We start from the raw sequence: 230686 nt of genomic DNA, 5'->3' as shown, positions 1-230686 counted from the left end.
CCAAGATCGCTTGGCACGGCACCCTGGACGGTGACGGTTGCGCTGGTCCGCGCCGGGGTACTGAGGGGCTCGACAGCACACCACATCCCCCTAAGGAGGCTGTCATGGGTATCGGCACCAGCATCTTTCTGATCGCGCTCGGCGCGATCCTCACCTTCGCGCTCGACGCCAGCGTCGGCGGCATCAACCTCGACGTGGTCGGCTGGATCCTGATGGGCGCCGGTGTCCTCGGCCTGATCATGACCGCGCTGATCCTGGGTCGCCGCCGTCAGGTGGTCACCACCACCGAGCAGCCGGTGGAGTACGCGCGGGTCGAGGAGCGTCGGGACATCGCCCCGCCCATGTGACCCGACCACACGTCGCCGCCGGCGCAGCCAGCGACCGCGCGATGCCGGACGTGCCGGCGGCCTCGAGGTGAGCAGCCGGCGTGCCGCCGGTCACACCCGTTGAATCAAGCCATTTCCGCAGGTGAAGCGCCGCGGAGGCCGCGCTAACATCCGGATCGTGGAGTCTCTCGACACGGTGCTGGCCGCGCACCGGGCGTACCTGCTCGGCTGGAACATCGGCGTGGCCGGAGGGCCGGACCTCCCGACGTACCGCAGCGAGGTGCCGCACGCGACCCTCAACGGCGTGCTGCGCGTGGCCGGACGTACACCGCGGGACGCGCTCGTCGAGGCCCGACAGCGCCTGCACGGCGTACCCCGGGTCTGGTGGGTCGGCCCGGACAGCGACGCCGGAACGGCCGACGGTCTGCTCTCCCTCGGCGCGGCCGAGATGGCCCGCCTGCCGATCATGACCGTGGCGATCGACGCGGCAGCCGAGGTCGCGACACCCGCCGGCCTGCGCATCACCGAGACCACCGACCTGGACACGTTCGTCCCGGCGTACGCCCGGGTGTCCGGGATTCCGGCGGGTGGGGTGGCCGCGACGATCGAGCGGGAGAAGGCGTTCACCGGCGACGGCACGGTGCTCCGACTGGCCGGTCGCCTGGACGACGGCCAGGTGGTCGGAACGGCCGTCGCCTGGCTCAGCCACGGACTGGTCACGCTCTACTTCGTGGGTACGCAGCCCGAGCACCGCCGCCGGGGCATCGGCGCCGCCCTGACCCGGGCAGCGCTCGACCTGGCCAGCGAGCGAGGCGCCCGCGCCGCCGCCCTCACCTCGTCGCCGATCGGCGAGCCGGTCTACCGCCGCCTCGGCTTCCGGCCGGTGGGCGAGTTCCGCATCCTCACCTTCTAGGAACCCAGCACGCCCGGCCGGGCCAGTCCGGGCTAGGGCGACGGCTCCGCCGCCATCGGGTTCTTCCGGGGCGGGGCGGCGGCGGTGTAGGCCGGGTGGGTTCGGTGCAGCGCCCGGAACGGCAGGTAGCAGAGCATGATCAGCCGGCTGGTCAGCCAGGCCCGCCAGTAACTGGCGCTACCTGCCCGCCCCGAGTGGCTGGCGTAGGAGGCGTCGATCATCCGCAGGTACGCCCAGAAGTCGGCCGGGTCGTTCCGGAAACGGCGCGCCGAGGTGCCGGCCCGGAGCCCGGGGGCGAAGACCACCCGGTGGCCGGCCCGCCGCAGGTGGATGCCGAGGTCGAGGTCCTCGTGGTAGCGGAGGTCGTCGCAGAGGTCGGGCCGGATGGCGTGCCAGGCCCGAGCCCGGACCGCCATGTTCGCGCCGAACAGCCAGTCGAGCCGCTGCCGGCTCGGCAGTGTCCACGCCCGGCGCAGCGTCCGGTCCACCGCGTTGAGGGCCGCCGGAAAGCGGATGTCGTAGTAGGTCACCGGACCCGTCACCGCCGCGACGGTGTCGTCCGCGAAGACTCGGCGGACCGCCTCCACCCAGTACGGCGGCAGCCTGGTGTCCGCGTCGATCCGCCCGATGACGTCGCCGGTGGCCGCCGTCAGGCCACGGTTGCGGGCGGCCAGTACGCCCAGCCGCGGTTCAGTGAGCAGCACGACCCGATCGGTGTAGTCGGCCAGCCGGGCCCGGGTCGCGTCCGTGGAGGCGTTGTCCACCACGATGATCTCGTCTGCCGGCGTCGTCTGCCGGAGAACCGCATCGAGGCACGGCCCGATGGTCTCCTCCTCGTTGTGCACCGGCACAACGATCGAGACCCTCGGTGCGCGGGCCGCACCCGCTTCGGCGCTGTCGGATGGTCCAGCCGCCCCGGTCATGGTCCGCCCCCGCCATTGCGAATCGATGGATCGTCGCGCTGGAAGCGTGCCATGCGAAGCCGCACCGGCGCTGTCCCGGAGGCTGAACAGCAGCGGCTCGTCACCGGATTCCGGTGACGAGCCGCTGATCTGCTGGTGGGCGATACTGGGTTTGAACCAGTGACCTCTTCCGTGTCAAGGAAGCGCGCTCCCACTGCGCCAATCGCCCGTGCTTGTTGCCGAGGTGGGGACGGGATTTGAACCCGCGTACACGGCTTTGCAGGCCGTTGCCTCGCCTCTCGGCCACCCCACCGAGGTTGCCCCCGTCATGCGTGGCGGCAGCTCCGAGCGGACGACGGGATTCGAACCCGCGACCCTCACCTTGGCAAGGTGATGCGCTACCAGCTGCGCTACGTCCGCACGCCCCCGGACGTTCCCGGGTGACGGATGAGAACTTTAGCCGAGCCGGTGAGAGACTGCCAACTCGGGGTCATCTCGGCGCGTCCCATCCCTGCCGGGTGGGGATCGGGACCACCACGGGCAGGCTTCCTAGGGGGCTGGCCTGGTGCCGGTGACCGCCACCGACCGTCACGCTCGGGCACGCACGGACGATGATGGCCATCGTTGCGCCGCACGTCGCCCACCAGGCACTTCGTGCATCATCCACGCGCGGCGGACCTCGGTGAACGCTCGCACAGGAACGACTGACCGCACCCCGAGGAAGTGTCCGGCTTCCGACTGTCGCATCGCGGATCCGGCCGTAGCGGTAACTGTTCGTGTTCAATCGGATGGGCTACGGTAACGGTCGTGACGAGACGTGCGGCCGAGATCCGCCTGGATGCCCTGCTGCGCACCGCCTGTGACGTGATCGTGGAGCGCGGTCTGGCCAACACCCGGACGGCCGACGTGGCACAGGCCGCCGGCGTGAGTCAGGCACTTGTGTTCTACCACTTCGCCACCAAGGATCGCTTGCTCGCGCAGGCCTTCGCGTACGCGGTCGAGCAGGATCTGGCCCGACTGGACACGGTGACCCGCTCCTCGGCTCCCCCGCTGACCAAGCTCCGCCGGATCCTCAAGCTCTACACGCCGGCCGGCCGGGCAACCTCCTGGTCCATGTGGATCGACGGCTGGTCCGAGTCGCTGCGTACCCCGGAGTTGGAGAAGGTGTCCCGCCGGCTCGACCTGCGCTGGCGACAGGACCTGGCTGCGGTGATCTCCGCCGGGGTGGCCGACGGCACCTTCCAGTGCGCCGACCCGGACGGGGCCGCCTGGCGGATCAGCGCGGTGATGGACGGCCTCGCCGTCCAACTCGCCGTACACGACCGGGTGATCTCCCGTCGGCAGTTCGGCGAGTGGGTCCGGCTGGTCACCGCCCGGGAGCTCGGCCTGGACCTCAGCGACCTGGACTGAGCCGGACAGCCGGCGCAATCGCCCCCACCAGGCCCGGCAAAACGGCTCGGCCCGCCCCGCCGACCGGAACAATCGGCAGCATGGATCTGCTGGAGGCGTACCGCCGGAGCCTGGCCGAATTCGTCGACCGGGTGGACCAGGTCGGGCCCGGCCAGTGGTCCGACCCGACACCCTGCTCCGACTGGGACGTACGCACGCTTGTCAACCACGTGGTGAGTGAGGACCGGTGGAGCGTCCCGCTGCTCGCCGGCCGGACCATCGACGAGGTCGGCGACCGACTCGACGGCGACCAACTCGGCGACGACCCGATCGCGGTGGCGCGGGAGGCAGCCGCGCAGGCCGAGATCGCCGCCACCCATCCGGGCACGCTCGACCGCGCCGTGCACCTGTCCGGTGGTGAGACCCCGGCCGCGGAATACCTTCAGCAACTCCTCGCCGAGCATCTCGTCCACGGCTGGGATGTGGCGGTGGCGATCGGCGCGCAGCCGCGGCTCGACCCGGATGCGGTGCACGTGGCCGCCCGGTGGTTCGCCGGCCAGATCGACGACTACCGCCGCGACAACCTGGTCCAGACCGGGGTGCGGGTCCCCGACGACGCCGACGAGCAGGACCACCTGCTGGCCGCCTTCGGCCGCAGCCCCGACTGGGCGCCGGGCGACTGACCGCCCCGAAAAGCCGACCGCCCGCCGAGCGTTGAAGCGTTGAGCGCCTGAGCGCGCGCGGCGCGTGACGCCGCGGGCGGCCCGCCAGAGGGTGCCAGCCGCCTGACGCGTTCTACCAGAGGCCGGCTTTCGTGAAGTCGAGCTATTTCGATCAGTTGGCCCGTCGGACCCCCCGGGACCTTGCCGCGATCTCGATCGACTGATATCCACAGATGCGCATGCGTCACCGCGCATCGACGGTCGGCGGCCGCCGGCCCTTCCGCTCCCACGAGGAGGTCCCGTGCCATTACCCGAATGGTCACCCCCGATGAGCCGGCGTCGACGCCGGCTCATCGCCGTCCTGGCGACGACGGCCACGGTCGCCGCGCTGCTCCCCACCGGCGTGAGCACCGCGGCCCCCACCGGCGGCGCGGCGACCGCCGAGCGCCGGTCCGGACCGTTCAGCGAGGGGCACGAGCCCGCCGACGCCGACAACCGCACCGGTACGGCGGCACCCGACGCCCGCCAGCGCGGCCTGGCCCGCGCCGCCGACCCCGACGTCCGGTGGAACCGACTCGGCACCCCGCAGGCCCTCGGCCCCGGCCGCGCACCGCTCGCCACCGGCCTGCCCGCCGACCCGGAAGCCGCCGCCCGCGCCTACCTGGGGGCCAACCGCGACCTGTTCGGCCTGGACCCCGCAGCGGTGGCCAGCATGGAACGGGTGCTGGTCCGGCCGATCGGCACCGGCGCCGTGGTCACCCTCCGGCAACGCTTCGGCGACCTGCCCGCCGGGCCGGACGGTCTCGTCACCCTCGCGGTCGCCAAGGGCACGGTGCTCTCGGTCAGCTCCTCGCTGGCCCGCCACACCGGTACGCCCGCGCCGGCCACCCGCACCGCCGAGCAGGCGTACGCCGCCGCGCTCGCCGACGCCGGGCTGACCGCCGCCGCGGTGGCCAGCCACACCATCCGGTCGGTGGCCGTACCCACGCCGCTGGACGGGCCACGGGCCGCCTACGAGGTGACCATGATCGGCGCGGACGCCGACGACCCGGTCGCGTTCACCAGCTACGTGGACGGTGGCACCGGGCAGGTCCTGGTCCGGGAGGACCTCGTCGACTTCGACTCCGACAACCCGAGCTGGGCGGTCTTCCCGGCCACCCCGCCCCGCGACCTCGGCCCCGGGCAGGACCCCCGGGTGCGCTGGTGCGGCGACCCAGCGCCCGGCTGCCAGGCCGCCTTCCGCGACCCGGCCACCGGCCAACCGTGGGACATCGACGCGGCCACCGGCACACCCACCTTCACCTCGCGCGGCAACTCGGCCAACACGGTGCTCTCCTGGGGTGCGGGCACCCCGATCGTCCCGGCCACCACCAGCCCGGAGCGCCGCTACGAGTACCCGTTCACCGACCAGTGGCACCAGGCGAAGTGCAACCCGGAGGTGTTCACCGCAGCCCAGCGCAACGACGCCGACGCGTCGATCGCCAACCTCTTCGCCATGCACAACCGGATGCACGACTGGTCGTACCAGTTGGGCTTCACCGAGTCGGCGTGGAACCTCCAGGCGGTCAACCTCACCCCGGCCGGGCTGGGCGGTGACGCCGAGCAGGGCCGCGCCCAGCAGGGCGCGCTGACCGGCAACCGGAACAACGCCAACCAGGGCACCGGGCGCGACGGGCAGCCGCCGACCACGAACATGTACCTGTGGCAGCCGCAGGCCGGTGGCCCGTACCCGCCGTGTGTGGACGGCGACTACGACATGACGGTGATCGGCCACGAGTACACCCACGCGATCACCAACCGGATGATCGCCGGCCCGGACAGCGGGATCGGCGGCCACCAGGGCGGCGCGATGGGCGAGTCGTGGGGCGACCTGCTCGCCGCCGAGTACCTCTTCCAGAACGGACTGCGCGCACCCGGGGAGACGCCCTTCGTCACCGGCGGCTACGTCACCGGCAACCTGGTCAGCGGCATCCGCAACTACGACCTCAGCCGAAGCCCGCTCAACTACTCCGACATCGGCTACAACACCGCCGGTCCCGCCGTGCACGCCGACGGGGAGATCTGGGGCGCCACCAACTTCCGGGTCCGCGCCGCGCTGGTCAAGCGGTACGGCCTCGGCACCGGCCAGCGGCAGCTCGACTGCGCACAGGGGAAGGTCGCCGCCGACAAGTGCCCCGGCAACCGGCGCTGGTCGCAGTTGGTCTTCGACTCGTTCCTGCTCCAGGCCGCCAGCCAGGTCAGCATGCTCGACATGCGCGACAACATGCTCACCGCCGACCTGCTTCGCTTCGGCGGCGCCAACCAGGACCTGATCTGGGCCGAGTTCGCCCGCTCCGGGATGGGCCGGGACGCCGCCACCAACGGCGCCGGCGACACCGACCCGACGCCGAGCTTCGCCTCGCCGGGCGGCGGCAACGCGACGCTCACCCTGCGCCCGCGCGGGGACAGCGCCGACGCGCCGATCCGGGTGTACGTCGGGGCGTACGAGGCACGGGCCACGCCGATCGCCGACACCGACCCGGCGACGCCGATCCCGGACACCGTGGAGATGGTGGCCGGCACGTACGACCTGCTCGCCGTGGCCCCCGGCTTCGGGCACCAGCGGCTCAGCGTGGTCGCCAAGGCCGACCAGGACGGGTTCGTGGACCTGCGGATGAGCCGCAACCTGGCGTCCACCGCGTCCGGGGCGACGATCACCGGCGACGGGGTCAACCTGGACCGGATCGCCGACGACACCGAGGCGACGAACTGGGCCTCCCTGGACGGGGTGGCCGGCCGGCAGCTCACCGTGGCGTTGCCCGGCGGCGCCCCGCAGACGGTCAAGCGGGTGAACGTCAGCGCGATGCTGCGCCCGGCGATCACCGGCGACGCCGACACCGGCAGTCAGAACGCGCTCAGCGCGCTGCGCTCGTTCGCGGTGTCCGCCTGCAACGCGACGACCACCGACTGCGCGGATCCGGCGCGCTGGCAGCGGATCTACACCAGCGCGGGCGACGCGTTCCCCGGCGGGGCGTACCGGTCGTACAGCCGGGACATCAACCTCCGCACGTTCACGGTGCCCAGCACGCTCGCCACCCACCTGCGACTGGAGGTGCTGGCGAGCCAGTGCACCGGCGGCCCCCGGTACGCGGGCGAGCAGGACGACGACCCGGTCACGACGACGGACTGCGCGACCGCCAGCCCGGCCCGGACGCAGGTCCGGATCGCCGAGTTCCAGGCGTTCTCGGGGTGACACCGTGGGGGTCGGCGGACCACCCGCCGGCCCCCACGTCCCTCGATCAGCGGCGGGCCGGCCGCCAGCGGTCGGCGGGGACCGGCCGTTCCCAGCGCCGGTCCACCGGCGGGTCCTCGGCCTCGTCGGCCGGGGCCCGGGTCAGGTGCCGCAGCCGCAGCAGCAGACCCATCCCGAGGAAGAGCAGCAACCCGCCGAGCAGGAACGCCGCGTGGACCACGCCGAACCCGCCGGACTGCGAGGCTGGGCGGCCGGCCGGTGGGGCCGCATCGGCCGGATAGTCGCCCGCCGGTTCCACCACGGACGTGTCGTCCTCCTCGGCCGGCGCGCTCGCCGGCTCGCTGGGCCGCGCCGGGGTGGCGCTCGGCGTCGGCGTACCGGTCGGGGTGGCGCCCGCGCCCCGCACCGAGCGGGTGGCCGTCTGCCGGGCCAGCAGGCGCGCGTTGGCGTCGTACGCCTCGGCGGCGAGGGTGACCCGCCCCTGGGTGACGTCCTCGGCGAAGGCCACCCGGTAGCGTGCCGTGACCGTGCGGCCCGGGCAGAGCGTGCCCGGGTCGAGCTGCCGGTCGGTCAGCCGGGCCACGTCACCCTCGGTCTGGATCTCCAGCGGGAAGTCGCCGGTCTCCTCCACCCGGTCCATCTTCACCTGGTCGAGTCGGATGCCCTGCACGCTGAGCACCATCGACCAGCGCACCTTGACGCATCCGCCGCGCCGGTCCGTCTGGGACACCACCGCGGAGATCGTCCGCACCTGATCCCCGGCGGTGAACCGGGCCGGCAGGCCGCTCAGCTCGGTGGCGAAGGCCGCCTGGGCCGGCGCGGCCAGGGTCAGCACCGCCCCCGTCACGCCGGCAACCAACGCCCCGACCCGCAGCGCGTACCGCCACACGATCACCACCACCTCGCCTCTTCTCGTCACTCCCGGGAAACGCTAGGAGGAAACGGGCGGGCCGGACAGAGGGGTGTCTTCGCAGCGGACGCCAAGGACGAGTGGTGATTTCACCGAGGGTGGTGAACCCCTCACCCGTACCGGTCCACCTCCCCGCGCCGCCCGCCATTGCCGGTGCGCGAGAATCGCCGGGTGTCCGAGCTCTCCAGCACGTTCGTCCGGCTGCACGCCCGGCTGGCCCCGGTCCCCTTCGTCCCCGAGGTGCGACTGCACCAGGCCGACGAGCCGATCGGGCTGTGGGAGCTGACCGAGGGCGAGTTCTCCACCGACCGGCCGCCGCCGTTCTGGGCGTTCGCCTGGGCCGGCGGGCAGGCCCTCGCCCGCTACGTGACCGACCACCCGGAGCTGGTCGCCGGCCGCCGGGTGCTCGACCTCGCCTCCGGCTCCGGCCTGGTGGCCATCGCCGCCGCCCGCGCCGGGGCGGCGGCGGTGCGAGCCGTCGAGGTGGACGAGTTGGCGGTGGCGGCCGTCGCGCTCAACGCCGAGGCCAACGGGGTACGCGTCGACGCCGAGTTCGGCGACATCCTCGACTCCGACGCCGGGGACGCCGAGGTGGTGCTCGCCGGTGACGTCTTCTACAGCGACGCGATGGCCCGGCGGGTGTTGCGCTTCCTGCTGCGCGCCGCGCGTGCCGGCGCACCGGCGCTGGTCGGTGACCCCGGCCGGGCGTTCCTGCCCCGCGACCGCTTCGACGAGTTGGCCGCCTACGACGTGCCGGTGCCGGAGGCGCTGGAGAGCGTACGGGTGAAGCGCACCACCGTCTGGCAGTTGCGCGCCGGGCTGCCGGGGGCCGCCCGCTAGCGTGTCGACGTGCTGTTCTCCAGCTGGGGGTCCGCGGTCCAGGCACCCTGGCCGGACGTCGCCGAGGTGAGCGACCACGTCGGCGTACGCCACCTGGTCGTCACCCGGCACGCGCTGGTCCGTCAGGTGCTCGCCGACCCGGTCACCTACCGGCCGGACAACGCGCTGGACGCGGTGACACCGATGCCGGTGACCGCGTTGCGGGTGCTCGCCGGGCACCGGTTCCGGCTGCCCCCGACGCTTGCCAACAACTCGGGTGCCAGCCATCCGGAGATCCGGGCGATCGTCGCGGCGGCGTTGCACCCCGAGCTGGTCGGCGCGCAGCGGCCCTGGCTCACCGCGCTGGTCCGGGACCGGGTCGCCCGGCTCGGCACCCGGCTCGACACCGGCGCGCCTGTCGACCTGTACGCGGACCTCGCCGCCGACCTGCCGCTGCTGACGCTGGCCCGACTGGTCGAGCTGCCGGACGCGCCCGTCGGCGCGGTCAAGGAGTTCGCCCGCGCCGCGCTGGAGTTGTTCTGGGCGCCGCTGGACACCGACCGGCAGCTGGCACTCGCCGCCGAGGTGGGCCGGTTCCACCGCGTACTGCGGGACTTCGCGGCCACCGGCGGCGGGTTGGCCGGCGAGCTGCGCGCGGCCGGGCACCCGCCGGACGTGGTGGTCGGCGCGCTCTTCTTCCTGCTGGTCGCCGGGCAGGAGACCACCTCGCAGTTCCTCACCCTGCTGCTGCACCGGCTGGCCGGCGAGCCCGCGGTGCGGGCCGGCCTACGCACCGGCGACGTCGCGGTGGCCGACGTGGTGGAGGAGGGGCTGCGGCTGGAGCCGCCGATCGTCACCTGGCGGCGGGTGGCGGCGACGGACAGCACACTCGGCGGTACGGCGGTCCCGGCGGGCAGCAGCCTCGTGCTCTGGCTGGCTCGCGCCGGCCGCGACCCGGCGGTGGTCGAGACGCCCGACGAGTTCCGGCCGGGCCAGCGTGGGTCCCGTCGCCACCTGTCGTTCGGTGCGGGCGCCCACCGCTGCGTCGGTGACGTGCTGGCCCGGATGGAGGCGGCCGTGGTGGTTGCCGAGGCAGCACCGCTGCTGGACGGGGTGACGGTGGTCCGTCCGCCCTGGTGCCCGGACAATCTCACCTTTCGGATGCCGGACGCCTTCGTCATCCGGGGCACCGGCCTGATGAGATCCTGATCTCGCTTCGGTAGGTTTCCGGGCGTGTCAGCGACCCCCGCACGTCGGATCCTCGCCGTCGTACCAGTTCTGGCCCTGCTGGCGCTGAGCGCCTGCACAGCCGGCGGCACGATCCACGCACGGCAGATCACCACGGGCCAGCCGGCCCGGTCCGCCTCGCCTGCCCCGCCGTCGACCTCGCCGTCCCCGACCGTGAAGCCCACACCGGGGAGTCTGGACTGGTACGTGTCCCAGGTGCCGACCTTCCCCGAGGCCCCGCCACCGCAACCGGTGCCGCTGCCCGCGACCGGCGCGGCCCAGTTCTGGCACCGACTGCCGACCGACCAGAAGGTCGCCTTCATCACCATCGACGACGGTGGGCTGGCCCGCCCGCCCGCGGTGCCCGACTTCATCGAGCGGGCGCACATCCCGGTCACGATGTTCCTCAACTCGCCGGCGGCGCGGGAGCACACCGACTACTTCCGGCGGATCGTGGCGGCGGGCGGGGTCGTCGAGAACCACACCATCACGCACACCTCGCTGTCCGGCCGGTCGTACGACTACCAGAAGCGGGAGATCTGCGGGGCGGCGGACACGCTGGAGACGCTCTTCGGCACACGCGCGACCCTGTTCCGCCCGCCCTTCGGCAACCACGACGCCACCACGTTGCGGGCCGCGCACGACTGCGGCGCGAAGGCGGTCTTCCACTGGACCGAGACCGTGCACGAGGGGAAGGTGCGCTACCAGACCCCGGAGAAGGTGGTGCGGCCCGGCGACGTGCTGCTGATGCACTTCCGGCCGGCGCTGATGGACGACCTGCTCGCGGCGCTCAAGGCGATCCACCGGGCTGGGCTCACGCCGGCGCTGCTGGAGGACTACGTGCTGACCGAGGCGCCGACGACCTGACGAAAGTCAGGGTCGGCTGCTGCCGTTCGGGCGCGGCGCGGCAGCGGGCCGCACGCCTAGCGTCAGCGCATGATCACATTACGTGGGTTGACGAAACGGTTCGGGGCGACCGTCGCGGTCGACTCGTTGACCGTCGACGTCGCGCCCGGCCGGGTCACCGGCTTTCTCGGCCCCAACGGCGCCGGCAAGTCCACCACCATGCGGATGATCCTCGGGCTGGACCGTCCCACCGCCGGACAGGCCCTGGTCGGTGGACGCGCGTACCGGGAGCTGCGCCGACCGCTGCACGAGGTGGGCGCGCTGCTCGACGCCCGCGCCATCCACCCGGCCCGCTCCGGCCGGGCACACCTGCTCGCCATGGCCCGCAGCAACGGCATCCCCGCCCGCCGGGTCGACGAGGTGCTGGACACCGTCGGGCTGGACGCGCGGGCCGCCGGCAAACCGGGTCGGACCCTCTCCCTCGGCATGGGCCAACGGCTCGGCATCGCCGGCGCGCTGCTCGGTGACCCGCCGGTGCTGATGTTCGACGAACCGGTGAACGGCCTCGACCCGGACGGGGTGCGCTGGGTACGACACCTGACGCGCTCGTTGGCCGACCAGGGTCGGACCGTCTTCGTCTCCAGCCACCTGATGAGCGAGATGCAGCTCACCGCCGACCAACTCGTGGTGATCGGGCGGGGCCGGCTGCTCGCCGACGCGCCGATCGGCGAGGTAATCGCCGGCAGCACGGTCGCCGTCCGGGTGCGCAGCCCGCACCCGGACGGACTGGCCGCCCTGGCCACGCGCCTCACGGCCGCCGGGGCGAGCGTGGTGGCGGCCGACCGCACCGAGCTGACCGTCACCGGCACCACCGCGGACCGGGTCGGTGACCTGGCGCACGAACTGGGGGTACGACTGCACGAGCTGACCGCGCAGGCCGCGACCCTGGAGCAGGCGTTCATGGAACTGACCGCCGACAGCGTCGAGTACGCCGGCGGCCCGACCGAGGGTGGGCAACGATGAGCGCACGGACCGACACGGGCACCCGCCCCGCCAGCACGCCGACCACCGGTGCGCCGGCCACCCTCCGGGGGGCGGTGGCCGCCGAGTGGACCAAGCTCTCCTCGGTCCGCAGCACCTGGTGGACGGCGCTGGCCGGGCTGCTGGTGATGGCCGCGAGCGCCGGCCAACTCGCCATCTACGCCGCGAACGCCAACACCAACGACGACCCGACCGACGACCGGGGGATCGTCACCGTCGGCAGCGTGCTGATCGACTCGGTCGAGCTGACCCAGTACGTGGTACTGGCGCTGGGCCTGCTCGCGATCACCGCCGAGTTCACCAGCGGCACCATCCGGACCACGCTCCAGTGCACCCCGTCGCGCGGCCGGGTGCTGCTGGCCAAGGCCGTGGTCACCGGGGCGGTCACCTTCGCGCTCGGGTTGCTGCTCGGCGGCGTCGGCACCCTGGTGGCCCGGCCGGTGCTCGGCGAGTGGGGCAGCGCCCCGGCCGCCGAGACGATCGGCGACATCGTGGCGGTGGCGGTCTACCTGGCGCTGATCAGCGTGCTCGCGCTGGGCCTCGGCGCCGCACTGCGCAGCGCGGTGCTCACGATCGTCGTGCTCCTCGCCACCCTGATGATCGTGCCGCTGTCGCTTCAGGAGCCGGACATCGAGGTGTTGAACCGGATCGCCGACGTGTTCCCCGGCGTGGCCGGCGGGCACTTCCTGGCCGGCGACACCGAGCCGTACCCGAGCCTGGTCGGGCTGCTCCTGCTCGCCGGCTGGGCCGGTGCCGCACTGCTGCTGGGCCGGGTCGCGCTGCGCCGCCGCGACGCCTGACGACCTGAGCGGGGGCTTCCCGGCCCCCGCTCAGCCGTCGACCAGCCCCGCCTCGTACGCGAGGATCGCCGCCTGCACCCGGTTACGCACGTCCAGCCGGGTGAAGATGCTGGTCAGATAACTCTTCACGGTGCCCTCCACCAGGTGCAGCCGGCGGGCGATCTCGGCGTTGGACAGCCCCGCCCCGACCAGGGCCAGCACCTCCCGTTCCCGCTCGGTCAACCCGGCCGTACGGTCCCGCGCGGCGGGCCGGCGGGCCAACCGGCCGGCACCCAGCTCGATCACCCGGCGGGCCACCCGCGGCGACAGGTACGCGCCGCCCTCGGCGACGGCGTGCACACCCGCGATCAGCTCCCGCGGGTCACCGGCCTTGAGCAGGAAACCGTTGGCGCCGTGCCCGAGCGCGCGGGCCACGTGGTCGTCCTCACCGAATGTGGTCAACATGATCGTCGCGGTCTCCGGCACGAGCCGGCGGATCTCGGCGGCGGCGGCCAACCCGTCCAGCCGCGGCATCCGGATGTCCAGCAGCGCGACCCGAGGTCGGTGCGCGCGGACCAGCTCCACCGCGGCGCGCCCGTCACCGGCCTCGGCGACCACCTCGATAGCGGGGTCGGTGGCGAGGATGGCCCGGACACCGGCCCGGATCATCGCCTCGTCGTCGGCCAGCACCACCCGCACCGGCGCTGCCCCGGCCCTGTCGGCGTCCACTACGCGATCCACTCCTTGCTGGCCAACCGGCCGTCGGTGAAGCAGAGCCGCCACGTCGGCTCGGCGAGGGGAAAGTTGCCGTCGGTGTAGTACTCGCAGCCGGCCCGGTCGACGCCGACGGGGTTCTCCACCTGCCGTCGGGGCAGACCCTCCAGCTCCGAGCGGGCCGTGCCGACGCGCATCTGGTCGAAGGTGGCCCGGTCCAGCACCGTCCCGGCGGTCGCCACCGGGTAGTAGACGAGCGAGAGCACCAGGGCGAAACCGGCAGGTGCCAGGAGCGCCACCAGCAGACTGCGCCGGACGCGCCGGCGGGCGTCGTGCAGCCGCCGCTCCGCGTCCACCGGCCGCTCCACCGGGCCGGGCCAGCCGCCGGACGGTCCAGCAAGATCGCTCTCGATCGCCTCCACCGGTGGCGCGGTCGCCGGCAACGCCGCCACCACGGCGAACCCTCCGTCGGCGCGGGGACCGGCGTCGAGCGTCCCGCCGGCGAGGCGGACCCGCTCGGCGAGGGCGAGCAACCCGGAGCCCTGCGACGGCGGGGCGGGCAGCGGCTCACCCGACGGAGCACCGTTGACCACGCTCACCTCGACCCGTTCACCGTCGCGGATGAGACGAACGTCGACCGGGGCGCCCGGCGCGTACCGGGCGGCGTTGGTCAGCGCCTCACGGACCACCCGGTGGGCCGCGTGGCCGGTCATCGCCGGCAGCTCCGCGACCGCCGAGGCGGCCTCCAGCCGTACCGCCAGGCCGGCCTCCCGGGCATTGTCCACCAGGTCGGCGACGGTCTCCCCACTCGGACGCACCGACGCGCCACCCTCCTCGCGGAGCACCCCGATGATCTCGTGCAGTCGCTCGGTGGCGGCGGAGACGCTGGCCCGCAACTCCCCCGCCGCGGCCCGATGCCGCCCGTCGAGGTCGGCGGCGACCTCCAGGGCGGCGGCACGCAACGCGATCAGGCTGAGGTCGTGCCCCAACGAGTCGTGCATCTCCCCGGCGATCCGGGCCCGTTCCCGAAGCCGGATGCGCTCGGCGGCACCGCGCTCCTCGCGGATCAGCGCCTCCACGTGACGATGACCGGCGGCGGCCAACTCCTGCTGCTGACGCCGGTACCGGCCCACCAACCAGGGGAACACCGCGGCGAAGAGCAACACCGAGGCCAGCAGGAACCAGGTGGCCTCGCCGGTGCCGAGCAGACCCAGGTTGAGCGCCGTACCGCCGGCCGCGATCAACACGAAGACCCCGGCCACCGGGCGCGCGGAGACGCTGCGCCGCCCGGTGAGATAGCTGAAGACCGGAACGGCGAAGACGAAATTGCCATCGACGACCGACCCGAGCACCACCAGCACCAGGGCGACCAACGGTCGGCGTCGACTCTCCACCACCGCCGCGCCGAGCAGCAGCAACTTGCCGACCAGCAGCGGCAGCGCGTACCGCGGGTAGGGCGGGCTCACCCCGGCGTAGCCGACCGGGGCCGCGACCACCGCCCAGAGCAACGCGTCCACCAGCAGGCGACGCCGCCGATCCAGCGGACCTGGCAGCGAGAAGTCGAGGATCCGCACGGCGGCCAGGCTACCCACGCCCGACCTGCGCGGACACCGACGAAAGTCAGGTCCTCAGCCGCTCTCCTCGGCCCAGACCCGCCAGTCGTCGAGCACACCGTGCAGGGCCGGCGTGAGCCAACCCGGCGCGGAACGCCGGAACACCCCCGGGTCCATCGCCCCGGCGCCGTCGGGCAACGCGCCGAGCAGATTCGGCACCAGGTCGGTGAGGTTCGTCCAGTGCACCAACTCCGGCCGGCTCGGCCAGGCCCCGATCACCACACCGGCCGGCACCGCCCGCCGATCGAGCGCCTCCAGGGTCAACGCGGTGTGGTTGAGCGTGCCCAACCCGGCGCGCGCCACCACCACGGCCGGCGCGCCGAGCGACACCGCCAGATCGGCCATCGTCCACAGCTCCCCCGACGGACGCAACCCCATCGGCACCAGCAACCCACCCGCACCCTCGATCAACACCAGGTCGTGTTTGTCCGCCTCCGCACGGACGGCGTCCACCGCCTCGTACAACTCCAACGGCGGCAGGTCCGCCACCCGGGCGGCCGCCAACGGGGCGAGCGGATCCGGATAACTGGCCAGGGTGCGGCCGGTCAGCGGGGCGGCCAGCCGGTTCACCACGTCCACGTCGCCTGGTTCACCGCCCGCCGTACCCGTCTGGCCCGGTTTGACCACCGCCACCCGCAGCCCGGCGGCCTGCGCCGCGGCCGCGATCGCCGCGGTCGCCACCGTCTTGCCGACCTCGGTGTCGGTCCCGGTCACCAGAACCGGCCCCTCCCACCCACTCACGGGGCTACCTCTGCTCGCGACTGCGGGGCTCGCAACCCCGGCTCACTCCTCGCGCTCACGGGGCTACCTCTGCTCGCGACTGCGGGGCTCGCAACCCCGGCTCACTCCTCGCGCTCACGGGGCCACCTCTGCTCGCGACTGCGGGGCTCGCAACCCCGGCTCACTCCTCGCGCTCACGGGGCACAGTCCACGATGACCTCCAGGGCACGCTCGAAATCCACCCGGGGCACCCCGGCGCTGACCGTGAGGCGCAGGCGGGAACGGCTGTCCGGGGTGGACGGGGGCCGGAAACAGCCCACCGCGACACCCCGAGCCCGGCAGTCGGCGGCCCAGGCGGTCGCCGCCTCCGGCCCGGGGGCGGTCACCGAGATCACCGCCGCGTCCGGCGCGGAGACGGACAGCCCGGCGGCACCCAGTCGACCGACCGCCAGCCGCACCCGGTCGGACAGCTCCGCGCGCAGCTCGTCGCCGACCCGGGCCAGTCGCAGCGCGGCATGCACCCCGGCGGCGACCGCCGGTGGCAGTGCCGTGTCGAAGATGAACGTGCGCCCGGTCTCGACCAGATGCCGGACGAACTCGGCCGGGCCGGCGACCACACCGCCGGCGCCACCGAGCGCCTTGGACAGGGTGGCGGTCACCAGCACGTCCGGTTCGCCGGCCAGCCCCGCGGCGGCCACCGCGCCGGCGCCGGCCGGACCGGTCACGCCGAGCGCGTGCGCGTCGTCGACAAGCAGAAGCGCACCGTGGCGGCGGGCCACCGCGTGCAGCCGGGCCAGCGGCGCGAGGTCACCGTCGACCGAGAAGACCGACTCGGTCACCACCACCGCCGGGCGGCCCGGAACGGCCGCGAGCGCGGCAGCCACGGCGTCCACGTCGGCGTGCGGGGTGACCACCGTCTCCGCGCCGGAGATCCGGCAGCCGTCGATCAGGGACGCGTGGTTGTGGGCGTCGGAGACGAGCAGCGTCCGAGGTTGGACGAGCGCCCGTAGCGCACCGAGGTTGGCCAGGTAGCCGGAGGAGAAGACCAGGGCGCGACCGGTGCCCAACCACTGCGCCAGGTCGTCCTCCAGCGCCTGGTGGGCGTCGGTGGACCCACGGACCAGGCGGGACCCGGTGGCCCCCAGCCCGTACGCCGACAGCGCCGCCATGGCCGCCGCGGTGACCTCCGGGTGCGTGGCCAGGCCGAGGTAGTCGTTGCCGGCCAGATCGGTCACGCCGTCGCCAGCGGGTCGCGGGTGCAGCCGCCGGGTCAGCCCCGCCTTCGCCCGCAACTGCGCACGGCGGTCGAGCGCCGCCAGCCAGTCCGCCACCGTCACCCCTTCGCCGCCGTCCGCGCCGGTCAGCCCGACACCCGCCGGGCGAAATTACCACCCGCCCCCGTCAGCCCGACGGATCCACTCGGTGCGGGCGGCCGGCGGGCGGCCCGGCCATTCCGGCTGATCGGGGGGCGTGGACCAGGCCTAGTAGGCTACGAGCCATGCCAGAGATCCTCGACCAGGCCCGGACCCAGGTGCTGGGTGACGGCGTCGGCCTCGACCAGGCCGGCATCCTCGCCGTGCTGAACCTGCCCGACGAGCACCTGCCCGCCGCCCTGCAACTCGCCCACGAGGTGCGGATGCGGTGGTGCGGCCCGGAGGTCGAGGTCGAGGGCATCGTCTCGCTGAAGACCGGCGGCTGCCCGGAGGACTGCCACTTCTGCTCCCAGTCCGGCCTGTTCACCTCTCCGGTGCGCTCGGTCTACCTGGACATCCCGTCCCTTGTCGAGGCGGCGAAGCAGACGGCGAAGACCGGGGCGACCGAGTTCTGCATCGTGGCCGCGGTGCGTGGCCCGGACGCCCGGCTCATGAAGCAGATGCGCGAGGGCGTCGCCGCCATCCGGGAGGCTGTCGACATCCAGGTCGCCGCTTCGCTGGGCATGCTCACCCAGGAGCAGGTCGACGAGCTGGTCGACATGGGCGTACACCGCTACAACCACAACCTGGAGACCAGCCGGTCGTACTTCCCCAACGTGGTCACCACGCACTCCTGGGAGGAGCGCTGGGAGACGCTGCGGATGGTGCGCGACTCCGGCATGGAGGTGTGCTGTGGTGGCATCCTCGGCCTCGGCGAGACCGTCGAGCAGCGGGCCGAGTTCGCCGCGCAACTCGCCGAGCTGGCCCCGCACGAGGTGCCCCTCAACTTCCTCAACCCCCGGCCGGGCACGCCGCTCGGCGACCGTCCGGTGGTGGAGGGCAAGGACGCGCTGCGGGCCATCGCCGCGTTCCGGCTGGCCATGCCCCGCACCATCCTCCGGTACGCGGGTGGTCGCGAGATCACCCTCGGTGACCTGGGCACGCGGGACGGCCTGCTCGGCGGCATCAACGCCGTGATCGTCGGCAACTACCTGACCACGCTGGGTCGCCCGGCGACCGCCGACCTGGACCTGCTGGACGAGCTGAAGATGCCGGTCAAGGCACTCTCCGCCACGCTGTGACGACGATGACGACGACCGAGGTGTGGTGCGACAGGTGCGGTGAGTCGGCGACGACCGCCGCCCATCCGGGTTGCGCCTCGGCCCGCCAGTTGGAGCCGCCCCGGTTCTGCCACCGGTGCCGCCGCCGGATGAAGGTGCAGGTGCTGCCGGTCGGCTGGTCGGCGGTCTGCGTCGAGCACGGCGAGACCCTAGGCTGAGCCGGTGCTGCGTGGACGGGCGGTGACCCTGCGACCGGCGACGGTCGAGGACGTGCCGGCCCTCGCGGCGATCCGGGCCACGCCGGAGGTGCGCCGCTGGTGGCGTGGCGACGACGACCTCGCCGCGGCGGTCCGCGACGACCTCGCCGACGACGACCTGGCCCTGTACGCCATCGAGCACGACGGCCGGGTGATCGGCGCGATCCAGTGGCACGCCGAACCGGACCCGGACTACCGGCACGCCAGCATGGACATCTTCCTCGACCCGACGGTGCGCGGCGCAGGGCTCGGCGTCGACGCGATCCGCACCCTGGCCCGGCACCTGATCGACGAGTACGGCCACCACCGCTTCACCATCGACCCGGCCGCGGCGAACAGCGCCGCGATCCGCGCGTACGCGAAGGTCGGTTTCCGCCCGGTCGGCGTGCTGCGCCGCTACGAGCGCGGCGACGACGGGCGCTGGCACGACGGCCTGCTGATGGACCTGCTCGCCGACGATCTCGTGGAGTGACTCAGCCGTCCCAGCACAGGTGCCCGTTCGGGAGGCGCCGGGCACCCTCGGCGGGTTGGTGGGTGCTGAGCCGCCCGTCCGGCGTGAGGTGCGCCACCGGTGTTGCCCGACCGAGGGTCGCGACGTCGGCGATCAGTCGGCGGTGACAGCGCCACCAGAGGCTCTCGCTGCACATCACGGCAGTGCTCCGTTGGGCAGCGTCGGCCAGGACGCCGGTCAGCGCCGCGTCGAACGCCGGCGTGCGGGTGTACGCGGCGTACGCCCGGAACGCGGCGACCTTCCACCAGGTGTCCGGCTCCGGCTCGCCGGCCGGGACGTGCCGGCGTCCACCCAGGTTCGGCTCCCAGCGGTAGTCGATCCCGTACTCGGGCAGCCACCGTTCGAGTTCCTCGCGGTGGACGTCCGGGTTGGTGCGGCTGGCCGGGTATCGCCGCACGTCCACCAGCAGGGCCACCCCGGCGCCGGTCAGCAGCTCGCCCAGCCGCACCCGGTCGGCTGTGCCGTGCCCGACGGTCAGCAACTCCCCCACGCGGCTGACTTGCCCGGAATCCCGGCCGGTTATCCCCGGCCCGAGCGAGATCTTGGACAGTTACCGTCTCGGCGTGACGACAACTGTCCAAGATCTCGTCGGAACTCAGCTCAGGCGATGGCGCAGGTGACGTTGTTGACGGTGAAGGCCGTCGGCTTCGGGTTGGTGCCGCTGTGGGCGCCGTTGAAGCCGAAGTTGACCGACGCGCCCGGCGCGATCGTCCCGTTGTAGGACAGGCCCGTGGCGGTGACGGCGGCCCCGGTCTGGCTGACCGTCGCCGACCAGCCCTGGCTGACGGTCTGCCCGCCGGGGAAGCTGAACCGCAACGTCCAGCCGTTGATCGCGCTGGTGCCGGTGTTGGTGATCGTCACGCTGGCGGTGAAGCCGGGGCTCCAGTCGGTGACGGCGTACCCCACCGTGCAGGCCCCGCCGACCGGCGGGGCCGCGGTGGTCACCGCGACCGGCGCGGACGCCGCGGAGGTGTTGCCCGCCGCGTCCACGGCCACCACGTAGAACTGGTACGCCGTCGACGCGGTCAGCCCGGACACCGCCACGGTGGTGCCGGTCGGCGAGCCGACAAGCGCGTCGGTGGCGCCGGCCTCGCGGTAGACCCGGTAACCGGTGACGCCGACGTTGTCGGTCGACGGGGTCCAGGCCAGGGTGAGCCCGGTGGCGGTGACCGCCGACGCGACCGGGGTGCCGGGCGTGCTCGGCACCGTCGTGTCGGCCGAGCCGGTCGGCGGTGTGGTCACGGTGAGCACCGGTGAGGCCGCCGACCTGTTGCCCGCGCCGTCGCGGGCGATGACCGCGAACTCGTACGTGTGCTCCGGCAGCAGCGTCGAGATGGTGAGCGTGGTGCCGGTGACGGGCCGGTTCAGCACCGTGTCGCCACCAACCTGGATCTCGCGGACGTCGTAGCCGGCCAGGCCGCTGCCGCCACTGTCGGTGGAGGCTGGCCAGGTCAGGGTGACCGAGCGGGGCGCGAGGCCGGACGCGACGGGCTTACCCGGCGTGGTCGGGGCGGTGGTGTCCGGCACGACCGGCCCCGGCTCCTCGCCCCAGACGCGGGTCGTGCCGGAGTAGAGCGGCACCTTCCGGTTGGGGCCGGCGGTGGCCTGGTACGACGGGTCGTTTGTCGGGTCCCAGGTGCCGCCCTCCGGCACCCCGATCTTGAACTGGACCTCCATCCGGTGCGCCGACTGGCCGGCCGGGGCGATGGTGTAGCCGGTGCAGTCGACCTCCACGTACCAGATGTCGCCGCTGAACTGCTTGGCCGTGGTCGGGGACGGGCAGCCCTGGGTGTAGCCGGCGGTGACCTGCACCGGGCCGGTGCCGTCGGGCCGGAAGTAGTACCGGAACTTCCCGTCGCTCAGCGCACGCGCCGGGAACGCCGACTTGTTGTAGACCATCACCTTGAGCCCGGTGGCCCGCGGCTCGGCCTGCGCCACGGTGGTCTCCACCGTCAACTCGTCGATGTCCGGCGTCTCGGCGACCGGGAAGTTGGCCAGCGGAGTGCCGCCGTACTCGGAGGTCAGCCGGACCAGCGCGGACGTGAAGCCGGCGTTGTAGTCGGTGGCCACCTCGTTCATCACGTAGTCCGACCGGCTGTCGCTGTACGCGTCGTTGGCTGAGGACGGGCCACCGACGAGCGCGCCGTAGAGGGTGTGCCGGGTCTCCACGGGCACGGTCTGGCTGTCCCACCAGGAGCCGTGCGCGGTGCGGTGGTGCGGGTTCTTCGGCGAGTTGGCGCCGAACCCGATGACGTAGCTGGAGTTGCGCGGGTTGTCGCCGAGCGCGTAGTTGATCTGCCGGACGGCGAAGTCGTGGTAGCGCGCCTTGCGCGTGGTGTCGGTGGTCTTGTCGCTGTAGACGAGCGCGGCGAAGGAGGTGTTCGCGGCGTAGCGCAGCGCCCCCCAGGAGTCGAGCACCGCCATCCCGCCGGGGGAATACGGAACCCGTTGCCCGTTCACCCCGACGGTCCAGTAGTCGAGCCACCGGTTGGCGTCGTCGACGTACTTCTGCTTGCCGGTCAGGTTGGCCAACAGAACGTACGCGCCGAACTGCTTGTTGTCCCAGGCGATCGTCCACTTGTAGGAGCGGGTGGTGGACTGGTTTTCGGTGTTGAGCTTGTCGTACTCGCTCTCGGCCCTGGCCAGGTAACTCGCCTCGCCGGTGGCACGGTGCAGCCAGATGGCGGCCCAGACCAGCTCGTCCTGCCAGCCGCTCCACGAGCGGTAGAAGCTGGTCGCGTCGGTGATGCACTCGTGGTAGGACTTCCGCACCGTGTCGGCGAAGGTGTAGAGCTGCCGGGCGTGGCCCAGCAGCTTGTCCGCGTAGGCCGCGTCGGTGGGCCGGAACACCATCGAGGACGCGGCCATCGCGGCCGCCGTCTCCCCCGCCAGGTCCGCGCCGCCACAACTCGCATCGATCTTGTACGCGGGACGCGCCATCTGCATCACCTCGGCCGGACCCCACCACTTGTGGTCGTCGTCGCCCTTGCCGACCTGGCCGTAGAGGACGTTCGCCGACGGGTGCGCCTTGATGAAGTAGTCGTTGACGAAGCGCAGGTTGTTGAGCAGGTGCGGCAGTTGGCCGGAGGAGGTGTAGCCGCTGCGGTACTCGACCGCGCCCCAGGCGAGCATGGTGGCGCTGAACGCCATCGGGAACCCGAACTTCACGTGGTCGCCGGCGTCGTACCAGCCACCGGTGAGGTCCAGCCCCGCGCCGGCGCCGTCGGTGAGGGCGCTGTCGCCCCGCCAGGAGACCCGGTTCCAGTCGGGCAGCTTGCCGGACTGCTGCGCCTCGTAGAAGAGCAACGACTTCTGCAGCGCCTCGGCGTAGTTGTAGGTCGCGGCCGGCGCGGCGGCGGCGGGACCGGACGGCGGTGCGGTCACCGCGAGGGACGCGCCGGTGAGCAGCGCGACGCCGACGGCCAGCAAGCGCCGGGGCCAAGGCTGGTCGGCGACCGGTGACCGACCGGGGTGGCCGCTGGACGGCCGGGTCAGGTGGCGCATGCGGGCTCCTGTCGGAGGTGCCGCCGGCGGTCGCACCGACGCGGGACGGCGTACGGGCGGCACGGCCACCGGCGACAGCGAGGTGGCGGTGTGACCACGGAAGCCGTGGAAGCGCTCCCATGGATAACCGACAATGTAATGCGCCCGTCACCGATTGGGAAGCCCGCACTGCACCGCCAGCGCCACCGCGCGCGCGGGTGTTACGACGACACGCGCACGGCAGCAGGAAACACCGACCCGGCAGGCACTTCCCGACCGAGACGTCGCCCAGCTCAGACCGGTCGAGTGATGCCGTCGGCAGGCCCCCGAGATGGGATCATGAGCGGCCCCCTCGACCAATACCGGAGGAATACTCATGCCACTGCGTCGGCGCCTGACGCGCGCGGCTGTCTCCACCGCCGCCGCCACGGCCGTTCTCGCCATCGCCTCCCCGGTCTGGGCGTCGAGCGTCGTTCCCCTCAACCCCGCGCACGCCGGCGCGACGGCGGGGACGTTCCAGCAGGAGTGCCAGGACCCCAAGTTCGGCACGCGACCCACCAATCAGGACGGCTGGCACTTCGTGCTGCCCACCAAGCGGGCCGGTGACTTCCAGAGCCTGACTCTGACCTTCAAGGACCCAGCCGGCGTCTCGGTGACGGTGACCGTGCCGAACCCCGCGGATCCCTACACCGATTTCCTGTCCGCCAACGGCGGCGGCGACAAGCAGGTGAAGCACGCCTATCTCTTCACCCCGGCGGGATGGACGTTGACCAGCGGCAGCGCGCTCGTCAGCGGCGAGGGCGAGAGGTTCAACCTCAGCCACACGTGCGCCGGCGCCGGCACCACCGCGTCGCCGACCCCGACGCCGACCACCCAGTCCCCGACGCCGACGCCCACCACCGGCTCGCCCACGCCGACCGCCCCCGCCACGTCGACGCCGACGGGCTCGGTCCCGCCGTCGACTTCGGTCCCGCCGTCGGAGTCGGTCCCGCCGTCAGAGTCGGCGGCCGTCGGCGGTCCAGCGTCGACCCCGGGAGGCGCGGGCGGCGGCGACAACGGGGGCAGTCTCCCGCTCACCGGCGTGGCCGTCACCAGCCTCGCACTCGGTGGGATCGCCCTGATCGGCGGTGGCGCCCTGCTGATGATGCGTCGCCGTCGCGACCGAATCACCTTCACCAGCTGACCGACGAACGCCCGCGACCGGCCCCGGACCTCGCTCCGGCGGCCGGTCGCGCAAGGGCCCTCGTCGGCGCGTACCGTCGCGAGATGGCATTGATCGCGCAGCTGTCTGTGGGCGTGTCCGACGCCGAGCGGGCAGGAACGTTCTGGGCCGCGGCCCTCGGCTACCGTCGCCGCGAGCCCCGCTTCACCGGCGACGAGTGGATCGTGCTGGATCCGCCGCCAGGGGTGTCGGGCCTGGCCCTCGCGATGGACCTCAGCGAAAGTCCCGTGCCGGAGTTCCCCCGACTCCACCTCGATCTGGACGCCGGCGACCGACCCCTCGACGAGGAACTCGACCGGCTGCTCGCCCTCGGTGCCCGGATCGTCGACTGGCGGCATTATCCCGCCGAGCCGCACCCGACCGAACCGCCGTACGTGGTGCTGGCCGACCCGGAGGGCAACCGGTTCTGCGTCTCGGGCCGCCGCGAACCGCCCCGGCGGTGACCGGGACCCTCGCTACGCCCCAGGCGTCAGCACCGTGCCCGTCCTCTCCGCCGCAGCGCGGACGGCGAGCGGAACGGTGAGGGTGAGCAGCGCGCCGTCGCGCTCCACCGAGCTGGGCCGGTCCAGCCGGCGCAGCGTCCGCAGCATCGGGGTGTTCTCCGCCTGGACGTGCAGCACCAACGCCGCGTACCCGGCCGCGTCGGCGTGCCGGACCACGCGGCGCAGCAACGCCGAGCCGAGCCCCCGCCGCTGCCAGTCGTCGCGCACCAGCAGCGCCACCTCGGCCTCGTCGCCCTCGCCGAGCAGGTTGGCCATGGCGACCACCGACCCCGCCGCACCGTCGGGACCGGTGGTCGTGGCGACAAGCGTCAACCCGCGCCCCGGCTCCAGCAGCCGGCGCAGTCGGGCCGGCTGCGGCAGCAGCCCCCCGCCCAGGTAACGCCGCTGCCGACTACGTGGTGAGCACGTCTCGTGCAGCTCGACGAGGCCGGACAGGTCGTGCGCGCAGCCCGGCCGGACGGCCACCTCGGCCCCGTCGGGCAGCACCAGGGTGACCTGTTCCGCGGCCCGACGCGCCACGGTGGCGGCCAACTCGACCAGGGCCTGCGCCCGGGCGTACTCCGCCGGGGTGAAGGCGGGCGCGGCCCGGCGCAGCGCGAACGAGCCGCCCGCCGGGTCGGCCAGCGTCATGGTGGCGCCGGCGATCCCCCGGTCGATGCCTGTCGACGCGGGTCGCCAGGTGACCGAGTCGGCGCCGAGCAGGGTCTGCAACGCCTCGCCCGTGGCGTCCGGGTCGCGCACCAGCCGGTTGGCCAGCCCGAGCACCCGGGTGGGCTGGTCGGCCAGGCCGCGCGCCTCGCTGCGCGCCACCCAGCAGTCCCGGCCCCGACCGCGCTCGACGGCGGCGATCAGCTGGGCCTCGTCGAGCGCGTCCGGCGCGTCGACCAGGAAGTCGTCCACCGCGCCCTGCTCGGTGGGTTGCACCTGCACGGTGAGGATGTTGACCCCACGCAGCGCGAGGCTGGCCGTGAGCACCGACAGGTAGCCCGGTCGGTCGTCCACCGTCGCTCGGATCCGCCACAACGTCATGGTTGGCTCCCTTCCTCACCGCTGAGCCTCGTCGCCGGCTGTTGCCGCCCGATTGCCCGGTGGTGTCGTGCCCGGGAACTCCCCGGCCGGTCAGGGGCCGGCGACCACCGGCGGCGCGCCGACCAGGTCCAGCCGGTCGCCGAGGATCACCGCGCTGGCCCGGACCAGTTGGGTGAGCCGGTCGACCTCGGTGCTGTGGAAGTTGGCGGCGCAGAGGGTGTCGCTGTACTCCCGGGCCACCACCAGCACCAGGCCCGCCCGGCCGAACGGCGCGATCGCGTGGTGGGTGCCGTCGGGCGTGGTCATCGACCGACCGCGCAGCGGCGTCACCTCCGGCAACCGCAGAGGCACCGGGGTACGCCAGCTCGCGTGCCCCACCGTCGCCCCGCCGCCCCCGGTCCGGGAGGCCCAGTCGACAGGCACCACGGCGGCGACGGCCCAGTCCGCCGCCAGCAGCCCGGGAACCGCGTCGACGAGGGTGGCCAGCCCGTCGGCCGGGTTAGCCGCGACCTGGGCCAACAACTCCGCGTCCTGGCCGGTGGTGGTGGGCGCGCCGATCGCCCGCCACACACCGTCCACCCGCACACCAGGAATCGCCGCGAGACCAGCCAGCAGCCGCTCCACCCGGGCGGCACCCGGCCAGACGACGGTGAAGTCGTCCACCGCGCGTCCGCCGAGTCGTTCGAGGACCACCACCTGGACGATGTCCGCGCCGGAGACGCCCAGCGTGCGGGCGACCTGGCCGAGCGTGCCCGGACGGTCCGGCAGGGTGACCCGAACTCGCAGCAACATGTCTGTCCCTCCGCTCGGCGGGCCGGCGACAAGCGTCCGGCAGGCTGCGTCACAGCCTGCCGGTTGACCATTTCGTCCCTGTTGCAGAGGCATGTCCCGAGGGGAAATTCTGACCTTGACAACGTGAGCGAGCTGCCATCAACTAGTCGGATGAGTGATCCGGCCGTCAGTGCGCCGCGACCGGGCACCGTTCCCGCCTCCCCCGCCGGGCTGTCCCTGGACCGGCTCGCCGGCTACCTCGCCGCACACCGACCCGAGCTGGCGGTCGGGCCGCTGCGGGCCGACCTGATCGCGGGGGGCAAGTCCAACCTCACCTACCTGCTGCGCGTCGGCGACCGGGAGGTCGTGCTGCGCCGCCCTCCGCTGGGGCACGTGCTGGCGACCGCGCACGACATGGCCCGCGAGTTCCGGGTCATCTCGGCGCTGGCGCCGACCGAGGTGCCGGTCCCGGGCGCGCTGCTGCTCTGCACCGACCCCGAGGTGATCGGCGCGCCCTTCTACCTGATGGAGCGGATGCCCGGCGAGGTGTTCCGCACCCGCGCGCAGACCGACCCGCTCGGCGACGACCGACGCCGGGATCTCGCCATGGCGATGATGGACACGCTCGCCGCGCTGCACAGCGTCGAGCCGGCCACGGTCGGGCTGGGCGACTTCGGCCGCCCGGAGGGCTACCTGGCCCGGCAGGTCCGCCGCTGGGGCGGGCAACTCGACCGCTCGCGCAGCCGGGAACTGCCCGGCATCGACGAGCTGCGTGACCTGCTCGCGGCGACCGCCCCGGAGGGCGCGAACGCCGGCCGGATCGTGCACGGCGACTACCGGCTGGACAACCTCCTCGCCTCGGCCGACCCGGTGGCCGTGCACGCCGTCCTCGACTGGGAGATGGCCACCCTCGGTGACCCGCTCGCCGACCTGGGGCTGCTCCTGACGTACTGGGACGTGCTCGGTGGCAGCGACACGGCCGAGGGCAACCCGGTCGCCGACGGGCTCGGCCCGCGCGCCGGCTTCCCGACCGGCGGCGAGCTGATCGACAGGTACGCCGGGCGCAGCGACGTGGACGTCGGGCCGCTGCACTGGCACGTGGCGCTCGGCTGTTTCAAGCTTGCGGTGATCTGCGAGGGCATCCACTACCGCCACACGCTCGGGCAGACGCTCGGCGAGGGCTTCGACCGGATCGGCGAGATGGTGGCACCGCTGGTCGCGCACGGACTGACCGCTGCCAGGGAGCGGTGATGGACTTCTCATACGACAGCCGGACCGAGGAGCTGCGCGACGAGCTGACCCGGTTCCTGACCGAGCACGTCTACCCGGCCGAGGCGGTGCACGCCGAGCAGGTGGCCGCCGGTGACCCGTGGTCGCGTACCCCGGTCCTGGCCGAGCTGAAGGCGGAGGCCCGTAAGCGCGGCCTGTGGAACCTGTTCCTGCCCGACCCGCGCTACGGCGCCGGCCTGACCAACCTCCAGTACGCGCCGCTCGCCGAGTTGACCGGCCGCAGCCCGCACCTGGCGCCGGAGGCGGTGAACTGCGCGGCACCGGACACCGGCAACATGGAGCTGCTGGCCGAGTTCGGCTCGGAGGCGCAGCAGAAACGGTGGCTGATGCCGCTGCTGGAGGGCGAGATCCGCTCCGCGTTCTGCATGACCGAACCGGACGTCGCCTCCTCCGACGCCACAAACATCGCCACCTCGATCACCCGGGACGGCGACGAGTACGTCATCAACGGCCGCAAGTGGTGGTCGTCCGGCGCGATGGACCCGCGCTGCGAGATCTTCATCGTGATGGGCAAGACCGATCCCGACGCCGATCGGCACCGCCAGCAGAGCATGGTGCTGGTCCCCCGGGACACCCCCGGGGTGCACGTGCGCCGGGGCATGACCGTCTTCGGCTACACCGACGGATCCCACGGCGGGCACGCCGAGATCGACTTCACCGACGTCCGGGTGCCGGCGGACAATCTGATCGGCGCCGAGGGCACCGGCTTCGCCATCGCCCAGGCCCGGCTCGGCCCGGGCCGGATCCACCACTGCATGCGATTGATCGGAATGGCTGAGCGGGCGTTGGAGCTGCTCTGCAAGCGGGCGCTCGAGCGGGTCGCGTTCGGCCGGCCCCTCGCCGAGCAGGGCGTCGTCCGGGAGTGGATCGCCGAGTCGCGGGTGCGTATCGAGCAGGCCCGGCTGCTGGTGTTGAAGACGGCCTGGCTGATGGACACCGTCGGCAACAAGGGCGCGCACTCCGAGATCCAGGCCATCAAGATCGGCACCCCGGCGATGGCGGAGTGGGTGATCGACAAGGCCATCCAGGGGTACGGCGGCGCCGGCGTCAGCCAGGACACTCCGCTGGCCGCCCTCTGGGCGCAGACCCGCACCCTACGCCTGGCCGACGGCCCCGACGAGGTCCACCGCAACTCCCTGGCCAAGCGCGAAATCCGCCGCTGGACCTCGTAGCCCCCACCTGACCACGCACACCACGCCACATCGCACCGCGCCGCGCTGCCGGGGTCGCCCCACAGGCAAAACCGCGCACGGGCAAGACCGCGCACGGGCAAGACCGCGCCCCACGGGCACGACCACGCCCGCGACCGCGCCCCACGGGCAAGATCGCGCCCACACGGGCAAGATCACGCCCCACGGGCAAGATCGCGCTACATCCGGGATGTAGTGGCCTCCGCCTCCAGGATCACCACTACAACCAGGATCGAGCACGATCTTGGGCATTGCGGCGGGTGATCATGAGGTTGACCGGGCGGTTCGGGTGATTTGTGCCCGCCAACCTCATGATCAACGCGCAGGGCAGCGCGGAGGGCGCACGCAGGGCAGCGCGGAGGGCGCACGCAGGGCAGCGCGGAGGGCGCGCGGAGGGCAGCGCCGAGGGCGCGCGGAGCGCAGGGCCGAGGGCAGCGCGGAGCGCAGGGCGGAGGGCGCGCGGAGGTGGGTGGGTCAGGCGCTGGCGCGGTGGATCAGGTGGGTGTCCAGGAGGAGGTGCGTGGCCGGGAGGTCCTCGCCGCGGATCCGGGCCACCAGCAGGCGGGCCATCTGTCGGCCCATCTCCTCCACCGGTTGGAAGACCGTGGTCAGCGGCGGGTCCGCCCGGAGGGCGATCGTCGCGTCGTCGAAGCCGATCACCGCGACGTCCTCCGGCACCCGCCGGCCGGCCTCCCGCAGCGTACGCAGCGCGCCGAACGCCATCAGGTCGGACGCGACGAAGACCGCGTCCAGGTCCGGGCAGACGTCCAACAGCCGGCGCATGGCGGACGCGCCGCTGCCCTCGCTGAAGTCGCCGTACGCGATCAGGTCGGGGTTGACGCCGGCCCCGGTGGCCTTCACGGCCTCGGTGTAGCCGGCCAGGCGGGCCAGGCCCACGCCCATGTCCTGGGTGCCGGCGATGGTGGCGATGCGACGACGCCCCTGCCTCGCCAGGTACTCGACCGCCTGCCGGGCCCCGCCAACGTTGTCCACGTCGACGAACCAGGCCGGCTGGGCGCCCGGTTGCAGCATCCGGGCGGGCCGGCCACCGAGCACCGCGGGCAGGCCGCGCTCCTCCAGCAGCGTCGGCAGGGGGTCGGAGTCGTGCAACGACAGCAGCAGTACGCCGTCGACGTGCTGGTTGGTCAGGTGGTGCTCGACCCGCTCCCGCTCCACCGGCGACTGCGCCATGGCCAGCCAGAGCTGCATCGGCGTCTCCAGCAGGCCGGAGCTGATCCCCCGGACGATCGCGGCGAAGAACGGCTCGGTGAAGACCCGCTCACCGGACTCGGACACCACGAGCGCGACGGAGTCGGTCCGCTGGGTGACGAGCGCGCGGGCGGCTCGGTTCGGCACGTACCCCAGCTCGGCGATGGCCTGTTGGACCGCGGCCCGGGCCTCCGGACTGACCTGCGGCGAGCCGTTGACGACGCGGGAGACCGTGCCGCGACCGACACCGGCGCGTGCCGCGACCGCATCGAGGGTCGGACGCCCGAGTGACCGGGTGCGCTGCGTTGTCATCGTCTGCTCCTCCGACGGCGGGCGGACCCGGCGCCACCTGCGAGAGGTGGACGCCAGGGCCGTCCTGATGGCTGGCCCGAGCCTATTGTGCGGCCAGACCGTTGCGCCGGATCACCGAGGCGTACCACTTGGCGCTGGACTTGGGGGTGCGGACCTGGCTGTCGTAGTCGACGTGGATCATGCCGAACCGCTTCGTGTAACCCCAGGCCCATTCGAAATTATCCATCAACGACCAGGCGAAGTATCCCCGCAGGGGAACTCCGTCGTCGATCGCCTCGTGCGCGGCGCGCAGGTGGGCGTCGAAGAAGGCCAACCTGTCGACGTCGTCGACCTGCCCGTCGACCACCGAGTCGACGAACGCGGAACCGTTCTCGGTGACGTACAGCGGCAGGTCGGTGTAGCCGTGCACCCGACGCAGCGTCTCGGCCAGGCCCGGGGCGTCGATCTCCCAGCCCATGTCGGTGACCGGTACGCCACGGGTGACGAACCGGACGTCCTCGCTGCCCGGCCAGCACGACGGGGCCGGGTCGATCGCGGCGCCCTCGGCCGCCGCGGCGACCACGTGCCGGCTGTAGTAGTTGACCCCGACCAGGTCCAGCGGCGTGGCGATGGTCGCCAGGTCGCCGTCGTGCACGTGGCCGAAGTCGGTCACCGTGCGCAGGTCGGCCACCAGGTCCTCCGGGTACGACCCCCGCAGCAGCGGGTCGAGGAAGAACCGGTTGGCCAACCCGTCGATCCGGCGGGCGGCGTCCACGTCCGCCGGGGCGTCGGTGGCCGGGTCGACCGGGTAGAGGTTGACCGTCACGCCCACCTCGGCGGTCGGCCGGGCGGCCCGCAGCGCCTGCACGGACAGGCCGTGTCCGAGCATCAGGTGGTGCCCGGCGCGCACCGCGGCCGCACCGTCGGTGCGGCCGGGGGCGTGCACACCGGCGCCGTAGCCGAGGAACGCCGAGCACCACGGCTCGTTCAGCGTGGTCCAGTAGCGCACCCGGTCGCCGAGCGCGTCGGCCACCAGTGTCGTGTAGTCGGCGAAGCGGGCCGCGGTGTCCCGGGCCGGCCAGCCGCCGGCGTCCTCCAGCGGCTGCGGCAGGTCCCAGTGGTAGAGGGTCAGCCACGGCTCGATGCCGTTGGCCAGCAGCTCGTCGACCAGCCGGCGGTAGAAGTCCAACCCCTGCGGGTTGGCCGCGCCGACGCCGCCGGGCTGCACCCGGGACCAGGAGACCGAGAAACGGTACGACTTGAGGCCCAGCTCGGCCATCAGGGCGACGTCGTCGCCGAGCCGGTGGTAGTGGTCGCACGCGACGTCGCCGGTGTGCCCGAGGAGGACCCGACCGTCGGTGTGGCTGAAGGTGTCCCAGATCGACGGGGTACGGCCGTCCTCGGCCGCCGCCCCCTCGATCTGGTATGCCGCGGTCGCGGCCCCCCACAGGAAACCGGGTGGGAAGGTCAGCCCGGGGCGCTCGTCGAGGACGTCGACGGCGTTGGGGCTGGCGGGGTTGCTCACGACTTGACGGCACCTTCCATGATCCCGCCGATGATCTGGCGGCCGAACACGAGAAAGACGATTACCAGGGGGATGGTGCCGATCGCCGTGGCGGCGAACACCTGGGAGTAGTCGGTGTAGTAGGCGTACGACAGGAAGGAGAGCGAGACCTGGAGGGTCGGGTTCTCCGGGGTGAGGATGGCGTACGGCCAGATGAACGAGTTCCAGGTCTCCATGAAGGTCAGCAGACCGAGGACGCCGGCGGCGGGGCGCAGTGCGGGCAGCACGATGCTCCAGTAGATCCGGAACGTGCTCGCCCCGTCGACCCGACCGGCCTCGATCAGCTCGTCGGAGATCGCCTGGCTGGCGTACTGCCGCATCATGAACACGCCGAAGCCGGTGACCAGGAACGGCACGGTGACCGCGTAGAGGGTGTCGTACCACCCCAGGTCCTGCATCATGCTCCAGAGCGGGATGAGCCCCATCTGGGTCGGGATCATCATGGTGACGATGATCGTCAGCAGGAGGGCGTTGCTGCCCCGGAAGCGCAGCTTGGCGAAGGCGAACCCGGCCAGCGAACCGGTGAGCACCACCGACACGGTGACCACCGAGGAGACGATGACCGAGTTCATCATGCCGGTGAAGAAGTTGGCGGCGTCGTTGTCGAGCACCCGCTGGAAGTTGTCACCGAACGCTCCGGCGGGGGTGATCGGTGGTGGCACGTCGTTGATCTGGTCGAGGCTGCGAGTGGCGATCACCAGCATGTAGTAGAACGGGTAGATCGACAGCAGCGCCGCCAGGACGAGCGCCACGTAGGTCAGCGGACTTGTGCGCCACAGGCGCTGGGAGGCCGAGGTCATCGATCTCTCCTCACTTCGCCGAGCGGCGGACGAGTAGGAAGTTGAACAGCGACACCACTACGATGATCATGAAGATCGCCCAGGCGACCGCGGCTCCGTAACCGGCGGTGCTCAGGTTCTCGATGCCCATCTCGTACATGTACATGGCCAGCGTCTGGAACTCCCGCTGGTCGCCGCCGAGGATGTTGCCGTTGGCGAAGAGCAGCGGCTCGGTGAAGAGCTGCATGCCGCCGATCGTGGAGAGGATGACCACGAAGATGAAGGTGGGCTTGAGCATCGGCAGGGTGATCTGCCAGAACTGCCGCCACGGGCTCGCGCCGTCGATCGCCGCGGCCTCGTAGAGGTCCTTCGGGATCGCCTGCATGCCGGCGAGCAGGATCAGGGTGTTGTAACCGGTCCACCGCCAGTTGACCATCGTGGAGATGGCGAACCAGGAACTCCACCGCTGCCCGTCCCAGTCGACCGCGTCGACACCGACGAGGCTGAGCAGCCAGTTGAACAGACCGAACTCCTTCTGGAACAGCATCCCGAAGACGATCGCGACCGCGGCCACCGACACCACGTTCGGCACGAAGATGGCCATCCGGAAGAAGGTCTTGGCGCGCAGGAAGGTCCGGTTGAGCAGGTTCGCCAGGAAGAGGGCGAGCAACAACTGCGGGATGGTCGACAGGGCGAAGATGCCCAACGTGTTGACCAGCGCGTTCCAGAAGTACTCGTCGGACACGAGCCGGGTGTAGTTGTCGAAGCCGATGAACGAGTGGTCGCCGATCATGTCCCAGTCGTGCAGGGACATCCAGACGGTACGCAGCATCGGGTACAACCCGAACACGCCGAAGATCAGGAAGAACGGGGCGATGTAGAGGTAGGGCGAGTACTTGACATCGAGACGGTTGAGTAACCTTGCCCGGCTACGTCGGGAAGAGACGTCGCGAGAAGGCGGTGCTGCTGGCGACGGCGGTGCCGTCGTGGCCGACAGGCTCATGCGAATTTCCTTTTCCGGCGAGGCCCGGGGGCCCTCGCGCAGGGCGCTACGCGGAGGGGACCGGCCGGTGGCGTCCGGGAAGCCCCGAACGCCACCGGCAGGGGATCACTCAGAAAGCGCCCTGAGTCTTGGCGTCCTTCGTGAACTGCTCCCAGGCCTTCGCCTTGTCGGCCCGCCCGTTCTCGAACGCCCGCAGGGCCGGCTCGAACGCGTTCTCCTTCACCGCCTGGTGCTTCGGACCCAGGTAGGTCGGCTGGATCTTGGCGACGCTCTCCCCGAAGATCTTGCCGGTCGGCGCGTTGCTGAAGTACTCGTTGGTGTAGCTGAGGAACGCCTCGTTCTTCAGCGCCTCCAGGTTGGTCGGCAGCGGGCCCTTGAGCTTGAAGGCGTCCACCTGGCTCTTCGCGTTGGTCAGGTACTCGGCGAGCTTCGCCGCCTCCTTCGGGTACTTGCTCTGCTCCGGAACCGCGAGCCACGAGCCGCCCCAGTTGCCGCCGCCGCCCGGAACGGCCGCGACATCCCACTTGCCCTTGTTGGCCGCACCGGAGTTGTCCGACACGATGCCGAGCATCCAGGACGGGCAGAAGGTGACCGCGAAGGTGCCCTGCTTGAAGCCACCCGACCACTCCGGCGACCAGGTCTGCGCCTTGGCGGAGATGTCCGCCATCGAGGTGGCGGTGTCCCAGGCGTTCTTCACCGCGGGGCTGGTGTCCGCGATGATGTTGTTTTCCTTGTCGTAGAACAGGTCACCGTTGCCCTGGAACATCACACCGTTGGAGACGGCGGTGATCGAGTCGACGAACGCCTTGCCCCCGCTGCCCTGCTTGTACTTCAGGCCGGCGTCGTGGAAGCCCTTCCAGTCCGGCCAGAGCGCCGACACCTGGTCGCGCTCGGAGGGCAGACCGGCGGCCTGGAACAGGTCCTTGCGGTAGCAGACGGCGAGGCTGCCGACGTCGGTCGGGAGGCCGATCAGCCGACCGTCCTGCGCCTTGCCCAGCTCCCACTTCCAGGGCAGGAACTCCTTGGAGTGGTCGGCGATCAAGGGGTTGAGGTCGGCCCAGTTCTTCGGGTTGGTCTTGAACTCGTTGAGGATGCCCTCTTCCAGGGCGGTGACGTCCGCCGCGCCCTTGCCGGTGGCCAGGTAGCGGACCAGCTTCGGCCGGTACTCGCTGAGCTGCGCGGTCTTGCGCAGCTCGACCTTGATGCCGGTGTCCTTCTCGTACTGCTTGACGAGCTCGTCGTAGCCGAACTCGCTGAAGGTGTCGACGACCAGCTTGGCCGGCTTCTCGCCGGCCGCCGGCTTGTCGTCGTCGTTGCCGCAGGCTGCGAGACCGCTGACCGCGGTGATCGCGGCCAGGGCAGCGGCCGCCAGGCGGGTACGCCGCGTGGTGACACTCATTCGCTGACCCCTCTTTCCGGTGGTGAGGCTGATGTGTGTGGTGGGGGGTGCTCATCGCGCCACGCCAGGGTGTGTGAGTGACCCGTGCCACCTCCGGGAGCGCTCCCATGAGATTGCCGACAGGTAACGGGGGTGTCAATAGGACGTTGGGAGCGTTCCCAGATCGTTACCGCTCCCGGGCTCGGAACTCCGCCCAGCCTGCGGGGATTTTCAGCAGAAGCGGCGCAGCAGGGTGGTGGCCCGGTCCGGGTCGAACCGGGCCGGGTCGAAGGTGGACCCCGCCCAGTCGCGCAGCGTCGCGTGCCGCGGATCGATCGGCCCGATCGGGTCGTCCTCGTCGGCCAACGCGACCAGAAGGGCCTGGTAGCCCGACGGCCCGCCGACACCCTCCGGCGGACAGGCCCGCTCGCCGTCCAGGCAGACCGGGTACCGCTCGTCCGGGTCCGCGGTCAGCGCGTCCTCCACGACCAGGTCGTGCTCCCACCAGTCGCCGAAGTCGTAGGTGTAGGAGAACCGGCTGCCCTTGCCGAGCACCGAGTCCAACCGCGCGTCCAGCTCGTCGTGCAGCGCCAACTCCCCGTCCGGGTCGGGTTCGCCGTACTGCATCGCGTCGATCTCGAACGAGTGCAGGCGGCAGTCACGCCAACCCATCGCGTGCTGCACCACCCGGTGCAACCGGTCCAGCGTGTAGCCGGCCGGCACGAGCACCCGTCGCCACACCGGCGGGCGGACACCGGCGAGGGACATCTTCAGCTGGAAGATCTGACGCGGCATGCTGTCCTGTCCTCCCGCGGCTTAGGCTGCGAGCATGATCTGCCGAGCGTGCCGGGCCCGGCGACACGACGACTGCCCGGGCCGGAACTGGTGCGACTGCCAGCACCGTACCGCCGAACCGACCCCTCCCGTCACCGGTCCGGCCGGCGAATGAGCGTCGGAATTCCGATCCGACGGCTCTGGCCCGAGCCGTCGACGCAGCCCCTCGACGACGCCGCGCTGACCACGCTCTACGGCCGCGCGGACGAGCCGAGACTGCGGGTCAACTTCGTCACCAGCCTGGACGGCGCGGTCACCGTGGACGACTACTCCGCCGGGCTCTCCGGGCAGCCGGACAAACGGGTGTTCGGGCTGCTGCGGATGCTCTGCGACGCGCTGGTGGTGGCCGCCGGCACGCTGCGCCACGAGGGGTACCGCGCGGTCCGCCTCGACGAGCGCCGCCGCGCCTGGCGACGCGAGCACGGGCTGGCCGAGTACCCCACGCTCGTGGTCGTCTCCGGCTCGCTGGACCTGGATCCGACGCAGGCCGCCTTCGCCGACGCCCCGACCCGGCCGATCGTGCTCACCCACGCCGACGTCGAGCCGCCGCCCGGCCTGACCGACGTCGCCGACCTGCTGCGCAGCGGCACCGAGCGGGTCGACCTGGCCGCCGGTCTCGCCGAACTGCACCGACGCGGGCTGACCCAACTGCTCTGCGAGGGCGGCCCGCACCTGTTCGGCGCGCTCACCGATGCCGATCTGGTGGACGAGCTGTGCCTCACCGTCGCGCCGCTGCTGGCGGGTCCCGGACCGGGCCGGATCAGCGCGGGAGAACCCGCGCCGCCGCGCCAGCTCACCCTGCGGCACGTGCTCGCCGCCGAGGACGGCGTCCTCCTGCTGCGCCACGCCCGTCGGTAACCCGCCGTCGCCCGGTCGCACACCCACCGTCGTGAGTGTGACGGCGCAGGGTGTCGTCCGACGCGTCGCGTGGCGACCTGTCGTACTCCTCGGGCAGGATGCACGTCATGGTTCCCGACCGTGCTGACCGACCGACCCGAGTCGCCCGATGACCGACGCCGAGCTCGACAGCCCTGGCGAGGCGGTCGGGCGGGTGCTGGGCACCGCCGACGCCACCCCGTTGCAGTTCTGGACGGCCGTGGCGCCCGGCAGTTATCTCCAGCTCGACGACGTGGTGGTCACCCGGCGGGAGCTGCCGGACCGGGAGCCGGTGACGATCGCCGGGGTGGTCACCCAGGTCCGCGCGCGCCACGAGGGCGCCCAGTTCGACTCCGACGTGTTCGCCATCGCGGACGGCACGCTCCCCGCTCAGGTGCAGGAGGCGGCCGAGGTCACGACGACACGTGTCGATCCGGAGCTGTACGTGCCGCCGACCCCGGGCGCGGTGGTGTTCCGGGCCGAGGGCGACGCCCGGGCGCGCGCGCTGCACTTCGACCGGATGGAGCGGCGCATCCCGATGGGGATGGGTCGGGACGGCGTCCCGGTCTATCTCAACGCCGACTTCCTCGACGGCAGCCGCGGCGCGCACGTCTCGATCTCCGGCATCTCCGGGGTGGCCACCAAGACCAGCTTCGCGACGTTCCTGCTCTATTCGGTCTTCCGCTCCGGCGTGCTGGGCGGCGACGCGGTCAACGCCAAGGCGCTGATCTTCAACGTCAAGGGTGAGGACCTGCTCTTCCTGGACCACCCCAACTCCCGCCTCGACGATCCCACCCGCGCGGCGTACGCGAAGCTCGGGCTGAGCGCCGGCGCCTTCCCCGACGTGCGGGTGTACGCCCCGCCCCGGGTCGGTGACGCGGCGGGCACACCGGATGTGAGCAGCCGGCTCACCGGGGTGGACTCGTTCTACTGGACGTTGAGCGAGTTCTGCGCCGACCGCCTGCTGCCGTACGTCTTCGCGGACGCCGACGACGAGCGCCAGCAGTACACGATGGTGGTCCACTCGGTGACCGCGCACCTGGCCCGTTACGCCCAGCCGGCCGACGGCGGGGTGAGCATCGACGGGGTGCGGCTCGGCTCCTACGGTGACCTCGTCGACCACATCGTCGACCAGCTCAACGACGACGAGACCCGCTCCGACTGGGCGGGCAGCGCGGTCGGCCTGGGCACCGTCAACGCGTTCGCCCGGCGGTTGATCGGCAGCAAGAAGGACCTCGCCCGGCTGATCCGCGGCGATCTGGCCACCCGTCGCCCGCACTCGATCAACACGAGCGAGTCGGCGCAGGTGACGGTGGTCGACCTGCACAACCTTCCGGACCGGGCGCAGCGGTTCGTGGTGGGTGTGACGCTGAAGAGCGAGTTCGAGCGCAAGGAGAAGTCCGGCACCGCCAAGCCGCTGCTCTTCGTCGTCCTCGACGAGCTCAACAAGTACGCCCCCCGGGAGGGCTCCTCGCCGATCAAGGAGGTCCTGCTCGACATCGCCGAGCGGGGCCGCTCGCTCGGGGTGATCCTGATCGGTGCGCAGCAGACGGCGAGTGAGGTGGAGCGGCGCATCGTCACCAACTCGGCGATCCGGGTGGTCGGCCGACTCGACCCGGCCGAGGCCTCCCGCCCGGAGTACGGTTTCCTCCCGCCCGCGCAACGGCAGCGGGCGTTGCTGGCCAAGCCGGGCACGATGTTCGTCAACCAGCCGGACATTCCGGTGCCGCTCTGCCTGGAGTTCCCGTTCCCGGCCTGGGCGACCCGGGTCTCCGAGGCGGGCCGGGCACCATCGGAGACGCTGCGCTCGATCACCCAGTCCGCCGACCCGTTCGCCGTGGTGGGCTCGGGCGGCGGCAGCTCCGACGACGACATCCCGTTCTAGGCAGGGGCCTGCACAGCCATGAAGATCCTGCACACCTCCGACTGGCACGTGGGAAAGGTGCTCAAGGGGCAGTCCCGGGCCGACGAGCACAAGGCCGTGCTGGCCGGCGTGATCGACATCGCCCGTGCCGAGCAGCCGGATCTGGTGATCGTCGCGGGTGACCTCTACGACACCGCCGCGCCCAGCTCCGAGGCGACCCGGCTGGTCACCCGGGCGCTGACCGCGCTGCGGCGTACCGGCGCGGACGTGGTCGCGATCGGTGGCAACCACGACAACGGCCCCGCGCTGGACGCGCTGCGCCCATGGGCCGATGCCGCCGGCATCACGCTCCGCGGTGGGGTGCGGGAAGATCCCGACGAGCACGTGATCGACGGCACCACCGCCGGCGGTGAGCGGTGGCGGCTGGCCGCGCTGCCGTTCCTGTCCCAGCGGTACGCGGTCCGCGCCCTGGAGATGTACGACCTGACCGCCGCGGAGACCAACCAGACGTACGCCGACCACCTGGGCCGGGTGCTGGGGCGCCTGACCGAGAGTTTCACCGAACCGGACCGGGTCCACCTGGTCACCGCGCACCTCACGGTGACCGGCGCGGCCACCGGTGGCGGCGAACGCGACGCGCACACCGTGCTGGGCTACGCCGTTCCGGCCACGGTCTTCCCGGCCACCGCGCACTACGTGGCGCTGGGCCACCTGCACCGGGCGCAGCGGGTCGCGGGCCCCTGCCCGGTGCGGTACAGCGGCAGTCCGCTCGCTGTCGACTTCGGTGAGCAGGAAAACGTCCCCTCGGTGACGATCGTCGAGGTGACGGCCAGCACCGCCGCCCGGGTGCGGGAGGTGCCGGTGACGGCGGCGAGCGCGCTGCGCACGGTGCGAGGCACCCTGGCCCAGCTCGCCGAGATCGAGGCACCGGACGCCTGGCTACGGGTGTACGTGCGCGAGCAGCCCCGGGCCGGCCTGCGCGAGGAGGTGCAGGAGCTGCTCCCCCGGGCCCTGGAGATCCGGATCGACCCGGAGCTGTTGACCGCCCCGGGCAGCGGCGCGCGCATCGCCCAGCGTTCGGGGCGTTCGCCGCGGGAGTTGTTCGCCGACTACCTGGACAGCCGGGGCCACGCCGACGAGGGTGTCCGGGAGCTCTTCGACGAGCTTTTCGAGGAGGTCGAGCACTGATGCGTCCGATGCGGTTGGACATGGCCGGGTTCACGGTCTTCCGGGACGAGACGACAGTCGACTTCACCGACGCCGACTTCTTCGCCCTGATCGGCCCGACCGGTTCGGGCAAGTCGACGGTGCTGGACGCGATCTGCTTCGCCCTCTACGGCATGGTGCCCCGCTGGGGTGGCGCCCGGGGGTTGGCGAATGCGCTCGCGCCGTCGGCGACCGAGGCGCGGGTGCGGTTGGTCTTCGAGTCCGGCGGCGCCCGGTACGTGGCGACCCGGGTGGTTCGCCGGGACGGCCGGGGCAACGTGAAGACCGCGAACGCCGGGTTGCAGCTGATGCCGGCCGGCTTCGACGTGACCAAACTGGACACCGGGTTGAGCCCGGACGACCTCGGTGAGGTGGTGGCCGGCACCCCCGCCGAGATGGAGCAGGCGGTGCTGGAGGCGGTGGGGCTGCCGTACGAGCAGTTCACCAGCTGTGTGGTGCTGCCGCAGGGGCAGTTCGCGGACTTCCTGCACGCCAAGCCGGCGACCCGGCAGCAGATCCTGGTCAACCTGCTGGGCCTCGGGGTCTACGAGGACGTGCAGAAGAAGGCGACGGCCCGCGCCGGGCAGGCGGAGGCCCGACTGGAGGCGGTCGACCAGGTGCTCGCCGGGCTGACCGGCGTGGACGACGAGGCGTTGGCCGAGGCCGACGCGCGGGTCGACCGGATGGCCGAGCTGGCCGGCAAGGTGGCCGAGGCGGTGCCGGAGCTGGCGACGGCCCGGCTCACCGCCCGGGAGGCGGCGGCGGCGCTGACCGCGCTCGACGACGAGCTGACCGTCCTGACCGGGGTGCGCGCGCCGCGCGGGGTGGCCGAGGTGGCCCGCGCGGTCACCGCGGCGCGGGCCGACGCGGAGGCGGCGGCGACCGCTGTGTCGTTGGCCGAGGAGCGGGAGGAGAAGCTGCGCGGCGAGCTGGCCGGTGCCGGCGACGAGAGCGCGGTGCGGCTGCTGCTGCGGGCGTACGACGATCGGGACCGGCTGTCCGGCGAGGCCGACACGGTCCGCGCGGCGGTACGCGCGGCGAACGACGAGCACGTCACGGCGGTGGCGGCCCTGGCCGCCGCCCGCGTGGTCGCCGAGCGGGCCGACGCCGAGTTGGAGGCGGCCTTCCGGGCGCACGAGGAGGCGAAGGCCACCGACCTGGCGGTCAGCCTGCGGGTGCACCTGCACGCCGGCGCGGCCTGCCCGGTCTGCGAGCAGCAGGTGGAGCGGGTGCCGGCGGTGCCTGCCGACTCGGCGGTGGCGGCGGCGACGGCGGCGGGCAAGGCGGCGCGGGCCGCGACCAAGGCCGCGCAGGCGACCGTGCAGGAGCGGGACGCGGCGGCGCGGGACCTGGAGCGGCTGCTGGTGCAGGCGCGGGCCCGGCAGGAGCAGGTGGATGCCCGACTGGCCGAGTTGGACGGGCAGCTCGCCGGGGCGGCGGAGCCGGCGGTGTTGCGCCGGGAGTTGGCCGAGCACGCCCGGTTGCGGCGTGCGCTGGAGGACGCGGCGACCGCGGTGCGGGCCGGCCGCGAGACCGCGCGCCAGGCCCGGGCCGGGGTGGACGCCGCCGAGGAGCGGCTGCGGGCGGCGTGGCGGGCGTTCGACACGTCCCGCGACGGGTTGGCGCGGTTCGGCCCGCCGGTGACCGATCGGGACGACGTGGCCGTCGCGTGGGCGGCGCTGACCGGTTGGGCGGCGACCGAGGCGGACCGCCGCCGCGCCGATCGGGCGAGCCGGGCCGTCGCGGTCGCCGAGGCGGAGTCGGTGGCCGACGCGGTGCAGCGGCGCATCACCGGAATCTTCGCCGACGCCGACGTGCCGGTCGGTGACGACCCGGTGCACGCGGCGACAGTGGCGGTCGAGCGGGCCGACGCCGAACGGCGGCGGCTGCACGAGCGTCGCGAGCAGGCCGGCACGTTGCGCGAGCAGCGGGCGGGGCACGAGCGGGAGGCGCAGGTGGCGCGCGCTCTCGCCGGGCACCTGCGGGCCAACAACTTCGAGCGGTGGTTGCTCGCCGAGGCGTTGGACCTGCTTGTCGACGGCGCGTCGGGGATCCTGCGGGAGCTGTCCTCCGGCCAGTACGAGCTGGTGCACGACAAGGGCGAGTTCGTGGTGGTCGACCACCACGACGCGGGTCTGCGCCGGGGGGTGCGAACCCTCTCCGGCGGCGAGACGTTCCAGGCGTCGCTGGCGTTGGCGTTGGCGCTCTCCGAGCAGCTGGCCGGGATGTCGACGACGGCGGCGAGCCTGGAGTCGATAGTCCTGGACGAGGGCTTCGGCACGCTCGACGCCGCGACCCTGGACACGGTCGCCGCCACGTTGGAGAACCTGGCCGCCCGGGGCGACCGGATGGTCGGCGTGGTCACCCACGTGCCGGCGCTGGCCGAACGCATCCCGGTCCGCTTCGAGGTGCGCAAGGATGCGCGTTCCGCGCGCGTGGAGCGGACGGGCCGGTGAGCGCGAGGAGCGACCCCGCGTTCTTCGTGGATTCGTGGGATCCGGCGTATGGCGCGTCGTTCGAGGCGTCGACCGCCGGACCGGCCGCGCCGAGCAGCGCGCAGGTCGACGCGGACGTGGAGCTGCCCGCGGTGGACTGGCGGGCGATCGGGGTACGCCCCCAGGTGCGGGCGCCCGACGTGGTGTTGCTCGTCGACGGGGTCCGCCGGATCGACGCGAGCATCTGGACGGCGGAGGCCGACGGCCTGTCGTTCCCCGGTCTGGCCGCCTCGTACGCGGCCGGGGTGGTCCGGTGTGACCTGGGTCGGGGTGCCGCGCAGTTGGCCGGTACCCGGGTGGGTCGGGGCCTGTTCACCGCGAGCCCGTCGGCGCAGGATGTGGTGGCGGGCTCGATCCGTTACCCGGTGCACCGGGTCGGTGGCACGGGTGAGCTGGCGAAGTTGCCGGCCGCCGTGCAGGGTCCGCTGACCGCGCTGGAGGTGGCGGTGTCCGACGCCGCCCGGGTCGACGGCGATCTGCTGGTGGTGGACGGCCCGTTGCGGAGTCGCCGGCAGCTGCCGCGCACGCTGGGCTACATCAAGACCCAGCACAGCCAGTATCTGGATGCCCGACTGACCGCGGTGGTGACCGGTCTGGCGTCGCGTGAGCGGTCCCCGGTGTTCCGGCTGGGCACCGCCTGGGGTGGCTGGTCGTGGTATTTGCGGTTGCCGGTGGCGATCGGCGCACCGTGGGCGGGCATCGTCCGGGTGGAGTGTTCGGCCGACCTGCCCGTCGAGGCGGCGATCGAGTTGGCCGACCTGTCGCTCGTCACCCTGCCCCGCTTCGCCTCCACCCCGTACAAGGACCCCCGGGCCCCACAGAACCTGATTCCGATCGCCGGGCTGGAGCGCCGGCTGCGTGCCCTGCTCGGCGATTCCCGGTTGCTGCACCGCGCGTTGACCGCCGCGGCCCGCGCGGCCCGTTGACCGCGGATACTGGTCAGGATGGGACGTAAACGGGCGGCTGACCGGGTGGTCGAGCCTGTCGACACGGGGCAGGCCGAACTCGTGCCGGACCTGGACCGGCCCGGCTCGTGGACGCTGCTGCTGGACGGCGCGCCGCAGTCGCACGTCGACCTGACCGACCCGACGCACCTGGAATTCGAGTACGTGCGGCGGCTCGCGGCCGCGGTGGATCTGATCGCACCGGCGGGTGCGCCGCTGCGGCTGCTGCATCTGGGTGGCGGTGCCCTGACCCTGCCCCGCTACGTGTCGGTCACCCGGCCCGGCTCCACCCAGCGGGTGGCCGAGGTGGACGGCGCGCTTGTGGAACTGGTCCGCAGGGTGCTGCCGTGGCCGTCCGACGCCCGGCTGCGGGTCCGCGTGGAGGATGCGCGGGCCGTGTTGACCGCCACCCGGGACGCCAGTTACGACGTGGTGGTCGCCGACGTGTTCGCTGGTGCCCGCACCCCGGCTCATCTCACCTCGGTGGAGTATTCGGCCGAGGTGGCCCGGGTGCTCCGTCCGGCGGGCTGGTATCTGGCGAACCTGGCCGACGGCCCGCCGTTGCGGCACGCGCGTGGGCAGGTCGCCACGGTCCGCTCGGTGTTGCCGCAGGCCTGCCTGGTCGGGGACGCGGCGGTGTTGCGGGGCCGCCGGTACGGCAATCTGGTGCTGGTCGCCGGGCGGTCCACGCCCCCGGTGCCGGAGCTGACCCGGCGCGCCGCCGGCGACTGGTTTCCGGGCCGGGTGGTGGCCGGCGACGAGTTGGACCGCTTCGCCAGCGGGGCGCCTGTGGTCCACGACGCCGACGCGACCGGCTCGGATCCGCCGCCACCGGGCCTGTTCTCCGTCCGCCGCTGACCGTCCACTCAACGACGGCGGGGAAAATCTTCGCCGTTCGTTGATCCGCTCGGGGTGCTGCTGCGTACCACCGGGCGGCCCGCTTCGTGGGCCGGCGATGGTTACGGACACCCCGGAGGTCTGCATGCACGCGGTGGCGGCCGGTTGGCATGGCGACGTGGTTGGCGCGGACTGGATGTCGGCGCGGTCCTCGTCACGGCCGACGTCGTCAGCCCGGGGGGTCGACGCGCACGCGCCGTCTCGCCAGAATGGTCCGGTGACGCCGCGACCGGCGCCCGGACGCCATCAGGCGACGACAACCGAGGCCAGCCATTCCGACCAGTTGATCCGGTTGCTCTACGCCGAGCACGCCGGTCCGTTGCTGATGTTCGTGATGCGTCTTACCGGGGGGGACCGGCAGCGTGCGGAGGACATCGTCCAGGAGACGCTGCTGCGGGCCTGGCGCAACGCGCACCGCCTGGGCACGCAGGGGCAGGGGTCGCTGCGGCCGTGGCTGGTCACGGTGGCCCGTCGGATCGCCATCGACGAGCACCGCAGCCAGGAGGCTCGGCCGCCGGAGACGTACGACCGGGATCTCACCGCGTTCGCCGAGGCGGACAGCACCGACCGGGTGCTGCGGACCATGACGGTCGCGGACGCGCTGCGTACGCTCAGTCAGTCGCACCGGGAGATCCTGATCTCGACGTACTTCCGGGGGCGGACGGTGCCGGAGGCCGCCGAGGAGTTGGGGCTACCGCTCGGCACCGCCAAGTCGAGGGTCTACTACGCGCTGCGCGCGCTGCGCACGGCTCTGCAGGAGCGGGGGGTGACAGAATGAGCCGGCCGGACCACATGGACGTCGCGGCGTACGCGCTCGGTGTGCTCGACGAGCAGGACACGGAGCGGTTCGAGGAGCATCTCGCGACCTGCTGGGCGTGCGCGGCCGAGTTGGAGACGATGGTGCCGGTGGTCGGACTGCTCTCCGACATCGACGGCGAGACGATGATGGCGCTGGAGCAGACGGCTACCGACCCGGCGTTGCTGAACCGGACGCTGGGCGCGGTCCGGGCCGACCGTCGGCGTACCCGGTTTCGGCAGATGCTCGCGACGGCCGCCGCGGTGGTGGTCTTCGGCGGTCTGAGCGGGTACGGCTTCGTCAACGTGACCGACAGCGGATCGACTCCGGTCGCCGGTCCGACGCCGAGCGCACCGATCGACCCGCAGACCAGCGGGCCGACGGCCCCGCCGAGCGGCCCGGGTGTCGGCGGCACCGAGGAGGAGGGCGACCAGGTCGAGGCCACCGACCCGACGACAGGTGTGCAGACCACCATGTTCCTGGTGAAGCGGGAGTACGGGACGCGGATCAACTTCGTTCTGCGGAAGCTGCCCGGCCCCCGCACCTGCCGGTTGGTGGTGGTGCGGAAGAACGCCAGCACCGAGGTCGTTTCAAGCTGGTCCGTGCCGGATGGCGGTTACGGCACCAACACCCGACCGCAGGGTCTGGAGTTGAGTGCGTCGACGTCGGCTCCGGTGGATGACATCAAGCAACTTCAGGTGCAGTCGGTGGACGCCAATGGTGTGGCGAGTCCGCTGGTCACGCTACCGATGTAGTCTCGCGTACGGATCGGCGCCGGCCATGGCGACAATGGCCGGCGCCGATCTGTCGTTGCCGGAGAAGTCTCGCATCAGGGGCGTACGCATTCGCGCTGGAATTGGTTCAATCAGTCCACGTGAAATTGACCACTGTTGTTACTTCAACCTTGACAGCCTGACTCCCGTACCTATGGGTGAACTGCCAAGAATGAGGAGGGCACGTGGCAAAGATGAAGCGGACCGTCATCGTCGCGAGCGCGATGGTCGCACTAACGGCCTGCGCTCCCGCAGGTTACGACGGGGCGAACTCGAGCGCGGCCGAGCCGGTCGCCGTCGCCGCGGCCGAGCCCAGCGCGTCGGTTGAAGCCGAGGCGTCAGCGTCCGCGGAGGCGCCGCCAGCCGACGCGCCGCCCGCGAACGTCAACCTGACCGAGAAACTGGTCGGCAAGAGCGTCGCCCGGATGGGCAAGGTGGTCACCGACCAGGACGGCTGGATCCTGTACCGCTTCGACAAGGACACCGCCGACCCGCCCTCGTCGAACTGCGTCGACAAGTGCGCCGAGGTGTGGCCGCCGGCGCTGACCGACGGCAACCCGCAGCTCAGCGGCGTGTCCGACGACAAGGTCAGCAGCGTGACCCGCCAGGACGGCACCCGCCAGCTCACCATCGCCGGCTGGCCGGTCTACCGCTACATCGGCGACAAGAAGCCCGGCCAGTGGAAGGGCCAGGCGGTTGGTGGCACCTGGTTCGTGGTCCAGCCGGACGGCAAGAAGAACCTCAGCTGCCTGCCCACCTCCACGCCGAAGCCGGTCGCGCCGCCCGCGGACAGCGGCACCAACGACGCCGGGGGCTCGGGCTACTCGTACTGATCAGGGACACCACGGGCACGACGGTGGCCGGTCGCAGCCGGGGAGGGCGCGACCGGCCACCGTCGTACCCGTGGGGGCCGGCGGTGGCCGTGACCACGCCGCGACCTGGCAAAGTAGTGGGGTGACCGACACCGAACCCGCCGCGACCCGGGTGCTGCGCCCGCCGGTCGGCTACCGGCTGGCGGCGTCGGTCCACGCGCTGACCTTCACGCCGTACGACCCGTGCGCGCGGTTTGTCGGCGGCACCTTCTGGTGGGCCACCCGCACCCCGGACGGGCCGGCCACCCTGGCGCTGCGGTCGTCCGCCGGTGACCTGCTCGCCGAGGGTTACGGGCCGGGCGCCGCGCACGTGGTGGCGCGGGCCGACGCGATCGCCGGGCTGCACGACGACCTGACCGGCTTCGCCGAGCTGGCCGGGGCGCACCCCCTGGTGGCCCGGCTGGCTCGGGAGCACCGGGGGCTGCGGATGCCCCGCACCGGGCAGGTCTTCCCCCGGCTGCTGCGCGTCGTCTTCGAGCAGAAGGTCACCGTCAAGGAGGCGTACCGGGCGTACGCGGCGACGGTGCGGCACTTCCGGGAGCCGGCGCCCGGCCCGTCGCCGTCGCTGCTGCTGCCGCCCGAGGCCGCCGCGGTGGCCGCCACCCCGTACTGGGTGTTCCACCCGTTCGGCGTGGAACAACGCCGGGCCGACACACTGCGCCGCGCCGCCGCGCTCGCCGACCGGCTGGAGCGCAGCGCCGACGCCGCCGACGCCACCCGTCGACTGACCGCCATCCCGGGCATCGGGCCGTGGACGGCCGCCGAGGTGGTGCGGGTCGCGTACGGGGACCCGGACGCGGTGAGCGTCGGCGACTACCACGTCCCGAACACGGTGGCCTGGGCGCTCGCCGGCGAGCCCAGAGGCGACGACGCCCGGATGTTGGCCCTGTTGGAGCCGTTCCGGGGGCACCGGGGCCGGGTCTGCCTGCTGCTGGGGGCCGCCGGCATCGGGGCGCCGAAGTACGGTCCGCGCGCCACGATCCGCTCGTTTGCCCGGTACTGAACGGTCACCGCCCGGCGCAGAGCCGGCGCAGGGTACGGCCGAGCCACCACGCGTACGCGTGCTGCACCGCACGGACCGCCGGGCCACCGGCACGGGTGAACCAGCGGCTCGGGCGGCTGAACGCGCGTACCTCGAACCAGACCGCGCCGTCGTGGTCGCGGCCGACCACGAACGCCTCCTCGCCCCGCTCCGGGTGCCCGGCCAGGGTGCCGTAGCCGAAGCCCGCGAGTGCCGGCGACTCCTCGCTCCAGATCACCCGACACGACCCCCAGATGCGGGCCGGGCCGACGCCCAGGCCGGAGCTGACCAGCACACCCTCGGTGGCCCGGGGGGCGTCGGTGCGGATCCGGACCCCGGCGGAGCGGTGCAACCGCCACGTCAGCACCGCCTCGGCCGCCGTCTCGAAGCAGCCGACCGGCAACGGATACCGGTGACGCAGGTGGTGGTACCCGCCGGGTAGCGGCCCGTGCCGGGTCGCCCCCACCTCCGGGTACGTCAGGTCCACTGCTCGCACCGGCGCTTGAGACCGTCGGCCTCCAGGCGCAGGTAGCGCCGGAGCAGGCCGCCGTACAGCCGGCCGATCAGGCCGGCCAGCGGCCCGGACTGGTGGATGGCCAACTCGACCCGGGTACGACCGTCGGGCAGCGGCAGCAGCCGGTGCTCCCCACGGGTCCGTACCCCGGGGGTGTCGGACACCCAGGTGAACTCCCGTCCCTCGGTCAGCTCGGTGACCCGCCACACCGCCGGCCGCAGCTTCGGCTGGGTCAACCGGGCGGTCGCGCCGACGGCGAGCGGCTCCGGTTCCCCCCGCTCGACCCGGGTCACCGAGGCCGTCCACTCCGGCCAGCGTTCCACGTCGACAAGCACCGCCCAGACCTGCTCGGCGTCGGCGACGATCTCCGCCGTGGCTTCGAACCGCATGACGTCCCCTCCCTGGGCGGTGCCGTCGCGCACCGCCCACGGGTGCGGACAAGGCCGCCGGGTGGATCGTGACACCCGCGCGCAACCCCGGCGGGATCAGGCGGCCTCGCGGAGGTCGGCCAGGCTCAGCGGAGTCCGCAGCCGCAGCAGTTCCTCCAGCTCAGGCACCGAACCGACCTCGCCGAGCACGTTCCGGCCGCCGCCGAACCGCTGCGGATAGCGGCGGGTCAGCCGGTAGCGGTAGCGGCCCCGGATCAGCTCGACGCTCACCCGCCACCGCCCGCAGCAGTCACAGACCCACTCGGACACCTCGCGAAAGTAGCTCTGACCTGCGAATATTCGATTCGCCCGGTCGGGACGAGCGGCGCGTGGGCGGACACGCCACCCCGGTGCCCACGGTGATCTGCCTCACGACTGTCGGTGCCGTCTGATTGACTGGTCGCCGTGGACCTGCCGATCAATCCTCCGGTCGAGCCGATGCTGGCCAAGAGTGTCGCCAAGCTTCCCACCGCCTCCGGGCTGACCTACGAGCCCAAGTGGGACGGGTTCCGGTGCATCGTGTTTCGCGACGGTGACGAGGTCGAGCTGGCCAGCCGGGGCGGCAAGTCGATGACCCGCTATTTCCCCGAGGTGGTCGACCAGGCCCGCCGGCAGTTGCCCGAGCGGTGCGCGGTCGACGGTGAGTTGATCGTCATCCGGCGCGACGGGCCGAGCGGCCAACCCCGGTTGGATTTCGAGCTGCTGGCCCAGCGCATCCACCCGGCCGCGTCCCGGGTAAAGCTGCTGGCCGAGACCACACCTGCCGATTTCGTCGCGTTCGACCTGCTGGCCATCGGCGACGAGGCGCTGCTCGACCAGCCGTACCCGCTCCGCCGCGAACGGTTGGTCGAGGCGCTGGCCGGAGTGCGCCCGCCGGTGCACGTCACCCAGGTCACCACCGATCCCGACACCGCCCGCCGTTGGTTCGACGTGTTCGAGGGCGCCGGGCTGGACGGGTTGATCGTCAAGCCTGCCGACCTGCCGTACGAGCCGGGCAAGCGGCTGATGTCCAAGGTCAAGCACGCCCGCACCGCGGACGCGGTGGTGGCCGGCTTCCGCTGGCACAAGTCCGGCCCGGTAGTGGGCTCGCTGCTGCTCGGTCTCTACGACGACGCCGGGGTCCTGCACCACGTGGGGGTGAGCGCGTCGTTCACCATGGCCCGTCGCGCCGAGTTGCTCGACGAGTTGGCCCCCTACCGGGACATCGGCGGCGAGCATCCGTGGGTGCACGGCGACCACGAGCGCGGCCAACGCATCCCGGGTGGGGTGAGCCGGTGGACCGGCACCAAGAACCTGGAGTGGGAGCCGGTCCGCCCGGAGCTGGTGGTCGAGGTGGGCTACGACGCCATGGAGGGCGAACGGTTCCGGCACACCGCCCGGTTCGTCCGCTGGCGCCCGGACCGCGACCCCCGGTCGTGCCGTTACGACCAGCTCGACCGGCCGATCCGCTTCGATGTGGACCAGGTGCTGCGCGGTGACCCGGCGGCCACCGTGGACCGTGCCGCCGATGGCTCGGCGTAGCCTGGCCGTCGACCCGACCCCGGAGGAGCACGTGATCCGCACCGCCCATCAGCTTCGGCTGGCGACCAGTCGCCGGGTCCGTCGCACACTGGCCGCCCTCGTCGTCACGGCGCTGCTCACCGCCGGTTGCACGCTGCCGGCGTTCGCGCCACGCACCGAGGTGGAGGGCGCGGCCGCGCCGACCGGCAGCGCGCCCACCTGGCGGCCCTGCCCGGACGTGCCCGACGACCTGGTCGGGCGCGGCGCACCCAACATGCGCTACGAGTGCGCCCGGATCGCGGTACCCCGAGACTGGGGCACCGGCGGCGGGGCGAGCACCGGCCCGGGCGCCGGGGAGACCTTCGAGATCGCCCTGCTGCGGGCCCGCTCCACGAAGCAACGCGACCGGGTCGGCTCGCTCGTGGTCAACCCGGGCGGTCCGGGCGGCTCCGGCGTCGACACCGCCGTCTACCTGTCGTTCGGTCCCCAGTTCGGTGGGCTGCCCGCCTCGATCACCGAGCGCTTCGACATCGTCGGTTTCGACCCGCGCGGGGTCTCCCGGTCCAGCCCGGTGAAGTGCATCTCCGACGCCGACCTGGACGCCAGCTTCGGCTTCGACCCGGACCCGGCGAGCCAGTCGGAGTTCGACGGCTTCGTCGGCCTGAGCCAGCGCATCGGGCGCGGCTGCGGGGACCGGTACGGCGACCAGTTGCCGTTGTACGGCACCGAGCAGGCTGCCCGTGACATGGACGCGGTGCGCGCCGCCGTGGGTGACGACAAGCTCACCTACCTGGGCTACTCCTACGGCACCCTGCTCGGTGCCACCTACGCCCAGCTCTACCCGCAGCGGGTGCGGGCGCTGGTGCTCGACGGGGCCGTCGACCCGCAGCAGCGGCTGGTGGAGGGTTCGGAGAGCCAGGCTCGCGGCTTCGAGCGGGCCTTCACCAACTTCACCCGCTGGTGCGCGGCGAACGCCGGCCGTTGCCCGATCGCCCCGGACGCCCGGGCCGCGGTCACCACGGCCATCGACAAGGCCAAGGCCTCTCCGGTACGCGGCGCCGGCGGGCGGGAAGCCACCGCCGGCTGGGTGTTCTACGCGGTCATCTCGTCGCTCTACACCGAATCCGGCTGGCAGGAGTTGGCCCAGGCGATCGACAAGCTGGCCAAGGGCGATCCGAAGGACGTGTTCCGGCTCGCCGACGCGTACGCCGGCCGGGGCGACGACGGGCGTTACTCGAACCTGTTCGACGCCAACCTGGCCATCAACTGCGCCGACGAGACGGAGAAGCCGAGCCGGGAGCAGATCCGGCAGTTGCAGTCCGAGTGGCGGGGGAAATATCCGCTGTTCGGGCCGGCGCTGGCGGTCGGCATGCTGAGCTGCGTCGAGTGGCCGGGCGGGCGTGACCCGTACCCGACCGGGAAGGCGAACGGCGCACCGCCGATCGTGGTGGTCGGCACCACCGGCGACCCGGCGACGCCCTACGAGCAGACCCCGCGGCTCGCCTCGATGCTGGGCGTCGGGCGGGTGCTGACCTGGGAGGGCGAGGGGCACACCGCGTACCCGCAGACGTCCTGCATCACCGACGCGGTCGACGCCTACCTGCTCGACCTGACGGTGCCACCGGAAGGGAAGCGCTGCCCGGCCCGGTGACCGGTTGGAATGGCGGCAGCGCGGGCACCTCGATGCCCTGCCGGCTGGCCAGTTCCTCCAGCAACGCCCGCATCCGACGTACGTCGGCCTTGAGCTGCTCCTGCTCCTCGTGCTCGAAGGCGTTGTCGTCGACGATGAGCCGGCTCGCGAAGTGCGCGGTGATCAGCGGAATGACCAGCAGCACCATTGTCGAGATGAGCAGCGCGGCCAGCGTCCGGCCCGCCCAGGTGGTCGGCGAGATGTCGCCGTACCCGACGGTGGAGGCGGTCACCACCGCCCACCAGACGGCGTCGGCCGGGCTGCGCTGCTCGACCTCGCCGTAGATGATCCCGGCCACCACGATCATCAGTAGGTACGAGGTGATCAACGTGCGGGGCGAGTTGGCGAACCACACCAAAGCCCGGTAGATCCACCGGAACGGCAGCAGCAGGAGCTCCATGGCGCCCCATGCTGCCCGTTGCCCGCAAGCAGCGCCGGCCCATTCGCCGGTTTCGTTGTGCCAGGCTCATCGGCATGACCGACGTGATCTTCCGGGAGGCGGTCCGGGCTGACCTGCCCGGCGTCATCGCCCTGCTCGCCGACGACGTTCTGGGCAAGGCCCGCGACTTCACCGAGGTCGACGAGGCCTACGAGAGGGCGTTCGCGGCAATCGACGCGGACCCGCGCAACCAGCTGATCGTGGCGGAGCAGGCCGGCGACCTGGTCGGCTGCCTGCAGATCACCTACATCCCGGGCCTGGGTCGGCACGGCAGTGAGCGATCGCTCATCGAGTCGGTCCGGGTCCGCTCGGACCGGCGCGGCCAGGGGCTGGGCCGGGGCCTGATGACCTGGGCGGTCGACCAGGCCCGGCAGCGTGGCTGCGCGCTGGTGCAGCTCACCACCGACAAGACCCGCGCGGACGCGCACCGCTTCTACCTGGGCCTCGGCTTCGTGGCCAGTCACGAGGGCATGAAGCTCGCGCTCTGACCCGCCGTCACGCCCGCCCGGCGGGGCAACAGGGCTCGCCCGACCGGATTACGTTCGCTGTCATGAGCAGGACGCCGATTGCCAAGAGCGCCGCACCGTCGCGCCCGCCCTGGCGACTGATCGGCTCAGCTCTCTTGGTGGTCGGCGGCCTGCTGGTCGTCGTCGCGTTCTGGTTGCCCGCCTGGCGCAGCGTCTACCCGGGGCGGACCGATGTCACACCGGGCACCGAGGTGATCGGCTGGGCGCTGCCCTTCGCGGTGGTCGGCGCCGTGTTCGCGGTGCTGTCACTTGCCAACCCCGGTCCGTCCCGTTGGGTGTGGCGGCAGGCCAGCCTGGGCATGCTCGTCTCCAACGTGCTCGCCTGCGGCAGCCTCACCGGAGTGTTCTGGTATTTCGAGGCCAACGACCCCTACGTCGAGGACGATCTGCTCGGCACCGGCCCGGGCATCGGCACTCTGCTGGCCCTGCTGGGCTGTCTGCTGATCCCGCTCGCCGGCGCCCTCCCCAACGGCCGCAAGGACGCCGGCCGGGCCAACCCGACGACGGAGAAAGCGCTACGACCGCCGGGTCGCTGACCGAGTTCGCAGCCCACGGCCCACGGCCCGCGCTCCACGGCGCAGAGCCACAGCCGAGGGCGCAGCGGTCAGCCGTCGACCAGGCGGCCGTCGCGCAACATGAGCACCCGGTCGGCGAGGTCGATCAGGGCCGGGTCGTGCGTGGCCACCAGCGCCGTCATGCCGCGCGCGTGCACCACCGCGCGCAGCAGGTCCATGATGGACCGGCCCGTCTCCGAGTCGAGCTGACCGGTGGGCTCGTCGGCGATGAGCAGATCCGGCTCGTTGGCCAGGGCTCGGGCTACCGCGACCCGCTGTTGCTGCCCACCGGAGAGCTCGTACGGGCGCTGGGCCGCGTGTCCGCCCAGGCCGACCATCTCCAGCAGCACGGCGACCCGCTGCTCGCGCTCGGCGGCCGGCACCTGCGCCAGCCGCAACGGCACGCCCACGTTCTCGGCGGCGGAGAGGATCGGCACCAGCCCGAACGTCTGGAACACGAACCCGACGGTGCCCCGGCGCAGCCGCAAGAGTTCCGCCTCGCCGGCCGCGGTCACCTCGTGCCCGGCCACCACCACCTGACCGCTGTCCGGGCGGTCGAGACCGCCGATCAGGTTCAGCAGCGTGGTCTTGCCGGCCCCGGACCGGCCCCGGATGGCGACCAGCTCGCCCCGGTTGGCGCTGAACGAGACGTCCCGCACCGCGTGCACGGCGTGCTCGCCCCGACCGAAGGTGCGGCTCACACCGCTGACCCGGACCACCTCGACCGGTTGTCCGGCGGTTCCGCCGTCGAACCCGGCCGCACCGGTGACCACCATGTCCCGTTGACTCATGCCCGTGCTCCCCGCTCGTCCGCGGCCCGGTCGCCGGGCCGTACCTGCACGTGGTCCGGCTCCAGGTCGAGCCGGACCCGCTCCTTCAGCGCGAGCGCGTCGACGAATGCGGCAGGCAGCTGCATCCGGCCGTTGCGGTCCAGCACCGCGTACTCCTCGCTGACCAGCTCGGTGTTGCCGTCCGCGTCGGTCCGGGCGGTTCGGCGTACCTCCGAGGCGGTCCGGCCGTCGCGGATCGCGACGGTCCGGCGGACCTGCGTGGCCACGGCGTGGTCGTGGGTCACGACCACGATTGTCACGCCCAGCTCGGCGTTGATGGTGCGCAGCGCCGCGAAGACCTCGGCGCCGGTCGCCTCGTCCAACTCGCCGGTCGGCTCGTCGGCGAAGAGCACCTCCGGGTCGTTGGCCACCGCCACCGCCACCGCGACCCGCTGCTGTTCGCCGCCGCTGAGCTGCCCCGGCCGGCGGTCCGCGCAGTAACCCACGCCGACCATGTCGAGCAGCTCCCGGGCCCGTTCCCGGCGGGCCCGGCCGCCGCGTTTGCCGGCCAACTGCATCGGCAGCTCGACGTTCTCCACAGCGGTGAGGTACGGCAGCAGGTTGCGGCCGGTCTGCTGCCAGACGAAGCCGACCAGTTCCCGCCGGTAGCTCAGCCGACGCTTGGTGGACAGCGTGAGCAGGTCGTAGTCGGCCACCCGGGCGATGCCGGCGGTGGGCGTGTCCAGGCCGGAGAGGATGTTGAGCAGGGTCGACTTGCCCGAGCCGGACGCGCCGACGATCGCCACCAGCTCCCCCCGGTCGATGACCAGGTCGAGTCCCTGCAGGGCGACCACCTCCACCCCCTCGGTCTTGAAGATGCGCACCAGGCCGTCGCAGACGATGTGTCCGCGCAGTCGGTCCTGCCCGCCGGCCCGCTCGGCGGCGCGTTGCGCTGCCCGCTGTTGCAGGGAGGCCAGGTCGGGCACCAGTGAAGTCTGGGCGGTAGCGGTCATCTCAGCTCTCCTCTCCGAGCCGAAGCACCTCACCGAGGCGCAACCGGCGGTTGTTCAGGGCCTCGACGGCGACCGCGAAGCCGAGGGCGACCACCCCGAGCGCGAGCACCGCCGCCACCAGGCCGGGCTCGAAGGCCACCCGGACCGGCATGCCACTGGTGAACGCGGACAGGCCGAGCACCGGGTTGAGCAGCAGGGGCAGCACCGCACCGACGAGCGCGCCGGTCAGCACCGACACCCCGACCAGCGGGGCCAGCTCGACCAGCAGCAGCCCGCGCCACTGCCGGCGGGACAGGCCGAGGGTACGCAGCCGGGACAGCACCTGGCCGCGGGCCCGCGCGCCGGCCAGCACGATGAACGCGATGGCCAGCAGCCCGAGCACCGAGCCACCGACGGCACCGGCGACGAACCCGAAGGCCAGTACGCCGTTCGCGCCGCCCGCGCCGAGATCCCGGCGGACGTCGGCCCGGGTGTCGACGACGACCCCGAGTGGGCGTTGCCCCCCGGTGACGGCCCCCTGCTGCTGGTACCGCAACTGTCCCTCGTCACCGGCGCGGCGCAGCGCCTCGACGTCCAGCCGATCGCCGGCGACCAGCAGGCTGGTGGCCACGGGCGAGGTGGGGCGCGCCGGGAGCGCCTGCCAGGGCAGGATGACGAACCGGTCGGTGTTCGCCGACAGCAGGGGGAAACTGTCCTCGCTGCCGGCCACCCGGAACTCGTACCGCTGGTTCTGCACCGAGATGAAGGCGGAGCGGTCCAGTCCGGCCTTGGTCAGGTCGGCGGCGACCGCCGGCGAGACGATCGCCGGCACCGGCCCCGATTCGGGCCGGGCGGTGCGCAACGCCGCCGGTAGCGGCAGATCCACGGCCGACTGCTTGGCCACCTCGGCCAACCGTGAGCCGTCGATCAGCAGCACGGCGGTGTCCTCGAGCCGCGGGTCGGTGCCGAGTTCGTCGGCTGCCAGCCGCTCGTCGGACGCGAACAGCACTCCGGTGGCGGCCCGGACCCCCGGCAGGCGACCCAGCTCGTCGATCGTGTCGGGAGCGAAGCGTTCACCTCGGATCACCGCGTCGGCGGGCACGATCCGTTCGGCGGCCCGGTCCCGGCTCGCGTCGACGCCCGCGGCGACGACCGCGCAGAACGCCGCGGTGCCGATCGCGAGCACCACGACAACCAGCGGGGCGGCGACGGACGACCGGCCGGCCCGCGCCGTGCCGAGGAAGGCGACGCTGCCCCTTCTCCGCGCGGCAAGCCGGCTGACCAGCAACAACGGCCAGGGGTACGCCCGCAGCGCGAGTACCGCCGCGGCGATCGCGAGCAGCACCGGCACCGACACCAGCAGCGGGTCCACCTCACCGAGGGTGAGGCCGCGCCGACGCAGCAGCACCGCGGCGAGCACGGCGAGCAGCAGCACGGAAACCTCGACGGTGAGCCGGCGGGTCGACGGGCGCATCCGGACCAGGTCTCGGCGCGACGCCCCGCCGGTCGGCACGGCCAGCGTGGCCAGCGGCAGGGCCAGGGTGACCAGCACGGTCGCGGCGATCGCGTACGGGGTGCTCGGGTCCGGGGCGCCCGGGAACAGGGTGCCCAGCCACCAGCCGAGCGCGGCGGCGACCGGCACCACCAGCAGTGACTCGGCGAGGCTGCGTCGGGCGCCGGCCGTGCTCCCACCGCCACGCGCCCGGATCAGCACGAACTCCGCCCGACGCCGCCGGGTGGCGAGGGTCGCCGCGAGGACGATCAGCCCGGCCAGCGTGGCCAGTACGCCGGCCGCGATCACCGCCAGCAGGGTCCGGGCGGCGTTGACCTGGGCGGCGAACGCGCGCAACGGGATGTCGATTCCCTGGGCCAGCGAGAGGTCGGCAGGCCTACGCAGCTGCGTCTCCTGGAGGCCGTCGATCAGCTGGTCCAGCTGCCGCGTATCGATCTTGTCGGCGCCCAGCCGGTACCGCCAGTTCGACCGGATCGGCCACCCCTCCGCGGCCCGCTTGTCGAGGGTCGACTGGGCGACGACCCCGGAGGCGATGAACGGCTGAGCGTCCCCTTCCGGTGGGATGATCTGGAGCATCGATGGCAGCCCGTCCCAGATGCCGCTCGTACGGTCGACGGGGCGGTACAGCCCGACCACGGTCAGCGGGACGGCGTCGTGGAGACGCTTCTGCTCATCGACCCGGCCGATGCGCAGTTGGCTTCCGGTGCGCAGGTTGAGTTTGCCGGCCACGTCGGCGTCGAGCGCCACCTCGATGGGCCGGTCGGGAAGGTACGTCTCGCTCGGCCACGCCCCCTCGACGAGGGTGCTGGTGTCCTGGACGCCGGGCATGCCGCGCAGACCCAGGTCGACGAGCAGGTCGCGGGCCTTGAGGTCCGGGCCGACCACGCGGGCCGGTTGCGCGTCCACGTTGTACCACCGCTCGGACACCGCCGAGCGCACCTGCGGCGGCAGGCCCGCGGCCAGCGCGTCGAACCGCTCGCGGCCGTAGGCCATCGCCGGCTTCAGGGCGGGGGCGGTCACCACGGCGGTGCTGTACGAGAGGTCCCGCCGGGCCGGCAGCTCACTGTTCAACTGCGCCCGAAGCCCCTCTTCGGCGAGCTGGTTGACCAGCCGGGGCACGCCGCTGATCAGCAGCGTGACCACCAGGGTCAGCACCGCCAGCAGGAGGAACTGCCCGCCGTACACCCGGACCCGCCGGGCCACCGCGCCGACGCTCATCGTTCTCCCCCGATTCGCAGCTGTACCGCCGCCACCCGCTGCCGGATGCCGGAGGCGATGAACGCGCTGAAGGCGAGCGCCGCCAGCAGCAGACCGACCGCGGTCAGACCGATCGGCACCCAGGGCAGCGCGAACGTCGCCGGGGGGATCGGCCGACCGGCGGCCGGGGTGAGGATGACGAGTGGGGCCATGGTGGCTCCGACCACGGCGCCGAGCAGCAGACCGACCCCCACGCCGATGCCGGCGAGGAACGCCTGTTCGGCTAGCAGCGCCCGAGCCAGCAGTCGGGGCGTGGCGCCGAGGGTGTGCAGGACCGCGAACTCACTGAGTCGGCGTCGGGCGGTCGCCCAGACGTCCACCATCAGGCCGACGATGGCGAGCAGCACCGCGCCGAGCGCCGCGGCGAGCATCCCGGTCCGCGAACCCTGCCAGTACGGGTCGTCGGCCGCGGACGTGATCACCGCTTCCCGGTTGAGGACGGTGACTCCCGGCAGCTCCTCGGCCGCCCCGGCGGCGGCCATCGCGTCGGTGGCGCCGATCCACCACTCCGGTGTCGGGCGGATCGTCCCGCCGGATCCGACAAGCGCGTCGACCGCCGCCGGCAGGTCGAGCAGTACGCCCTCGCCGGTGGTCGTCGGCACGGCTTCCAGTTCACCGACCAGGTGGACCCGCAGCGTCACCCCGGAGAGCGCCAGCTCGACGGTGTCGCCGAGGTGAAGGCTCAGCGCCTCGCGTACCCGGGGGGTCATCAGCACCGGGACGCCGGCGACCGGCGCGCTCGCCGCTCCCGGCACGACGACGAACTGGCCCTCCGGCCGGTCCGGCCGTCCCTCCTCGGCGATCAGCCGGATGGGACGGTTGGCGACGAACCCGGCACCGCTCGACTCCACCGGCGCGCGCGGCCCACCGGGCCAGGTCACCGTCCAGTCACCGGTCAGCTCCGCCGGCCGGGTCGCACCGCCACCATCGACGAACGCCAACCCCTGCACCTGGAACGGGTACGACATGCCGGCCGCGTACCCGGCATCGGCCTCGAAGCCGGCCAGCCGCAGCCGCGCCTCGCCCACGTCCGGAAGCGTGACCGTGAACCGCGTGGCCTCCCCGGTGCTCGGTGCCTCGACCGCCGGCAGCCGGAAGGCGAGGCCGTCGGTGGTGGTGAACAGCAGCGTCACCGCGATCCGGTGCGGCTCGATGGGTTCGTCGACAGGCTCGGTGGGTTGTTCGAGAGGCGTACGGACAGTGCCGGTGACCGCCCGGGTGCCCTCCGGCAGCTCGACTCCCCCGCTGGCACCGCGCGCCTGGATCATGCGCCGGTACTGCTCCGACACCGGATCATCGCTGAGACGGTCGGGGAGTCGGACGACCCCGGGGGCGCTGGCCGGGTCGATACCGACGACGGTCACCGGCAGGTCCGCCCGGCCGACCCGGATGTCGTCCCGCCACGCCGGCAGCACCCGGTGGACGCCCGGCAGCGCGGCGAGTTCACCGGCCCGGGTGAGGGGGGCGGCCCCGGCTCGTTCGGTGACCCGCAGGTCGGCGCCGACCGTGTGCCCGGCCTGCTCGACCTGGGACCGCTCCCCCGTGCTGATCAGGGACCAGGCCAGGGTGCTGCCACCGACGGCGAGGGCGAGCAGCAGCACCGGGCCGGCGTGCGGACGGCGACCGGCCTGCCACATGCCGAACATGGTGGCCGTCCAGGGCCGCCGGTCGACGAACCGCTCGGCGAACCGGGTGACTGGCGGCAGCACCCGCAGCGCCAGCACGGCACCCGCCAGCACCCCGAGTGTCGGGGCGGCGATCAGCAGCGGGTCGAGACCGAGCCGGCCGCCCGAGCCGGCCAGCGGCGAGGCGTACCGGCGCAGCTGCACCCAGGCGAGCACGGCGAGCGCCACGAGCACCAGGTCGACGCTGGCCCGCTGGACGCTCGCCGCCCGGTTCGGGCGGGAGCGGGCGGCCATGTCGGCCACGTACGTGCCGGCGCCGCGCAGCGTCGGGGCGACCATGACCACCAGGCAGCCGGCGGCCGTGGCGGCGGCGGCCGCCCAGACCAGGACGGTGCTGCCGCCGGCGCTGGACAGTTGCTCGGCACCGCCGGGTCGGACGAATCGCAGCGCCACACCGGCGATCACCGGCGCGAGCAGGACCGCGGGGGCGACCACCAGGGTCGCCTCGCGGGCGGCCAGGCCGGCCAACTGTCGGCGGGCGGCGCCGCGAGCACGCAGCAGTGCGGTCTGCGCGCGACGGTCCTCGTGCAGGAGCGCGGCGACGAGCACCAGCGCGTACCCGCCGAGCACCAGGATGAGCAGCAGCGGGGTGGCCAGCGCGGAACGGCCGACCAGGTCGGCGCGGCCCATCCGGTCCAGCAGCTGGGGCATCTCGGTCACCGCCTGGCCGGAGCTGCCCAGTTGGGCGGCTTCGGGCACCGCCGCGGACGCCTCGGTGAGGGCCTTCCGCACGGCGGGCAGGTCGGCCGCGTCGACGCCGGCGAGATCCGGTTCGACGAGCCAGGACGCCGACACCGAGCCGGGGAAGATGGCCGCGAAGTCAGCCGGGTCGAGGACGAACGGCCCGTACGACGTGCCGGAGCCCGCGCTGCCCGTCCCCACCCCGGGGGCCAACAGCCAGTACGCGTCCGCCGGGTCGCGGGGCCGCCAGGTGCCGGCGAGCACCAGCTCACTGCGCCGTTCGGTGGCCCGGTCGCGGACCGGGATGCGTTGACCGACGCTGAGGCCCAGCGCACCCGCGGCCCGCTCCGGGAGGCTCACCTGGGTCGGGTTCGCCCCTGGGCGTGGCCAGGTTCCGCTGGTCAGCTCCGCGTGCGCGGCGAGGTCGTCGAGGGTGGCCAGGTTGGCGAAGACGGGCTCGTCGCCGGTACGGGGCACGGATCCGAGCGAGCCGGTCAGCTCCCGTCCGGTGCCGAACCGGGCGACCGAGACGCCGACCGGGACGCCGGCCAGCCCGTCGGCGAGCTCGGCGCGGACCGCCCCGTCGCGGGTGGCGAACTCGGCCGCGTCGCGCCCGCCCGACCCGGTGACCAGGAGGCCGCGTTCCTCGGCCGGCGAGGCGGCCACCAGCGCCCGCTGCCCGGCGTCCACCGCCCGACGGTTGTAGTCGGACAGCCCGGTGACCAACGCGACGGCGACCAGGGCCGCGATCACCGCGGCGACCAGCAACCCTCGCGCCTCTCGGGCACGCCTCCACACCAGCTTCATCCGACGCCTCCCCTGGCCCTGACGGGCCGACGACCATCAAGACAGGCCACCCACCGGGAAAGGTTCGCGCCCGTTACATGATCGTTACTACGAGAGGGGTCGGTGCGGGCCGGCCCGCGCTTCGGGAGGGCTGCCGGCCCGCGCCCGGACGGCTGGCTAGCTGCCGCCGCGGAGGTTGCGGATGCCGAACGCCACCGCTCCGAGGACGAGCACGACGCCCAGGAGCTGGAGGCCGGGCGAGTCGTCGGCCTCCCCGTGCACGATGCCGGCGACGCCGAGGGCGACCGCGAGAACGACGCCGACGGTCAGGACGTACCTCACGGGGTGTCCTCCTCGACCCACTCGAGCAGGTCTCCGGGCTGGCAGCCGAGGACCCGGCACATCGCTTCCAGCGTGCTGAAGCGGACGGCCTTGGCACGGCCGTTCTTGAGCACCGCCACGTTGGCGGGCGTGAGCCCGACACGCTCGGCGAACTCACCGACGCTCATCTTGCGTTTGGCCAACTCGACGTCGATGCGCACGACGATGGGCATCAGATCACCGCCTCCATGTCGGTCCGCAGCGTGGTCGCCTGCCGCAGCAGCGCACGCATCACCACCATGAGAAGCCCGAGCACGGTGACACCCATCGTCAGGAGGAACAGCAGGATCGGACCACCCGGATCGTCCGCGTTGAAGCCGACGTAGAGGAAGACCCCCACGAGCACCACCCACGCGGCGCCGACGGCCCACACGATCAGGTCGACCCACCGCAGGGACGCCTCGGTGAAGATGCGGTCGTTCTTGACCAGGCTGAGCAGCATCCACGTCGACACGATGACCACCTGGACGCACAGCACCCAGAACACCGTGATGGCGGTCAACGGCCACCGGAGGTAGGCCTGCTCCGGCGACTCCTGGGCCATGTGCGCGAACTGTCCGGGCAGCGAGAACGTCTGGAACCCGATCAGGACCACGAACAGCACCCCGAGAAAAACCCTGAGAGCGGCTACCGCTCGATGCTCTGTCACCATGCATCGAGTTTCGCTCGTTACCTATCGAAAGTCAATCGCTCTCCGAAGCGTCATCTCCCGCCTGGGCAGCCACTGGGCTCGCTTTCTGCGGGTGGATCGTCTCGTGGCGGGCCAGCATGGCGACGAACTCGGCGATCTTCCGCTCGCGGGTCTGCGCCCGCTTGACGGCGTTGAGGCGGTGGATGAGCGCGAACCGGTTGGTCTTGGTGAGGACGTCGAACATGGCCTGCGCGGCGGGGTCGGCGGCGATGGCGGCGAGGAGATCGGCCGGCACCTCGGCCTCCGACGGCGGGGCGTAGGCAGCCGACCAGCGCCCGTCCGCCTTCGCGGCCTCCACCGCGGCGCGACCCGAGGGCAGCATCAGCCCCTCCGCCTCCAGTCGGGCCACGTGGGAGACGTTGCGTTGCGACCAGGCACTACGGGCCCGGCGCGGGGTGAACCGGATCCAGGAGCTCTCCTGATCCCGTTTCCGGGCCTGCCCGTCGATCCAGCCGAAGCACAGGGCCTCGTCGACCGCCTGCTGCCAGGTCAGCGTCGTGACCGTGCCGCCCTTCTTGGTCAGGGCGAGCCAGACACCGGGCGATGTGGCGTGGTTGGCCGACAACCACGCGCGCAGGGCCGCGTTGTCCGCGACGATCAACTCATCCAGCTCTGGGCTCACCATGGCGGCAGGCTAACCGCCACGGCCGACACCGACGCCCCGGTGGACACCAGGACCGACGCCGGGGCGGACGCATGGCCGACGCCCGGGCCGACGTCACGGCCACCGCCGTCCGGTCAGGCTCTACCATCGTCGCCATGGCAACACGGCTTGTGCAGATCAACATGAAGGCTCGGGACGACGCCGCACTCGGCGGTTTCTGGGCACAGGCGCTCGGCTGGGGAATCTCCAGCGAGGGACCCGGCGTGACAAACCTCGAACCCGAGGGCTTCGTCTACCCCGATCCCGTCGCCGTCTGCGTCGACCTCGTCGTCTCGACGGAACCCAAGACGGTGAAGAACCGCGTACACGTCGACCTCGCCACCTCCTCCGCGGCCCAGCAGGCGCAACTGGTCACGCGCCTGCGGGATCTCGGCGCGACACCAGTCGACATCGGTCAGGGCGATGTGCCCTGGACGGTCCTGGCCGACCCGGAGGGCAACGAGTTCTGCGTGCTGGACCCCCGACCGCTCTACCGGGACACCGGCCCGATCGCCGCCGTGGTGGTCGACTGCGCGGATCCACGGGCCATGGCCAGCTTCTGGGACACGGCCACGGACTGGACCTCGCACGAGGTGACCGACCAGAGCGCGGTGCTGCGCTCCGCCAAGGGCGTTGGCCCATATCTGCGGTTCGTCCGCACCCCCGACGTGAAGACCGGGTGGAACCGCGTCCATCTCGACGTCCGCCCCTATCCAGGCGACGACCTGGCGGCGGAGGCGGCCAGGCTGCAGGCCCTCGGCGCCACCGCCGTCGACCTGAGCCCGAGCGAGATCCATTGGAAGGTCCTCACCGACCCCGAGGGCAACGAGTTCTGCGTCCTCACTCCAGGCTGACCTGAACCTGCGCTGACCCGAACCCGCGCTGACCCGAACCCGCGCTGAGCCGAACCCGCGTCATCCACGCGGCACGTCCACCGGGACACCTGGACGCCATGACGCCCCCGGCGGCGGCGGGCATCCCCCGAGCCGCCTCGCACCTCGGTCGCCGGTTCGGGGCCGCTTGGGATCGGTCACGTCCGCCGGTGGTAGTGGTTGCGACGCGGGATCTGGTCGGCGTCGAGCCAGGCCGGCGGGACGAACTCCGGGTTGCCGTCGCCCCCCAGCCGAACCGCCCACTCGCCCTGGTGCAGGTGCCGATGGTGGTGGCCGCAGAGCAGCACCGCGTTGTCGAGACTGGTCGGGCCGCCGTCGACCCAGTGTCGAATGTGGTGGGCGGCGCACCAGCGGGGCGGCCGGTCGCAGCCGGGAAAGGCGCAGCCTCCGTCGCGCAGCACCAGCGCACGCCGCAGCGGACCACTGATGAGGCGGCGTTGCCGGCCGACGTCGAGGACCTGACCGGCACCGCCCAGCACGGCCGGCAGGACGGCGGCGTCGCAGGCGAGCCGACGCACCGTCTCCGGGGTGAGCCGCGGGCCGACGTCGAGCGCGCCGGCGCGCAACCGCCGCGTCAGCTCGTCGAAGCCAGTGGTGACGACGAGCTGGGCCGGGTCGCCGCCCTGCTCCGGTAGCTCACCGGTGCGCAGAGCCAGCCGGCACACGTCGGCGAGGGCGTCGTGCCGACGCTGGCCGGCGGTGCGCGTGTCGTCGGCTGCACTGGGTGCGCTGAGCGGGTCGATGGCGGCGCGCACGAGCGCGGCGGTCTCCGCGTCGAGGATGCCGCTGAGCCGTAGCTGCCCGCCGGTCTGCTCGGAGACGGTGAGGTGCCGGTCGCGGGCGGCGCGAGCGGCCTCGGCCTCCAGGGCCGCCGCGGCTGCGGCGTCGGCGATCTCGGGGGCGACGTGGTCGAGGATGCGGCTGCCGAGCCTGTGCAACAGGGTGGGGTCGAATTGGCCGGCCCAGTCGACCAGCACGCCGACGGCCTTGTCGGCGACCTCCGGCCCGGCGGCCGTCTGCACGGTGGCGACGGTGTCAGCGATGACCCGGGCCTGCTCCACGCTGACCGCGCCGCTCGTCAAGGCATCCCGCACGGCGCTCGGGGCCGCGTCGACGCGGGCCGCGAGGTCGACCAGCCGGCGCGCGGCGGGAACTGTCAGCCGCAGTCGCTCGCGCAACCAGACCGCCGTGCTGGAAGCGCCCTGCGTCAGTGCGGTGCCGCGACCGTCCAACTCACGCACCAACGCCAGCTTGACGGCGGCAAGACGTTGCTCGACGCGGTGCGCGGCGTCGAGAGCATCGATCAGCTCCTGCTCGGCGAGAGCCCAGGCGGCCGCGTCGGTGCAGGCCGCCACCGCACCCTCCGCCCGCACCAACTCATCGATCACACCCAAACTCTAGAACAGGTGTACGACAACTTCGCTCGCGATGACATTCGTCTGGCATCGGAGAGGTTCGTTGGATGGACCCGGTGACCAACGTCCAGCGAGGACGCCACCGCGCCTCGCTCAGGCGCTTTCGTCGGGTGTGCGCTTGGCGCGGCTGGGCTGCACCCGCTTGGGTTCGCCGGGCATCTTCGGGTGGTCCGGCGGGTACGGCAGGTCGCCCTGGCCGGCGGCGGCGTCCCGCTCGGCCCACTCCAACAGTGGCGTGATGTCCCACGGGGCGTCGTCGATGTCGGCGTGCGGGTCGCCCCGCTCGGCGAGCCGGGCCGGCACGGTACGCAGGTCGAAGTCGTCCGGGTCGACGTCGGGCAGCTCGTCCCAGCTGACCGGGGTCGAGACGGTGGCCCGTGGGTTGGCCCGCAGCGAGTACGCGCAGGCGATCGTCCGGTCCCGGGCCGTCTGGTTGAAGTCGACGAAGACCCGGTTGCCGCGCTCCTCCTTCCACCAGGAGGTGGTGACCAGGTCGGGGTGGCGGCGTTCCACCTCCCGGGCGAGCGCGATGGTGGCCCGGCGCACCTCGGTGAACGTCCAGCGGGGCTGGATGCGCAGGTAGACGTGCACACCCCGGCCACCGGAGGTCTTCGGCCAGCCGGCCACGCCCAGCTCGTCGAGGACCGCGCGGACCCCTGCGGCGGCCCGCGCCGCGTCGGCGAAGTCGGTGCCGGGCTGCGGATCGAGGTCGATGCGCAGCTCGTCGGGTCGGTCGACGTCGGCGGCGCGCACCGGCCAGGGGTGGAAGACGATGGTGCCCATCTGTGCCGCCCAGGCCACGTGCGCCAGATCGGCCGGGCACAGCTCCGCCGCACTGCGACCGCTGGGGAAGGTGATCTGGGCGGTGCTCAGCCAGGGCGGCACCCCTCGGGTGGGGACGCGTTTCTGGAAGAACGCCTCACCCTCGATGCCCTCGGGGAAGCGTTGCAGCGTGGTGGGCCTCTCCCGCAGGGCACGCATGATCCCGTCGCCCACCGCGAGGTAGTAGTGGAAGACGTCCGCCTTGGTGAAGCCCCGCTGGGGGAAGATCACCCGGTCCGGACTGCTCAGTCGTACGGTGTGCCCGGCCACCTCGACCTCGGTGACCGCTGCCTTGGTGCCCGCCATCTCGCGACCTTATGCCACACCCCCGACGTTCGACGTACCGTTGAGGGGTGAGTCTTGACGACAACGAGCTGCCCCGCACCGACGACGAGTGGCGGGTCCGGTTGACCCCCGAGGAGTTCCACGTCCTGCGGGAGGCCGGCACCGAACGCCCGTGGGTCGGCGAGTACGTGGACACGAAGACCCAGGGGGTCTACCACTGCCGCGCCTGCGGGTTGGAACTCTTCTCCAGCGACACGAAGTTCGATTCGCACTGCGGCTGGCCGAGTTTCGACGACGCCATCCCGGGCCGGGTGAAGGAGATCGAGGACCGCAGCCTCGGCATGGCGCGCACCGAGATCCGCTGCGCCCGCTGCGACAGTCACCTCGGGCACGTCTTCCACGGCGAGGGCTTCACCCCGAAGGACACCCGGCACTGCGTCAACTCGATCTCGGTCCGGTTGGAACCCCGCTGACCTGAGCTGTCCGGGCGCGGTCGACGCGCGTTCACGGCGTACCCCGGAGCAGCTCGACCTCGGCGGTCCGGGACTGCTCGATCCGCCGGGCCAGGTCGCGGACCTGCTCGTTTCGGCCGACGCCGACCTGGGCTCGGGCCAGGTCGGCCGCCGCACGCTGGTGGTCGGCGAGCACCTCGCGCAGTGCGCGGTCGACGTCCGGGTCGGGCGCGGTCCGCAGCCGGTCGAGCGCGGCGTCGTCGCCGTGCCCCTCGTGCTGGTGCGCGCCCGCGCCGGCACCCGGCCCGGCCGTGGGTAGCCAGCCGCGCATCGCGGACAACTCGTCGGCCTCGGTCGCCTCGATGGCGGCGGCCAGGGTGCGCAGCGCGTCGTCGCGCACCCGTTCGCGGGCCAGCGCGACGATCTGCAGGGTGCGTTCGCTGTGCCCGACCATCGTGGTCAGGAAGACCACGTCGATCCCGCTCATCGTGTCCCCGGCGACCGCGGACCCCGCGCCCCCGGACCCGGCCGACGCCGTCGCGGCGGGGGCCGGTTGCGGCACGACCGGCGGGCTCGACGTGGGCGACCCGCCGCAGGCGCCGGTGAGCAGCACCGCGGCGACAAGGGACACCAGACGGGTACGACGGCGCATGCCGGTGCTCCGTTCACGCGGGGACGGCGACACGGGTGCGGCCGATGGCCGCACCCGTGGGGTCAGACCTGTTGCCAGAGCGCCGGTACGTTCGGCGGCTCCCACCCCGGGATCGCCGTGTGCGCCTGCCGGCAGCGGTACGTCGCTGCGCCGTAGGTGACCTGGTCACCGACCTGGTACGCCCGGCCCGCGGTCCAACTGCCGCCCGGGGCGGGCGTCGCGCTCGGCGTGGCGGTCGGGGTGGGTCGTGGGGTGGGTGAGGTGGTGGGGGTCGGGTTCGGCCCGCCGCCGCCGACCTGCACGTCGATGCAGGAGTAGAAGGCGTTCGCGGTGTCGGAGATGTTCCACACCGCGAGGATCTTCTGCCGTCCGGAGAAGCCGCCCAGGTTGACGGTGTGCGAGACCGTCGCGCCCGGCTGCTGGCCATTGCCGTTGACCACGCCGACGCGGGTGTTGCCGATCCAGTACTCCCAGTTGCTGGTGGCGTGGCGGGCGGTGTTCACCCAGGTGAAGGTCAGCGAGCTGCCGACCGAGGTGGCCGGCCAGCCCCGGCTGTCGTCGTTGAGGACGGCGAACTGGGCGATGCCGGCGTTGCAACTGCGCAGGCCCTTGGGTCCCTCGACGCTCTGCGGCTCGTACCTGATCTGCCCGCAGTCGGGCACCCGGCCCTGCGCGCAGAGCGCCTGCCGGCTGGGCGGGGCGGAGACGTAACCGTGCGCCTGCGCGGGAGCGGCGACGGTGAGAGTGGCGGCGACGGCACCGGCCGCCACCAGCGGGATGGTGATTCTTCGACGCATCGGGGCGGCTCCTTCTCCAGGGTCCGGTCAGGTGCCCCTCAACATAATTTAAACATTGTTAACAGTAAAGACTCCCATCAATAAATCCATCGATGGTGACGACTTTGGCTCAGAGGCGGAGCAGGCTGCCCCGGTCGTCGACCTGGTCGGCCGAGTCGTCGTCCAACCAGATGCCGTCGGCGGCGAGGTAGCGGAAGACGTACTCCCCCGGCGGGAGCTTCACGGTGACCGTCCGCATGCCGTCGCGGCGGATCACCAACTCGTGTCGACCCGGCTCCCAGTCGTTGAAGGAGCCGACGACGCTCACCGGACCGGGCGGGGAGTCCCGGGGCAGGCAGAAGGTCACCCGGGTCTGGTTGCCGAAGAGCTTGTTGCGCTTGATCACTGTGACCCTCCGGGGGTTGCGGCGGTTCACCTGGCACAACGGACAACACGCCGGAGCCGACACGCCGCACCGGCCGCCGGAGAGCGGCGTTTCCGTTCACGCGCGTCCCAACGTGCGGCATTCTGGGCGAAAAGTCGGAATGAGGGGGTTGGTCATGGCCACGTGCGAGGTCTGCGGCAACGACTACTGGATGGCGTTCGAGGTGCACACCGTCAGCGGCGACGTGCACACCTTCGACTCGTTCGAGTGCGCGATCCACCGGATGGCACCGATCTGCGAGCACTGCCAGGTCAAGATCGTCGGACATGGGGTGGAGGTCAACGGCCGCTTCTTCTGCTGCGGACACTGCGCCCGCGCGGTCGAGGGCGCCGAGGGCGCCGAGATCCGCGACGCCGTCGGCGCGCGCCCGGCCTGACCGCCCGCCCGGCCTGACCGCCCGCCCGGCCTGACCGACCGGCCGCGCCGCAACGCCGCGCCCGATCCCACCATCCTGCGGTACGGTCGTCGCCATGCGGCCACTGCTCGGCGTTCTGCCTCCGCCGCGCTCCTGATCGGAGCGCCGCGCCCTCCCCGACCCGGTGACGCACCCGGCTCGGCACCCTGCCGTACGCGCTCCGTCGACGTCGTCCCCGTCAACGGCTCACCCTTCGGAGCGCCTCCGTGTCCCTCTCCCGTACCGTGCCGCCGGCCGCCCCGGCCACGACCGCCGGTCCGACCCGCACCGGCCTGATCCAGATCACCGTCACCGGCGTGCTGTGGGGCACCACCGGCGTGGCGGTGCAACTCCTGCGCGACAGCACCGGGCTCAGCCCGGTGAGCATCGGTTTCCACCGCCTCGCGATCGCCGCGCTCGTGCTGCTGGCGTGCACCGCCGGCCGACTCGGCGCGCTCCGGTCCGCCCTGCGGGCGACACCCGTACCGCTGCTGCTCACCGGCCTCGGCCTCGGCCTCTACCAGGCGCTCTACTTCGTCGCGGTGGCGTGGGCCGGCGTCAGCGTCGCCACAGTGGTCAGTCTGGGCCTGGCCCCGGTGCTCGCCGCGGCCTGGGAGTCGGTGCGCGCCCGCCGGATCCCCGGCCCGCTGCGCCTCGCCACGCTCGTCGCGGCAGTGGTCGGCCTCGCCCTGATCACCGGGGCGACGGCGGACCCCACCGCCGCCGCGCCCGCGCCACTGCTCGGCCTGCTCGCGGCGGCCGGCTCCGGCCTCGGGTACGCGGTGACCACCCTGATCAGCCGCGAGGCGTCCCAGCGCGTCGCGCCGATGACGCTGACCACCATCTCCACGGTGATCGGAGCGCTGACCCTGGCCCCGTTCGCCGTGGTCGCCGGGGTCGGCGTGCCGGTCCGCCCCGACACCGTGGCCCTGCTGCTGCACCTCGGCGTGATCACCACGGCGGTGGCGTACGCGCTGTTCTACGCCGGGCTGCGGACCACCCCGGGCAGCGTCGCCGCCGTGCTGACCCTGCTCGAACCGCTCACCGCGGCGGCGCTGGCCGTGGCGCTGCTGCACGAGCCGCTTCCGCTGCCGGTCGTCGGCGGCGGTGTGCTGCTGCTCACCGCCGTGGCCGCCACCTACCTGACACCTCGACGAGACACCCCCTGAGGCGGCCTACCATCGTCGGATGCCCTCGCAGACCACCGAGATCCGGACGGCGTCCTTCGCCGACCTGAACGCCCGCACCCTCCACGACCTGCTCAAGCTGCGCATCGACGTGTTCGTGGTGGAACAGCACTGCCCCTACCCGGAGCTGGACGGGCGCGACGTCGAGCCGGGCACCCGGCACATCTGGCTGACCGACGGCGGCGCGCCGCTGGCGTACCTGCGGGTCCTGGCCGATCCGGACGGCACCGCCCGGATCGGCCGGGTGGTGGTCGCCCCGCAGGCGCGCGGCGGCGGGCACGCCGGCCGGCTGATGAGCGCTGCGCTGGACGTGGTGGGCAACCGGCCCTGCGTGCTGGAAGCCCAGTCGCACCTGGTCGCGTTCTACACCCGGCACGGCTTCGCGGTCAGCGGCCCGGAGTACGTCGAGGACGGCATCCCGCACACCCCGATGCGCCGCGACGTCATTGACGGCTGACGATCGAGCTGGCATGGTTCCGGGTAGAGCCGTCGCGGGAGCCAGCGATTAGGCGCGGGAGTGGGCAACTCCCGCCGGTCCGGGTGTCGCCGTCCGACCTTCTCCCCCCGGGGGCTCCATGTCCACTCTCACCCGATCACGACGCGTGCTCTGGTTGTTCGCCATCGCGGCGACCAGCACGCTTTTGTTGACGACCGCTCTGAACACGATGCGGGCCGAACCCGCCTCCGCGCACGGGTCGGTCGTCGATCCGGCCTCGCGTAGCTACAGCTGTTGGCAACGGTGGGGCGCCGAGTTCCAGAACCCACGGATGGCCACCGAAGACCCGATGTGCTGGCAGGCCTGGCAGGCCGACCCGCAGGCCATGTGGAACTGGAACGGCCAGTTCCGCGAGGGTGTGGGCGGCAACCACCAGGCCGCCGTCCCCAACGGCCAGCTGTGCAGCGGCGGGCGCACCCAGAACGGTCGCTACAACGCGCTGGACACCATCGGCGCGTGGAAGACCACCGCGGTGTCGAACAACTTCCGGCTCCGCTTCTTCGACGGGGCCAGTCACGGCGCCGACTACATCCGGGTGTACGTGACCAAGCAGGGCTTCGACGCGCTCAACGAGCCGCTCGGCTGGGACGACCTGGAGTTGGCCGGTCAGATCGGCAACACCCCGGCCTCCCAGTGGAACCCGGACACCGGCGGTGTCTCCATCCAGATCCCGGTGAACGCGGCCGGGCGCACCGGACGGCACATCGTCTACACCGTCTGGCAGGCCAGCCACTTCGACCAGTCGTACTACCTGTGCAGCGACGTCACCTTCGGGGGCACGACTCCGCCGCCGACCACGCCGCCGCCGACGACCCCGCCGACGACCCCGCCGCCCACCACGCCTCCGCCCACCACGCCGCCGCCCACCACCCCGCCGCCGAGCACCCCGCCGCCGGCTGGGGCCTGCACGGCGACGTACCAGGTCACCGGCCAGTGGTCCGGCGGCTTCCAGGCCGAGGTGAAGGTGAGCGCGGGCGGATCGCCCACCAAAGGTTGGTCGGTGAGCTGGAACTACAACAACGGCCAGCAGGTCACCTCGTCGTGGAACGCGACGGTCAGCACCAACGGCTCGCTGGTCACCGCACGCAACGCCAACCACAACGGCACCCTCGCCGCCGGCGCGAGCACCACGTTCGGTTTCCTCGGCTCGTGGAACGGCAGCAACCCGGTTCCGCTGGTCTCCTGCACGTCGACCAGTTGACCTCCGTCCGGTGCCGCACCCGGGCGGGGGTGCGGCACCGGCCGGCGGTAACCGGGGTCAGACCAGGCAGTTGACGATCTCGGCGACCGAGCGACGGCGACCGGTGTAGAACGGGACCTCTTCGCGGACGTGCTGGCGGGCGCCGGAGGCGCGCAGATCCCGCATCAGGTCCACGATCCGGTGCAGCTCGTCGGCCTCGAAGGCGAGCATCCACTCGTAGTCACCCAACGCGAACGAGGCCACCGTGTTGGCGCGGACGTCCGGGTAGCCGCGCGCCATCTTGCCGTGCTCGGCCAGCATCTCGCGCCGCTCGGCGTCGGGCAGCAGGTACCACTCGTAGGAGCGGACGAACGGGTACACGCAGATGTAGGGGCGGGCCTCCTCGCCGGCCAGGAACGCCGGGATGTGGCTCTTGTTGAACTCGGCCGGCCGGTGCAGCGCCATCTGCGACCAGACCGGGGTCAGCGACCGCCCCAGCGTGGTGCGACGGAACCGCAGGTACGCGTCCTGGAGCGCGTCGGGGGACGCGGAGTGCCACCAGATCATCACGTCCGCGTCGGCGCGCAGACCGGCGACGTCGTACACGCCGCGGACCACCACGTCCTTGCCGGCCAACTCGTCGAAGAGGGCCACGACCTCGCCGGTGACGTTGTCCCGCAGCGACGGCAGCGGGGCGCTGGCCCGGAACACCGACCACATGGTGTAGCGGATGCTGTCGTTGAGCTCCCGCAGGCGGGCCGCGTTGGTCTGCTCGGTCATGTCGCCGATCCTCCCAGTGCTGTGATGATCTCGTCGGCCGCCGTCTCGCCGGAGCGGACGCAGACCGGAATGCCCACGCCGTCGTAACCGGCGCCGGCGAGGACCAGGGTGGGGTACGCGGCGCGCAACGCCGCGCGTGCCGCGGCGACCCGGTCGGCGTGCCCCGGCGCGTACTGCGGCAGCGCACCGCCCCACCGCTGCACGTGCCCGTCGACCGGGGCGGGCAACGGGGTGCCGAGCACCGCCGAGAGTTCCCGGTGCACGGTGGCCGCCAGGTCCGCGTCGGGGCGCTGAAGGTGCGCCTCCTCGCCGTAGCGGCCCACCGACGCCCGCACCAACGCCAGGCCGTCCGGCCGGCGCAGGTGCCCCCACTTCGTGGTGAAGAAGGTCGCCGCCTTGATCAGCAGCCCTTCGGTGCTGGGCACCAGGAAACCGGACAGCTCGGGCAGCTGCGGTTGCGGCAGCGCCAGCGTGACCAACGCGACGCTCGCGTAGTCCAACTCGCCGACACCCTTCGCGGCCACCGGGGCCGGACCCGCGAGCAGCCGGGCCGCCGGTCGCGCCGGCACCGCCAGCACCACGGCGTCCACGTCGACGAGCGCGGGGTCGCGCGTCGGGCCGACGGTGAGCCGCCAACCCGTGCCGGTCGGGGTCACCTCGCGGACGGCGGCGTCCCGCCGTACCGTCGCGCCGCTGGCCGACACCGCCGCCTCGACCAGGGTGCTGAGCCCACCCACCAGGGTGCCGAAGATCGGAGCGCCGGGGGCGCGCGGCGCGGCGGCCTGCGCGGCCCGGACCGCACCGGTCAGGGTGTGCTCCACCCGGGCCGTGCGGGCCAGCGCCGGCATCGTCGTGACCAGGGAGAGATCGTCGGCGCGGCCCGCGTACACGCCGCCCAGCATCGGGTCGACCAGCCGCTCGACCACCTCGTCGCCGAAGCGGGACCGGACCAGCGCGCCCACGGAGACGTCCGCGTCCGGCCCGACCAGCGGCCGCCCGTCGTCGGTGTCGGCGTCCGCCGCCGGGCGGGCGACCGAGGTCACCCGGTCCAGATCCCCGGGTACGCCCACCAGGGTGCCGCCCGGGATGGGGCGCAGCCCACCGTCGACGACCAGCGCGGCCTGCCCCACCGTGGGGTGCACGATCCGATCGGCCAACCCGAGCCGCCGGATCAGGGTCACCGCGGCGGACTCCGCCCCGGTCGGGTCACGCATCAGGAACGACTCGGCCCCGAACTCCACCGGCTGGCCGGCCAACTCCCCGGTCCGCAGCTTGCCGCCCAGCGCGCCGGACTGCTCGTACACCGTGATCTCGGTGCCGGCCGGTGCGTGGTCGCGCAGGCGGACCGCGGCCGCCAGGCCGGCGATCCCGCCGCCGACCACCGCCACCCGCCAGGGCTGCCGCATGCCCGCTCAGCCCTGGTCGGCCCGGCGGCTGGACAGCTCGTGCACCAGCGCGACCACCCGGGTCAACACCTCCGGGTCGGTCTCCGGCAGCACACCGTGGCCAAGGTTGAACACGTGCCCGGGGGCCGCCCGGCCCTGCTCCAGGATGCGACGCACCTCGGCCTCCACCACCGGCCACGGTGCGAACAGCACGCACGGGTCCAGGTTGCCCTGCACCGCCCGGTCCGGGCCGATCCGCTGAGTGGCCACGTCCAGCGGGGTACGCCAGTCGACGCCGACCACGTCCGCGCCGGCCTCGCCCATCGCGCCGAGCAGCTCGGCGGTGCCCACCCCGAAGTGGATCCGCGGCACCCCGGAGTCGACCAGCCCGCTCAGCACGGCGGTGGAGTGCGGCAGCACGTAGCGGCGGTAGTCGGCCTCGGACAGCGCGCCCGCCCAGGAGTCGAACAACTGCACGGCGGACACACCCGCCTCGATCTGCACCCGCAGGAAGGCGAGCGTCACCTCGGACAGCCGGCCGCACAGCGCGTGCCACAGCTCCGGGTTGCCGTACATCAGGGCCTTGGTCTTCGCGTGGGTCCGCGACGGCCCACCCTCGACCAGGTAGCTGGCCAGGGTGAACGGCGCGCCGGCGAAACCGATGAGCGGGGTGTCGCCCAGCTCGACCACCAACTGCCGGACGGCCTCGTCCACGTACGGGACGTCGTCGCGGGTGATGGGGCGGATCCGCTCGACGTCGGCGAGGGTGCGGACCGGCTCGGCGACCACCGGACCGGTGCCCGGCACGATGTCCAGATCGACACCGGCCGCCGCGACCGGCACCACGATGTCGCTGAACAGGATCGCCGCGTCCACTCCGTGCCGGCGCACCGGCTGAAGCGTGATCTCGGTGACCAACTCCGGGCGACGGCAGGACTCCAGCATCGGCACGGTCGCCCGGATCTCCCGGTATTCCGGCAGCGAGCGGCCGGCCTGGCGCATGAACCAGACCGGGGTGTGCGGGCCGGGCCGTCGCCGGCAGGCCCTGACGAAGGGCGAGTCGGCTGGTCCGCCGGGGCGGGGTTCTCCGTCTCGGGCGACAGTGCCCGTGGTGTCCGTGGTCATCGCCGCAATCGTGCCACGCCCACCACCCCCGTCCCACCTGGGGTGAAAGGAAGAGTGACTTCCGTGGGCCTCCGGCGGCGCACGGGTGTCGGCGCGCCGTCGGAGCCGGGGGCCGACGGCGGCATAGGCTGCCGACATGGCCCCCCCGATCGCGCTCCCGGAGACGTTCGCCCGCGCGGTCGCCGGGCTGCGATCGGCGGCCCCCCGGCCGGAGATCACGCTGGAGGAGGTCGGCGCCCCCCAGCGGTTGGCCCCGTACACGTTCGCGCTCTCCGCGACCGTCCTGCGCGACGGCGACGAGGTGGCGACCGGCCGGTTGATCCTGCTGCACGATCCGGTCGGCCACGAGGCGTGGCAGGGCACCCTGCGGTTGGTCACCTACGTGACCGCCGAGTTGGAGGTCGACCTGGCCGCCGACCCGCTGCTGCCCGGGGTCGGCTGGACGTGGCTGACCGACGCGTTGGACGCCCAGGACGCCGGCCACCGGGCGATCGGCGGCACGGTGACGCAGACCATGTCGACCCGGTTCGGTGACCTCGCCGGCCCGCCGACCGTGGGCGACATCGAGATCCGCGCCTCCTGGACGCCTGTCGACGACGAGCTGACGCCGCACCTGCTCGGCTGGTGTGCGTTGCTCGCCTCCACGGCCGGTCTGCCACCACCGGGGGTCACCGCCCTGGCCGATCGCCGGTCGGCCGGCGCGGCCTGACCCAACCGGTCCATCCCCTCCCGCGCCCGTCCCGCCCCGCGCCCCGCCCCCTTCCGCGTCGATCATGGAGTTGGGGTGGGCGAAATACTGCTGTGCGCGGCATTTGTGAGGCACCACAGGTCCATGATCGACGGGGTGCGGGCAGTTGGCCGGGACACCTCGCGGACACCTGATCGACACACGCCGGACCGGCTGCACCCGCCGGTTCACCGCGCGCACTAGGGTTGGCAGGTGACCGACGAACCACCCCAGCGCCGTCGGCCCGCCGAAGAACTCCCGGGAAACGCACCCCAGCACCCGCCGTCGGCCCAGCCGCAGCCGGCGGACGACAGGGTCGACCCGACCGACGGTGGGCCCGTTCCGCTGATCGCCCCGCGTGACGGCACCCCCGATCCGGTGGCCGCCCCGGCCGAGCTCGCCGAGGTCGTGGCCCGCTTCGCGGCGGGCAGCGGCCCCGTCGCCCTGGACGCCGAGCGCGCCTCCGGCTACCGCTACAGCCAGCGCGCGTACCTGGTGCAACTGCGCCGGGCCGGCGCGGGTACGGCGCTGATCGACCCGCTGCCCCTGCCGGACCTCAGTGCGCTGGACGCGGCGATCGGGGATGCCGAGTGGGTGCTCCACGCGGCCAGCCAGGATCTGCCCTGCCTGGCCGAGGTGGGGCTGCGCCCGCGCCGACTGTTCGACACCGAGCTGGCAGCTCGGCTGGCCGGGTTCGAGCGCGTCGGGCTGGCCGCGCTGACCGAGCAGCTGCTCGGGTTCACCCTGGAGAAGCACCACTCGGCCGCCGACTGGTCGAGCCGACCGCTGCCCGAGTCGTGGCTGACGTACGCGGCTCTCGACGTGGAACTGCTCACCGACCTGCGCGACGCGCTCGACGCCGAGCTGACCCGACAGGGCAAGTCGGCCTGGGCCGCGGAGGAGTTCGCCGCGCTGGTCCGCACCGGGGCGCGCCCGCCGCGGGTCCGGGCGGAGCCCTGGCGGCGTACCTCCGGCATCCACCGGCTGCGCGGGGCGCGGGCGCAGGCTCGCGTCCGCTCGATGTGGTACGCCCGGGACCAGATCGCTTCCCGGCGGGACGCCGCGCCCGGTCGGGTGTTGCCCGACTCGGCGATCATCGCCGCCGCCGAGTTGGACCCGAAGGACGAGAAGACCCTGCTGACCCTGCCCGGTTTCGGCGGTCGGTCGGTCCGTCGGTTGGCCCGCACCTGGCTCGCCGCTCTCGACGACGCCCGGCAGTTGCCGGACGACTCGTTGCCGGTCTCCCCGACCGTGGAGGGTCCACCCCCGCCGCACCGCTGGGCCGAACGGGATCCGGTGGCGGCTGGTCGGCTCGCCCGTTGCCGGGAGGTGGTGATCCGCGTCGCCGGTGAGCACAACCTGCCGCCGGAGAACCTGATCACCCCGGATTCGGTGCGCCGGCTGGCCTGGACGCCGCCGGAGGACCTCACCGAGGAGACGGTCGCGGAGACCCTGCGCGGCCTCAACGCCCGCGAATGGCAGATCGGCCTCCTGAACCCCGACCTAACCGAAGCCCTAAACCCCACCCCCTAACCCCCGCCCCAATCCCACCCACCCATCACCCGCCCCCTGCGGTTGATCATGGAGTTGTTGCCACCGCGACCGGCGTGTCGTGACAACAACTCCGTGATCGACCGGGGAGTGGGGCGGGTGGGGGCCGGAGTGGGGTGGGTGGGGCCGGGTGTGGGGTGGGCCACAGGGGGACGTGGTACCACGGTGGTTACTGGCGAGTAGCATTCGGGGGAACGTGCCCGTGTCGGCGACCCTTGTCCGGTCCGGCGTGCCGCATGGCCGAAGGCCGAATCATGGTCGAATAGGAGGCTCAAGTGCCCCGTGAAGTTCGGGATGTCGTCTTTGTCGACGGTGTCCGTACCCCGTTCGGCAAGGCGGGTGGCATGTACGCCAACACCCGCGCCGACGACCTGGTGATCCGCTGCATCCGTGAACTGCTGCGCCGCAATCCGCAGCTGCCCCCGGAGCGGGTCGAGGAGGTCGCCATCGCGGCCACCACCCAGATCGGCGACCAGGGCCTCACCATCGGCCGTACCGCCGCCCTGCTGGCCGGTCTGCCCAAGACCGTTCCCGGCTTCGCCATCGACCGGATGTGCGCCGGCGCCATGACCGCGGTGACCACCGTGGCCAGCGGCATCGCCATGGGCGCGTACGACGTCGCCATCGCCGGCGGCGTCGAGCACATGGGACACCACCCGATGGGCGAGGGCGTCGACCCCAACCCGCGCATCATCGCGGAGAAGCTGGTCGACCCGTCCGCGCTGGTCATGGGCGCCACCGCGGAGAACCTGCACGACCTGGTCCCGCACATCACCAAGGCACGCACCGACGCGTTCGCGCTCGCCTCGCAGCAGAAGACCGCGAAGGCGTACGCCAACGGCAAGCTCCAGGACGACCTGGTGCCGATGTCCATCCGCGACGAGGAGGGTGGCTGGGGCCTGGCGACGGTGGACGAGGCCCCGCGGGACACGTCGCTGGAGAAGCTCGCCACCCTGAAGACCCCGTTCCGCCCGCACGGCAAGGTCACCGCGGGCAACGCGGCCGGCCTGAACGACGGCGCCACCGCGAGCCTGCTCGCCGACGAGGCCACCGCCCGCGAGCTGGGCCTGCCGGTCGCCATGCGGCTGGTGTCGTTCGGTTTCGTCGGCGTGGAGCCGGAGGTGATGGGCGTCGGCCCGATCCCGTCGACGGAGAAGGCGCTGCGTCTCGCCGGGCTCAGCATCGACGACATCGGCCTGTTCGAGCTGAACGAGGCGTTCGCCGTGCAGGTGCTCGCCTTCCTCGACCACTTCGGCATCGCCGACGACGACGCGCGGGTCAACCCGTGGGGCGGCGCGATCGCCATCGGCCACCCCCTCGCCTCGTCGGGCGTACGGCTGATGACGCAGCTGGCCCGCCAGTTCGCCGAGCACCCCGAGGTCCGGTACGGCCTCACCGCGATGTGCATCGGCATCGGCATGGGCGGCACGGTCATCTGGGAGAACCCGCACTGGGAGGGTGGCAACAAGTGAAGACACCGAACGAGGTCGTCACCCGGGCGCTGCTGCGGCAGGTGAACGTACCGGGGCTGGACCGGCCCGCCGCCCTGATCACGTTGGACAACGGGCTCGACCACACCAAGCCGAACACGTTCGGTCCGGGTGGGTTGGCCAGCCTGGACGAGGCGATCACCGCCGCGCTCGCCGCCGACCTGGCGTTCATCGCGGTCACCGGCAAGCCGTACATCTTCTGTGTGGGCGCGGACATCGTCGGCCTGCCGCAACTCGCCGACCGCGCGCAGGCGCTGGAGATCGGCCGGCTCGGTCACCGGGTCTTCGCCCGACTCAAGGACAGCACGGTCCCCACCTTCGCGTTCGTCAACGGGGCGGCGATGGGCGGCGGGCTGGAGTTGGCGCTGCACTGCCACTACCGGACGCTGTCCGGCGGCGCGGCGGCCCTCGCGCTGCCCGAGGTCTCCCTCGGTCTGGTGCCCGGCTGGGGCGGCACCCAACTGCTGCCGAACCTGATCGGCATCCCCGCCGCGACCCAGGTGATCATCCAGAACCCGCTGATGCAGAACAAGATGCTCAAGCCGAAGCAGGCCGCCGAGCTGGGCATCGCGGACATCCTGCTGGAGCCGGCGGACTTCCTGGAGCGTTCCCTGGAGTGGGCCGCCGGCGTGGTCCGGGGTCAGGTCACCGTGACCCGGCCCGAGGTCGACAAGGACATGTGGGCGGGCGTGCTCTACTTCGCCCGAGAGACGCTGAACCAGCGGCTGCACGGCGCGGTCCCGGCCGCGTACAAGGCCCTCGACCTGCTGGAGACGGCGAAGGACGGCGACTTCGCCGCCGGCACCGCCGCCGAGGACGAGGCCCTCGCGGACCTGGTCTTCTCCGAGGAGTTGCGCAGCGGCCTGTACGCCTTCGACCTGGTGCAGCGGCGGGCCAAGCGACCGGCCGGGGCACCGGACAAGGGACTGGCCCGCACGATCACCAAGGTCGGCATCGTCGGCGCCGGCCTGATGGCCAGCCAGTTGGCGCTGCTGTTCGCCCGCCGCCTCCAGGTGCCGGTCGTCATGAGCGACCTGGACCAGTCCCGGGTGGACAAGGGCGTCGGCTACGTGCACACCCAGATCGAGAAGGCCGTCGTCAAGGGCCGGATGGACAAGGGCACCGCCGCCAAGCTGTACGGGCTGGTCAGCGGCACTGTCGACAAGAGCGCCTTCGCCGACGCCGACTTCGTCATCGAGGCGGTCTTCGAGGACCTGGGCGTCAAGAAGCAGGTCTGGGCCGAGCTGGAGAAGATCGTCTCCCCGGAGGCGGTGCTCGCCACCAACACCAGCTCGCTGTCGATCACCGAGATGGCCGCCGACCTGGAGCACCCGGAGCGGGTGGTCGGCTTCCACTTCTTCAACCCGGTGGCGGTGCTGCCGCTGCTGGAGATCGTCCGGGGTGAGCGCACCGACGACACCACCCTGGCCACCGCGTTCGCGGTCGGCAAGCAGCTCAAGAAGTCGAGCGTGCTGGTCAAGGACGCTCCGGCGTTCGTGGTGAACCGGCTGCTCACCCGCTTCCTGGGCACCGTCTTCGCCGCCGTCGACGCCGGCACCCCGCTGGACGTGGCGAACAGCGCACTGGACCCGCTGGGCCTGCCGATGCGCCCGCTCGCCCTGCTCCAGCTCGTCGGACCGGCCGTCGCGTACCACGTGGGCGGCACCCTGCACGCGGCGTACCCGGACCGGTTCGGGGTCAGCGAGAACCTCAGGCGGATCGCCGACTCCGGTCAGCCGATCGTGGTCGACGACCAGGTCAACGATGAGGTGGCCAAGCTGCTCGTCGTCGGTGACCAGCCGCTGACCGCCGAGCAGGTACGCCAGAACGCGCTCGACGCGCTCGCGCAGGAGATCCGGCTGATGCTGGACGAGGGCGTGGTCGCCGAGGCGCAGGACATCGACCTGTGCATGATCCTGGGCGCCGGGTGGCCGTTCCACCTGGGTGGCGTCACGCCGTACCTGGATCGGACCGGCACCTCCGAGCGGGTCACCGGTCAGCGGTTCCTGCCGCACGGGGCGGCGAGCCTGCCCGCCTGACGAGTCCACCGCGTCACCGTCGCGGTGGTCGGACCGTCCCTCGTGGACGGCCGACCACCGCGACCGTTTGTGATCAGCCGGTTGCCCGAGGGGGGCCGACGCGGGGGCATCGCCGGTTGCCGCACCGGGTTAGGATCACGCGCTTCGCACCCCCTGACTTGGAGCCAACTGATGTCTCAGCCGCCGGCCAACCCGTACGGCCCGCCGCACGATCCCGCCAACCAGCCCCAGCAGCCGGGGCAGCCGCAGTACCCGGGCCAGGCGCAGCAGCCCGGTGGGTGGCCGCAGCAGCCGGGCCAGCCCGGTGGGTGGCCGCAGCAGCCGAGCCAGCCGGGGCAGCCCGGTGGATGGCCCCAGCAGCCGGGCCAGCAGCAGTACCCGGGTCAGCCGCAGCAGCCCGGTGGGTGGCCGCCTCCGCAGCAGCAGGGGTTCCCACCCGCGCAGCCGGGTCAGCCGTACCTGCCCGGCGGCCCGCCCCCGGCGAAGAAGTCGAACGTCGGCAAGATCGTGCTCATCGTGCTGGCGGTGGTGCTGGTGCTCTGCCTGGGCGGGGCGGCGATCACCTGGTTCGCGATCCGGAAGGACGTCGGCGACGTCGTCGACGCCACCAAGACCCGGGTGGTCGCGCCGGCGACCCTCGCCGGCCGGCCGAAGCTCACCGACCCGCAGCTCCAGGCGGCCGCCGACGATCTGGTCACCAAGATGAAGGCCGAGGTGCAGAACGAGACCAGCACGGTCGGTGCGTTCTACGGCGACCCGACCAAGCAGGACATCGTCATGATCGCCGCGGTGTCCGGTCTGATGACGGACCCGAAGAAGGAACTGGACGACGCCGTCAACGGGCTCACCACCGAACTGACCGTGACCAACATGGCCGCGGTCGAGGCCGGCCCGCTCGGCGGCGACGCGAAGTGCGGGGACGGCAAGGCCGCCGGGAACATCCCGTTGGGTGTCTGCGTCTGGGCCGACCGGGGCAGCGTGGGCATGGTGGTGGTCTACTTCAAGACCGCCAAGCAGGTGGAGGCCGAGTTCGTCACCATCCGGGGCCAGATCGAGCAGCGCTCCTGAGCCGTGCGACGACCGGGGCCTCGCCCACCTCAGGGTGGCCGAGGCCCCGTGCCGTACTCCGGCTCAGACCACCGGGAAGTACGTGTTCAGCTTGTTCCGCAGGTGGGCCGCGTAGATGAAGCCGAGCACCGGGTTGCCGCGGTAGGCGCTGGCCGTGCCACTGCCGACCTCCACCGCCACCGGTCGGGCCACCGCGGCGAACTTCACCTGCTGGCCCCCCTGCGCCCACGCCGAGGCCGCCGGATCGACCTGGACACCGACCAGGGCGGGAAACACCGCCACGCCGGTCTGAAGGCCACGCAGCTGCCCCTTGCGGGCCAACACGTAGTCCATCGCCGTGGCGGTGAACCTCTGCAGGGCGTCCGCCGTGACAAGCGTCGCCGGTGCGGCGACCGTGAACAGGTGCAGCTTGGTCGCCATCCACCGCATCCGGAAGTCGCCCCGGTGACCGATCAGCACCGGTACGCCGCCCCAGTTCTCGGTCCACACCTCGCAGCGGTCAGACCGAAGCCGCTCCCCGGCCGCGGTGAGGTACGGCCGCACCGGCTCGGTCGTCTTCGTGTCCATCCGGCCACACATCCCTCATCCGACTGCCGTGGCCGTTCATCCAACACCACGGCGGAGTGGTTCCGCGGCCCCGGCCACCGCAGGGTGGCCGAGGCCCCGAACCGTACGCCGGCGATCAGGCCGGTTCGTTGTCTCCCGCCGCGGCCCGCGCCGCCGCTGCCGCCGCCCGCTCGTCAGCGTTGCCGAGTACGCAGAACTCGTTGCCCTCCGGGTCGGCGAGCACCACCCAACCCCCGCCGGTCGGGCCGACGTGATCGGCGACGAGCGTCGCGCCGATGCCGAGCAGCCGCTCGACCTCCTCGGCCCGGGTGCGGTCGGCGGGTTGCAGGTCCAGGTGCAGGCGGTTCTTCACCGTCTTGCCCTCGGGCACGGCGAGAAAGAGCACCTCCGGGCCGCCCGGCGGCAGGAGCATCGCCTCCGGGTCGCCGGGGAAGTCGTCGGGATGCCGGGGGCAGTCGAAGACCTGCGCCCAGAAGCCGGCCAGGGCGTACGTGTCGTGACAGTCGATGCTGATGTTGTGAATCGTCGAACTCACAGCTGGTCCTCCTCAGTGGTGGTGGCGACACGTTCCCCGACGCTGCGGACCACGCAGAACTCGTTGCCCTCCGGGTCGGCGAGCACCGCCCAGCCCGTACCGTCGGCGCGCCGTCGGTCGGTGACCAGGGTGGCCCCGAGGCCGAGCACCCGCTCGACCTCCTCGTCCCTGGTCCGGTCGACCGGTTCCAGGCAGATGTGCAGCCGGTTCTTGGTCACCTTGTCCTCCGGCACCTCTTGGAAGAACAGGTTCGGCGTGGTCTCGCCCGGCGGCAGCAGAGCCGCCTCCGGGTCACCCGGGAAGTCCTCCGAGTGCCGGGCGTACCCGAGCACGGCGGCCCAGAAGCCCGCCAGGGCGTACGTGTCGTGACAGTCGAAACTGATGTTGCGGATCCGTGGATACACGGGTGTTCCCTCCGTGTGGGATGGGACGCTCCGCTTCCGGGAGTCAGCCGGCGCAGACCCGGGGCGCGGAGTCATGATTGGTGGACATCGACGCACCCCCCTTCGCTTCTCGAGCTGACGGCGTGATCTTGCCACCGGTCGAACGCCGCGCGCAACCCCGGTCAGCCGGTCGTGACCGCCGCGCCGTTCACCGCCGGGGCGTCCGCCGACGGCAGGGTGACCGTCACCTCCAGGCCACCGCCGGGCTGGGCGATGACCCGTACCGTGCCGCCGTGCGCCGTGCAGACCGCCCGGACGATGGACAGCCCCAGGCCGGAGCCACGGGCGCCGGTGCGTTCCCGGCCACCGCGCCGGAACGGCTCGAACAGCCCCGGCACGTCGGCCTGGTCCACCTCGAACCCGGTGTTGCCCACGACCAGCCAGGACCGTTCGCCGTCGGTGCCGGTGCGCACCCAGAGCCGGCCGTGCAGGTGGTTGTAGCGAACCGCGTTCTCGATGAGGTTGCCGGCCAACCGGTCCAGCAGCCCCGGGTCACCGACGACCGGCGCGGGCTTCAACGACGTCTGCACCCGCAGGCCGATCCGCTCCACCTCGCGGCGCATCGCCGACAACGCGTTCGCGGTGCCCGCCGAGAGGTCACACTCGGTGCGCCGGCCCAGTTGCCGCCCGGCCTGGGCCTCGCTGCGGGCCAACACCAGCAGCGCGTCCACCAGGCCGTTGGCCCGCTCGGACGCGTCCCGGACGACCGTCGCCATCCGCCGGTACTCCGCGGCATCCGCGTCGTCGTCGCTGAGCGTCACGTCGATCTCGGTACGCATCACGGCCAGCGGAGTACGCAGTTCGTGCGAGGCGTTCGCCACGAAGCGCTTCTGCGCCTCGAACGCCGACGCGATCCGGTCCAGCATGGCGTCGAACGTCTTCGCCAACTCGGCCACCTCGTCGTCGGCGCCCGAGTAGCCGATCCGCTGGTCCAGGGTGGCCTCGCCGAGGCGCTGCGCGGTCGCGGTGACCTGGTGCAGTGGGCGCAGCGCCCGGCCCGCCACCGCGTACGCGCCGGCCACCCCGACCACGCTGATCGCCAACAGCGCGACCAGGCCCTTGGCCAGCAGTTCCCCGGACGCGGCGTCGACCAGGCGCCGCTGCCACTCGGCGGCGTCCATCCGCCCGCCGTCGGAGAGCAGGACCGTCGTGCCGGGCAACAGCTCGTCGGTGGGGCGCAGCGCGTCCCGGACCAACAGCCAGGCCAGCAGCACCAGGATCGCCCCCGCGCCGACCAGCAGCACCCCGTTGAGCAGGGTCAGCCGCAACCGCAGGGTGGGCCGGACCCGGCGGCTCACGCGCCCACCTCGGCCGTGCGGTAACCCGCGCCCACCACGGTCTCGATCAGCGGCGGGTCACCGAGCTTCTTGCGCAGCGTCATCACGGTGACGCGGACGATCGTGGTGAACGGGTCGGTGTTCGCGTCCCAGACCCGTTCCAGCAGTTCCTCACTGGAAACCACCGCGCCGCGGGCCTTGAGCAGCTCGCTGAGCACCCCGAACTCCTTGTTGGTCAGGTCGACCGGCACCCCGGCGCGGGTGGCCACCCGGCGGGCCGGGTCGAGCACCAGGTCGGCCAGTTCGAGCACCGGCGGCGCGGCCGGGGTGGCCCGCCGGCCCAGCGCCTGCACCCGGGCGACCAACTCGTCGAAGGCGAACGGTTTGGACAGGTAGTCGTCCGCGCCGAGCTGCAATCCCTCCACCCGGTCGGCCACCGTGCCGCTCGCGGTCAGCATCAGCACCCGGGTCAGCGCACCGGAGGCGGCCAGATCCGCGCAGATCTGGTCACCGTGCACGCCGGGCAGGTCGCGGTCCAGCACCACCACGTCGTACCGGGTGACGAACGCCGCCTCGTGGCCGGCGTCGCCGTCGTACGCGACGTCGACCGCCATCCCCCGTTTGCGCAACCCGCGCGCGATCGCGTCGGCGAGGTTGCGCTCGTCCTCCACCACCAGTACCCGCATCCCGGCCTCCTCGCTGCTGACCACCGACAACCTAGTGCCAGCCGGCAACCATCCTCCCTCGCCGCCCGCCCGGGCCAGCCGGTGATCAGTCGCGCAACTGCCAGATCTGGTACGGGCCGCCCGTGCCAGCGCAGAGCAGGTGGCCCGCGATCGCCTGGCACCGCCCGGTGGCGTCCGGCAGCAGGTCCGCGACGCGCGACGTCCCGGCGGAAACGTCCAACTCCCCGACCAGCACCCCGCCGTCGGGATGCGGGCGGACGCCGAGCAGCCGACCACTGCTGTCGAGCTGGTACAGCTCCCACCGACCCAGGTTGGCCACCTCCTGGCCGGTCCGCACGTCGACGACGAAGACGTCCCCCAGCGGATCGCTGCTGCGCGTGCTGGCCACCAGCTGACCGCCGGACGGCCAGGCCCACGCCCAGCGGTCGCTGCGCCAGCGCACCTCGCCGGTCGCGGGGTCGACCCCCCACAGCCCGCTGGAGCGGGTGCCCAGACACAGGACGGCGCCACAGCCCTGCACGAAATCGATCTCGCCGATCGTCGTGCTCCAGCGCCGGTCCAGCCGGTCCAGCCCGTACGCCGTGAGCGCGCCCGGTTGCCCGCCGGCGGTCAGCAGCAGGTCGTTCTCCACCTGCACGTACCCGAGTGGCCCGCCGTCGGGTGGCCGCAGGTCGGCGCGAGCACGCACCGCCCCGGTCAGCGCGTCGCGTACCTCGACCGGTCCGCGCACGTCGCTGAGCACCACCCGGTCCGCCTTCTCCCCGACGGGCTGCGCGGTGACGCCGGCGGTGGGGGTGCTCAGCTGCCAGCGCACCGTGCCACAGCAGGGGTCGACAACGCGCAGGCTGAGCGGCTGGTCCTCGCCGACGGACTGCAGCAGCACGTTGCCGTCAGCCAGCTCGAAGGAGCCGCCCGGCTGTTGCCAGCGGTACGCCCCGGTCGCGCGGTCCAGCGCCACGGTGAGGGTGTCCCGCGCGTCCGCACCGATCTCGTACCCGGTGAGCAGCAGGAGACCGTCCTTCGGCTGGATTCCCCAGAAGCGGGCCTTCCCGGGCAGCGGGGTGTCCCAGACCGGCTCGCCGTCGGACAGCCGGAAGGCGGCCAGCCGCCACTGCGGCGCCTGGACGGTGACCGGGTTGATCACCAGGACCAGGTCACCGTCGATCTGCACGTCGGCGCCCGCCTCGGCGGGCACCGTCACCACGGTCCGTCCCGGCGGCGGCGGCCCGGCGGCAGCGAGGGTGGCCAGCGCCAGCAGCAGGGCCAGCGCGCAGCGCAGCGGCCGGCCCTTGGCGCGGGGTGGGCGGGGCGACGGCGCCGGCTCCAGCTCCGGTCCGTGCCGCAGCTCGCCGAGGTCGATCACCGAGCCGCTCACCGGGACACCCGGAACAGCCGGTACGACCCGTCCACCAGCTGGCAGAGCAGGAGGCCGGCGGTGGCCTGGCAGTTGCCGGCGACGTCCGGAAACACGTCCAGTACGTGCGCCTCTCCGGCGCGGACGTCCAACTCCGCGACGACCATCCCGCCGTCCGGGTGCGGACGCGTGCCGATCAGCGGGCCGTCGAGGTTGACCATGGCCGGCTCCCACCGGCCCAGTTCGGCCACCTTCTCGCCGGTCGTCGGATCGAGTATGACGAGCGGCTGTGGAGGGTCGGCGACGGGCGCGGACACCAGCCGTCCGTCGTACGGCAGGACCCACCCCCAGCGGTCGCTGTGCCACCGCACCTGGCCGGTCGCGGGATCGACCCCCGACAGCTCGGCGCGATGTCGCTGCGAACACAGGACGGGACCGCAGTCCTCGATGACGTCGATCCGATCGGTGCCGGTGGTACTCCAGCGCCGCTCCAGCCGGTCCAGCCCGTACGCGGTGATCGTGGTCGGCGTCCCTTGGCTGGCCAGCAGGAGGTCGTTCACCACCTGCACGTACTCGTACGAGCCGCCCTCGGGTGGGCGCAGGTCGGCACGGGCCAGCTCCGCGCCGGTGATCGCGTCATGCACCTCGGTGTGTCCCGTCCTCCAGTGGAGCACTATCCGGTCCAATCCGCGGGCGTCCTGCCGGAGGCCGACGTACTCGGCGGCGTCGGTCAGCTGCCAGCGCACGGTGCCGCAGCACCTGTCGACCGCGCGCAGGGTGACCGGCTGGTCGTCCGCGCCGGACAGCAGCAACACGTTGCCGTCGGCCAGCAGGGTGGGGTGGCCCGGCTGCTGCCAGCGGTACGCCCCGGTCTCCCGGTCGAACGCCAGGGACTGGACGCCCTGCTCGGGCGACAGCACCTCGTAGACCGTGACCAGCAGGGTCCCGCCCGCCGACGTGATCGCCCAACTCCGGCCCTGCACCGGTACTGCGGCCTGCCAGAGCAATACGCCGTCGGGCAGCCGGAAGGCGCTCATCCGCCGCCGCGTCGGCTGCTCCGGGTCCGGGTCGAGCACCACGAACAGGTCGGCGGTTAGCAGCGTCTCGGCGGCGAGTTGCGCGGGCAACGTCACCGCGGCCGGGCGGGGTGGCGGCACCGCGGCGGAGACGAGCGTGGCCAGCACGAGCAGCAGGACCAGCGCGGAGCGCAACAGTCGACCGTTCGCGCGGGGCGGGCGGGGCAGCGGATCCGGATCCGGGCCGGCCCGGAGCTCACCGAGGTCGATCACCGGGTCGGTCACTGCCCCAACCGCCACAGCGCGGTCGAGCCGTCGAGACGCTGGCAGAGCAGGATCGGTAGCGACGCCTGGCAACTGCCCGCGATGTCCGGCAGCACGTCGAGGATTCGCGCCTGGCCGGCCGGCAGGTCCAGGGCGGCGACGACCAGCCGGCCGTCGTCGCCGTGCCGCAGCCCGACCAGCGGATCGTCCAGCCGGAGCACCTGCATCAGGTCCCACTCACCCAGCTCGGTGCGCGTTCGCCCGGTCGCCGCGTCGCGCACCGCGTACTGCCGCCCGAAGCCGGCCATCAGCAGATGGCCGCCGCGTACGTCGGCCAGCAACTCCCTGCCCGGGTCCGACCAGCGCACCACGCCGGTGGCCGGATCGAGGACCCGGAGGCTGCCGTCCTGCCCCGACACGCAGAGCAGGTCGGCACAACCGACCACGAAGGACACCGGAGACACCTGCGCCGTCCACCGCTGCTCCAACCCGGCCAACTCGTAGGCCACCACCATCGGGACGTCCCCGGGGGTGAGAAGCAGCAGCAGATCGTCGACGACCTGGACCCGCTGGAACACCGATCGGTCGCCGGGCAACGTGTCCACGCTGCGCAGCAGGCGGCCGCTGTCGGCGTCGTGCACCTGAACCTCGCCGGTGGGCTGCACCAGCACGAACCTGTCGACCCGACCGTCGATCACGTGGTAGCCGGGGCCGGAGGGCGACAGCAGGGGCACCGACCAGAGAACCCGACCGGTGTCGGGGTCGATCCCGCTCATCCCGTCCACCCCGTTCTGGCGGACCTCGGTCAGCAGCAGCCCGCCGCCGGCGATCGGTACGGGGGAACCACGACGCTGCCACCGCTGCTGGCCCGTCTCGGCGTCGAAGGCGGTGGTCTCGATCACCCCGTCCTCGGCATCGACCCCAGTGAGCAGCACCAGCCCTCGCTCGATCCGGACGCCGAGGTAGTCATCGCCGTGGGGCACCGGTGCCCGCCACCGCACACCGGCGCCGTTCGGTGCCGGCCGGGTGTACGCGGTCAGGTGCCGGTCCTGTTCGGCGGTCGGGGGGTCGATGACGATGACGCCGTCCGCGATGAGGAAGACGATGTCCGCCCGCGACGTCGGCACCACGGTCATCGTCCGTTCCGGCTGCGGTGTCGCGCCGGCCGGCAGCAGCAGGGCGAGCAGCAGCACGGCGGCGCCGCGCAACGGGCGGCCGGCGGCGCGGGGCCGGCGGACCGGCGGACCGGTGGTCGACTCGTCCCCGATCTCACCCAGCTCGATGATCGACAACGACCATCCTCCCCGTGCTGGCCGGCGAGTGACGTCCGGCAAACCGACCGTGAGTGCACCGGCCCGGCAAAAGCGACGGACCCGCGCCTGTACGATGGCGCGTCGTGGCTGTGCCGGTGGTAGACCCTTCGCTGAATCCCGTTACCGACGTCGACCCGGCCGAGGTCGAGCCGACACGGCGGTCTCGCCGCCGCCCGGCCCGAGCCGACCTGTTGGCCCTCGGAGCCTATGTGCTGCTGGGCGTCTTCGTCTGCCTCAACTACTGGGGTGACGTCACCGGCCGGGTCTCCTCGCACCTGCCCACCGACCACAGCTGGTTCGAGTGGTTGTTCGCGCATGGCGCGTACTCGGTGCGGCACCTGGAGAACCCGCTGTTCACGGCCCGGCAGAACGCCCCGGACGGCGTGAACATGATGGCCAACACCTCACTGCTCGGGGTGACCCTGCCGCTGGCCCCGCTGACCCTGCTGCTCGGCCCCCAGGTGATGTACGCGCTCTATCTGGGTGCGGCGCTGGCGGCCACCGCCGGCACCGGGTACTGGATGCTCTCCCGCCACCTGGTGCGCTCCCGGGCGGCGGCCTTCGTCGGCGGCGCGTTCCTCGGCTTCGCGCCGGGAATCATCCACCACGCCAACGGTCAGCCCAACTTCGTGTCCAACTTCCTGTTGCCGCTGATCGTGGTGCGGGTGCTGCGCCTCGGCGAGCCGGGCCGGTGGCGGCGCAACGGGCTGGTGCTCGGCGCACTGGTGACGTACCAGATCTTCATCAACGAGGAGATGCTGCTGCTCACCGCGCTGGCCTGCCTGGTCGTCGTGCTGGCGTACGTCGTGCAGCGGCCGCGCGCCGCCTGGGCGGCCGCCGGCACGTTCGCGGCCGGGCTCGGGGTCGCCGGCGGGCTGGCCCTGGTGCTCGCGGCGTACCCGATCTGGTTCCAGTTCAACGGCCCGCAGTCCTACCGGGGCCTGCAGGGTGGCGTCTTCCACAACTGGGGCGAGGACCTGATGGCCTTCGTCACCTTCGCAAGGGACACCTGGGCCGGTGACCCGGCGGTGGAGCAGACGATCGGGCTGACCGAGCAGAACACCTGGTTCGGCTGGCCGTTGGTGCTGCTCTCGCTGGTGTCCCTGGTGCTGCTCGTGCGTCGGTCGCTGGCCACCCGGATCGTCGCGGTGCTGATCGTGGTGTTCACCGTGGCCGCGATCGGGCCGATGGTGCGCTTCGACGGTGTGGAGACCACCGTGCGTGGCCCGTGGTCGTACGTGCCGGACGACCTGCCACTTGTCGAGATGATGATGCCGACCCGGCTGACGCTCGTGGTCGCCGCCGCGGTGGGCGTACTGCTCGCGTTGACCTGGGACGCCGCGCACCGCCAGGGGCGCGCGGTGGCCGACCCCGCGCGGGTGCCGGCCCAGCGCGTCGACGAGCCGACCCCGGCGACGTCCGACGACCCGGCCGCTCCCGCGCCGGTCGCGGCACGCCGTCGGTGGCTGCGCCCAGTGGGGTACGCGGCGGTCACCCTCGCCGTGCTGCCGCTGCTGCCCCGGCCGCTGCCCGCCCAGCAGATCGAACCGCCACCGCACTTCATCACCGCGGGCGGCTGGCGACCGTACGTGCCGGCGGGCCGGACCCTGGTGCCGGTGCCGATCCCGAGCAACGTGCACGGCCTGCCGACGCTGCGCTGGAGCGCCCTGACCGGGCAGGAGTTCCCCGTCCCGGGCGGCTACTTCATCGGGCCGAATGAGCTGGGCGAGGGGGTCTTCGGCGCGCCGAACCGGCCCACCAGCACCCTCATCTACTCCACCATGGACAAGGACGCGGTGCCGGCGCTCACCGACGAGAACCGTCGCCAGGCCGTCGAGGACCTGCGGTTCTGGCGGGCGTCGGTGGTGGTGCTCGGGGCGCATCCGCGCGAGGCGGTGCTGCGCGACCTGGTCACCGGCCTGATCGGGCCGCCGCAGCGGGTCGACGACGTCTGGGTCTGGGACGTCCGCGCCCTGGTGGGTTGATCAGTCGACCTGGTCCCGACGTCGTTCCGGTGGTCCTCAGACCGAGCGGTCGGTGAGCGCTCGCACGTCCCAGACCCAGACGTCCAGCTCCTGGCGACCCGGACCAACCAACTCCTCGACCGTCCGCCGCAGCGGCTCGGCGTTCTGCTGTCGCAACGGCAGCACCAGGATCGCCGCCCGCCAGTGCCGCAGCTCGTCGGCGAAACGACGACGCTGCCGGTCGTCGAGCTTCGGCGTACGGCCGGTCGTCGCCACCTCCTCCAGCATCTGGCCCACCCCGCTGGGTCGGCCGCCGAACCGGCCGGCGTCACCGGTGTTGCCGTTGCGGGGGGCGAGGAAGTAACCGCCGGGGATCTTGAAGTCGAGGTTGGTGGCCGCCGCCCAGCGCATGCCGTGTGTGTTGCCCATGCTGGGCACCGGGATCGGCACCAGCGTCTGGTCGGGCCCGACGTACGCCCGCCAACGGTCGGCGGTGATGAAGTCCGGCACCGGTGGCCGGGAGACCATCCGCAGCGGCATCGGGGCGATCGGCAGCAGGGCGAACGCCAGGCCCGCCGCGGTGAGCGTCCGCACGGTACGCCGGTCGGCGGGACGCAACGCCCAGGCCCGTTCGACGGCGAGCGCGAGCAGCAGACCGACCACCACGCTGGTGATCAGACCGAATCGGGTCGGCACCACCGCGTCCAGCAGCGGCAGCTGGACCAGCAACTGCCACGGCCCGGTGACCAGCTCCCGATCCCACCAGGAGACCCGCTCCCCGAGCGAGAGGACGGCGAAGAGCACGCCCGTCGCCGCGAGCGCCCGGACGATCAGTTCCCGGCGCAGCCAGACCACGATGCCGATGGCGATCAGCGACAGGCTCCAGCCGAAGAAGGCGTTCTCCTCGGAGTAGTTCGGCGCGAGGTTGATGTTGGCGCGCTGGTTGCCGCCGAGGGTGGGCGAGCCCTGTGCGAAGAAGGCGGCGATGTCGTTGCCGTAGTCCTTCACCGCGTCGCTGAGCCCGTGGTAGGCCATCGGCCCGGCGAACTGCACGTACAGGGGGTACGCCAGCAGTGCCCCGGCCAGCAGTGCGCAGGTCACCACACCGGCGCCCAGGGGCCGCCAGGCGGCCCGCCAGCGGGCCGGCTCCTGCACGAGGACCGCCAGCAGGAAGACGCCGCACGCCAGCGCCGTGAAGAGCAGGATCTCCTCGTTGATGAACGCCTGCACCGCGACCAGCAGGGCGAGCAGCGCGCCGTCCCGGACCGGCCGGGTCGAGCGGGTGAGCACCAGCACCCGCCAGATGATGAACGGCAGCAGGAACTGGCTGATGATGTTCGGGTGCCAACTGGCGTGCGAGAGCATCGCGGGTGAGAAGCCGCAGAACCAGCCGCCGGCCGCCGCCGCGAGCGGGGTGCGCACCAGGTGGCGGGAGAGCATGAGGTACCAGGCCATGGCGGTGCCGGCGAGGCCGAGCGTCACCAGCACCACGAAGGAGACCGCCGGCCCGAACAACAGCGTCACCGGGACCATCGGGATGCCCAGCGCCAGCACGGCCGTGTTGGCCATCAGGTTGACGCCGTCGGGGTAGTTGAACTGCTCGGTGTAGAACGGGTACTCGCCGTGCAGCACCACGCGTACCGAGTGGGCGAGGAAGAACTGCACCTGGGCCGGGTCACCGGTGTAGAGCGAGGCCACCCGACCGGACGGGTCGAGCCAGATCCGGCTGGTCACCCAGAGCGCGGCGAGCAGGAACAGCCCGCCCACCGCCAGGTGCTGCCGGCGCCGCGTCCACCCACGCCACCACGCCCGCGACGGTACGGCCGCCGCGCTCTCCCCGGACTCGTCCGGCGCGTCGGTCTCCGCCGGCGCCGGCACGACGGTCTCCGCCGGCGGCGCGGCCGCCTCAGCCGGAGCCGGCGCGGCGGTCTCGGCGGGGGTGGTGCGGGTGGGGGCGGTCGCGCGCGCCTCGGCCGGCGCGGCGGAGGCGCTGGTCAACGCGGCGGGGCCGGCGAACTGGCCGACCGGAGTGCGATAGCTCACCATCTCGCCGGAGCCGGCTGCCGACTCCGGGTGCGGCGCGGGCAGGGCGCGGGACTCGGCAGGCGTCACAGTCGGCGGAGTCTACCGGAGTAACCAAAACGCACTAAAGCCCCGGTGGCGTCCACTGTAGGTGGTCCGGCGGCGACCACCTGAGGTCCGGCACCGGACATCTCGTACTATGGCGCTTTCCGACAGCGACGGCGAGGCGATCGGGGGCGGGCCAGGTGACTCCAGGCCGTCGGTACGGCAGGACGCTCGCCGTCCTGCTGAGTGCGCTGTTGGTCAGCACGGCATGCGGTCCGGTCGCGGATCGCAAGCCACAGGACCTGCGGGTCGGGTACGACAGCCTGGATGGCACGCTGGCGGTGTGGCCGCCGCGCGGCGATCTCTCGGGCGACGGCACGGCGACGGCAGCGGTCACCGACGCCGTTCGTGACTGGCGGTCGCCGGCCGATGACCGCGCGCACCTACCCACGTCCGGCATCCTGTTCTCCGGCCGGGTCGATGGTGCCCCGACGGCGATCGTGGCCGCCGACGTGCCCGGCGAGAGCGCCTCCTGGCTGCTGCAACTCACCCGCGACGGCGATCGGTACGCGGTGACCCGTGCCACCGAGTACACCGACCCGGGTTATCTCGTCTACTCCGACGTACTGCCGGTGCAGACCGCCGGCGGCCGGCGCTACCTGATCTCCGCCCGGGTGCAGACCCTGGTCGGACCACAGGATCGGACGCTCACCGTCGCGGACGGCCTCAGCGCACCTGTCGACGTGCCGGCCTGCACGGCTGTCGCGGTGACCGCGACCCTCCGAACCACCGAGTCGTTGCCGCGCGGGCGGGCCGCCGACCGGCTGCTGGATCTGGGCACCGGCACCGTCGATCCGCGCTATCCCCTGGTCCGGGACGAGTCCGGCACGGGACGGCGGGCGCTGACCGGGCTGGACACCTGTGTGCTGGCCGGCGACCGGGGTCCGTTCGGCAGCATTCCGCGCCGGATCGGCGACCGGGACGCCCCGCGCTCGGTGCCGACGTCCTGGCCGATGGCGAAACTCACGGTCCGCTCGCTGGGCGAGGTCGCCCTCGGAGGTGGCGCGGCGGCGGAGTTGCAGCAGCTCAACTGGGATACCGACGCCGGCGCGATGACCGCCGTGATCTACCGACCGGCCGACGGCGGCGCACCCGTCGTCTCACCCGCGGACCGGGCCACCCCGCTGCAGGCGTACCAACTGCCCGTACCCGGTCAGCCGCTGGTGGTGCTCAGTTGGCGGGCCACCCGGGACAGCTCCCTGTCCGTCCCGCCGGGCACTCCGCTGCTGGTCGAGCGCCCCGGCCTGGCGGTCATCCCCAGCCCGTCCCGCTCCCAGACCTACAGCCTCGCCAACTCCGACAAGACCCACTACCGCTCGGTAAAACCCCGCTGACCCACCCCCCCGTCCCCGCCCCACCCTGGTCCCCGCTCCACCGCGGCGATCTTGCGTTTTCTGCCCCGACAAATAGCCGCAAAGCGCGCCTTACGGCGACCGAAAGTGCAAGATCGGCGCGGCACAGGGCCGGGCAGCGCGGCACAGGGTGCGACGACGCGGCGGGCGGTCCCGGAGGGCCGCCCGCCGCTGGTGTCGCGAGGTGGTCAGTTCTGCGCGGCCGCGTCGCTGGGGGTGAGGCGGTCCGGGGTGGCGTCCAGGCCGGAGATCCAGCCGGTGACGTTGCGGGCCACGTCCTGGGCGGTCAGGCCCAGGTCGGCGAGGATCTGCGCGCGGGTGCCGTGCGGGTGCCAGTCGGCCGGTACGCCCAGGTCCTTGAGCGGCACCCGGACGTCGGCGTCGCGCATCGCCTGGCCGAGCGCGTCGCCCACCCCGCCGACCCGGACGCCGTCCTCGACGCTCACCACCAGCCGGTGACGGGCGGCCAGGTCGACCAGTTCCGCCGGGACCGGACGCACCCAGCGGGGGTCGACGACGGTGACCCCGTAACCCTGCTCGGCGACCCGGGCGGCGACCTCCATGCCCAACTGGCCGAAGGAGCCGACGGCGACGAGCAGCACGTCGGTACGGGCGGACTCGGCCAGCACGTCGACAGTGCCGACCCGACGCAGCGCCGGCAGGTCCGCGGCGACCGCGCCGGTCGGGAAACGCACCACGGTCGGGCCGTCGTCGACGGCGAGCGCCTCACGCAGCTCCTCGCGGAGCGTGGCGGCGTCCCGGGGAGCGGCGATCCGCAGGCCGGGCACCACCCCGAAGACGGACATGTCCCAGATGCCGTAGTGGCTGGGGCCGTCCGGGCCGGTGATGCCCGCGCGGTCCAGCACGAAGGTCACCGGCAGCTTGTGCATCGCCACGTCCAGCAGGACCTGGTCGAAGGCGCGGTTGAGGAAGGTGGCGTAGACCGCGACCACCGGGTGGAGGCCGCCGAGGGCCAGCCCGGCCGCCGAGGTGGCGGCGTGCTGCTCGGCGATGCCCACGTCGTACACCCGCTCGGGGTACTTACGGGCCAGCTTGGCGATGCCGGTCGGCTCGGCCATCGCGGCGGTGATGCCCACCACGTCCGGGCGCTCGTCGGCGATGGCCAGCAGCTCGTCGGCGAAGACGTGCGTCCACTTCACCGACGGGGCGGCCAGCAGCGCGCCGGTCTCGACGTCGAAGGCGCTGCCGGGGCCGTGCAGGCAGTCGGCCTCGTCCTCCTCGGCCGGGCGGTAGCCGTAGCCCTTGCGGGTGACCGCGTGCACGATCACCGGGCCGCCGAAGTTCTTGGCCGCGCGCAGCGCCGCCTCGACCGCCGCCACGTCGTGCCCGTCCACCGGACCCACGTACTTGATGCCGAGGTCCTCGAACATGGCCTGCGGGGCGACCGCGTCCTTGATGCCCTTCTTGACCGCGTGCAGCACCTCGTACATCGGCTTGCCGACCAGCGGCGTGGAGCCGAGGGCGTCCTTGACCGTGTCGAGGACCTTCTCGTAGCCGGGGTTGAGCCGCAGCGAGGAGAGGTGGTCGGCCAGCCCGCCGATGGTCGGCGAGTAGGAACGGCCGTTGTCGTTGACCACGATCACGAGGGAGTTGCCGGCGGTGGCGATGTTGTTCAGCGCCTCCCAGCACATGCCGCCGGTCAGCGCGCCGTCGCCGACCACGGCCACGACGCTGCGGGCCTCGCCCCGCAGGGCGTACGCCTTGGCCAGGCCGTCGGCGTAGGACAGCGCGGTGGAGGCGTGCGAGTTCTCGATGAGGTCGTGCTCGCTCTCCGCCTGGCTGGGGTAGCCGGAGAGGCCACCGCGCTGGCGGAGCTTGTCGAAGCCGGCCTGGCGGCCGGTGAGGATCTTGTGCACGTACGACTGGTGACCGGTGTCGAACAGGAGCCGGTCGCGGGGGGAGTCGAAGACGCGGTGCATGGCCAGCGTCAGCTCGACCACACCGAGGTTGGGCCCGACGTGCCCGCCGGTGCGGGAGACCTTGGCGATCAGGAAGTCACGGATCTCGGCGGCGAGGACGTCCAGTTCCTCACCGGACATCCGCTTGACGTCCTGCGGACCGCGGACCGTCCCCAGCAACCGGCCGTGGTTGGCCGTGTCCTCTTCAACACTCATGACCGGAGAGTCTATCGGCCGCCCGGCACTCCGCAGCCTGGGCCGAGTGGCCCGAGCCGCGCGGGTGGGCTGAGCGCCTGGTCAGAGCCGGATCCGCCGCCGCCGCCGGAGGACCGGAGTACGAGGATCGCCGGTCAGCGCTCGACCGGAGGCAGCAGCAGTCCGACGCACTCGACGTGCTGCGTCATCGGGAAGAGGTCGAAGCCCCGCAGCGCCGCCAGCCGCCAACCCATCTCGGTGAAGGTGCGCACGTCCCGGGCGAAGGCCGCCGGGTCACAGGCCACGTACGCGACCGCCCGTGGGCCGGCGGCGACGACGTCCCGCACCACCTGGGCGCCCGCGCCGGAGCGCGGCGGGTCGAGCACCACCACGTCGACCGGGCCGGTGATCCGTCGACGGGTGAGCGCGGTCTCCACCCGGGCCGCCACCACCTCGACCTGGGGCAGATCGGCCAGGTTGGCGCGGGCCGCGTCCACCCCGTCCCGGCTCGACTCGACAAGGGTGATCCGGGCAGCGCCGACCCGGCCGGCGAGGGCGGCGGCGAACAGCCCCGCGCCGCCGTAGAGGTCCCACGCGGTCTCGCCCGGCCGCGGGTCCAGCAGCTCCAGCACCGCCGTGCAGAGGGTGTCCGCCGCGGCCGGGTGCACCTGCCAGAACCCGGACGCGGGCAGCGCCCAGTCCCGGCCGGCGGCCACCTCGCGGACCTCGGTCGGGCCACTGACCGGGGTGGGCACCCCGTCGCGGACCGCGGTGACTGTCACGTCCCCGCCGGTGCTGGCGACGGTCTCCACCGCCTCGGCGGCCGTCCAGCGTTCGGCGAGCACCGGCAGCCGCTGGATGGCCGGGTGGGCGATCCGGCACCTGTCGATCGGCACCACCTCGTGCGAACGGTGTTTGAGCAGGCCGGCCCGGTCCGCGGCGTCCACGGCGTAGCGGACCCGGGAACGCCAGCCCAGCAGCCCGCCGGGCAGCGCCTCGACCCGGACGCCGAGTTGGTCCAGCTCGGCGTCGGTCAGCCCACCCAGGCGGGTCAACTGTTCGCGCACCACCGCGGTCTTCCAGGCCAGTTGCGCCTCCGGGGCGACGTGTTGCAGGTCGCAGCCGCCGCACGCACCCGGCTTCGCGTACGGGCAGGGCGGCTCGACCCGGTCCGGTGAGGCTTCCAGCACGCTCACCGCGTCGGCCCGGACGAACCCCCGGTGCACCTCGGTGACCTCCGCGATGACCCTTTCGCCGGGCAGCGCGTGCCGGACGAAGACCACCTGCCCGTCCACCCGGGCCACGCAGTGCCCGCCGGGGGCGACGGCGTCGACCGTCAGCTCGACCCGTTCCGCCTCGGCCAGGCCACGCTCAAGCACCGACGGCACCGACGGCACCGACGGCGGGTTGGCCGGGGTGGCGGGCTGGCGTACGCCGGGCTCAGTCACGGCCGGTCCCGACCGGGCCGCCGTCGATCGGGCGAGTCTCGGGCGCCGGGGCGGAGGCGACCGGCAGGCCCTCCGGCGGTACGGTGCCGCGCGGCCCGCGCGGCCCCCGCGCCGGGGTACGGGACAGCGTCGCGTCCAGCCGGTCCAGGTTCTTGCTCGCCGTCGAGGCGAGCTGCCACGGCACGCTGACCACCATCACCCCCGGTTCGAAGAGCAGCCGACCCTTGAGGCGCAGGGCGCTCTGGTTGTGCAACAGGTTCTCCCACCAGCGACCCACCACGTACTCCGGAATGAAGACGGTGACCACGTCCCGGGGCGACTTGCGGCGGGTGTTGGCGACGAAGTCCAGGATCGGCCGGGTGATCTCCCGGTACGGCGAGTCGATCACCGTGAGCGGAATGGCCATCTCCCGCCGCTCCCAGTCGGCCTGCAGGTCGCGGGTGTCCTTGTCGTCCACGTTGACGGTCACCGCGGTCAGCGTGTCCGGTCGGGTGGCCCGAGCGTAGGCGATGGCCCGCAGCGTCGGCTGGTGCAGTTTGCTGACCAGCACGATCGCGTGGTTACGGGCGGGCAGCACGGCCCGGCCCTCGTCCGGCGGGGTCAGCTCGGCCGCCACCCGGTCGTAGTGCCGGCGGATGGCCAGCATCAGCAGGTAGATCACCGCCATGGCGGCGATCGCGATCCAGGCGCCGAGCAGGAACTTGGTGATCAGCACGATCACCAGCACCGTGCCGGTCAGGCCCATGCCGAACGTGTTGATGGCCCGGGACCGGATCATCCGGCGCCGCGCCTCCGCGTCCCGCTCGGTGCGCAGGCGCCGGTTCCAGTGCCGGATCATGCCCGCCTGGGAGACCGTGAACGAGACGAAGACCCCGACGATGTAGAGCTGGATGAGCCGGGTCACCTCGGCCTGGAAGCCGACGATCAGCACGATCGCGAACAGGGCCAGGAAGGTGATGCCGTTGGAGAAGGCCAGCCGGTCGCCCCGGGTGTGGAACTGGCGGGGCAGGTAGCGGTCCTGGGCGAGGATCGAGCCGAGCACCGGGAAACCGTTGAACGCGGTGTTCGCCGCCAGGAAGAGGATGAGCGCGGTCATCCCGGCCACCACGTAGAGCAGGATCGAGCCGGAGCCGAAGACCGTCTCGCCGAGCTGGGTGGTGACCGTCTTCTGCACGTAGCCGTCCGGGCCGGCGACGATCTGGAGCGCCGGGTCCTCGACGAACTGCAGGTGCGTCAGTCGGGCCAGCCAGATGATCCCGACCAGCATGCTCACCGAGATCGCACCCAGCAGCAGCAGCGTGGTGGCGGCGTTGCGGCTCTTCGGGGCCTTGAACGCCGGCACGCCGTTGGAGATCGCCTCGACGCCGGTGAGCGCGGCGGCGCCCGAGCTGAACGTCCGCAGCAGCAGGAAGACGAGCGCGAAACCGGTCACACTGTGCTCGGCCTGGATGACCAGGTCGGCACTGGGCGCCCGGAGGTCGTCGCCCAGCACGAAGACCCGGAAGAGCCCGGTGAGCAGCATCCCGCCCATCACGATGACGAAGCCATAGGTGGGGATGGCGAACGCGGTGCCGGACTCCCGCAGGCCGCGCAGGTTGACAGCGGTCAGCAGGACCACCGCGATCACCGCGATCAGGACCTTGTGGGTGGCCACGAACGGCACCACCGAGCCGAGGTTGGCCACCCCGGACGAGACCGACACCGCCACCGTGAGCACGTAGTCCACGAGCAGCGCGCTGGCCACCCCGACTCCGAACTTCGGACCCAGGTTGACCGTGGCCACCTCGTAGTCGCCGCCACCGGAGGGGTAGGCGTACACGTTCTGCCGGTAGCTCGCCACCACGGTGAGCATCACCACGACCACCGCGAGGGCGATCCACGGGGAGAAGAAGTACGCCGAGGTGCCGGCGATGGAGAGGGTCAGCAGGATCTCGTCGGGCGCGTACGCGACGCTGGACAGGGCGTCGGAGGCGAACACGGGTAGCGCGATGCGCTTCGGCAGGAGGGTGTGCTGAAGTCGGTCGGACCGGAACGGTCGACCGAGCAGAAGCCGCTTCAGCAGCGAGGTGGGACTGGCCACGAACGCCAAGAGTACGACCACCACCGTGGGAGCGCGGGGGTGGGCGAGCGTGGCCGCCGGGCACGACGGGGTACGGTCGGTCCCCGCTCCGCACCGGGACGTGGCAGGCTCGCACTCGTCAGGCCACCAGCAGACGGAGTGGTACGCACCTTGGGAGGGACAGCGTGCACGTCGTGATCATGGGATGTGGCCGGGTCGGGTCGACCCTCGCCCACAGCCTGGAGTCCCGGGGGCACTCGGTGGCGGTGATCGACCAGGACGCCGACGCCTTCCGCCGACTCGGCCCCGACTTCGCCGGAATCACGGTGACCGGGGCCGGTTTCGACGGTGAGGTGCTGCGCCAGGCCGGCATCGAGCGCGCGGACGCCTTCGCGGCGGTGTCGAGCGGCGACAACTCCAACATCATCTCGGCTCGGCTGGCCCGCGAGACGTTCGGCGTGTCCCGGGTCGCCGCCCGCATCTACGACCAGCGCCGGGCGCAGGTCTACGAGCGGCTGGGCATCCCCACCGTGGCGACCGTGCGGTGGACGGCCGACCGGATGCTGCGGCATCTGGTGCCGGAGGGCAACGTGGAGATCTTCCGCGACCCCACGAGCACCGTGTCGATCGTCGAGGTGCCGGTGCACAAGGACTGGATCGGTCGGTCGGTACGCACCCTGGAGGACGCCTCCGGCGCGCGGGTGGCCTATCTGATCCGCTTCGGCATCGGCACGCTGGCCACCGGCTCCACCGTCGTGCAGGAGGGTGACCAGGTGTTCATGCTGGTCAGCGATGACATCGTGGCGACGGTCACGTCGGTGGCGGCGGCGCCGCCGGAAGGGGGGCACTGAGCCATGCGGGTCGCCATCGCGGGCGCGGGCAACGTGGGCCGTTCGATCGCCCAGGAGCTGATCGACAACGGCCACCAGGTGATGCTGATCGAACGCCAACCCAAGATGCTGCGCCCGGACCGGGTGCCGGAGGCCGAGTGGGTGCTCGCCGACGCGTGCGAGGTGGCCAGCCTGGAGGAGGCCAACATCGCCGGGTGCGACGTGGTGGTCGCGGCGACCGGCGACGACAAGACCAACCTGGTGCTGTCGCTGCTGGCCAAGACCGAGTTCGCGGTGCCTCGCGTGGTCGCCCGGGTGAACCGGGCCGAGAACGAGTGGCTGTTCACCGAGCAGTGGGGCGTGGACGTCGCGGTGAGTAAGCCGCGGGTGATGGCTGCGCTGGTCGAGGAGGCCGTCACCGTCGGCGACCTGGTCCGGCTGATGACCTTCCGGCAGGGCGAGGCGAACCTGGTCGAGATCACCCTGCCACCGACCGCGCCCTACGTCGGTCAGCCGATCCACGCCGTGCCGCTGCCCCGCGACTCCGCGCTGGTGGCGATCCTGCGCGGCAAGCGGGTCCTGGTGCCCAGCCCGGACGACCCGATCGAGGCCGGCGACGAGCTGGTCTTCGTCTGCACCGCCGAGGTGGAGGACCAGGTCCGCGCGGTGATCCTCGGGCCGGACAGCGTCGAACGGACCCGCGGCTCGCGCTGAGCGGACGAGCGGGCGACCCGGGTAGCCGGGCGCTCGCTCAGGCGCCGGGCAGCGGGGTCGGCTGCGGCTCCCGGGTGACCCGGCGCACCGTCCAGACCGTGATCAGCAGCAGCAGCGCGTACGGCGGGTAGCCCAGAGCCAGCCGGGCCACGCCCAGGGCGGTGTCCTGGTGGGCCAGGTAGAGCCCGGCCTGCACGCCCACCTTGGCCAGCCACACCACGCCCCAGAGCACGGTCAGCTGGGTGAAGGTCCGCACCAGTTTCGGATCGTCGCGCCATTCCGAGCGGCCCTTGGCGACCAGCACCGACCAGATCCAGCCCACCAGCGGCTGCCGGATGACCGCCGAGACCAGCAGGGCGATGCCGTACCCGATGCCGTAGAGGATGCCGGGGAGGTAGAAGTCGCGCTCGTCGCCGGTGCGCCAGGCGATGGCGGCGCCGATACCGACGCCGAACAGGCCGTTGACGGCGTGCCGGATCGGCCGGCGCTGGGCCAGCCGCAACCCGGCGATCAGCAGCGCGATCGCGACCGAGGCGATCACCGCCGGTCGCAGCTCACCGATGATGTTGGCGAACACGAAGACGACCACCGGGATGCTGGACTCCACCAACCCCCGCCAGCCGCCGAGCTGGTCGGCCATCTGCTCGGCGATCGTCGGCAGTGGCTCCTCTTCCGGCGGGCCGGTCTCCGGCTGTGCCGCGCGGTGCTGTCCCGTCGTCATCGCCGGCCTTCCGTCCGCAGCGCCGTCACTTCGGCGAGTCCAGCTCGTAATAGGGGTTGTAGATGACCTTGCGGTCGTCGCGCACCGCCACCCGGCCCCGGGCGGTCAGGTGCCGGCCCGGCTCGATCCCGGCGATGTGCCGTCGACCCAACCAGACCAGGGTGACCACGTCGGTGCCGTCGTACAGGTCGGCTTCCAGGGTGGGCAGGTTGGTGCGCGGCGTGTAGACCACCGTGCGCAGCCGACCAGCGACCGAGACCAGCTGGCCCCGCGAGCACTGCTGGGCGGGGATCCCGCCGCACTGGGCGCTCTCCCGACGCAGCTCCTGCGCGTCGATCTCGGCCTCGCTGGCGGTGAACCGTTGCAGGATGCGCCGCAGCGACACCCGGCCCTCGTCGGTCGTCATGACCTCCGCGTCACCCTCTCCACGCTCGCCGTCCCCGGCCGGCCCCGGCGGCGCCGGAACCGTGCCGCCAGCGTACGCCGACGGGGCTGGTTCCGGCGGGCCGGTGGACGCGGGTCAGACCTGGCGCGGCTCGGCGGCGGCGGCGCCCGCCTCGGCGTCGGTCTGGTCGGAGATCTCCCGGGGCAGCCGCAGCGGCAGTGGCTCGCGGACCGGCTTGGCCTCCTGGCCGCGGTCGACCACCAGGCCGTCCAGGCACTCGACGAGCGGCCCGGCCGCGGCCGGGTCGATGGCCACCGGCCCCTGGAACACGCCGCGGACCATCCAGCGCGGCCCGTCGACGCCGACGAACCGCAGATTCGTCGGGCCGTCCGGGGTGGGCACCTGGGCGTGCAGCTCCGGGCCGTACTCGCCGTCGACCTCCTGCGCACTCGCCCCGTCGCGGAGCAGCGACTGGCGGATCTCCTCGCGCACCTCGTCCCAGATCCCCTCGGACCGGGGGGCGGCGAAGACACCCAGCTGGAGCGCGTTGTCGCCATGCACCAGCACGACCTGCTGGATCACGCCCTGCGGGTCGGCCTGCACCCGCACCTCGACCTCGGCGATCGCCGGGATGTGCAGGCTGCCCAGGTCGAGCCGCTGCACGTCGGCGTAGCTCTCGGAGATGTCGTACGGGCCGCGCTCCAACGTCGGCGCCGCATCGCCCTGGTCCGGGACCTCGACGGCCTGATCGTCACGGGTGTGCCGTTCGGCATCGGCCCGCTTTCGGGAGAAGATCACTGCGCTCGCCCTCCGCTGTTCACACTCACCCTGCCACCTCTTCCGTCTGCCCGCGGCCCGGCTCGTCTGGCCGCGGCTCGACCCGGTCCTGGCCCGCCGGAGACGGCACCAGCCCGGCGTGACCACCGGTGGACCCGTGCCCGCCGGTCCCGCGCCGGGACGCGGGCAGCTCGACCACCGGCTCGAACCTCGCCCGCGCGACCTGTTGGACCACGAGCTGCGCGATCCGGTCGCCACGGGAGATCTTCGCCGGCAGATCCCGATCATGGTTGATCAGGTTGACCAGGATCTCACCCCGGTAGCCGGCGTCGACCGTACCGGGCGCGTTGAGCACCGTCACGCCGAGCCTGGCCGCCAGGCCGGACCGGGGATGGACCAGACCCACGTACCCCTCCGGCAGCGCGATGGCGACGCCGGTGGGCACCAGAGCACGGCCGCCGGGCGGCAGCTCCACGTCCGCGGCCGCCACCAGGTCGGCCCCGGCGTCGCCGGGATGGGCGTACGTGGGCAACGGCAGCTCGGAGTCGAGCAGCTGCACGGGCACGGGTACGACGTCGGTCACGGGTCCCCTCTTCTCCTCCGGTTCGCGGGCTGACCCTGCCATCCTGCCGGTTCACCGAGCCGCCGTGCGCCGTACCCTCGCAGGAGTGAGCATGTCGCCCTCTCCGTCCGCCGACCAGCCGCCGGTCGACGCCCGCACGGCGTACGACGAACGGCTGGATCTGCCCTGGTGGCTGTGGCTGGCCGGGCTGGTGGCAGCCGCGTTGTTGGCCGTCGAGATCTGGATGGGCGCCGACGGCGTCCGCGCCTGGCTGCCGTTCGCCGTGCTGCTGCCGCTCACCGCCGCCGGGTTGTGGTGGCTGGGCCGGATCCGGGTGCGGGTCGCCGACTCGGAGCTGCGGGTGGACGACGCCCGCCTGCCGGTGCGTTTCGTGGCCGACGTGGTCCCGCTGGACGCCGCCGGTCGCCGTGAGGTGCTGGGCGTCGGCGCGGACCCGCTCGCCTTCGTCGTACAGCGACCGTGGATCGGCGGGGCCGTGCAGGTGGTGCTCGACGACCCGGCCGACCCGACCCCGTTCTGGGTGGTGAGCACGCGGCACCCGGTCGAGCTGGCCGAGGCGGTGCTGGCCGCACGGGACGCGCTCGCGGTGACCGGTCCGACGGCGGAGGAGCCCGGCTGATCCGGCGCCACGGCCGCTCAGGTGCCGGTCGGCGGACCCGGCAGGGCCTGCGGTGGCGCGGGCCGGGCGATGCCCCGCCGGCGAAGGTCCACCTGAAGCTGCTCGGCCATCTGCTGGGTGGCCCGCCGGTTGAGGAAGCTGGCCACCGCGGCGCCGGTCAGGAACGGCCCGAGTGTGGTGAGGTTACGACCGAAGCGCCGCAGCAGCATGTCCCGCAGCTCCTTGCGGGCGGCGGTGCCGAGCACCGCGCCCACTCCCACGCCGGGGACCATCGGGTTGACCCCGCGCTGGGTGGCCCAGGAGTGCACCAGGGCGACGGCCCGTTGGCTGCCACCGTCCGGTAGCGCGACACCGTGGACCTCGTGCAGCTCACCGACCAGCTTCAGCTCCACCGCCACCACGGCGACGGTCTCGGCGGCGAGCAGCACCGGCGCGGAGAGCAGGGTCGGGGCGATCGTCCACTCGACGGCGGCGACTCCCCCACCGGCCGCGCCGATCGCGGCGGTGGTCCGCGACGCGTTGCGGATGAGCCGGTCGGCCAGGGCGGCGTCGTCCAGGCCGGGAAAGTGCTGGCGCAGGGTGTCCAGGTTTCGCACCGGTATGTGCGGGGCGACGTCCGCGACCGCGTCGACCATCCAGCGCATCGCGGCACGTGGCTTGAACAGGTCGGAGACGCCCCGGGCACGGGCCTGCCCGACCATCCGGGTCAGCAGTTGACGGCGACGGGCCGGCTCGATGTCGTCCGCGGTCAACGCCGCGACGGTCGCGCCGAGGTCGTCCGAGCCACCGTCGGTGGCGCCGAGGTTGCCGGTGCCGCCGTCGGTGGCGCTGGGGTGGTCAGTGCCGCCGTCGGTGCTGCCGCCTCGATCGCTCATCGGACCTCCCGGTGCTGTGGCTACCCGCTACGAGTCAAGCAGGTACCCACCTCGGCCGCATGCCTACACCGGCAGCGGCGGCCCCGTTCCGGAGGCCGCCGCTGGTGTCGTGGTTGTCAGACGCACTCGCGGCAGATCAGCTCGCCGTTACGCTCGACCGCCAGCTGGCTACGGTGGTGGACCAGGAAGCAGCGGGCGCACCGGAACTCGTCCTGCTGCATCGGAAGCACCTTGACCGTGAGCTCCTCGTCGGCCAGATCGGCACCGGGCAGCTCGAAGCTCTCGGCCACCTCGGCCTCGTCGACGTCCACCGCGCCCGACTGTGAGTCGACGCGCCGTGCTTTGAGCTCTTCCAGGCTGTCCTCGCCGAGGTCGACCTCGTCGCGACGCGGGGCGTCGTAGTCGGTGGCCATCGGTTTCACTCTCCCATATCGATGTTGTCGCTTCCGGTTGTAACGCCGGACGACGCTGTTTCGGTTCCGCTGGCCGGCCACCACTTGTGTCGGGCACCCGACCCGAGGACCGAACGGGTCGAGCTCGCTGGGGCGACTCCCCTGCGAGCGCGGAACCTTACCCCCCCTTGGGCGAGGCATGTATACCGCCCTTGCGGCTGAGATGTACGCCCCTGCGCGCCAAGTTGTTCCCAATGTGATTCAGGCGACACGAAGATAGGGGTATTAGTACCCGGTCTGCGGTCGGCGCGCCGGCATGTCGGGCTGTTTCCACGCGACGGCCGGACAACCGTTAACCTCAGCGGCGTATTCGACGGCCGGCGGCCCGAGCGATCGCTCCTGGCCGTCACCACCCACTGGAGTCCGGGGAGGCTCTGATGAGTTTTGCGCGCGTGCGGGCACTCGTCGTCGTCGGCCTGCTGGCGATCATCGCCCTGGTCTTCGTCGTCGTGGCCGTGGTCCGCGACAGCCAGGGCGACGCGGGCACCGCGGCGGGATGCCCGGATGGCTGGCCGCTGGCGGATCTGACCCTGCGCGAGCGCAAGGACGTCAAGATCAACGTGTTCAACGCCACCGACCGGCCCGGCCTCGCCCACACCGTCAGCGACGAGTTCCGCAACCGCCAGTTCCAGGTCACCAAGACCGGGGACGAGAAGAAGCAGGTCGACAACGTCGCGGTGCTGCGGTACGGCCCGAACGGCGTCGGTTCCGCGCACCTGCTCGAGGCGTACTTCCTCAACGAGGCCAAGCGGGACTACCAAGAGAAGCGCACCGACGACACCGTGGACGTGGTGCTGGGCAACAACTTCCAGCAGCTCGCCACCACGACCGAGGTCAACCAGTCCCTCGGCGACTCGGGGCCACCGAAGGCGCCCGCGGGCTCCTGCCCGTCCCCGGCCGCCAAGTGACGGCGTAGCCACACCGCGCGCCGTCGGATCGACAGGTCACGGTCCGCCGGCGGCGTCCAGCTCGGCGAGCCGGTCGTGCAGCGACGGGAAGAGCGCCGGCGGGGCCGCGACCACCAGGTCCGGCCCCGGCGGCCGACCGGCCAGGCCGGCGACCCGCACACCCGCCTCGGCGGCCACCAGCCCACCCGCGGCCAGGTCCCAGGCCGCGAGGCCCTTCTCGAAGTACGCGTCGAGCCGGCCCTCCGCGACCAGGCAGAGGTCCAGCGCGGCGGCGCCCAGCCGGCGGATGTCCCGGACGTGCGCGATCAACCCCGCCACCACCTGGGCCTGGTGCGCACGACGACGGGCGTCGTAGCCGAACCCGGTACCGACCAGCGCCTGACCCAGGTCCACCTCGGCGGAGCAGCGCAGCCGGACGCCGTCCCGCCAGGCGCCGCCCCCGGCCGTGGCCGTCCACTCCTCGCCGGTGCTCACGTTGCGCACCACGCCGGCGACCACCACCCCGTCCACCTCGGCGGCCAGCGACACCGCGCTGTACGGCAGCCCGTAGAGGTAGTTCACGGTGCCGTCGATCGGGTCGACGATCCACCGCACCCCGCCCGGCGCGACCGGCCCGGTGTCCCCGCTGCCGTACTCCTCGCCGAGCACCGCGTCGTCCGGCCGCGCCCGCTTCAGCGCGTCGAGCACCCGCCGTTCGACCGCCCGATCGGCGGCGGTGACCACGTCGGTGACCGTACTCTTGGTCGCGGCCACGGAAACTCCCTCGGCGCGCATCCGGTACGCGGTGGCCGCCGCGTCCCGCGCCACGTCGAGCGCGATCGCCAAAAGATCCCGAGGTGACGGTGCCGAACCGTGCATCCCAACGTCCCCTTCCCGCACGACCGGGGTGTTCCGGGCCACGCGCGGGTATCATCCTTACAAAGTCCAGATCAGCGTCGAATCAGCGGTCCCACCGTCGTTACGCAGTGCGGCGCAGGATGATCGCCGCAGACGGCGTTACAATTCACCCCTGCCCACGCGCCACGGACCGCCGACCACCGGCCGGCCCGGGACGCGAGGGTCCCTCAACCACATCGCCCGGCCCGGTTGCCCCATGCTGTGCCGGACGACCCGGCCGTGCCCGCTCTTCGCCTCCGGAAGGTCATTCGTGACAGAACCCCGCCAGACCGGCGCCGACGTTCGCTCGCTCACCGACACCCTGATCGCCCACGCGCAGAGCGCCGGTGGTCAGCTGACGTCGGCCCAGCTCGCGCGCACCGTCGAGTCCGCCGAGGTGACTCCGGCCCAGGCCAAGAAGATCCTGCGGGCGCTCTCCGAGGCGGGAGTGACCGTAGTGGTGGACGGCTCGGCGAGCACCCGCCGCCGGGTCGCCGCGGCCCGGTCGACCACGCCGGCGTCCCGGGCCACCACCGCCAAGACCACCAAGAAGGCCGCCGCGCCGGCCCCGAAGCAGGCGCCAGCCGGCGACGACGCGCCGGCGACGCCGGCCCCACGCAAGGCGACCGCGAGCAAGGCCACCGGCGCCTCCGCCGCGGCGGCTCCGGCGAAGGCGACCAAGTCGACCCGAGCCACCAAGGCGACGGTGGCCGCGGCCGCCGGTGCCAAACCGACGAAGGCCGCCGGCAAGGCAAAGGGCGAGGGCGCCGACGGCGAGATCGACCCGGAGGAACTGGCCGCCGCGATCGAGGACGTGGTGGTCGAGGAGCCGGCCGAGCTGGCCCAGGCCGCCGAGACCGACGCCGCCGCCTCGGCGACCGACAACGACTTCGAGTGGGACGACGAGGAGTCCGAGGCGCTCAAGCAGGCCCGGCGGGACGCCGAGCTGACCGCCTCGGCCGACTCGGTCCGCGCGTACCTGAAGCAGATCGGCAAGGTTCCGCTGCTCAACGCCGAGCAGGAGGTGGAGCTGGCCAAGCGGATCGAGGCCGGGCTCTACGCCGCCGAGCGGCTGCGCGCCGCCGACGAGGGCGAAGAGAAGCTCGTCCGGGACATGGTCCGTGACCTGGGCTGGATCTCCCGTGACGGCGAGCGCGCCAAGAACCACCTCCTGGAGGCGAACCTCCGACTGGTGGTGTCGCTGGCCAAGAGGTACACGGGTCGCGGCATGGCCTTCCTCGACCTGATCCAGGAGGGCAACCTCGGCCTGATCCGCGCGGTGGAGAAGTTCGACTACACCAAGGGCTACAAGTTCTCCACGTACGCCACCTGGTGGATCCGGCAGGCGATCACCCGCGCGATGGCCGACCAGGCCCGCACCATCCGCATCCCGGTGCACATGGTCGAGGTCATCAACAAGCTCGGCCGCATACAGCGCGAGCTGCTCCAGGATCTGGGTCGCGAGCCCACTCCGGAGGAGCTGGCCAAGGAGATGGACATCACACCCGAGAAGGTGCTGGAGATCCAGCAGTACGCTCGGGAGCCCATCTCCCTGGACCAGACCATCGGTGACGAGGGCGACAGCCAGCTCGGTGACTTCATCGAGGATTCCGAGGCCGTGGTCGCGGTCGACGCGGTCTCGTTCTCGCTCCTGCAGGACCAGCTCCAGCAGGTGCTGCAGACGCTCTCCGAGCGTGAGGCGGGTGTGGTACGCCTCCGCTTCGGCCTGACCGACGGCCAGCCCCGGACGCTTGACGAGATCGGCCAGGTCTACGGGGTGACCCGGGAGCGGATCCGGCAGATCGAGTCCAAGACGATGTCCAAGCTGCGTCACCCGTCCCGGTCGCAGGTCCTCCGGGATTACCTGGACTGAGCCGGTTTCGTCAACCGAACGTGTCGTTTTGACCACCTGGTGTGCAACACGAGATGGTGATCGTCCGGATGCACGAATGTGATCGTTGACGTGGCACCCTGGGTGCACGGCACACTGTCCCTGCCAGGTGTGACCTCGGTCCCCCGCGGGCACACAGGGAAGGCAGTGCCTAGCAAGGGTGTTGCACCATAGGTGAGCAACGACCGAAGAGATTGTTCATCGGTGACGACCAGAGGAGGAAGGCGATGACCCCGACCCTCACGCCGCCGCCCGTGACGGCGGCTCCCCCAGCCGCCGATGAACGGTGCGACCGCTGCAATGCTGCCGGGAAGCTCCGGATCACCCTCACGGGTGGGAGCGAGTTGGTGTTCTGCGGGCACCATGCGAACAAGTACGCGGAGGATCTCGTGAAGATCACCGAGCGGTTCGCGACGGAGCCCGATTTCAGCTGGCGTGGCGCCGATCTGATGGCGAACTAAATCCGCTAACCGACATAGCCGACCGGAGGTCCCCCGAGGGGACCTCCGGTCGGCTTTTTCTGTCCGAACCGCCACGCCCGCCCCACGCCGAACGCGCCCCCGCAACCCGCAACCCGCGCCCCGTGCGCCGCACCCCGTGCCCCGTGCCCCGTGCCCCGCACCCCGCGTGCCGCACCCCGTGCGCTGCACCCCGTGCGCTGCACCCCGTGCGCTGCACCCCGCGTCCCGCACCCCGCGTCGTCCCGCACCCCGCGTCCCGCACCCCGCGTGCCGCACCCCGCGGTGCCGCACCCCGCGGTGCCGCACCCTGCGCCGCACCCCCGTGCGCCCACCCCGAGCGCCGCACCCCGTGCGCCGCACCCCGTACGCCGCGCCCCGGCAACTTCTCCGATGTTGCTGTCTCCGACGCCACCGAGACAGCAACATCCCTGATCCTGCAGTGATCTTGACGACGACCACCGCCCTCGGGACACCGGGAGCGAGATCCAAGCGCCACCGGCCGACCAAGGTCACGCTCGAACCAGGATGTAGTGGCCTCACCAACCCACCGACACCACTACATCGTGGATCTAGCGCGATCTTGAGGATCGGGGCGCGCCCGCGGAGGGCATGTGCGGCCGTCCGGGCAGGCAAGCCTCGACACCACCCCAGACCCCCGTGATCCACTCGGTTTCACGGAAGTCGCGCTTTCCCCCCGGCTCGAACACCGCGTTTTCAAGGAAGCCGAGTGGATCACGCCGCCACGCCGCCACGCCGCCACGCCGCCACTCCGCCACGCCGCCACTCCGCCAGGCCGCCAGGCCGCCAGGCCGCCAGGGCGCCAGGCCGCCACGTCGCCAGGCCGCCACGTCGCCAGGCCGCCACGTCGCCAGGGCGCCACCCGGCTGGTGTGGTGGGGCCGGGCGGGTGGATCTGTACGTGGGGGCCGTTGCTCGGCGGGTCTAGAGGGTCTGGACGGTGGCGATGCGTTCCTCCAGCTGCTCGATGGTGGCCTGCGCGCTCGGCGGCCCGCCGCACAGCCGACGCAACTCGGCATGGATCTTGCCGTGCGGCTGGCCGGTGCGGTGGTGTCGGGCGGCCACCAGAGCGTTCAGTTGGCGCCGGAGCGCCACGCGACGCTGGGCGGCACTCAGAGGTGCCGGTGGTGCCACGGTGGGCGCAGCGGCCGGCTGAGAGGCCGCGTCGGCGGTACGGCGGCGTTGGGCGGCGAGTTGGGCGGCCTGCCGCTTGGTCAGCAGCAGGGACACCTGGTCGGCGGTGAGCAGGCCGGGCAGGCCGAGGTATTCCTCCTCCTCGGGGGTGCCGGCCTGTGCCGCGGTGCCGAACGACGCCCCGTCGAAGATCACCTGGTCCAGCTCGGCGGTGGCCGACAGCGCGGCGAACCGCTTCTCCAGCTCGCCGCTGGCCTGGTCGTCGCGCTGCGCGCGTTCCAGCAGGTCGTCGTCGAAACCGTCGGATTCCTTGGGTTTGCCGAGCACGTGGTCCCGCTCGGTCTCCATCTCGCTGGCCAGGCCGAGCAGGTGCGGCACGCTGGGCAGGAACACCGACGCGGTCTCCCCGGGGCGGCGGGCCCGGACGAACCGGCCGATCGCCTGGGCGAAGTAGAGCGGCGTGCTGGCGCTGGTGGCGTAGACCCCGACCGCGAGTCGGGGGATGTCCACCCCCTCGGACACCATCCGCACCGCGACCAGCCAGCGCTGGTCGGACGCCGCGAACGTCGCGATCCGGGCGGATGCGCCCTGGTCGTCGGAGAGCACCACGGCGGCCTTCTCGCCGGTCACCTGCTCGATCAACTTGGCGTACGAGCGGGCGGTCTGCTGGTCGGTGGCGATGATCAGACCACCGGCGTCGGCCATCCCCGCGTTACGGAGCACGGTGAGTCGGGCGTCGGCGGCCCGCAGCACCTGCGGCATCCAGTCCCCGGCCGGGTCCAGGGCGGTACGCCAGGCCTGCGCCACCAGATCCTGCGTCATGGGCTCACCGAGGCGGGCGGCCAACTCCTCCCCCGCGTTGGTCCGCCACCGGGTCTCCCCGGAGTACGCCAGGAAGAGCACCGGCCGGACCACGCCGTCGCGCAGCGCGTCGGAGTAGCCGTACACGGAGTCGGCGCGGGAGCGCATGAGCCCGTCCCCGCCCCGCTCGTAGCTGACGAACGGGATCGGGTTGTCGTCGGAGCGGAACGGCGTCCCGGTCAGCATCAGCCGGCGTACGGCGGGTTCGAAGGCGTTCTTCACGCCGTCGCCCCAGGACCGGGAGTCCCCCGCGTGGTGGATCTCGTCGAGGATGACCAGGGTGCGCCGGGTCATGGTGCGCCGGCGGTGCACCTGCGGGGCCATTCCGACCTGGGCGTAGGTGACCACCGCGCCGTGGAAGTCGGCCGCGGAGTGCAGGTCGGCGTTGCGGAAGGCGGCGTCGAGTTGGATGCCCACCCGGGCCGCGGCGTCGGACCACTGGTTCTTCAGGTGCTCGGTCGGGGCGACCACGGTGACCGCCTCGATGGTGCCGTCGGCGAGCAGTTCGGCCGCGATCCGCAGGGCGAAGGTGGTCTTGCCGGCACCTGGCGTGGCGACCGCGGTGAAGTCGTCGGTACGCCGACGCAGGTATTCCACCAGGGCCTTACGCTGCCAGGAGCGTAGTGCTGGGAACGTCTCGAGCACCGGCGTCCGGGCTGCCACGCGAAGCTCCTCTCCGACCGCACGAACGCGGATCCGGGGCGAGGGCCACGAGTCCCGCCGCCCATGAAAACGCCTCCGCGCAGTAGCTGCCGCGAAGGCCGACTCAGCATAACCAGCACGGGCCCCACGGCCCAGGCGACGCCACGCTGGTCACAATCCCGCACTCACCCGAACAGCGGCCGGGCCGTTCACCACTCCCGGTCGGTACGCGGATCCGCCCCACCGGTGCGCGGTGGGCGCAGCGTCGCCACCGGCGCGGACCAGCGTCGACGCAGTGCGATCAGGCGCAGCCCGAAGACCAGGGCGGCGGCGGCGGTGAGCGACGCGGGCGCGGTCTGCCCGGTGACGTACAGCAGCACCACCGTGACCGACCCGGCCAGCGCGGCCAGCGCGTAGATCTCCCGGCGCAGGACGACCGGGATCTCGGCGGTGAGCAGGTCGCGGGCGAGCCCGCCGCCGATCGCGGTGAGCATGCCGATGAGGCAGGCGCCGACGGCCGGCACCCGGGCGTCGAGCGCCTTGAGCGTGCCGGTGACGGTGAACAGCGCGAGACCCGCCGCGTCCAGCACCAGCACGGTGGTGCGCAGTCGGGCCAGTTGTGGGTGCAACCAGAAGGTGGCCAGCGCGGTGATCGCGGCGGTGGCCACGTACCGCCAGTCGGCGAAGGCCAGCGGCGGCGCCTCGTCGATGACCAGGTCCCGGAAGATCCCACCGCCGAGGGCGGCCACGAACCCGACGAACGCGACGCCGAACAGGTCCAGCCGTTTGGCCACCGCGGCCGACGCCCCGGACGCGGCGAACACCGCGACGCCGGTCAGGTCGGCGAGGAGCAGGGCGGTGGAGGTGGTCACCGCCGCAGGCTACGTCGCCGGCCGGAGCGCCGGCCGAGGTTCACTCGCGGTACGAGTCGTAGATCTCCTTGCACTTCGGGCAGACCGGCGAACCCGGCTTGGCGGCCTTGGTGACCGGGAAGGTCTCGCCGCAGAGCGCGACGACGAAGGTGCCCATGACGGCACTCTCGGCGATCTTCTCCTTGCGGACGTAGTGGAACATCTCGGGACCGGTGTCGGCGTCCTTCAGCTCGGGACGCTCGAGAACCTCTGTGCTCACGTCTGCACCTCCAACCGACAAGTTTGGCAGGTCATCACGGCCGGGTCCACCTGAGGCCGGCGGGAGCCCGACCCCGTACGGTGCCCGGGTGACTGACTTTCACCTCAGCTACGGCACCGAGGTCGCCGACGCCCTGCGCGACGGCCGGCCCGTCGTCGCACTGGAGAGCACCATCGTCTCGCACGGGCTGCCCCGCCCGGAGAACCTACGGGTGGCCAGGGAAATCGAGCGGGCGGTCCGGAACGCCGGGGCCGTTCCCGCGACGATCGGCATGATCGGCGGCAGGCTGGTGGTCGGCCTGGACGACGCACAGCTGACCCGACTGGCGACGGTCGATGGAGTGACGAAACTCTCCGTCCGCGACCTCGCGGTGGCGGCGGCGAGCGGCGTGGACGGCGCCACCACGGTTGCCGCGACAAGCGCCGTGGCCGCCGCGGCCGGCATCGGGGTGTTCGCCACCGGCGGGTTGGGTGGGGTGCACCGGGAGGCCGCGCACACCTTCGACGAGTCGGCCGACCTGGTCACCCTGGCCCAGACCCCGATCGTGGTGGTCTGCGCCGGCGTCAAGTCGATCCTCGACGTGGGCGCGACGCTGGAGCGCCTGGAGACCCTCGGGGTCGCCGTGCTCGGTTACCGCACCCGCCGGTTCCCCGGCTTCTACCGCACCGACGCCGGCTTCGACCTGGACTGGTCGGTGGACTCCCCCGAGCAGGTCGCCGACGTACTCGCCGCCCGAGACGCGCACGCGTTGCACACCGGCGGGCTGCTCGTCGCCAACCCGTTGCCGGTCGACGAACAGCTCGACCCGGAGCTGCACGATCGGACGCTCGCCGACGGTCTGGCCCTGCTGGAGCGGGACGGGATCACCGGAAAGGCCGTCACCCCGTACCTGCTGGCGCACTTCCACTCGGCCACCGAGGGCGCGAGCCTCACCGTCAACGTCCGGATCATCCTGCGCAACGCCGATCTGGCCGCGCGGATCGCGGTCGCCGCGGCGGCCCGCGACACCGCCGCCGCGGTATGACCCGACCGGCCCGGGTGGTCGTCGTCGGGGACGTGATCACCGATGTGGTCGCGGTGCTGTCCGGGCCGCTCGCGGCCGGCTCGGACACCGGAGCCGAGATCAGTATCGGCGGCGGGGGCCAGGCGGCCAACACCGCCGCCTGGGTCGCCGCGCAGCGGGTGGACGTCACGCTCGTCGCCGCCGTCGGGAACGACGACGCCGGGCGCGACCGGGTCGCCGAGCTGGAGCGGGCGGGTGTCGACTGCGCGATCGAACGGGTCGAGGACGCGCCGACCGGCACGGTGATCGTGTTGGCGACCGACGACGAGCGCACCATGGTCAACCAGCGGGGTGCGAACCTGCGGCTGAGCGCCGCGCACGTCGAGCGGGCCCTCGCGGCGGTGCCCGACGCCGGGCATCTGCACCTGTCCGCGTACACCCTCCTGGACGCCGGGTCGCGCGACGCCGGGCTGCGGGCGTTGGCCGCCGCCCGCGAGCGCGGGCTCACCACGAGCGTCGACGCGGCCTCCGCGGCGCCGCTGCGGCGGGTGGGCGCGGCGGCGTTCCTGAGTTGGGTACGCGACGTCGACCTGCTGCTGGTCAACGCGGACGAGGCCACGGTGCTGGCCGGCGGCCTGGACCCGGCGGCGCAGGGGCGGGCACTGTCGGCGACGGCCTGGCGGGTGGTGGTGAAGCGCGGCGCGGCCGGCGCGGTCTGGGTCGACCGCAGCGCGGCGGTCTGGGTGGCGCCCGCCCGGCGGGTGGCGGTACGGGACGTCACGGGGGCGGGCGACGCCTTCGCGGCCGGCCTGCTCACCGCCTGGCTCGCCGGCGCCGCCCCGACCGCGGCGCTGACCCGCGCCACCGACCTGGGCGCGCTGGCCGTCTCGACGGTCGGCGCACGACCACAGCCGTGAGTGTCGAACCCTGGCCCGTTCGCGGGTCAGGGTTCGACGTCGATGACCTTGTGGTGGCGCTCCTCCGCGGTGAGGCTCATCGGCGGGGTGTCGTCCGTGTGCCGGCGGTGGAACCGGTTGGCCAGCCGGTGTTCCTCCTTGGGCGGCCGGTCATTGGCCAGCAGCACGGCCAGCCACGGGATGAGCACCATGCCGAGGACGCACAACGGCAGCCAGAGCCAGAGCAGTGGGGCGTTCGCACCGACCAGGACCGCGCCGACGATGATGCAGGCCACCCGGATGCCCATCATCAGGACATAGCGGCGCTGACGGCTGGTGAGCTGGTCACCCTGGCTGCGCGAGGCGTCGGTGATCAGAATCGGCTGGTAGGCCTGACGCTTCACCTGGGACCTCCTCGAGGGGATTACGCCTCATCCTGTCACCGCGAGGCCGTGATCAGCGAAATTCGGCTCATCCCCATGCGTGTTACGCCCGTGGTACGCTCCGCGACGTGGGCAGCAGGTTCAGCTTCACCGACGAGGCGTTGGCCAACCTGAGGGTCTACGACGTCACGCCCGGGGAAGTCTGGGAGGCGCTGCACAGCGCCCGACGGGTCATTCGTCACCTGGGCGACGACGTCATGGTGGTCTACGCCGCCGCCCGTCGGGGCCGCCGACTGGCGGTGCTGCTCGCCGAGGCCGATGGCACCGACAACGACTGGGACATCCTCTCCGCCCGCGAGTTGAGCGACGTCGAGTCCAAGCGCTACGACGAGGCCGTGCGGAGATCTCGCCGATGAGGAGGCCGTGACGATGCACCGAAACGACGCGACCAAGCAGTTCCACAGCGGCGACGACCGGATCGCCGAGCTGATCGACGAGGGCCCGGGGGTCGACCTCCCCGCCCCCGACACCGACGTGCCGATGGTGAGCCGGTCGGTCCGGCTGCCGCTGGAGACCTACGAGCGGGTGCGGGCCGCCGCCGACGCCCGCGGCATCGGGGTCACCACGCTGATGCGCCAGTGGATCGAGGCCGGCCTCGCCGACCTGGACGACTCCGCGACCGTCTCGCTGGCCGACGTCCGGCGGGCGCTGGCCTCCCTGGCACACCCCACCGCCGCCTGAGCGTCAGCCCCGCGCAGCCTTCGCCGCCGCCTTCATCTGCTGCTTGAACTCCCGCACCCGGCTCAGCGAGTCGACGTCGGTGACGTCGGCCACCGACCGGTACGCACCGGGGTCGCCGTAGTCTCCGGCCGCCTTCCGCCAGTCCTGCGGGGTCACCCCGAAGCGCTTGCCGAGCAGGGCAACGAAGATCTGCGCCTTCTGCCTGCCGAAGCCGGGCAGCGCGGAGACCCGCCGCAGCAGCTCCGGCCCGTCGGCGACCTCGGCCCACAGCAGGGCCGCGTCACCGTCGTAGCGCTCCACCAGCACCTGGCAGACCTCCTGCACCCGGGCCGCCATCGCCTTCGGGAACCGGTGCAGCGCCGGCGGCTGGGCGAAGATCGCGACCAGGGCCTCCGCGTCGTACCCGGCCAGCTCCGCCGCGTCCAGGTCGTGGCCGAGCCGCTGCCTCAGCACGTACGGCGAGGAGAATGCCTTCTCCATCGGAATCTGTTGGTCCAGGACCATGCCGAGGAGCAGGGCCAGCGGGCTGCGCTCCAGCAGACGGTTGGCCTCCGGGTCGATGGGCAGCACGAGCGTCATGCCGACCATCCTGCCCGGCCCACCCGGCCGGGCGGACACCGACGCTCCGACCGTGCACGACAGATGGGCGCACGACAGATGGCGTCCGTCTGCCACGCTCGACGACATGCTTCGGACCGCCCCGCCCGGATCCCCGTACCACCGGCTCGGCCGCACCGACCGGCACCGCTGGTGGCAACCCGTCGTCGGCACCCTCGCGCTGGTCGCCGCGGCGCTGGTGATCGTCTGCCTGCTCTTCGGCGTCGCCGCCGTCGTGGCCGAACTCACCGACCGCCCGTACGGCGCCGACGGGCTGCCGACCTTCGGCCCGATTCCGGACACCGCGCTGCTGATCGCCTCGCTGGCACTGCTGCTCCCACTGCTGCTCGGCGCCGCCTGGCTCGTGCAGCGCCGACCCGCCGGCACGCTCTCCTCGGTGCTCGGCCGGCTGCGGTGGGGCTGGCTCGGCCGCTGCCTGCTGATCGCCACACCGCTGATCATCGTCATGCTGGTCGGCGCGGGACTCCTGCTCGATCTGACCGGCGAGAGCGCGATACCCGCCCCGGACACGTGGGTGGGTTGGCCGGAATTCGCCGCCGGGCTGCTGATGATCCTCCTGCTGGTGCCGTTCCAGGCCGCCGCGGAGGAGTACGCCTTCCGCGGCTGGCTGTTGCAGGCCGTCGGCGCGTACCTGCGCACGCCCTGGCCCGGGATCGCCCTCCAGGCGGTGCTCTTCGCCGCCGCGCACGGCTGGGGCAGCGGCTGGGGTTTCCTGGACCTGGCCTTCATGGGCGTGTTGTTCGGCTGGCTGACGGTGCGAACCGGCGGGCTCGAGGCCGCGATCGCGCTGCACGTGGTGAACAATCTGTTCGCCTTCACCCTGGCGGCGGCGTTCGGCGGGCTCAGCGCCGACGAGACGATGGCCGACGCCCCGTGGCAGGTCATCGTCGTCGACGTGTTGGCCCTGTCGGCGTACGCCCTGGTCGTCGACCGGTTGGCCGCGCGTCGGGGGGTGGCGACAGTCGTACCGCCGGCCCTGGTCGTGGCGGTGCCCGGCGAGCCCTCGGCCCCGGCCGGTGCGGAGCCGAGGCTGCCGGGCGTCGGGGTCGAATCTCGCGGGTGATGCTGGCTTCCTCCGCGACGGCAGGCAGGATGTCGGGGTGGACGAACACGACATGCTGCTCTCCCCCGCCGGTGTCGACGCGCTGCGGGCCGCGCTGACCGGAACCGGGTTCACCAGCCAGGGCATCGCCGAGCGGTTGGGCGCGCAGGCGACCGCCGCGGTCGCCCGCAACGACTACCGGGCCGCGCTGCGCGCCACCGAGGACGGCGACCCGCTCGGCACCCTGATCCGGCTGTTCATCTGCGCCCAGACCGAGTCGGAGGCCGCGGTGGCCGCCGCGCTGGCACCGCTGGGCCTGCCGGAAGCGCTGGCCGGCGGGTTGGTCGAGCGGCACGGCGACGGCCTGCGTGCCGGCATCGACCTGGAGCCGTACGGCGAGGACTGGTGGGTGCTCGCCGACGTGCCGGCCAGCGCCCGCCCGGGTCGCCCGTTGCACGCCGAACACGTCCTCGGCGTCGGCGGGGCCACCCACACCCTGATCGGCGCGACCATGCGCCGGCCGGTCGACACCGCACTGGACCTGGGCACCGGCTCCGGCATCCAGGCCCTGCACCTGGGCACCCACGCCAGGTCGGTGACCGCCACCGACCTGTCCGATCGGGCGCTGCGTTTCGCCGCGACCACCGCCGCCCTCAACGGGCAGGACTGGGAGCTGCTCCGCGGTGACCTGGTCGCCCCGGTGGCCGGTCGGCGGTTCGACCTGGTGGTCAGCAACCCGCCGTTCGTGGTCGGCCCCGGCACCACCACGCACGTGTACCGCGACTCCGGCCGGGTCGGTGACGCGATCGGCGCCGAACTGGCCGCCGCCGCCCCGGAGCTGCTCACCGAGGGCGGCACCATGCAGTACCTGGCGAACTGGGTGCACGTCGCCGGCGAGGAGTGGGACGAGCGGGTCGCCGGCTGGTTCGCCGGTACCGGCCTGGACGCCTGGGTGATCCAGCGCGAGGTGGCCGACCCGATGGCGTACGTCGACCTGTGGCTCACCGACGTCGGCGAAACCGCCGACCCGCAGCGGATGGCCGCGTGGCTGGACTGGTTCGACGCGCACAAGGTGGAGGGAATCGGCTTCGGCATCGTGTCACTGCGCCGAGGTGGACACACCGACCCGGTGGTCCGCGTGGAGGATCTGCGCCAGCGGGTACAGCCACCGCTGGGCGACCAGATCGCCGCCTGGTTCGACCGCCAGGACTTTCTCCGGGTACGCGACACCGAGGCGTTGCTCGCCGAGCGCTACCGGGCCGCCGAGGGCCTCCAACTGCGACAGGAGGCCACCATGGGTGACGAGGGCTGGGCGGTGGACCGGCAGGTCCTGGCGATGCCGCACGGCCTGCGCTGGACCGAGGAGATCGACCCGCTGGTGCTGGCGCTGGTCGGTGGCGCCGACGGGCGGCTGCCGCTGCGTGACCAGCTCGCCCTGCTCGCCGCCGCGCACGACGTCGAACCCGACGAGATGGCCGAGGCCGCCGGCCCGATCGTGGCGCACCTGGTGGAGCGCGGCTTCATCGAGCCGGTGACCGCCTGATGCGTGCGGTGGTGCAGACCGTCGGGCGGGCCAGCGTGACCGTGGACGGCGAGGTGGTCGGCGCGATCGAGAACGGACTGCTGGTGCTGCTCGGAGTGACCCACACCGACACCGCGGAGACCGCTCAGACGATGGCCCGCAAGGTGCACGAGTTGCGCATCCTGGACGACGAACGGTCCGCCGCCGACACCGGCGCGCCGATCCTGGTGGTCAGCCAGTTCACCCTCTACGGCGACGCGCGCAAGGGCCGCCGTCCCACCTGGACGGCAGCCGCCCCCGCCGAGGTGGCCGAACCACTGGTGAACGCGGTGGTCGACGCCCTGCGCCAGCGAGGCGCAAAGGTGGAAACCGGCCGCTTCCGCACCCACATGCTCGTGGAAAGCACAAACATCGGCCCCCGAACCCTCCTCCTAGACCTCTGACCAGCAGCGGTGATCAAGAGGTTCGCGTCAGGATCCGGGCTCGAAATGACGCAAACCTCTTGATCACCACGGTGGGTTAGGAGAAGAGGCCTCGGCGGGACAGGGACTGGCGGAGCCAGTTGTCGAGTTCGGTGGTCCAGTCGGTGCGGTCGGCGGTGGCGTGGTCGACGGTGAACCGGCCGAAGGCGTCTCGTCCCTCGGTGAAGACCCCACCGCGCTTGTCGACCTCCAGCACGACCTGCATCTGCTGGGCGTCGGCGATGAAGGTGACCTCCAACTGGTTGATCGAGCGGGCGTACTGCGGCGCCGGGCCGAACTCGATCTCCTGATAGAACGGCAACGTCTGCCGTACGCCGTAGATGTGTCCACGCTCCACATCGGCACGCGCGAACCGGAAACCCAGCCGCAGCAGCGCGTCCAGTAGTCGCTCCTGAGCGGGCAGCGGGTGCACCGACACCGCGTCCAGGTCGCCCTTGTCGACCGCGCGGGCAACCTCCAACTCGGTACGCAGCCCCATCGTCATTCCGTGCAGGTGTTGCCCGTACAGCTCGGTGACCGGTGTCTCCCACGGCACGCCGAACCGGAACGGGATGTCGTGGCGCTGCCCCGGCTCCAGCCGGAACGCGCCGGTGACCTGCTGACGGTGGAACTCCTGCGTGGTGTCGTAGTCGTTGTCGCCGCTCTCGACCTCGACCCGGGTGACCAGGCCGAGGGCGACGTGGTCGATGTCGACCTGGTGGTCACCGCCGACCACCTGGATCCGGCCCTCCAACTGCCCGCCCGGGCGGCAGTTCGGGTTGGCCAGCACCGTCTCCACCGACGGGCCGCCGACCCCCATCGCCTTCATGAGCCGCTTGAAGACCACGCCGTCCTCCAACTGTGTCCGTGCCGACCGAGGTGCCGACCGTCCGCAACGTAGCCGGGGCGGGCAACCACGGACCGGGCCGACACTCCACACAACGATCTGACGCAATTCCTGTCGGGTGCACGATCGCCTCACTCCCGTTTTACGCCCTGCCCGCCAAGCTGTGTCTCACACCGGCACCACTGGGCCGGAGACACGGCATAGACGTGGAAAACGGGGAGAGACAGAGATGGTCCTGCAGATGACGGAACACCGAACCCGCCCGGCCACCACGACCGACACCGACGGGACCTCCGAGGTCCTCACCGACCTGGACGCCACCGACGAGCGTGGCATCTCGACCGACCTGGTCCGGGCGTATCTCAACGGGATCGGCCGGACCAAGCTGCTGACCGCCGCGCAGGAGGTCGACCTGGCCCGGCGGATCGAGGCCGGCCTGTTCGCGGACGAGAAGCTGGCCACCTGCACCCCGGTCTCCGAGGAGCTGCGGGCCGACCTGCAACTCGTCGTCGCGGAGGGCCGGGCGGCCAAGGACCATCTGTTGGAGGCGAACCTGCGGCTGGTGGTCAGCATCGCCAAGCGCTACACCGGCCGCGGGATGGCGTTTCTCGACCTGATCCAGGAGGGCAACCTCGGCCTGATCCGGGCGGTGGAGAAGTTCGACTACGCCAAGGGCTACAAGTTCTCCACGTACGCCACCTGGTGGATCCGGCAGGCGATCACCCGCGCGATGGCCGACCAGGCCCGCACCATCCGCATCCCGGTGCACATGGTCGAGCAGGTCAACCGGATGGTCCGCGCCCGCCGCGAGCTGGCCGTGACACTGGGCCGCGAGCCCACGGTCGCCGAGGTGGCCCGCGCCCTGGAGGTGCCCGAGATCCAGGTCATCGAGCTGATCTCCTACGACCGGGAGCCGGTCAGCCTGGACCAGGCCGTCGGCGACGACGGGGAGAGCGCGCTCGGCGACTTCGTGGCCTCGGTGGACCCGCGCACCGAGCCGGGCGACGCCGCCGCCCAGGGCGAGCTGCGCAACGAGGTCAGCATCGTGCTGGCCACCCTGTCCCAGCGGGAGCAGGCGGTCATCCGGTTGCGGTTCGGCCTGGACGATGGCCGGCAGCGCACGCTCGACGAGGTCGGCCGGGAGTTCGGCCTGTCCCGGGAGCGGATCCGGCAGATCGAGAAGGTGACGCTGCTGAAGCTGCGTGCCCCGGAGCGGGCGCAGCGCCTGGAGGCGTACGCCTGCTGACACCACCGGTTCCCACGGAAGGCCCTGGCGGTTCGCCGGGGCCTTCCGTGCTGCGGTGGTACTTGACGAAGGCGCCCATCCGCGATACAAACCAACTGGTTATAAAACCAGGAGGTTATGAGTGCCGAGCACGGAGCTGTTGGACGCGACATTCGCGGCGCTGGCCGACCCGACCCGCCGGGCCATCCTCGCCCGGCTCGCGGCCGGGGAGGCGACCGTGACGGAGCTGGCAGCACCCTTCGAGATGAGCCAGCCGGCCATCTCCAAGCACCTCCGGGTGCTGGAACGCGCTGGCCTCGTCAGCCGGGGGCGGGACGCCCAGCGCCGACCGTGCCGTCTGGAGGCCCGGCCACTGCGCGAGGCGACGGCCTGGCTCGCCGACTACCGCGACTACTGGGCGCAGAGCTACCAACGCCTCGACGCTCTGCTCGACGAACTCCAGTCCGTCGACCGCACCGACACCGCGCGTCGGCCCGCCGGACCGGACGGAACGGGCGAGTGACAAACGTCGACAATCCGCTCGTCGTGCACACCCCGGGCGACCGGGAGATCGTGCTGAGTCGGCTGTTCGAGGCGCCGGCGCGGCTGGTGTTCGCCGCCTTCACCCGACCCGAGCTGCTGGTCCGGTGGTACGGCGCACACGGCTGGAAGCTGGCGGAGTGCGACGTCGACCTGCGGGTCGGCGGGCGGTGGCGGTTCGTGTCGCAGGGCCCGGAGGGCACCCGGATGGTCCAGGCTGGGGTCTATCGACAGGTCGAGCCGCCGCACCGACTGGTCAGCACCGAGCTCTTCGACGACCAGTCCTACCCGGGCGAGACGCTTGTCAGCCACGAGTTCACCGAGGTGGCCGGACGAACGACAGTCACCACCACGCTGCTCTACGCCACCGCGCAGGGGCGGGACACCGTGCTGCGCTACCCGATGGCGCGGGGGGTCGGGCAGAGCTTCAGGCGGCTCGCCGACCTGTTGCGTTCCACAACGACGACACGAGGGGTGCAACCATGAACTGGACGCTGGAAGTGGTGATCGTGCCGGTCTCCGATCTGGACCGGGCGAAGAAGTTCTACGCCGACCAGCTCGGCTTCACCGTTGACCACGACACCGTGATCAATGACGACGCACGGATCGTGCAGCTGACCCCACCCGGCTCGGGTTGCTCGATCGTGATCGGCAAGGGGGTCGTCCCGGACATGCCGCCGGGCTCGCTCCGGGGCCTGCAACTGGTGGTGCCCGACCTGAAGCGGGCCCACGCCGAGCTGGTCGAGCGGGGTGTGGAGGTCAGCGAGATCCAGGTGGTGGGACAGAACCCGCGACCGGTGCCGGACCCACTGGACAACGTCGGTTTCGTCTTCTTCGCCGACCCGGACGGCAACACCTGGGGCGTCCAACAGATCTCCAGCCGGCCCTGACCAGGCACCGTCAGAGGCGGCGGGGGCCGGTGTCCGGGCGGGCGGCCACGCCGCCCACCCGGACCTGGGCGTGCAGGACCGCGATGCCGTCCGGGCGGGCGAGCACCGGATTGAGGGTCAGCGACCGCACGCGGGGCTGCTCGTCGGCGAGCTGCCCCACCCGCAGCAACAGGTCGGCCAGGGCCGCCCGGTCGACCGGCGCGGCACCCCGGTGCCCACGCAGCAGCGGCGCGGCCCGGGGCTCGTCGACCAGCTCGGCCGCGTCGGTGTCGGTCAACGGCACCGCCCGCCAGGCCCGGTCGCCCAGCAACTCGGTGGCGACCCCACCGAGACCGAAACCGACCACCGGCCCGAACGCCGGGTCCTCCACCAACTCCACCACGCACGCCACCCCGGGCGGCACCATCGGCTGGACCAGTACGTCCGCGCCGAAGGCCGCGGCCAGCTCGGTGTACGCCCGCCGGAGAGCCATCTCGTCGGGCAGGTCGAGCCGGACCGCGCCGAGGTCGAGCCGGTGCCGCAGGCCGGGGGCAGCCGCCTTGAGCGCCACCGGATAGCCCAGCAGCGCCGCCGCGTCGACCGCCGCGTCGGCCGAGTCGACGGGCACCGACGCCACCACGTCGATCCCGTACGCGGACAGCAGCGCACCGGGGTCGGTGGCGTCGGTGCGGAAGGCGGCCTGCGCGGCGACCCGGTCGACGCCGGGCAACTCGGGGACGACCCCGGGCGGGCGGCGGAGCCACTCGGCGTACCGGTGCACCCGGGCGAGGGCGCGCACCGCCTCCTCCACTCCCCCGTACGCGGGCACCCCCGGCGGCAGCCGCCCGACCAGGAACGTCGCCACGGTCGGCTTGCCCAGCGCGAGGGCCGCCGGTAGGGCGGCGGTCACGTCGGCGTCCACCTCGGTCCGCTGGCCGGGCAGCGGCGGCGCGAAGACCACCACCAGGGCGTCCACCTGGTCGTCGCTGGCCGTCTCGGCGAGAGCGGCGGCGAACTCGGCGGCACCGGCGCCCGGCCCGACGTCGCGGGGATAACCGTCGGCCACCGTGAGGCCGTGCCCGGCGCAGGCGGTGGCGGCCAGGCCGGTCAGGGCCGAGGAGTTGCCCACCACACCGACCCGGCCGCCGACCGGCAACGGCTGGTTGGCCAGCAGCACGCCCACGTCCAGCAGCTCCGGCACGGTGCCCACCCGGATCACCCCGGACTGGGCGAAGAGCGCGGCCACCGCCACCTCGTCCGGCCCGGCGGTGTCACCTACCCCCACCGGGCGGGCCGGCGAGGCGAGCGCGACGACCGGTTTGGCACGGCCGATCCGCCGGGCCAGCCGGGCGAACTTCCGCGGGTTTCCGAAGGTCTCCAGGTACAGCATGATCACGTCGGTGCCGGGATCGTCCTGCCAGTACTGCAGCAGGTCGTTGCCGGAGACGTCGGCCCGGTTGCCGGCCGACACGAAGCTGGACAGCCCGAGGCCACGCCGGTCCGCCTCGGCGAGCAGCGCCACCCCGAACGCGCCGGACTGACTGAAGATGCCCACCCGGCCCGGCGGCGGCAGTGCCGGGGCGAGGGTGGCGTTGAGGCGTACCGTCGGGTCGGTGTTGGCCACGCCGAGACAGTTCGGGCCGACGACCCGCATGCCGGCGGCGTGCGCCGCGCGGACCAGCGCCCGCTGCGTGGCCGCGCCCTCGGCCCCGGCCTCGGCGAAGCCGGCCGAGATGACCACCAGCGCGTGCGCCCCCGCGGCGGCGGCGTCGGCGACCACCGCGGTCGCCGCCTCCGGCGGGACCGCCACCACCGCCAGGTCCACAGGCGTGCCGGCGTCGACCGCCGACGGGTACGCGGGCAGGCCCGCCACGGTGGACGCGCTCGGATGCACCGGCACCACCGCGCCGGTGAACCCGCCGTCGCGCAGGTGCCCGAGCACCGCCGCGCCGACACCCTGGCCGGTGGCGCTGGCACCGTAGACGACGATGCCCCGGGGGGTGAGCAGCCGGGCGATCGAGCGGGCCTCGGTGCGGTGCTCCCGGCCACGCTGCACCTCCAGCGTGGCTTCGGTGGGCGCGATCGGGAAGCTCAGGTGCACCACACCGTCGGCGTACTCGCGCTGGACCTGGTAACCGAAGTCGGCGAAGACCCGCAACATCGTCCCGTTGGTCGGCAGCACCTCGGCGACGAAACTCATGATGTCGTTGCGGCGGGCCGTCTCGGCCAGGTGCTCCATCAGCACCGAACCGATGCCCCGGCCCTGGTAGGCGTCCTCCACGACGAAGGCCACCTCGGCGTCCGGCGCCTGCGGGCCGAGCCGCTCGTACCGACCGACCGCGACGATCCGGTCGGCGGCCAGCACCACGAACGCCTCCCGGTCGTGGTGGTCGACGGTGACGAACCGGATCAGGTCCCGTTCCGGGATGCGGGGGTACGGCGAGAAGTACCGAAGGTAGCGGGTGCGCTCGGAGAACCGGCTGTGCATCGCCACGATGCCCGGCGCGTCAGCCGGGTCGATCGGACGCAACTGGACGGTGCTGCCGTCGCTGAGCAGCACGTCCACCGGCTGGTCCACGGTCGTCACCGAAACAGCCCGGCTCAGTCCCGCGGATCGTGTGGATCGAGCCCGAGCAGCGGGAAGACGGCCTTGCGAGTCGCCGCGATCGCCCGGTCCACCGCGTTCGGCTCGCCGGTCGGCTGCCACGGCTCGTACGACGGGTCGGCGTCGTCGGTCATCCGCAGCGGCACCTCCCGGCCCAGACGACGGGAGGCGACCAGGTCCCGCCAGCCCGGCGGCGTGAGCGTGGCCGGGTCGATCGGGTCACCGGTGGCCACGGCCAGCAGGTGACTCCAGGCCCGGGGCACGACCTCGACCAGCGCGTACCCACCGCCGCCGGTGGCCACCCACCGGCCGTCGCACAACTCGTCGGCGAGTGCCCGCATCGCCAGGTAGGTGGCCCGCTGCCCGTCCACCGACAGGTTGAGGTCGGCGAGCGGATCCAACAGGTGCCCGTCGGCGCCGCACTGGGTGACCAGCACCTGCGGCCGGAACGCGCGCAGCACCGACGGCACGATCGCGTGGAACGCCCGTTGCCAGCCGGTGTCGTCGACGCCCGGCGGCAACGGCATGTTGACAGCGGTGCCCTGCGCGCCCGGCCCGCCCGTCTCGTCCGGGAAACCCGTGCCCGGGAAGAGCGCCAGCGGGGTCTCGTGCAGGCTGATCGTGAGCACCCGCGGGTCGTCCCAGAAGATCTGCTGCACGCCGTCACCGTGGTGCACGTCGACGTCCACGTACGCGATCCGCTCCGCGCCCAGGTCGAGCAGGCGGGCGATGGCCACCGCCGGGTCGTTGTAGACGCAGAAGCCGGACGCGCGGGCGGGCATCGCGTGGTGCAGGCCGCCGGCCACGTTCACGGCTCGCCGGGCGTCACCGCGCCAGACCGCCTCGGCGGCGGCCACCGTCGCGCCGGCGATCAGCGCGCTGGACTCGTGCATCCCCTCGAAGATCGGGTTGTCGGACGTGCCCAGCCCGTACCCGGCGAAGAGCGGATCGCGGGGAGCGGCCCGCACCGCGGCCAGGTAGGCCGGGTGGTGCACCCGGGTGAGCAGCGCGTCGTCGGCCGGCTCCGGCTTGACAATCCGCACCCCGGGCCGATCCAGGATGCCCAGATCCCGGGCCAGCGCGACGGTCAGCTCCACCCGTACCGGGTCGAGCGGATGGTCACCCATGTCGTAGGCGAGCAGCGACTCGTCCCACACCACCACCGTGTCGTCGGACATGAGCCCATCGTCGCACGAGGACCGTCGCCGACCCACCGCACGCGCTGGTCAGCGCGCAGATGTCGGCCCGGGGGCGACCGGGCGCGTGGGATCGGCCACCCAGTTGCTCCACGATCCAACGTAGAGCGCCGCGTCGGTGCGGCCGGCCAGGTGCAGCGCGAGCACCGCCTGCGCGGCGGTAACCCCGGAGCCGCAGTACGCCCCGACGGCCCGCGCCCCGGTCACTCCGGCGGCGGCGAACCGCTCACGCAGGGCGTCGGCGGCCGGGAAGCGCCCGTCCGGACCGACGTACTCCCCGGCGGGCAGGTTCGCGGCACCCGGCACGTGCCCGGCGACCGGGTCGATCGGCTCGACCTCACCCCGGTAGCGGGGCGCCGCCCGCACGTCGAGCAGCACCGCGTCGTCCGCGGCGGCCAGCTCGGCGGCCTGTCCGGCGTCGAGGACCGGGAGATCACCGGGGCGTACCACGACGTCACCGGGAGTCGGGGCGGGCGCGTCGGTGGAGACGGGCCGGCCGGCGGCGACCCAGGCTGGATAGCCACCGTGCAGCAGGCGCACCGGGCGGTGTCCCGCCCAGCGCAGCGTCCACCAGGCCCGCGCGGCGGCCAGGCCGTCGCCGCCGTCGTACACCACCACGGGGTGACCGGCGCGGACGCCGGCGGCCCGCAGCGCGGCCTGCAACGCGGCCGGGTCGGGCAGTGGGTGCCGGCCGCCGACTCCGGGCGGCCCGCAGAGCGCGGTGTCCAGGTCGACGAAGACCGCGCCGGGCAGGTGGCCGGCGAGGTAGTCGTCGTGGCCCGGTGGGCCGACGAGCCGCCAGCGAACGTCGAGCAGGGTGGGCGGGTCATCCTGGTCAAGCTCGGCGGCGAGCCGGTCGACCTCGACCAGCGGCTCCTGGGTACCGGACATGGCGACCATCCAACACCATTCGCGTCGACGGCACGCGGCTCGGCGGCGGTCGCTGGTGCTTCTCCGAGGTAGCATCGTGCACCGGAGGGCCGCTGACGTTATGAAGTCTCACGACCTGGTCGACACGACCGAAATGTACCTGCGCACCATCCTCGAACTGGAAGAGGAAGGGGTGCCGCCGCTGCGTGCCCGGATCGCCGAACGGCTGCAACAGAGCGGCCCCACCGTGAGCCAGACCGTCGCCCGAATGGAGCGCGACGGCCTGCTCACCGTCGAGGGCGACCGGCACCTGACACTCACCGTGCAGGGCCGGGGCAGCGCCGTGTCGGTGATGCGCAAGCACCGCCTCGCCGAGTTGTTGCTGGTCAACGTCATCGGGATGCCCTACGAGGAGGCCCACGAAGAGGCCTGCCGCTGGGAGCACGTGATGAGCGACGCGGTGGAGAAGCGGGTGTACGACCTGCTCAACCGGCCGACCCGCTCCCCGTACGGCAACCCGATCCCGGGCCTACAGGAGCTGGGCTCGCCGGCCGAGGAGGCCACCGAGGCCGTCGAGGGCGAGCGCAACCTGGCCTTCCCCGGCCTCTCCGGGCCGGTCGTGGTGCGCCGGATCTGCGAGAGCGTGCAGAAGGACGCCGACGTGCTGCGTCAACTGCACGCCGCCGGTGTCGACCCGGGCGCCACGGTCACCGTGGCGCAGGAACGCGACGGCGTGTCGATCGACAGGTCGGGCGACCGGGTACGACTCCCCCGCGAGGTCGCCTCCCGGGTGTTCGTCGCCGCCAGTTGACCAACCGGTCACCCGGGCGTCACAGCGCCCGGGTGTCCACCTTCTTGGCCAGTGCGGCCAGGTCAGCGGTCACCTTCTCCGCCGCCGTGCGTTCGCTGCCCCGCGCACCGGTCCAGCTCAACGTGGCCAGCCGCCCGTCGGTGGCCAGCCAGCCCACCTCGGCGACCGGCCCGTGCCCGCTCGCCGCGGCGGTGGTCCGCCGGTACGCCTGCTGACCCAACCCGGTGATCTTCGCCGCCTTGTCCGGCACCACGTCCGCGGCGAAGGTGGCCTTGTCGATCGTGGTCTCGGACACACTGAGCGTCAGCTCCGGCAACGCCGCGCCTCCGGCCCGCACCACACAGGTGTGCGTGTCGCCCTGCTCACTGGCCGCCGCCACGTCGAAGCGCACCTTCAGCAGTTCCTCGATCACCGCGAAGTCCAACAGCCGGCACGCGCCGCCGGAGGACGCCGCCGCCACGTCCACGGCGATCGGCACCGGCGGCGGCAGCACCGCGATCGGCTCGGCCTCGGCGGCGCAGCCGCTCACCAGCAGCCCCGCCAGCCCTCCGACCACGATCCGCCCGCGCACGCTCCACCCTCTCGCCGACCGACGGCGGAAGGCGCCCGCCGGATGTCCGTCGGACACCGTACGGGGTGTAAGTGTCGCGGGGAAGTCCTCGTCTACGCCTGTTCCGAGAGTGGATCGTCCACGTACGGACAGTGCCGGCAGCCGCGCCCGCAGCAGGTGCCGCGCCGGGCCAGGAAGCCGGCGCTGAGCACGAACAGCCCGCTCGTCGGGTCGAGGTAGCCGGCCTCCCCGGCGCTCAGCGCGGCGGCGTGCGTGGCGAGGATCCGGGCCCGGTCGGGGTGCGCGGGCGACAGCCGGGACGGGTGCGGCTCGGTGAGCGGCCGATCCGCCAGGGGTCGTGGCTCCTCGGTCACCAGCAGCAGCCCTTCCCGTTCACGAGCAGCAGTCTAGGGCCGCGACTCAACAGTGCCGGGCCACTACCCCGGTCACCCGCTGGGACTGCGTGGCGCGCTCTGGGTGTGCGTGCTGGGCACCTGGGCGGCGTGCCTGTTCGGGGTCTGCTCCCCGCTGCGAGGAATGCGGGACACGCCGCCGGTTTCGTCGTAGGGTCCGACGATGCTCGGGGGACCGAAGGCTGTGACGAGCACCGAGGAGACGCGATGCGGAAGATCGTTGTGCACATGAGCGTGTCGTTGGACGGGTTCTTCGAGGGTCCGGGTGGCGACATCGGGTGGCACCAGGTCGACGACGAGCTGCACCAGCACTTCAACGACGTGATCGCGCCGATGGGTGGGTTCCTCAACGGCCGGGTCAGCTACGAGCTGATGGCCGACTTCTGGCCGACCGCCGACCAGGACCCGACCAGCAGCGCCCCGATGCGCGAGTTCGCCGGCATCTGGCGGGACATGCCGAAGACCGTCTACTCCCGCACGCTGGACCACGTCGACGGGAACGCCACTCTGGTCCGGGAGGTGGACCCGGAGCAGGTACGACGGCTCAAGGCCGAGGCCGGCGGCGACCTGGGGCTCGGCGGGGCCGGCCTGGCCGCGACCTTCGCCCGGCACGACCTGATCGACGAGTACCGGATCTACGTCCACCCGGTGCTGGTCGGTCGGGGTCGCCGGCTCTTCCCGGACGCCGACGCCCCGACCAGCCTGCGGCTGGCGGAGAGCCGCGTCTTCGGCAACGGCGTGGTCCTGCTCCGCCACGAGCGGGCTCGCTGACGTCTGTCGCTTGAGTCTCCAGCGGGGGGAGACGTGAGGGTGGGGGCATGAGCGGTGCGGAGCAGTACACGATTGGCGAGCTGGCCCGACGTACCGGCCTGAGCGTCAAGACCATCCGGTACTACGCCGACAGCGGCATCGTGCCACCGACGGACCGGAGCCCGACCGGCTACCGCCTCTTCGACGCCGCGGCGGTTGCCCGGCTGGACCTGGTCCGGACGCTGCGCGACCTGGGCGTGGACCTGGCCACCATCCGGCGGGTGGTGGAGCGCGAGGTGGCCCTGCCCGAGGTGGCCGCCGCGCACGCCGAGGCGTTGGCCGTGCAGATCCGGGTGCTGCGACTACGCCAGGCGGTGCTCACCGTCGCGGCGAGGCGCGGATCGGGCCCGGCCGAGGTGGACGAGCTGCACCGGTTGGCCCGGCTCACCGCCCGCGAACGGGGGCACCTGGTCGCCGACTTCCTGGCCGGCGTCTTCGCCGGCCTCGGCGACCAGCCCGCGTACCCGGGTGTGCTCGTCTCGATGACACCGGAACTTCCCGACGACCCCAGCACCGAGCAGGTCGAGGCGTGGTTGGAGCTGGCCGAGGTGTGTCGGGATCCGGAGTTCCGGGCCCGGATGCGGCGACTGGCGCAGCAACACGCCGCCGACCACGACGTCCCGGGGCTGCCCCGCCCGGACGCCGTCGCGGTGGTCCGGGACGCGGTGGCCCCCGCCCTCGCGGCCGGCCTCGACCCGACCAGCCCGGACGCGGATCCGGTGGTCGCGGCAGCCACCAGCCGGTACGCGAGCCTGCACGGTCACTCCGACGACGCCGACCTGCGTCAGCGGTTGCTCGACCGGCTGGTGCCGGCCAACGATCCCCGCCGGGACCGCTACCTCGACCTGGTGGCGGTGCTCAACGGCTGGTCGACGGGCGACGCGACCGCGCCGGCGGTGGACTGGTTCATCCGGGCCCTGCACGCCCGGATGCCCGAACCGGTTCGCTGAGCCGGCCGGCCTCGGCCTGGCTGGCTGGGCGGCTGGGAGGCTTCAGCCGAACCAGGTCATCGTCTGGCCGTGACCCCGGGCCCAGGCCAGCGGCTGCCCGTCGAGCGCGAGGACGTTGTGTAGCGCGTCGCTCGGCGGGTCGGGCAACCCGTCGTACGGCAGCACCTCCGGTGCCTCGTTCGCGATCCAGTGCCCCGGCAGCTCGCGGACCAGCCGGACGAACGCGTCCCGGCGCGGCGGCGGCACCTGGTAGAGCACCGACGTGTGGAAGACCACGAGCGTCGCGTCGGCCGGCGCGCGGGCGGCCAGCGCCGGGAGGTCGTCCACCAGATCACCGCGGACCAGCAACGGGGGGTCGGCGACGGCGACCGCCGCCGCGGCACGCAGCCGGGACCGCCGGTGCGCGTGCTCCGGCCAGATCAGGGCGTCCAACCAGGACACGTCGCCGGGGTCGGTCACGTCGAGCGGGTTGAGGTCCAGACCAGCCCGCCACACCACCCGGGGTACGCGGGCCGGCGGCACCAACCCGCTGGCCGCGCACTCCAGGACCGGCTCGCCGGAGCCGACCTGGTGTTCGCCGTAGCGGTACGCGTACCGGTCGGGGTAGAGGCAGAGCCCGGCGGACGCGCCGACCTCCAGCAGGGCGAGGGGCTGCGGCAGCGCGGCGAGCACCGGCAGCAGGACCGCGCACCTGCCGCTCTCGTTGGTCTGGGTGGCCCGGGTGCGCAGTTCGGTCTCGACGGCGGGCCAGTGCGTCACCGCGTACTCGTGGAACGCGACCGGGTCGTCGACCGGCCCGCCGAGCCAGCGCACGACGCCGAACAGCAGATTCGGCTGTCGTTTGCCCGGCGGGAGCCTGTCGAGCAGGGCGAGCAGGGCGTCGTCGCGGGCGACGGCCTGCGCCAGACGCTCGTACGTGGGCGACACCCCACGCGCCTCTCGGCTGCCGAACTCGGCGTACGCCTCAGCGGTCGTCATGCCCTCATCGTCGCAGCCCATTCCTCGGAAGTTCAGCCCCCATTCCGGTGTGCTGACTCACCGTCCTCGTAGAGTGCTGCGGCGGCCGGCCCGTTGAGCAGCAGTTCAGCGGGGGTGCGGGCAGGGGCAACGGGGAGGAGTGTGTCGTGCGGGGCAACGGTGTCCGGGTACTGATCGTCGGTGGAGGTGTCGCCGGGCTGGCGACGGTGGCCGCGTTGCGGGACTGGGGCGCGACGATCGACGTGGTCGAGCGGGCACCCGGGCCGACCGACTCCGGCACCGGCATCTACCTCACCGGCAACGCGACCCGCATGCTCGCCGTACTCGGTCTGCGGGAGCCGGTCGCCGACGTCGCCGTGGAGATCACTCGGCAGCGCAGCGCCAACCAGCGCGGGGGCCGCCTCTTCGACATCGACGTGACCGCGCTGTGGCAGGGCGTCGGGGCGTGCGTGTCGCTGCCCCGGGCGCACCTGCACCGGGCGATGCTCGCCGGCGTCGGGGACACCCCGATCCGCTGGGGCCGCCACCCGGTCGTGCTGGTCGAGGAGGGCGACCGGGTCGCCGTCGAGTTCGACGACCACAGCATCGAACGGTACGACCTGGTGCTCGGCGCGGACGGGGTGAACTCGACGGTCCGGCGGCTCACCTTCGACGCTCCGGCGGCCCGCGACCTCGGCCAGTACGCGTACCGGTGGATCGCCCCGCGGATCGACGCCGAGCCGGTCTGGTCGGTGCAGTTGGGGCGTGGTCGGCAGTTCCTGACGATCCCGATCAGCGCCGAACAGACGTACTGCTACTACAACGACGGCCCGGTCGCCGACCGACCCGGCTGGCGCGACGAGGTGGCCGCGACGTTCACCGAGCCGGTCGCCACCATGCTCAAGGCCCTCGACCACGACGACAGCACCCTGCACGCCGGGCCGAACCAGGAGGTCGTGCTCGGCGCCTGGTCCCGGGGGCCGGTGCTGCTGATCGGCGACGCCGCCCACGCCACCTCGCCGAACATGGCCCAGGGCGCGGCGATGGCCCTGGAGGACGCCGTCGTGCTCGCCGCGTCGCTGGCCGCCGCCGGGTCCATCGCCGAAGCCCTGCGCGGGTACGAGGCGCGGCGACGCCCGCGTACCGACTGGGTGCTCAGCCAGACCCACCGCCGCGACAAGGCCACCGGGCTTCCGCCCGCGCTCCGCGACCTGGTGATGCGCCGCCTGGGTGAGCAGATGTTCCGCTCGAACTACGGACCGCTGTTCGCCCAGCCCTGAACCGCTGCCGCCGGGTGCTGCTCAGGGCAGCTGGCCCGGCCGGTCGACGATGGCGGTGCGGAGGAGCGCGACGGCCGCGTGCACCGACTCCTTGCCGTCGCGTATCACCGATCCTCGGCGGCCGAGGTAGACGTGGGTGTCCCGGTCGAAGAGGAGGTCGTCGTTACCACCGATCACGCCGGGCATCCGAATCGCCACCCCGTGCCGACCGGCGGCGTCCACCACGTCGCCCGAGATGACGACCGCCCCCGGCTCCCGCGCCAACAACTCGAACAGCGCCGCCAGCGCTCGGGGCGGCACGTAGCCGTTGAGCATCGACCGCGCGGTGGTGTACGGCATGCTCTCGTCCCCGTAGACGGCCTCCTCGTCGGCTCCTTCGGGGAGATGCAGGTCGACCGGGTGTTCGCGGAGGTATCGAAGCAACTCGTCCGGGTCGGTGGGCAGGTCGCCGTGGTACGCGGGCGCCTGGAAGGCGTCGAGTTCCTTCTCGGGATCACCGGGATCATTGAGGCGGAGCTCCGTCAGCGTGCTCCACCCGTTCGGATCGGTCTCCGGTCGATAGCGTCCCTGCGAGTACGCGACTCCGCCGGCCGACTGCCACAGCTGGTTCCGGATGGTCCGGTACGGGCCGCTGGCCGGCATGTCCCTGACCCTCGCGAGGGATTCCGTGAAGACGTACTGATCGGGTCGGGCGGTCAGCTCGGGCTGCTGCCGGGCGGCGTCGGCCGCCATCCGGAAGATCTCCGACGCGGTTGCCGTGGGCGGCGGCTTGTCGCCCACCCCCACGGCCTGGACCGCCAGCGCACCGGCGGTCAGGACGACGGCCAGCCCGAACGCTCCGGCCAGGCGCCAACCGCGCGGGAACCGGGTACGGAAGCCGGCGGCACGGGTCGCCGAAGCCACCTCGGCCCGCCGGGCGACGTGGGCGCTCAGATCTCTGAGGAGCTGCTCCTCGAAACCCTCGGTCGACTGTTCGATCTTGTTCATGGCGTCAGCTCCGTCTGCTCAGGCGAGGGTGGTGGCCGGGCGGGCGAGCACGGCCTGGACGACGCGACGGGCACGGTGCAGGCGGACCCGGGCAGCGACCGGGGACATCCCGACCACGGTCGCCGCCTCCGCGACACTGAGGCCGTCCACGGCGACGAGTTCGACAAGCGTTCGGGTGCCCTCGGGCAGCTCGCTCAGCGCCCGACAGGTGTGGCGGGCCGCCGACTCGGCGTCGATCCGCTCCTCGATGCGGGCGATGTCATCGGGGCCGAGGTCCCGTCGTCCGGCCAGTCGGCCGGTCACCCGCAGCCGTTGGGCCGCCCGACGCCGCTCGTCGCCGATGACGTTGCGGGCCACCCCGTACAGCCAAGCGACCTGGCTCCCCCGGTCCGGCCGGTAGCCGTCCGCGGACTCGATCACCGCCAGGAACACGTCGGCGGTCAGGTCGGCGGCGAGGTGCGGGTCGTCGACCCGCCGCGCCACGAACCGGCCCACCGCCTCCAGGTGCCGCCGGTAGAAGACCTCGAAGGCCACCGGATCGGCCCCGATGCCGGAGATGTCACCTCCCGCTTCGCTGGGCTCACGCACAGGCTGTCCCCTCTCGTCACTCACACCTCTTCTTCGTAAGCCGGACCGCTGGTGTTACCAAACCCCCCGCCCGAGGCGGCACGGGCCGGTCAGCTGGGCAGTCGCCCCGTTGATGCGGCATGATCGAAGCACCGGCGACTGGCGGCACGGGGATGGTGAAACCATCGGGGAGCCTCTCGCGGGCGTCGACCGCCTGGGCGCCTGCGTGGAGAATCCGTCATGACCACGACCAGTGGATCCGCGCAGCACCACACCCCGTCTGGCACGGCTCGGCTCCTGCCGGGCGCACCCGTCGCCGAAGCCGTCCTGGCCGAGACCGCCGCCGCTGCCGCAGCACTCCGCAGCCGCGGGATCACACCGAGCCTCGCCACCATCCTCGTCGGCGACGACGACGCCAGCGCCGGCTACATCGCCATCAAGCAGCGCCAGGCCGCCGCGCTCGGATTCGCCTCCCCGCACGTGCATCTGCCCGCCACCGCCACCCAGGCCGAACTGCACCAGGCCATTGCCCGCTTCAACAGCGATCCCGCCGTGCACGGACTGCTCGTGCAGTACCCCGTGCCGGGGCATCTGGACTACGACGCGGCGCTGCTGACGATCGACCCGGACAAGGACGTCGACGGCATGCACCCGCTGAACATGGGGCGTCTCGCCGTCGGCCTGCCCGGCCCGCTGCCGTGCACCCCCGCCGGCATCGAAGCCCTCCTGGCGTACCACGAGATCCCCGTCGCCGGTCGTGAGGTCGTCATCCTCGGTCGCGGCGCCACCCTTGGCCGCCCCCTGGCGATGCTGCTCGCCCAGAAGCGCCCGACCGCCAACGCCGCCGTCACCGTCGTCCACACCGGCGTGCCCGACTGGGACCGCTACACCCGCCGCGCCGACATCCTCGTCGCCGCCGCGGGCGTACCCCGGATCGTTCGGCCTGAGCACGTCAAGCCCGGCGCCGTCGTCATCGGCGCCGGCGTCCGCTACGAAGGACGGCGCCTCCTACCGGACGTGGACGAAGCGTGCGCCGAGGTCGCCGGCGCCATCACGCCCCGGGTCGGCGGCGTCGGTCCGACCACCGTCGCGATGCTGTTCCGCAACGCGGTACGCGCGGCCGAGCGCGCGAGCGAGTAGCCCGGCAGGTGCGTCGGGGGAATTGCGGACAACCGCACCGCCACGGGCGCGAGTTTGCTATCCAGCGGCGCTCAGCAAGCAATACGGGAATGAGCTTGGATTCGGCCCGAGCCAGGCAACGTGTTGTTGATCACGAGCACACCGCCGCCGATCGGGCTTGTGGCTCGGCTCATAGTCATCCGCGCCTTGCTACCCAAAAGTAGCGGCATATATTTCCGCTGTCCTCGGTCGAGATGGGGCGCTCCGGTGATGCACGACGGCGTGGTCGACGACGAACTCCAGATCCGATCATTTGAATACATGCGGGCAGGAACATCATCTTGAACAGCATTCCGTCGCTTCTTCTCGTGCACGGTGCCTGGCACGGGCCCTGGGTCTGGCAGTCGCTCATCGAGCAGTTTCCGGATATCGACATCCACACCGTCGCGCTACCCAGTAGCGGCAACGACCCCGCTGCCCTCGGGGACCTCTACGACGACGCGGCCGTGGTCAAAGCCGCCGTCGCCGCCATCGACGGACCGGTCGTGGTCGTCGCCCACTCCTACGGTGGCGCACCAGTCACGGAGGCGCTCGCTGCCGCGGACAACGTACGCCGAATCGTTTATCTCGCCGCTTTCCAGCCGGATGTCGGCGATTCGCTCTTCTCCACCGCCGGCGGCGTTGCTCCGCCGTGGTGGGAGGTTCACGAGCGGACGGACCTGAAGGGCAGGGGTCACATCGAACCGTCGCAGCCCCGAGAGGTCTTCTACAGCGACGTCGATCCGGAAATCGCGGAACAGGCCGTTGCACGACTCGGGCTCCAGTCCTGGGCCTCGACGCAGCAGCCGCTGACCGAGGCCGCGTGGCGCACCATTCCCAGCACCTACCTCATTTGTGCGGCCGACAACGCTCTTCCGCCCTTCGCGCAGGAGCTCATGGCCAAGCGGGCCGAGCGGGTGTTGCGCATGAACTCCTCGCACTCGCCGTTCCTTTCTCAGCCCGCCGAGCTGGCCGCGCTGATCCGGGCGGAACTTTCCGCCTGAGGCAGACGGCGCGGGTAGCGGCCGTCGACCGGCCGGACATGCGACCGGGCGACGGACCGCCACCCCGTAGGCAGGGGCGGCCGCTATGCTGCGCAATGGCACAAACGTTGCGAGGTGCCCCGCGCGAGTGGGGAGAATCGGGAAGCCGGTGTGAGTCCGGCACGGGCCCGCCGCGGTGACCGGGGAGCTGCCACCCACGCGTACCAGACGCAGCCACTGGCCCTGAGGGGCTGGGAAGGCGGGTGACCAGCGGAGATCCGGGAGTCCGAAGACCGGCCTCGCGTCATCGTCCCGTCAGGGGCGCGAGCGCAGCGGGAGCCTGCCTTGAACAACGGACTCTACGAGACCATCCACCGCCGTCGGGACGTACGTGCCCAGTTCACCGGGGCGCCGATCCCCGCGGATACGTTGGATCGGATCCTCACGGCGGCGCACGCCGCGCCGAGCGTCGGTCTCTCCCAGCCCTGGGACTTCATCCTGGTCCGCGATCCTGAGCTGCGGCAGCAGTTCCACCGGCACGTGGAGCGGGAGCGGGACACCTTCGCGGCCACTCTCGACGGTGCGGCGGCGGAACGCTTCGCCCGGATAAAGATCGATGGCGTACGAGAGTCGACGTTGTCGGTCGTGGTCACGTACGACCCGGAGCGGGGTGGGCCGGCCGTGCTCGGCCGTCACGCGATCGCCGACGCCGGCCTCTACTCGGTCTGTCTGGCGATCCAGAACCTGTGGCTGGCCGCAACCGCCGAGCAGCTCGGGGTCGGCTGGGTCTCGTTCTACCGGGAGCCGTTCCTGCGCGACCTGCTCGGCATCCCGGCCACCGTCCGCCCGGTGGCGTGGCTCTGCCTCGGCCCGGTCACCCATCTGGAGGAGACGCCGGACCTGGAGCGGCACGGCTGGCGTCAGCGACGTCCGCTGTCGTCGGTGATCCACCAGGATCGCTGGTCCGAGTGACCCGCACACAAACGAGCCCCGGGCGCGCGAACGCCCGGGGCTCGTCGCTGACGTGTCAGCTACAGCCGCTGGTGGAGCCGCAGCCCTCGCAGACGTAGCAGCTACCGGCGGGGCGCATCTTCGTACCGCAGGTGAAGCAGAGCGGCGCGTCGGCGGCCTTGCCGATCACGGCCTCCAGCAGTTCGGTGCTGGAACCCACGCTCGGAGCCGGCTTGGCGGCGGCCACGTCGGCCATCTCCTGGGCCGGCTGGGCGACGGCCTCCGACTTGGCCGGGGCCTCCACCGGAGCCGAGGACGCCATCGCGGTGAGCTCCGCGCCGGTGACGGCGGCGGCCTCCGCGTCGGCCTCGGCCCGCAACTGGGCGGCCCGCTCCGAGGCGGTGAAGATGCCCAGCTCGGCGCGGCGCTCGTAGGGCAGGAAGTCCAGCGCCAGGCGACGGAAGATGTAGTCCATCACCGAGGCGGCCATCCGCACGTCCGGGTCGTCGGTCATGCCGGCCGGCTCGAAGCGCATGTTGGTGAACTTGCTGACGAACGTCTCCAGCGGCACGCCGTACTGCAGGCCGATGCTGATGGCCACCGAGAAGGCGTCCATCACGCCGGCCAGGGTCGAGCCCTGCTTGGACATCTTCAGGAAGACCTCGCCGAGGCCGTCGTCCGGGTAGGACGACGCGGTGAGGTAGCCCTCGGCGCCACCGACGGAGAAGCTGACCGTCTCGGACGGGCGCTTCTTCGGCAGGCGCTTACGCACCGGCCGGTACTCGATGACCTTCTCCACGGCGGCCGGCGCGGCCTCGACCGCGGCCGGCTCGGTGGCCTTGTTGGACTTGGCCACCGAGAGCGGCTGACCGACCTTGCAGTTGTCCCGGTAGATCGCCAGCGCCTTGAGGCCGAGCTTCCAGCCCTCGAAGTAGATCTTCTCGACGTCCTCGACGGTGGCCGCCTCCGGCATGTTGACCGTCTTGGAGATGGCGCCGGAGACGAACGGCTGGATGGCCGCCATCATCCGCACGTGACCCATCGGGGCGATCGTCCGCTCGCCCATGGCGCAGTCGAAGACCGGGTAGTGCTCCGGCTTGAGGCCCGGGGCGTCCACCACGTGGCCGTGGTCGGCGATGTGCTCGACGATCGCCTCGACCTGCTCCTCGGGGTAACCGAGGCTGCGCAGGGCGCGCGGCACCGTCTGGTTGACGATCTGCATCGAGCCGCCGCCGACCAGCTTCTTGAACTTGACAAGCGCCAGGTCCGGCTCCACGCCGGTCGTGTCGCAGTCCATCATGAAGCCGATCGTGCCCGTCGGGGCGAGGACGCTGGCCTGGGCGTTGCGCCAGCCGAACTTGTCGCCGATCTTGTTGCCCTGGGTCCACTGTTTGGTCGCCTCGCGGACGATCGCGGTGGCCACCGGGCTGGTCGGCTTGATCTCGTCGTTGGCGGCGGCGTGCTTGCGCATGACCCGCTTGTGCGGCTCGGCGTTGCGGGCGTAGCCGTCGTACGGGCCGACGACGCCGGCCAGCTCGGCGGAGCGGCGGTACGCGGTGCCGGTCATCAGGGACGTGATCGACGCGGCGACCGAGCGGCCCTGCTCCGAGTCGTACGGCAGGCCGGTGGCCATCAGCAGGGCGCCGAGGTTGGCGTAGCCGATGCCGAGCTGCCGGTAGGCGCGGGAGGTCTCGCCGATCTTCTCGGTCGGGAAGTCCGCGAAGCAGATCGAGATGTCCATCGCGGTGATGACGAACTCGACGGACTTGACGAACTTCTCCACCTCGAAGCCACCGTCGGCGCGGAGGAACTTCATCAGGTTGAGCGAGGCCAGGTTGCACGAGGAGTTGTCCAGGTGCAGGTATTCCGAGCACGGGTTCGACGCGGTGATCCGCCCGGTCTCCGGGCAGGTGTGCCAGTCGTTGATCGTGTCGTCGTACTGCAGGCCTGGGTCGGCGCACTCCCAGGCGGCCTGGGAGATGGTGCGGAACAGCTTCTTGGCGTCGACGGTGTCGATCACCGAGCCGTCCAGCCGGCCACGCAGGTCGAAGCCCTTCTCGTTCTCGACCGCCGACATGAACTCGTCGGAGACCCGGACCGAGTTGTTGGCGTTCTGGTACTGCACGCTGACGATGTCGGAGCCGCCGAGGTCCATGTCGAACCCGGCGTCGCGCAGGGCGCGGATCTTGTGCTCCTCGCGCGCCTTCGTGACCACGAACTCCTCGATGTCCGGGTGGTCCACGTCGATGATGACCATCTTGGCCGCGCGGCGGGTCGCACCGCCGGACTTGATGGTGCCGGCGGAGGCGTCCGCGCCGCGCATGAAGCTGACCGGGCCGGAGGCGGTGCCGCCGGAGGAGAGCAGCTCACGCGACGAGCGGATCCGCGACAGGTTGACCCCGGAGCCGGAGCCGCCCTTGAAGATCAGCCCCTCCTCCTTGTACCAGTCGAGGATCGAGTCCATCGAGTCGTCGACGGCCAGGATGAAGCAGGCGCTGACCTGCTGCGGCGACGGCGTGCCGACGTTGAACCAGACCGGCGAGTTGAAGCTGAACACCTGGTGCAGCAGCATCCAGGTCAGCTCGTGGTCGAAGATCTCGGCGTCCGCCGGGCTGGCGAAGTAGCCGTACTCCTCACCGGCGGTGCGGTAGGTGGTGACCACCCGGTCGATCAGCTGCTTGAGCGACCACTCCCGCTCCGGGGTCCCCACCGCGCCCCGGAAGTACTTGGTGGTCACGATGTTCGCCGCGTTGACGCTCCACGACTGCGGGAACTCGACCCCCCGCTGCTCGAAGTTGATCGAGCCGTCCCGCCAGTTCGTCATCACGACGTCGCGGCGCTCCCACGCCACGTCGTCGTACGGGTGGACCCCCTCGGTCGTCCACACCCGTTCGATCTTCAGCCCCGCGCCTGCCTTGCTCCGTGAACGGCTAGTTGTCACGCCGTCGCCCCCCTCGTCTGCGCGGTCACCCACCGCGCGTCCTGATCTCTCGAAAACAGTGAAGTCAGTTGGTACGGCCGGCGGCCTCGACCGCGTCGGCCCGGCCCTGCTCCCGGGCTCGCGCCACGGCCCGCAACGTGTCGATCTCGCGCTCGAAGTCGGCGAGCGAGTCGAACGAGCGGTAGACGCTGGCGAACCGCAGGTAGGCGATCTCGTCCAGGTCGCGCAGCGGACCCAGGATCGCCAGGCCCACCTCGTGACTGGGGATCTCGGCGGCCCCCTTGGCCCGGACGGTCTCCTCCACCCGCTGCGCGAGCAACGCGAGGGAGTCGTCGTCCACCGGCCGGCCCTGGCACGCCTTGCGCACCCCGCCGATGATCTTCGTCCGGCTGAACGGCTCGGTCACCCCGCTGCGCTTGACGACCGCGAGGACCGCCTCCTCGACCGTGGTGAACCGCTTGCCGCACTCCGGGCAGGACCGCCGCCGTCGAATGAGCTGGCCGTCGTCGGCCTCCCGCGAGTCGACCACCCGGGAGTCAGCGTGCCGGCAGTACGGACACCGCATCGCCCACCTCCTTGAAAATGATCAACTGCGACCTGTGCGGAGCACCCCCGGGCACGACTCACCGCGACGGTGCCGTCCTCGGACGACGCCCGCCGTGATCGACGTTACGGGAGTGCGGTCGGTAGTCGGACCCAACCTGTGGGCAACTTACGCCCGTGTCACTACTACATCTAGGGGTCGACCGTATGTCGCCGGGGAAGCCGGGTCAAGTTCGCCGGCGTGTCCGGCGCGTCACGGACCATCTGGTCATCCACGACCGCCAGCACGTCCGAAAACCCCAACGTCGAGACCTCTCCCGGGTTACCGACCGGGCGGCCGGATCGGTCCGGAAAACGGCCGAGGATCGAACACCAGTGCTACTCGACGTACCATTTATCAGAACATCCGTACGACGGGAGCGGTTTTTCACCCCGACACGCCGGTGAGAGGTCGTACAGATGTTTGAAAATGACCGATCTCACCTATACGGTCATGAACAACGTGGCACCACCGCACGCACCACGAGCCGACGAGGCACCCAGCGCCGACCAGGGAGGACGGACGTGACCGAGGACCGGGCCAGCCGGCCGAAGAGCCCGCAGCAGATCACCGAGGCGGGCCCCCCGGCCACCCGACGCCGCACCGCCGCGCGCAGCCGGACGGGTCAGCCCGCCGTACGCCCGGTCACCCCGGTCGTCAGCGCCTTCCCCGACCCGGCGACCATCGACCTGACCGCCCGCCAGCGTCGCATCCTGGAGTTCATCCGCAACTGGGTGGAGCGGCACGGCTACCCGCCCAGCGTCCGGGAGATCGGCGAGGCGGTCGGCCTGGTGTCGCCGTCGAGCGTCGCCTACCAGCTCAAGGAGCTGGAAAAGAAGGGCTTCCTGCGCCGCGACCCCAACCGGCCGCGTGCCGTGGACGTCCGCGCCCCCAGCGAGGCCATCGACGACGAGCTGTCCCGGGCACAGCGACCGACCCCGGCGTACGTGCCGATGCTCGGTCGGATCGCCGCCGGTGGGCCGATCCTCGCCGAGCAGGCCGTGGAGGACATCTTCCCGCTGCCTCGCGAGCTCGTGGGTGAGGGCGAGGTCTTCATGCTCCAGGTCAAGGGCGACTCGATGCTCGACGCGGCGATCTGCGACGGCGACTGGGTGGTCGTCCGGCAGCAGCCGACCGCCGACTCGGGCGAGATCGTGGCCGCCATGCTGGACGGCGAGGCGACGGTCAAAACCTACCGGCGGCGCGACGGGCATGTCTGGCTGATGCCACAGAACCCGGCCTTCGACCCGATCCCCGGAGACGACGCGACCATCATGGGCCGGGTCGTGGCGGTGTTGCGCCGCATCTGACCGATCGGCGGGTGAGTGCTCACGGGCGCTCACCCGCGTCGGTTGCCCGATGCTGGCCCGTCAGTTGTTGAGGGCTGGCCCGTCAGTAGCGGTCGCCGCGGGGGCCGCGACCGCCCCCGGGATACTGCCCGTACGGATCGATGGGCTCGTCGTCGTCACGGCGACGGCCTGGCCGCTGGCCCCGGGAGTCGGATTCCGGCCCCCCGCGCCGGGGCGGTTCCGCGCGACCCGTGCCGGTGTGGCCACCGTCACCGCCGTACACACCGCTGACGGGACGACCACCCCCGCCCGGAGGGACAGCACCGGCACCCTGCGGACGGCCACCGCCACCCACCGGAGGACGACCGCCCCCTTGGGGGCGACCACCACCCGCCGGAGGACGAGCAGCGCCACCCGCCGGAGGACGAGCGCCGCCGTACACACCAGCGGCACCGCCGTCCGGTCGTGCCGCACCGTAGCCACCGTCGGCCGCGGTCGGTCGACCACCGCCGTACACGGCGCCACCCGCCGGAGGCGGGCCACCGCGACCCGCAGGGCCACCGCGGCCCGTACCACCTGCCGGTGGCGGGCCACCGCGACCGGTGCCGCCGCCGTAGGCGCTCGCCGGCGCCCCGCCACCGTAGACACCGCCCGTACGGTCACCCACCGCTGGCGCACCATCGACGGCCGGGCCCGGACGTGGGTTGAGCGGCTCGCCGTCCCGGGCCGACGTCTTCGCCACGTCGGCGGCCGGCAGCCGTCGGCGGGCCCGGACGATGCCGACGATGCCGGCAGCGACCAGCAGCAGGCCGATCACCCCGACCGCGCCGACCAGATAGGTGATGTCGTCGAAGTCCAGCCCGGCGGCCCAGGATGCCGAGGTCGCCTTCTTGATGTCCCCCGCCCCCGCCGCGACTGGCACCGCGGTCGACGTGGACGGTGAATAGCTGAGGATGTCGAGGGGCTCGTCCTCGCCGAACCGGAACGCGTCCGAGACGGTCAGGAACGACTTGCCGTCCGTGGAGTAGCTGATGGCCTCGCCGAACGGGTCCGCCAGCGCCGTCACCCGGGGCTTGCCGGTGGTGAGCGCGCCGACGATGTCACCGCCGCTCACGTCGTACTCGAAAGCGTCCGCGTAGGTGCGCAGGACCACCCGGGAGCCGTCCGGCGAGCGGGCCGCGCCGGTGATGGCGATCCGGCCGAACGTGTTGAGCGGGTTCTCCGTCTGGGTCTTCGGCAGCGTGATCTCGCCGACCTTGCGCATCGGCACCGAATCGGCCTCGCCGTTGCGCAGCGCCGCCGTCGGCGCGTAGATCTCGGCCTTGCCGCTGGTGACCTTCGTGATGACGAACGGTTTTCCGTCGTCACCGATGAGCAGTGCCTCGGCGTCGTGCGGCTTGCCCTCCGGGTAGGAGATCCGGTGCGGCGTCGGCTGCCTCGCGCCGGTGACCGGCATCGACCAGAGCGCGACGCGCGTGCGGCGCTCCTTCGCGTCGGCGTTGTCACCGGTGTCGGCGATCCAGAGGGTCGCGCCGTCCTTGGAGAGGGCGAGATCCTCGGTGTCGACCGGGCCCTGCCCCGGGTACCGGACCGGCTCCTTCGAGACCTTGCACTTGGTGTCGAGGAAGAAGATCCGCTCGCGCGCCGTGAGATCGGTGCTGTCGTTGATGACGACGTAGCCACTCTTGGTCGCGACCAGACCGGACAGCTCCCGCAGCCGCTCGTCGACGATCGTGCACCGCTTCTGGCCGGCGGTGACGGCGGGCGGCTCGGACGACCCGGGGCCGGGAGCCGCTGCGGCGACTCCGGCGAGCGCCACGGTTGCCCCGAACAGGCCGAGGGCAACCGTGACCGAGGAAACAACGCGGCGCATTCGGCCAGTGTCGCATGCCACGCGTTTCCGACGGATGACACCGTGGCCGCTCAGGAGCGGCTGCCCGCCGCCTGTCCCTGTCGCTCGACGTCGAACGGTGCCAGTTCCGCGGCGAGGTCCGCGGCGACGCGGACATGCAGCAGGGTGCCCTCCGGCAGGTGCGCCGTGCTGAGCACCTCGCCCGTGCGGTGCACCCGGGCAACCAGGTCACCGCGGTCGTACGGCAGCACGGCCCGGACCTCCACGGCCGGTCGCGGCAGCCGGTCCTCGATCGCCGCGCGCAGCTCGTCCATGCCCCGCCCGGAGTGCGCGGAGACGAAGATCGCGTCCGGCCAGAGCCGCTTGAGCCGCAGCAGCGAGTCCTCGTCGGCCGCGTCGGTCTTGTTGACCACCAGCAACTCGGGAAGCCGCTCCGCGCTCACCTCGGCGAGCACCGTGTGGACCGCCCGGACCTGCTCCTCGGGATCCGGGTGGGTGCCGTCCACGACGTGCACCACCAGATCCGCCTCCGCGACCTCCTCCAGCGTCGAACGGAACGCCTCGACGATCTGGTGCGGCAGGTGCCTGACGAAACCGACGGTGTCGGTCAGGGTGTAGATCCGGCCGTCCGCGGCGGTCGCCTTCCGGGTGGTCGGGTCCAGTGTCGCGAACAGCGCGTCCTCGACAAGCACGCCCGCGTCGGTCAACCGGTTGAGCAGGCTGGACTTGCCGGCGTTGGTGTAGCCGGCGATGGCCACGGCGGGAACGGAGTTGCGGTTGCGTCGGGCGCGCTTCGTGACGCGTACCGTGCGCATGCTCTTGATCTCGCGGCGCAGCCGGGAGATGCGGTGCCGAATCCGCCTCCGGTCGGTCTCCAGCTTGGTCTCACCGGGACCACGCACACCCACGCCGCCGCCGGCGCCGCCGCCGCGGCCGGAACCACCGGTCTGCCGGGAGAGCGTCTCACCCCAACCGCGCAGCCGGGGCAGCAGGTATTCGAGCTGGGCCAGCTCGACCTGGGCCTTACCTTCCTTGCTCTTCGCGTGCTGGGCGAAGATGTCGAGGATCAGCGCGGTCCGGTCGACGACCTTGACCTTGGTGCGCTGTTCCAGGTTGCGCAGCTGCGACGGGGACAACTCACCGTCACAGATGACCGTGTCGGCACCGCTGGACAGCACCACCGCGCTGAGGTCGTCGACCTTGCCGCGACCGATGTAGGTGGCCGGGTCGGGGCGACTGCGACGCTGGATGAGCCCTTCGAGCACCTGCGAACCGGCGGTCTCGGCCAGCAGGGCGAGCTCGGTGAGCGAGTTTTCCGCGTCCGCCGCCGTGCCCTCGGTCCAGACGCCCACCAGGACGACCCGCTCCAGCCGCAGCTGGCGGTATTCCACCTCGGTGACGTCGGTGAGCTCGGTTGACAGGCCCGGGACGCGTCGGAGGGACTGCCTCTCCGACAGATCCATTTCGCCGGTGGTGACGTCGTCGAGCTCGTCCTCGACGGGGACAAAGCTCTCCTGGTCTCGCAAGCGGTTCTCCTGTCCGTTTTGATAAGTGGAACGTAATCCTGACATGACACAACGCCGGACGCACCTGCTATATGCCCATGCTCCGAGTCTCGAAAAGCGGGGGCGAATGCTGGTCGGCTGCGTCAACCCGGTAGAAATGCGGGCGGCGGCCGACTGGCCGCACAGCCGTGACGGAGGGATCCCGTGGCCATCACCCGACTGCCGAGCGCCGGATTTTCGATCACCATCCGGATCGCCGTGACCGCTGACGCGTCCTCGATCGGGCGGCTCACCACCTCCGTCGGCGAGGCCGGCGCGATCGTCACGGCGTTGGACGTGGTGGACTCCGACCCGACGAACGTGATCGTCGACCTGACCTGCGACACCGCCGACGCCGGCCACGCCGACCAGGTGGTCGACGCGCTGACCGCGCTGGACGGCGTGGACGTGCGGAAGGTGTCGGACCGGACGTTCCTCCTGCACCTCGGCGGCAAGATCGAGGTGACGTCGAAGGTCGCGCTGCGCAACCGCGACGAGCTGTCCCGGGCGTACACCCCGGGGGTGGCCCGGGTCTGCATGGCGATCGCCGAGAACCCGGCGGACGCCCGGCGACTGACCATCAAGCGCAACACCGTCGCGGTGGTCAGCGACGGCTCGGCGGTGCTCGGCCTGGGCAACCTGGGTCCGGCCGCCTCGCTGCCGGTGATGGAGGGCAAGGCGGCGCTGTTCAAGCGCTTCGGCGGGGTGGACGCCTGGCCGGTGGTGCTGGACACCCAGGACACCGACGAGATCGTGCAGATCGTGAAGGCGATCGCGCCGGCGTACGGCGGGATCAACCTGGAGGACATCGCCGCGCCGCGCTGCTTCGAGATCGAGGCGCGGCTGCGCGAGGCGCTGGACATCCCGGTGTTCCACGACGACCAGCACGGCACCGCGATCTGCGTGCTGGCCGCGCTGACCAACGCGCTGCGGGTGGTCGGCAAGCAACTGGAGGACGTCCGGGTGGTCGTCTCCGGGGCCGGCGCGGCCGGCACCGCGATCATGAAGTTGCTGCTGCGCCAGGGCGTCGGCGACATCATCGCGTACGACCGCCAGGGCGCCCTGCACCGCGGGCTGACCGGGCTCAACTCGGCGTGGCAGTGGCTGGCGGACAACACCAACAAGGAGAACTACTCAGGCGACCTGCCGGGCGCGATCCGGGGCGCCGACGTGTTCATCGGGGTGAGCGCGCCGAACCTGCTCACCGGGGACGACATCGCCCAGATGGCCAAGGACTCGATCGTCTTCGCGCTCGCCAACCCGGACCCGGAGGTCGACCCGCGGGAGGCGCGCAAGCACGCCGCCGTGGTCGCCACCGGCCGCTCGGACCAGCCGAACCAGATCAACAACGTGCTCGCCTTCCCCGGAGTGTTCCGCGGGATGCTCGACGCGCACGCCGAGGAGTTCACCGAGGAGATGGCGATCGCGGCCGCCCGGGCCATCGCCGACGTGGTGGGCGAAGACAAGATCAACCCGACGGTGATCGTGCCGAGCGTCTTCGACTCCCGGGTCGCCCCGGCGGTCGCCGCCGCCGTTCGCGCCGCCGCGCACAACCCCAGCCCGCTGCCGGCAGCCGACCCCGGCCCCGCCGACCTCCCCGAGATCGCGGCCAACGCCAGCGCGACGCCCTGAACGAGTTCCCCCTGGTGATCAAGAGGTTTGCGTCAGGATCCGCGTTGTTCCTGACGCAAACCTCTTGATCAACCCGGGTGGCGGGTCAGGGGCGGAGCGTGGTCAGGTCTACGTCGCCTCTTGCCACCAGGACGGCGGGACCGGACAGCCAGCAGGAGGTCTCGGTGACGGTGACCGTCACCCGACCGCCGGGCACGTCCACGGCGATCACTCCGGTGTCCCGGCCGAGGTCACGCAGGGCCACCGCGCCCACCGCGCAGGCACCCGTGCCGCAGGACAGGGTCTCGGCGCTGCCGCGCTCGTACACGCGCATCAGGGTGTGCCCGTCGGCGTCGTCGACCGGATCGCCCGCCACGATGAACTCGACGTTCACCCCGTTCGGAAAGAACGCCGGGTCGAACCCGGGCGCGGTGGTCAAATCCAGCGCGGACAGCTCCACGCCGGCCGGCAGCACGCACACCAGGTGCGGGTTGCCGATGTCCACGGCGGTGCCGGCCAGGGTCAGCCCGCCCAGGGTGGCGGTCGAACTGTCGTACACCCGGGGTCGGCGCATCTCGACGGACACGGCGTCGCCCTCGACCAGCGCGCGCACGACGCCGGCCCGGGTGGCCACCGGCAGGGCCGCGCCGGCGGGCGTCGCCAACCCGGTGTCGAGCAGGTAGCGCACGAAGACCCGGGCACCGTTGCCGCACATCTCGGCGAACGAGCCGTCGGCGTTCCAGTAGTCCATGAACCACTCGGCCTCGCCGGCCAGCCCCGCGCCGTCCGGATGCTTGGCCGCCCGGACCACCCGCAGCACGCCGTCCGCGCCGATGCCCCGCCGCCGGTCGCAGAGCGCCGCGACCAGCTCCGGGGTCAGGTCGAGCTGACCGTCCGGGTCGGGAAGAAGGACGAAGTCGTTGCCGGTGCCGTGGCCCTTGGTGAACTCCACGCCCCCATTATCGCGTCTCGGCCGGCACCAGACGCAGCGCGGCCCCGATCAGGTCCGGCGCGGCCGAGTCCAGCCAGTGGATCCGCTGGTCGCGCCGGAACCAGGACCGCTGCCGGCGGACGAAACGCCGGGTGGCGCGGACCGTCTCCTCGTGCGCCTGCGCCTCGGTCAGCTCACCGGCGAACAGGCGCAGCACCTGCTGGTAGCCCAGCGCCCGGCTCGCCGTCCGCCCCTCGGGCAGCCCGCGTGCGACCAGCTCCCGGGTCTCCGGCACCAGACCGTCGGCCCACATCCGGTCGACCCGCAGCGCGATCCGCTCGTCCAGCACGCCCGTGTCCAGGTCCACGCCGAGCTGCACGGACGGGTAGTACGGCGTGGGCTGCGGCAGCGACGCGGTGAACGGCGCGCCGGTGAGCTCGATCACCTCCAGCGCCCGCACGATGCGCCGGCCGTTGCCGGGCAGGATGCCCTCGGCGGCGACCGGGTCGGCGGCGCGCAGCCGCGCGTACAGCGGGGCCGGGCCGACCTCGGCCAACTCCCGTTCCAGCCGGTCCCGCAGCGCGGCGTCGGTCCCGGGGAACTCGAAACGCTCCAGCACCGCCCGCACGTACAGCCCGGACCCACCGACCAGCAGCGGCACCCGCCCCCGGGACAGGATGTCGTCCACCGCCGCGCGGGCCAGCCGCTGGTACTCCGCGACACTCGCCGGCTCGGTGACCTCCCAGATGTCCAACAGGTGGTGCGGCACGCCGTCCCGCTCGGCTGCGGTCAGCTTGGCGGTGCCGATGTCCATGCCCCGGTAGAGCTGCATCGAGTCGGCGTTGACCACCTCACCGTCCAGCGCGTGCGCCAACGCGATGCTCAGCGCCGACTTGCCCGCCGCGGTCGGGCCGACCACCGCGACGACAGTGCCCCCCGCGTCGCCTCTCACACCCGCGTCGCCTCTCACATCCGCTCCCAGGACGCCACGAAGTAGGCCACCCCGTAGGGGGCGGAGTCGTGCAGCAGCTCACCACGCCACCCTCCGCCGGCCGCCCGGGCCGCGCCGGCCAGCACCTGCCAGGGCGCCCGGCCGGCGGCCTTCAGCTCCGCCGACACCACCGGGTCGAGGCCGAGCAGGGCGTCCAGGTCCGCCTCGGCCAGAGCCGTGGCAACCCCCTTGTCGTACGCGCTGGCGCGCGGGTCGTCGTACCCGGGGGCCTTCTCGCCCCGGCAGGCCGACCCGTCACCGAGCACCAGCAACGCCACCCGGTCCCCCGTGGCGCCGACCTCGTCCGCGAGCGCGGCCAGCTCGGCCGGGCCGGCGTCGGCGGCCACCTGCACGGCGGTCACCGACATCCGGGCATCGTGCGCCCGCGCGTCGTGCGCCCGCGCGTCGTGCCGGGACAGCAACCACGCGCCGATGGTCAGGCTCAACGGCAGCACCGCGCCCCGGTCCGGCTGACCGGGGACCAGCGGCACGTCCAGGTCGACACCCCACGGCTGGAGGGAACCGGTGGCCGGGGAGTCGATCAGGCCGGTGACCGGGCCGGTGCCGAGCAGCACCACGGTGTCCGGGTCGACGGCCAGCAACCGGCGTACGGCCACGTCGCAGGACGCCCGCAGGCCGTCCAACTCCGGGGCCGCGGAGCCGGCCACCTCGGGCACGAGCAGGGGCGGATGTGGGCAGACGGCAGCGGCGACCAGTGGCACCCTTTCACCGTAGCGGGAATCGTCGGTGCGTCTCCGCGCCGATCCGGTCATTCGGCCCCTAGGACACCGTATGGTCACGGTCGGCGATAGGCGCTCGACGCGGACCGGGTGAGACCTGTGACAATGCCGGAAGCAACTTGGCTGCGCCGTGGCGGCGACGGGGGTTCGTTCCCTCGACGCCGGGAGAACGAGGATGGGCACATGAGCGACTGGACTGCCTTCGGACGGGTGGACGCGGACGGCACCGTTTACGTCAAGACCACCGAGGGTGAGCGGGTGGTCGGATCCTGGCAGGCGGGTGCGCCGGAGGAGGGCCTGGCACACTTCGCGCGCCGCTTCGCCGATCTGGTCACCGAGGTGGACCTGACCGAGGCTCGGCTCAAGTCGGGTGCGGCGGATGCCGGACACTCGGTGAGCACGATCCGGCGGATCCGTGCCACGCTGCCCGAGGCCAACGTGGTCGGCGACATCGACGCACTGGCCGCTCGCCTCGACAAGCTGGCCACCCTCGCCGAGGAGAAGGCCGGCGAGGCGCGCGCTGCCCGGGAAGCCGCTCGCGGCGAGGCCCTGGCACGCAAGACCGCCCTTGTGGAGGAGGCCGAGAAGCTGGCCGCCGAGTCCACCGGTTGGAAGACCGCCGGGGACCGGCTCAAGGAGATCCTCGACGAGTGGAAGACCATTCGTGGGGTCGACAAGAAGGCCGACGGCGAGCTGTGGAAGCGTTTCGCCGCCGCCCGGGACGGTTTCACCCGTCGCCGGGGCGCCCACTTCGCGTCCCTGGACTCCCAGCGCAAGCAGGCGCAGACGGTCAAGGAGGAGCTGGTCGCCGAGGCGGAGAAGCTCTCGGAATCCACCGACTGGGCCGCGACCGCCAACCAGCTCAAGGACCTGATGACCCAGTGGAAGGCCGCGCCGCGCGCTTCCAAGGAGGCCGAGCAGAAGCTCTGGGAACGGTTCCGGGGCGCGCAGGATGCCTTCTTCAGCCGGCGCAGTGAGGTCTTCTCCGCCCGGGACAACGAGCAGCGCGGCAACCTGGAGCGCAAGCAGGCCCTGCTCGCCGAGGCCGAGGCGTTGGACATCGACGCCGACCCGAAGGGCGCCCAGGCCAAGCTGCGGGAGATCCAGGCACAGTGGCACGAGGCCGGCCGGGTGCCCCGCGAGGCGGCCACCGGACTGGAGCGCCGACTGCGCGTCATCGACGACAAGGTCCGCGACGTGATGGACTCGGCGTGGCGCCGCACCACCAAGGAGGACAACCCGCTGCTCGCGCAGATGCGGGCGCAGGTGGCCGAGGCCGAGGAGCGGCTGGCCCGGGCACAGAGCGCCGGCGACGCGCGCCGGATCAAGGACGCCGAGCAGGCGCTCGCCGCCAAGCGGCAGTTCCTCCAACTCGCCGAGCAGGCCGGCTGAGCTGACGACGTCCGGAGCCCCCGGTCCCGCTCGGGACCGGGGGCTCCCGCGTCTCCACCCGCACGCCTCACCCGCCCTGGTGCACGCGCCCGCGACCCTCGTCCTCGCCCTTCGCGCCGCACGCGCCCGGCGCCCGGCGCCCGGCGCCCGGCGCCCGGCGCCCGGCGCCCCGGCAAGATCACACTCGATCCTGGATGTAGTGGCCACGAAGCGCCGGGATGCAACTACATCCGTGTTCAAGCGCGATCATGCAGGGGCGCGCGGCGCAAGGGGCAGCGGGCGGAGACGCGCGGTGTGGGATACGGCGCACGGGACGGACGGGCAGGGTGTGGGGGCGCAGAGGACCAGCGGGCCGCGGGCAGGTGCGGTCGGCGCGGGGCGCAGGGCAACGCACGCCGGACGCAGGGCGACGGCGCGCCGGGCGCGGGGCGACGGCGCGCCGGGCGCGGGGCGGCGCGCAGGCGCAGGTTGACGCATCGAGGCTGGCTGATCAGAATGAGCGACGGAGCCAGGTAGGGCCACCGGCACGAGGGCGACGAGGGCGGGACATCCGCCGTCGAGGGTCGCCGGTGAGCTGCCGCGAGTGACCACGTCCGCGTGACATGGGCCGTCGCGCACTGTCCGCGTACCCGAAAGGGGCCGTGAGGTGCGGACGGCCGCCCGCCGACGTCGTCATCGGACGGCGTCGGACCTCCGAAGTGGAGCTCGAATGTTCCGTCCCAAGGCTCTCGGCGGCGCGCTGACCGCGCTCGCCACCGTCGCGGCTGGCGTGTTCCTCGCCACCGCCGTCAGCACCAGCCCGGCCGTCGCCGCTGGCACCGGCTCCGGTTACCTGCACACCAACGGCAATCAGATCGTGGACAGCACCGGTGCCACGGTCCGGTTGACCGGCATCAACTGGTTCGGCATGGAGACCGACAACAAGACCTTCCACGGGCTGTGGTCGAACAACCCGTGGCGGGGGCAGCTCGACACGATGGCCCGGCTGGGTTACAACACGTTGCGGGTGCCGTACTCGAACGACGCGCTGAAGCCGGGCGCGACCGCCAGTGGGATCAACGACTTCGTCAACCCGGACCTGATCGGGCTGTCGCCGTTGCAGATCCTGGACAAGGTGATCGACTACGCCGGCAGCAAGGGAATGCGGATCATCCTGGACCGGCACCGGCCGACGTCGGCCGGGCAGTCGCCGTTGTGGTACACGTCGACGGTCTCCGAGGCGACCTGGATCAACGACTGGAAGATGCTCGCCCAGCGGTACGCGGGCAACCCGACGGTGATCGGCGCGGACCTGCACAACGAGCCGCACGCCGAGGGCACCAACCCGGCGGCCACCGGCGCGTGCTGGGGCTGTGGCGACACCACCCGGGACTGGCGGCTCGCCGCCGAGCGGGCCGGCAACGCGATCCTCGGTGTCCAGCCCAACTGGCTGATCTTCGTGGAGGGGGTGAGCTGCCCGAGCGGTGGCCTCTCCAACGTCTGGGACGGCGACACCAGCAACGACGAGGACTGCGGTTGGTGGGGTGGCAACCTGTCGAAGGCGGGTCAGTTCCCGGTACGGCTGAGCGTGGCCAACCGGCTGGTCTACTCGCCGCACGAGTACGCCACCTCGGTGTACCGGCAGACCTGGTTCGACGCCCCGGACTACCCGGCGAACATGCCGGCGATCTGGGACAAGTACTGGGGTTACCTCTACAAGCAGAACATCGCTCCGATCATGATGGGTGAGTTCGGTAGCACTCTGGTCGACCCGAAGGACAAGGTGTGGCTGGAGAAGTTGATGGCGTACACCGGGACCGGGGTGACGGGGATGTCCTTCACCTACTGGTCGTGGAACCCCAACTCCGGTGACACGGGCGGCATCGCGCTTGACGACTGGACGAACGTCAACACCACCAAGCAGGCGATCCTCCAGCCGTACCTGATCGCACCGTCGGGTGGCGGACCCACCGGCGGACCGACGGGCGGACCTACCGGCGGGCCGACCACCCCGCCGCCGGGTGCCTGCACGGCCACCTACCGGCAGGTCAACGCCTGGCAGGGCGGCTTCCAGGGTGAGTTGACCGTGAAGAACACCGGTTCGGCCGCGGTGAATCCGTGGTCGGTCACCTGGACCTGGCCGGCCGGGGTGACGTTGGGCAGTGGCTGGAACGCCACCGTCTCCCAGTCCGGCACGACTGTCACTGCCGCTGCGCCCAGTCACGCGCCGTCCCTGGCGGCGGGTGGGTCGGTCACCGTGGGCTTCACCGCCAACGGCACCGCCAGCGCCCCGGGTGCCGTGAAGCTCAACGGCGCCAGCTGCTGAACCGCTGGGACGGCCGATGCGGTGCGCATCGGCCGTCCCAGCCATTTACATTCACATGCTTCTATGCTTTCATCGGGAAAGCGTTTGCCTTCGCAGAGGTGGCCGCGAGCGCGGGAGCCGCTTTCCTTCACGTCATCGCACTGGCGGGCCACTGGTCCGGGCACGATTCGCCGCCCACGGGCATGGGTGTCGCGACGGTCCCGTCCGCCTCCTCGAAAGGAAGCAGCATGCGCACACCACAGCGTCGAATGACGCTGCTCGCCGCCACCGCCGCCGCCACCGCCAGCCTCGTCACCGCCGGGCTACTGACGTCCGTGTCCGCGCAGGCGGCCGCCGGCTGCCGGGTCGCCTACTCGGTCGCCAGCCAGTGGCCGGGCGGGTTCACCGGCAACGTCACGGTCACCAACCTCGGCGACCCGGTCTCCGGTTGGACGCTGCGCTGGTCGTACGGGGCCGGGCAGCAGGTCAGCCAGGCGTGGGGTGCCACCGTCTCGCAGACCGGGGGCCAGGTGTCCACCGCCAACGTGGACTACAACGGCAACCTGGCGACCAACGGCAGCGCCTCGTTCGGCTTCAATGCGAGTTGGAACAACGCCAGCAACCCGGACCCGACCAGCTTCACCCTGAACAACGTCGCCTGCACCGGCGGCACCACCACCCCGACCAACCCGGGCACACCGACGACCCCGCCGATCCCGAGCGATCCGCCGCCCAGCGTCCCGCCACCGACCGGTCTCGTCGGTTGGGCCACCCAGAACGGCGGCACCACCGGCGGCGGCGGCGCACCGGCCACCACCGTCACCAACGCGTCGGCGCTGACCAGCGCGCTGAACGCGACGGGCGCCGCGGTGATCCGGGTGTCCGGCACGATCTCCTGCTCGGGAATGCTGCGGGTCCGGTCCAACAAGACCATCCTCGGCAACTCCGGCGCCACCATCGCCGGCTGCGGGCTCAACGTCAGCGGTGACCGCAACGTCATCATCCGCAACCTGACCTTCCGGGACTGGAACGACGACGCGATCAACGTGCAGGAGTCGGCCACCAACGTGTGGGTCGACCACAACACCTTCAGCAACGGGTACGACGGCGCGGTCGACATCAAGCGCGGATCGGACTTCGTCACCGTGTCGTGGAACCGGGTCTTCAACCACGACAAGGCCATGCTGCTCGGCCACAGCGACGACAACGGCGCCCAGGACACCGGCCACCTGCGGGTGAGCTACCACCACAACTGGTTCGACGGGAGCAGGCAGCGCAACCCCCGGGTGCGCTTCGGCAACCCGGTGCACGTGTTCAACAACTACTACCGGGCCAACGGCGGCTACGGCGTGGCCTCCACGGAGAACGCCGGCGTGCTCGTCGAGGGCAACTACTTCGAGAACGTCAACGACACGTACCACCTGGGCGAGGCCGACTCCGGGCCGGGCCGCCTGGTCGCCCGGAACAACCACTTCGTCAACTCGCCCGCCGGGCAGACCGGCGGCAGCGTGGCCAGCATCCCGTACTCGTACCAACTCGACACCGCGAGCAGCGTCAAGTCCGTCGTGACGGCGGGCGCCGGCGCCGGCCGGATCACCGTCTGACCGAGGAAGGGCCCCTCGACGAGGGGCCCTTCCGTGCGCTCAGTACGTGGCGCAGCCGGCGGTGGGTGCGGGCGCGACCGGCGGTGCGCCGATCGTCGGCAGACCGAGCAACACCCCGGGGGTACGCGGGGAGCGGCCCGCCTCGGCCGCGTCGCCGGCCCGGGTCCGTCGGTGCGCCACCGGCGGTCCGTCGGCGTTGAGGTGGTGCGGAGCGGCGTACGTGATGGTGGTGTGCACGATGTCGCCCGGCCGGATCTGCCCAGCGAGGGACTCCCCACCCGCGGTCTCGGTCGCGAAGTGCACCAGCCGGCCGTCGCGGGCCCGACCGGACATCCGGCCGGTCCGCTCGTCCTTGCGGCCCTCGCCGACGGCGACCAGCACCTCGACGGTCTCCCCGACGAGCCGCTTGTTCTCCGCCCAGGTGATCTCCTCGACGCAGGCGACGAGCCGCTCGTAGCGCTCCTGCACGACCTGCTTGGGTAGCTGATCGTCCATGGTCGCGGCGGGGGTGCCGGGGCGCTTCGAGTACTGGAAGGTGAAGGCCGAGGAGAACCGGGCCTCGCGGACCACGTCCAGGGTGCGCTGGAAGTCGGCCTCGGTCTCGCCGGGGAAGCCGACGATGATGTCGGTGGTGATCGCCGCGTCCGGCATCGCCGCCCGGACCTTCTCGATGATCCCCAGGTAGCGCTCGGAGCGGTAGGACCGGCGCATCGCCTTCAGCACGTCGTCGGAGCCGGACTGCAACGGCATGTGCAGCGAGTGGCAGACGTTCGGCGTCTCGGCCATCGCGGCGATCACGTCGTCGGTGAAGTCCTTCGGGTGCGGGCTGGTGAACCGGACCCGCTCCAACCCGTCGATGTCGCCGCAGGCCCGCAACAGCTTGCCGAAGGCGTACCGGTCGCCGAACTCCACCCCGTAGGAGTTGACGTTCTGCCCGAGCAGGGTCACCTCCAGCACGCCCTCGTCGACCAGGGCGCGCACCTCGGAGAGGATGTCGCCGGGACGGCGGTCCTTCTCCTTGCCGCGCAGCGCGGGCACGATGCAGAACGTGCAGGTGTTGTTGCAGCCCACCGAGATCGACACCCAGCCGGCGTAGGTGGACTCGCGGCGGGTGGGCAGCGTGGAGGGGAAGACGTCGAGGGACTCCAGGATCTCCACCTCGGCGGCGGCGTTGTGCCGGGCCCGCTCCAGCAGCACCGGCAGCGCACCGATGTTGTGGGTGCCGAAGACCACGTCCACCCAGGGCGCCTTGCGGACGATCTCGCCCCGGTCCTTCTGGGCCAGGCAACCACCGACCGCGATCTGCATCCCCGGGTGCTTGTCCTTCACCGGGCGCAGCCGACCGAGGTTGCCGTAGAGCCGGTTGTCCGCGTTCTCCCGGACGGCGCAGGTGTTGAACACGACGATGTCCGGGTTGTCGTCGGAGGGCACCGCACGTACGTAGCCAGCCTGTTCGAGCAGGCCGGAGATGCGCTCAGAATCGTGGACGTTCATCTGGCAGCCGTACGTCACGACGTTGTAGGTCCTAGCCACCCTCTTGGTGCCCCTTCCCCTCGGGCTACCAGGGTAGCGGCCCAGTTGGCAGCCCCCACCCACCGGCATTGACCCGGCGGTCCACGGTGAGGGTTCCCGGCGGGGAGCACGCTGCCGCCCGGGCCTCGGCACGGTCACAGCGGGGAGCCGGAACGGTGCCCCGATCACAACAGGTGCAGGTCGATCACCCGGACGACGAACCGCCGGTCACGCAGGGTCCGCACCGTGGGGTGCTCCGCGCCGATGACCTCGGCCAGCCGGTCCGCCACCGCGCCGACGTCCTCGGCAGGGGCCTCGCCACCGGCGCGCGTCGACACCAGGGCGAGGTCACCGAGGCAGCGCAGCGTGTCGGGGTGATCCGCCCCGATCACCGCGGCCAGGCGACCGGCGGTCTCCCGCAGTCGCTCCCGCGCCGAGTCCCACGCCCCCTCCTCGGCGAGACACACCGCGTGGTTCACCTCCGCGGCAAGGGTGTGCGGGTGGTCGGGGCCGAGTATCTTGCGGAACTCACCGGACGCCCGGGCCGCCGACGTACGGGCTTCCGACCTGCGGCCGAGCGCGCGCTCGGCGGCAGCGATGTTACTCAGCGTGGCCAGGGTGTACGGGTGTTCCGGGCCGAGCCGGAGACCCTCCTCATACGCCTGGCTGACCGCGAGCATCTCGGTCAGTGCCCGAGTCGCATCGCCGACGGCCAGCAGGTTCGCCGCCCGGCTCGCCCGGCACGCCAGCGTGTCCGGGTTGTCCGGACCGAAGCGTTCGCCGAGTTCGCGGTAGGCCGTGTCGAACATCGGCGCGGCCTCGCTGCCCCGACCGGAGCTGCGCAGGGACACCGCCAGGTTGACCTGAGCGACGAGGCTCTGGCCGTCGTCCGGCCCGAGCACCTCGCAGTACGTGTCGTAGACCGCGCGCAGCAGGGTGGCCGAGCGCTCGTACTCGCCGGCCTCCCGCAGGTCGCTGCCGAGCCGCACGGCGGAGACGAGCGTGTCGGGATGGGTGGGGCCGAGCACCAGCCGCCGCCGCTGGTGCACCTCGTCGTCCCACCGCCGGGCCGACCGGTAGTCGCCGACCAGCCGGTACGAGACGGCGAGGTTGTTGGCCGCGCTCAACGTCCCCGGGTGGTCCTCGCCGAACACCTGGAGCCATGAGGCGTAGGTGGACCGGTCCCGTTCCAGGGCCTCGGCGTAGCGGCCGAGCGCTCGTAGGTCAGCGCCGAGGCCGCCGGCGGTCATCAGGCTGTGCGGGTGCAGCGGGCCCAGCAGCCGGTGTTGCTCGGCCAGCACCGCCTCGTCCAGGTCCCGGGCCTCGTCGAAGCGGCCCAGGCTGCGCAGGATGTTCGCCCGGTTGAACCGCAGGTGCAGCAACTGTCGACCCAGCGCCGACGTCTCGACCTCGTCGTGCGTGTCGCCGAGCCGGGCGCTCCAGGTGTCGTCCATCTCCTGGCTGAAGACGTCGGCCTGGTCCAGACCGCCGCGCTGCCACAGATAACGGACCCGGTCGATCAGGAGCTGACACACCGGCTCGTCGGGGCAGGTCAGCGCCTCGGAGACCTCCAGGTGCGGCCAGAGCATCCGCAGCCGGGCCCAGGTGGTCGGGTCGTCCACGTCGCCGCGTGGCCGGGACGCGGCCAGCACCAGGTGCACCTGGTGTCGGGCGCCGTCGATCTCGTCGTCGGTCATCCGGTCGCGGACCACCGCCTGCAACAGCCGGTGCACCTGCACCCGACCGCCCTGGACGTCGAGTTTGAGCAGCGCCAGGCGGTTGATCTGCTGGACCAGGGCACCACGTACGAGCCGCTCCGACACCGACGGGTCGAACGGCACGAGGGCTGCCGCCATCTCGTCGCTGTAGACGAGTTCGAGGGCGATCTCCGGAGCCAGCACCGAGCAGAGCTGCAACAGCCGGTACGCGGCCGGCGCCTGGTCGAGCAGCCGGTTCAGCGACAAATCCCAGGTCGCCTCCACCGAGAGGGCGCTCGGGCCGTGCCGCTCGATCTGCCGTAGGTAGTCGGCGACCGACGTGCCGGTGTCGGCGAGCCAGGCGCCCGCCGCGGCCACCGCGATCGGCAGGTCGCCGAGCGCCTCGGCCACCCGGTTGGCCTCCTCGGCGCCGATCGTGGGCACCCGCTGGGCGAGGTGCGCGACGGCCTCGGTGCGGTCGAAGACGTCCACCTGGATCGGGTTCGCCCGGTCACCCCAGGCGCGGTTGCGGGAGGTCAGCAGGACGTGCCCGGGGCCCTGCGGCAGGAAGGGCTCGATCTGGTCGAGCTCTTCGGCGTTGTCGAGTACGACGAGCCACCGCTCGTACGGTTCACCACGGCCGAGCACCTGGAGCACCGACCGGACCGTGTCGGGCAGGGTGGGACCGACGAGGATGCCGAGGCGACCGGCGAGGTCGGCCAGGGCGGTGTCGACGAACTGCGGCGGGTCCGCCACGATCCACCAGACCACGTCGTACGCGGACTTGAACCGGTGCACGTATTCCAAAGCCACCTGCGTCTTACCGACGCCGCCCATGCCCTGGAGGGCGACCGGCAGCACCACCGCGACGCCCCCGCCCTGCAACTGCGTGCGCAGTCGCGCCAGGTCGCCCTCGCGGCCGGTGAACCGGGCGTTCCGGTTGGGGGCGTTGAAGATCAACGGCTCGGTGCCGGGATAACGGGTGGCCCCGCCAGCCGGCCCGTCCGCCGACGACGGCACCGGCCGGCCGACCAGCCGCAACACCCGCTCCACAGCGGTCGCGGCGCTCACGTTGACCAGGGTGGTGGAGCTCCGGGCCGAAAACTCGGCCAACGGGCGCAGGTCGGCGACGTACACGGCCAGGGCCATGAAGTCGGAGCTCGGGCCGCGGTCGGGCGGACCGCCGGACGGCGTCGCCACGTAGGCCGGCGAGACCACGGTCAGCGTGCGCGGGGCCGGCGTGCCGGTGGAGCCGACGCCGGCCGTCGGCTCCACCACCCGCAGCCCGGACGAGCTGAGCACCTGCTCCAGCCACTCGGCCCAGATGGCGTCCTCCGGCGCGTACCGGAGCACGATCTGGTCGTCGATCGCCTCGGCGCGTCGGCGGAAACGGGCCTTGACCCGCTCCCGCACCGACTCGTCCATCACGGGCAGCGCCGTTACCGCGCCGGCGGTGAGGATCCCGGTCAATGTCTCGAACGCGGCCAGCAGCGAGGTCGGGGAGCCGGGCGGGTCGCAGAATGTCGCCAGCTTCTCCTCGTACGCGTAGTACGGCCGGTACGGCACCTCGACTGCGGCCCAGTACCGCTGGCGCTGCGCCTCGGTCATCTCCGCCGGCAGACCAGCGAACCGGCGCATGGCCAACAGACGACCAGCCTCGCTCTGCTCCTTCACGGCGTGGTCGACCCGCATCGGCACTGGCAGGACCCGGATGTCCCGCTGCCGGTACCGTTCCCGGACCGAGTGCGCGACCCGAGCTGCCCCGTCGATGCCCTGGTCGCTGAGGGTGAAACAGTCGACCAGGGTGTCCGGCAGGTGCAGGGTGCAGATGTCGGCGACGTCGCTCGACCCGGTCCGGCTGTCGATCAGGGTGAAGTCGTACTGCCGCTTCATGTCCGCCCGCAGCGCCTCGAAGAACTGCGCCCCGCCCAGCCGGTTGTAGAAGTTGTCCCAGTTCAACCCACTCACCGAGACGGCGTAGTCGCTGTTCTGCCGGCCGGCGGAGAGGAAGTCGAGAGCACCGCCGTCGGGGAAGTTCCAGCGCAGCGAGAACGCGTGCCGGCCGACCCGGGCGTACTGCTCCATCCAGCGGTCCGGCCGGTCGTCGAGCCGGGTGGTCTCCCACTCGTAGTCGCGGATGATGTCGATCACGCCGCTGGCGCCCTGGATCGCCCCGGTGTCGAGGAACGGGTGGAAGAAGCGATGCAGGCCGGGTGACTCGAGATCCCAGTCCGCGACCAGCACCCGCTTACCGTTGGCAGCGAGGATCCACGCGATGTTGGCCAGCGCCGTCGTCCGTCCCGTTCCACCCTTGAACGAGTAGAAGGTGATGACCTGACCTTCGCGATCAGCGCTCATGCCTGTCCTCTCTGGACCGGGCGTCATGCCCGATCAGAACGGTTGCGGGTCGATGATCCGGGCGACCAGCCGCCCCTCCCGCAGCGCGCGCACGCTTGGATGATCGGCCGCGACCACCTCGCCCAGCTTGACGACCGGGTTGGTGATCGCCGCCGACGGCCGGTCGCCGTCGCTCTCCCGCAGGACGAGATCCAGGTTCGCCCGGCAACGCAGGGCGTCCGGATGGCTCACTCCGGACTTGCCATCCCAACGGTCCGCGGTCGCGCGGAGGCAATCGATCGCGGCATCCCGGCTGCCCTCCTCGGCGAGACAGATGCCGAAGTTCTCCTCCGCCGCGAGGGTGTGCGGGTGGTCCGGCCCGAGCACCTCGCGCAGCGCGCTGGCGGCCCGTTCGGCTGTGGCGCGGGCCTGGGTGGCCCGCCCCACGGCTCGCTGCGCGACGGCAAGGTTGCTGAGCGCACCCAGGGTGTGCGGGTGGCGGGCACCCAGCCGCCGCTCGTAGATCATCGCCACCTGCTCGGCCTCGGCCACGGCGCGGTCGTTCTTGCCGAGTGCCAGCAGATTGGCCACCAGAGCCGCCCGGCAGATCAGGGTTTCGGGATTGTCCCGCCCGAACTTTGCCTCGAGCACCGGGTACGCCGAGTCGAGCAGTCCGGCTGCTTGCGTCTCCTGACCCGCACAACGCTGCGACACCGCGAGGCTGACCTGGGCGTTCAAGGTGTCCCCCGCCTCGCTGCCCATCTCCTTCAGGCCGGTGAGTTGATCACGGAGGTCGACCAGCATCGCCGCCGATTTGCCGTATTCGCCGGCCTCTCGCAGGTCGCGTGCCAGTTGCGCGATCGAGTGCAGCGTGTACGGGTGTTCCGGGCCGTGCACGAGCCGGCGGTGATGGAGAACGGCATCGTCCCCGTTGCGCGCCGACTCGAAATCGCCGACGAGGCGATAGGAGTGCGCGAGGTTGTTGCCCGCGATGAGCGTCCGCGGATGCTGTTCGCCGAACTCCTCACTCCAGAGGTCGTAGGTCTTCTTGTCGTGCTCGAGCGCCTCGGCGTAGCGGCCGACCGCCCGCAGATCGGCGCCCAGGCTCCCGGCCGTCATCAGGGTGTGCGGATGCCGGTTGTCCAGGAGCTCCCGCTGCTCTCCAAGGACCTGCTCGTCGAGGGCGAGGGCCTCGTCGTAGCGGGCCAGTGCCCGCAGCACGTTCCCACGGTTGAAGCGCAGGTGCAGCAACTGCCGGAGCAGCGTGGCGACCTCGTGGGTGCCCTGGAGGCGGTCCAGCCCCGCCGACCAGACCTCGTCGGCCTCCGCGGCGAACGCGTTCGCCTGATCGAGGTCACCCCGACGCCACAGATACCGCACCCGGTCGATAATCAACTCGCGGGCCGACTCATCCTGGCTGCTGACCACGCCGGAGGGCTCGAAGTGCGGCCAGAGCATCCGGAACGTGTCCCAGGTCTGTGGATCGTCGGTGTCGCCCTTGGGGCGGGCTTCAGCCAGCACCTGGTGCACCTGGTGCCGGGCGTCGGCGAGTTCCTGCACGGTCATCGTTTCCCGGACCGCCGCCTGGAGCAGCCGGTGCACCAGCACCCGCTTCTCCGATGTGTGGATCGTGACCAGCGCCGACCGGTTCATCTGCTGGACCAACCGCCCCCGCACCTCGCGCTGGGAAACCTCGGGGTCGAACGGCTTCAGCGCCGCAGCCATCTCGTCGTTCTCCAGCAGCAGGTCCGTGTGGATCTCCGGGGCCAGCACCGAGCAGAGCTGCAACAAGCGGAACGCCGCCGGGAACTGCGTACGCAACCGTGCCAGCGACAGGTTCCAGGTGGCCTCCACGGAGAGGGCGGTGGGCCCGTGCCACTCGATCTGCTCCAGGTACGCGTCGACCGAGGTACCGGTGTCCGCCAGGTACGCGCCGGCGGCGGCCACCGCGACCGCCAGGTCCCCCAACGCGTCGGCGATCCGCCCGGCCTCCTCTTCGGTGAGGGAGGGCACCCGGCGTCGCAGGTGGGCGACGCTCTTCGCGCGGGCAAAGACGTCGACCTGGACCAGGGTGGCCAACTCCGCCCAGGTCGGGCTGCGGGAGGTGAGCAACACGTGGCCACCGCCGGTCGGCAGAAAGCCCTCGACCGGGTCGACCTCCTCGGCGTTGTCGATCACCAGCAGCCACCGCCAGCGCTCACCCCGCCCGAGCGCCTCCCGCACCGCCCGGACGTCGTCAGCCCGGTCCGGGTGGCCACCGACACCGAGCCGGGCGGCGAAGGCCGCCAGGGACTTCTCCACGTCGGCGCCGGCCGACTCCGTCGCGCCGATGGTGATCCACCAGACCACGTCGTACGCCGACTTGAAGCGGTGTACGTACTCCAGGGCGAGTTCGGTCTTGCCGACACCGTCCATCCCCTGGAGGGCGACCGGCTTGGCGGGGGTCAGGTGTCGACGCAGGTAGGCCAGCTCACCTTCGCGGCCGGTGAAGCGCGCGTTGCGGTCTGGGGCCTCGAAGACGGCAGGCTCGGCGGCCGGGAAGCGCAGGCCGGCGTCGGCCGGATCGTCGGCACGCAGCGGCGGCGGTCGGTCCACCAGCCGAAACAGCCGCTCCGCGGCCTCCTCGGCGCTGACGTTGAACAGACTGGTGGACGAGGCCACCGGGAACTCCGCGAGGGGCCGAAGATCACTCACGTAGACCGCGAGCGGAGTGGTGCCGGCGGCCGGGTCGCGCGGGGGCAGTGCCGCAGGGGGCAGCGCCACGTAGGCCGAGGAGAGAATGGTCAGCGTACGGGCCGGTGGCTTGGCGCGGGGCTCGGCCGGTCGGGTGCCGTCGACGACCTCGACACCGGTGGCGCTGAGCACTTTCTCGATCCATTCCGCCCAGACCGCGTCCTCCGGGGCGTAGCGGAGCAGGAGGTCGTCGGGGAGCGCGGAGCGGCGCCGGAAGCGGGCCTTCTGCCGCTCGCGCACCGACTCGTCCATCGGCGGCATCGCGCTCACCTCGCCGTCGGTCAGCTCCGCGGTGAGCCTCTCGAACGCGGCCAGCAGTGAGGTGGGCGAGCCGGGATCGTCGCCGAAGGTCGCCAGCGTCTCCTCGTACGCGTAGAACGGTCGGTACGGCACCTCCACCGCCGCCCAGTAGCGCCGGCGCTCCTCCTCCGTCATACCGGTGGGGAGCCCGGTGAATCGGCGCATCGCGAGCGCCCGTCCGGCGTCGGCCTTCTCCTTCTCCGCCTGGTCGACCCGCATCGGCGCCGGCAGGATCCGGATGTCGCGCTCTCGGTGGTGCTCGGCGGTGCGGGCGACCCGAGCCCCGCCGTCGATGCCCTGGTCGCTGAGGGTGAAGCAGTCCACCAGGATGTCCGGCAGGTGCAGCGTGCAGATGTCGGCGACGTCGCTGAGCCCGGTCCTGCTGTCGATCAGGGTGTAGTCGTACTCGCGTTTCATGTCCGCGCGCAGCGCCTTGAAGAACCGGTCGCCATTCAGCCGGTTATAGAAGGTGTCCCAGTCCAGGCCGCTCAACGAGGTGGCGTAGTAGCTGTCCTGCCGGCCGGCGGAGAGGAAGTCCAACCCGCCACCGCCCGGGAACTCCCAGCGCAGCGAGAACGCGTGCAGGCTGACCCGGGCGCACCGCTCGACCCAGCCCTCCGGCCGTGCCGCCTCGAGGATGGTCTCCGACTCGTAGTTCCGGATCAGGTCGATGACCCCGCCGGTCCCGCCGATCGTCGCCTCCTCCAGGAAAGGGTGGAAGAAGCGGTGCAGGCCGGGCGATTCGAGGTCCCAGTCGGTGACCAGCACCCGCTTGCCGTTGGCTGCCAGGATCCACGCGACGTTGGCCAGCGCCATCGTCCGGCCCGTTCCACCCTTGAACGAGTAGAAGGTGACTATCTTTCCGTCGCGCTCACTCCTCATCGGGCACCTCCGGGGCTTTGAACGATGACGGGACCGGGGTGCGCAGGCTGGGTGGCCGGGTGCCCGGCCCCGATGCCGGGAACACCGCGCCGTGCTTCAGGTAGAGCCGCCGGGCCTCGGTCACCAGGGTCGGCATCAATCCGGCGAACTCGTCCATGCGGCCGACCCACCGGGCTCGTGTCATTCCCGCGTCCTGGAGCACGCCGAGCGCAAGCCGGGCCAGATCGGCGCTGCGCTGCGCGTCGCGCGGGTCGTCGGCGTCGGTCACCACGAGCGGGACCGCCCACTGCGGAAGCGCCCGCGCGGCGGCCCGCAGAGTGGACGCGCCGCCAGGCAGCTCGGTGATCCACGGGTCGATCAGGACGACACCCGGGCGGATCTCGAGCAGGTCCTCGGCGTCGACGAAGTCGGTGGTGCGCACCGGCAGACCGAGTCGCTCGGCGGTGCTCGCGGCGTACTCGGCCAACGGGAGTTCCTGTCGTGCTCCAAACGGGCGCCAGAGCGAACTGCGCTCGGCGTACGAGGACGGCTCCCGTCCCTGCGGCGGCCGATCCCGGGTGGGCGCCAGCACCGCCACCACGAACGCCGGGTCTGCCGAGGTCTGCCGCGACACCTCATCCAGGGCTGGCGCTCGGGACGGGCGCAGCCAGAACCGCTGGGTGGGCTCCACGATCCGCCGGGCCAGCCGCCCGAGCAGGACCCGATACTGGTCCTGGTAGGCGTTGAGCATGCAGAGCGCTCGCATGCCGTTCTCGGCGTACTCGGGGACGTCCCGTCCCAGGGCCAGTGCCGCATCGAGCTCGGGATGGGCTTCCCAACTGGGGATCGGGATCCAGAGCACCGGTGCCACGTGTTCGGCCGCCACGACGGGAGGCACCGACCCCGCGCCCGCGGCCGTGAGCAGTCTGGCCAGGAAGGATTTCTGCTCGCCCAGCGCCCACGGCCTGTTGAAGTAGCCCGGCGAGTAGAGCGGCACGAACACCTGGGCCGCGCCGAGGGCACCCGCCAGGGCCGCCTTCACGTCGGCGCCCGGGGGGATGTGCTGGTCGATGAAGCCGATCTCCACGCCCGGCCGTGGGGACGCCAGCCGACCCACCTCGTTCGACAGGTCGGCGAAGAACCGGCGGACCCAGACGTCGGTTTCGGTGCGGGCGCTCCGCACGGGTGCGGAATGCGCATAGCTGAGGAAGAAGTACGTCTCTCGCGTCGGTGCCGCCCCCGCGGCGGTGAGCGGCGTCATACGGCTGCCTCCTCGGTGAAGACCGTGCGCAACTCGTCGACACCCTTCGGCACCAGCGGATGGACGCGGTAGGCCCGGTGGATCGCCACCACCCGCTGGGCCAGACGCCACACCACCGCGCGGTACGCCTGTTCCATCTGCATGGTCAGCAACCCGTAGACCCCCTCCTGCTCGTACTGGCGCGCGACGGAGTTGTCGTCCCGTATCGCGGTTGGCGAGAACCGTTGGATGGCACGGAGGCTCGGGGGCAGTGCCGCCTCGGCAGTGGGCGACCAGTTGACGGGCACGATCGCCGTCTCATGCGCGGAGGCACCTGGACTCAGCGGCTCGATACGGCGTCGCGCGAAGGCGTGCCACTCCATCGCACACCATGTGCTGGTGATGAAAGAGCTGGACACCAAGGGGATGAAAACCTGGCAGGTGCCGGCCGCGTTCAGCAGTTCGGGGGTCCACCGCTCACCGCCGGAGAGCGTGCTGTCCATGAACCCGGGATCCACCCCGGTCGGCAGCCCGACCAGCTCGCTGACGTGCGTGGAGAGGTCGTCGAAGAACCGGAAGACGTACTCCTGGGGGTTGTTTCCGGCCCGCCGGACCGTCGGACGGGAATAGCTCACGAAGAACAGCGGGGTTCGCGAATTGACGACCGCCACCGCTTCGCTCACCGTCGTTCCTCCGCCGGCCGGAAAGCGACCGGATTCTTAACGTAAGGCGTCCGTCAATGGTTCGGGCTGATCCGGTTGCTGACGAACCACTCTACGGCGAAGTCCACTGTGGCGGGTATCGGTAGCAGTCGGCTGATCGCCCGACCAACCGTGGCACGACGCACGAAGGGCTGATCGTCCAGGCACGAGCCGAGATCGTCGAAGTCGCTGTCGTCCAACTCCGGCGCGACGAAGTCGCAGCGCAGCCGCCCTCCGTCGACCTGACGGTAACAGCGATAGGCCTTTGTCGTCACGCTGGGCAGTCGGTACTCGGCCAGGTGCAGAGCGGTGCACGCCTCGTAGCCGACCCCGAGGAGCAGCACGTGGCCCCCGCTGTCGTACATCCGACCAATCGGCGACCGCTGCCCAAGGTGGCAGTCCAGGGCATGATCGGCCGTCAGCGACTCGGCCCGGCGTCCGACGGCGGCGAACGAGGTCTGCGGGTGGTCACTGCGCACGGCTCCCGGCAGAAGGCGTACGTACTCGGCCAATGCGCCGACACCCTGCGCGGGAGTGCGCCCGCGGTCCCAGCCCGGCAGGGTCGCCTCGTACCGGAGCCGCTCGTCGGCGCTCATCCCCCGGGTCGCCTCGTGCCAGGTACGTGAGGTCGTCGAGTTGCCCGCGTTGTGGGTCGGCACGACGAGCGTGCCCCGCGGACCGAGCACCGCGCTGAGCGCCTCGACCAGGGTCTCCGCCCCCTTGGCCAGCGGGCCCACCCGCCGCAGTGACGAGTGCACCAGGACGTCTTGCCCGGCGGCGAGACCTGCGGCGCGCAACTCGGCGGCGACGGTGCCGACGTCGAACGGGGGCGTTTGCGGGTCAGCCACGAACCAGCCCCGCCAGCGCACGTCCCAGCCCCGCGACGAAACGGTCCCCGGCTGCGGTCAACGAACGGCTCGCCGCCAACTCGTCGAGCGCCTCACCCGTCCAGCGGTGGAATCGGTCGGCGTGGGTCGCGGCCGTCCGATCAGCGGGTCGGTCGGCGACCGCGCGGGCATGCCATACCTCGGCAATCGCCAGGTGGGCGTACGCGCCCTGGAGCACCCCTTCGGCTGGCCGCGGATCGGGACGCCAGGGAACCGACAGCCGGACCGGCGATCCCGGTTCGACCAGGTCGTACAGGTCCAGCACCGCACCGAGTTTGGAGTGCTGCCACTCGTGCACGAGCAGCACGGCGAGGGTCTCCGGGTCGGCGACCGGCCCCACCGCCACGGCGCCGAAGGCGGCGCGCGCGGTGGCACTGCGCAGTGCGCCCGTAGGCGAGGTGTCCAGTGGAACGACAGCGCGCATTCCCACCCTCATCGCCGTCGCGTGGCGGGGGACATCCCGTTCGGCAAGCCGCCACGCCTCGGTGACCGTTTCCACCAGATCGGCGGCCGGCCGCTCCGCCAGGCGTTCCCGTACCGACTGCCCGTAGCAGTCCCGTGCCGGGTCCAGGTCCTCGATGATCACCTCGTGGCCGGGCAACCCGCTCCGTCGGGTCGGCCGCCATCCCGAGGGCCAGCCGGCCGGCTCGTCCAACCTGACGTCGTACGGTTCGGATCCGGCGAGTAACCGGAAGCCGCCAGGACGGACGGTGAGCACCACGGTGTCGATCCCCGTCGACGGCATCCAGAATGCGCCCAGCGTGGGCAGGAAGACCTCGCCACCAGCGACGGGGACCTGGACCTCGGCGGAAATTCCGGCGCGAACGGCGGCCGCCGCGGCGAGCGCGGCGACCGGGTCGGGTTCGGGGGATCGCGACCCGGGTTGCCGGGGACCCGACAGCAGACTGGTCAGGCGCGGGCGTAGAAATGGATGTCGGAGCACGGTACGGAGCGTTGCCGGCGCGGTCGTGTCCAGGTCGACGAGGAGGTCCCATCCGGGGCCGGGCGCCGTCGCATCCCGGCTGGCCGCCAGGAGCGCGCGGACGATGGCCAACTCGGCGTCGACCAGGAACGCGATCGATTCCGGGCCACCACCTCCGCCGGCGAGATCGTCCAGGATCCGCTCCACATCGAGCGGCACCGGTTCGGCGTCCGGCCGGTCCGGCGACCGCCGAGGAGGGGGAATCTCCCCGGGCGGTCGCGGCGCCGCCGCACGGTCGACTGTCGGGGCCGACCCGGGCGGGTGCCGGTCGATGATTGAGATCAACTTTCGGAGGTCGGCGCAGTAGACCGACGGGTTGTCGAACCCGGCGCCGCTCCGGTAGCGGTGCGCGTAGAGCCCGCCGCCGCAGCGCGCGACCACTGGGCAGGACTGGCAGATCGAGGAAAGCCCGGCCAGCCCGGTCTGCCGGGTGGCCACCCCGGGATGCCGCGCCGCCTCGTCCACCGTGTGGTCGAAGACCGTTCGGCCGGTTCCCGCGGCGCCGTCGTACGCCACCTTCAGCGAGTCCGTCTGCTCCCAGGTGCCGTCGGTCTCGACCACCAGCAGGTCGGCCGGCCCGAGGCCGACAGCCTCCGTGCCCGCGGGCGTCCCGCCGGGGCACAACGCGTCGAACAGGCGGATCGACACCGGCCGGCCGTCGTTCACCCACCGCCGGTAGATCCGGCCCAGCCAGTCGGCGTAGGGGGTCGGGGAGCCGCCCGGTCGAACCGGTGGATGATCCCAGGTGTGGTGGGGCAGCAGCAGGTCGATCCGGGGTGGCTCCTCGGCGAGCAGCGCCGCGTAGACCGCCTCCGGGTCGTTGGCCACGTCCACCGTGCAGAGGATCCCGGCGTAGCTGGCGCGGTACTCGGGGCGCCGGAGCAGGGCCAGGGCCTGTCGGACCGGATCGTGGCTGCTGGCGCCGTTGGCGAAGCGGCGGTGCCGGTCGTTGGCAACGCGGTCGCCGTCCAGGGAGACCCCCACCTTGACGTCGTACTCGACGAAGAGGTCGCAGAACGCGGGATCGAGCCGGACGCCGTTGGTCTGCAACCGCAGATCGAGCGGGGCGACCGGGTCGATCACCGTTCGCAGCCCGTTGAGGATCTGCCGCATCCGGGCCGGACCGAGCAGCAACGGTTCGCCGCCGTGCAACACGACGTGGACCACCGGCAGATCGCGTGCCGTGGCATGCTCGGCTATCCGGGCTGCGGCGGCGTCCAGCGTCGCCGCGGCCATCTCGCGCGGCCGGCCCCGCCAGGTCTGGTCGACGTGCTCGTAGACGTAGCAGTGATCGCAGCTGAGATCACAGCGGCTATGCACCTTCAGGACGTACTGGCTGATCGCAGCGCTGGGCGGAGCCGGCGCGGATCGCCCAGCCATCATGGGTCAGATGGCCGAGTTGAAGGCGGCGATGGGCACGACCGTCTCCGCCGGACCGGTCGCCGGAGGGAGGACGCGGCGCAGGAGCACGTCGACCGTCTCGGGGTGCTCGGCCGTAACCTGATCGAGCCGAGTCCTCAGGATCGACGCGATCGGGTCGAAACTGCGACCGGCGGGCGATGCGGGCTTCTGGTCCACAGTGAGTCTCCGGGTCCCGCGGACGCGCCACGGGAGGTGTGATGGACGGCCCGAGGGCCCTGACGCGCCACCAGAATAGGCAACAGCCCCAACGATGCCATCGTTGGTCAAGTAGCGCACCAACCGAGGAGGAACTCACATGTGCCGGAGCATCAAGACGCTGCGTGAGCCGTTCACCCCGCAGGTGACCGACGCGGATGTCGAGGCGGCGGCGTTGCAGTACGTCCGGAAGATCTCTGGCTTCCGGGCGCCCGCCGCACACAACGCCGCCGCGTTCGACGCCGCGGTGGCCGCCGTGACCGCGGCGACGCGCGACCTGCTCGACCAACTGGTGGTGCGGGGCGCCGGATCGGGCACCCCGGACCGGCAGGCCGCCGCCACCACCTGATCGCCGCACCACCTGACCGCGGGCGCGGACCGACCTGCTGTTGCGGCACGCGGGCCGCCCCTCTGGCGGGTCCGGCCGCGGCGATTCGCGCCCGAACCCTTGGCCGAAGGTCAGGCCGCGGCGAGCGCCGGGACGACCGTGTCCGGCGCCCAGCGTGAACGGTGGCACTGCGACCAGCCCCGACAGCCCGGGTCGCCCACCGTGCAGAGCCGGTGCCTGCTGAGCACCTCACCGTCCTCGGTGTCCCGTACGTCGAAGTGCACCGGACGGACCGTGCCGTCCGGGGCGACGAGCAGGTGCCGGCCCGCGTCGAGCGTGTCGTCGCGCAACAGGCAGTTGCGGCCCAACAGTCGAGCGAGCGCGGCGATGCTGGCGTGCTCGGAGAGCCGCTCGGGCACCCCGTAGCAATCCACCACCGTCGCGAACTCGCCCGGCGCCTCCCAGACGTCGCACACCACCGCGTACGCCGGCAGTCGGGCTGGGTCGGCCACCGCCAGCGGCATCACCACCCGACCAAGCGCCTCGGCCAGCGCCGGGTAGACCTCCACGGGTCGAGCCCCGTCGATTCTCCAGTTCCACAGCTCGGTCATTCCGCCTCCTCGCTGCGTTCGTCCCACCGGCCTCCGGATCGGGCCTTACTCACGATGGTGGGGGGCATTTGACCCCAGGCGGGGGCAAGTTACCGGTCTGTGACCATTCCGGGCCAAATTTCCCTGAGCCGCATTGCTCGGAGTAGCGGGAAGGTGACAGTTTATCGGCTATGGTGCACCGGCCGCACCACCGCGACCGCGTGTCCGGCGAACCGAACTCGCGTGTCCGGCGAGCGTGACCACCGCGTATCCGGCGTCGACCAGCCGAAACGGTCAGCGCAGGACGACGAGGTGCTCGCCGCGCGGCAGCAACTCACCCACCACGGGAGCGCCCGGAACCTCGCCGGCGACCAGCAGGCCGCCGGAGGTCTGCGCGTCGGCCAGCAGCAACCGCTCGTCCTCCCCCACGGTGCCGAAATCGGTCCACGGCGTGACCCACTCCAGGTTGCGCCGGCTGCCGCCGCTGACGTACCCGTCGCGCAGCGCCTCCCGGGCACCCGCCAGGTACGGCACGCTGGCCGCGTCGATGGCCACCGTGAGCTGGCTGGCCCGGGCCAGCTTCGAGGCGTGCCCGAGCAGCCCGAACCCGGTCACGTCGGTGCCACAGCGGATGCCGGCGGCGACCGCCGCACGGGCGGCGTCCCGGTTGAGTGCGCTCATCGAGGCCACCGCCTCCGGAAAGGTCTCACCGGTGGCCTTGTGTCGGGTGTTGAGCACACCCACCCCGAGCGGCTTCGTCAACGACAACGGGACTCCGGCCACTCCGGCGTCGAGAGTGATCAACTCCTCCGGACGGACCGTGCCGGTGACCGCGAGCCCGTACTTCGGGCCGTCGTCGTCCACGCTGTGGCCGCCGGCCAGGTGACAGCCGGCCTCCCGCGCCACGTCCTGGCCGCCGCGCAGGACCTCGCCGGCCAACTCCATCGGCAGCACGTCGCGGGGCCAGCAGAGCAGGTTGAGCGCGACCAACGGGGTGCCGCCCATCGCGTACACGTCGGAGAGCGCGTTGGCGGCGGCGATCCGACCCCAGTCGTACGCGTCGTCGACCACCGGGGTGAAGAAGTCGGCGGTGGTGACCAGCCCGGTCCGCTCGTCCAGGCGGACCACCGCCGCGTCGTCACCGTGGTCCAGCCCGACCAGCAGCTCCGCGGTTCCGGTGGCCGGCCCGAGACCGGACACCATGATCTCCAACTCACCCGGCGGGATCTTGCAGGCGCAGCCGCCACCACGGGCGTAACGGGTCAGGCGTACCGGTTCGGTCATCCCCCCATGATCTCGACAACGCGCCACGATCGCCACCGTTGTCACCCGCGCAGTGACCAGAATCGGACGCTCGTCGACGATCGTTACCGGTGTTATCGCTCCGTGACCCGCCGAGTTGCATACCGCCACATCAGGCCGCCTACAGTGGCCGCACCGGGGGTCAACCGACCCCGATCCGGGAGACGACAGGGGACGGTGGACGACGTGACGACGGGCGAACCGCTCATCGTGCTGGACGCGGTCAACAAGTGGTTCGGGCCGCTGCACGTGCTGGACGACGTCTCATTGTCGGTGGGTCGGGGTGAGGTGGTCGTGGTGATCGGCCCGTCCGGCTCCGGCAAGTCGACGCTGTGCCGCGCCATCAACCGACTGGAACCGATCAGCTCCGGCAGCATCACCTTCGACGGTCAGCCGCTGCCGGCGGAGGGCAAGCCCCTCGCCAAGCTGCGCAGCGAGGTGGGCATGGTCTTCCAGTCCTTCAACCTCTTCGCGCACAAGACCATCCTGGAGAACGTCACCCTCGGCCCGATCAAGGTCCGCAAGGAGAAGCCGGCCGCCGCCCGCGAGCGCGGCCTGGCCCTGCTCGACCGGGTCGGCATCGGCAACCAGGCGGACAAGTTCCCGGCTCAGCTCTCCGGCGGCCAGCAGCAGCGCGTGGCCATCGCCCGAGCGCTGGCCATGCAGCCGAAGGCGATGCTCTTCGACGAGCCGACGAGCGCCCTCGACCCGGAGATGGTCGGCGAGGTGCTCGACGTGATGACCTCGCTGGCCCGCGACGGCATGACGATGGTCGTGGTCACCCACGAGATGGGCTTCGCCCGGCACGCGGCCAACCGGGTCATCTTCATGGCCGACGGCAAGCTCGTCGAGGACGCCTCCCCGGCGGAGTTCTTCGAGAACCCGCGCAGCGAGCGGGCGAAGGACTTCCTCTCCAAGATCCTCACGCACTAGGCGTCCGTAGTGGAGCGCGCCGCACCTCGGTGGGCTCCGTCGAAGAAGGAGAAGAGTATGCGTATCAAGCGCATTGCGGCAGTCGCCGCGGTCGCGGCTCTGGCCGTCACCATGACCGCCTGTGGCGGGGACGAAGGCGGCAGCACCGGCAGCTCGGGCGCCAAGGGCATCGTCGGCAAGGCGGAGAAGCAGAAGAAGCTCGTCATCGGCGTCAAGGCCGACCAGCCCGGCCTGGGTCTGCAGACCGGCAGCCAGTACGAGGGCTTCGACATCGAAATTGGCAAGATCATTGCCAAGGGCCTCGGAGTCGAGGCGAACAACATCGAGTGGAAGACGACGGTCTCCAACAACCGGGAGCCCTTCATCCAGCAGGGCACCGTCGACCTGGTGGTGGCCACGTACACCATCAACGACGAGCGCAAGCAGAAGGTCAACTTCGCTGGCCCGTACTTCATCGCCGGCCAGGACCTGCTCGTCAAGGCCGACTCGACGATCACCGGCCCCGAGGGCCTGGAGGGCAAGAAGGTCTGCTCGGCCTCGGGCTCCACGCCCGCCAAGCGGATCCAGTCGGACTACCCGAAGGCGAAGCTCCAGCAGTTCGACGCGTACTCCAAGTGCCTGCCGCTGCTGGAGAACGGCCAGGTCGACGCCGTCACCACGGATGACATCATCCTCGCCGGCTACGCCGCCCAGTCGCAGTACGCCGGCAAGTTCAAGGTGGTCGGCAAGACCTTCTCCAACGAGCCCTACGGCATCGGCCTGAAGAAGGACGACAAGGACGGCTGCGAGAAGGTCAACGAGATCCTCAAGACCGCCGCCTCGGACGGCACCTACAAGGCCGCCTGGGACTCCAGCCTGGGCAAGAGCGGCAAGGCCGCACCCGAGCTGGACACCACCAAGCTGACCAACTGCGGCAGCGTCTGACCGGTCCCGGGGGCCGGCACCCGATCACGGGTGTCGGCCCCCGGTCCGTGACGACGCCGACGACCTGCCCCCGGGAGCCGACGCATGCACGTATTCGCTGATCCGACGAACTTCGACGCGTACCTGTCGGGTTTTCTCTGGATCCTCAAGCTGACCGGCGCGTCGGCGTTGTTCGCGCTGGCGCTCGGCCTGGTGCTCGCCGCCATGCGGGTCTCGCCGGTCCCCGTGCTGCGCGGCTTCGGGGCGGCCTGGGTCAACATCTTCCGCAACACACCGCTGACCCTGGTGGTCTTCTTCTGCTACTTCGGGCTGTACTCCAACCTCGGCCTGAGCCTCTCCGACGACCTGGACCTGAACAACTTCTGGCTCGGGGTCGTCGGCCTGTCGGTCTACACGGCCTCCTTCGTCTGCGAGGCGCTGCGCTCCGGCGTCAACACCGTGCCCACCGGTCAGGCCGAGGCGGCCCGCGCGATCGGTCTCACCTTCATGCAGACCCTGCGGATCGTGGTGCTGCCCCAGGCCACGCGCTCCGTGATCGCGCCGCTGGGCAGCATCCTGATCGCGCTCTGCAAGAACGCCACGATCGTCGGCACGATCGGGTTGATGGAGTCCTCAAACGTGATGAAGCAGTTGATCAACGACAACGGCGACGCGGTCATCATGATCTTCCTGGTCTTCGCCGGCACCTTCGCCGCGTTCCTGATCCCCACCGGCTACGCCTTCGGCTGGCTGGCCAATCGACTGGCGGTGAAGCGCTGATGAGCACCGACTCCGTCCTCTACGACCACCCGGGGCCTCGGGCACGCATCCGCAACGCGGCACTGACCGTCATCTTCGGGGTCGCCCTGGCCGGGCTGCTCTGGTGGATCTACGCGAAGTTCGACGAGGCGGGCCAGTGGGACGGGCAGCTCTGGAAGCCCTTCACCGAGGCCACGACGTGGACCCAGTTCATCGGGCCCGGCCTGCTCGCCACGCTCAAGGCGGCCGCGACCGGCATGGTGCTCTCGCTGGCGTTCGGCATCATCTTCGCGGTCGGCCGGCTCTCCGAGCGTCGCTGGATCAGCATTCCGTCCGGCGCGGTGGTCGAGTTCTTCCGCGCCGTACCGCTGCTCCTCATGATCTTCTTCATCTTCTACGGCGTGCCGTTCGTGCTCGACGGGCCGGTGAGCAACTTCTGGGCCGTCGTGATCGGGCTGACGCTGTACAACGGTTCGGTCCTCGCGGAGGCGTTCCGGGCCGGCATCCGCTCGCTGCCCGGTGGGCAGTCCGAGGCCGCGTACGCGATCGGCATGCGCAAGAGCCAGGTCATGCAGCTGATCCTCGTGCCGCAGGCCGCCCGGGCGATGCTGCCGGTCATCGTCAGCCAACTCGTGGTGCTGCTCAAGGACACCGCGCTCGGCTACATCGTCGCCTACCCGGAGCTGCTCCAGCGCGGGGTCAACGACCTCGCCGCGAACAAGGGCAACATCGTCGCCGCGGCCATCGTGGTGGCCGCGATCTACATCGTGATCAACTCATTGCTCACCGCGCTCGCCAACTGGTTGGACCGGCGCAGCCGGCAGCGTGGGTTCCGCGCCCAGCGACGGACCGCCACCGACGCCACGCCGGTGGGCGGCCACACGGTCAGCGAACCGCAGGGCTGACCGGCGGCGTGCTTCCCGCCGGGCCGCCCGGCGCTTTTCTTGATATCGGGGTGTCCCCTCCTTGGGGACACCCCGATATTGCTGAACTCGTGGTGAGCGGGCCGGTCAGCGGGCGATCTCGGTGACCCGGGACTCGCGGACCACGGTGACCCGGATCTGACCCGGGTAGGTCAGCTCCTCCTCGATCTGCTTGGCCACGTCACGGGCCAGCACGGCCGCGCCGATGTCGTCCACGTCGTCCGGCTTGACCATCACCCGGATCTCCCGGCCGGCCTGCATGGCGAAGACCTTGTCCACGCCGAGCTTGCCGGCCGCGATCTCCTCGATCCGCTCCAGCCGCTTGACGTACGCCTCCAGGCTCTCCCGGCGCGCGCCCGGCCGACCACCGGAACAGGCGTCGGACGCCTGGGTCAGTACGGCCTCGATGGTCTGCGGCGGCACCTCGTTGTGGTGCGCCTCGATGGCGTGCACCACGTCCTCGTGCTCGCCGTACTTGCGGGCCAGGTCCGCGCCGATGATGGCGTGGCTGCCCTCCACCTCGTGGGTGAGCGCCTTGCCGATGTCGTGCAGGAATGCCGACCGCTTGATGATGGGCACGTCCAGCCGCAGCTCGGCGGCCATGATGCCGGCGATGTGTGCGGTCTCCACCAGGTGCTTGAGCACGTTCTGCCCGTACGAGGTGCGGTAGCGGAGGCGACCGAGCAGGGCCACCAGCTCCGGGTGGATCTCGGTGATGCCGACCTCGACCAGAGCGTCCTCGGCGGCGCGGAGGCAGAGCTGCTCCACCTCCTGCCGGGCCAGGTCGTAGACCTCCTCGATCCGGTGCGGGTGGATCCGCCCGTCCAGGACGAGCTTCTCCAGGGTCAACCGACCCACCTCGCGGCGGACCGGGTCGAAGCAGGAGAGCAGCACCGCCTCGGGGGTGTCGTCGATGATCAGGTTGACGCCGGTCACCGACTCGAAGGCGCGGATGTTGCGCCCCTCGCGGCCGATGATCCGCCCCTTCATCTCGTCACCGGGCAGGTGCAGGACGCTGACCACGCTCTCCGCGGTCTGTTCGCTGGCGACCCGCTGGATCGCGTCCACCACGATGTGGCGGGCCCGCTGGTCCGCGGTGTTGCGCGCATCGGACTCGATGTCGCGCACCAGCAGCGCCGCCTCCCGCTTGGCCTGGGTCTCGATCGCCTCGACCAGCTCCAGTCGTGCCGCGTCGGCGCTGAGCCCAGCGACCCGCTCCAGCTCCCGGCGGCGCAGTTCCTCGGACTCGGCGAGCTCGGCCTCCCGTCGGGCCAACGCGGACTCCCGGGTCGCGAGGGCCGCGCGCGCCTCGGTGAGCTGCCGCTCCCGCTCGGCGAACCGCTCCACCTCCTCGGTGTGCATCCGCTCCCGCTCGTCCATCCGCGCCGCCCGACGCTCCACCTCCGCGGCCTGCTCGCGGGTGGTGGCGGCGAGCACCGCGACCTCCCGCTCACCGCTGCGCCGGGCCGTCGTCCGTAGCTGCTCGGCGTCCGCCTCGGCCTGCTTGTGGGCGCGCTCCAGGACGGTGTCCGCCTCGGCGCGGGCGTCGTCGAGCACCCGGCGCGCCTCGGCGCGAGCTGCCTTCGCCTCGGCCTTCGCCGCCGCCGCCTCGGCACGAGCCGCCGCGGCTGCGGACTTCGCCACGTCGATCGTGCTGTTCGCCTCGTCGGCCGCGGTCCGCAGGGCAGCGAGAGACTGCTCCTGACGGTCCTTCTCGGCGATGAAGGCGGGATCCTCCGGAGCCGGCGCGGCGCCCATCCGCCGCAGCGTCCGGATGCCGACGAGGACAGCCCCGATCACCACCACGGCGAGGACGAGGACGGCCGCGAGGAGCACGACGTCGAACGCGTTCATGCCGGGACCCCGTCGGGTCTACCGATGAACCTGTGCCGCCGCCCCGCCATGGCCGCCTCCCCTAAGGTCGAGACCGCAGCGACCGTGCCGGGGGCACACTCCTGCGGCTGTGGACGCCCGACCGGAGCGGCTGGCCGTGGGTAGCTCTCTCCGCCGGCGGTGCCCGCGGGCAACGTCGGCGACCGGGTGCAGTTGTCGCGGCGTTCCGGACCGGCCTGTCCGGAGTTGCCGCCAAAGGCCGCGGAGTCGGCCAAAGTGATGCTGTCTTGTTACGCGATCTATGTTGTGCGCTTAGCCTGCAATGGTCGGGCAATGTGAGCCTGTATGGCGAGGCTAGGTCGCCGGGGGTGCTCTGGTCAAGGACTCATGATCAAACCCCCCGAACGGAGAGAAGTTGCATCGTCACCCAAAGGTGATGCCGTGTCGGACACGACGGGACAAACACGGCGAGGCGTCCGCCTCGATCCGGATGTCGTGCCTGTTCAGCGACGGCAGCGCCCCTCGGGGAGCCGACTGTGTGACGCCAACGACCCCACGTCCGCGCCCGACCCGCCGCCGGGCTCGCCCCGACCAAGATCACACTTGCCGTCCCAAGATCATGCCTCGCCGGCCAAGATCGTGCTAGATCGTGGAGGTAGTGGCCTCACCGCGCGAGGACCCCACTACATCCCGGATCGAGCACGATCTTGGCCGGCGGCCCGGCGGCCCGGCGGCCCGGCGGCCCGGCGGCACGGCGGACGCTGGCCGCCCAGCGCCTCGGCGCGACTCTCACCCGATCGAGCGGTTGTCGCGGTCCAACTCGCCCTCGGCGTCGGCGAGCGCATCGGCGTCGATCTGCTCGGCGAACTCGGCCGCCTCGGCGCTCTGCGCGGCCAGCGCGTCCTTCACCGCCCGGATGGCCACGCCGGGCGGGTAGCCCTTGCGGGCCAGCATGCCCACCAGCCGGCGGAAGACCGCGTCGGGCTCACCTCGGGCCGTGCGTAGCTTGCGCTCCACCAGGCCACGGGCGGTGTCCGCCTCGGTCTCCTCGTCCAGCTCATCCAGCGCCTCGGTGGCCACCTCGCCGTCCACGCCCTTGCGGCGCAGCTCGTTGGCGAGCGCCCGGCGAGCGAGGCCGCGCCCGGAGTGCCGGCTGGACACCCAGGCGCGGGCGAACGCGGCGTCGTCGATGATGCCGACCTCGTCGTACCTGTCGAGCACCTCGGCCGAGACCTCCTCGGAGATGCCTCGCTTGGCCAGCGCACCGGCCAGCTCGGCCCGGGTGCGGGGCCGGACCGCGAGCTGCCGCAAGCAGATCTCGCGGGCCACCTCCGACTCGTCCCGAGGGGGAGACTCGACCGCGTCGGTCTCCGTGGAGCGCCCACGGCGGCCCTGGCGGGGGCGCGGTGGATCGGTGGCGTCGCCCGTACGGGGTGGGCTGGCATCCCAGCCCCGCCCCGTACGGGCGCGTCGTCCTGCCATGGGTCAGCGACCGTCAGAAGTCGACAGGCGGCAGCTCGGGGCCACCGGCGGCGTCACCCGCACCGACACCGACGCCGAGCTTCTCCAGGATCTTCTTCTCGATCTCGGCGGCCACGTCCGGGTTTTCCTTCAGGAACTCCCGGGCCTTCTCCTTGCCCTGGCCGAGCTGGTCACCGTCGTACGTGTACCACGCTCCGGACTTGCGGATGATCGCCTGCTCCACGCCGACGTCGATCAGCGAGCCCTCACGCGAGATGCCCTTGCCGTACATGATGTCGAACTCGGCCTGCTTGAACGGCGCGGCGACCTTGTTCTTCACGACCTTGACGCGGGTGCGGTTGCCGACCACGTCGGTGCCGTCCTTGAGGCTCTCGATGCGTCGCACGTCGAGCCGGACCGAGGCGTAGAACTTCAGCGCCCGACCACCGGTGGTGGTCTCCGGGCTGCCGAACATGACGCCGATCTTTTCCCGCAGCTGGTTGATGAAGATCGCCGTGGTGCCGGTGTTGCTGAGCACACCGGTGATCTTCCGTAGTGCCTGGCTCATCAGCCGGGCCTGGAGGCCCACGTGGCTGTCGCCCATCTCGCCCTCGATCTCGGCGCGCGGCACGAGGGCCGCCACCGAGTCGATCACGATGATGTCCAGGGCGCCGGAGCGGATCAGCATGTCCGCGATCTCCAACGCCTGCTCACCGGTGTCCGGCTGCGAGACCAGCATCGCGTCGGTGTCGACGCCGAGGGCCTTCGCGTACTCCGGGTCGAGCGCGTGCTCGGCGTCGATGAAGGCGGCGATGCCGCCGTTGCGCTGGGCGTTGGCCACCGCGTGCAGTGCCACCGTGGTCTTACCGCTGGACTCGGGACCGTAGATCTCGACCACCCGGCCGCGCGGCAGACCGCCGATGCCCAGCGCCACGTCGAGCGCGATGGAGCCGGTCGGGATGATCGCGGTCTGGACGACCGGCCGGTCACCCAGCCGCATCACCGAGCCCTTGCCGAATTGCTTGTCAATCTGAGCGAGAGCAAGGTCGAGTGCCTTCTCCCGGTCAGGCCCTGCTGCCATGGTTGCCACCCCTGCCTTCGCCGGCGTCTTTGCTGAGCTTCGCGTCACGCGGACACGCTAGGCGCTAGGTCCGACAGAAAACCAGCCGACGGGCCGCGAGCTGTGGACGAGCACCCCGCTGTGGACAATAGCCGAACAGGTGTACGACTGGACAAGCGACACGCGGAAGCGACGAAAAGGCTGCTCAGCGTAGTCGGGCGGGCACTCGGTCGGGGTACGCGGCGCACACCGCCCGCCACACCACGTGCGTCTGCTCCCCCGACGACAGAGCCTGCTCGATGGTCCGTCCGCCGAGCTGCGACAGCACCTGGTCGCGGGCGATGCTGGCCGCGTAGCCGGGCCCGAACGCCTCGTCAAGGCGCGTCCAGAAGTCGGTCAGCCGCACAGTGATCAGCCCTCCTCGTCCGGTGCCCCGGTCGGCACCGGGCGCAACGCTAGCGCCACCAGGGGCACCGCCGCGACCGCCGCGAGCAGGGTGAGCACCGGATAACCGGCGAGCTGCATGACAAACCCGCTCACCACGGCGGCCGCGGCCCCGGCCAACCCCATGATCAGGTCGCAGAACCCCTGGACGCTCGGCCGCACGTCGGCCGGCACCGACTCGGACAGCAGGGTCGAACCAGCCACCATCGTGCCCGACCAGCCCAGCCCGAGCAGGGCCAGACCCACCGACAGCCGGGGTGTGTGGTGCCCGGCGGTGCCGGCGACCGCGCAGGCGGCCAGCAACAACCCGACCCCACCCAGGATCACCGCCCGCCGACCGAGCCGGTCGGTGAGCCAGCCGACCACCGGGGAGAACGCGTACATGCCGGCGATGTGCAGGCTCAACACGATGCCGACCAGCCGCAGCACGTCGGCGTCGGCGTGCGACTCGCCGAGCCGGACCGGCGTCATCGCCATCACCGCCACCATCACCAGGTGACCGACCGCCACCGCGGCGATGCCGAGCCGGGCGGCCGGCCGCCCGCGTACCACCGACCAGGCCGTCCGCATCCCGGCGGTGCGCGGCGCGCGTACCTTGACCGGCGCGACGGCCGGCGGCGTCTCGGCCGCCGCGGTGGCCGCCGGCGCGTCGGTGGCCGGCGGCGGGCCGGCGAAGGGCGCGTCGGCCGCCGCGAGCCGCCGCGCGGTGAGCAGCGGGTCGGGCCGGAGCAACCCGAGGAGTACGACGGCGGCCAGCACGAACGCGGCCGCGCTGAACGCGAACGGGCCGGCCAGCGCGGGCAGCCCCCAACCGGAGGTGACCCGGTCGGCCAGCGCGGCGAAGTTCGGCGCGGCCACCGCGCCGATGGTGGTGGCCCAGACGATCAGGGAGAGCTGCCGCCCGCGGCGGGCCGGCTCGGCGAGATCCACCGCCGTGTAGCGGGCCTGGAGGTTCGCGGCGGTTCCCCCGCCGAAGAGCAGCATGCCGAGGAAGAGCAGCGGCACCCAGCGGGTGGCCGCGGCCAGCACCACCAGTACGCCACCGACGGCGCCGATCGCGTACGCCAGCACCAGGCCGGGCCGGCGACCGTGCCGCGCCATGATCCGGGTGACCGGGACGGCGAGCAGCGCCGCGCCCACCACCCCGGCGCTCTGCGCCACACCGGCCATCGCGGTGCCGGCGATCCGCGCGGCGAGCAGCGCGCCCACGGCGATGCCGATGGTCACGCCGATCCCACCGATGATCTGGGTGGTGAAGAGCAGCCGCAGGGTACGCCGCTGGATCGACGCGACGTCGGGTCGGGCGGCGGTACGCGGCGCGGTCAGGTCGGTCGCCATCGGCGCTCCTCGGGACGGGTGACCCATCCTCGCGCACCCACCCCGACCAGCGGCAGTGGGTTTCGCCCACAGCCGACAGCCGACAGCCGCCCGCCGCCCGCCGCCCGCCGCCCGCCGCAAGATCCTCGCCACTTCGGGGAAACTGCTGTCTCAGCGCGCCGGGACGCAGCACCTTCCCCGAAGTTACGCGGGCCGGGGTTTGGTCAGCCTGCCATCACCCGCTGGTGCAGCGCGGAGACCGCCGAGCGGGCCGCCACGAACGCCCCGTGCTGCCAGGCCACCTCGTGGCTCAGCCAGTCCCCGGCGAAGTAGACCCGCCCGGCCGGCTGAAGCAGCAGGTTGTATCCGGGTGTGCCGTACCGGGGCGAGGTCCACGCGCCCTCGATGTAGGGGGTCCGGTCCCAGGCGTGCGAGTACGAGGTGACCAACTCACTGCGGTACTTCTCGCCGTGGATCTTCACACCCTGGCTGACGGCACGCTCTCTGCGCTGCTCCGGCGCGAGTGCGCTGTACGCCCTGGCGTTCGCCCCGGTGTTGTAGTAGCCGACGACCAGGCCGCGCCTGCCGTGGAAGCCGTACGACGGGTACCAGATGTGCGACAGGTCCAGGTCGGTCTCGGTGATGCCGCCGTAGATCCGCTGGTCGGTCTCCCACCAGCGGCTGCGGTACTCCAGGCCGATCTTGCCGGAGGCGGTGACCGGGAAGTCGGCCAGCGCCGCGGTCACCGCCGTGCCGAGATTGTTCGGTACCCGGGCCATCAGGTGCGGCGGCAGCGCCGCCACGCAGTAGTCGGCGGTGATCTGCGACTGCCGGCCACCCTGCCGGTAGGTCACCTCCACCCGGCTGCCCCGGTCGGTCACCCCGGTCACCTCGGCGTTGAGCCGTACCCGCTTCGGCCCCACGGCCCTGGCCAGGGCGCGCGGGATCTGGTCCATCCCGCCGACCGGCTGGAACATCAGCATGGCCTGGTCGTAGCCGAGTTCGAACGAGAAGTACCGGCCCACGTTGCTGGCGAAGACGTCGGAGAGCGGCGGCGGCGTGCCGAGCGAGGTGCCCACGTCGTTGCCCGCGCCCGGATACCCGGAGAAGCCGCGCCGGCTGGTCCCGGTGTACGCCCAGTCGCTGGCCCGCCCGCCGATCGCGCCGAAGCTCTGCAGGAACGACAGCAGCCGGTCGCGATCGTCGGTGGTCAGCCGGCCGTCCAGCGCACCCTGGTCGGTGGCCTTCGCGAGCAGTTCCGAGACGTAGCCGTACACGTCCGCCTTGGCGGTGCGGTACCGGACCGGCTCGGTCATCCCGGCGGACTCGTTGTAGATCCAGGCGTCGGCGTTCTGGTTGGTGAAGACCTCGATGGGTACGCCGAGTTCCCGGCAGTAGTCCATGGTGAGCATCCACTGCGCGATCCGACCCGGCCCGGCGTTGAAGTAGACCCCGTCGGAGAAACCGGCCCGCTGGGTGCGTCCGTCGAGGTCGGTCTCGACGTCGCCACCCCGGATGGTCAGGTTCCGCCCACCGACGCGGTGTCGTGCCTCCAGGATCGTGCAGTCGTAGCCGGCCTTGCCCAACTCGTACGCGGTGGTGAGCCCCGCGATGCCGCCGCCGAGAACGACCACGCTGGCGCCCGACCGCCCGGTCAGGGTGAAGTCGGATCGCTCCGGCGCTCGGAATGCGGGGAGCACGGCTCCGGCCGGGCTGGGAGCGAGTCCCATGGCACCCATCGTGGCGAGCATCGCACCGGCACCGCCGCTGACTCCGACCGCCCGCAGGAACCCACGCCGGCTGACCATCGACTGTGTTTGATCGCTCATAACGGCCTCCCCTACAAGATCGACTCCCGTGAGTCTGTAGAGGACCTGTTACGCGGATCGCGCATTGCCGTTTCTGGCAGGTATCGCCTCAGCGTTTAGCCGCAGTGGCATTTTCCGACGGAGATTCCCGACCCGGCAGGGCGTCGCCGACCTCCCGGGTGCGGCGGGTGAGACCACTGACGAGCGGACGAGCCTGCCGGTCCCTACCCGGCGAGGGCACGGGTGACGACGGCAAGGTCGGTGACCAGCCCTTCGTACGCCTTGTCCTGGTCGTCGGCGCGCAGCACCGCGGACGGGTGGATGGTGGCCAGCAGCCGTGCCGTGGGCGCGTCGGCCCGCTTCCCGGAGTTGTCCACCGGCACCCGCCGGAAGTCCTCCGGGTGCTGTGCCGACTCGGGCCAGGGCAGCAACTCGCCGCGCTGCCGGGTGACCCGGAAGGACGGGCCGAGCAGCGCCTTGGCGGCGGTGGCGCCGAGCACCACCACGATCTCCGGACGCAGCCGGGCGAACTCGGCGACCAGCCAGGGCCGGCAGGCGGTGACGTGCACCTGGTCCGGCGTCTGGTGGATCCGCCGCCTGCCGCGCAACTCGAACCGGAAGTGCTTCACGGAGTTGGTGAGATAGAGCTGACCCGGCTCCAGCCCGGCGTCGTCGACGGCACGTCGCAGCAGCCGTCCGGCGGGGCCGACGAACGGCAGCCCCTTCTGGTCCTCCAGATCACCGGGCTGCTCCCCGACGAGCACCACCCGGGCGCTCTCGTCGCCCCGGCCGAACACCGTCTGCGAGGCGTCGCGGTACAACTCGCAACCCCGGCAACCACCGGCCGCGGTGCGCAGGTCATCGATGGTGTCAGCGTCGGGCGGGATGAACCGCTGGGCGCCCGGAGCGCTCCCGGTCTGCTCGGCCATGCCGACTGTTATATACCCGTCAGGTGCCCCGCGCCCGGTACGTCCACGGCGCGGTGCCGCGACGCGACGCGGTGCCGCTTGCTCCCGGCGGCGACGCGACACGCTCCCGGCCACGCCAGGTCGTCGGCGACGCGACGCCGGCCCGCGTCAGTACCCGTTGCCGCCGCCATCCCCACCGGAAGCGATCGCGATCAGCACGATGATGATAATGATGATCGCCACTGCGACAGCGATCCAGACTCCCTTACGCGCCCCACCTGAAGCCATGACCCCACCTCCGGCGCCCGCATACCCGCCTCGTCCGCCCCGAATCCCCGCGATCTTGCACTTTCTGCCCGGACTAATGCCGCATCGATCGACATATCGGCGACAGAAAGTGCAAGATCGCGGGGGTGGGAGGGGCGCGGGGCGGGCTAGGTTTGGAAGCCTCGGGGTGGGGTGGGATTCTGGGCTTGCGCCAGGGCGGCCGCCAGTGGAGCCAGATCCTCGGTGGTCAGAGGGCTGACGCAGATGCGGACAGCGGGTGGCGCGGCGATCCGGTAGAGGGCGCCGGGGGCCACCGCCCAGCCGGCGTCGCGCAGGGCGGTGACCACGCTTGTCTCGTCCGCCACGGGGAGCCAGACGTTGATGCCGCTGCGGCCCTGTGCGGTCAGGCCGTGCGCGGCCAGTGCGGCCAGCAGCCCCGTACGCCGCTGCTCGTAGCTCCGCGCCGCCCGCCGCACCTGCTCGGTGACCGCCGGGTCCTGCCAGAGGGTGAAGACCAGCCGCTGCAACACCGTGGAGACCCAGCCGGCGCCGACCCGGGTGCGGCCGGTCACCCGGGCCACCGTGGTCTCGTCGCCGACCAGCACCGCGAGCCGCAGGTCCGGGCCGAAGGGCTTGCTCACCGAGCGCACGAAGGCCCAGCTCGACGTCGCCCCAGCCAGCGGGTGCAGGGGTACGCGGGCCAGCTCCGCGGCGTGGTCGTCCTCGATCAACAGCAGGTCCCGCCGACCGGCGAGCAGCGCTCGCAGGGCCTCGGCGCGGGCGGCGGAGACGGCCGCGCCGGTCGGGTTCTGCGCCCGGCTGGTGACCACCAGCGCCCGCGCTCCGGCGGCCAGCGCGGAGGCCACCCCGGCCACCAGGGGTCCCTCGTCGTCAAGCGGTACGCCGATCGGGCGCAGGCCCAACGCGGCGACCAGGTCGAGCAGGTTGGCCCAGCCCGGATCCTCCACCGCCACCGCGTCACCGGGGCGCAGGTGTGCGCCGAGCAGCCGTTCGATGCCGTCCAGCGCGCCGCCGGTGAGGGTGAGCTCCCCGGCCGGTACGCCGTCGGCGCTCAGCCGGGCGCGGGCCGCCTCGGCAAGCTCCGGCAACACCCCGGCGTCTGAGTAGCCGACCGACGGGCCGTTGTCGGCGGCGAGGGCCGCCAGGTGCGGGCCGAGTGGCGGGAGCAGCCGAGGGTCGGGCTCGCCCCGGGACAGGTCGCGGGCGCCGGGCAACGGCGGGGGGCGCAGCGCGGAGCGGCGGGCGGCCACCGGCGGGCGCGGACGCACCCGGGTGCCGTGCCGTCCGGCGGTGGCGAGCAGGCCGCGCTGGCGCAGGTCCTGGTAGGCGCGGGCCACGGTGGCGGGGCTGACCCCCAACTCGGCGGCGAGAGCCCGTACGGGCGGCAGCGCGGCCCCCGGCGGCAGGGCACCGGTACGGATGCCCGACTCGATGCTGGCCGAAATCTCGGCGGCCGTCGTTCCACTGAGCTGATAGCGTGCTGACACAAACAAGAGATTGTACTAGAACAAAGGGACGCGCGCATGTATCCACCTACCGCCCGGACCACACCCCACCGCTCCCGCGACAAGATGACCTACGACCGGGCCGCCGCCCACGCGGTGCTCGACGAGGCGTACCACTGTGCGTTCGGCTTCACCGTCGACGGCCAGCCACGGGTGCTGCCCACCCTGCACGTCCGCATCGGCGACACGCTCTACCTGCACGGCTCCACCGGCAGCCGCCCGCTGCTCGCCGCCCGCGATGACGGGCTGGAGGTCTGCGTCACGGTGACCCTGCTGGACGGTCTGGTCTACGCCCGCTCCCAGTTCCACCACAGCGCCAACTACCGCTCGGTGGTCGCGCTCGGCACCGCCCGACTGGTCACCGACGAGCGGGAGAAGAGCGCCATGCTCACCGCGCTCGTCGAGAAGGTCGGCTCGGGCCGCAGCACGGACACCCGCCCACCCAGCCGGCGTGAGCTGGCCGAGACCGCCGTGCTGGCGCTGCCGCTGCACGAGGTGTCGGTCCGCACCCGCTCCGGTGGGGTCCGCGAGGACGAGGCCGACCTGGACCTGCCGCACTGGGCCGGCGTGCTGCCGCTGCGGCTGACCGCCGGGCAACCCGAGCCGGACGCCGGGGTCACCGCACCGCTGCCGGCGTTCCTCCGCACGGTCCGCACGCCCTGGCACGACCCGGTGGCGCTGCACGGCGAGCACGTCCGGCTGGAGCCGTTGGAGTTGGCGCACGCCGACGAGTTGCACACCGCCACGGCGGACCCGGAGGTGTGGCGGCACCTGAGCGTCGCACTGCCCACCACGCCCGCCGCGACGGCCGAGGTGATCCGCACCGCCCTGGCCGCCCAGCACCGTGGCGAGCGGGTGGCCTGGGTGCAGCGGTGCGCGAGCACCGGGGCGGTGGTCGGCACCACGTCCTACTACGAGATCGACCCGCAGCGGCGATCGGTGGCGATCGGGCACACCTTCCTCGGCCGGCCCTGGTGGCGTACCGGGATCAACACCGAGGCGAAGTTGCTGCTGCTCAGCCGGGCCTTCGACGACCTGGGCGCGGTCCGGGTGGCCTGGCACACCGACATTCGCAACGTGCGCTCCCAGGAGGCCATCGAACGGCTCGGCGCGACCCGGGAAGGGGTGCTGCGGATGCACCGGCAACGCCCGGACGGCTCCTGGCGGGACACCGTGCAGTACGCGATGACCGTCGACGAGTGGCCGACGGCACAGGCACGGCTGCGCGAAAGACTTCTGCGGACGGCACCGGTGGCGTGATGATGGCGGGCGTGCTGGGGATCACCGACATCTGGACGTACGTGCTGGGCACCGTGGCCATCATCCTGCTGCCCGGGCCGAACTCGCTCTTCGTGCTCTCCACCGCGGCCAAGCGGGGCGTCGCGGTGGGCTACCGGGCCGCCGGCGGTGTGTTCGTCGGCGACGGGGTGCTGATGTTCCTCTCCGCCGCCGGGGTGGCGTCGCTGCTCAAGGCGTACCCCCCGCTGTTCCTGGTGGTCAAGTACGCCGGCGCCGCGTACCTCGGTTATGTCGGGGTGACCATGCTGCTCGGCGCCGTGCGACGCTGGCGCGACCGCAACGACCCGAGCACGCCGCGGCTCATCGACGCCGCGGAGCCGGCGGCGATGCGCAGCCCGTTCCGCAAGGCGCTGGTGATCAGTCTGCTGAACCCGAAGGCGATCCTGTTCTTCATCTCGTTCTTCATCCAGTTCGTCGACCCCGGCTACGCCTGGCCGGCGCTGTCGTTCCTGCTGCTCGGGCTGATCGCCCAGGTGACCAGCGCGCTCTACCTCACTGCGTTGATCTTCGCGGGCACCTTCCTGGCCGCCCAGTTCCGCCAACGCCGCCGCCTGGCCGCCGGCGGAACCACCGCCGTGGCAGCCCTCTTCCTGGCCTTCAGCCTCAAGCTGGCCACCGCCAGCGCCGGCTAATCCCCGCGGCAGGTCAACGCTCGTGCGAGCGTCGGTCCTTCTCCGCGCGTCGACGCTCCTGCGCGCGTCGATCATGGAGTTGTGGTGTCTCGCAAAAGGTGCAATAGCGGATATTAATCCCACCACACCTCCATGATCGACGCGGGCGGACTGATCCCTCGCGCCCTACACCCGGATCTTGCACTTCGGTCGCTGAAATGAGCGCTTTGGGCAGAAAGTGCAAGATCGCCGAGTGGCGGCCGGGTCGGGCCGGGCGGGATTGGCTTTGCGCTGGTCAGGTGCCGTCGCCGCCGGAGCCGCCGCCTCCTACGCCTCCGCTGCCCGCCGTGCCGCCAAGGCCGTAGCCGGATCGGATCGGCTCGTCGGGGTGGCGGCTGGTGTGGGCCGATCCCGCGATCTGCGCGGACCAGTCGGCGTGCGCGGCCGCGGCGGCGTGCCGGTTGATCGCCTGGCGGATCCAACCGTCGACGGTGGCGACCCAGTCCCGGCGGTCGGCGTCCTCGTGCCAGATCCGGAACCGGCTGATGCTCTGATGCGTGATTCCGGCCAGCGCCAGCTTGCGGTCCATCCAGAGGATCGCCTCCATGCCCGCCGAGTTGGTCACGAAGATGATCTCCAGCTCGGTGATCGGGCCCGCGTAGAGGGGCCCCACCCAGTATCCCCAGCGTTGATGCAACGGCAGGGTGTGCTCCACACCCGGCAACCCGCCCTCCTGCAAGCCGGCCTGGCGGATCATGAAACCCAGCGTGTCCAGCGCCGCCAGCACGTGCTGCTGGGTGGGGAGCGGGTGCACGAAGACGGGCACCATCGCACCCTGGTCCAGGTCGGGGTCGAGCGACACCTCGGTCCGTAGGCCCATCCGCAGGCTCAGCAGCGGCACCCCGCCGAAGATGGTCACCGGTGTCTCCCACGGCAGCGGCAACGCGAAGTCGACCGCCCGCCGCCGGCCGGCCGGTACGACGAACCGGCCGGCGATCGGCAGTTGGTGGAACTGCATGAGGCGTCGGGCTCCAGCCGGATCATCCGGCTCGACGGTGCTGACGAGGCCGAGCCGGATGTGGCGCACCAGCACGTCGTCCGGTCCGGCGGCGAGGGTCACCCGCCCCGGCAGGCGCAGGCCCGGCCGGGTGCTCGGGTTGGGGAGCGTGGTCTGCACGGACAGCCCGGTCCCGCCGGACTCCGGAGACACTCCCGTCAGCCGCACCGCGCGCCCCCTCTCGGGACGGGGCCCCGCCGGCCCCACACCGGCGCGCCTACCCAGTCGAGGTGACCTCAAGCCCGACCGCGTCGAACCGCGACCCGCCCACGCCGGGCAGCGACCCGGCCGCGTCGCTCGGACGCGGCCGGGTCGACGGCTCAGCGCAACCGCCGTCCGCGCGGCACCGTGTCGGTCTCGTCGTCGAACTCACCGATGACCTCCTCCAGGAGGTCCTCCAGCGCCACGAACCCGATCGGTCGGGTCGGGCCACCGCCGTTGCGCACCAACGCGAGCTGCGACTGCCGGCCCCGCATCGCCGCCACCGCCTCGGTGACCGAGGAGGTGGCGGGCAGGGTGAACGCGGGCGTCATCAGCGACCCGGCGGTGGCGACGCGGCCGGTGGTGACCACCCGTACCGCCTCCCGGACGTGCACCAGACCGCAGACGTCGCCCGCCTCGTCGAGCACCGCCAGTCGGGACCGGCCGCTGTCCCGGCTGACCTGTTCGATCCGCTCGGCCGGGTCGTCCCGACGGACGGTGACCATGGTGGCGAACGGTTCCATCACCTGCGCCACGGACGTGCCCTGCAACTCCAGCATGCTGGTCAGCAACTGGTGCTGCTCCGCGCCGAGCAGCCCGTGCTCACGGGACTGCTCCAACAGGATCCGCAACTCGTCCGGGCCGTGCACCTGGGCGAGCTGATCCTGCTGGTTCACCCCGACCAGCCGCAGGATCGCGTTGGCCAGGGCGTTGAGGGCGGAGAGCACCGGCCGGGACACCCGGGCGAAGGCACGGAACGGCAACGCCAACAACGTCGCCGAACGCTCCGCGTCGGTGATCGCCCACGACTTGGGCGCCATCTCCCCCACCACCAGGTGCAGGAAGGTGACCACCCCGAGGGCGAAGACCAGGGCCACGAGGTGGCTGGCCGCGTCCGGCAGGCCCACCGCGTGCAGCAGCGGGCTGAGCAGGTGCTCGATCGCCGGCTCGGCCAGCGCGCCGAGACCCAGGGTGCACAACGTGATGCCGAGCTGCGCGCCGGCCAGCATCAGCGACAGCTCGCGGACACCGTCCAGCGCGGCACGTGCCGCCCGACCGCCGTTCGCCGCCGCCTGCTCCAGGCGGTAGCGCTTGCTGGCCACCAGGGCGAACTCGGCGGCCACGAAGAACCCGTTCAGCGCCAGCAGGATCACCGAACTGAACAGCGCGATCCCGGGGCTCATCGGTGCTGTCCTTCGTTCGCGACTGCGGGGCTCGCAAGCTCACTCCTCGCGCTCACGCGCTCACCCCCGGTTTGGTCAGCTGCAACCGCACCGAGTCGGCCACGTGCCGGTCCACGGCCAGCACCTCGACCAGCGCCCGGGGCTCGGCCTCGTTGTCCTCGCCGTCCGCGCCCTCGGGCAACAGGCTGATCTCCAGCCGGTCACCGACCTCCGGCACGCGGCCCAGCTCCCGCATCACCAGTCCGGACAGGGTGTCGTACTCCGGGGCCTCGGGCAGGGCGATGCCGGTGCTGTCGGCGACCTCGTCGATCCGCCAGCGCGCCGGCACCACCCAGGACCCGTCGTCCTGCCGGGCCGGTGCCCGATCCGGCGGGTCGTCCTCGTCCCGGATCGGGCCGACCAGCTCCTCGGCGATGTCCTCCAGCGTGATCACCCCGGCGAAGCCGCCGTACTCGTCGACCACGCAGGCCATCTGCCGATGCCCGGACCGCAGCCGGTCGAGCACCGTGGGCAGGGGCAACGTCTCCGGTACGAGCAGCGGAGGCACGGCCACCGCGCTCACCGGGGTGGTGGCCCGCTCCCCCGGGGGTACGCCGAGCACGTCGGCGATGCCGACGACACCGAGCAGGTCGTCGACGCCCTCCGAGCCGCGTACGGGGAAGCGGGAGTGGCCGGTGTCCAGCAGCTCGACCACCCGGCTGACCGGCTCGTGTGCCCGTACGGTGTGCACGTCGACGCGGGGCACCATGGCCTCCCCGGCGGTCAGCTCGCGGAAGTCCAGACCTCGGTCGAGCAGCGTGGACATCTCGGCGTCGAGGGAGCCCTCCTCGCGGGACTCGGCGATGATCTGTTCCAGGTCCGCCGGGGTGGCGCCGCTGGGCAGCTCCTCGATCGGCTCGATGCCGATCCGCCGCAGCAGGCGTACCGAGGCCCGGTCGAAGAGCCGGATCAGCGGCCCGGCGACGGCCAGGTAGATCAGGGTGGATCGGCTCAGCGCCCGGGCCAGTTGCACGGCCCGGGCGATGGCCAGGTTCTTCGGGGCCAGCTCACCGAGCACCATCTGCACGACGGTGGCGATGACCAGGGCCAACGCCACCGACAGAGGGAGACGGACCGCCTCGCTGACGCCGGCCACGCCGAGCAGGTCGGCGAGGCCACCACCCAGGTACGGCTCGGCGACGTAGCCGACCAGCAGGGCGGTGACGGTGATGCCGAGTTGCGCGCCGGAGAGCATGAAGGAGAGCCGGCTGGTGACGGTCAGCGCCCGGGCGGCGGCCTGATCGCCGTCATCGGCGAGCTGGCGCAGCTTGCCCCGGTCCACGGCGACATAGCCGAACTCCTGCGCCACGAAGTATCCGGTGGCGGCAGTGAGAAGAATGATCAGAAGGAGACCAACGACGATCAACACGGGTCGCTCAGGGCTCCCGGGGTCGTCGGTACGGGGATATGCCGGGCACGACCCGGCTGGCTACTGCTGCCCTCCTGGGCAGAAGAGTCGATCATGCCGCTATTTTATCGGCGCTGGCTGGGACCGCGCTGGGGGTGGGCCGAAGGAGCGGCAACGTCCGGTTCGACAGCCGTCACGCCGGCCCCGCCGACCCGCTGCCTGGGCCGCGTTCGGCCAGCTCGTCGGCGTCGAGCAGGCTCCGGTCCAGCCGCCCCGACCGGTACGCGGCCCGCCCGATCATCTGGGCCGCGACCGGCGCGGTCGCCAACTGGAAGACCGCCACCAGCGCGACCATGCCCAGGTCCGCCGGAGACCGCAGGCGCAACGCGATGCCCACCAGCAGCAGGAGCACCCCGAGCACCTGTGGCTTCGTGGCCGCGTGCATCCGGCTCAGCGCGTCCGGGAAACGCAGCACCCCGATCGCGGCGGCCAGGCCGAGCAGGGCACCGGCCACCAGACAAGCGCCGCCGAGCCAGTCCGCGATCGTCGCGATCACTGCTGCTCCCGGACGGCGAAGCGGACAAGTGACACCGAGCCCACGAAGCCGAGCAGGGAGAGCACCACGAGCACGGGCAGCGTGGTGGCATGCCGGTTGACCGCCGCCTCGGCGCCCACCGCGCCGACCATGGTGGCGAGCAGCATGTCCGCGGCGATCACCCGGTCCACCAGCGACGGGCCACGGTACAGGCGGGCCAGCGCGAGCAGCGCGGTCACCGACAGCAGCGGGGTGAGGACGACGGCCAGGAACGTGGTCACGGACTGGTTCCCCTCTCGGATCGGTCGGTCTCGACGCGGCGCAGTTCGGCGGCGGAGCCCACCGCGCGGACGATGCGCCGTTCGACGGTGCGGGTGCGCTCGCGGGCCACGTCGAGGTCCGCCGGTCCGTGGGTGTCGAGCACGTGCAGGTAGAGCGTCCCGGAGTCCCGGTCCACCTCGAGGATCAGCGTGCCCGGCACCAACGAGACCGCCTCGGCGGTGAGCGCCAGATTGAGGTCGGTGGTGACCCGCAGCCGGACCGCGACGATCGCCCCGCGCGGCCGGTAGCCGGGCTGCACGGCGATCCGGGCGACGTGCAGGCTCGCGCTGACCAGCTCGACGACGAACCGGCCGGCGAACACCAGCAGCGCCCCTGGTCGCAGCCGGCCGCCGAAGCTGACCGCCGGCAGCGGGTAGAAGACCAGCACCGCGCCGCCCACCAGCAGGCCGCCGACCACGTTGGCCCAGTTGACGTCCCCCCAGAGCAGGTTCCAGACCACCACCAGCCACCCGAGGGCCGCCACCTGGTCGCGCCAACGCCCGAGCCGGCCGCGTCCCACCACGGGGGGCGCGGTGGCGTCGGGAGCCGGGTCAGGGGGGCCGGTCACGGCACGCCGCCCGGCAGCACGGCATCCACGTACGGCGTACGCAGCCGCAGGTCGGCGGCCGCGTCCGTGGTGACGTCGAACAGCGGTCCGGCCAGCACGGTCAGCGCCAACCCGAGGGCGACCAGGGCGACGGTGGCCCCGACCATCAGCTTCGGCAACCGGACGGCCGGCTCGCTGGTGGCCAGTCGGGGCGAGCGCCAGAAGGCGATGTTCCACACCCGGGACGCCACGTAGAGAGTGAGCAGGCTGGTCAGCGTGCCCGCCGCGACCAGCACCCAGGGCAGCGGACCGCCGGCCGCCACCCCGGCCTGGAGCAGGCCGAGCTTGCCGAGGAAACCGGAGAACGGAGGTACCCCGGCGAGGTTCATGGCCGGGACGAAGAACAGCACCCCGAGCAGCGGCGCCACCCGGGCCAGCCCGCCGATGCGGCGGAGGTCGGTGCTGCCGGCGCGCTCCTCGACCAGCCCGGCGACGAGGAACAACGTGGTCTGGATGGTGATGTGGTGCACCACGTAGAAGATCGCGCCGGAGAGCCCGGCGGCGGTGCTCAACGCCACCCCGAAGATCATGTAGCCGATGTGGCTGACCAGGGTGAACGAGAACAGCCGCTTCAGATCGGACTGGGCCACCGCGCCGAGGATGCCGATCACCATGGTCAGCCCGGCGACGACCATCAGGAGCACGTCGGCGTGCCCACCGGGGAACAGCAACGTCTCGGTGCGGATGATCGCGTAGACGCCCACCTTGGTGAGCAGACCCGCGAAGACGGCGGTGACCGGGGCCGGCGCGGTGGGATAGCTGTCCGGCAGCCACGCCGACAACGGGAAGACCGCCGCCTTGATCGCAAAGGCCAGGAGCAACATCAGCTCCAGGGCCAGTCGGACGCCGTCGGGCAGGTCGTCGAGGCGCTGGGCGAGTTGGGCCAGGTTGAGCGTGCCGGTGGCCGCGTACACCAGACCCACACCGGTCAGGAAGATCATCGAGGAGAGGATGCTGACCACCACGTACGTCGACCCGGTCCGGATCCGGGTCTCGCTGCCCCCCAGGGTGATCAGCACGAAACTCGCGGCCAACAGGATCTCGAAGCCGACGAAGAGGTTGAACAGGTCGCCGGCCAGGAACGCGTTGGTGACGCCCGCGGTGAGCACCAGGTACGTCGGGTGGAAGATCTCCACCGGGCTGGACTCGCTGCTCTCGCTGCGACCCTGGCCGATCGAGTACAGCAGCACGCACAGGGTCACCGCCGACGAGACCACCACCATCAGCGCGGCGAGTTGGTCGGCGACCAGCACGATGCCGACCGGCGCCGGCCACCCACCGACCGCCACCACCACCGGCCCGTGCCGGTACGCCTGCACCAGCAGCAACAGCGCCACGACGAGCGTGCCACCCAGACAGGACACGCTTATCGAGCGCTGGAGTCGGGGCTTACCGGCCAGCAGCAGCGTCAGCGCCGCACCGAGCAGCGGCACCACCACCGGCAGCGGCACCAGCGCGCTCATCACGACTCCTGCCCGCGGCGGAGCCGGCGGCGGGCGGGTTCGGGATCGACCTGCTCCGGGTCGCCGTTCGGGCCCTCCCCGCCGTGGTCCACAGCGCCGACCTCGTTCCGCACCGCCCGACGGATGATCTGCCGGTCCTCCAGGTCGTCGGGCACCTCGTCGTCGCCGGTCAGATACCAACTGCGGTACGCCACCGCGAGCAGGAACGCGCTGAACCCGAAGGTGATCACGATGGCGGTCAACACCATCGCCTGCGGCAGCGGATCACTCATCCGCTCCTTCGCACCGGTGCCGACGATCGGCGCCCCACCCGGACGCCCACCCAGCAGGATCAACAGATTCACCCCGTTGCCGAGCAGGATCACCCCGAGCAGAATCCGGGTCAGGGTGCGCTCCAGCAGCAGGATCACCCCGCAACCGACGAGCACCGCGACAGCCAGCACCAACACCAACGTCGGTCCCGCTTCGCTCGCCGTCACCGTTCTGCCCTTGTTCGCGACTGCGGGGCGCGCAACCCCGGCGCACTCCTCGCGCTCATGCCCGCTCGCCCTTGTCGACGGCCAGGCCGCCGGTGGCCGTTCCGGTGGCCTCGATGTGTCGGTCCACCTCGGCGCCGAGGCTGCGCAGGACGTCCAGCACCAGCCCGATCACGACCAGGTACACGCCGATGTCGAAGAAGAGCGACGTGACCAGGTGGGCGTCACCGATCAACGGCAGCGACCTGTCGACCTTGGCGCTCTCCAGCACCGATCCGCCGACCAGCAGTGCCACCACACCGCTGCCCACCGACATCGCCAATCCGGCGCCGAGGATCGCACCGGCGCCGATCGGGGCGGCCTCGGTCAACTCGTACCGACCCCCGGCCAGATAGCGGACCACCAGGGCGAGACCCGCCACCAGACCGCCGGCGAAGCCACCGCCCGGCGCGTTGTGCCCGGAGAAGAGCAGGAACAGGGAGAACAGCACCACGGTGTGGAAGATCAGCCGGATGACCACCTCCAACACGATCGAGCGGCGCTCCTCGTAGAGGGTGGGACCGCCGCGCAGCCACACCGGGCGGCCGGGCTCGTCGGTCCGCTGGTCCGAGTCCGGCCGGCGCGGTCGCGGCCCGGTCCGGGACCGCTCGAAGATCAGGCTGGCCACCCCGGTCGCGGCCACCACCAGCACCGCCAGCTCGCCCATGGTGTCCCAGGCCCGGATGTCGACGAGTGTCACGTTCACCACGTTGCGGCCGTACCCCTCGGCCACCGCCAGATCCGGGAAGGCGGCGGAGATGTCCGGGGCCCGGCGGGCCGCGGCGGCGGTGAGGGCCAGCCCGGCGGCCACCACACCCACCGCCACCCCGATCGCCCGACGGACCCAGCGGGTACGCCGCAGCGGGCGGGCCGAGAACCGCTGCGGCAGGCGACGCAGCACCAGCACGAAGACCGCGATCGTCGCGGTCTCCACCAGGAACTGGGTGAGCGCCAGGTCGGGTGCGCCGTGCAGGACGAAGAGCATCGCGGTGCCGTAGCCGGTCATGCCCACCAGCAGCATGGCGGTCAGGCGACGGCGGGCGCCGACCGCCAGCACCGCGGCGACCGCGATCACCACCACGACCACCGGTTGGAGCAGGTTGTCCCAGAGCGGGATCCGGGCCCGCCACGGGCCGGCGGAGAGCATCGCCGCACCGGGCACCAGCACCAGCGTGACCAGGATGATGCCGAGATACTGCGGCAGCGAGCCGCGCTGGGTCGCGCCGGTGACCTCGATGGCCAACCGGTCGAACCGGCCCACGACCCACTCGTACCCCTGGTTGCCGCCCACCGGCGAACGCAGCCGGGCCAGCACCGGGGCGACCGGCGCCCGCACGGCGAAGAGCAGGCCACCGCCGGCGAGAGCCAGCACGGACAGGCCGAGAGCCGGGGTCGGCCCGGACCAGAGCGCCAGGTGCGCGTCGACCCCACCGAGCAGATCGGCGTACGGGCGCAGCACGTCGTCCAGCACGCTCGCGGCCGGGCCGGCGAGCAGCCCGACCCCGGCGAGCACCGCTGGCGGGAGCAGCAGCGACGCGGCGATCGGGCCGGGCCGGGCCGGTGCCACACCTGGGCGGTCGGCGAACGCGCCCCAGAGGAAGCGGGCGCTGTACGCGACCGTGAGCACCGTCCCGGCGACCAGGCCGGTGAGGAGCACGGGTTGGTCGGTGAACGCCCCGAACACCGCCTCCTTCGCGACGAAGCCGACGAACGGCGGCACACCGGCCATCGACGCCGCGGCCAGCACCGCGACCACGAACAGCGGCCGGGACCAGCGCCGCAGCCCGGACAGCTCCCGCAGGTCACGGGTGCCGGCGCCGTGATCGATGATGCCGACGACCAGGAACAACGCCGCCTTGAACAGCGCGTGCGCCAGCAGCATCGCCGTGCCGGCCAGGGCGGCGTCCGGGGTGCCCGAGCCGGTCACCGCGACCAGCAGACCGAGTTGGCTGACCGTCCCGTACGCCAGCAACAGCTTCAGGTCGGTCTGCCGCAGCGCGGCCCAGCCGCCGAGCAGCATGGTGGCCACGCCGGCGATCTGCACCACCGGCCGCCACGGCCCGACCGTGGCGAGCACCGGCGCGAGCAGCCCGACCAGGTAGACGCCGGCCTTGACCATGGCGGCGGCGTGCAGGTACGCGCTGACCGGAGTGGGCGCCGCCATCGCGACCGGTAGCCAGGAGCTGAACGGCAGCACCGCCGACTTGGACAGCGCGCCGGCCAGGATCAGCAGCACGGCGACCACCAGGTACCCGCCGCCGGGTGGTGGCTGGGCGGCGATCTCCGACCACCGGTAGGTGCCGGCGTGCACGCCCAGCATGATGAACCCGACGAGCATGGCGAGCCCGCCCAGCGTGGTGACTGTCAACGCCTGCGCCGCCGCCCACCGGCTGGACCGCCGCTCGGTGCTGTGCCCGATCAGCAGGTACGAGAAGATCGTGGTGAGTTCCCAGCCGACGTAGAGCAGCAGCAGGTCGTCGGCGAAGACCAGGACGAGCATCGCGCCGGCGAAGGCGACCAGGACACCGACGTACCGTGCCAACCCGTTCGATCCGGCGTTGAAGTAGCGGGCGCTGTAGACCAGCACCAGCGCGCCGACGCCCCCGATCAGCAGCGTCATCAGCCAGGAGAGCGTGGTGAGCCGGAACGCGATGTCGAGGCCCAACTGCGGGATCCACCGGTACGTCTCGACCACCGCCCCGCCGTCGCCGACGGCCGGGGTGCGGGCCAGCGCCCAGCAGAAGGCGGCAGCCGGTACCAGCGCCAGCGGGTAGCACGCGCGGGATCCCCACCGCCGGACGAGCAGGGGCGCGACGAGGGCCGCCACGAGGTGGAGGACGAGCAGTACCAGCACCTGCGCTCCCGATCCAGGTGGCCGGCGCTCGTGCAGCGGCGGCCCCTAGCAGCGATCAGACGCCAGTTTGTCGCTCACCGGGCGGTTTTGCCGGAATCCCCCCGCAGATCGCGGGTCCCCTCACCCCGCCGATCATGGAGTTGTGCTGCCGGTTTTGCCCCACGACACGAGGTTTGTCACCCACCACAACTGCATGATCGACCCGGGGTGGGGGTGGGGTGGGGTGGGTTAGTGGAGGAGGGTTTGGGGGTGGGGGTGGGGGTGGGGGGCTTCGGGGGTGGGGTGGTCTTGGCGCAGCTCGGTCAGCAGGTCGGTGCGGCCGAGTTGGCGTGCCACCCGGTCGACCACCCGTTCCGCGGCGGCCAGTGACCGCACCGAGAGCAACCGACCACGGCTCTCCCGGCGGAGCACGAAGTAGTGGACGGCGGCGCGGACCTGGCCACGATCGGCGGCGCTGGCCTGGGCGGTGCACAGGACCAGCTCCCGGAGGCAGCGGGCGAGGCGTTCGGCGAGCTCGAACTCGGGGCCGTGCAGGCCGCCACGGAGGGCTGCGAGGTGGCTGTCGACCTTGCGAATCAGCACGTCGGTGCCCGGTTCGACGGTGTGCTGCTCGCCGGCCATCAAATCCCCTCACCCCGGTTCGCGTTGGCAGTGAAGTTACTTTATGTTGCTCCTTAGAAGCAAGCAGTTAAGTGAGACTTAACGCATTAAGCGCACGTTCCATGCTTTTTGCTTTTGTCCGGCGCATTCCACCGGCGGTCGGTCGTCGTTGTCGTACCGGCGGGGCAGGATGGACCGGTGACCGGGGCAGACGCAGACGCAGACGCCGGCGCGGTGCTCGCCGACTTCGGCCCGGCCACCCGCGCCTGGTTCGAGGCCGCCTTCGCCGCCCCCACCGCCGCGCAGACCGGCGCCTGGCGGTCGGTCGCCGCCGGCCGCAGCGCCCTCGTGGTCGCACCCACCGGCTCCGGCAAGACGCTCGCGGCCTTCCTCTGGTCACTGGACCGGCTCGCCCGCGAGCCCGCACCGGCCGAGGCCCGACAACGGTGCCGGGTGCTCTACGTCAGCCCGCTCAAGGCCCTCGCCGTCGACGTGGAACGCAACCTGCGCACCCCACTGGCCGGCATCCGGCAGGCAGCCACCCGGTTGGGCGTCGCACCACCGGACATCACCGTCGGCATGCGCACCGGCGACACCCCGGCCGACGAGCGACGTGCCTTCGCCCGCACCCCACCGGACATCCTCATCACCACGCCCGAGTCGCTGTTCCTGCTGCTCACGTCCGCGGCTCGCGACTCGCTGCGCGGCGTCCAGACGGTGATCGTCGACGAGGTGCACGCGGTGGCCGGCAGCAAACGAGGCGCCCACCTCGCCCTCTCCCTCGAACGCCTCGACGAACTGCTGCCCGCCCCGGCGCAGCGCATCGGCCTCTCGGCCACCGTCCGGCCGATCGACGCCTGCGCGCAGTTCCTCGGCGGCGCCCGCCCGGTCGACGTCGTGCAGCCGGCCACACCGAAGACCATCGAGGTCAGCGTCCAGGTCCCGGTGGAGGACATGACCCGCCTGGACGAGCAGGAGCAGCCACCGGAGGACGACCTGGGCGGCCCCGGGCCACGCCGCGCCTCGATCTGGCCGGCCGTGGAGGAGCGGGTCTTCACCCTCATCGGGCAGCACCGCTCCACGATCGTCTTCACCAACTCCCGCCGCAGTGCCGAGCGCCTCTGCGCCCGCCTCAACGAACTGGCCGCCGAAGCGGTGGCCGCATCCGCGCCCGGCGACGGCGCGATCGTCGTACCCGAGGGGTTGTCGGCGGGCGACGGTCCGGCGGGCGACGGCGGCCCGGTGCCCGGCGCGGAACGGTGGGGTGGCCCCGCCGGCCCGCTGCGCAACCGGCCGCCGGCCGAGGTGATGGCCCAGTCCGGTGCGGCGACCGGCGCGGCGCCGGTGATCGCCCGCGCCCACCACGGCAGCGTCTCCCGGGAGGAGCGCAAGCACATCGAGGAGGCGCTCAAGTCCGGCCAGCTCCCGGCGGTGGTGGCCACCTCCAGCCTGGAGCTGGGCATCGACATGGGCGCGGTCGACCTGGTGGTGCAGATCGAGGCGCCACCGAGCGTGGCCGCCGGGCTGCAACGGGTCGGCCGGGCCGGGCACCAGGTGGGAGCGGTCTCCCGGGGCGTGGTCTTCCCCAAGCACCGGGGCGACCTGCTCTCCTGCGCGGTGGTCGCCGAACGGATGACCGCCGGCGCGATCGAGGAGCTGCACTACCCCCGCAACCCGCTGGACGTGCTGGCCCAGCAGATCGTCGCGATGGTGGCACTGGAGCCGTGGCCGCTCGGCGACCTGGCCGTGCTGGTCCGCCGGGCCGCGCCCTTCGCCGAGCTGCCCGACTCCGCGCTGCACGCCGTGCTCGACATGCTCTCCGGCCGCTACCCGTCCACCGCGTTCGCCGAGCTACGCCCCCGACTGGTCTGGGACCGGGCCACCGACCTGCTCACCGGCCGTCCCGGCGCGCAGCGACTGGCGGTGACCAGCGGCGGCACCATCCCGGACCGCGGGCTGTTCGGGGTCTTCCTTGCCGGCGCCGAACGGGCCGCCCGGGTCGGCGAGCTGGACGAGGAGATGGTCTACGAGTCCCGGGTCGGCGATGTCTTCCTGCTCGGCTCGTCCTCCTGGCGCATCGAGGAGATCACCCCCGACCGGGTGCTGGTCTCGCCCGCTCCGGGGCAGGCCGCGCGGATGCCGTTCTGGAAGGGCGACCAGCTCGGCCGCCCGGTGGAGCTGGGTCGGGCCATCGGCGCCCGGGTGCGCACCCTGCTGCGCCAGACCGACGAGGCGGCACTGGCCGCGTTGCGGGACGGCGGGCTGGACGACTGGGCCGCCGGCAACCTGATGGCCTACCTGCGCGAGCAGCGGGAGGCCACTCGCTCGCTGCCCGACGACCGTACGGTCGTCGTCGAGCGGTTCCGCGACGAGTTGGGCGACTGGCGGCTCGCCGTGCACAGCGTCCTCGGCGCCCGGGTCAACGGGCCGTGGGCCCTCGCGGTGGGCCGCCGGCTGGCCGAACGGTACGGGGTGGACGCCCAGGTGATGCCCTCCGACGACGGCATCGTGGTGCGACTTCCGGACACCGCCGACGAGCCGCCCGGCGCCGACGTGGTGGTCTTCGAGCCGGACGAGATCACCCAGCTCGTGGAGGAGTCGGTCGGCACCTCCGCGCTCTTCGCCGCCCGTTTCCGCGAGTGCGCCGCCCGGTCGCTGCTGCTGCCCCGCCGCGACCCGCGTCGCCGCCAACCGCTGTGGCAGCAGCGGCAGCGCGCCGCGCAACTGCTCGACGTCGCCCGCGAGTACGCGGACTTCCCGGTCACCCTGGAAGCTGCCCGGGAGTGCCTCCAGGACGTCTTCGACCAGCCGGCGCTGGCCGGGCTGATGCGCGACCTGGCCACCCGCAAGGTGCGGCTGGTCGAGGTCGAGACCAGCGCGCCGTCGCCGTTCGCCCGGTCGCTGCTCTTCGGCTACGTCGGCGCGTTCCTCTACGAGGGCGACGCCCCCCTCGCCGAGCGCCGCGCCGCCGCGCTCGCCCTGGACTCCACCCTGCTCGGTGAGCTGCTCGGCCGGGTCGACCTGCGCGAGTTGCTCGACCCCGCCGTGCTCACCGAGACCGACCGGCAGCTGCGGTGGCTGACCGAGCAGCGCCGCCCCCGCGACGCCGAGGACGTGGTCGAGTTGCTGCGGGTGCTCGGTGACCTGAGCGACGCCGAGCTGACCGAGCGGGGCGTGCCGGAGACCTGGCTGACCGAGTTGGAGGCCACCCGCCGGGTGCTGCGGGTCCGGATCGCCGGCGAGCAGCGCTGGGTGGGTGTCGAGGACGCCGCCCGGCTGCGCGACGCCCTCGGCGTGGCGTTGCCGGTCGGGGTGGCCGAGGCGTACCTCGCCCCGGTGGCCGATCCGCTCGGTGACCTGGTGGCCCGGTACGCCCGCACCCACGGGCCGTTCGCCGCGGCCAGTTGCGCGGCACGCTTCGGGCTGGGTGTGTTCGTCGTCGAGCAGACGTTACGTCGGCTCGGTGCCACCGGGCGGGTGGTCTCCGGGGAGTTCACCCCGGATTCGGCGGGTGCCCAGTGGTGCGACGCCGAGGTGCTGCGGATGCTGCGCCGCCGCTCGCTCGCGGCGCTGCGCCGGGAGATCGAGCCGGTGCCGCCCCGGGCGCTCGCCACGTTCCTGCCCCGCTGGCAGCAGGTCGGCTCGTCCGCCCGCGGGGTGGAGGCGCTCGCCGCGACGGTGGAGCAGTTGCAGGGCGCGGCGGTGCCGGCATCCGCACTGGAACGGTTGGTGCTGCCCGCCCGGGTCGCCGACTACTCCCCCGCCCAGCTCGACGAGCTGTGCGCCAGCGGGGAGGTGCTCTGGGCCGGGTCGGGAGCGATCTCCGGCGGTGACGGCTGGGTCACCCTGGCGTACGCGGATGCCGCACCGTTGCTGCTCCCGCCACCCGACGAGGCGCTGACGCGTACGCCGCTGCACGACGCGGTGCTCGACGCGCTCGGCGACGGGCAGGCGCTCTTCTTCCGCCCGCTGGCCGACCGCGTCGGTTCGACCGACGACGCCGCCCTGACCACCGTGATCTGGGATCTGGTCTGGGCCGGGCACCTCACCAACGACACCCTCGCCCCGCTGCGCGCGGTGCTCGGCGCGGGCGGCGCGCACCGCTCCAAGCCGTCCGCGCCGCGTACCCGCTACCGGCGGCCCGGCCGGGTGGCGCTGCCCACCCGGGGTGGCCCGCCGACGGTCGCCGGTCGCTGGTCCCGCCTCCCGGAACGGGACGTCGACCCGACCCGGCGCGCCGCCGCCCTCGCCGACGTCCTGTTGGAACGGCACGGGGTGGTCACCCGCGGCGCGGTGATGGCCGAGCAGGTGGTCGGCGGGTTCTCGGCGGTCTACCCGGTGCTGTCGGCCCTGGAGGAGCGCGGCGCGGCCCGCCGTGGTTACTTCGTCGAAGGGCTGGGTGCGGCGCAGTTCGCGGTACCCGGTGCGGTGGACCGGCTGCGCGCACTGGCCGAGCCGATGGACGGCACCCGGGGGCGGGGCGCACCGGCCACCGTCCTGGCCGCCACCGACCCGGCCAACCCGTACGGCGGGGCGCTGCCCTGGCCGGAACGCGTGGTCGACTCCGGCGACGGGGCTGCCCCGGCGACCGGGCACCGGGCCGGCCGCAAGGCCGGCGCGCTGGTGGTGCAGGTCAGCGGTGACCTGGTGCTGTACGTGGAGCGCGGCGGTCGGACGCTGCTGTCCTTCAGCGACGACACCGAAACGCTCGCGGTGGCCGGCAAGGCGCTCGCCGACGCCGTGCACTCCGGGGCGTTGGGCGCGCTGTCGGTGGAGCGGGCCGACGGCGAGGCGGTGCACTCCTCGCCGCTGCGCGACGCGCTCACCGCCGCCGGCTTCCGGGCCACTCCTCGCGGCCTGCGCCTGCGCGGCTGACCCGCCCCGGGTCGTCGAGCCCCGGCCCGGTGCTCAGCGCAGGCCGTTGAGCACCTTCTCGTAGCGCGGGCGCTCGCCCACCGGCGTCTTCGCCTCGAGGTAGTTGAGCACCACCGCGCCACGCCGGTACGACTGGCCGCCCCAGGTCTCCGCGATGTCACCGGCGCTGGTCTCGTCGGGGAAGACGTACACGGTGACGGTGTCGGTGGCGATCAGCTCGGAGCAACCCAGGCCGAGCCCGTCCGGTCCACAGTCGACCGAACGGTCCTTCGGGTGCGGCACCGGCAGGCCGGCGGCCCGGAACGCTTCGACGATCTGCTTCGCTCCGGGCGCTCCGTCCGGGCGTTTGGGCAGCACCACCGGCGGTGGACTGGCCGGCCGGCGCTGCGTCGGCCCCTGCGGGGCAACGGAGGGTGGGGTCGGCGGGGGTGGCGCGCCGCCGGTGCGGGACGGGGCCAACGAGGACGTCGGCGCGCTCGACGGAACGGCTGCCGTCGAACCCAGGTCGGACGAGCCGGGCGACGCGGGCGAGGCGGTGGGGGGCGCGCTCGACGGGTCGGCGTCGTCGCCGCCGCAGCCGGCGGTGAGGGCGACGGCCACCAGCAGCACCGCGACGGCAGGCAGGCTCCGATGTGTCACCAGGGCAGTCTCCCCCGGCACCACCACAGCGCGGGAGTGGCCGGTCGGCCACCGCGCTGTCCCATATCCGCCACCCACGTCGGCCACCCGTCGGCCGGTACGCTCCGGGGCCGACGAGCGGACGCGACGAAGGGCGGAGGCGGAACATGGAAGGGTTCGAGGTGCGAACGGCGCGACCTGCCGAGCGGGCCGCCATCGACGCGCTGCACGAGCGAGAGTGGGGTGGCCCGTACGTGGTCGCCCACGACACCCGGCACGACGTGCGTACCCTGCCGACGCTTGTGGCTGTCGACGGCGCGGCGGTGCTCGGCGCGCTGACCTACCGCGTCGACGAGGACGCCCTGGAGGTGGTCACCCTCGTCGCGGCCGTGCCCGGCCGGGGCGTCGGCACGGCCCTGCTGTCGGCGGCGACGTCGATCGCGGCCGAGACCGGGCTGGCCCGGGTGTGGCTGATCACCTCGAACGACAACCTGCGGGCATTGCGGTTCTACCAGCGGCGCGGCATGCGGCTGGTCCACGTCGACCGGGGAGCGGTGGACCGCGCCCGCCAGCTCAAGCCGGAGATCCCGCTGGTGGGCGAGGACGGCATACCCCTGCACGACGAGCTGGTCCTGGAACGGCGTACCGCCGCCGGGGGTTAGCCTGCGGGCATGTCCGCAACGCCCTGGATCTCGCTGACCACCGACTACGGCCTCACCGACGGCTTCGTGGCCGCCTGCCACGGGGTGATCGCCCGGCTCGCGCCGGCCGTCCGGGTCATCGACGTGACCCACCTGGTGCCACCGGCGGACGTACGACGGGGCGCCGCGGTCCTGGCGCAGACGGTGCCGCACCTGCCCGTGGGTGTGCACGTGGCGGTGGTCGACCCGGGGGTGGGTACCGCCCGACGGGGCGTCGCGTTGGCCACCCCGGGTGGGCTGCTGGTCGGTCCGGACAACGGGCTGCTGCCGGACGCCGCCGCCGCTCTCGGCGGGGTGACCGCCGCGGTGCGGCTGATCGAGCCGAGTTGGCTGGCCGATCGGGTGTCCGGCACGTTCCACGGGCGCGACGTCTTCGCGCCCGTGGCGGCCCGGCTGGCGCTCGGCGCGCCCCTGGCCGAGGCGGGGCCGCCGGTCGACCCGGCGGGCCTGGTCCGGCTGCCGACGCCGACGCTGACCTCCGACGACGAGGGCTTCACCGCCGAGGTGCGAACAGTGGACCATTTCGGAAATGTCCAGTTGGCCGCCCCGGCGCACCTGCTCGACGGACTTCCGGCCACCCTGCGGGTCGGGCCGCCCGGCGCGGAGCCGGCCCGGCCGGCCGTCCGGGGACGGACGTTCGGGGATGCCCCGGCGAATGGCCTGGTGGTGTACGTCGACTCGGCCGAACTGGTCGCGGTCGCGGTGAACCGTGGGCGGGCGGTGGACCTCCTCCGGGTTGCCCCGGGTGACGTCCTGCGGGTTTCCCGCTGATATTCGACTGTGGAATGCTGCCCCGGTGGGTGAACAAGTGGTTCCCGTGGGCTGTCCCTGCTGTGCATCCCGGACCGGTGGGGGGACCTGCCCGGTCTGTTTCTGGACCGACGACGGCCAGACCGACGCCGACGCCGACGCGGTCCGCGGCGGCCCCAACGGTGATCTGAGCCTCTCGCACGCTCGACTCAACTACGCCGTCTACGGTGCCAGCCACCCGCGCTACCAGGACATGGTGCGCCCGGCCCGCCCCGACGAGCGCCCCTGATCGACGCCCGTCGGGCAAGCACGGGTCAGCAGACCGGCACAGCACCTCCGTAGACGACCGAGATGTACGCGTGGCTGACGTACTGGCCGGTGGCCAGCCGGTTCCACCGGGTGGTGGTGCGGTAGGGCCCCGCCACCGACTGTCCGGTCACGTAGCACTCGATCGGCACGGTGGCGAACCGGGCGGCGAGGCCACGCGCCGGAGACGAGGTGGTGGCCCCGCTGCGGATGTTGAGCGGCCCGTCACCGACCACGCCGCGCGGCCCACCACCGGTCCACAGGTAGGCGACGTCCACCCAGGCGTTGGTGGTCAACTGGAGGCCGTCCCAGAAGGTGCCGTCGGCCAGGTCGATGGCGGCAGGGTTGAGGACGGTCCGGCCGAACTGGTCCCGACCGCCGTTGTAGCCGGACTGGTAGGCCGCCTGCGCCTCGGGCCGGCCCTGCCCCAGGTCCTTCCAGTTCTCCCGCACCGCCGACGGGTTCCAGTAGTCGTCGCGAGTGTTCCACGGCCCGACGTCCCAGACCGGGGCGTACTCGCAGCGGGAGCCGCTGGTGGTGCAGACCCGCACGGTGTAGTCGCCGGAGTTGAGCGGGGCCAGGCTGCGCCGCGACGGTAGCGCCACGAAGTGGTCCCGGGGCTGCACGGTGCGACCGTTGGCGGTCTGCTCGCCGACCAGGCCGATCCGGGTGGCGAACACCCGGTAGGTGATGCCCGGCGTGGTCGCGGAGACGGCGGCGGTCGTGTCGGCGGTGAGCTGGACGCCGCGTACCGTCGCGGTGGCGCCACCGGCGGTGGCGGTGAGCACGACCCTGCTCTGCACCCGGCTCACCGGGCTGTCGAAGACGGCGCCGGCGGTGGCGGTCCGCCACTCGGTCCAGCCACTGGCCCGCCAACCTCGGACCTGGGCCTCGACGGTGGCGCCCGCCGGTGTCTGGGCACTGACCTGGGCGCGGACCCGGGTGGCCGGCCGCTTGAGGGTCCGGGGAGCGCTCAGCAGCATCCCCTCGGCGACAGCGCTGCGCGGGCTGCGTCCGGCGGGCCGGGCTTCGCGCAGGCGCAGCCCGGCGGCGGTGCGCCGGACGTTGACGTCGTCCCGGTCGACGACGGACAGGTCGGCGTTCCACAGTTCGCCGCCAGGTGCGGCGGCGGTGAAGGTGAGCGGGCTTCCGGCGGCGGGGACCTGGCTGGTGGCGGGTAGGAGGGTGGCGGTGAGGGCGAGGGTGAGGGGGACGACGAGGGCGAGGGACCGAGTACGACAATGCAGCCTGGACATAGGCATTCTCCTCAGAACTCCTTGACCCTCGCATGTCGGGAGATCATGAGGAACCTGTGTACAAATAGCGACACATGCGAATTCTGCTCAAATGAGGGAGGATGACAGGGTGCCCGAAGGCGACACCGTCTGGAACACCGCGCGTGTGCTGCATCGCGCGCTCGCCGGCGCGCGGATCACCGACAGTGACTTCCGGGTTCCCCAGCTCGCCACCACCGATCTCACCGGTTGGACCGTCCGCGAGTCGGCCAGCCGGGGCAAGCACCTGCTGCTGCGCCTCAGCGCCCCGAACGAGGCGCACTGGACCCTGCACTCGCACCTGCGGATGGACGGCGCCTGGCGGGCGTACGCCCCGGGGGAACGCTGGACCGGCCGGCCCGCCCACCTGATCCGGGTGGTGCTGCGCAGCCCCGGCGCCGTCGCGGTCGGCTATCACCTGCACGAGCTGACCCTCGTGCCGACCGCCGAGGAGGACCACCTGGTCGGCCACCTCGGCCCCGACCTGCTCGGCCCGGACTGGGACCCGGCCGAGGCGGTCCGCCGACTCGGCGGCCACCCGGAGCAGACGGTCGGCGAGGCGCTGCTGGACCAGCGCAACCTGGCCGGGGTGGGCAATCTCTACAAGTGCGAGGTGCTGTTCCTGCGCGGTGTGTCCCCGTGGACACCGGTCGGCGCGGTGCCCGACCTGCCCGGCCTGGTGGCCCTCTCGCAGCGGCTGCTCGCCGCCAACCGTGGCCGGTGGACGCAGAGCAGCACCGGCTCCCTGCGCCGGGGCGAGACCAGCTACGTGTATGGTCGCCGCGCCCAGCCGTGCCGCCGCTGCGGCACCGCGATCCGCAAGGAGGAGCTGGGCGAGAGGGTCACCTACTGGTGCCCGGTCTGCCAGCCCGCACACCCGGGCGCCCCGGAATCCAACTGACCAGGGCCGTCCCTCGACCAAGGCCATCCCAGATACGGACGATTGGGTAATTCCTATCCGGCCGTCTGAGTCGCATGCTGCGGTTGAGTGCTCACCGATCGTCAACAGAGCGCCGAGGCAGCCACGCCGGGGTGGCGACCCTCGCGCCCCGACCCGGGGAGAGTCATGGCGTTGTTCCGCAGGCTCCGCTCCACCTTCTTCGTCCGGGCCACCCGCGACACCGACGGCTCCGTCGACGGCGCGACGGCGTCCGTGCCGGCCGCGCGTACCGCCGAGCAGACCGCCCCCGCGCCGAGCCTGGACCCGACCGTGGTGCCCCGCTGCTTCGGTCCGGTGCCGAACTTCGCCCACAGCCCTCGCCCGAGGCGCGACACCGGCGGGCAGGTGGTGCCCGGGACCGGGCTGCGCAAGTTCGTCGACCCGCTGCCCGTACCGGGCCGGCACACCGGCACCGACCTCGGCGGTCAACTGCCGGTGGCGACGCCGGACACGATCAGCTATCCGGGCTGCGACTACTACGAGATCGTCGTGCAGGAGTACGCGCAACGGCTGCACCGGGACCTGCCCGCCACCCGGCTGCGCGGCTACCGGCAGCTCAACCTGGGCACCGACCCGGCGGGCCACAACACGGTGGCACCTCCGGAGCGGCCCTGGCACCTCGGCCCGATGGTCCTCGCCCGGCGGGGCCGCCCGGTCCGGGTGAAGTTCATCAACCACCTTCCGACCGGCCGGGCCGGTGAGCTGTTCCTGCCGGTCGACGACACCATCGAGGGGGCCGGGATCGGCCCGCTGGACGGACCCGCCCCGTTCCCGCAGAACCGCGCGGTGCTGCACCTGGCCGGCGCGCAGACCGGCTGGAACAGCGCCGGCAATCCGGGGCAGTGGATCACTCCGGCCGGGGAGATCACCCCGTACCCGAACGGGGTGGGCGTGACCCACGTGCCGGACATGCCACCGCCGGGTGCCGGGGCCACCACCCTCTACTACCCGAACGAGCAGAGCGGCCGGCTGCTGTGGTGGCACGACAACACCCTCGGCCTGGCCCGGCTCACCGTCTACGGCGGACAACTCGCGCTCTACCTGCTCACCGACCCGGCCGAGGAGCAACTCGTCGCCGACGCCGTGCTGCCGGCCGACCAACTGCCGCTGGTGATCGAGGACAAGACGTTCGTGCCGGACGACGCCCAACTCGCCGCCGAGGACCCGACCTGGGACCGGGAACGCTGGGGCGCCCGGGGCAGCCTCTGGCACCCGCACATCTACCAGCCACGGCAGAACCCGTACCGCTCCGGCGGACGCAACCCCACCGGCCGGTGGGACTACGGCCCCTGGTCGCGTGATCCCGCCCCGGACCACGCCCGCGCCGACGGCTGCGTCGCCAACCCGCACCACGACCCGGTCGACGCACCTGACGAACCGCCGTTGCGCCCCGGCGTGCCGCACCTGTCCGCGGTGCCCGAGGCGTACGGCGACACCCCGCTCGTCAACGGCGCCGCCTACCCGTACCTGGAGGTGGCGCCGCGCGCGTACCGGTTCCGGATCCTCAACGCCTGCCTGGACCGCAGCCTCAACCTCCAGCTCTACCGGGCCTGCTCCGACGCGCCGATGTGGACGGCCGACGGTGCGCTCGCCGACGCCGAAGCCGGGGAGGTGCCGATGGTGCCCGCGGTGCGGGCGGCGGACCGACCGACGGGTTGGCCGACCGACGGGCGCGACGGCGGTGTGCCGGATCCGCGCGCCGCCGGGCCGGAGTTCATCCAGATCGGCAACGAGGCCGGGCTGCTGCCCGCCCCGGTGGTGCTGCCGAACCGGCCGGTCGGCTACCGCTACGACCGGCTCGACCCGACCGTGCTGAACGTCGACGGGCACACCCTGCTGCTCGCGCCGGGTGAGCGGGCCGACGTGCTCGTCGACTTCTCCACCGTGCCGCCGGGCAGCACGCTGATCCTGTACAACGACGCCCCGGCGCCGCTGCCCGGCTTCGACCCACGCTACGACCAGCACACCGACGCACCGGACCGCACGGCCGAGGGTGGGCCGCCCGGCACCGAACCGGGGTACGGCCCGAACACGCGCACCCTGCTCCAGTTCCGGGTCGCGGGGGCTCCGGCGCCGCCGTACGACCTGGACCGGCTGCGCGAACGGCTACCCGTGGCGTACGCGGCCAGTCAACGCCCGCCGATCGTGCCGCAGCCGGCGTACGACCCGGCGTTCGGCACCCAGACCGCGTCGACGACAACGGTGCCGGTGCACGCCACCTCGGTGACGATCACACCGACGGCCGGCGCGGACCCGATGACGCTGCCCATCGCGGTCAAGGCCGTACAGCAGGTCTTCGAGCCCGACCACGGCCGGCTGGTCGGCCGACTCGGCGTCGGACACCCGCACGCCGGGCCGCTCAACCCGACGACCCTGCCCCTCGGGCCGACCGACCCGGTCACCGAGGTGCTCTTCGCCACCGACCCCGCCGTGCCGCTGGGCACCACCAACGACGGCACCCAGATCTGGCGGATCAGCGGCAACGTCCGGCAGACCGAACCGCTGCACGTCGGCGGCTGCGACGTGCAGGTGGTCAACCGGGTCGGTTGGGACGGCACGCTGCGGCTCCCCCACGGCACCGAGTTGGGCTGGAAGCAGATCGTCCGGGTCAACCCCCGGGAGGACGTGGTGGTGGCGCTGCGCCCGGTCGCCCCGACGTTGCCGTTCAAGCTGGGCGACAGCGTCCGGCTGCTCGACCCGTGCCGCCCGGCCGGCGCACGGACCGGGTCGACCCCGGTCAGCCCGGCGGACGGGCGACCCGCCACCGTGGTCAACCACCTGGTCAACCTGGGCTGGGAATACCGCTGGCACAGCCAACTCGCCGGCCACCGCGACGGTGGGATGACCCGGCCACTTGTGCTCCGGGTGACACCGAAGGCACCGACCGGGCTGACCGCCACGCCGGTGCCCGGCTCGGCCACCGCGCTACCCGCGATCGCGCTCGCCTGGACCAGCAACGGCGGCCGGCCACCGGCCACCAGTCACCTGCTGCACCGGGCCACCGACGCGACCTTCGACGGCGAGATCACCACGATCACCGTCGCGGCGGCCGCCACCCGGTACACGGACGCGTCCGTCACTCCCGGGGTGACCTACCACTACCGGATCCGGGCGGAGAACGCGGTCAGCTACTCGTCCTGGTCCAACGGGGTGCCGGCCTCGGTGCACCTGGCCGCGCCGAGTGGCCTGGTCGCGGCACTGCCGCCCGCCGCGCCGCTACGGGTGGCCCTGCGCTGGGTGAACCGCTCGTTCGCCACCGGCATCGACGTGCAGCGGGCCACCAACCCGACATTCACCAGCGGGCCGGGCACCACGGCGATCGGTGCCGGCGACAATCACCTGGATGTCGCGATCGCACCGGACACGACGTACTACTACCGGGTGCGGACCACCTATCTGGGTGCCGCCTCGGCCTGGTCGACGATCGCCGCGGTGACCTCCCCGCCCGCGCCGGGCACCCCGAACGGGGTGAGCGCCACGGCGAGCGCACCCGGACCGGACACCGCGACGGTGGTCCTGGCCTGGGCGGCGAGCACCCCCGCCGGCCCGGGGTCCGGGTTCATCGTGCAGCGGGCGCTGGACCCGACGTTCGACCGGGAGGTGGCCACCTTCACGGTGACCGGTCGCGGCTTCAGCAACACGGGACTGGCCCGGGGCCTCACCTACCACTACCGGATCCGGTCGTTCAACGTCGTGGGCAGCTCGCCGTACACCGTCCCGGTCCGGGTAACGACGCCGCCGTGACCGGCCGGTGGGCGCGGTACGGGTCGCTCAGCGGGTCGGCGCGCGCGACGGAGTGCCGACGGTGCGCAGCTCGGCCAGCGCCCCGGCCACCCCGTGCAGCAGGTCGGTCGCCTCGGTGAGCCGGTCGGCGGCCGGGTGGGTGGGCTCCGGTCGGGCGTCCTCGGCCAGGTAACCGGCAGCGGCGACCACCAGCCGTTCGTAGGCCGCGACCCCACCCTCCAACTGGGCGGTCAGCATGGCGTGTGCCTCGGCCAGCGGCGGACGGGCGTCGGCCGGCGCCAGCCGCAGCGCACGTTCGACGCTGGCCACGCGTGCGGCCAGGTCGCGCAGCGAACGGTCGGCGGCGGCGGCCTCCAGCACCGCCGGCTCGGCCAGCCCGGTGAGCCGGGGGGCCATGCCGGCCAGGGTGAGCGCCGCACGGTCCAGTCGGGCCCACTGCTCGCCCGCGCTGGTGCCGCGCAGGGCGATCCGGGAGCGGACCCGGCGGACCTCGGCAAGCACCCCCGGGCCGACCGGCAGCCGCTCGACGGCGGCGATGAGGCGGGCCCGCGACCGGGCCGCCGCCTCCGCGGGGTCGAGCGCGGGCGGTGCGGGCTGGGCGGCGAGGGCGCGCACGTCGATCCAGCGCCAGGCGGCGAGCGCCACCGCACTGCCCGCGGCGCCGGCCCAGGCCGCGTCGGGCAGACCAAGGCCGGCGTACGGGGTGAGCACCGCGGCCGCACCCCCGAGCCCACCGGCCAGGACGCTCCACCGTCGGGCGGACCGGCGGAGCCGACCCAGTCTGCGGAAGTACCGTGTGCGCTCGTCTGCCACCCTGACCCCCTCGGTCCGGTCGTTCAGCCGGCGGCGGTCGGGTCGCCGGTGCCCCGTTCGCGGGCCATGCTGGCACGCAACTCGTCGAGTCGGGCAGCGGCCGTCGGGTCGGTGGCCGGGCCAGCCTTCTCGGCCGGCCGTTGCGCCGCGCCGCCGAGTTGCTCCCCCGCCATGCTGGACCGGATCTGCTCCAGCCGGGCCGAACCGGCCGAGTCGATAGTCGCCTTCTGGATCTCCAACATCCGGCCCTCGACGGAGTTGCCGGCCAGCTCGGCGCGGCCCATCGCGTTGGCGTACCGCCGCTCGATGCGGTCGCGCACCTCGTCCAGGGACGGGGTGTTGGTGGGCGCGGTCAGCGACGACATCGACTCCAGCGAGCGGGCCACCGACTCCTGCATCTTGGCCTGCTCCAGTTGGCTGAGCAGCTTGGTGCGCTCGGCGAGCTTCTGCTGGAGGATCATCGAGTTGTTCTCGACCGCACGGCGGGCCTGGGCGGCGGCACCCAGCGCCTGGTCGTGCAGGGTCTTGAGGTCTTCGGTGGCCTGTTCGGCGGAGACCAGCTGGGTGGCCAGGGTCTGCGCCGACTGCTCGAACCGCGTGGCCTCGGCCTCGTCACCCTTGGCCCGGGCCTGGTCGGACAGCACCAGGGCCTGCCGGGCGTTGCCCTGCAACCGCTCGACCTCGGACATCTGCCGGGACAGCTTCATCTCCAGCTGACGCTGGTTGCCGATCACCGCGGCAGCCTGCTGCACCAGCGCCTGGTGCTGCCGCTGGGCATCCTCGATGGCCTGCTGGATCTGCACCTTCGGATCGGCATGCTCGTCGATCTTTGAACCGAAGAGCGCCATCAGGTAGTTCCAACCCTTGACGAACGGGTTCGCCATCTCCGCCGTATCCCCTCAGTAGCGTCGCTCCACCACGGCCGGCCGGGCCGGATGGACCGACTGGCCGCCACCGGCCGATCTCCATCGTCCCAGCCGGATGCCAGTGAGGCATCCGTACCGGTCGGTCGACCGCACCGGCAGCTCCTGTGGGCCACCCTACGCGGCCGGAGCCAGCCCTCCCACGGTCAACCGAGCGACCGGCTCAGGCGGCGCAGACCACGTCCCGGTCGCGCTCGGTCGGGCGGACGCGCGCGCTGCGCAGCGTGGCCTTGAGCGGCGAGTCCTGGCGGACGGAGACGGAGACCTTGCCATCCGAGGTGACCTGCCGGACGCCCCGGCTGGTGCTCTTGGACACAGCCCCGGCGTCGGCCGGCTCGTCCTGCATCGAGACGAGCACCTCGGGCATCTGCTCGGCGAGCGCCACGGTGTCGCTCACCTCGCGGAGAAGCTCGGACAGACGGGCACCGAGGGCGTCACAGATCGCGGCGAGCAGTTCGCTGGACGGCTCCTTGTGCCCCCGCTCAATCTCGGAGAGGTAGCCGAGGCTGACGTTGGCGGCGGTGGAGACCTCACGCAGCGTGCGCTGCTGCCCCTGCCGGCGCGCCCGCAGTGCGTCACCGATCACCCGGCGTAGCAGGATCATCGCACCTCCCCCTGAGGGATACCTCGCGCCCGGCGCTGGGCGGCCGGCCGCGGCGGACCGCGCCGACCCCGAACGTCGGAGCCTTCCCGCAACCGTACCCGTTGCGAGCCCCGCCGACATCCCGCCCCGCCCGCCGGTTCGTCGAGACGGCCTCACGTCGGGTGGCACCGACCGTCGCCACCTGCCCCGGATGCTCCCCGGTCAACTCGCGGGCAGCGGGGCATCCGCGGTGTCGGCGGCGTGGATCTGCTCGGCGAGCAGCCGCAGCGCCTCGACCACCGCCGCGGAGCGGACGTGGTCCCGCCCGCCGTCCAGGTCGAGCTGTCGGACCTCGGCGCCGTTCGGTCCGGCGACCGCGACGTAGACCAGGCCGACGGGCTTGCCGTCCTGCGGTTCGGGGCCGGCGACGCCGGTGGTGGCCACTCCCCAGTCCGCGCCGCAGCGCTCGCGGCCGCCCGCGGCGAGCGCCGCCGCCACGTCCGGGTCCACCGGCCCCCGCTCGGACAGCAGGTCGGTGGGGACGCCGGCCAGGGTGCCCTTCAACTCGGTGGCGTAGACCACAAGGCCACCCCGGTAGATCCCGCTGACTCCGGCGATCTCCACGATCGAGGCGGCCAGCAGCCCACCGGTGAGTGATTCGACGGTGGCCAGGGTCTCGTGCCGCTGGGCCAGTCGGTGCACGACTCCGGCTGCCGCACTGCCCACCTCGGCGTCGTCCGCCGCACCGTCCGCCGGCCGTTCACGACCCGTGTCCCGCCGCATCAACCCGCCCTCCCCGCCACACCCACACCCTTCCCCGCCCACCGACCCCCAACCCTGCCGGCCCGATCGCGTCGATCATGAGGTTAGCGTCGCGACACGCCGCCCCGGACGCCGACAACCTCATGATCACCGGGATAACTCGCCGGGGGTGGGGGTCAGCGGGGGCGGCGAAGGCGGAGGGCTTGGGCTATGTAGTCGAAGCCGGTCGCCACCGTGACCAGGACGGCGGCGGCCATGATCCACGGACCGACGGCGGCGAGGGCGGCGGGCATCGGCCAGAGGTACCAGGCGATGGCCAGGATCTGCAGCGCGGTCTTGACCTTGCCGCCTCGGCTGGCCGCGATCACGCCGTGCCGGATCACCCAGAACCGCAGCCCCGTGATGCCCAACTCGCGGACGAGGATCAGCGTGGTCACCCACCAGGGCAACCTGTCGTACCAGGACAGCAACACCAGGGCGGCACCCGTGAGCGCCTTGTCCGCGATCGGGTCGGCCACCTTGCCGACCGACGTGACAAGACCGAACCGGCGGGCGATCCAGCCATCCACGAGATCCGTCGCCGACGCCACCGCGAAGATCAGACAGGCTGCCATCCGCCAGCCGGAGTGGGTCATCCCGGACATGACCACCGAGGCGGCGAAGACCGGCACCAGCGCGAGTCGCAGGGCGGTCAGCGCGTTGGCCGCGTTGACGACGGGCACCACGGCGACCACCCGGGCCGGCGTCGACTCCGCCGCCCCCGTCACCGCCGCGCTCCGTGGCGTTTCCGGCACCGCACCACTGGGCTCCCCCGCTCCGCCTGGGCCCACCGTCACCGTGCCGCGCCGGGCGCCGCCGAGATCATCTCATCCGGCACCGCCAGCAGGTCCACCCCTTCGGTGCCGGTCACCGTCGCGCGTACCAGGTCACCCGGTCGCAGCGCGGCGAGGTCGACCCCGCCCTCGACCGGGGCGACCAGGGTGGTGGAACCGTCCACCTCCGGCGCCTGATGCGCCGCCCGACCCTCCACCACACCGTCCGAGATCGAGTCGACGAGCACCTCGACGGTCGAGCCGAGCCGGTCCTCGGCCCGCTGTGAGCACAACTCGTCGGCGAGCGCGCTCAGCCGGTCGTAGCGCCGCTTGATCGTCGCGGCGGAGACCTTGCCGGGCAGGCCGGCGGCCTCGGTGCCGTCCTCGTCGCTGTAGTCGAACATCCCGATCGCGTCCAGCCGGGCCTCGGTCAGGAACCGGACCAGCTCGTCGACATCGGCGCGGGTCTCGCCGGGGAAACCGACGATGAAGTTGCTCCGGGCGCCCGCGTCCGGGGCCAACGCCCGGGCACCCGCGAGCAGCTCCAGGAAACGGTCGGTGGAACCGAAACGCCGCATCCGGCGCAGCACCGGCTCACTCGAGTGCTGGAACGACAGGTCGAAGTACGCGGCCACGCCCGGGGTGTTGGCGATCGCCTCGACCAGCCCGGGACGGGTCTCCGCCGGCTGGAGGTAGCTCGCCCGCACCCGGACGATGCCGGTCACCGCGGCGAGCTGCGGCAGCAGCTTCTCCAGCGCGCGGGGGTCACCGAGGTCCTTGCCGTACGACGTGGAGTTCTCACTGACCAGCACCAGCTCCCGTACGCCGGTCTTGGCCAACCACTCCGCCTCGGCGAGCAACTCGTCGGGCGTACGCGAGACGAACGCCCCCCGGAAGGCGGGAATGGCACAGAACGCGCAACGCCGGTCGCAGCCACTGGCCAGCTTCAACGAGGCCACCGGGCCGGTGTCCAGTCGGCGGCGCAGGATCTGCCGCAGGTGCGCGGGGGTGTGCTCGTCGGTGTCGACGGCGGCGCGGCTCACGGTGCCGTGACCGGGCAGCGACACGGCGCTGTCGCGCCGCTTCACCGGGGTCAGCGGCAGCAGTTCGCGCCGGTCGCGCGGGGTGTGCGCGGTGATCTGCTCACCGGCGACGACCGCGTTCAGCCGGGCGGCGATGTCCGGGTAGTCGTCGAAGCTCAGCACCGCCTGCGCCTCGGGCAGGCTGTCGGCCAGCTCCCGGCCGTACCGCTCGGCCATGCAGCCCGCCGCGACCACCTTGGCGCCGGTCCCGGCGGCGGCGAGCAGGGTCTGGATGGAATCCTGCTTGGCCTTCTCCACGAAGCCGCAGGTGTTGACGACGACCACGTCGGCGCCCTCGCCGTCGGTGGTCACCTGCCAGCCGTCGGCGTGCAGCCGTGCGGCCAGCTCCTCCGAGTCGACCTCGTTACGGGCGCAGCCCAGGGTGAGCAGGGCTACGCGACGGCCCTCGGCGTTGTCAGAGGGGGCAGGAGAGGTGGCAGACACCATCCGAGGGTACCGGGCCGTCCGGGGAAGCCCTCGCACACGGGGCTGCGGCGACGGCCGGACGCACGGCTCGGCACCGAATCGGTCACCCGGTCCCACGCCGGCGCTCAGCGCGCCACGGCGCCGATGCGGGTCAACGCATCGAGCAGAAAGACCTCGGTGCCGGCCAGGCCGGTGGAGCAGAAGACCGAGATCTGGTCCGCGGTGGTCCGGCCGGGGACCGCGCCGGCCAGGATGCCGCCCAGGTCGCGCAACCGCCCGGCGTACGGGGGCGTGGCCGCGAGCATCGGCGGCTGGTAGTCCGCCGCCTGGGCTGGCGAGTCGGTGACCAGCAGGTCGGCGACGTCCAGCAGGTCGGTGCCGAACTCGCTGCGGTCCCGCTGCTTGAAGCCGACCGCGTTGACGTGCGTGCCGGGGCTGAGGTCGGCGGCACGCAACACCGGGGTCGGGCTGGTCGTCGCGAGCACCACGATGTCCCGCCCGGCGACGGCCGAGCCCGGGTCGGCCACCGTTCGGGCGGGCACGCCCAGCTCGGCGCGGACCCGCGCGGCGAGGGCGTCCCGCCGGGCCGCGGAGCGGCTGTGCACCACCACCTCGCGCAGCGGGCGGACCGCGGCGGCGGCCCAGACCTGGGTCCACGCCTGCCGGCCGGAGCCGATCACGCCGAGGGTGGCCGCGTCCGGACGGGCCAGGGCGTCGACCGCCAGGGCACCCAACCCTCCGGTACGACGGGACCCCAGCTCCTCGCCCACCGCCACCGCCCGGATCGCCCCGGTGCCCGCGTCGTGCAGCACCACCAGCTGCTCGCCCTGCGGGTGGCCGAAGGTGTCGTAGGAGCGAAAGCCGTACCACTCGCCGACCAGGTGCCCCGCGGTGAGCACCAGCCGCCCACCGCCCAGCGGGGCGGCGGCCCGGGGCGGGGCCACGAGGCGTCCCTCGTACGCGGCCAGGAGGGCGGCCCGCATGGCGTCGACCGTGGTGGCGGCGTCCAGTGCGGCGGCGACCTCGGAGTCGGCATAGATCAGCGTCATGGTGGACATCCTGCAAGTTAGAGTCAAGTGCAGGTCAAGAAGGGGTGGCGGGAGTCACTGCGCCATCGCCGCCCAACCCCATCCATCCGCCCCGACCGCCGACCGGTGCTAGCGTCGGCTTCGGTGGCCCGCGGCCACCCCGGACGAGTGGTGGGCGTACCCGGTCAGGCCAAGACGCCCCGCGACGTGCAGACCCGACTCGTCCCGGCCCCCGGCGGCCCGGGCACTCTCGCGTGAGGTGAACGATGGCCTGGCTGGTGTTGGTGATCTCCGGACTGCTGGAGACGGCCTGGGCGGTCGCCCTGGACCGCAGCGCCGGCTTCAGCCGGCTGGTCCCGTCCGTGGTGTTCGCGGTGACGCTGGTCCTGAGCATGGCCGGCCTGGCGTACGCGCTGCGCGAGATCCCGGTCGGTACCGGTTACGCGGTCTGGGTCGGCATCGGCGCGGTCGGCACCGCGCTGGTCGGGATGCTGGCGCTCGGCGAGTCGGCGAGCCTGCCCCGGATCCTGTGCCTGCTGCTGGTGGTCGCCGGCGTGATCGGCCTGAAGATCTTCCACTGAGCAGTCACCTCGGCAGGCGTGACCACCGCCCACAGTGGGTAGTGATCGTGCCGTCACGACAGGCTCTCACCCGGAGGAAGACATGGCCGACCTGCCCAGCAACGCACGCCCCCGCGCCAACGCTGCCCGGATCCTCACCATCGTGGGCTTCGTCTTCGCGGTTCTCGCCCTGCTGCTTCCCCCGATCGTCTTCGGCGTGCTCGGCATCGTCGCGGGCATCGTCGGCGCGGTGCTCGGTGACAAGCCACTGGGCTGGTACGCCGCGGCGGCCAGCCTCGTCGGCGCGATCATCGGCACCGCCATCGCCGCCGCGTTGCTCAACTGAAAACTCCCCCGAGTCACGGGCCCGCCGGCTGCCGGCGGGCCCGTCGTGTTTGCGGGGTCGGTCGTCCTCGTCGGTCAGTCCACGTCGCCGCGCAGGCCGACCAGGACGTCCTCCAGCTCGTCCGGCTTGACCAGCACGTCGCGCGCCTTCGACCCCTCCGACGGCCCGACCACTCCCCGGGTCTCCATCAGGTCCATCAGGCGACCCGCCTTGGCGAAACCGACACGAAGCTTGCGTTGCAGCATCGAGGTCGAGCCGAACTGCGAGGTCACCACCAGCTCCACCGCCTGCACCAGCAGGTCGAGATCGTCGCCGATGTCCTCGTCGATCTTCTTCTTGTTCTCCTGCGCGGGGGCCAGCACGTCCTTGCGGAACTCCGGCTCGCGCTGGTCCTTGCAGAACTTCACGACGTCGGCGATCTCCCGCTCGGTGACCCAGGCGCCCTGGATGCGGACCGGCTTGGAGGCGCCCATCGGCAGGAAGAGGCCGTCACCGCGGCCGAGCAGCTTCTCCGCGCCCGGCTGGTCGAGGATGACCCGGGAGTCCGCGAGCGAGGAGGTGGCGAACGCCAGCCGGGACGGCACGTTCGCCTTGATCAGACCGGTCACCACGTCGACCGAGGGCCGTTGGGTGGCCAGGACCAGGTGGATGCCGGCCGCGCGCGCCAGCTGGGTGATCCGGACGACGGAGTCCTCCACGTCGCGCGGCGCGACCATCATCAGGTCGGCCAACTCGTCCACGATCACCAACAGGTACGGGTACGGGCGCATCTCCCGTTCGCTGCCCGGCGGGGCCTTGATCTCGCCGTTGCGGACCTTGCGGTTGAAGTCGTCGATGTGGCGGACACCGTTGGCGGCGAGGTCGTCGTAGCGCATGTCCATCTCGCGGACCACCCAGTCCAGCGAGTCGGCCGCCTTCTTGGCATTTGTCACGATCGGGGTGACCAGGTGCGGGATGCCCTCGTAGCCGGTCATCTCGACCCGCTTCGGGTCGATCAGCAGCAGCCGCACCTCGTCCGGAGTGGCCCGGGTGAGGACGGACACCAGCAGGGTGTTGAGGCAGCTCGACTTTCCGGCACCGGTGGCCCCGGCGATCAGAATGTGCGGCATCTTCGCGAGGTTGGCCACCACGTAGCCACCCTCGATGTCCTTGCCGAGCGCCACCACCATCGGATGGTGGTCGCTCGTCGCCGCCCGTGAGCGCAGCACGTCACCGAGGGCGACGTTCTCCGGGTCGGTGTTCGGGATCTCCACGCCGACCGCGCTCTTGCCCGGGATCGGGCTGAGGATCCGGACGTCCGGCGACTTCACCGCGTACGCGATGTTGCGGGAGAGCTGGGTGATCCGCTCGACCTTGACGCCGTGCCCCAGCTCGACCTCGTAGCGGGTGACGGTCGGGCCGCGGGTGAAGCCGGTGACCGCCGCGTCCACGTCGAACTGGTCGAACACCCCGGTCAGCGCGGCGATCACCTCGTCGTTGGCCTTGCTGCGGGTCTTCGCGGCGGCGCCGGCGCTGAGCATGTTGGCCGGCGGCAGCCTGTAGTCCCCGGCCAGCCCGGTCAACGCGAGCTGCTCGGCCCGCGTCGGCGCGGGCGAGTGCTCCGGCGGCTCGACCGGCGGCCGGCGGCTCGCCGGCACCTTCGCCGGAGACTTGCGCGGCAGCACCACGGTCTCCTGGAGGTCCACACCGTCCAGGTCCTCGAAGTCGTCCGGGTCCACCGGTGGAGGCATCCGCTTCGCCGGCCGCTTCCGCGCCCGCTGGGCGGCCGGCTCGTCGGCTTCCTCGGCGGCCTCCGGCGCGGCGACCAGCCCGCCGGCCAGCAGGCCCAGCCGCTCCGGAATCTTGTTGATCGGTGTCGCCGTCACCACGAGCAGACCGAAGAGCAGCAGCAGGATCAGCAGCGGCACCGCCACCCAGGCGGTGACCGCGCGCTCCAGCAGCCCGCCGATGCCCGCGCCGACCAACCCGCCCGCGAAGTCCCGTTGTAGTGGGTTGGCCGGGGCCTGACCGATGTGCAGCAGCGCGGCGGTCGAGACGAGCAGCGAGGTCCAGCCGATCAACCCGCGGCCCCGGTGTTCCGGATCGGCCGGCTGGCGCATCAACCGCCAGGCCCCGATCATCAACAGCACCGGTACGACCACCGAGATCGCGCCCAGGAACAACCGGATCGTGTCGGCCAGTCGGGCACCCACCGGACCCGCTCCGGAGAGCCAGAGCGCCACGGCGGTGAGCAGGGCGAACCCGAACAGCAGCAGCCCGGCGCCGTCGCGGCGGTGCTCCGGGTCGAGGTCGCGGGCGGAGGCGGCCTGTCGACCGGCGGCCCGCACCGCCCAGCCCATCCCGTGCGCCACGCCCATCCACAGTGCGCCCACCGCGCGGCCCACGTAGACAGCCGCGCCGGGCCGGGCCGGCACCGCACGACGCCGGACCGGCGCGCGGGTCTTCTTCGCTGGTTGGCGGGCACGACTGTTGGTGCCACCGCGCGGCGACGCGCCGCGCCGCCGGCTCGCCTGAGAGGTACGGCCCGCCATAGAGTCACGGTAACGGTGGGGCCGGGCAGATCCCCGCTTTTCCGGGTCGTGTCCGCGCGTCGAAACACGAACCCCGCCGCCGGTCGTGATATCCGCCTCAGAAGGGATGCCCCATGGCGTCGCCGGAATTCGAGGGCGATCCGGACGATCCGCTGGCCGGGCACCCGGGCGCGCTACGCCCGCTGAGCGGCGAACTGGTCGCCGCGGTGCTCGCCGCCCGTGGCCGGTCCGTCGGCCTGACCGAGGGCGGCGAGTTGGTGGGTCGCTTCGACGACAACATGATCTGGTTCCTGCGCCTCGGCGGGGACGGCGAGCTGCTCCAGGTCCGCACGATGGTCACCCCCACCTTCGGAATCGAGCAGGTGCCCGCCCTGTACGCCTTCTGCAACTCGTGGAACCACGACCGGCTCTGGCCCAAGGCGTTCGTGCACGTCGACGACGACGGTCGGGCCCGGGTCTACGGCGAGGTGGTCACCGACCTGGAACGCGGGGTGACCCCGCACCAACTCGACCAACTGCTCGACTGTGGCATCTCCACCGGCTGCCAGCTCGCCGTGGCGGTCCGTCGACTGCCCGGCGCGGTGCCGTCGTGACCGGCCGGGACGAGTTCACCGGCAGTCGCACCGACCGGGCGGACGGGTCCGGCGATCCGGACCTCACCCGACGGCCGCCCGTGCAGCGTGACCCGGTACTGGTGAGCGCGCTCGCCGACGCGCGGGACCTGCCCGACGGACCGGCCCGGCTGCTGGCCCTCGAACGGCTCGCCGAGCGGGCCGACTCGTCCGGGGACCTCCGGTCCGCCCTGGACGCCCGGTTCGCGCTGATCGAGGCGTACCTGTTGCACGGCGAGCGGTGGCGGCTGGTCGAGCCGGTACGCAGGTGCCGGGCCGCCGCCGACTACCGGCCCGAGCTGCTCAGCGAGGACGAGGCTCCCCTGCTGCTGCGCCTGCAGCGATACGCCGTGGAGGCGCTGCTCGGCACCCCTCGGGTGGGGCTGGACCAGACCCGGTCCCTCCTGGACGACCTGGCCCACCGGATCGGGGCGGACGGACCCGAGGCGCCGACCATCGCGGAGCTGCGCTGCCGGATCGCCGACCACCTCGGCGACGAGCCCACCGCCCGCCACTGGTACCAGCGGTGGGCGGGCACGGTCGGCACCCCGTCCGGTGGCTGCCCCGGTTGCGCCCCGGCCCGCCGCGCTGAGCTGCTCGCCGGCTGGGGGGAGTGGCGCGCCGCGCTGGACGAGCTGCGGGAGCCCACCGGCGACGCGGAGAGTTGCACCGACCAGCCCGAGCGGGCGCTGGTGGCCGGCCTGCTACCCGAACTGCGCGTCGGCGAGGCCGAGCGGGCCGCGGCGGCGCACGTGCGGGCGTACCGGCGGCACCGGCGCGAGCGCGCGGCCTTTCCCCACCTCGCCGCACACCTGCGGTTCTGCGCTCTCGGCGGGCACCTGGACCGTGGGCTGAGCATTCTGGCCGAGCAACTGCCCCGGTTGGACCGGCCCACCGACGATCTCGCGGCGATGGAGTTCGCCGCTGCCGGTGCGCTGGTCTGCGCGGTGGCCGTCGAGGCCGGGCTCGGTCTGCGCACGGTGCCCCGTCCGGCTTACGGCGGGCGACCGGCCACCGACCTGGACGTGGCCACTGTCGGCGCGTTGCTGCTCGCGATGGTCAACGAGCTGGCCGGCAGCTTCGACGCCCGCAACGGCACCGGCCACCACTCCGGACGGATGGCCGCCTGGCTCGCCGAGCGTCCGCTGGCGGCCGCGGTGCCCCTGCCCGCCGACGACGAGCCCGCCGACGACGGATCGGGCGACGACGGATCCGCCGACGAGGGATCCGGCGACGTCGGAGCCGACGACGCTTCGCCCGGCGGCGCAGAGCGTGACTCCGACGACGAGCGGGAGCTGGTGACGCTCACCGTCGACCTGATCACGGCCGCCCTGGACCGCCGCGGGGACCGCTACGTCGTGGAGGAGGGCGAGCGGGTGGTGGGACTGTGGGATGGGGTGGTGATCCAGTTCCGTCGGGCCGGCGAGCGCGGCGAGGTGCTGCACGCGCGGGCCATGGCCACCCGCCGGCTGCCGGCGACCCGCCGTTCCGAGGCGTACGCCTTCTGTAACGCCTGGAACCACGACCGGCTGCTGCCCAAGGCGTACGCGCACGACCTCGGCGGCGAGTTGGTGCTGGCCGGTGACGTGGCCACCGACCTGACCCACGGGGTGGCCCCGGCGCAGCTCACGGTTCTGGTGGACGCCGCCATCACCACCGGCGTCGCCTACGCCGAGGCGGTCGCCGCGCTGCCCTGACCCCCGGGCGCGGTGACGCCGGCCCACCCCGAACGGAGTGGACCGGCGTCAGCGGACAGGCTCAGACCTCGACGACGGTGGGCACGATCATCGGGCGACGACGGTACTTGTCGTTGACCCACCGACCCACGGTCCGGCGGACGATCTGCTGGAGCTGGTGCGGGTCGGTGATGCCGTCCGCCGCGGCCCGGTTGAGCGCCTCGGTGACCAGCGGGACCACCGGGTTGAACGCCTCCGGGTCCTCGGAGAAGCCCTTCGCGGACAACGTCGGGCCGGCGACCACCTTGCCGGTGACCGAGTCCACGACGACAGTGGTGGCGATGAAGCCGCCGTCGCCGAGGATCCGCCGCTCGGTGAGCAGCGACTCGCTGACGTCACCGACGGCGAGGCCGTCCACGTAGACGTACCGGCTCTTCACGTGCCCGACCAGGCTGGCGCGGCCCTCGACCAGGTCGACCACGTCGCCGTCCTCGCAGATCACCACCCGGTCGGCGGCGACCCCGGACTCGATGCCGAGCCGGGCGTGGGCACGCAGGTGCCGCCACTCCCCGTGCACGGGCATCAGGTTGCTGGGCCGGACCACGTTGAGCAGGTAGAGCAGCTCCCCGGCGGGGGCGTGCCCGGAGACGTGCACCTTCGCGACGTCCTTGTGCACGACCACCGCGCCGGCCCGGGCCAACCGGTTGATCACCCGGTAGACGGAGGTCTCGTTGCCGGGCACCAGCGAGGAGGCCAGCACGACGGTGTCACCGGGGGCGATGGTGATGTGCCGGTGGTCGCCGCTGGCCATCCGGCCCAGCGCGCTCATCGGCTCACCCTGCGAACCGGTGGACATCAGCACGATCTGGTCCGGCGGCAGCGTGGTCGCCTCGTCGATGCTGATGACCAGCCCGGCCGGGATGTTGAGCAGGCCCAGGTCCCGGGCGATGCCCATGTTGCGGACCATGGACCGGCCGATCAGCGCGACCTTGCGGCCGTGCTCCGCGGCGGAGTCGAAGACCTGCTGCACGCGGTGCACGTGCGAGGCGAACGAGGCCACGATGATGCGGCCCTTGGCCTTCGCGAAGATCGAGTCGAGCACCGGCCCGATCTCCCGCTCCGGGGTGACGAAGCCGGGGATCTCCGCGTTGGTGGAGTCGGACAGCAGCAGGTCGACGCCCTCGGCGCCGAGCCGGGCGAAGCCGGCCAGGTCGGTGATCCGACCGTCCAGCGGGAGCTGGTCCATCTTGAAGTCGCCGGTGTGCAGCACCAGGCCGGCGGGGGTGCGGATGGCCACCGCGAGGGCGTCCGGGATCGAGTGGTTGACCGCGAAGAACTCGCACTCGAACGGGCCGAGCCGCTCCCGGCCACCCTCCCGCACGGTCAGTGTGTACGGCTGGATCCGCCGCTCGGCCAACTTGGCCTCGACCAGCGCGAGGGTGAACTGTGAGCCGACCAGCGGGATGTCGGGTTTGTGGGCGAGCAGGTACGGCACCGCGCCGATGTGGTCCTCGTGGCCGTGGGTCAGCACGATGGCCTGGACGTCGGCGAGCCGGTCCAGGATCGGGCCGAAGTCGGGCAGGATCAGATCCACGCCCGGTTGCTCGACGTCGGGGAAGAGCACCCCGCAGTCGACGATCAGCAACTTGCCGTCGTACTCGAAGACGGTCATGTTCCGACCGATGGCGCCGAGCCCGCCGAGCGGGATGATCCGCAGGCCGCCTTCCGGCAGCGGCGGGGGTAGTTCCGCCTCGATGTGCGCCTCGGTCACGCGTCCACCTCATTCTGCGACGCCGTCACTCGGCGCCCATCGTGTCGTTCGTTCATTCGGGCAGCTCCAGGCCCGCTGCGGCGAAGTCCGCGCGCAGCTGGGCGATCTCGTCGGTGGTGGCGTCCACGAGCGGGGGGCGCACCGGGCCGGCCGGCAGGCCCAGCGATGTCAGGCCCGCCTTCACCAGGATGGCTCCCTGGGTGCGGAAGATGCCGGTGAACAGCGGCAGCAGCCGCCGGTGCAGGGCAAGTGCGGCCGGCAGGTCCCCCGCGTCGTACGCCTCGATCATCTGTGCGGTCAGCGCCCCGGTGAAGTGCGTCGAGGTGCCGACCACACCCACGCTGCCGATGGCCAGCGCCGGCAGGGTGAGGGCGTCCTCGCCGCAGTAGAAGGCGAGGGCGGTCCGGCTGGTCACCCAGCCGGTGGCGATCAGGTCGCTCTTGGCGTCCTTGACCGCGACGATCCGGCCATGCTCGGCGAGCCGGACCAGCGTCTCGGTGTCGATCGGCACGCCGGAGCGGTGCGGGATGTCGTACAGCATCACCGGGAGGCCGCTGGCGTCGGCGACGGCGGTGAAGTGTCGCAGCAACCCGCTCTGCGGCGGCTTGTTGTAGTACGGGGTGACCACCAGCAGGCCGTGTGCACCCGCCTTCTCGGCGGCGGCGGCCAGCTCGATGGTGTGCCGGGTGTCGTTGGTGCCGACCCCGGCAACCACCTTGGCACGGTCACCGACGGCCTCCACCACGGCCCGGATCAGGCGTTCCTTCTCCGCGTCGGTGGTGGTCGGCGACTCGCCGGTGGTGCCGTTGACCACCAGCGCGTCGTTGCCCTGCTCGTCGACCAGGTGGCTCGCCAACCGGGCGGCGCCGTCCAGGTCGAGCGAGCCGTCAGGGGTGAACGGGCTCACCATGGCGGTGAGCACCCGGCCGAAGGGGCGGGACGCCGGTCGGGCGGCGGCGTCGAGGTGGTCGTGCGTCATACCCTCCAACCTAGCGGACGACCAGCCGGGCGCCGCCGGGGAAGGGCTCAGGACGCCTCGTGCGGGCTGGCCGCCACCTCGGTGCCGTCCGGCAGCGTGGAGATCACGAAGTCGGCGAACACGTTCGGGGCGACCCCCTGCAGCTGGCGCAGGCACTCCACGGCCAGCTCACGGATCTCCACGTCGGCGTGCTCGGTGGCCCGCATCGCGATGAAGTGCCGCCACGCCCGGTAGTTGCCGGAGACCACGATCCGGGTCTCGGTGGCGTTGGGCAGCACCGCCCGGGCGGCCTGCCGGGCCTGCTTGCGGCGCAGCGTCGGGTTCGGCTCGTCGGAGAAGCGCTGCTCCAGGCCCTCCAACAACTCGGTGTACGCCTGAACGCTCGCCTCGGCGGCCGCCACGAACTTCTTGTGCAGCTCCGGGTCGTCGGCGATGACCGCCGGCTCGACCATGGCCGCGTCCCGTTCCGGGACGTAGCGCTGGGACAGCTGGGAGTACGAGAAGTGCCGGTGCCGGATCAGCTCGTGGGTGAAGGAGCGGGACACCCCAGTGAAGTAGAAGGTGACCGATCCGTGTTCCAGCACCGACAGGTGCCCGACGTCGAGAATGTGCGCCAGGTAGCCGGCGTTGGTGGCGGTCGCCGGGTTCGGCTTCTTCCACGACTGGTAGCAGGCCCGGCCGGCGAACTCGGCGAGCGCCTGACCACCCTCCGCATCGGTCGACCACGGCACGTCGTCCGGGGCCGCGAACTGGGTCCACGCGATCAACTTGACCTGGGGCTGCACCATCTCCGGCATTCCTGGGACTGTAGTGGCGCGGCGCCTCCGGCCCCAACTCAGGCGCGCCCCGTGCAATGTCGATCACTCAGGCAGCGAGTCCTCCGCCCGCAAGATCGCGCCACATCTCGGATGTAGTGGCATCCGTCGCGCCCGACCCCACTACATCCAGGATCGAGCACGATCATGGGTGGCGTAGGTGCGTCGGAGCGCAACGGGCAGCGGCGCGGTCAGACGTACAGCGAGGTGAACGGCGCCCAGGGCAGGTTGCGCAGCACCGAGAACGCGAGCCACACGCCCATGAACCCCACGATGACCTTCGAGCTGATCCGCAACTCCGGCAGTCGCCAACCGAACGCCTGGTTGGCCGCCCAGGCGACGAAGAGGTACGCGAGGAACGGCAGCGCGAAGACGAACAGGAAGTGGTGCCGGGCGGCGGCTGGCAGGTCGGCGTGCAGCACGTACCAGAGTGCGCGGGTGCCACCGCAGCCTGGGCAGTCCAGCCCGGTGGTCAGCTTGAGCAGACAGGTGGGCGCGGCGTCCGGAGGGGCGTCGGCCGGATTGCTGAGCAGCGCGTAACCCATGCCGGCGGCGACGCAGCCGACCGCGGCCAGCGGCACCGCCCAGCGCGGTGACCGCTCGTAGAGACGCAGCACGAACCTGGTGAGCCGGTCCGGCTCGGGCGCCGGGTAGCCACCCGGCGGGG

At 72.3% G+C, this 230686-nt stretch carries 208 protein-coding genes, 3 tRNA genes and 2 riboswitches (1 of these 213 running past the window's edge); of the genes, 90 read left to right on the top strand and 121 right to left on the bottom strand.

Annotation, left to right across the window (positions count from 1 at the left end):
* Positions 1-104: 104 nt before the first annotated feature.
* Together AB0O48_RS18780 and AB0O48_RS18775 are read left to right on the top strand one after the other, a co-directional pair.
* Positions 105-347, top strand: a complete 243-nt coding sequence (locus tag AB0O48_RS18780; protein WP_357247876.1) for a DUF6458 family protein — start codon at positions 105-107, stop codon at positions 345-347.
* A 157-nt stretch (positions 348-504) separates the two neighbouring features.
* Entirely contained in the window at positions 505-1239 is a 735-nt protein-coding gene (locus AB0O48_RS18775; RefSeq protein ID WP_365067055.1) for a GNAT family N-acetyltransferase, read from the top strand.
* Between the two features lie 32 nt (positions 1240-1271).
* Here the strand turns inward: AB0O48_RS18775 and AB0O48_RS18770 are convergent, their stop codons facing one another.
* The 4 genes from AB0O48_RS18770 to AB0O48_RS18755 all read right to left on the bottom strand — a co-directional run bounded on the left by AB0O48_RS18770 (position 1272) and on the right by AB0O48_RS18755 (position 2561).
* Positions 1272-2162, bottom strand: a complete 891-nt coding sequence (locus AB0O48_RS18770) for a glycosyltransferase family A protein (protein ID WP_365067052.1) — start codon at positions 2160-2162, stop codon at positions 1272-1274.
* 133 nt (positions 2163-2295) lie between these two features.
* A tRNA-Val gene (locus tag AB0O48_RS18765) sits at positions 2296-2370 on the bottom strand.
* Between the two features lie 13 nt (positions 2371-2383).
* Positions 2384-2454 (bottom strand) — tRNA-Cys (locus AB0O48_RS18760).
* Between the two features lie 34 nt (positions 2455-2488).
* A tRNA-Gly gene (locus AB0O48_RS18755) sits at positions 2489-2561 on the bottom strand.
* A gap of 387 nt (positions 2562-2948) precedes the next feature.
* Here AB0O48_RS18755 and AB0O48_RS18750 point away from each other — a divergent pair.
* The 3 genes from AB0O48_RS18750 (at position 2949) to AB0O48_RS18740 (ending at position 7424) form a co-directional block, all read left to right on the top strand.
* Positions 2949-3551, top strand: coding sequence for a TetR/AcrR family transcriptional regulator (locus tag AB0O48_RS18750; RefSeq protein ID WP_357247867.1), 603 nt, complete (start codon positions 2949-2951; stop codon positions 3549-3551).
* A gap of 80 nt (positions 3552-3631) precedes the next feature.
* Positions 3632-4213, top strand: a complete 582-nt coding sequence (locus AB0O48_RS18745) for a TIGR03086 family metal-binding protein (RefSeq protein WP_365067049.1) — start codon at positions 3632-3634, stop codon at positions 4211-4213.
* A gap of 280 nt (positions 4214-4493) precedes the next feature.
* The gene (locus AB0O48_RS18740; RefSeq protein WP_365067046.1) at positions 4494-7424 is read left to right on the top strand and encodes a M36 family metallopeptidase; all 2931 of its coding nucleotides are present in this window, start codon (positions 4494-4496) and stop codon (positions 7422-7424) included.
* A 46-nt stretch (positions 7425-7470) separates the two neighbouring features.
* Here the strand turns inward: AB0O48_RS18740 and AB0O48_RS18735 are convergent, their stop codons facing one another.
* On the bottom strand, positions 7471-8343 hold the full coding sequence (locus AB0O48_RS18735) for a hypothetical protein (protein WP_365067043.1): 873 nt from the start codon (positions 8341-8343) through the stop codon (positions 7471-7473).
* A 162-nt stretch (positions 8344-8505) separates the two neighbouring features.
* Here AB0O48_RS18735 and AB0O48_RS18730 point away from each other — a divergent pair, with 162 nt between their 5' ends.
* From AB0O48_RS18730 to AB0O48_RS18710, 5 genes are all read left to right on the top strand, one after another.
* Positions 8506-9174: a 50S ribosomal protein L11 methyltransferase gene (locus AB0O48_RS18730; protein ID WP_355029349.1), complete on the top strand. Its 669-nt coding sequence runs from the start codon at positions 8506-8508 to the stop codon at positions 9172-9174.
* Positions 9175-9240: 66 nt separating this feature from the next.
* Entirely contained in the window at positions 9241-10362 is a 1122-nt protein-coding gene (locus AB0O48_RS18725; protein ID WP_365067269.1) for a cytochrome P450, read from the top strand.
* A gap of 24 nt (positions 10363-10386) precedes the next feature.
* On the top strand, positions 10387-11247 hold the full coding sequence (locus AB0O48_RS18720; RefSeq protein WP_357570126.1) for a polysaccharide deacetylase family protein: 861 nt from the start codon (positions 10387-10389) through the stop codon (positions 11245-11247).
* A 69-nt stretch (positions 11248-11316) separates the two neighbouring features.
* Positions 11317-12249 (top strand): ATP-binding cassette domain-containing protein, encoded by a 933-nt coding sequence (locus AB0O48_RS18715; protein WP_357570127.1) that lies wholly within the window; start codon positions 11317-11319, stop codon positions 12247-12249.
* On the top strand, positions 12246-13067 hold the full coding sequence (locus tag AB0O48_RS18710; RefSeq protein ID WP_357247847.1) for an ABC transporter permease subunit: 822 nt from the start codon (positions 12246-12248) through the stop codon (positions 13065-13067). The genes AB0O48_RS18715 and AB0O48_RS18710 overlap by 4 nt, the downstream gene beginning before the upstream one ends.
* 30 nt (positions 13068-13097) lie before the next feature.
* Here AB0O48_RS18710 and AB0O48_RS18705 read toward each other — a convergent pair whose 3' ends face one another.
* From AB0O48_RS18705 to AB0O48_RS18690, 4 genes are all read right to left on the bottom strand, one after another.
* Positions 13098-13775 (bottom strand): response regulator transcription factor, encoded by a 678-nt coding sequence (locus AB0O48_RS18705; protein ID WP_357570129.1) that lies wholly within the window; start codon positions 13773-13775, stop codon positions 13098-13100.
* Entirely contained in the window at positions 13775-15334 is a 1560-nt protein-coding gene (locus AB0O48_RS18700; RefSeq protein WP_365067035.1) for a histidine kinase, read from the bottom strand. The genes AB0O48_RS18705 and AB0O48_RS18700 overlap by 1 nt, the downstream gene beginning before the upstream one ends.
* 54 nt (positions 15335-15388) lie before the next feature.
* Positions 15389-16114, bottom strand: coding sequence for a dethiobiotin synthase (bioD, locus tag AB0O48_RS18695; RefSeq protein WP_357247838.1), 726 nt, complete (start codon positions 16112-16114; stop codon positions 15389-15391).
* A gap of 173 nt (positions 16115-16287) precedes the next feature.
* Complete coding sequence (locus AB0O48_RS18690; RefSeq protein ID WP_357570131.1) at positions 16288-17424, bottom strand: 8-amino-7-oxononanoate synthase; 1137 nt, start codon at positions 17422-17424, stop codon at positions 16288-16290.
* A 167-nt stretch (positions 17425-17591) separates the two neighbouring features.
* Here AB0O48_RS18690 and bioB point away from each other — a divergent pair, with 167 nt between their 5' ends.
* Genes bioB through AB0O48_RS18675 form a run of 3 tightly spaced genes read left to right on the top strand, consistent with a single transcriptional unit; the run spans position 17592 to position 19295 of the window.
* Positions 17592-18587 (top strand): biotin synthase BioB, encoded by a 996-nt coding sequence (gene bioB, locus AB0O48_RS18685; protein ID WP_357247832.1) that lies wholly within the window; start codon positions 17592-17594, stop codon positions 18585-18587.
* 5 nt (positions 18588-18592) lie between these two features.
* Positions 18593-18784: a hypothetical protein gene (locus AB0O48_RS18680; protein ID WP_357247829.1), complete on the top strand. Its 192-nt coding sequence runs from the start codon at positions 18593-18595 to the stop codon at positions 18782-18784.
* Between the two features lie 4 nt (positions 18785-18788).
* Complete coding sequence (locus tag AB0O48_RS18675; protein ID WP_357247826.1) at positions 18789-19295, top strand: GNAT family protein; 507 nt, start codon at positions 18789-18791, stop codon at positions 19293-19295.
* Position 19296: 1 nt separating this feature from the next.
* Here the strand turns inward: AB0O48_RS18675 and AB0O48_RS18670 are convergent, their stop codons facing one another.
* Both AB0O48_RS18670 and AB0O48_RS18665 read right to left on the bottom strand, forming a co-directional pair.
* Entirely contained in the window at positions 19297-19824 is a 528-nt protein-coding gene (locus AB0O48_RS18670) for a DUF488 domain-containing protein (RefSeq protein WP_357247823.1), read from the bottom strand.
* A gap of 110 nt (positions 19825-19934) precedes the next feature.
* Positions 19935-22838 (bottom strand): glycoside hydrolase family 9 protein, encoded by a 2904-nt coding sequence (locus AB0O48_RS18665; protein ID WP_365067027.1) that lies wholly within the window; start codon positions 22836-22838, stop codon positions 19935-19937.
* Between the two features lie 355 nt (positions 22839-23193).
* On the opposite strand from AB0O48_RS18665, the gene AB0O48_RS18660 reads away from it, so the two are divergent.
* Together AB0O48_RS18660 and AB0O48_RS18655 are read left to right on the top strand one after the other, a co-directional pair.
* Positions 23194-24000 carry an LPXTG cell wall anchor domain-containing protein gene (locus tag AB0O48_RS18660; protein WP_357570134.1) on the top strand — a complete coding sequence of 269 codons (807 nt, stop codon included), beginning with the start codon at positions 23194-23196 and terminating at the stop codon, positions 23998-24000.
* 83 nt (positions 24001-24083) lie between these two features.
* Complete coding sequence (locus AB0O48_RS18655; protein WP_357570135.1) at positions 24084-24482, top strand: VOC family protein; 399 nt, start codon at positions 24084-24086, stop codon at positions 24480-24482.
* 12 nt (positions 24483-24494) lie between these two features.
* Here the strand turns inward: AB0O48_RS18655 and AB0O48_RS18650 are convergent, their stop codons facing one another.
* Positions 24495-25571: a GNAT family N-acetyltransferase gene (locus AB0O48_RS18650; protein ID WP_357570136.1), complete on the bottom strand. Its 1077-nt coding sequence runs from the start codon at positions 25569-25571 to the stop codon at positions 24495-24497.
* A 90-nt stretch (positions 25572-25661) separates the two neighbouring features.
* On the bottom strand, positions 25662-26363 hold the full coding sequence (locus AB0O48_RS18645) for an amino acid-binding protein (RefSeq protein ID WP_357247813.1): 702 nt from the start codon (positions 26361-26363) through the stop codon (positions 25662-25664).
* A gap of 150 nt (positions 26364-26513) precedes the next feature.
* Between AB0O48_RS18645 and AB0O48_RS18640 the strand changes: the two genes are divergently transcribed.
* Together AB0O48_RS18640 and AB0O48_RS18635 are read left to right on the top strand one after the other, a co-directional pair.
* Positions 26514-27593, top strand: a complete 1080-nt coding sequence (locus tag AB0O48_RS18640) for a phosphotransferase family protein (RefSeq protein WP_357247810.1) — start codon at positions 26514-26516, stop codon at positions 27591-27593.
* The gene (locus tag AB0O48_RS18635; RefSeq protein WP_365067020.1) at positions 27593-28804 is read left to right on the top strand and encodes an acyl-CoA dehydrogenase family protein; all 1212 of its coding nucleotides are present in this window, start codon (positions 27593-27595) and stop codon (positions 28802-28804) included. The genes AB0O48_RS18640 and AB0O48_RS18635 overlap by 1 nt, the downstream gene beginning before the upstream one ends.
* A 492-nt stretch (positions 28805-29296) precedes the next feature.
* Here AB0O48_RS18635 and AB0O48_RS18630 read toward each other — a convergent pair whose 3' ends face one another.
* The 6 genes from AB0O48_RS18630 to AB0O48_RS18605 all read right to left on the bottom strand — a co-directional run bounded on the left by AB0O48_RS18630 (position 29297) and on the right by AB0O48_RS18605 (position 35841).
* Positions 29297-30343: a LacI family DNA-binding transcriptional regulator gene (locus tag AB0O48_RS18630; RefSeq protein WP_357247804.1), complete on the bottom strand. Its 1047-nt coding sequence runs from the start codon at positions 30341-30343 to the stop codon at positions 29297-29299.
* 82 nt (positions 30344-30425) lie between these two features.
* Positions 30426-31847: a GH1 family beta-glucosidase gene (locus AB0O48_RS18625; RefSeq protein ID WP_365067016.1), complete on the bottom strand. Its 1422-nt coding sequence runs from the start codon at positions 31845-31847 to the stop codon at positions 30426-30428.
* Positions 31844-32686: a carbohydrate ABC transporter permease gene (locus AB0O48_RS18620; RefSeq protein WP_357247798.1), complete on the bottom strand. Its 843-nt coding sequence runs from the start codon at positions 32684-32686 to the stop codon at positions 31844-31846. Before AB0O48_RS18620 ends, AB0O48_RS18625 begins: the two co-directional genes overlap by 4 nt.
* A 10-nt stretch (positions 32687-32696) precedes the next feature.
* Positions 32697-33668, bottom strand: a complete 972-nt coding sequence (locus AB0O48_RS18615; RefSeq protein WP_357247795.1) for a sugar ABC transporter permease — start codon at positions 33666-33668, stop codon at positions 32697-32699.
* 109 nt (positions 33669-33777) lie between these two features.
* On the bottom strand, positions 33778-35067 hold the full coding sequence (locus tag AB0O48_RS18610) for an extracellular solute-binding protein (protein WP_357247792.1): 1290 nt from the start codon (positions 35065-35067) through the stop codon (positions 33778-33780).
* 210 nt (positions 35068-35277) lie between these two features.
* Positions 35278-35841: a plasmid pRiA4b ORF-3 family protein gene (locus AB0O48_RS18605; RefSeq protein ID WP_357247789.1), complete on the bottom strand. Its 564-nt coding sequence runs from the start codon at positions 35839-35841 to the stop codon at positions 35278-35280.
* Positions 35842-35991: 150 nt separating this feature from the next.
* Here AB0O48_RS18605 and AB0O48_RS18600 point away from each other — a divergent pair, with 150 nt between their 5' ends.
* The 10 genes from AB0O48_RS18600 to AB0O48_RS18555 all read left to right on the top strand — a co-directional run bounded on the left by AB0O48_RS18600 (position 35992) and on the right by AB0O48_RS18555 (position 47606).
* Complete coding sequence (locus tag AB0O48_RS18600; protein WP_357247787.1) at positions 35992-36738, top strand: pyrimidine reductase family protein; 747 nt, start codon at positions 35992-35994, stop codon at positions 36736-36738.
* Positions 36739-36886: 148 nt separating this feature from the next.
* Positions 36887-38641, top strand: a complete 1755-nt coding sequence (locus tag AB0O48_RS18595; RefSeq protein ID WP_357247784.1) for an ATP-binding protein — start codon at positions 36887-36889, stop codon at positions 38639-38641.
* Between the two features lie 18 nt (positions 38642-38659).
* Positions 38660-39808 (top strand): exonuclease SbcCD subunit D, encoded by a 1149-nt coding sequence (locus AB0O48_RS18590; RefSeq protein ID WP_357247781.1) that lies wholly within the window; start codon positions 38660-38662, stop codon positions 39806-39808.
* A complete protein-coding gene (locus AB0O48_RS18585) occupies positions 39808-42282 on the top strand; it encodes an SMC family ATPase (RefSeq protein WP_365067007.1) in 2475 nt (824 codons plus the stop codon). Before AB0O48_RS18590 ends, AB0O48_RS18585 begins: the two co-directional genes overlap by 1 nt.
* Positions 42279-43247, top strand: coding sequence for a hypothetical protein (locus tag AB0O48_RS18580; RefSeq protein WP_365067004.1), 969 nt, complete (start codon positions 42279-42281; stop codon positions 43245-43247). The genes AB0O48_RS18585 and AB0O48_RS18580 overlap by 4 nt, the downstream gene beginning before the upstream one ends.
* Before the next feature lie 18 nt (positions 43248-43265).
* Positions 43266-44123, top strand: a complete 858-nt coding sequence (locus AB0O48_RS18575; RefSeq protein WP_365067001.1) for a fused MFS/spermidine synthase — start codon at positions 43266-43268, stop codon at positions 44121-44123.
* Positions 44124-44247: 124 nt separating this feature from the next.
* Complete coding sequence (locus tag AB0O48_RS18570) at positions 44248-44940, top strand: sigma-70 family RNA polymerase sigma factor (RefSeq protein ID WP_365067266.1); 693 nt, start codon at positions 44248-44250, stop codon at positions 44938-44940.
* Positions 44937-45713 (top strand): zf-HC2 domain-containing protein, encoded by a 777-nt coding sequence (locus tag AB0O48_RS18565; protein ID WP_365066998.1) that lies wholly within the window; start codon positions 44937-44939, stop codon positions 45711-45713. The genes AB0O48_RS18570 and AB0O48_RS18565 overlap by 4 nt, the downstream gene beginning before the upstream one ends.
* A gap of 203 nt (positions 45714-45916) precedes the next feature.
* Entirely contained in the window at positions 45917-46564 is a 648-nt protein-coding gene (locus AB0O48_RS18560) for a hypothetical protein (protein ID WP_357247767.1), read from the top strand.
* A gap of 121 nt (positions 46565-46685) precedes the next feature.
* Positions 46686-47606 (top strand): DNA-3-methyladenine glycosylase 2 family protein, encoded by a 921-nt coding sequence (locus AB0O48_RS18555; RefSeq protein WP_357247764.1) that lies wholly within the window; start codon positions 46686-46688, stop codon positions 47604-47606.
* Positions 47607-47610: 4 nt separating this feature from the next.
* Here AB0O48_RS18555 and AB0O48_RS18550 read toward each other — a convergent pair whose 3' ends face one another.
* The 3 genes from AB0O48_RS18550 to AB0O48_RS18540 form a co-directional block, all read right to left on the bottom strand.
* Entirely contained in the window at positions 47611-48120 is a 510-nt protein-coding gene (locus AB0O48_RS18550; protein ID WP_365066995.1) for a DUF1990 domain-containing protein, read from the bottom strand.
* Positions 48102-48527: an SRPBCC family protein gene (locus AB0O48_RS18545; RefSeq protein ID WP_365066992.1), complete on the bottom strand. Its 426-nt coding sequence runs from the start codon at positions 48525-48527 to the stop codon at positions 48102-48104. The genes AB0O48_RS18550 and AB0O48_RS18545 overlap by 19 nt, the downstream gene beginning before the upstream one ends.
* Positions 48528-48623: 96 nt before the next feature.
* Positions 48624-48836, bottom strand: coding sequence for a hypothetical protein (locus tag AB0O48_RS18540; protein WP_355029384.1), 213 nt, complete (start codon positions 48834-48836; stop codon positions 48624-48626).
* 135 nt (positions 48837-48971) lie between these two features.
* Here AB0O48_RS18540 and AB0O48_RS18535 point away from each other — a divergent pair, with 135 nt between their 5' ends.
* Positions 48972-50087, top strand: coding sequence for an ATP-dependent DNA ligase (locus AB0O48_RS18535; protein WP_357247755.1), 1116 nt, complete (start codon positions 48972-48974; stop codon positions 50085-50087).
* Positions 50074-51717, top strand: a complete 1644-nt coding sequence (locus AB0O48_RS18530; RefSeq protein ID WP_365066987.1) for an alpha/beta hydrolase — start codon at positions 50074-50076, stop codon at positions 51715-51717. Before AB0O48_RS18535 ends, AB0O48_RS18530 begins: the two co-directional genes overlap by 14 nt.
* Here AB0O48_RS18530 and AB0O48_RS18525 read toward each other — a convergent pair.
* Positions 51644-52156, bottom strand: coding sequence for a potassium channel family protein (locus tag AB0O48_RS18525; RefSeq protein ID WP_357247749.1), 513 nt, complete (start codon positions 52154-52156; stop codon positions 51644-51646). The genes AB0O48_RS18530 and AB0O48_RS18525 overlap by 74 nt on opposite strands.
* A gap of 74 nt (positions 52157-52230) precedes the next feature.
* Between AB0O48_RS18525 and AB0O48_RS18520 the strand changes: the two genes are divergently transcribed.
* Positions 52231-52683 carry a GNAT family N-acetyltransferase gene (locus AB0O48_RS18520; protein ID WP_365066984.1) on the top strand — a complete coding sequence of 151 codons (453 nt, stop codon included), beginning with the start codon at positions 52231-52233 and terminating at the stop codon, positions 52681-52683.
* A gap of 62 nt (positions 52684-52745) precedes the next feature.
* Positions 52746-53258 (top strand): hypothetical protein, encoded by a 513-nt coding sequence (locus AB0O48_RS18515; protein WP_357247742.1) that lies wholly within the window; start codon positions 52746-52748, stop codon positions 53256-53258.
* Between the two features lie 68 nt (positions 53259-53326).
* Here the strand turns inward: AB0O48_RS18515 and AB0O48_RS18510 are convergent, their stop codons facing one another.
* From AB0O48_RS18510 to AB0O48_RS18475, 8 genes are all read right to left on the bottom strand, one after another.
* Positions 53327-54052, bottom strand: a complete 726-nt coding sequence (locus AB0O48_RS18510) for an ABC transporter ATP-binding protein (RefSeq protein WP_357248060.1) — start codon at positions 54050-54052, stop codon at positions 53327-53329.
* Between the two features lie 11 nt (positions 54053-54063).
* Entirely contained in the window at positions 54064-55059 is a 996-nt protein-coding gene (locus AB0O48_RS18505; RefSeq protein WP_357247739.1) for an ABC transporter ATP-binding protein, read from the bottom strand.
* A gap of 1 nt (position 55060) precedes the next feature.
* Complete coding sequence (locus AB0O48_RS18500) at positions 55061-57769, bottom strand: FtsX-like permease family protein (protein ID WP_365066979.1); 2709 nt, start codon at positions 57767-57769, stop codon at positions 55061-55063.
* On the bottom strand, positions 57766-60981 hold the full coding sequence (locus AB0O48_RS18495; protein WP_365066977.1) for an ABC transporter permease: 3216 nt from the start codon (positions 60979-60981) through the stop codon (positions 57766-57768). The genes AB0O48_RS18500 and AB0O48_RS18495 overlap by 4 nt, the downstream gene beginning before the upstream one ends.
* Before the next feature lie 156 nt (positions 60982-61137).
* Positions 61138-61302: a hypothetical protein gene (locus AB0O48_RS18490; RefSeq protein ID WP_357247732.1), complete on the bottom strand. Its 165-nt coding sequence runs from the start codon at positions 61300-61302 to the stop codon at positions 61138-61140.
* The gene (locus AB0O48_RS18485) at positions 61299-61514 is read right to left on the bottom strand and encodes a helix-turn-helix transcriptional regulator (protein WP_357247729.1); all 216 of its coding nucleotides are present in this window, start codon (positions 61512-61514) and stop codon (positions 61299-61301) included. The genes AB0O48_RS18490 and AB0O48_RS18485 overlap by 4 nt, the downstream gene beginning before the upstream one ends.
* Positions 61514-61993 (bottom strand): DUF2975 domain-containing protein, encoded by a 480-nt coding sequence (locus tag AB0O48_RS18480; protein WP_357247726.1) that lies wholly within the window; start codon positions 61991-61993, stop codon positions 61514-61516. The genes AB0O48_RS18485 and AB0O48_RS18480 overlap by 1 nt, the downstream gene beginning before the upstream one ends.
* A gap of 31 nt (positions 61994-62024) precedes the next feature.
* Entirely contained in the window at positions 62025-62657 is a 633-nt protein-coding gene (locus tag AB0O48_RS18475; protein WP_357247723.1) for a YdeI/OmpD-associated family protein, read from the bottom strand.
* 134 nt (positions 62658-62791) lie between these two features.
* On the opposite strand from AB0O48_RS18475, the gene AB0O48_RS18470 reads away from it, so the two are divergent.
* A complete protein-coding gene (locus AB0O48_RS18470; RefSeq protein ID WP_357247720.1) occupies positions 62792-63529 on the top strand; it encodes a VOC family protein in 738 nt (245 codons plus the stop codon).
* Between the two features lie 176 nt (positions 63530-63705).
* Here AB0O48_RS18470 and AB0O48_RS18465 read toward each other — a convergent pair whose 3' ends face one another.
* Both AB0O48_RS18465 and ligD read right to left on the bottom strand, forming a co-directional pair.
* The gene (locus AB0O48_RS18465) at positions 63706-64956 is read right to left on the bottom strand and encodes a DUF222 domain-containing protein (protein ID WP_357247717.1); all 1251 of its coding nucleotides are present in this window, start codon (positions 64954-64956) and stop codon (positions 63706-63708) included.
* 120 nt (positions 64957-65076) lie between these two features.
* Complete coding sequence (ligD, locus tag AB0O48_RS18460; protein WP_357570158.1) at positions 65077-66111, bottom strand: non-homologous end-joining DNA ligase; 1035 nt, start codon at positions 66109-66111, stop codon at positions 65077-65079.
* A 47-nt stretch (positions 66112-66158) separates the two neighbouring features.
* On the opposite strand from ligD, the gene msrB reads away from it, so the two are divergent.
* Positions 66159-66563: a peptide-methionine (R)-S-oxide reductase MsrB gene (msrB, locus tag AB0O48_RS18455; RefSeq protein ID WP_357247712.1), complete on the top strand. Its 405-nt coding sequence runs from the start codon at positions 66159-66161 to the stop codon at positions 66561-66563.
* A 31-nt stretch (positions 66564-66594) separates the two neighbouring features.
* Here msrB and AB0O48_RS18450 read toward each other — a convergent pair whose 3' ends face one another.
* The 3 genes from AB0O48_RS18450 to AB0O48_RS18440 form a co-directional block, all read right to left on the bottom strand.
* The gene (locus AB0O48_RS18450) at positions 66595-67194 is read right to left on the bottom strand and encodes a DUF305 domain-containing protein (RefSeq protein WP_365066968.1); all 600 of its coding nucleotides are present in this window, start codon (positions 67192-67194) and stop codon (positions 66595-66597) included.
* Positions 67195-67256: 62 nt separating this feature from the next.
* Complete coding sequence (locus AB0O48_RS18445; protein ID WP_365066965.1) at positions 67257-67991, bottom strand: lytic polysaccharide monooxygenase; 735 nt, start codon at positions 67989-67991, stop codon at positions 67257-67259.
* A 109-nt stretch (positions 67992-68100) separates the two neighbouring features.
* The gene (locus tag AB0O48_RS18440; protein WP_357247704.1) at positions 68101-68376 is read right to left on the bottom strand and encodes a glycoside hydrolase; all 276 of its coding nucleotides are present in this window, start codon (positions 68374-68376) and stop codon (positions 68101-68103) included.
* A 154-nt stretch (positions 68377-68530) separates the two neighbouring features.
* On the opposite strand from AB0O48_RS18440, the gene AB0O48_RS18435 reads away from it, so the two are divergent.
* The 4 genes from AB0O48_RS18435 (at position 68531) to AB0O48_RS18420 (ending at position 71693) form a co-directional block, all read left to right on the top strand.
* Positions 68531-68791, top strand: a complete 261-nt coding sequence (locus AB0O48_RS18435; RefSeq protein WP_355051720.1) for a Prokaryotic metallothionein — start codon at positions 68531-68533, stop codon at positions 68789-68791.
* A 245-nt stretch (positions 68792-69036) separates the two neighbouring features.
* Positions 69037-69978 carry a DMT family transporter gene (locus tag AB0O48_RS18430; RefSeq protein WP_365066962.1) on the top strand — a complete coding sequence of 314 codons (942 nt, stop codon included), beginning with the start codon at positions 69037-69039 and terminating at the stop codon, positions 69976-69978.
* A gap of 19 nt (positions 69979-69997) precedes the next feature.
* Positions 69998-70453, top strand: coding sequence for a GNAT family N-acetyltransferase (locus AB0O48_RS18425; RefSeq protein WP_357247698.1), 456 nt, complete (start codon positions 69998-70000; stop codon positions 70451-70453).
* Between the two features lie 118 nt (positions 70454-70571).
* Positions 70572-71693: a lytic polysaccharide monooxygenase gene (locus AB0O48_RS18420; RefSeq protein WP_365066958.1), complete on the top strand. Its 1122-nt coding sequence runs from the start codon at positions 70572-70574 to the stop codon at positions 71691-71693.
* A gap of 57 nt (positions 71694-71750) precedes the next feature.
* Here the strand turns inward: AB0O48_RS18420 and hemQ are convergent, their stop codons facing one another.
* Genes hemQ through hemE form a run of 3 tightly spaced genes read right to left on the bottom strand, consistent with a single transcriptional unit; the run spans position 71751 to position 74962 of the window.
* On the bottom strand, positions 71751-72452 hold the full coding sequence (gene hemQ / locus AB0O48_RS18415) for a hydrogen peroxide-dependent heme synthase (RefSeq protein ID WP_365066955.1): 702 nt from the start codon (positions 72450-72452) through the stop codon (positions 71751-71753).
* Positions 72449-73858 (bottom strand): protoporphyrinogen oxidase, encoded by a 1410-nt coding sequence (gene hemG, locus AB0O48_RS18410; RefSeq protein WP_365066952.1) that lies wholly within the window; start codon positions 73856-73858, stop codon positions 72449-72451. The genes hemQ and hemG overlap by 4 nt, the downstream gene beginning before the upstream one ends.
* Positions 73859-73864: 6 nt before the next feature.
* The gene (hemE, locus tag AB0O48_RS18405; protein ID WP_357378628.1) at positions 73865-74962 is read right to left on the bottom strand and encodes a uroporphyrinogen decarboxylase; all 1098 of its coding nucleotides are present in this window, start codon (positions 74960-74962) and stop codon (positions 73865-73867) included.
* Positions 74963-75098: 136 nt separating this feature from the next.
* Between hemE and AB0O48_RS18400 the strand changes: the two genes are divergently transcribed.
* From AB0O48_RS18400 to AB0O48_RS18380, 5 genes are all read left to right on the top strand, one after another.
* The gene (locus AB0O48_RS18400; protein WP_365066949.1) at positions 75099-75671 is read left to right on the top strand and encodes a DUF3000 domain-containing protein; all 573 of its coding nucleotides are present in this window, start codon (positions 75099-75101) and stop codon (positions 75669-75671) included.
* Positions 75672-75902: 231 nt separating this feature from the next.
* Complete coding sequence (locus AB0O48_RS18395; RefSeq protein WP_357247681.1) at positions 75903-77222, top strand: ribonuclease D; 1320 nt, start codon at positions 75903-75905, stop codon at positions 77220-77222.
* Between the two features lie 293 nt (positions 77223-77515).
* A complete protein-coding gene (locus AB0O48_RS18390; RefSeq protein ID WP_357247678.1) occupies positions 77516-78712 on the top strand; it encodes a thiolase family protein in 1197 nt (398 codons plus the stop codon).
* Positions 78709-80769 (top strand): 3-hydroxyacyl-CoA dehydrogenase NAD-binding domain-containing protein, encoded by a 2061-nt coding sequence (locus AB0O48_RS18385; protein ID WP_365066945.1) that lies wholly within the window; start codon positions 78709-78711, stop codon positions 80767-80769. Before AB0O48_RS18390 ends, AB0O48_RS18385 begins: the two co-directional genes overlap by 4 nt.
* Before the next feature lie 171 nt (positions 80770-80940).
* Complete coding sequence (locus tag AB0O48_RS18380) at positions 80941-81837, top strand: hypothetical protein (RefSeq protein ID WP_357247672.1); 897 nt, start codon at positions 80941-80943, stop codon at positions 81835-81837.
* Between the two features lie 63 nt (positions 81838-81900).
* Here AB0O48_RS18380 and AB0O48_RS18375 read toward each other — a convergent pair whose 3' ends face one another.
* The 8 genes from AB0O48_RS18375 to AB0O48_RS18340 all read right to left on the bottom strand — a co-directional run bounded on the left by AB0O48_RS18375 (position 81901) and on the right by AB0O48_RS18340 (position 89271).
* Positions 81901-82404 carry a levansucrase gene (locus tag AB0O48_RS18375; protein ID WP_357247669.1) on the bottom strand — a complete coding sequence of 168 codons (504 nt, stop codon included), beginning with the start codon at positions 82402-82404 and terminating at the stop codon, positions 81901-81903.
* 115 nt (positions 82405-82519) lie between these two features.
* Positions 82520-82939, bottom strand: coding sequence for a VOC family protein (locus tag AB0O48_RS18370; RefSeq protein WP_357247667.1), 420 nt, complete (start codon positions 82937-82939; stop codon positions 82520-82522).
* Positions 82936-83343: a VOC family protein gene (locus tag AB0O48_RS18365; RefSeq protein ID WP_357247665.1), complete on the bottom strand. Its 408-nt coding sequence runs from the start codon at positions 83341-83343 to the stop codon at positions 82936-82938. Before AB0O48_RS18365 ends, AB0O48_RS18370 begins: the two co-directional genes overlap by 4 nt.
* A 161-nt stretch (positions 83344-83504) precedes the next feature.
* Positions 83505-84680: a HAMP domain-containing sensor histidine kinase gene (locus AB0O48_RS18360; protein WP_357247662.1), complete on the bottom strand. Its 1176-nt coding sequence runs from the start codon at positions 84678-84680 to the stop codon at positions 83505-83507.
* Complete coding sequence (locus tag AB0O48_RS18355) at positions 84677-85345, bottom strand: response regulator transcription factor (RefSeq protein ID WP_357247659.1); 669 nt, start codon at positions 85343-85345, stop codon at positions 84677-84679. The genes AB0O48_RS18360 and AB0O48_RS18355 overlap by 4 nt, the downstream gene beginning before the upstream one ends.
* 85 nt (positions 85346-85430) lie before the next feature.
* Positions 85431-86720, bottom strand: coding sequence for a PQQ-binding-like beta-propeller repeat protein (locus AB0O48_RS18350; protein ID WP_365066938.1), 1290 nt, complete (start codon positions 86718-86720; stop codon positions 85431-85433).
* Positions 86717-88000 (bottom strand): PQQ-binding-like beta-propeller repeat protein, encoded by a 1284-nt coding sequence (locus tag AB0O48_RS18345; protein WP_365066935.1) that lies wholly within the window; start codon positions 87998-88000, stop codon positions 86717-86719. Before AB0O48_RS18345 ends, AB0O48_RS18350 begins: the two co-directional genes overlap by 4 nt.
* Positions 87997-89271 (bottom strand): PQQ-binding-like beta-propeller repeat protein, encoded by a 1275-nt coding sequence (locus tag AB0O48_RS18340; protein ID WP_365066932.1) that lies wholly within the window; start codon positions 89269-89271, stop codon positions 87997-87999. Before AB0O48_RS18340 ends, AB0O48_RS18345 begins: the two co-directional genes overlap by 4 nt.
* A gap of 110 nt (positions 89272-89381) precedes the next feature.
* Here AB0O48_RS18340 and AB0O48_RS18335 point away from each other — a divergent pair, with 110 nt between their 5' ends.
* Positions 89382-91277 (top strand): hypothetical protein, encoded by a 1896-nt coding sequence (locus AB0O48_RS18335; RefSeq protein WP_365067262.1) that lies wholly within the window; start codon positions 89382-89384, stop codon positions 91275-91277.
* Positions 91278-91313: 36 nt separating this feature from the next.
* Here AB0O48_RS18335 and AB0O48_RS18330 read toward each other — a convergent pair whose 3' ends face one another.
* Entirely contained in the window at positions 91314-93368 is a 2055-nt protein-coding gene (locus tag AB0O48_RS18330; RefSeq protein ID WP_365066929.1) for a hypothetical protein, read from the bottom strand.
* 155 nt (positions 93369-93523) lie between these two features.
* Here AB0O48_RS18330 and AB0O48_RS18325 point away from each other — a divergent pair, with 155 nt between their 5' ends.
* Positions 93524-94717, top strand: a complete 1194-nt coding sequence (locus AB0O48_RS18325; protein ID WP_357247645.1) for a hypothetical protein — start codon at positions 93524-93526, stop codon at positions 94715-94717.
* A gap of 206 nt (positions 94718-94923) precedes the next feature.
* Here the strand turns inward: AB0O48_RS18325 and dxs are convergent, their stop codons facing one another.
* The 3 genes from dxs to AB0O48_RS18310 all read right to left on the bottom strand — a co-directional run bounded on the left by dxs (position 94924) and on the right by AB0O48_RS18310 (position 100377).
* Complete coding sequence (dxs, locus tag AB0O48_RS18320) at positions 94924-96870, bottom strand: 1-deoxy-D-xylulose-5-phosphate synthase (RefSeq protein ID WP_357247642.1); 1947 nt, start codon at positions 96868-96870, stop codon at positions 94924-94926.
* A 134-nt stretch (positions 96871-97004) separates the two neighbouring features.
* Entirely contained in the window at positions 97005-98228 is a 1224-nt protein-coding gene (locus AB0O48_RS18315; RefSeq protein ID WP_357248054.1) for a TRAM domain-containing protein, read from the bottom strand.
* Between the two features lie 61 nt (positions 98229-98289).
* Positions 98290-100377 carry an APC family permease gene (locus tag AB0O48_RS18310; RefSeq protein ID WP_357247639.1) on the bottom strand — a complete coding sequence of 696 codons (2088 nt, stop codon included), beginning with the start codon at positions 100375-100377 and terminating at the stop codon, positions 98290-98292.
* A gap of 164 nt (positions 100378-100541) precedes the next feature.
* Here AB0O48_RS18310 and AB0O48_RS18305 point away from each other — a divergent pair, with 164 nt between their 5' ends.
* Positions 100542-101207, top strand: a complete 666-nt coding sequence (locus AB0O48_RS18305; RefSeq protein WP_357247637.1) for a TrkA family potassium uptake protein — start codon at positions 100542-100544, stop codon at positions 101205-101207.
* Positions 101208-101210: 3 nt separating this feature from the next.
* On the top strand, positions 101211-101900 hold the full coding sequence (locus AB0O48_RS18300) for a TrkA family potassium uptake protein (RefSeq protein ID WP_357247634.1): 690 nt from the start codon (positions 101211-101213) through the stop codon (positions 101898-101900).
* 37 nt (positions 101901-101937) lie between these two features.
* Here AB0O48_RS18300 and AB0O48_RS18295 read toward each other — a convergent pair whose 3' ends face one another.
* The 4 genes from AB0O48_RS18295 to dut form a co-directional block, all read right to left on the bottom strand.
* Positions 101938-102621 carry a DUF3159 domain-containing protein gene (locus tag AB0O48_RS18295; RefSeq protein ID WP_357247631.1) on the bottom strand — a complete coding sequence of 228 codons (684 nt, stop codon included), beginning with the start codon at positions 102619-102621 and terminating at the stop codon, positions 101938-101940.
* Positions 102622-102646: 25 nt separating this feature from the next.
* Positions 102647-103027: an OB-fold nucleic acid binding domain-containing protein gene (locus AB0O48_RS18290; RefSeq protein ID WP_357070298.1), complete on the bottom strand. Its 381-nt coding sequence runs from the start codon at positions 103025-103027 to the stop codon at positions 102647-102649.
* Between the two features lie 114 nt (positions 103028-103141).
* Positions 103142-103804 (bottom strand): DUF3710 domain-containing protein, encoded by a 663-nt coding sequence (locus AB0O48_RS18285; protein ID WP_357247629.1) that lies wholly within the window; start codon positions 103802-103804, stop codon positions 103142-103144.
* Between the two features lie 25 nt (positions 103805-103829).
* Positions 103830-104366 (bottom strand): dUTP diphosphatase, encoded by a 537-nt coding sequence (gene dut, locus AB0O48_RS18280; protein ID WP_357570174.1) that lies wholly within the window; start codon positions 104364-104366, stop codon positions 103830-103832.
* 91 nt (positions 104367-104457) lie between these two features.
* On the opposite strand from dut, the gene AB0O48_RS18275 reads away from it, so the two are divergent.
* Positions 104458-104985 (top strand): DUF3093 domain-containing protein, encoded by a 528-nt coding sequence (locus AB0O48_RS18275; protein WP_357247623.1) that lies wholly within the window; start codon positions 104458-104460, stop codon positions 104983-104985.
* A gap of 17 nt (positions 104986-105002) precedes the next feature.
* Here the strand turns inward: AB0O48_RS18275 and AB0O48_RS18270 are convergent, their stop codons facing one another.
* Together AB0O48_RS18270 and AB0O48_RS18265 are read right to left on the bottom strand one after the other, a co-directional pair.
* Positions 105003-105860, bottom strand: coding sequence for a hypothetical protein (locus AB0O48_RS18270; protein ID WP_357247619.1), 858 nt, complete (start codon positions 105858-105860; stop codon positions 105003-105005).
* A gap of 116 nt (positions 105861-105976) precedes the next feature.
* The gene (locus AB0O48_RS18265; RefSeq protein WP_007075406.1) at positions 105977-106273 is read right to left on the bottom strand and encodes a DUF4193 domain-containing protein; all 297 of its coding nucleotides are present in this window, start codon (positions 106271-106273) and stop codon (positions 105977-105979) included.
* A 431-nt stretch (positions 106274-106704) separates the two neighbouring features.
* On the opposite strand from AB0O48_RS18265, the gene AB0O48_RS18260 reads away from it, so the two are divergent.
* Positions 106705-107220, top strand: coding sequence for a LytR C-terminal domain-containing protein (locus AB0O48_RS18260; RefSeq protein WP_357248051.1), 516 nt, complete (start codon positions 106705-106707; stop codon positions 107218-107220).
* Positions 107221-107256: 36 nt separating this feature from the next.
* On the opposite strand, the gene AB0O48_RS18255 is transcribed toward AB0O48_RS18260, so the two are convergent.
* A complete protein-coding gene (locus AB0O48_RS18255; RefSeq protein WP_365066920.1) occupies positions 107257-108078 on the bottom strand; it encodes an inositol monophosphatase family protein in 822 nt (273 codons plus the stop codon).
* A gap of 289 nt (positions 108079-108367) precedes the next feature.
* Here AB0O48_RS18255 and AB0O48_RS18250 point away from each other — a divergent pair, with 289 nt between their 5' ends.
* Together AB0O48_RS18250 and AB0O48_RS18245 are read left to right on the top strand one after the other, a co-directional pair.
* Positions 108368-109969: an RNA polymerase sigma factor gene (locus AB0O48_RS18250; RefSeq protein WP_357247613.1), complete on the top strand. Its 1602-nt coding sequence runs from the start codon at positions 108368-108370 to the stop codon at positions 109967-109969.
* Between the two features lie 245 nt (positions 109970-110214).
* Positions 110215-110448: a hypothetical protein gene (locus AB0O48_RS18245; RefSeq protein ID WP_030489368.1), complete on the top strand. Its 234-nt coding sequence runs from the start codon at positions 110215-110217 to the stop codon at positions 110446-110448.
* 941 nt (positions 110449-111389) lie between these two features.
* Here the strand turns inward: AB0O48_RS18245 and AB0O48_RS18240 are convergent.
* The 3 genes from AB0O48_RS18240 to AB0O48_RS18230 all read right to left on the bottom strand — a co-directional run bounded on the left by AB0O48_RS18240 (position 111390) and on the right by AB0O48_RS18230 (position 114233).
* Positions 111390-113123, bottom strand: coding sequence for a DEAD/DEAH box helicase (locus tag AB0O48_RS18240; RefSeq protein ID WP_357247610.1), 1734 nt, complete (start codon positions 113121-113123; stop codon positions 111390-111392).
* Between the two features lie 188 nt (positions 113124-113311).
* Positions 113312-113974 (bottom strand): trimeric intracellular cation channel family protein, encoded by a 663-nt coding sequence (locus AB0O48_RS18235; protein WP_357247607.1) that lies wholly within the window; start codon positions 113972-113974, stop codon positions 113312-113314.
* Positions 113975-114014: 40 nt separating this feature from the next.
* The gene (locus AB0O48_RS18230) at positions 114015-114233 is read right to left on the bottom strand and encodes a DUF3039 domain-containing protein (RefSeq protein WP_007456912.1); all 219 of its coding nucleotides are present in this window, start codon (positions 114231-114233) and stop codon (positions 114015-114017) included.
* Positions 114234-114321: 88 nt separating this feature from the next.
* Here AB0O48_RS18230 and AB0O48_RS18225 point away from each other — a divergent pair, with 88 nt between their 5' ends.
* Together AB0O48_RS18225 and AB0O48_RS18220 are read left to right on the top strand one after the other, a co-directional pair.
* Positions 114322-115257: a pseudouridine-5'-phosphate glycosidase gene (locus AB0O48_RS18225; RefSeq protein WP_365066913.1), complete on the top strand. Its 936-nt coding sequence runs from the start codon at positions 114322-114324 to the stop codon at positions 115255-115257.
* On the top strand, positions 115254-116153 hold the full coding sequence (locus tag AB0O48_RS18220) for a PfkB family carbohydrate kinase (protein ID WP_365066911.1): 900 nt from the start codon (positions 115254-115256) through the stop codon (positions 116151-116153). The genes AB0O48_RS18225 and AB0O48_RS18220 overlap by 4 nt, the downstream gene beginning before the upstream one ends.
* 26 nt (positions 116154-116179) lie before the next feature.
* Here the strand turns inward: AB0O48_RS18220 and AB0O48_RS18215 are convergent, their stop codons facing one another.
* Entirely contained in the window at positions 116180-116536 is a 357-nt protein-coding gene (locus tag AB0O48_RS18215; RefSeq protein WP_357247598.1) for a DUF3099 domain-containing protein, read from the bottom strand.
* 107 nt (positions 116537-116643) lie between these two features.
* On the opposite strand from AB0O48_RS18215, the gene AB0O48_RS18210 reads away from it, so the two are divergent.
* Together AB0O48_RS18210 and AB0O48_RS18205 are read left to right on the top strand one after the other, a co-directional pair.
* Positions 116644-116931, top strand: a complete 288-nt coding sequence (locus tag AB0O48_RS18210; protein WP_074318059.1) for a hypothetical protein — start codon at positions 116644-116646, stop codon at positions 116929-116931.
* A gap of 13 nt (positions 116932-116944) precedes the next feature.
* Positions 116945-117256, top strand: a complete 312-nt coding sequence (locus tag AB0O48_RS18205) for a hypothetical protein (RefSeq protein WP_088951534.1) — start codon at positions 116945-116947, stop codon at positions 117254-117256.
* 3 nt (positions 117257-117259) lie between these two features.
* Here the strand turns inward: AB0O48_RS18205 and AB0O48_RS18200 are convergent, their stop codons facing one another.
* The gene (locus tag AB0O48_RS18200) at positions 117260-117844 is read right to left on the bottom strand and encodes an HhH-GPD-type base excision DNA repair protein (protein ID WP_357247594.1); all 585 of its coding nucleotides are present in this window, start codon (positions 117842-117844) and stop codon (positions 117260-117262) included.
* Here AB0O48_RS18200 and AB0O48_RS18195 point away from each other — a divergent pair.
* The 3 genes from AB0O48_RS18195 to dtd are packed head-to-tail and all read left to right on the top strand — an operon-like array spanning position 117834 to position 120881.
* Positions 117834-118937, top strand: a complete 1104-nt coding sequence (locus tag AB0O48_RS18195) for a CPBP family intramembrane glutamic endopeptidase (RefSeq protein WP_357247591.1) — start codon at positions 117834-117836, stop codon at positions 118935-118937. The genes AB0O48_RS18200 and AB0O48_RS18195 overlap by 11 nt on opposite strands.
* 37 nt (positions 118938-118974) lie before the next feature.
* Complete coding sequence (locus tag AB0O48_RS18190) at positions 118975-120459, top strand: methyltransferase (RefSeq protein ID WP_357247589.1); 1485 nt, start codon at positions 118975-118977, stop codon at positions 120457-120459.
* Positions 120459-120881 carry a D-aminoacyl-tRNA deacylase gene (gene dtd, locus AB0O48_RS18185; RefSeq protein WP_357247586.1) on the top strand — a complete coding sequence of 141 codons (423 nt, stop codon included), beginning with the start codon at positions 120459-120461 and terminating at the stop codon, positions 120879-120881. Before AB0O48_RS18190 ends, dtd begins: the two co-directional genes overlap by 1 nt.
* 76 nt (positions 120882-120957) lie before the next feature.
* Here dtd and AB0O48_RS18180 read toward each other — a convergent pair whose 3' ends face one another.
* Positions 120958-121746 carry a sporulation protein gene (locus AB0O48_RS18180; protein ID WP_357247583.1) on the bottom strand — a complete coding sequence of 263 codons (789 nt, stop codon included), beginning with the start codon at positions 121744-121746 and terminating at the stop codon, positions 120958-120960.
* A 241-nt stretch (positions 121747-121987) separates the two neighbouring features.
* On the opposite strand from AB0O48_RS18180, the gene sigB reads away from it, so the two are divergent.
* From sigB to AB0O48_RS18160, 4 genes are all read left to right on the top strand, one after another.
* On the top strand, positions 121988-122992 hold the full coding sequence (sigB, locus tag AB0O48_RS18175) for an RNA polymerase sigma factor SigB (protein ID WP_357247580.1): 1005 nt from the start codon (positions 121988-121990) through the stop codon (positions 122990-122992).
* A 121-nt stretch (positions 122993-123113) separates the two neighbouring features.
* Positions 123114-123494, top strand: coding sequence for a metalloregulator ArsR/SmtB family transcription factor (locus AB0O48_RS18170; RefSeq protein WP_357247577.1), 381 nt, complete (start codon positions 123114-123116; stop codon positions 123492-123494).
* Entirely contained in the window at positions 123491-123997 is a 507-nt protein-coding gene (locus tag AB0O48_RS18165) for an SRPBCC family protein (RefSeq protein WP_357570183.1), read from the top strand. The genes AB0O48_RS18170 and AB0O48_RS18165 overlap by 4 nt, the downstream gene beginning before the upstream one ends.
* On the top strand, positions 123994-124401 hold the full coding sequence (locus AB0O48_RS18160) for a VOC family protein (protein WP_357247570.1): 408 nt from the start codon (positions 123994-123996) through the stop codon (positions 124399-124401). Before AB0O48_RS18165 ends, AB0O48_RS18160 begins: the two co-directional genes overlap by 4 nt.
* Before the next feature lie 10 nt (positions 124402-124411).
* On the opposite strand, the gene AB0O48_RS18155 is transcribed toward AB0O48_RS18160, so the two are convergent.
* From AB0O48_RS18155 to AB0O48_RS18145, 3 genes are read right to left on the bottom strand one after another with little or no spacing between them, the layout of a single operon-like run.
* A complete protein-coding gene (locus tag AB0O48_RS18155) occupies positions 124412-126967 on the bottom strand; it encodes a GNAT family N-acetyltransferase (RefSeq protein WP_365066900.1) in 2556 nt (851 codons plus the stop codon).
* A gap of 14 nt (positions 126968-126981) precedes the next feature.
* On the bottom strand, positions 126982-128163 hold the full coding sequence (locus AB0O48_RS18150; protein WP_365066897.1) for an acetoin utilization protein AcuC: 1182 nt from the start codon (positions 128161-128163) through the stop codon (positions 126982-126984).
* Positions 128164-128211: 48 nt separating this feature from the next.
* Positions 128212-129072 carry a sulfurtransferase gene (locus tag AB0O48_RS18145; RefSeq protein ID WP_357247561.1) on the bottom strand — a complete coding sequence of 287 codons (861 nt, stop codon included), beginning with the start codon at positions 129070-129072 and terminating at the stop codon, positions 128212-128214.
* 100 nt (positions 129073-129172) lie between these two features.
* Between AB0O48_RS18145 and AB0O48_RS18140 the strand changes: the two genes are divergently transcribed.
* On the top strand, positions 129173-129862 hold the full coding sequence (locus AB0O48_RS18140; protein WP_357247558.1) for a metal-dependent transcriptional regulator: 690 nt from the start codon (positions 129173-129175) through the stop codon (positions 129860-129862).
* Between the two features lie 19 nt (positions 129863-129881).
* Here the strand turns inward: AB0O48_RS18140 and AB0O48_RS18135 are convergent, their stop codons facing one another.
* The gene (locus tag AB0O48_RS18135) at positions 129882-130433 is read right to left on the bottom strand and encodes a hypothetical protein (RefSeq protein WP_357247556.1); all 552 of its coding nucleotides are present in this window, start codon (positions 130431-130433) and stop codon (positions 129882-129884) included.
* Between the two features lie 92 nt (positions 130434-130525).
* Complete coding sequence (locus AB0O48_RS18130; protein ID WP_357247553.1) at positions 130526-130786, bottom strand: DUF5522 domain-containing protein; 261 nt, start codon at positions 130784-130786, stop codon at positions 130526-130528.
* A 246-nt stretch (positions 130787-131032) separates the two neighbouring features.
* On the opposite strand from AB0O48_RS18130, the gene AB0O48_RS18125 reads away from it, so the two are divergent.
* Positions 131033-131596: a dihydrofolate reductase family protein gene (locus AB0O48_RS18125; protein ID WP_357247550.1), complete on the top strand. Its 564-nt coding sequence runs from the start codon at positions 131033-131035 to the stop codon at positions 131594-131596.
* Between the two features lie 47 nt (positions 131597-131643).
* The gene (locus tag AB0O48_RS18120) at positions 131644-132585 is read left to right on the top strand and encodes a MerR family transcriptional regulator (protein WP_365066890.1); all 942 of its coding nucleotides are present in this window, start codon (positions 131644-131646) and stop codon (positions 132583-132585) included.
* 42 nt (positions 132586-132627) lie between these two features.
* Here AB0O48_RS18120 and AB0O48_RS18115 read toward each other — a convergent pair whose 3' ends face one another.
* A complete protein-coding gene (locus AB0O48_RS18115; RefSeq protein WP_357247545.1) occupies positions 132628-133563 on the bottom strand; it encodes a DUF2332 domain-containing protein in 936 nt (311 codons plus the stop codon).
* Between the two features lie 146 nt (positions 133564-133709).
* On the opposite strand from AB0O48_RS18115, the gene AB0O48_RS18110 reads away from it, so the two are divergent.
* On the top strand, positions 133710-134822 hold the full coding sequence (locus AB0O48_RS18110) for an FAD-dependent monooxygenase (RefSeq protein ID WP_357247542.1): 1113 nt from the start codon (positions 133710-133712) through the stop codon (positions 134820-134822).
* Between the two features lie 21 nt (positions 134823-134843).
* On the opposite strand, the gene AB0O48_RS18105 is transcribed toward AB0O48_RS18110, so the two are convergent.
* Complete coding sequence (locus tag AB0O48_RS18105; RefSeq protein WP_365066887.1) at positions 134844-135809, bottom strand: CU044_5270 family protein; 966 nt, start codon at positions 135807-135809, stop codon at positions 134844-134846.
* Positions 135810-135827: 18 nt separating this feature from the next.
* The gene (locus AB0O48_RS18100) at positions 135828-136397 is read right to left on the bottom strand and encodes a sigma-70 family RNA polymerase sigma factor (protein ID WP_357247537.1); all 570 of its coding nucleotides are present in this window, start codon (positions 136395-136397) and stop codon (positions 135828-135830) included.
* 219 nt (positions 136398-136616) lie between these two features.
* Between AB0O48_RS18100 and AB0O48_RS18095 the strand changes: the two genes are divergently transcribed.
* The 3 genes from AB0O48_RS18095 to bluB all read left to right on the top strand — a co-directional run bounded on the left by AB0O48_RS18095 (position 136617) and on the right by bluB (position 139489).
* Positions 136617-137516, top strand: a complete 900-nt coding sequence (locus AB0O48_RS18095) for a bifunctional 5,10-methylenetetrahydrofolate dehydrogenase/5,10-methenyltetrahydrofolate cyclohydrolase (RefSeq protein WP_357247535.1) — start codon at positions 136617-136619, stop codon at positions 137514-137516.
* A gap of 320 nt (positions 137517-137836) precedes the next feature.
* Positions 137837-138538, top strand: a complete 702-nt coding sequence (locus AB0O48_RS18090; protein WP_357247532.1) for an alpha/beta hydrolase — start codon at positions 137837-137839, stop codon at positions 138536-138538.
* A gap of 95 nt (positions 138539-138633) precedes the next feature.
* A riboswitch (cobalamin riboswitch) is annotated at positions 138634-138834 on the top strand.
* Between the two features lie 28 nt (positions 138835-138862).
* Positions 138863-139489 carry a 5,6-dimethylbenzimidazole synthase gene (gene bluB, locus AB0O48_RS18085; protein ID WP_365066882.1) on the top strand — a complete coding sequence of 209 codons (627 nt, stop codon included), beginning with the start codon at positions 138863-138865 and terminating at the stop codon, positions 139487-139489.
* Positions 139490-139544: 55 nt separating this feature from the next.
* On the opposite strand, the gene AB0O48_RS18080 is transcribed toward bluB, so the two are convergent.
* Both AB0O48_RS18080 and nrdR read right to left on the bottom strand, forming a co-directional pair.
* The gene (locus AB0O48_RS18080) at positions 139545-142442 is read right to left on the bottom strand and encodes a vitamin B12-dependent ribonucleotide reductase (protein ID WP_357247526.1); all 2898 of its coding nucleotides are present in this window, start codon (positions 142440-142442) and stop codon (positions 139545-139547) included.
* A 31-nt stretch (positions 142443-142473) separates the two neighbouring features.
* Positions 142474-142974 (bottom strand): transcriptional regulator NrdR, encoded by a 501-nt coding sequence (gene nrdR, locus AB0O48_RS18075; RefSeq protein WP_357247523.1) that lies wholly within the window; start codon positions 142972-142974, stop codon positions 142474-142476.
* 542 nt (positions 142975-143516) lie between these two features.
* Between nrdR and lexA the strand changes: the two genes are divergently transcribed.
* A complete protein-coding gene (lexA, locus tag AB0O48_RS18070) occupies positions 143517-144302 on the top strand; it encodes a transcriptional repressor LexA (protein WP_365066877.1) in 786 nt (261 codons plus the stop codon).
* Positions 144303-144384: 82 nt separating this feature from the next.
* Here lexA and AB0O48_RS18065 read toward each other — a convergent pair whose 3' ends face one another.
* On the bottom strand, positions 144385-146154 hold the full coding sequence (locus AB0O48_RS18065; RefSeq protein ID WP_365066874.1) for a hypothetical protein: 1770 nt from the start codon (positions 146152-146154) through the stop codon (positions 144385-144387).
* 50 nt (positions 146155-146204) lie between these two features.
* Positions 146205-147659 (bottom strand): GTPase HflX, encoded by a 1455-nt coding sequence (hflX, locus tag AB0O48_RS18060; protein ID WP_357247514.1) that lies wholly within the window; start codon positions 147657-147659, stop codon positions 146205-146207.
* Between the two features lie 183 nt (positions 147660-147842).
* Between hflX and AB0O48_RS18055 the strand changes: the two genes are divergently transcribed.
* Positions 147843-149309, top strand: coding sequence for an NAD-dependent malic enzyme (locus tag AB0O48_RS18055; RefSeq protein ID WP_357070375.1), 1467 nt, complete (start codon positions 147843-147845; stop codon positions 149307-149309).
* 85 nt (positions 149310-149394) lie between these two features.
* Here the strand turns inward: AB0O48_RS18055 and dapF are convergent, their stop codons facing one another.
* Genes dapF through AB0O48_RS18040 form a run of 3 tightly spaced genes read right to left on the bottom strand, consistent with a single transcriptional unit; the run spans position 149395 to position 151983 of the window.
* Positions 149395-150240 carry a diaminopimelate epimerase gene (gene dapF, locus AB0O48_RS18050; protein ID WP_357247511.1) on the bottom strand — a complete coding sequence of 282 codons (846 nt, stop codon included), beginning with the start codon at positions 150238-150240 and terminating at the stop codon, positions 149395-149397.
* A 7-nt stretch (positions 150241-150247) separates the two neighbouring features.
* The gene (miaA, locus tag AB0O48_RS18045) at positions 150248-151171 is read right to left on the bottom strand and encodes a tRNA (adenosine(37)-N6)-dimethylallyltransferase MiaA (RefSeq protein WP_365066871.1); all 924 of its coding nucleotides are present in this window, start codon (positions 151169-151171) and stop codon (positions 150248-150250) included.
* Positions 151172-151185: 14 nt separating this feature from the next.
* Positions 151186-151983: a class III extradiol dioxygenase subunit B-like domain-containing protein gene (locus AB0O48_RS18040; protein ID WP_365066868.1), complete on the bottom strand. Its 798-nt coding sequence runs from the start codon at positions 151981-151983 to the stop codon at positions 151186-151188.
* A gap of 150 nt (positions 151984-152133) precedes the next feature.
* Between AB0O48_RS18040 and AB0O48_RS18035 the strand changes: the two genes are divergently transcribed.
* The 3 genes from AB0O48_RS18035 (at position 152134) to AB0O48_RS18025 (ending at position 157230) form a co-directional block, all read left to right on the top strand.
* A complete protein-coding gene (locus AB0O48_RS18035) occupies positions 152134-153342 on the top strand; it encodes a DUF349 domain-containing protein (RefSeq protein ID WP_365066866.1) in 1209 nt (402 codons plus the stop codon).
* Between the two features lie 709 nt (positions 153343-154051).
* Positions 154052-155647: a cellulase family glycosylhydrolase gene (locus AB0O48_RS18030; protein ID WP_365066863.1), complete on the top strand. Its 1596-nt coding sequence runs from the start codon at positions 154052-154054 to the stop codon at positions 155645-155647.
* Positions 155648-155874: 227 nt separating this feature from the next.
* Complete coding sequence (locus AB0O48_RS18025; RefSeq protein WP_365066860.1) at positions 155875-157230, top strand: cellulose binding domain-containing protein; 1356 nt, start codon at positions 155875-155877, stop codon at positions 157228-157230.
* 39 nt (positions 157231-157269) lie between these two features.
* Here AB0O48_RS18025 and miaB read toward each other — a convergent pair whose 3' ends face one another.
* The 8 genes from miaB to AB0O48_RS17985 form a co-directional block, all read right to left on the bottom strand.
* On the bottom strand, positions 157270-158763 hold the full coding sequence (gene miaB / locus AB0O48_RS18020) for a tRNA (N6-isopentenyl adenosine(37)-C2)-methylthiotransferase MiaB (protein WP_365066857.1): 1494 nt from the start codon (positions 158761-158763) through the stop codon (positions 157270-157272).
* Positions 158764-158927: 164 nt separating this feature from the next.
* The gene (fxsT, locus tag AB0O48_RS18015) at positions 158928-162797 is read right to left on the bottom strand and encodes an FxSxx-COOH system tetratricopeptide repeat protein (protein WP_365066854.1); all 3870 of its coding nucleotides are present in this window, start codon (positions 162795-162797) and stop codon (positions 158928-158930) included.
* A 33-nt stretch (positions 162798-162830) separates the two neighbouring features.
* Positions 162831-166691, bottom strand: a complete 3861-nt coding sequence (fxsT, locus tag AB0O48_RS18010; protein ID WP_365066851.1) for an FxSxx-COOH system tetratricopeptide repeat protein — start codon at positions 166689-166691, stop codon at positions 162831-162833.
* A complete protein-coding gene (locus AB0O48_RS18005; protein WP_357247485.1) occupies positions 166681-167931 on the bottom strand; it encodes a TIR-like protein FxsC in 1251 nt (416 codons plus the stop codon). Before AB0O48_RS18005 ends, fxsT (AB0O48_RS18010) begins: the two co-directional genes overlap by 11 nt.
* The gene (locus tag AB0O48_RS18000; RefSeq protein ID WP_357247482.1) at positions 167928-168593 is read right to left on the bottom strand and encodes a TIR-like protein FxsC; all 666 of its coding nucleotides are present in this window, start codon (positions 168591-168593) and stop codon (positions 167928-167930) included. Before AB0O48_RS18000 ends, AB0O48_RS18005 begins: the two co-directional genes overlap by 4 nt.
* Before the next feature lie 53 nt (positions 168594-168646).
* Positions 168647-169459 (bottom strand): AAC(3) family N-acetyltransferase, encoded by an 813-nt coding sequence (locus AB0O48_RS17995; RefSeq protein ID WP_365066847.1) that lies wholly within the window; start codon positions 169457-169459, stop codon positions 168647-168649.
* A complete protein-coding gene (locus tag AB0O48_RS17990) occupies positions 169452-171863 on the bottom strand; it encodes an FxsB family cyclophane-forming radical SAM/SPASM peptide maturase (RefSeq protein ID WP_365066844.1) in 2412 nt (803 codons plus the stop codon). The genes AB0O48_RS17995 and AB0O48_RS17990 overlap by 8 nt, the downstream gene beginning before the upstream one ends.
* A 3-nt stretch (positions 171864-171866) precedes the next feature.
* Positions 171867-172058: a hypothetical protein gene (locus AB0O48_RS17985; RefSeq protein WP_357247473.1), complete on the bottom strand. Its 192-nt coding sequence runs from the start codon at positions 172056-172058 to the stop codon at positions 171867-171869.
* Between the two features lie 139 nt (positions 172059-172197).
* Between AB0O48_RS17985 and AB0O48_RS17980 the strand changes: the two genes are divergently transcribed.
* Positions 172198-172446: a DUF2277 family protein gene (locus AB0O48_RS17980; RefSeq protein WP_357247470.1), complete on the top strand. Its 249-nt coding sequence runs from the start codon at positions 172198-172200 to the stop codon at positions 172444-172446.
* Between the two features lie 110 nt (positions 172447-172556).
* Here AB0O48_RS17980 and AB0O48_RS17975 read toward each other — a convergent pair whose 3' ends face one another.
* Positions 172557-173036, bottom strand: coding sequence for a hypothetical protein (locus AB0O48_RS17975; RefSeq protein ID WP_357247467.1), 480 nt, complete (start codon positions 173034-173036; stop codon positions 172557-172559).
* Between the two features lie 273 nt (positions 173037-173309).
* On the bottom strand, positions 173310-174299 hold the full coding sequence (selD, locus tag AB0O48_RS17970) for a selenide, water dikinase SelD (RefSeq protein WP_365066839.1): 990 nt from the start codon (positions 174297-174299) through the stop codon (positions 173310-173312).
* Between the two features lie 195 nt (positions 174300-174494).
* On the opposite strand from selD, the gene AB0O48_RS17965 reads away from it, so the two are divergent.
* The 4 genes from AB0O48_RS17965 to AB0O48_RS17950 all read left to right on the top strand — a co-directional run bounded on the left by AB0O48_RS17965 (position 174495) and on the right by AB0O48_RS17950 (position 177817).
* Positions 174495-175250, top strand: a complete 756-nt coding sequence (locus tag AB0O48_RS17965; RefSeq protein WP_357247462.1) for an amino acid ABC transporter ATP-binding protein — start codon at positions 174495-174497, stop codon at positions 175248-175250.
* A gap of 57 nt (positions 175251-175307) precedes the next feature.
* Positions 175308-176174 carry a glutamate ABC transporter substrate-binding protein gene (locus AB0O48_RS17960; protein WP_357247459.1) on the top strand — a complete coding sequence of 289 codons (867 nt, stop codon included), beginning with the start codon at positions 175308-175310 and terminating at the stop codon, positions 176172-176174.
* Between the two features lie 84 nt (positions 176175-176258).
* Entirely contained in the window at positions 176259-176933 is a 675-nt protein-coding gene (locus AB0O48_RS17955; RefSeq protein ID WP_357247456.1) for an amino acid ABC transporter permease, read from the top strand.
* On the top strand, positions 176933-177817 hold the full coding sequence (locus AB0O48_RS17950; RefSeq protein ID WP_365066834.1) for an amino acid ABC transporter permease: 885 nt from the start codon (positions 176933-176935) through the stop codon (positions 177815-177817). The genes AB0O48_RS17955 and AB0O48_RS17950 overlap by 1 nt, the downstream gene beginning before the upstream one ends.
* Before the next feature lie 105 nt (positions 177818-177922).
* Here the strand turns inward: AB0O48_RS17950 and rny are convergent, their stop codons facing one another.
* The 8 genes from rny to AB0O48_RS17910 form a co-directional block, all read right to left on the bottom strand.
* Positions 177923-179689 carry a ribonuclease Y gene (rny, locus tag AB0O48_RS17945; RefSeq protein WP_357570206.1) on the bottom strand — a complete coding sequence of 589 codons (1767 nt, stop codon included), beginning with the start codon at positions 179687-179689 and terminating at the stop codon, positions 177923-177925.
* A 768-nt stretch (positions 179690-180457) separates the two neighbouring features.
* Complete coding sequence (locus AB0O48_RS17940) at positions 180458-181150, bottom strand: regulatory protein RecX (protein WP_357247447.1); 693 nt, start codon at positions 181148-181150, stop codon at positions 180458-180460.
* A 13-nt stretch (positions 181151-181163) separates the two neighbouring features.
* Entirely contained in the window at positions 181164-182210 is a 1047-nt protein-coding gene (gene recA, locus AB0O48_RS17935) for a recombinase RecA (protein WP_007456801.1), read from the bottom strand.
* A gap of 184 nt (positions 182211-182394) precedes the next feature.
* Positions 182395-182595, bottom strand: coding sequence for a DUF3046 domain-containing protein (locus AB0O48_RS17930; protein ID WP_357247444.1), 201 nt, complete (start codon positions 182593-182595; stop codon positions 182395-182397).
* Positions 182596-182600: 5 nt separating this feature from the next.
* Positions 182601-183971, bottom strand: a complete 1371-nt coding sequence (locus AB0O48_RS17925) for an MFS transporter (RefSeq protein WP_357570208.1) — start codon at positions 183969-183971, stop codon at positions 182601-182603.
* A 203-nt stretch (positions 183972-184174) separates the two neighbouring features.
* On the bottom strand, positions 184175-185779 hold the full coding sequence (locus AB0O48_RS17920) for a flavin monoamine oxidase family protein (protein WP_357247438.1): 1605 nt from the start codon (positions 185777-185779) through the stop codon (positions 184175-184177).
* 203 nt (positions 185780-185982) lie between these two features.
* Complete coding sequence (locus AB0O48_RS17915; protein ID WP_357247434.1) at positions 185983-186687, bottom strand: UdgX family uracil-DNA binding protein; 705 nt, start codon at positions 186685-186687, stop codon at positions 185983-185985.
* A 413-nt stretch (positions 186688-187100) separates the two neighbouring features.
* On the bottom strand, positions 187101-188441 hold the full coding sequence (locus tag AB0O48_RS17910; RefSeq protein WP_365066827.1) for an aminotransferase class I/II-fold pyridoxal phosphate-dependent enzyme: 1341 nt from the start codon (positions 188439-188441) through the stop codon (positions 187101-187103).
* 36 nt (positions 188442-188477) lie between these two features.
* Here AB0O48_RS17910 and AB0O48_RS17905 point away from each other — a divergent pair, with 36 nt between their 5' ends.
* Both AB0O48_RS17905 and leuE read left to right on the top strand, forming a co-directional pair.
* On the top strand, positions 188478-189719 hold the full coding sequence (locus AB0O48_RS17905) for a bifunctional pyridoxamine 5'-phosphate oxidase family protein/GNAT family N-acetyltransferase (RefSeq protein ID WP_365066824.1): 1242 nt from the start codon (positions 188478-188480) through the stop codon (positions 189717-189719).
* Positions 189719-190390: a leucine efflux protein LeuE gene (leuE, locus tag AB0O48_RS17900; protein WP_357247424.1), complete on the top strand. Its 672-nt coding sequence runs from the start codon at positions 189719-189721 to the stop codon at positions 190388-190390. Before AB0O48_RS17905 ends, leuE begins: the two co-directional genes overlap by 1 nt.
* A 274-nt stretch (positions 190391-190664) precedes the next feature.
* On the opposite strand, the gene AB0O48_RS17895 is transcribed toward leuE, so the two are convergent.
* From AB0O48_RS17895 to AB0O48_RS17850, 10 genes are all read right to left on the bottom strand, one after another.
* Positions 190665-191594 carry a sporulation protein gene (locus AB0O48_RS17895; RefSeq protein WP_357247421.1) on the bottom strand — a complete coding sequence of 310 codons (930 nt, stop codon included), beginning with the start codon at positions 191592-191594 and terminating at the stop codon, positions 190665-190667.
* Positions 191595-191746: 152 nt separating this feature from the next.
* Positions 191747-192811, bottom strand: coding sequence for a hemolysin family protein (locus tag AB0O48_RS17890; RefSeq protein ID WP_357247418.1), 1065 nt, complete (start codon positions 192809-192811; stop codon positions 191747-191749).
* A gap of 52 nt (positions 192812-192863) precedes the next feature.
* Positions 192864-194219 (bottom strand): hemolysin family protein, encoded by a 1356-nt coding sequence (locus AB0O48_RS17885; RefSeq protein WP_357570214.1) that lies wholly within the window; start codon positions 194217-194219, stop codon positions 192864-192866.
* Positions 194220-194391: 172 nt separating this feature from the next.
* On the bottom strand, positions 194392-194751 hold the full coding sequence (gene mnhG, locus AB0O48_RS17880; RefSeq protein ID WP_357248048.1) for a monovalent cation/H(+) antiporter subunit G: 360 nt from the start codon (positions 194749-194751) through the stop codon (positions 194392-194394).
* Positions 194751-195014 (bottom strand): monovalent cation/H+ antiporter complex subunit F, encoded by a 264-nt coding sequence (locus AB0O48_RS17875; RefSeq protein ID WP_357247414.1) that lies wholly within the window; start codon positions 195012-195014, stop codon positions 194751-194753. The genes mnhG and AB0O48_RS17875 overlap by 1 nt, the downstream gene beginning before the upstream one ends.
* Positions 195011-195622, bottom strand: coding sequence for a Na+/H+ antiporter subunit E (locus tag AB0O48_RS17870; protein WP_365066816.1), 612 nt, complete (start codon positions 195620-195622; stop codon positions 195011-195013). Before AB0O48_RS17870 ends, AB0O48_RS17875 begins: the two co-directional genes overlap by 4 nt.
* On the bottom strand, positions 195619-197124 hold the full coding sequence (locus AB0O48_RS17865; RefSeq protein WP_357247409.1) for a Na+/H+ antiporter subunit D: 1506 nt from the start codon (positions 197122-197124) through the stop codon (positions 195619-195621). Before AB0O48_RS17865 ends, AB0O48_RS17870 begins: the two co-directional genes overlap by 4 nt.
* A complete protein-coding gene (locus AB0O48_RS17860) occupies positions 197124-197603 on the bottom strand; it encodes a Na(+)/H(+) antiporter subunit C (protein ID WP_365066813.1) in 480 nt (159 codons plus the stop codon). Before AB0O48_RS17860 ends, AB0O48_RS17865 begins: the two co-directional genes overlap by 1 nt.
* A gap of 55 nt (positions 197604-197658) precedes the next feature.
* A complete protein-coding gene (locus AB0O48_RS17855) occupies positions 197659-200493 on the bottom strand; it encodes a Na+/H+ antiporter subunit A (RefSeq protein ID WP_365066810.1) in 2835 nt (944 codons plus the stop codon).
* Positions 200494-200721: 228 nt separating this feature from the next.
* Complete coding sequence (locus tag AB0O48_RS17850; protein ID WP_357247400.1) at positions 200722-201114, bottom strand: hypothetical protein; 393 nt, start codon at positions 201112-201114, stop codon at positions 200722-200724.
* Between the two features lie 177 nt (positions 201115-201291).
* Here AB0O48_RS17850 and AB0O48_RS17845 point away from each other — a divergent pair, with 177 nt between their 5' ends.
* The gene (locus AB0O48_RS17845; protein ID WP_365066806.1) at positions 201292-205968 is read left to right on the top strand and encodes a DEAD/DEAH box helicase; all 4677 of its coding nucleotides are present in this window, start codon (positions 201292-201294) and stop codon (positions 205966-205968) included.
* Positions 205969-206001: 33 nt separating this feature from the next.
* Here AB0O48_RS17845 and AB0O48_RS17840 read toward each other — a convergent pair whose 3' ends face one another.
* A complete protein-coding gene (locus AB0O48_RS17840) occupies positions 206002-206607 on the bottom strand; it encodes a hypothetical protein (protein WP_365066803.1) in 606 nt (201 codons plus the stop codon).
* A 146-nt stretch (positions 206608-206753) separates the two neighbouring features.
* Between AB0O48_RS17840 and AB0O48_RS17835 the strand changes: the two genes are divergently transcribed.
* The 3 genes from AB0O48_RS17835 to AB0O48_RS17825 are packed head-to-tail and all read left to right on the top strand — an operon-like array spanning position 206754 to position 208326.
* Positions 206754-207248 carry a GNAT family N-acetyltransferase gene (locus tag AB0O48_RS17835; RefSeq protein WP_357247391.1) on the top strand — a complete coding sequence of 165 codons (495 nt, stop codon included), beginning with the start codon at positions 206754-206756 and terminating at the stop codon, positions 207246-207248.
* 9 nt (positions 207249-207257) lie between these two features.
* Entirely contained in the window at positions 207258-208058 is an 801-nt protein-coding gene (locus AB0O48_RS17830) for an SAM-dependent chlorinase/fluorinase (protein ID WP_365066799.1), read from the top strand.
* A 25-nt stretch (positions 208059-208083) separates the two neighbouring features.
* Positions 208084-208326, top strand: a complete 243-nt coding sequence (locus AB0O48_RS17825) for a CPCC family cysteine-rich protein (protein WP_110566168.1) — start codon at positions 208084-208086, stop codon at positions 208324-208326.
* 25 nt (positions 208327-208351) lie between these two features.
* On the opposite strand, the gene AB0O48_RS17820 is transcribed toward AB0O48_RS17825, so the two are convergent.
* Complete coding sequence (locus tag AB0O48_RS17820; protein ID WP_357247385.1) at positions 208352-209599, bottom strand: hypothetical protein; 1248 nt, start codon at positions 209597-209599, stop codon at positions 208352-208354.
* A 109-nt stretch (positions 209600-209708) separates the two neighbouring features.
* Between AB0O48_RS17820 and AB0O48_RS17815 the strand changes: the two genes are divergently transcribed.
* Both AB0O48_RS17815 and AB0O48_RS17810 read left to right on the top strand, forming a co-directional pair.
* A complete protein-coding gene (locus AB0O48_RS17815; RefSeq protein WP_365066795.1) occupies positions 209709-210518 on the top strand; it encodes a DNA-formamidopyrimidine glycosylase family protein in 810 nt (269 codons plus the stop codon).
* 165 nt (positions 210519-210683) lie between these two features.
* Positions 210684-214301: a hypothetical protein gene (locus AB0O48_RS17810; protein WP_365066792.1), complete on the top strand. Its 3618-nt coding sequence runs from the start codon at positions 210684-210686 to the stop codon at positions 214299-214301.
* Positions 214302-214328: 27 nt separating this feature from the next.
* On the opposite strand, the gene AB0O48_RS17805 is transcribed toward AB0O48_RS17810, so the two are convergent.
* The 7 genes from AB0O48_RS17805 to AB0O48_RS17775 form a co-directional block, all read right to left on the bottom strand.
* Positions 214329-215114 carry a hypothetical protein gene (locus AB0O48_RS17805; RefSeq protein ID WP_357247376.1) on the bottom strand — a complete coding sequence of 262 codons (786 nt, stop codon included), beginning with the start codon at positions 215112-215114 and terminating at the stop codon, positions 214329-214331.
* Between the two features lie 23 nt (positions 215115-215137).
* Positions 215138-215998 carry a PspA/IM30 family protein gene (locus AB0O48_RS17800; RefSeq protein ID WP_357247373.1) on the bottom strand — a complete coding sequence of 287 codons (861 nt, stop codon included), beginning with the start codon at positions 215996-215998 and terminating at the stop codon, positions 215138-215140.
* Between the two features lie 202 nt (positions 215999-216200).
* A complete protein-coding gene (locus AB0O48_RS17795; protein ID WP_357247370.1) occupies positions 216201-216641 on the bottom strand; it encodes a helix-turn-helix transcriptional regulator in 441 nt (146 codons plus the stop codon).
* 201 nt (positions 216642-216842) lie between these two features.
* A complete protein-coding gene (locus AB0O48_RS17790; protein WP_357247367.1) occupies positions 216843-217403 on the bottom strand; it encodes a CinA family protein in 561 nt (186 codons plus the stop codon).
* 155 nt (positions 217404-217558) lie between these two features.
* Positions 217559-218149 (bottom strand): CDP-diacylglycerol--glycerol-3-phosphate 3-phosphatidyltransferase, encoded by a 591-nt coding sequence (pgsA, locus tag AB0O48_RS17785; RefSeq protein WP_357247364.1) that lies wholly within the window; start codon positions 218147-218149, stop codon positions 217559-217561.
* Between the two features lie 65 nt (positions 218150-218214).
* On the bottom strand, positions 218215-219723 hold the full coding sequence (gene rimO / locus AB0O48_RS17780; RefSeq protein WP_365066786.1) for a 30S ribosomal protein S12 methylthiotransferase RimO: 1509 nt from the start codon (positions 219721-219723) through the stop codon (positions 218215-218217).
* A 104-nt stretch (positions 219724-219827) separates the two neighbouring features.
* Positions 219828-220751: an ornithine cyclodeaminase family protein gene (locus tag AB0O48_RS17775; protein WP_357247357.1), complete on the bottom strand. Its 924-nt coding sequence runs from the start codon at positions 220749-220751 to the stop codon at positions 219828-219830.
* Between the two features lie 119 nt (positions 220752-220870).
* Positions 220871-220935: riboswitch (guanidine-III (ykkC-III) riboswitch) on the top strand.
* Between the two features lie 61 nt (positions 220936-220996).
* On the opposite strand from AB0O48_RS17775, the gene AB0O48_RS17770 reads away from it, so the two are divergent.
* Positions 220997-221311, top strand: coding sequence for an SMR family transporter (locus AB0O48_RS17770; RefSeq protein WP_357247354.1), 315 nt, complete (start codon positions 220997-220999; stop codon positions 221309-221311).
* An 82-nt stretch (positions 221312-221393) separates the two neighbouring features.
* Positions 221394-221636: a hypothetical protein gene (locus AB0O48_RS17765; RefSeq protein ID WP_357247351.1), complete on the top strand. Its 243-nt coding sequence runs from the start codon at positions 221394-221396 to the stop codon at positions 221634-221636.
* 74 nt (positions 221637-221710) lie between these two features.
* Here AB0O48_RS17765 and AB0O48_RS17760 read toward each other — a convergent pair whose 3' ends face one another.
* Entirely contained in the window at positions 221711-224167 is a 2457-nt protein-coding gene (locus AB0O48_RS17760) for a DNA translocase FtsK (RefSeq protein WP_357247348.1), read from the bottom strand.
* 113 nt (positions 224168-224280) lie between these two features.
* Between AB0O48_RS17760 and AB0O48_RS17755 the strand changes: the two genes are divergently transcribed.
* Positions 224281-224760, top strand: a complete 480-nt coding sequence (locus tag AB0O48_RS17755; protein WP_357247345.1) for a YbjN domain-containing protein — start codon at positions 224281-224283, stop codon at positions 224758-224760.
* An 80-nt stretch (positions 224761-224840) separates the two neighbouring features.
* Positions 224841-226475: a YbjN domain-containing protein gene (locus AB0O48_RS17750; RefSeq protein ID WP_357570257.1), complete on the top strand. Its 1635-nt coding sequence runs from the start codon at positions 224841-224843 to the stop codon at positions 226473-226475.
* A 61-nt stretch (positions 226476-226536) separates the two neighbouring features.
* On the opposite strand, the gene AB0O48_RS17745 is transcribed toward AB0O48_RS17750, so the two are convergent.
* From AB0O48_RS17745 to AB0O48_RS17730, 4 genes are all read right to left on the bottom strand, one after another.
* Positions 226537-228225, bottom strand: a complete 1689-nt coding sequence (locus AB0O48_RS17745) for a ribonuclease J (protein ID WP_357247342.1) — start codon at positions 228223-228225, stop codon at positions 226537-226539.
* A 52-nt stretch (positions 228226-228277) separates the two neighbouring features.
* Complete coding sequence (dapA, locus tag AB0O48_RS17740) at positions 228278-229204, bottom strand: 4-hydroxy-tetrahydrodipicolinate synthase (protein WP_357247340.1); 927 nt, start codon at positions 229202-229204, stop codon at positions 228278-228280.
* A gap of 47 nt (positions 229205-229251) precedes the next feature.
* Entirely contained in the window at positions 229252-229992 is a 741-nt protein-coding gene (gene thyX / locus AB0O48_RS17735; RefSeq protein ID WP_355031682.1) for an FAD-dependent thymidylate synthase, read from the bottom strand.
* A 218-nt stretch (positions 229993-230210) separates the two neighbouring features.
* A protein-coding gene (locus AB0O48_RS17730; RefSeq protein ID WP_357247338.1) for a DUF2752 domain-containing protein crosses the window boundary here: on the bottom strand, positions 230211-230686 show its 3' portion. The gene runs 121 nt beyond the window's last position; only the last 476 of its 597 coding nucleotides appear in the window; its start codon lies beyond the right edge, outside the window; its stop codon occupies positions 230211-230213.

The sequence above is a fragment of the Micromonospora sp. NPDC085948 genome (assembly GCF_040686315.1).
In the GTDB taxonomy this organism is placed as follows: Bacteria; Actinomycetota; Actinomycetes; order Mycobacteriales; family Micromonosporaceae; genus Micromonospora.
The sequence above is the reverse complement of the archived record's forward strand: the minus strand, read 5'-3'. Positions and strand labels throughout refer to the sequence as shown.

What these genes read in the sequence shown, in the direction of transcription:
- AB0O48_RS18780 (WP_357247876.1), top strand. Translation starts at nt 105, where the DNA reads ATGGGTATCGGCACCAGCATCTTTCTGATCGCGCTCGGCGCGATCCTC.
- AB0O48_RS18770 (WP_365067052.1), bottom strand. Translation starts at nt 2,162, where the DNA reads ATGACCGGGGCGGCTGGACCATCCGACAGCGCCGAAGCGGGTGCGGCC.
- AB0O48_RS18745 (WP_365067049.1), top strand. Translation starts at nt 3,632, where the DNA reads ATGGATCTGCTGGAGGCGTACCGCCGGAGCCTGGCCGAATTCGTCGAC.
- AB0O48_RS18715 (WP_357570127.1), top strand. Translation starts at nt 11,317, where the DNA reads ATGATCACATTACGTGGGTTGACGAAACGGTTCGGGGCGACCGTCGCG.
- AB0O48_RS18710 (WP_357247847.1), top strand. Translation starts at nt 12,246, where the DNA reads ATGAGCGCACGGACCGACACGGGCACCCGCCCCGCCAGCACGCCGACC.
- bioB (WP_357247832.1), top strand. Translation starts at nt 17,592, where the DNA reads ATGCCAGAGATCCTCGACCAGGCCCGGACCCAGGTGCTGGGTGACGGC.
- AB0O48_RS18680 (WP_357247829.1), top strand. Translation starts at nt 18,593, where the DNA reads ATGACGACGACCGAGGTGTGGTGCGACAGGTGCGGTGAGTCGGCGACG.
- AB0O48_RS18665 (WP_365067027.1), bottom strand. Translation starts at nt 22,838, where the DNA reads ATGCGCCACCTGACCCGGCCGTCCAGCGGCCACCCCGGTCGGTCACCG.
- AB0O48_RS18660 (WP_357570134.1), top strand. Translation starts at nt 23,194, where the DNA reads ATGCCACTGCGTCGGCGCCTGACGCGCGCGGCTGTCTCCACCGCCGCC.
- AB0O48_RS18655 (WP_357570135.1), top strand. Translation starts at nt 24,084, where the DNA reads ATGGCATTGATCGCGCAGCTGTCTGTGGGCGTGTCCGACGCCGAGCGG.
- AB0O48_RS18650 (WP_357570136.1), bottom strand. Translation starts at nt 25,571, where the DNA reads ATGACGTTGTGGCGGATCCGAGCGACGGTGGACGACCGACCGGGCTAC.
- AB0O48_RS18645 (WP_357247813.1), bottom strand. Translation starts at nt 26,363, where the DNA reads ATGTTGCTGCGAGTTCGGGTCACCCTGCCGGACCGTCCGGGCACGCTC.
- AB0O48_RS18640 (WP_357247810.1), top strand. Translation starts at nt 26,514, where the DNA reads ATGAGTGATCCGGCCGTCAGTGCGCCGCGACCGGGCACCGTTCCCGCC.
- AB0O48_RS18635 (WP_365067020.1), top strand. Translation starts at nt 27,593, where the DNA reads ATGGACTTCTCATACGACAGCCGGACCGAGGAGCTGCGCGACGAGCTG.
- AB0O48_RS18630 (WP_357247804.1), bottom strand. Translation starts at nt 30,343, where the DNA reads ATGACAACGCAGCGCACCCGGTCACTCGGGCGTCCGACCCTCGATGCG.
- AB0O48_RS18620 (WP_357247798.1), bottom strand. Translation starts at nt 32,686, where the DNA reads ATGACCTCGGCCTCCCAGCGCCTGTGGCGCACAAGTCCGCTGACCTAC.
- AB0O48_RS18615 (WP_357247795.1), bottom strand. Translation starts at nt 33,668, where the DNA reads ATGAGCCTGTCGGCCACGACGGCACCGCCGTCGCCAGCAGCACCGCCT.
- AB0O48_RS18610 (WP_357247792.1), bottom strand. Translation starts at nt 35,067, where the DNA reads ATGAGTGTCACCACGCGGCGTACCCGCCTGGCGGCCGCTGCCCTGGCC.
- AB0O48_RS18605 (WP_357247789.1), bottom strand. Translation starts at nt 35,841, where the DNA reads ATGCCGCGTCAGATCTTCCAGCTGAAGATGTCCCTCGCCGGTGTCCGC.
- AB0O48_RS18600 (WP_357247787.1), top strand. Translation starts at nt 35,992, where the DNA reads ATGAGCGTCGGAATTCCGATCCGACGGCTCTGGCCCGAGCCGTCGACG.
- AB0O48_RS18595 (WP_357247784.1), top strand. Translation starts at nt 36,887, where the DNA reads ATGACCGACGCCGAGCTCGACAGCCCTGGCGAGGCGGTCGGGCGGGTG.
- AB0O48_RS18590 (WP_357247781.1), top strand. Translation starts at nt 38,660, where the DNA reads ATGAAGATCCTGCACACCTCCGACTGGCACGTGGGAAAGGTGCTCAAG.
- AB0O48_RS18585 (WP_365067007.1), top strand. Translation starts at nt 39,808, where the DNA reads ATGCGTCCGATGCGGTTGGACATGGCCGGGTTCACGGTCTTCCGGGAC.
- AB0O48_RS18575 (WP_365067001.1), top strand. Translation starts at nt 43,266, where the DNA reads ATGGGACGTAAACGGGCGGCTGACCGGGTGGTCGAGCCTGTCGACACG.
- AB0O48_RS18570 (WP_365067266.1), top strand. Translation starts at nt 44,248, where the DNA reads ATGCACGCGGTGGCGGCCGGTTGGCATGGCGACGTGGTTGGCGCGGAC.
- AB0O48_RS18565 (WP_365066998.1), top strand. Translation starts at nt 44,937, where the DNA reads ATGAGCCGGCCGGACCACATGGACGTCGCGGCGTACGCGCTCGGTGTG.
- AB0O48_RS18545 (WP_365066992.1), bottom strand. Translation starts at nt 48,527, where the DNA reads ATGCGGTTCGAAGCCACGGCGGAGATCGTCGCCGACGCCGAGCAGGTC.
- AB0O48_RS18530 (WP_365066987.1), top strand. Translation starts at nt 50,074, where the DNA reads ATGGCTCGGCGTAGCCTGGCCGTCGACCCGACCCCGGAGGAGCACGTG.
- AB0O48_RS18525 (WP_357247749.1), bottom strand. Translation starts at nt 52,156, where the DNA reads ATGGAGCTCCTGCTGCTGCCGTTCCGGTGGATCTACCGGGCTTTGGTG.
- AB0O48_RS18520 (WP_365066984.1), top strand. Translation starts at nt 52,231, where the DNA reads ATGACCGACGTGATCTTCCGGGAGGCGGTCCGGGCTGACCTGCCCGGC.
- AB0O48_RS18515 (WP_357247742.1), top strand. Translation starts at nt 52,746, where the DNA reads ATGAGCAGGACGCCGATTGCCAAGAGCGCCGCACCGTCGCGCCCGCCC.
- AB0O48_RS18510 (WP_357248060.1), bottom strand. Translation starts at nt 54,052, where the DNA reads ATGGTGGTCACCGGTGCGGCCGGGTTCGACGGCGGAACCGCCGGACAA.
- AB0O48_RS18505 (WP_357247739.1), bottom strand. Translation starts at nt 55,059, where the DNA reads ATGACCGCTACCGCCCAGACTTCACTGGTGCCCGACCTGGCCTCCCTG.
- AB0O48_RS18500 (WP_365066979.1), bottom strand. Translation starts at nt 57,769, where the DNA reads ATGAGCGTCGGCGCGGTGGCCCGGCGGGTCCGGGTGTACGGCGGGCAG.
- AB0O48_RS18495 (WP_365066977.1), bottom strand. Translation starts at nt 60,981, where the DNA reads ATGAAGCTGGTGTGGAGGCGTGCCCGAGAGGCGCGAGGGTTGCTGGTC.
- AB0O48_RS18485 (WP_357247729.1), bottom strand. Translation starts at nt 61,514, where the DNA reads ATGCCCATCGTCGTGCGCATCGACGTCGAGTTGGCCAAACGCAAGATG.
- AB0O48_RS18480 (WP_357247726.1), bottom strand. Translation starts at nt 61,993, where the DNA reads ATGGTGACAGAGCATCGAGCGGTAGCCGCTCTCAGGGTTTTTCTCGGG.
- AB0O48_RS18475 (WP_357247723.1), bottom strand. Translation starts at nt 62,657, where the DNA reads ATGGTGAGCCCAGAGCTGGATGAGTTGATCGTCGCGGACAACGCGGCC.
- AB0O48_RS18470 (WP_357247720.1), top strand. Translation starts at nt 62,792, where the DNA reads ATGGCAACACGGCTTGTGCAGATCAACATGAAGGCTCGGGACGACGCC.
- ligD (WP_357570158.1), bottom strand. Translation starts at nt 66,111, where the DNA reads ATGGCGGGCACCAAGGCAGCGGTCACCGAGGTCGAGGTGGCCGGGCAC.
- AB0O48_RS18450 (WP_365066968.1), bottom strand. Translation starts at nt 67,194, where the DNA reads ATGCGCCGTCGTACCCGTCTGGTGTCCCTTGTCGCCGCGGTGCTGCTC.
- AB0O48_RS18445 (WP_365066965.1), bottom strand. Translation starts at nt 67,991, where the DNA reads ATGCGTCGAAGAATCACCATCCCGCTGGTGGCGGCCGGTGCCGTCGCC.
- AB0O48_RS18435 (WP_355051720.1), top strand. Translation starts at nt 68,531, where the DNA reads ATGGCCACGTGCGAGGTCTGCGGCAACGACTACTGGATGGCGTTCGAG.
- AB0O48_RS18425 (WP_357247698.1), top strand. Translation starts at nt 69,998, where the DNA reads ATGCCCTCGCAGACCACCGAGATCCGGACGGCGTCCTTCGCCGACCTG.
- AB0O48_RS18420 (WP_365066958.1), top strand. Translation starts at nt 70,572, where the DNA reads ATGTCCACTCTCACCCGATCACGACGCGTGCTCTGGTTGTTCGCCATC.
- hemQ (WP_365066955.1), bottom strand. Translation starts at nt 72,452, where the DNA reads ATGACCGAGCAGACCAACGCGGCCCGCCTGCGGGAGCTCAACGACAGC.
- hemG (WP_365066952.1), bottom strand. Translation starts at nt 73,858, where the DNA reads ATGCGGCAGCCCTGGCGGGTGGCGGTGGTCGGCGGCGGGATCGCCGGC.
- hemE (WP_357378628.1), bottom strand. Translation starts at nt 74,962, where the DNA reads ATGACCACGGACACCACGGGCACTGTCGCCCGAGACGGAGAACCCCGC.
- AB0O48_RS18400 (WP_365066949.1), top strand. Translation starts at nt 75,099, where the DNA reads ATGGCCCCCCCGATCGCGCTCCCGGAGACGTTCGCCCGCGCGGTCGCC.
- AB0O48_RS18380 (WP_357247672.1), top strand. Translation starts at nt 80,941, where the DNA reads ATGTCTCAGCCGCCGGCCAACCCGTACGGCCCGCCGCACGATCCCGCC.
- AB0O48_RS18375 (WP_357247669.1), bottom strand. Translation starts at nt 82,404, where the DNA reads ATGGACACGAAGACGACCGAGCCGGTGCGGCCGTACCTCACCGCGGCC.
- AB0O48_RS18355 (WP_357247659.1), bottom strand. Translation starts at nt 85,345, where the DNA reads ATGCGGGTACTGGTGGTGGAGGACGAGCGCAACCTCGCCGACGCGATC.
- dxs (WP_357247642.1), bottom strand. Translation starts at nt 96,870, where the DNA reads ATGAGTGTTGAAGAGGACACGGCCAACCACGGCCGGTTGCTGGGGACG.
- AB0O48_RS18300 (WP_357247634.1), top strand. Translation starts at nt 101,211, where the DNA reads ATGCGGGTCGCCATCGCGGGCGCGGGCAACGTGGGCCGTTCGATCGCC.
- AB0O48_RS18295 (WP_357247631.1), bottom strand. Translation starts at nt 102,621, where the DNA reads ATGACGACGGGACAGCACCGCGCGGCACAGCCGGAGACCGGCCCGCCG.
- AB0O48_RS18290 (WP_357070298.1), bottom strand. Translation starts at nt 103,027, where the DNA reads ATGACGACCGACGAGGGCCGGGTGTCGCTGCGGCGCATCCTGCAACGG.
- AB0O48_RS18275 (WP_357247623.1), top strand. Translation starts at nt 104,458, where the DNA reads ATGTCGCCCTCTCCGTCCGCCGACCAGCCGCCGGTCGACGCCCGCACG.
- AB0O48_RS18270 (WP_357247619.1), bottom strand. Translation starts at nt 105,860, where the DNA reads ATGAGCGATCGAGGCGGCAGCACCGACGGCGGCACTGACCACCCCAGC.
- AB0O48_RS18265 (WP_007075406.1), bottom strand. Translation starts at nt 106,273, where the DNA reads ATGGCCACCGACTACGACGCCCCGCGTCGCGACGAGGTCGACCTCGGC.
- AB0O48_RS18255 (WP_365066920.1), bottom strand. Translation starts at nt 108,078, where the DNA reads ATGCACGGTTCGGCACCGTCACCTCGGGATCTTTTGGCGATCGCGCTC.
- AB0O48_RS18245 (WP_030489368.1), top strand. Translation starts at nt 110,215, where the DNA reads ATGACCCCGACCCTCACGCCGCCGCCCGTGACGGCGGCTCCCCCAGCC.
- AB0O48_RS18220 (WP_365066911.1), top strand. Translation starts at nt 115,254, where the DNA reads ATGACCCGACCGGCCCGGGTGGTCGTCGTCGGGGACGTGATCACCGAT.
- AB0O48_RS18205 (WP_088951534.1), top strand. Translation starts at nt 116,945, where the DNA reads ATGCACCGAAACGACGCGACCAAGCAGTTCCACAGCGGCGACGACCGG.
- AB0O48_RS18195 (WP_357247591.1), top strand. Translation starts at nt 117,834, where the DNA reads ATGCCGACCATCCTGCCCGGCCCACCCGGCCGGGCGGACACCGACGCT.
- AB0O48_RS18200 (WP_357247594.1), bottom strand. Translation starts at nt 117,844, where the DNA reads ATGGTCGGCATGACGCTCGTGCTGCCCATCGACCCGGAGGCCAACCGT.
- dtd (WP_357247586.1), top strand. Translation starts at nt 120,459, where the DNA reads ATGCGTGCGGTGGTGCAGACCGTCGGGCGGGCCAGCGTGACCGTGGAC.
- sigB (WP_357247580.1), top strand. Translation starts at nt 121,988, where the DNA reads ATGACGGAACACCGAACCCGCCCGGCCACCACGACCGACACCGACGGG.
- AB0O48_RS18160 (WP_357247570.1), top strand. Translation starts at nt 123,994, where the DNA reads ATGAACTGGACGCTGGAAGTGGTGATCGTGCCGGTCTCCGATCTGGAC.
- AB0O48_RS18150 (WP_365066897.1), bottom strand. Translation starts at nt 128,163, where the DNA reads ATGTCCGACGACACGGTGGTGGTGTGGGACGAGTCGCTGCTCGCCTAC.
- AB0O48_RS18145 (WP_357247561.1), bottom strand. Translation starts at nt 129,072, where the DNA reads ATGTCCGGTACCCAGGAGCCGCTGGTCGAGGTCGACCGGCTCGCCGCC.
- AB0O48_RS18140 (WP_357247558.1), top strand. Translation starts at nt 129,173, where the DNA reads ATGAAGTCTCACGACCTGGTCGACACGACCGAAATGTACCTGCGCACC.
- AB0O48_RS18125 (WP_357247550.1), top strand. Translation starts at nt 131,033, where the DNA reads ATGCGGAAGATCGTTGTGCACATGAGCGTGTCGTTGGACGGGTTCTTC.
- AB0O48_RS18120 (WP_365066890.1), top strand. Translation starts at nt 131,644, where the DNA reads ATGAGCGGTGCGGAGCAGTACACGATTGGCGAGCTGGCCCGACGTACC.
- AB0O48_RS18115 (WP_357247545.1), bottom strand. Translation starts at nt 133,563, where the DNA reads ATGACGACCGCTGAGGCGTACGCCGAGTTCGGCAGCCGAGAGGCGCGT.
- AB0O48_RS18105 (WP_365066887.1), bottom strand. Translation starts at nt 135,809, where the DNA reads ATGAACAAGATCGAACAGTCGACCGAGGGTTTCGAGGAGCAGCTCCTC.
- AB0O48_RS18095 (WP_357247535.1), top strand. Translation starts at nt 136,617, where the DNA reads ATGACCACGACCAGTGGATCCGCGCAGCACCACACCCCGTCTGGCACG.
- nrdR (WP_357247523.1), bottom strand. Translation starts at nt 142,974, where the DNA reads ATGCGGTGTCCGTACTGCCGGCACGCTGACTCCCGGGTGGTCGACTCG.
- AB0O48_RS18065 (WP_365066874.1), bottom strand. Translation starts at nt 146,154, where the DNA reads ATGCGCCGCGTTGTTTCCTCGGTCACGGTTGCCCTCGGCCTGTTCGGG.
- AB0O48_RS18040 (WP_365066868.1), bottom strand. Translation starts at nt 151,983, where the DNA reads ATGACCGGATCGGCGCGGAGACGCACCGACGATTCCCGCTACGGTGAA.
- AB0O48_RS18035 (WP_365066866.1), top strand. Translation starts at nt 152,134, where the DNA reads ATGAGCGACTGGACTGCCTTCGGACGGGTGGACGCGGACGGCACCGTT.
- AB0O48_RS18030 (WP_365066863.1), top strand. Translation starts at nt 154,052, where the DNA reads ATGTTCCGTCCCAAGGCTCTCGGCGGCGCGCTGACCGCGCTCGCCACC.
- AB0O48_RS18025 (WP_365066860.1), top strand. Translation starts at nt 155,875, where the DNA reads ATGCGCACACCACAGCGTCGAATGACGCTGCTCGCCGCCACCGCCGCC.
- fxsT (WP_365066854.1), bottom strand. Translation starts at nt 162,797, where the DNA reads ATGAGCGCTGATCGCGAAGGTCAGGTCATCACCTTCTACTCGTTCAAG.
- fxsT (WP_365066851.1), bottom strand. Translation starts at nt 166,691, where the DNA reads ATGAGGAGTGAGCGCGACGGAAAGATAGTCACCTTCTACTCGTTCAAG.
- AB0O48_RS18005 (WP_357247485.1), bottom strand. Translation starts at nt 167,931, where the DNA reads ATGACGCCGCTCACCGCCGCGGGGGCGGCACCGACGCGAGAGACGTAC.
- AB0O48_RS17990 (WP_365066844.1), bottom strand. Translation starts at nt 171,863, where the DNA reads ATGATGGCTGGGCGATCCGCGCCGGCTCCGCCCAGCGCTGCGATCAGC.
- AB0O48_RS17980 (WP_357247470.1), top strand. Translation starts at nt 172,198, where the DNA reads ATGTGCCGGAGCATCAAGACGCTGCGTGAGCCGTTCACCCCGCAGGTG.
- AB0O48_RS17975 (WP_357247467.1), bottom strand. Translation starts at nt 173,036, where the DNA reads ATGACCGAGCTGTGGAACTGGAGAATCGACGGGGCTCGACCCGTGGAG.
- selD (WP_365066839.1), bottom strand. Translation starts at nt 174,299, where the DNA reads ATGACCGAACCGGTACGCCTGACCCGTTACGCCCGTGGTGGCGGCTGC.
- AB0O48_RS17960 (WP_357247459.1), top strand. Translation starts at nt 175,308, where the DNA reads ATGCGTATCAAGCGCATTGCGGCAGTCGCCGCGGTCGCGGCTCTGGCC.
- AB0O48_RS17955 (WP_357247456.1), top strand. Translation starts at nt 176,259, where the DNA reads ATGCACGTATTCGCTGATCCGACGAACTTCGACGCGTACCTGTCGGGT.
- AB0O48_RS17950 (WP_365066834.1), top strand. Translation starts at nt 176,933, where the DNA reads ATGAGCACCGACTCCGTCCTCTACGACCACCCGGGGCCTCGGGCACGC.
- rny (WP_357570206.1), bottom strand. Translation starts at nt 179,689, where the DNA reads ATGAACGCGTTCGACGTCGTGCTCCTCGCGGCCGTCCTCGTCCTCGCC.
- AB0O48_RS17940 (WP_357247447.1), bottom strand. Translation starts at nt 181,150, where the DNA reads ATGGCAGGACGACGCGCCCGTACGGGGCGGGGCTGGGATGCCAGCCCA.
- recA (WP_007456801.1), bottom strand. Translation starts at nt 182,210, where the DNA reads ATGGCAGCAGGGCCTGACCGGGAGAAGGCACTCGACCTTGCTCTCGCT.
- AB0O48_RS17925 (WP_357570208.1), bottom strand. Translation starts at nt 183,971, where the DNA reads ATGGCGACCGACCTGACCGCGCCGCGTACCGCCGCCCGACCCGACGTC.
- AB0O48_RS17920 (WP_357247438.1), bottom strand. Translation starts at nt 185,779, where the DNA reads ATGAGCGATCAAACACAGTCGATGGTCAGCCGGCGTGGGTTCCTGCGG.
- AB0O48_RS17915 (WP_357247434.1), bottom strand. Translation starts at nt 186,687, where the DNA reads ATGGCCGAGCAGACCGGGAGCGCTCCGGGCGCCCAGCGGTTCATCCCG.
- AB0O48_RS17905 (WP_365066824.1), top strand. Translation starts at nt 188,478, where the DNA reads ATGTATCCACCTACCGCCCGGACCACACCCCACCGCTCCCGCGACAAG.
- leuE (WP_357247424.1), top strand. Translation starts at nt 189,719, where the DNA reads ATGATGGCGGGCGTGCTGGGGATCACCGACATCTGGACGTACGTGCTG.
- AB0O48_RS17890 (WP_357247418.1), bottom strand. Translation starts at nt 192,811, where the DNA reads ATGAGCCCCGGGATCGCGCTGTTCAGTTCGGTGATCCTGCTGGCGCTG.
- AB0O48_RS17865 (WP_357247409.1), bottom strand. Translation starts at nt 197,124, where the DNA reads ATGAGCGCGCTGGTGCCGCTGCCGGTGGTGGTGCCGCTGCTCGGTGCG.
- AB0O48_RS17850 (WP_357247400.1), bottom strand. Translation starts at nt 201,114, where the DNA reads ATGGCCGGCGAGCAGCACACCGTCGAACCGGGCACCGACGTGCTGATT.
- AB0O48_RS17835 (WP_357247391.1), top strand. Translation starts at nt 206,754, where the DNA reads ATGGAAGGGTTCGAGGTGCGAACGGCGCGACCTGCCGAGCGGGCCGCC.
- AB0O48_RS17830 (WP_365066799.1), top strand. Translation starts at nt 207,258, where the DNA reads ATGTCCGCAACGCCCTGGATCTCGCTGACCACCGACTACGGCCTCACC.
- AB0O48_RS17820 (WP_357247385.1), bottom strand. Translation starts at nt 209,599, where the DNA reads ATGTCCAGGCTGCATTGTCGTACTCGGTCCCTCGCCCTCGTCGTCCCC.
- AB0O48_RS17810 (WP_365066792.1), top strand. Translation starts at nt 210,684, where the DNA reads ATGGCGTTGTTCCGCAGGCTCCGCTCCACCTTCTTCGTCCGGGCCACC.
- AB0O48_RS17800 (WP_357247373.1), bottom strand. Translation starts at nt 215,998, where the DNA reads ATGGCGAACCCGTTCGTCAAGGGTTGGAACTACCTGATGGCGCTCTTC.
- AB0O48_RS17795 (WP_357247370.1), bottom strand. Translation starts at nt 216,641, where the DNA reads ATGATCCTGCTACGCCGGGTGATCGGTGACGCACTGCGGGCGCGCCGG.
- AB0O48_RS17790 (WP_357247367.1), bottom strand. Translation starts at nt 217,403, where the DNA reads ATGCGGCGGGACACGGGTCGTGAACGGCCGGCGGACGGTGCGGCGGAC.
- rimO (WP_365066786.1), bottom strand. Translation starts at nt 219,723, where the DNA reads ATGGTGTCTGCCACCTCTCCTGCCCCCTCTGACAACGCCGAGGGCCGT.
- AB0O48_RS17775 (WP_357247357.1), bottom strand. Translation starts at nt 220,751, where the DNA reads ATGACGCTGATCTATGCCGACTCCGAGGTCGCCGCCGCACTGGACGCC.
- AB0O48_RS17770 (WP_357247354.1), top strand. Translation starts at nt 220,997, where the DNA reads ATGGCCTGGCTGGTGTTGGTGATCTCCGGACTGCTGGAGACGGCCTGG.
- AB0O48_RS17765 (WP_357247351.1), top strand. Translation starts at nt 221,394, where the DNA reads ATGGCCGACCTGCCCAGCAACGCACGCCCCCGCGCCAACGCTGCCCGG.
- AB0O48_RS17760 (WP_357247348.1), bottom strand. Translation starts at nt 224,167, where the DNA reads ATGGCGGGCCGTACCTCTCAGGCGAGCCGGCGGCGCGGCGCGTCGCCG.
- AB0O48_RS17755 (WP_357247345.1), top strand. Translation starts at nt 224,281, where the DNA reads ATGGCGTCGCCGGAATTCGAGGGCGATCCGGACGATCCGCTGGCCGGG.
- dapA (WP_357247340.1), bottom strand. Translation starts at nt 229,204, where the DNA reads ATGACGCACGACCACCTCGACGCCGCCGCCCGACCGGCGTCCCGCCCC.
- thyX (WP_355031682.1), bottom strand. Translation starts at nt 229,992, where the DNA reads ATGGTGCAGCCCCAGGTCAAGTTGATCGCGTGGACCCAGTTCGCGGCC.